The sequence below is a fragment of the Paenibacillus albiflavus genome, from assembly GCF_004344915.1.
Taxonomy (GTDB): Bacteria; Bacillota; Bacilli; order Paenibacillales; family NBRC-103111; genus Paenibacillus_AM; species Paenibacillus_AM albiflavus.
Genome location: NZ_SKFG01000006.1, coordinates 1 through 230,686 on the forward strand (window position 1 = coordinate 1; position 230,686 = coordinate 230,686).

The window sequence follows — 230,686 nt, forward strand, 5'->3', positions numbered from 1 at the left end:
ACGGGATTGACGAACGGAACGGCGTATACGTTCGCAGTAGTTGCCACGAATAGCGTAGGCAACTCTGCGGCATCAGTGACATCAGGGAGTGTGACGCCGATCAGTCAGCCGAGCGCTCCGACGAATGTCAAGGCGACCGCAGGTAACGGAAGGGCAACGGTTAGCTTCGACGCCCCAGCGAGTGATGGGGGAAGTGCGATCACGGGCTATACGGTTACGTCGAGTCCAGGGGGATTTACAGGAACGAGCACAACCGCGAGTCCGGTCACGGTCACGGGATTGACGAACGGAACGGCGTATACGTTCACAGTAGTTGCAAAGAATAGCGCAGGCAACTCCGCGGCATCAGCGGCATCAGGGAGTGTGACGCCCGTCGCACCGATCAGTGTGCCTAGCGCACCGATGAATGTGACGGCGAGCGCAGGCAATGGACAAGCGACGGTCAACTTCGACACCCCATTGAGCGATGGTGGAAGTGCGATCACGCTGTATACGGTTACGTCGAGTCCAGGAGGATTCAAAGGAACGAGCACAACCGCGAGTCCGGTCACGGTCACGGGGTTGACGAACGGAACTGAATACACGTTCACGGTGGTTGCAACGAATAGCGTGGGATCAAGTCCAGCTTCCTCCCCATCCAACCCCGTTTCGCCAAGAAACAGCTCAAGTGGAAGTTCAAGCGAAAGTTCAAGCAGTAACCATGGTTCAATCAGCAGCCCCATCTACTCAACGAATGGGAAACTAACGCTTCCGTTAGGAAGCACCGGTGAAGTGAGCTTGGATCAAGCGATCTTCATTCGTATTCCGGCTAATGCTACCAGCAAACCGTTGGAAATTAACATTGAGAAGGTATCGAATACGCAAAATCTTTTTGCACATAATGAAATTTCGGCAAGCCCGGTGTTCGACGTTCAGAAGAATATTCCAGAAAACCTCAGTAGGCCAGCTACATTGACTATGGTATTTAAACAAAGCCAAGTGAATAGCAACCAAACGGTAGCGATTTTTCACTATAATGAAGCTACGAAAACATGGGTGAAAATCGAGAACGGCAAAATCGAAGGCAATCGCATCAGCGTAGAGGTGGACAACTTCATGAAATTTGCTGTGCTGGTGGTAGATCGGGCGTCGGGGTTGCCCATTGGATCACCCTCGATAGACGAGTCGAAGGAAGTTAACTTTAGTGACATAGCCGGGCACTGGGCAGTATCCGACATCAATAAGGCAGTACAGAGCGGAATTGTGAACGGGTATGGGGATGGCACGTTTAAGCCAAATAACATCGTCACTCGGGCTGAATTTGTGGTGATGCTGATGAAGGCGTTGAAGCCGCAAGAGGAAGCTGCGAAGGTTACGTTCACCGATTCGGCGAAGATTGGAACATGGTCGCAGAAAGCGATAGAGCAAGCGGTTCAAGCGGGTATCGTTAGAGGCTACTCGGATGGCAGTTTCCGTCCAGATGCAGAAATTACACGCACAGAGATGGCTGTGATGATCGCTAAAGCGCTAGCGCTGAAGGTGGAAACGAATACGGTAACCGACTTCGTGGATGACGCAGACATTCCAAGCTGGGCGAAGGGTCAGGTAGCAGTGTTGAAGAATCTTGGCCTTATATCAGGCAAAGGTTCGAACAAATTCGCTCCCAATGATAAGGCAACTAGAGCGGAGGCCGTAACAATTCTGCTAAAGATGATCAATCAAAAGAGTAAGCAGGGTTAAAGCAAGCGATCACCGTTATCAGAAACACGATTAACAAATAATAGGGCACCTTTTGGGTGCCCTATTACATTACCTATTATGACTTTGATTGTTCACGCTGATGATTTGGCAGTTGGACCTCGAATACTGTTCTTTCAAAAGGGAGACTCGTCAAGGTAATTGATCCGTCATGGAGGGAAATGATTTCTTGGACAATGGATAGTCCAATGCCGAGTCCTTCGCCTTTTCTGCTGCCATCGACACGGTAGAACCGTTCAAAAACATGCTTTTGATCCTGTAAGGGAATGCCGCGTCCTTTATCGATAACCGTCATGAATAGGGCATCATCCTTTTCCGTAAGCCCGACCTCAAGATAATGGCCTTCTGATCCGTAACGGATCGCGTTGTCCAACAGGTTTCGCAACGCACGTTCGATTAGGGAGGCATCAATCCAGGCTTGGATATCCTCGTCGGGGATATTGACTTCAACAGTAAAGTTTTGCCCCTCAAGAAACATCAGGTAGTCTGCAGCCACTTTTCGCATCATTTCAGATACATTATGCAATTCAACATGAAGCTCTAAATTCCCCTCGTCCTGACGAGTAATATCTAACAATTGATCTAATAGCTTATCGATATAACGAGAGCGCTGCAGCAAAACTTTGGCACTCGCCTGCAGCTCCTTCTCATTCTTATATAATCCAGCGCGAATCGTTTCCGCATAGCCTAAAATCATCGTTAGCGGGGTGCGCAGATCATGAGAGAGATTAGATAGCAGCAGATTTCGTCTGGCGTCAAATTGCTTGATTTGTTCGCCTTGATTTTGAATACGGCGAGCCATGGCATTATAATGCGTAGTGAGTTGGCCAATCTCATCCTTTTTCGTATCCTCTAGTACAGTGAGTTCACTTTGGAGGTTAAGTTGCCCTAAAGCATGATTGAGCTTATTGATTCGTTTGTCCATGGAAGAGAAAAACCATAGAGACAGTAGATAGGGAATTAATAAAGCAACAATTAACGGTAGCATAAAAGTAGACAGGGCTTTAAAGGTGCGCATGAAAAAGTAAACTTGCCCATTTTTCATGTCGTCACTGGACAAGCTCATCAACAAATAATAGGGTTGATGAGCTTGGCTAATAGAAAAAGTAAGCGTAACCGGTTCATCGACCCCCCATAGGTTCTGAGGCATATTAAGCATTCGATTTGCAAGCTGCTCAAAATCATAGGTTTTCTTTTCTCCGAAGGTATCATAAATCGTCGATCCATCTGCTGAAATCCATTCATAACGAATATCAGGATGGTTGCTATGAGCATTATCCAATATTGGCTTGATGTCTTCGATCTGAAAAGCTTGACGCGTTGCAATCGTATTAAGGACTTCTTGCGAGAGGGCGTTCAGGCTTTTCAGATCATAACCCCTATCTCCTATTTTACCCATAACGAGACTAAGTGAACTAAACAGAAGAATACTAGTGATTGCACTAATGAGCATAAGTAGCCAAAGCTTTGTTCGATTTTTCATTGTCCATCACCTGAGAATCTGTAACCAATTCCACGTATGGTGTGAAGGTAATGAGGCGAGTCCTCCGTGGGTTCAAGAATGCTTCGCAGTTTGCTGATAAAAACACTTAAATTGTTATCATCAAAGTTTTCATGATTCCACACCTGCTTGTAAATTTCTCTCTTGGTTAAAACGCGGTCTGGATTTTGCATGAACATTTCTAAAAGTCGGCACTCTACCGGGGTCACAGAAAATGATATTCCATCATTTCGCAAAAGATAATTTTCGATATCCAGCACTAATTTATTTAAACGTAGAATCTTAGCAGGATAAGAAGAATGAGGGCGATGTCTTCTTAACTGTGCTTGTACGCGAGCAACCAATTCCACTGGGCTAAAAGGCTTTGTGACATAATCATCTGCACCTAATCCGAGCGTCAAGATTTTGTCTTGCACTTCTCGTCTTGCACTAAGCGCAATTACTAATGATTCCATATTTGCGTCCCGTAGATATTGCAGTACCTCGAACCCGTTGCCATCATCCATCATGAGGTCCAATATCACTAATTCTATGGCATATTCCTGTAAGTATTGAATAGCTTGTCGTCCTGAACTGGCTTCTATGACTTGAAGTTCCGCTTGTTCTAAATGCATCCTAATTAACTGACGAATTCCGGGTTCATCGTCTACTATTAAAATTTGATTGATGGTGAATCATTCCTCCTACTTCAGCAAAATAAAGCCAATCTTGATCACGATCAAATCATATCAATAATAGATAGAGAAATATATATTTACTGCAATTCATTAAGAATCTATTAAGAAAAGTACAACTGTATTTTGATAGGAGAATAAAGGAATGATTTTTGAGTCAACTAAAATGAGGAGGTTGGTTTATTGGCGAAAATAGGGAGTGTGTGGACACTCCCTTTGAGCTAACATTGTCTGTTATCAAATGTCTACTTCACATTAATCCAATAAGCCGAACGAACAAAATGCTTATTTTCGGTGCGAGGCATTATATCGGTGAGTGTATACAAACCATGTAATGCTTGCTGTTAATAATGCCGACGAAATCAAAGCTGTAAGAACACTATATGTTTGCCAAATAAGTATCGCTGACCAATCTAATGCATAGAACATAATACACTGGACAATCGTAGCAATCAGCAAAATAGCTGTTACGATTATTCGCTTTTTTGTCATTGGCTGCCGCTCATTCGCTTTCCTTCTGCGTAATCCTAAGAGAAAGAGCAGAACAGCCAATAGGCAGAGAATAATTGTGGTAGATGACAAAATGATGTCCAAAAGCTGTGTGCCGCTTATTCTATATGATTGCGTCAGATTGCCGTCTAATATATCGTTAACTTTTAGTACCATGCTTCTATTGATATTTGCGCCGTTGGTCAGCAAGCAGATGGCTGTTCGTTCATTTAGCAGTATGGCCATTTCGGTCCCGAAATTAGGATTTCCCCCTGGGTGCTCTATAATCGTTTGGTTGGCGTTTACCGACCAGCCCGCCGCATAATACATTTCGTTGACAGCCGGAACAGACATATCACCCTGATGTGATTTTTCGATAACTGTATGGAATATTTCAGGTATATCCTGCACAATACCCATCTGTATGCCCATCCAACGTGCCATATCTTTTGTACTAGAAATGATGTAGGCTGCGGGTTTATTCCCGGAATAATCTGGCGCGTTATACGGAGTTGTCATAAAAAAGGAAGAACGGTAGCCTTGTGCCAACTGTCCGGTGGCTTGAGCATCTTCTTTATAAACATACGTCTGGTGAAGACCCAGTGGCTGAAATACCTGTTCCTTCATAAAGTCTTCATAGCTTTGTCCCGACACAATCTCAATAACCAGACCTAATACGTCATAATTAACAGTTCCGTAATTATGCTGCTCACCAGGATAGAACGACAATTCAGAATCTACGAGCATTTCTACGGTTTTTTGCAACATATCCGGCGTATTGCCTTGTGGAATGTTTTGATTGTGAGGGCCATTTGTTAAGCCGCTAGTATGGTGTAAAAAGTTATTGAGTGTCATACTTTGCATATCAACGTGTTTCCCCTGATACTTTAACGTAAACCAAGGCAAATATTTATGGATAGAGTCTGACATTGACAGCAGTCCTTGTTCTTCCATCAGCAGAATACCCATGCCGGTAAAGGATTTACTTACCGAAGCCAGCTCATATAGAGTATTTTCACTTGCCGACAGTCCCTTTTCGCGATCTGCGTACCCAGAAGAAAAGTAGTGCACTTCATTGTTCGCAAGTATTGAGATTGACATTCCCGGTACCCCTGATATACGGCTTGCATCATCCAACAATGTTTGTATTGCCGCAGATTGCGTATTTGACAACGCATAACTTGGTGTTGCGAATCCTGAGAATGATATAAGTATCGTTAATACAAAAACAATAGTCTTTTTCATAAACTCTCCATTTTGAAAAAAATATGCGAGGATAATATAAACAACCCGTAGTACGCCTTATCCGCCTAAAGTGTAATAAGGTATACATTATTAAGCTTATCATTGTAAAATCTTATTAACACAAAATCCCCCATCATTCTGAGAGCGAATTAACACTAAATTTGTCGGATTTACAGTTCCCTCAAGTACGGTGAAGATCATCGCAAGTATTTTTACCTTAGCTATGTTACATTCAGTATATCAATTAATTCAAAAGATGAAAATTGAGCGCCGCGGCAAAAAAGATTTCGCCGTTAAACAAAGGAATACAGTGGATTAGCAAACAAATCACTTAAAGTGCTTGTTAGAAGTTAAGTATAGTGGTAATCAAAGGTGAGGGTTATGTTATGCCAAAAAATGATAATATGCTAACAATTCTATGGATGTTGAATTCGGGAGAGAAATTGACTGCAAAGCAAATATCGGAAAAGTTAGAGATAAATATAAGAACAGTTTATCGGTATATTGATGCACTATGTGCCAGTGGCGTCCCTATCATATCCGACACAGGGCACAATGGCGGGTATAGCTTGCTGCACAATTTTATCAAATCTCCTCTGCTATTTAGTATTGATGAAAAAAAGACACTGCTTCATGCTGCCCTATTTGCAAAAGAAGCTGGATATCCTTTGAGTGAGGCATTGGAGAATGCAACATCCAAGTTGAAAATGTATTCGAATCAGGAGCAGGAAAGTATACTAAGCCATCATTTAGCCGGATTTGAAGTAATAAACCGCAGGGGATACCCCGCTGTTCAGCCGGTATTGCAGGAATTGGAGCACGCTGTAGCAAATGAATGGTCTGTAGAAATTTCTTATCGTAACAGTCATGAAGAGCAGTCCCCAAATAGGGTAATAGACCCCTATGGCGTGGTTAATTGGAACAATAAGTGGTACACAATTGCATTTTGCCACCTGCGGAATGAGATCCGCAGCTTTCGGGTAGAACGAATTCTGAACATCACACGCACGCCATTCTCATTTAGGCGTCCCAATGATTTTTCAGCGCGTACTTTTTTTATGAAAAATCTGTTACCAGATGTAGTAGGTAAATCCGGATTAATTTCTTTAATTATTGGTGGCAGGGCAGAGGCGTTGGATGATTTATGCATACATTGGTTTTTGGAGCATCATTTGCAGGAGCGGACATCAACGCAAGCAATTTTTTTACTTGAGGAAGAATCACTGTATACACATGTTCCGTATATAATTCTTCCCTATGGGAAATCCATTCAAGTTATAGAGCCACAGAATCTAAAGAATAAACTTGTGGCGGTTGCTTCAGAGTTAATGGAATATTATCAAGTTTAACAACTTCACTGACAGCAGTTGTCAGTGAAGTTGTTTTATTATAATGATAACCACTCATTAAAGATGAATGGTTGCTGTTACCTAATAAACTTTATGAGGAGCACTTAGAAATGAATAATACAGTATATCTTTATGTGTTTGATACCATGTCCGATTGGGAAATAGGTTATTTAGCCGCCGAACTGAACTCTGGAAGATACTTCAGACAGGGGCTGGCTCCAGCAAAAATAGTCACCGTTGGGATAGAAAAGACTCCAGTAACTACAATGGGCGGATTGAAAATAATGCCTGACATTAAAGTGGATGAGTGCAGCATTAAAAGCGTAGATGCACTGATTTTACCTGGTGGAAATACATGGACAGAAGCTATTCACGTGCCCATATTAAAAATTGCCGAGATGTGTTTAAAGGAAGGGATAGCAGTTGGAGCAATTTGCGGTGCTACCTTAGGACTTGCTCAAGCAGGATTGTTAGATTCACGTTGGCACACAAGCAATGATTTGGCCTACCTTAAAATGGTTTGCCATTCTTACACGGGCGAAGAATATTACAAAGTGGAATCTGCTGTCACCGATGGGAAATTGATCACCGCATCCGGAGTAGCTCCATTAGAATTTTCTGTTCATGTTTTAAAAGCGCTAGATGTATTTTCTCCAAAAACATTAGACGCTTGGTATCGTCTTAATAAAACTTATGAACCTAAATATTTCTACGAGTTAATGAATTCAATCCAATGACAGTATAGGAATACAAGGCATGATGAATGCTGTGTGTCGCTTATCAGGAAATAGTTTATTGGAGCCACATTTACCTATAAGACGAAGCTCAGGTGCTATTAGCGCTTGAGCTTTATTTGGAATCTATAAAGTTCGATGTTGAGAAACGTTTCCAACCAAGGTGACATGCAACAAGCTTGTTCCTTGGGAGGGTTTTATATGACGGTTATTGCTAATCCATGTAAAGATGTACATGGATCGAATCGAAATGCTCCATTAATGAATACAAAGCCTGTCTATTCTTGCAGATTCTCTTGCATATCGATCATGCACCCCCGTAGGAAGTAGGTTCAGATTGCTTATGGGATAATTCGATGTAAATCGAATAAAAGCAGCGCCGATTCGAACTTTAAGAAAAGTTTAAGTTGGACGCTGCTAATTTGTATCATGATTTGATGAAGGTCAAACTGACCATGAACCTTGCATTCTGCGGATGAAGATGATTTGACCGGTATGGTAGATGTCGTGGAGAACAAGATTCGATACCGATTGGTCAATCGTGACCCCATCTAATTCGCTCAGCAAATCTTGATCGCTCAATGCTGAAAGCTTCTCACGAATGCTTGTGTGTATATGTTTCAATTTTTCAACTGTTTCCTGCCACTCTTCCTCTCTAATCACACGGGTGCCCGCATCAAAACTTGTGTCTGTTGATGGAGCGTCTGTCGAACCTGTCAGGCTAGACAGCAACTGTGACTTGTAGAATAAGATGTGGTTGACCAATTCCTTGATCGTATTCATCTCTTTCCCATCCATTCTCCAGCATGCCTGTACAGCTGTTAACCCTTGCAGTGCGCGTTCAAGTGGGGGAAACCAGCCGCTTTCCTTGTCAAAGCAGGCATCCCATGTACTTACTAGTTTCTCTGTTGTCGTCATTTGAATCTCCTCCATTTTTAAATTTAAAAAAGACAGACTGTGTAATGCACCGGAATATAAACGGTACTGATCTGTACCTTTTCGATGATCATACAGCTATTTGAAAATTTTGTCAAATTCATAATAGTAGTATATTCCTCGTAAAAATTGACAATTCTCAGTGTAGTGGCTATTATTAAAAGGGACTGTTCTGTACCTTTTATTATCAAATTTGTTCATTATTCAATTAATTAATTGAGGGGTGATTTCATGCCAAGAGCGACAGCGAAAAATCGAATTCTTCAAGTGGCATCGGATTTGTTTTACAGAGAGGGTATCCGAGCCGTCGGAATTGACCGTATTATACTGGAATCGGGCGTTGTCAAATCGAGCTTCTATCGGAATTTTGCATCTAAAGACGATTTGGTTGCGGCTTATTTGGAATATCACGAAGATCTGAATGCGAAAGATTTGGAGGAAGTGCAGCTTCAACATCCGAATTCAAGCGCAATGCAGTTGCATGCTCTCATTGACCGATTTGTAGAGAAGATGAAAACACCCGGATATCGTGGTTGTCCCTTTGTAAATACAACAGTCGAATTTCCGGACTCCTCCCATCAGAATCATATAAGGGCGGTCAAAGGTACGGAAGAAAACTGGAACCGCATCGCAAGATTAGCAGAAGAGGCTGGTGCTGCTCGTCCATTTGAAATGGCAGAATTATTACGTATGTTATGTAATGGGGCTATTATGCTTTCTTACATGAAAAAGTCCGATTTTAACCCCGATATATTCTCAAGAGCGGCTCATACGCTCGTTGATTCCCACTTGTTCAGTTGGACTGTAACAAGAAAGGATGATTAAATTGCGATATCTCTTCGATATTAACCCATACAGCCACTGTGTACGTGAATTATGCAGCAACGATCCTTTGCTGGACAAGCTGATAAATCGGATCGGAAACATCTGCATACCAAATCAGCAGGATGGATTCAACTATCTGGCAAGATCGTTAATCGGCCAACAGCTTTCGGTCAAAGCCGCAGAGACAATCTTCCGCAGAGTTGAACAGATATGCGGGACGATAACGCCAGATACCATCCTAGCCGCAACGGAGGAGAGTCTGCGTTCTGCGGGATTATCTAAGAACAAGCTCGCCTATATCCGGAACACCGCCGAATGTGTGAAAGAAGGCTCTCTCGATTTTCATGCATTTCAAAACATGGACGACGAGGAAGTCATTCGTTTATTGGTCTCAATAAAGGGTATTGGTCAGTGGACCGCAGAGATGTTTCTCATTTTCTATTTAGGAAGACAGGATGTCTTGTCTTTTGGGGACAGTGGACTTAACCGAGCTGCGGAATGGCTTTATTCATCCGAAGAGAACGACAGCAAATCTCAATTGAAACGTAAACATGTCGAATGGAAGCCTTATTCTACTATCGTATCCCTATACCTCTGGGAGGCAGTCAATATCGGTTTGGTTCAAACGGAATCATTTACGAACGATTAATGATCAGAAATCGAAGTCAGATATAAAACATTGGCAATCTTGCGCCGCGACGTGCTCCTTACGCTTTTTTCGCCGTTATCCCGTTAAGCTGAACCGTACCATAAGTAGGGCGAAATTTTTACATTGACCGCCTTCTAATCGTTGTCCGACAGTGCATACTGAACCACGCTGCCGAATACTCAGTATGGTGCTGACGCCTTCATAATGCATAATAAGTGGAAGGGAAGGGGAGTGATTTGTGCCGAACATTAAGGTGCTTATTGCCGACGACAATTCATTCATTCGCGAAGGATCAGCAGTTTAAAAAAGAGGAGGTTGATGTATGGGAATCCGTACCGCTACACTAAATGATTTACCCGTTCTTACGGAAATTGGAAAACTATGTTTTCCACCTGAAGAAGCAGCGACAGAGAAGGAGTTTGAAGAAAGATTGAAAGTGTATCCAAATCATTTCTGGATTTTGGAAAATAATGGTGATCCAATAGGTTTCATCAATGGAATGGTAACAAATGAGACAAGAATTCGAGATGTAATGTTTAAAAATGCTTCTTTGCATGAGGAAGATGGAGCATGGCAGGCTATATTTGGGGTAAATACAGTTCCTAAATACCGAAAGCGTGGATATGCTAGCAAAATGATGGAACAGGTTATAGAGGATGCGAAAAAACAAGGACGAAAAGGCTGTATTTTGACTTGCAAAGAGGAGTTAATACAGTATTATGTAAAACTTGGATATAAAAATGAGGGGGTATCACAATCTAAACTCGCTGGTGCAGTTTGGTATGATATGCGTTTGGAGTTTTAATGTAGATTTGAAAAGGCTGCGAGCGCACAGCGGGCGGCACTCTCGAATGCCCATAATTGAGCAAAACTTCCTATTGAAATGGATTTAAAATCTTTGTAAAATAAATATTATTGTATTTTTTAACAAATCAGAATATTAAAAGGAGTTCAACCATGCTAAGCAAAAAACTTGTTGCCACAGTTGCAGGACTATCTCTGCTCGTCGGGGTCGGGAGCGGCGTTTATGCCGGCGCCAACATGCAAGAAATCAAGGCCTATTTAAATGGTGATCTCAAAATACGCGTCAATGGCACCGTGGCGCAGTTAAATGATGCGAAAGGCTCAGCTATTTTACCAATTACATATAATGACACGACCTATTTGCCGGTACGGGCTGTTGCCAACGCTTTGCAGGTAGCCGTCGGCTTTGACGAGGAGAAGCAGGAAGTGCTTCTCGGGGAGAAAGTGAACGGAACCCCTCTAAATGCGGAGAATTTTGATAACTATACCTACACGAAGGATCCGGCACAAACGACCTACAACAATAAAAACTACAAAGAAGCCTATTATTATCACGAATCCGGCGCGCCGACGCTCATTATTACGCCGAACAAAAAATATCAGACGCTTCATTTGAAGATTGCGGCGATCGATAAGGATCTTACAAAGTTCGAAATCAGAGATAATGATACATTTGCCCTCTTGAAAACAATTGAAACGATTTCGCCGAGTGAAGGGTTAAAAGAAATTGTCGTCGATATTGGCAACATCGAAACCTTGGCGATCTCTATGCAAGTTAAAGACGGAGGCGGTCTTTTCGTTCCGCTGATCGATTCTTATTATAAATAATAGGAAAAAGAGAGAACTTCGGTTCTCTACAATCTGGAGCCGCAATATTGCGGCTTTTTACTTTCTTTGAGGCAAAACATAGGCTATTACTTACCTCGGCGCTTGTTCGTTTTTTTTAACAGGTAGAGTTGAAAAATGAAACAATAATCATTTCACGAATTGAATCACCGATAGATCCGTTAAGCTGAACCGTATCATAAGTGAGGAGAAATTAGGGAGAAGGGCCAGATAGGGAGTTGTGGACTAGGGTCGAACGTCATCGTTTCAGTTTGTCAGTTGTTTATTGCCTGATGTATAACATCCTCTCTTCCTGTAAACGCTGAAAATATTCTGTTTAACGAAATGAGGAATTCGGGGGATAATACATGCTAATCGGAAGTCACGTATCCATGGGCGGCAAGGAGATGTTGCTTAAAGCCAGCAAAGAGGCTGCTTCTTATGGAGCGAATACATTCCTGATATACACCGGTGCTCCACAAAATACGAAAAGAAAACCGATCTCTGATTACAAGATATCAGAGGGGCATGCGCATATGAAAGAGCATGGAATCAGCGATATTGTTGTTCACGCTCCTTTCCTGGTCAATCTGGCAAATTCCATGAACAATCAAGTATTCAGTCATAGCATTGCCTTTATGCGCGATGAAATGGACAGGACGGAAGCATTAGGTTCGGAGCAGATTGTGATGCATCCCGGATCACACGTTGGAGAAGGAGTAGGCAAGGGACTTAACAAGATCATTAAGGGGCTAAATGAAGTTCTTACCCGGAATGAAAAGGTTCAAATCTCGTTAGAGACAATGGCAGGTAAAGGGACGGAATGTGGTGTTCGCTTTGAGGAACTGGCTTGCATTATAGATGGAGTAACTTACAATGAGAGTCTTTCAATTTGCCTGGACACTTGCCATGTTCATGATGCTGGATACGATATTGTCCATGACTTTGACGGCGTGCTTGATGAGTTCGATCGCATCATTGGGCTTAATCGGTTAAAAGTGCTTCACATTAATGATTCCAAGAACGAACGCGGCTCCCGTAAAGATCGGCACGAGAATGTCGGACATGGATTTATAGGCCTGCATGCCTTGGACTATATTGTTCACCATCCTCAACTTTCTAATCTCCCCAAACTGCTTGAAACCCCATCTATTGGACCTATTAAATACAAAAATCCTCCGTATAAACATGAAATTGCTTTACTTAGAAGAGAATTAACAGAACCAATAGAAAAATAAGACTTTGTGAGAAAATGGCAAAACCATCGAAAATTGCAGATTCTCGGGTTCTTCCGTAATACGCACCTTCGTTTGGCGATCCTCGTAGACTATAACATAGTGAATAGAAAGGGGACGAGGAAATGATCGTCATTGAGGGTCAAACCAATACTCTGTTCGATACAACGGCACTGTCGATGCTGGAAAAGGATATATTGCAACAAAAGAAGCAGAGTGTGACCAGATACCGATACGCTTCGGAAGCCCACTTACGCTACGAGCTAAAGCTGAGAAGCCTAACCGTGGAGGCTGCGAAGGCGCTAGACGCGAGTGAGGCCGTCTTTGCTACTTTCAGCAAATCCCGCTGCAACAGACGCTACTGGACCCGGAACGAGGAGGGTGGATTCAAACTGAATGTTGGCGTATCTCCCGCGAACGCCATCCGCGATATCTATGACAACGGGTCAGAGTATGCCTTCGAATGCGCCACTGCGATAATAATCGTACTGTACAAGGCTATTATCGAGGCTAACGGGGACGAAGCGTTTAATGCCAATTTCCCCAACTTGTTGCTTTACGACGGGCATCATGACAGCCACCTTCGGCTAATCAATGAAGACGGAAAGACGTCTTACCCTGGAGATGTACTTTATTTCTCAAATCCCGAACACGATCCGGATAAGCCCGAATGGCAAGGAGAGAACGTCGTCAAGCTGGGAGCCGATCTCTATTATGGACACGGCATCGGGATCAAGTCCGAGCAAGATATTATATCCGTCTTGAATAAGGTCAGAAAACCAGGCAGCGACGTTTCGGCTTACTTGTCCGACAAATTCTTCCATCCCGACTTTGCGTATATTCGCGGCCTGACAGCAAGAAATCAGCTTTCGGAAATACAGATGATCTTCCCAGCACGAATCGTCGCACAGATTGGCAGTAATCGCTATATTTGCTAACCGAAGATGTGACAGGTAATATATAGCATTGCATTTGATCCATTACGAATTATTGCTCAAGTGGTTAGTGAGGGCGATCCCTCGCAGACCGACGCGTCGAAGGGGTAATACCAATTAAGGCTTATACGCCAAAGGTTACGTTAGGAACGATAGTTGAACGAAACAAGGAGCAGATCACCGCCGCAGCTGCTCTTTTCGCATTTTTCGCCGATAATACCGTTAAGCTGAACCGTACCACAAGTGACGGCGAAAAATATTATTGTGGGGTAGTGTGGGAAATGCTTGAGGTGCCGGTGTTACTGCCGCTAAATTGAACTATTGCTTCAGGCTTGTTCAGCGTACGTTTACTCTCTCCGCATTTGATTTGGAAATTACCATTTTTACTATGATCAACAAGAAAGCAAGTAATGCAAACATAATGCCGCACCAGATCAGCTGATGTGTGCCCAACTGAGATATAAACCGTCCGCCTATCGAGGCCCCTACTGTAATGCCAACATTGGAAAATGAAACAAACAAGCTGTTGCCGAATTCGGGAGCTTCTTTCGCCTCAGTCATCAACAAGGCTTGACTGACAATAAGCCCACCGGAATGCACGGCCCCCCAAATAAATACGATGACCACCATCGGCAAGAAATACGAACCGAGAAAATAAGTGAATAAGTAAATGACCGCATATACCAGAGGAAACAGGATGACGGTCTTGGTCATGCTTTTGTGTAAAAAGCCCCCAAACAAAAAGTTTCCAGCAATCATGGTGACGCCAAAGGCCATCAGCATAATGCTAATCCATGACCCGTTCATATGGGTGACTTGTCCAAGATATTCGGCAAAATAGCTGTACACTGAAAACATAGATGCAAAGATAAGAACAACGATCACGATCGTTAACCACAATTGAGGTTTGCGCAAGATGCTAAGCTGCTTACCAAAAGACATTTTTTCCTTAACAGGCATAGAAGGAAGCCAGGTAAGTATCCCTATAAAGGCAACCATGCTTACAACAGCACCAAACAGGAAAGCAGCTTCCAACGAAATTTTTTCGCCGAGATAAGAGGTCAACGGCACGCCAAAAGCGAATCCGACGGTTATTCCGGCAAAAACCTTAGTGACGGCTTTGTTGCTCTTTTCGGGAGGAACAAGGCTGGCCGCGGTCACAAGAGCAATTGAAAAAAAGACAGGATGAAAAATAGCAGGGACAATCCGGAAAGCTAGCATGACTTCGAATTTGGTTGTGTAGGCATAGACAATATTAGAGATGGCAAACATAAAAACAGCGGTTAACAAAATGACTTTACGATTAATGCCAGAAGCGAGTAAGGTCAGGAATGGACCTGAAAGGGCAACGATTAAAGCAAATATACTTACAAGATACCCGGCCTGAGAGGGCGATATGTGAAATTTTTGAGTGACTTGGGGAAGAACACCTATAATGCCCATTTCCGTTGTAATAATGCCAAATACACCTAAAGCCAAAAAAATGATAAGTGAAGAGTGAATTTTTTTCATTAAATATATCCTCCATTAATATTCATATATAGAATTGTAGATATGATAAACGAAAAAGCCTCCTTTCGGCTATAGTTTAGTTTGGACGTACTCGGAAAATTGCTTAATGGTCTTTTCGTTTCGGCGGTAATACGTCCATTTTCCGATTCGCTCAGATTCCAATAAACTAGCTTTTTGCATGGTGGCTAAATAGTTTGAGATAACAGACTGGGCAAGTCCCGATTTTGCCTGAATATCTCCTACACATACACCAATGCGAAAGTTAAGCCCCTGTTGCAAATAGAGCTTTTCATCAAAAAATTCCTCTGGGTTCTTCAACCATTGCATAATTTGACAACGCATCTCGTTAGACAAAGCTTTATAAATCAATAAAGGTTCCATACCCATCATTATATCTACTTTTTTAGATTTGTAAATATGAACAACTTTGTTTAGGAGCCGCGCGGCGCTCTCACTCCTTTTTTCGCCGATAGACCCGTTAAGCTGAGCCGTATCATAAGTAAGTGAGGTTAAATATAGACCACCTAAAAATCATGGCCTAAAACGGAGGTAATTGTAGGCATAATGTATCTCTACTCTCTTTCGAGTTATTGGCGCTTTAGTTGAATAAGGCACAATAAGATAGCTCTTTTTCGTATATTATTATTTAACAATCTAGGCGCATGGATCTAATAGATCAAGCGTTTTTTTTGCGCTAGATTGAATCGTTAATTAATCAAATTTCATATTCGTGAAATTATTTCATAATACATTGCTTGTTACTATTGTATATATTATATTATTTACAATAATGAATTTCGAGGTGAAGTGATGAATATTGGGATGGAAATTAAGAAGTTGAGGACTGAAAAAGGAATTACTTTGAAAGAGTTAAGTGAAAAGAGCGAATTATCTGTTGGATTTCTGTCTCAATTAGAAAGAGGGCTTACGACCATAGCCGTTGATTCGCTTGAAAAACTAGCTGATATTTTGGAAGTACATTTAACACATTTTTTTAATTATCCACTTAAAAGGAAAGATATGGTTCTAAGAAGTTATGAACAAGAAGTAATGGATTCCGAAGGTGGTTTTATTAAATATAGTTTAAGTACAAATTTGGAAAACAGACAACTTGTCCCAAGACTTATCGAAATCCTTCCTCAAAAGGAAAATGAAGAAATATTATCGTATAAGCATGCGGGAGAAGAGTTCATTTATGTTTTAGAGGGTATCTTAACCGTTTTCATCAATGGTACGAGGTATGAAGTATATCCTGGTGACAGTGTTCATATGGACTCAACTATTGCCCACAATTGGGCTAATTATACGAACAAAAAAGTCCAGCTTCTAGCTGTTAATACCCCAAATTTTATCTACAAATAGAAAGCGAACATAACAATGGATAAATTTGTGTTATATCTAATCGGTTCTTTTTTTGTGATCGGAGCTATTGATTATATCACCGGAAATCATTTAAAACTGGGTGGGAAATTTGAAGAGGGCATAAAGACCATGGGGGCTTTAGGGCTTGGCATGATAGGAATAATTTCTTTAGCCCCTATATTTACAAATTTTCTGTCCGCTGTGATTATTCCAATCTGTAGAGTTTTTCATCTAGATCCTTCTATCGTTCCTGCAGCATTTTTAGCTGTAGATATGGGGGGCTATCAAATGGCTGATAAGCTAGCATTGACCAAGGAAATGGGGGCATTCTCAGGAATTATCATCGCATCTACTTTAGGAGCCACAATTAGTTTTTCAATACCCGTCGCGTTAGGGATGCTTTCTAAAGAGGATGAAAAATATTTTTCTAAGGGTGTGCTGGTTGGAATTATTACTATACCTATAGGATGTCTTGCAGCAGGCTTATGGCAAAGAATAAATTTCGGCATATTAGTATGGAATCTGGCGCCTATATTTGTTTTTGCCATTATTTTAGGAACAGGATTATTAAAAGCTCCTCATGTTTTTATAAAAGTTTTTAATGTATTTGGAAAGCTCATCATGAGTTTGAGTATTGTTGGATTACTTTTACAAGGTATAGATGTGCTATTTGGCGTAAAGCTTGTCTCGGAATTAACACCACTATCTGAATCTACTGTTATAGTAGGCAAAATCGCATTGGTTTTAGGTGGAGCCTATCCTATGCTAGCACTTATTATTCGAATTTTCAAAAAAAGTTTTGAAAAAGTGGGTGAGAAATTTGGAATTAATTCCGTATCAGTAGCAGGCATTCTAGGAAATTTGGCTAGTAATCTGTTGATATTTGGAACATATAAAGAAATGAACCCAAAAGGAAAAGTGGTATGTGCTGCCTTTGGCGTAAGTGGAGCATTTGTATTTGGTGGTCAACTTGGCTTTGTGTCAGGAGTAGCCCCTGAAATGTTAGGAGCGTTTATCATATCAAAGCTTACAGCCGGAATAATTAGTATCGTACTAGCCGTATGGTTATATGATCGTGAAATTAAAGAATATCGTCTTAAGGAAAATGGAGGAATTCGTAATGAATATCAGGGATAGGGTCGAAAAATTAAGGCAGCTAATGAAAGAAAATCGAATGGATGCTTATATTATTCCCAGTTTTGATGCACATCAAAGTGAATATGTAGCAGAACATTGGAAATGTAGACAATGGATATCAGGATTTACAGGGTCTGCAGGTACTGTAGTTATTACATTAGAGGATGCTGGACTATGGACAGATGGCAGATACTATATTCAAGCTGAAAAACAGCTTGAGAGCTCAGGAATCAGATTATTTAGAATGATGGATCCAGGGGTACAATTTTATACAGAATGGCTAGCAGATATTCTTAATGAAGGAAGCATTGTGGGCTTTGATGGAAATGTTTTTTCAATGAATATGGTTAAAAAGATGGAAGAAGATCTAACAGCAAAGAGAATCGAATTAAAAATGAATCAAGATTTCATTGGTGATCTGTGGGAAGATCGACCAGAGATTCCTAAAGGATCAATTTTTACTCATGACGTAAAATATGCAGGCAAATCACGAATAGAAAAATTAAATGAAGTAAGAGAAGAAATGAAAAATATAGGAGCCAATTATTATATTTTAACTTCCCTTGATGACATTGCATGGCTTTTGAATATAAGAGGAGCCGATGTGCCTAACAATCCAGTCGTAATAGCTAATGTCATCGTAGCAGAACATAAATGTTATTTATTTATTGATTCTTGCAAGGTGCCCTCTTTGGTTCAATTAGAACTGGAGGCTGAAGGAATCGAATTCAAAGCGAATCATGAAATACAACCATTCTTAGAAAATCTTCCAAGCGGAGATGCCATTATTTTTGATCCGAATAAAACAAATATCAGATTATATAATGCCATTAATAGTGATACTAAGAAAATTGAAAATCCTGACATTACGACTAATTTAAAAGCTGTTAAAAATGAAGTGGAGATAAAAAATTTAAAATGGTGTGAAATAAAAGATGGTTTAGCTATGGTGAAATTTATTAAATGGTTAAAAAACTCTGTAGATAAAGAAGAAATTACAGAGATTACTGCAGAAGAAAGATTAGAAGATTTCAGAAGAGGGCAAGAAGGATTTGTTGGACCTAGCTTTGATACGATAGCAGGTTATCAAGAACATGCTGCGATGATGCATTATAAAGCCAATAAAGAAACGCAATATACGCTTAAGAATGAAGGTCTTTTTCTAATCGATTCAGGCGGACAGTATTATGATGGAACAACAGATATTACACGAACGATTGTATTAGGAGAACTTACCGATGAACAAAAGAGAGATTATACTTTGGTGTTAAAAGGATTTATTGCATTAAGCTCAGTAAAATATTTATATGGAGCAACAGGCTCTAACTTGGATGTTTTAGCAAGACAACCCATTTGGCAGTATGGTTTGGACTATAAATGCGGGACAGGGCATGGGGTAGGTTTTTTCTTGAATGTTCATGAAGGACCACAAAGCATAAGGAATAATAATAACAATGTTGTATTAGAAAAAGGCATGATTATTACGAATGAACCAGGAATATATCTCGAAGGTAAATATGGAATTAGAATTGAAAATATGATGTTAGTAGTTGAAGACGAGAAAACAGAGTTTGGTCAATTTATGAAGTTTGAAGCCATCACGTATTGCCCTATTGATTTAGCCGGTATCCAGATGGATATGTTAATAGAGAGCGAAAAACAATGGTTAAACAATTATCATCAAGAGGTATACACAAAGCTAACTCCTTATTTAAATGAAGAAGAGAGAGTATGGCTAAGGGAAGAAACCAGGGAAATATAAATAGGTATTGCCGAATACAAGTAATATTAAGAAAGTTGTTGCATGGCCATCTGTCAAAGGATGGCCATGTTTCGTAACTTACTATTACGAAAGAAGCCTATCGTGTGCTTGCCACATAATTAAAAATGGTATCTCTCAACTGAAACTCGTACGTCAAGCCATTCACAATTCCTACAACACGGTCACTGTCATATAGATCAAGCATGAATCTAGCCATTTCCTTCGCGGTATGGAACTTCGGCACAGTACCGTGATATTCGAATTCCGATACATCGAAAGAACGCTTCGCAAATTCAGTTTCCGTTGCAGCAGGTGCCAATACTTTAGCCTGCAAAAGCGCGCCTTGACTGTTCAACTCATGAGAGAGTCCTTCTGTAAAGGCACTCACATAGAACTTGGTCGCGCAGTACGTAATGGCATTACCTATAATCGTATAGCCGCCACCGGAGGAAACGTTGATTAATTGTGTTCCTTCAACATTGGAGTATTCACGAACGTAAAGGGAGGAAAGTATCGTCAACGCTTCAATGTTCAGATGTAGCATTGCGGATATTTTATCTAAATTTTGCTGGGATACTGTAGCAAAGTTGCCAAATCCCGCATTGTTAATCCAAGTTTCGATGTGGAGCCCTTGTAGACTTTCGTAAAACTTATAAGCATTCTCGGAAACGGATAAGTCGATCTCTCGGATGACGACATCTACATCGGGGTAGATACGAGTGATTTCAGACTTTAATTCCTCCAACTGTTCTTTTCTGCGGGCAGCAATAATTAAGTTTTTGCCACGGGCTGCAAAAGCTAGAGCGGTTTCATAACCTATACCTGAACTGGCACCTGTAACTACAGTATATTTCATGTGATTTCCTCCTATTTTCTACGAGAATGTATGGTGAACCAACAACGATTTGATTATATAGGTTAGAGTTTACTCTAAGTCAAATGATTTTTATAATTAAGGAGACACTTAAATAAAGATAGATTCGGGGGTTTATATGTATACGATCAGCGATGTAGCCAAATTATTGGGGATAACCGCACATACACTGAGATATTATGAAAAGGAAGGGATTATTGCTCCTATACGTAATGCGAATGGAGAAAGAGTATATGATGACTCCAATCTTGCTTGGCTACGATTTGTGATGAGGTTGAAACAAACCCAAATGCCGATCTCGCAAATCAGAGAATATGCACAGTTATATTTAGAAGGAGAGCATACGGCCCAAGCCCGTTTGAACCTTCTCGAAGATCATAGAAACTCTGTTCAGAGTCAAATCAGAAACTTAACAGCCACAGAGAAGGTGCTGGCAGACAAAATTACAGCTTACAAAAGTTTCATTACTAAAGGGACAGGCATTAACTAAGCAGACGACACAAAAAGTGATTCAAGTAACTCCTTGGAAGTTTTGTTTGACAAGAGAAAGCGTCTTATGCAAATCTACTGGTATCGGAAAGTTTAATATTGCGATAGAAGCAAAAGAAGCGAGAGAAGGTGGAGCACTATGAAAGCAAATCGGATGGAAGCGTTCAGCGATGGCGTACTGGCAATTATTATTACGATCATGGTATTGGAATTTAAAGTTCCGGAAGGTCATGATTGGTATGCGCTGATCGAGCTCGGCCCAAAGATTCTTAGCTACATTTTCAGTTTCGTATATGTCGGCATCTACTGGAACAATCATCATCATCTGCTGCACATGGTTCGAACGATGAATGGGCCATTGATGTGGCTAAACTTGCTGCTTCTATTCTGGTTATCCCTTGTGCCGTTCACGACAGCCTGGATGGGGGAAAGCCATTTTGCAGCTACTCCAACGGCGTTGTACGGTATTGTTCTACTACTCGCATCATTCTCGTACTGGCTACTTCAGCGCGCGATTATTAACCAGCATTCCGGCGATTCTTCATTCGTTCGGGTAATGGGGAAAGACTGGAAGGGGAAATTATCACCCTTACTCTACTTGGCTGCAATCTTGACCGCATATGTAAGTCCTTGGATATCTGGCTTCTTTTTTGTACTCGTTGCTGTAATCTGGTTCGTACCAGATAAGCGAATCGAGCATGCTCTGAAAGGTCACTAGAAATGCTCTGAGTGAGAGCCTATGATAGGACTGGCGAAATTCCCCGAGACTATTGATAAAAGGAGAATGAACAGAAAATTCGATAAATAGTTCTATACAAATAGGGTGGAGCAGCCGCGGCAAAGAAGGAGCTTGGCTCTAGGTCACGAATATGATATATGTACCAAAATTTTCTTAAAACAGTTTTAAGCTAACAGGCAGGTTAGTGAAACTACACAGTTTTTCTAACGTATAATAGTTATTCAAATTTTTCTAATTTTTCAAATATGGCTCATGCGGAGGTGAACTTGACTGGAGAATTTTTATGACTTGGTTCAATTGGCATTCTCGATCGCTCTCATCTTTTCCATAGTGTTACTTCCATTCACCTATTTTTCTTTACAAGAGTTACACTGGTGTCATGAAATTGCTGCAGCCGGTTCAACTTGGTTTGTAGCTGTCAGACTGTCGCAACCCAACAGCATTCAGCGGTGGATAGTACGTGCCGCCAGACGAAGAGAAGTACCTGATGAAGACGACAATAGTCCTTCCCCACATTGATATTCCATACTTTCAATTAGGGAGGACAACGATGAAAAAGATTTTGTTGCTCCAAAAATGGGCGAAGCCCATTCTCGTCATGTTGATTGGGGTTATTCCGATCATTGTGCTCAGTGGGTGTTCGACAGCATCCCAATCAGACTCGATTAATGCCGATTCACCAGGGATATTTAACCACTATTTTATTTACCCATTTTCGATCTTGATCAAATTCTTCGCGAATACATTTCACGGAGACTACGGATTATCGATCGTGCTGATAACTTTCATCATCAGACTTGCGATCATGCCGCTCATGATGAATCAAACCAAGAAACAAATGGACATGAAAGAAAAGATGGCCGTCCTCCAGCCGGAGTTAACTGCACTTAAGGAGAAGTATAAGAACGACGTCAGTGCGGATGCAAAAAAACAACAGCAAGTCGAGATGATGCAGCTCTACCAGAAGCATCAATTTAATCCCTTAAACATGGGGTGTTTACCGATGCTTCTCCAATGGCCGATCACCCTCGCATTTTACTACGCCATTCGTCGTACCCCAGAGATTGCAGCTCACGATTTTCTGTGGTTTAGCTTGGGGAAAACAGATATGATTTTGCCGCTTATTGCCGCTGCAGTGTATTACGTTCAGTTCCGCGTGTCTCAATCCGTTTCAGCGCAGTATCAGCAAAATCAAAATAACCAAATGGCTTTTATCGGATTGTTGTCACCGATCATGATGGGTGTGTTTTCTTTTGTGATGCCCGCCGCGTTGCCATTATATTATGCGGTTGGCGGTATATTCATTATCGTGCAAACGATCATACTCAATAAAATGTACACGAAGCCAAATGTAGCGAGTAAAAACCTACCCACTGGTGTAGAAGATTTATAAAATTGAACCAGTCATAAAACAATACTAAATACAAGGCATCTGAGGCGCGACCTCAGATGCTCTGTTTTTTATGTTGGCGGCTCGTTAACGGGGAACATAGTTCAATATAATGAGAAAGAAGGCGTGCGGAGCAAAAGTCACATATCTTATACCATTATTATTTGGGGTGGTATGAACGATTTAAGCACGATCAGGTTGGGGATGAAGAACTAACACGACATATTAAAATGCTGCGGGTACAATTATTAGAAAACTAAGGAGGGAGTAGGGTGGTAAGTTTTTTTACTTGGGTTGTAGGAGGAATTTTGTTTTTGCTCAGCGGAATTCATCTATATTGGATGGCAGGCGGGAGAAGGGGGGCTTTGGCGGCGATACCAAGCAAGGGGTCAGAATTATTGTTTCGACCGACGAATGTTGCTACAGGTATCGTGGCGGGGGCATTGGCATTAGCGGGATGGTTCGTATTAGAACTTGGAGAAGTCGTCGAGTGGCTGCTATTCCCAGATTGGGTATTTATTTATGGAGGCTGGGTATTATCTGCCGTATTTATTATACGAGCCATCGGGGATTTTCGTTGGATCGGCTTCTTTAAGAAACAAAAAGGAACCTTATTTGCCAAGTGGGATACCATGTTGTACTCGCCGTTGTGTCTCTTCATAGGGATTTGTTTAATTTTTCTGACCAAAGGGCGACTCTAGGGTGACATCAAAACCGTGACTATCCCCGTAGAAGCCTGTGTGCCGTTATCTTCGGACAGGGGCCGGGTCGGAGCGATCATGAGAGAGCAGCCCTTTTTTTGCAGCGCTTGATCACTTGACTCGACGATAAGGAATGCAGATATACCAACATATGGTATAGTTATTGGTAATTGAAAAGATAGAGGGATGGGATAGAATGAGTTTATTTCCTGTAGCATATTCACTCTTGTCAAAAGAAGCAATATTATCGCATATTAAAGAAAATTATGATATTGATAAACCAGTTAGTTTCGAGTATTTCCTTAGAGGGATGAACGACACTTATGTATTAGTAACTGAGCAAGCAAAATATATCTTCAGAGTTTATCGTGCTGATAGGAGAAATAATTCAGAGATCGCATTTGAATTAGATTTATTGAATTATCTCAATGTGCAAGGTGTGGACGTTTCAATACCCATCAGAAAAAAAGATGGGACTTTTATTAACGAATTTCTCGTCTTTGAGGGTGTAAAGTATGGCGTTTTGTTTAGTTTTGCTGAAGGAAATGAAAAACCTATTCATGCTATAGAAGATAGTTATCTGTTTGGAAAAGCAGTAGGACAAATTCACAAAGTTGCTGACACCTTTAATAGTGAACACGTAAGAGGTAATCTTGATTTTGTGCATCTTATTGAGAATCCGCTAAAAATAATTAGGTTACATATGGAACATCGTCAAGAGGATTATGATTTTCTTTATGAACTTGCTATGCGACTAAAGGAAAAGTTGATAAGACATTTGGAAGAAGGGTTAGATTGGGGAGTATGTCATGGGGACTTGCATGGCAATACAAATGTAGCCTTTACGGACGATGGGAAATTGATTCATTATGATTTCGATATTTGTGGATATGGATGGAGAGCCTATGATGTGGCAGAGTTCAGATTAGCAAGAGAAATTCATAGTAGGCACGATAAAGATGAAGTCGACAGGCTATGGGAAGCGTTTATAAAAGGATATAGGGAAGTAAGATATTTCAGTGAAAATGATGTTAAAGTCGTCCCTATATTCGTTGCTCTTAGACAGCTTTGGCTCTTTGGTTTATGTTTTAGTGAATCGGAACTTATTGGTAAAGCTGACTTTGATAATAAATTTATTGATAGTAAGATGGATTATTTCAGGAATTTAGACCTTTCATTTTCTGATAGCATTTAATAAACAACCACTCTTAATAGGAGTGGCTTTGTCTTTATATACTAAATAATGCATTTTTCTTTACAAAAAATGTACAATCATTGTAAAGCGATATGGCGATCAAATTCCTATAATTTTAATATCGAGAGGAGGTGCACGTAATGGATAACTTTAATGCTTTTGAGCGTGTTGTGGAATACCTGGAGAATATTATACCGTGCGCAGATGAAGTTGATTATAGTGTCATTTCTAAAATTGCTGCTACTCCTGCTCCCTTATTTCAGCGTATTTTTGTATATATAACAGGAGTTAGTATTAATGAGTATTTGAGGAGACGTCGATTGACGTTGGCGGGTTATGATATCAGAAATAGCAGTGAAAAAATTATTGACATAGCTATGAAATATGGCTTCAATTCTCATGCCGCTTTTACAAGAGCATTCAAAGAGCACCATAAGGTTTCACCTTCTAGTATTAGGGGGGGTGGAGAACAACTTAATGGTTATCCTCGTGCCTCCTTTACAAATATTAGAATTGTAGGGGGGAAACGAATTATGGCAGAACTAAAAAAAATCGAGTATGGAGAATTTGGTGCTCGTAAAATTGTAGGTATGATGAAAATGACTTCGTTTCAAAAGGCAGGAGAAGAGTGCTGGGGCGCAGCATTTACGGAAGGCGTTTTTGACAGAATTCAAGAAATAGAAAGATGGATTTGCAAAGATATTGATGATTATATTGGACTTGGACATATGAGTAAATTTGTTGGAAAAGATAATTTTCAGTATATCATAGGTAAATTTGTAGAACTTGATGCACCTGTCCCAGACAAAATGTATACAGAAAATATACCCGCAGGAACAGTCGCTAAAATATGGATCGAAGCCGATAACCTTAACGATATTATCGATTGTGCATACTTAATTTGTTCCGAAGCTATCGAGAAAACAGGATACAAAATTGATTTTGAAAAATTTTATTGGTGTGATGTATATACATACGATAGATATTGCGTACCGCTAGAAAAAGGGCAGAAAATTATTCTTGATTATTTGTTGCCTGTAATCAAAGATGAATAATAATGAAGCTTACTAATCACGTCCATATTATAAGGTCATTGACGCTCACGGTTGTGATAGAACAGGTTAAAGAATTGATCCTGGCCGATTGGGTGAAGACAGGGAGGATACTGGGATGAGAATGCCGAGCGAAGGCGAGCTGACGTTTCTATTCGACGGAGACGAACGACAGCTTCAACAATTTATTGAGAAGCATCGTGAAACACTCGAGCGCTATCAATTGATGGATGAAGTGGAAGAACTTGCGGATGAGCTTGAGATTGAGGAGCAAATTCCGATTATATTCGCTTTCGTATACAGCGTCACCGTAGATTGGCGAGAGTATGACGAGGAGATCATCCGATTGTTCAGTGAACGGCTTCCGGGTGAAACGCTCGAGGTGACCAATACGGACAAAGGATTGGACGTTACCTACAATGGACAACTGCATTCGATTGCACTCACCTTTTCCGGAAAAGATCGCTATATCACGATTCGCGGGGTCCAGGAGTTAATCCGAGACAAATACGAGATTCGTCTGTTTGAAGGTTCGTATTTGTCCGATACCCACGACTTCTTGGTTTTACCGAAACAGCAATGGGAGGAACTGGATGACCGCTACCCAACGCGAATCGGTGAGATGTTCCTCATCATCGATGACACGCTGGACTTTCCGTAACCAGGCCATTATTGCCTTGGCCATACGAGTGCTTGCTTGATATTAGAATAGAAATCTCCACTCATGAGGTAGGACATGTTCTAGGCCGGATTAGAACATTCAAAAACGTATTAAGCTCCCTCGGGTAACGATAGCACCATGACGACAGGCTGCCGACATCATCGGCGGCCTGTTCAACTATCGGGCGGGATAACACAATACAAGCGCGCTGGACTGTGGTAAAATATTACAAATAAACTTACGTGAAATGGACGTAAAATATTAATTTTCAGATATATAATCGATAACTGCAATCGACCATCTCGTTAACTTGGAGTGGTTAAATCGGTCAAACGACCGCACACAATGACAGGATGATATCGCCTGGTCGTGATATTCTGTTCTTAGAAGGAGTTTTGCAAATGCAATGGCTGAATCGAATGATGTCGGCGCTCGACTTGATGGAAGTGAAGATGGAGGAACCTCTGGATATTGCGGAATTTGCGAAGGCGGCGTGCTCTTCCCCCTATCACTTCCAGCGAATGTTTTTTATGCTGACAGGGATGACTGTGGCCGAGTACGTACGGAGGCGGCGACTGAGCTTGGCCGCGCAAGAGCTCGCGCTATTCGGTCCGAAGGTGATCGATGTCGCCATGAAGTATTGTTACGACTCTCCGGAGTCATTTTCCAAGGCGTTTCGCAAGCTGCACGGCATTTCGCCCTCTGACGCTCGGAGTCCCGGCGTTCAGCTGAAAGCCTTTCCTCGCATCTCCTTCCATCTATCATTGAAAGGAGACAAAGAAATGGACTACAGAATTGTGCAAAAAGAGGGATTCACCGTCGTAGGAAAATCGATCCGATCTTCCACAATTGAAGGAGAGAATTCAACGGAGATTCCGAAGTTTTGGCAGGACAGTCACAAGGACGGAACAGTAGAAAGAGTAGCTATCCTAGGGAAAACTCAAGACATCCTGGGACTTTGCTATGACACTCAGCAGGGGGGAGAGGTCTTTAAATACGCGATCGCGGTAGAAACCGATGCATTAGCGGCAGACAGCGAGTTTGAATTCATCCAGATTCCAGAAGCCACGTGGGCCGTCTTTAACTCAATCGGTCCAATGCCTGGAGCAATCCAAGAGGTTTGGGGTCGTATCTACCAAGAATGGTTTCCATCAACAGGGTATGAGCAGGCCGAAGGTCCGGATTTCGAGCTATATCCGCCGGGAGATACGATGTCCGAAGATTATCGCTGTGAGGTATGGATTCCAATTGTAAAGAAATAAAGATGAAGCTGAGTGTCCTGAAGATTAAGACAACTTTTAGGGCTAAATGGCATTAAGCTAACGGTGACGATAGTTCAAAAAACAGCGGTAGTCTAGGACTTTCTCGTCCCTGGCTGCCGCTGTTTCTATTATTGGGGTCAGTCTAACACTTTATTTTCTTCATTATTTATCTAACAATCAATCCATCTTTCATGGTGATAACATGATCTGCATAGGAGAGCATTTCTTCATCATGTGTGACCAGCAAGGTGGTGATTTTCAATTCTTTCGTTAAATTGCGGATGAGTGTCATGACTTCTCTTGATCTTGTCGAGTCTAGACTTGCAGTTGGCTCATCTGCGAATAGCATTTTTGGTTTGTGGATGATGGCGCGACCAATGGCAACCCGCTGCTTTTCCCCACCTGACAATGAAGAAGGATATGCATTCTTGCGATGATCCATACCTACCAATTTGAGTATCGTCGTGATCTCTTCTTTTTGTTCACGTTTACTCATCTTGGTCTCTGACACGTTAAGCATCAGCATGAGCTGATCTTCTACAGTAAGGAATGGCACTAGATGAGACGATTGAAAAATAAACCCAAATTGACTGGCGCGTATTTTACGAATCTCTTCCTGTGACATGTCGGTCATGTTCTTTCCCTCAAAAATAATCTGTCCACCAGATGCGCGCTGAAGACCAGCCGCGATCGTAAGAAGCGTACTCTTGCCAGAGCCTGAAGCACCTACGAGAGCCGTTATTTCCCCTTGTTGTTGGGAAAGATTGATCCCGTTTAATACTTGTTCGTCGACTTCGCCATTCGTAAATGTTTTCTTGACGTCTTGTATTGTGAAGGTAGTCATATTAAATATCTCCTTGCTGTATAGCCTGTAGGGGCTCTACTTTTTTAATTTGAAGACCAGAAAGTGTTGCGCCGATAAATCCAATGATTAAGAACAAAATAGATAGTAGGATGGTCGTCCCAATCGTTAGACTGAACGGCATGCCTTCAGGTGCGATCATATTAAAGCCCTGACTGAGTACAACTGATAATACTAGTGCGATTGCCGTGATGAAGAACATTTGAGACCACATCATGCGGAATAATGTACTTGTTTTTACCCCGATAGCTTTCAAGATACCGTAGAGTCCGATCTTCTGAACATTCATCATATAGAAGAAAATTGCAAACAACATGCCACTGATAGCAACTAAGAACCAAATAATCATATTCAGGGACATCTGTTCTGCTTTATAACTAGAAATGGTGCCTAGAAACTGATTGTTTGAAAAGGATTGTAGTCCGTTAATAGCCTGTGCTTGATTCTGTCCTGGGATAAATATCAATTGCATGGTTTTCACTTTGTAAATTTCTTTATAGTTATCCATATGGATAAAGGCAACGGGTGCGTGACTATATTTCTTTTGATCGGCAAATCCGACCACTTTAAATTCGCCGCTAAATTGATTGTTTGTTAATACATCCCCAACTTTAATGCCGTCTTTTTCAAGGGAACGATCTAAAATGATTTCTCCTGGCTTCACTTTCTCGAACAGTTCGGAATCGGTTGAAGTAACAAAAGCTACACTATGCTGCTTGTCCTCCACATCGTTTACAAAACCCATCTGAATGGAAAGAGCAGCTGCATCCTGATGTTCCTGTAAGACTTTCTCTTGTACACTAGGATCTATTTTTGAAAGATTATAAGTTTGATTCGCTTTTTCATTCATGTAGAAATGACCAGCAGGTAAATCCTTGATTAAAGCTGCATTATCTTGTGATAAACCATTCGCGAGTCCTGATATGATAAAGGTTAAAAAACTAACTAAAAAAATGATTGAACCTAGAATGATAAACTTCGCTTTACTCTTTTTGATTTCTTTCCATGCCATATTCATTTGCTGTGCCTCCCTGTTTCTGTCTCTGCCCTGAGTATACAGATGAAATATGAACGGGTGATGAACGGAGCGTTACAAGTCCAGAAGAGGTGAGGAAGGAGCCCGAGAACTGGTCTAAAGGCTAGTTTCGTATAGACCTAAGGCGGTTAAGCTGTGGTAATAATGATGGTATACTTCAAGTAATTCGAGCATACATAACTAATCTCGACATAAAAGGGTGTGTAATATATGAAGGTTACTGAAGTAGCTTCTCCACCAGCGGCCAAGGTGAAATGGGCTCTGTTTAATTCGAAAACGTACGCGACGATTATGTATTTTATATTGTCCCTTCCGCTAGGAATTGTTTATTTTACGTTAATGGTAGTAGGTATTGTGTTGTCTATCGCACTTACGCCTCTGTTCATCGGTATTCCGCTTTTCTTTGCGGTTGATAAGCTGTTGCAGGGTATCGTGAAGTTTGAGCAAGGGATAATCAGGCAAATACTTGGTTTGCCAATGCAATCTATTCCAATCAATTATGATAAGCAGGTTCAAACAGGGCAGAACTGGTTTATGCGGATGATTCGTGCCTTTGACGGGCAGCTCTTTATTCGTAATGTGATGCTAATTATACTGAAATTTGTTTCCAGTATCGTGTTTTTTACACTTATGGTTGCAATTATGGCAATAGGTTTGGGGTTAATTACTCTTCCGGTAGTTCATATCATCTTACTGAAGGAGATTCAAGTTGATATTCTGGAAAGTGGCTTGTTTCAATATTTCAATATAGACTGGACGATCAATCAACAATATATTTTCTATTCTGTAGTTGGTCTCATCGTATTCTGGCTTTCGCTTCGTATGGTAAACTCTTTAATGGCATTGCAGAGGAGGCTTATGTATGTTGACGAGCCTTACCTTGTCGGTCAGCAGCAGATTGTAGAGCAGCCAATACCTTTAAGCCAGCCTATAAGCGAGACTGCGAGCCAAAGCCAGTCTATGAAGCCTATATATGCAGATTACAAGTTGTAATAAAGAAATCAAAACGGCAGCGATGCCGTTTTTTTGTTTTGAAACCTATGTATTCAATTAACTATCACGATATAGGGATATTCATTCTAAAACTTTTATACGGGAAGTAAAATATTCATGGGACATGATGCATCTATGTTTATTCTTGACTCTCGAAAGGATCACCATTTCTTTCATTCTGTGACGGTTAGGATGTGCCTAAGACTTATGGGAAATCGGACGTTTTTGAGTGTTACTGAGGAGGCAGTAGATGGACAGTATGAAGATGTTGCCTTTGAGACAAACAATTTTCTCGCACTTTTGTGGTTCAGCCTCGTCAGTCAGGAGCAATATCAACGTTATCGTGAGCGGCTTTTAACAACTTGGAATGAGCTTAAACCCCATCTGGAAAATGAGGAACTTGAGGATTTGCCCGAGTGGGAAGCATTCGTGGAGGCGTTAAATTGGCATATTCCATGGGGAGAGGCAGTGGCGCAATTGCGACAGAGCTTGCCTGTTACATTGGCACGTTTTCCGGCGCTTGGTCCTTATATGTTAGAATGGCTGGCAACTTTATTTACACATGTGCAAACGCATCAATCTCCTGTTGTTCATTTGGAACTATCGCAGTATTTTCATTTTTATGAGGCCCCTCTTCAGTACTTGGAGCAGATTGAGCATTGCCTTCATCTTTGGTGGCGTCCAGACGAATTTGAGCGCTGGGACGATAAAACGAATCCGTACTTATTGGGAGGCGAGCATGTACCAAAGAGAGAAGGGAATGGTGAAGACCGGCAAAAAGATGAACCAATGGCTACCTCGGAGATCGAAGAAACACGGATTCTTAATTCGAATTCTGTCCAAAAACGTTCTTCGAAACAATTGAAGAGGTTATATTTCTGGCTGCTTGCTACCCTATCGGCAGCACTTTTTGTAGGAACTTTGCTCTTGACCTCCAGCAAGTGGTTGGCAGTTCTAGCTTTCCTTCTTCCTGCTATCTGTATCGTTGTGTGGGAGCTGCTTATTCGCCCAAGAAAGATCCCCTCTACCAAGAAAGAAAGATCGGTTCCATTACCTGTAACAAGCAAGATCACGTATTACGATGGAACTTCGCCCATAAAACTTCACGGCATCGAAGCCGTCAATTTGGGTAAAACCGATTCTTTTATTGTACTTTGGCATCATATCCTGCGTGCTCAAGTTAGCCTGCCGAATCAAATCGTGCTTATACTCCACACTGAATTTGAAAGTTTGTATCCGTCGCCTGCGATTGTTATTCTTAGCGACGAATTAGCGGCTGAACATATCGCCTCTGCCATTAATTCTATTGCCAGTCTTTGGCTGGCCGAGAAAAATGTCATTTCGCCCTATAAAACCGATAGCTGATAAAGGTAAGAATCGATGCAGCTAGCTTAAGCGGATGATTCAGCTCCCTCTATAAAGGGGTCTTGGTTTGAATCACGAATATGATATATATCTGAGATTTCATTTTGATTCGATTTTTGATAAGAAAAGAGACTCTTTGAATAGAACAATTTGTTACGATAATTCCAGCAGCAAGTTTTTAACATAGTGTGTTTGAAAGGGGGCTTTATGGGTACGGTTGAAACTGTCCAGAGTGCTATTGATTATGTAGAGGAACACCTTGCCGAGGAACTTCCATTAGAGGAAATCAGCAAGGCGGCTGCGATGTCGGTACCGAACTTATATCGTTTGTTTTACGCGATGACGGGCCACCCAATAAAAGAATACATACGCAAACGAAGGACTAGTGAGGCTGCATGTCTTTTGCGACAAACTAACCTACCGTCGAAAGAGATAGGATTTCGCTGCGGGTTTGATACGTATCAAACTTTTACCAAGACATTTAAGCGAAATACAGGTTTGACCCCAGGACTTTATCGAAAAGCAGAAGTCATTTACAGCTTCGAAAAGATACTTCTACACGAACGATTTTCTTATTCAGAAGATCGGGAGATTTTTGAACGCTATCCTGATGTGAAGGTTATTAGTCTTTCTCCGCAAAAAGGAATCGGTTATCTTCATGTTGCAGATCGAGAGGAAGGGCTTGAGGAAGAAGCATACATTCGGTTTCACACCATCCTTGCCGAGTGTAATGTCGATTTAAGCCAAACGAGGTTGTTTGGGTGGAATGTTGATTTGGAAGGGAGAAATCCAACATTCGGTTATCAAATGATGGCAGTTAGTTCAGAGAATAAGGAGTTGTTTGTACAGCATACGGAATTGCAGCCAACTGCACTTTCAGGTGGTACATATGCTGTCACCTGGACACCTATGGATTACAGCTCCAAAATCATACATGCCTGGAACCGACTACTTTCTGAATGGCTGCCTCTAAGTGCTTTTGAGCTTGGGGATCATGGCTTTATTGAGGAGTACCAACAATTTAACGGTAAAATTTCTCGATTAAAGCTTTATCTACCCGTTAGGCGCTCACAAGAGAAGGGAACCATTGAAATTTTGGAGCGGGAACCTTTGAAGGTGATGAAATTTCGAGCGGAAGGTACCAACTGCGTGTCACTGGCTGATGAGGCAGCAAGTGAATGGTTAGAACGTAATGGCTTTATAGGGGATACTCGACTTAAGGTATTTATGAGCAATAGTTACGGCAGTACGTCGGATGACAACAATATGTATGAAATTAGTATCGCTTTACCGGATGGATTTAGCCCCTCCTTGGATAAAGAACACCAAGTGGCTCATATGAAAGGCGGATTATATGCATGCTTAACTACCAGAGCTTTAGGTTCAATGGCTGGAGTTCTTGAACGGATTTACCGCTGGCTTGGTACATCTCTTGAGTATAGTGCCGATGAAGAACGGTCTTGGTTCGCTCACTACATTTTTGATGAAAGCTTGAAGGAACGTGAGGGCGGAGCTCTTGAAAAGTTGGTAAATGCAGAATGCTATGTGCCTGTTGTTGTTTCACGTAAACTGAAGTAGGGGGATTGATCTCATGAGCGAAGTACCTGCAAGCATAAATTTTCCGGAAGGTTACAGACCGGCAGTAATACCGAAAACTTTAAAAATGATTCATGGAGGTCGAATGATGAACGAACAACAACAAACTAAAGAAAGCAATTTTCAGGCTAGCCCAATTAAAAACAAAGTCGGAAGCATTTTTGTCCCTGTAAGGGATATTGAGAAATCACGCAGTTGGTATTGTCAGGTTTTGGGGCTGGACGAAAATGACTGTAATATCATGAACGGTCATTTATGCCCTTTACCAATGGAGGGAACCGGAATCATTCTTGATACGATGCCTAAGTGGGGCGGTGAAGAGCCTGGGGGAGCACCGTCTATCGAGACTCCAGCCTTTATGCTTTTGACAGAAGATTTAGGAAGTTCGTTTGAATATATGAAGAAGATCGGTGCGGAACTAGTAACAGAAATTGAACACGATCATTGGTTCGTCGTAAAAGATCCGGACGGAAATAAGTTGATGATTTGTCGTGAATAGTGAAGATCTCGAAGGGTGCCCTTAAGGAATGCAATCGCGTTTTCCTTATACCCGACGAAGGATATCCCGCAAATATGCTGCCCATTCCCGAGGCATATCGAAAAAGGAAATGTGATGGCCTGGGAAAGTTACCATTTCGCAGCCAATAATTTACGCTAGAGATCATCTCATTCCGGATTAAGAAGGTTTCATTGTTCGCTTCCGTAACCCGCCGTTTGAATACCGAATCGGAATGAGGTCCAAAGTCAACAAAAAAATCATCTTGATGTCGGTACTAGGAAAAAAGAAGAGCTACCGCTTATCGGGATAGCTCTCCCAATTATAGTTATTCGTAGTCGGCCAGTCCGAGATAGTGCATCGAGAACAGGTTTTCGAAGCCAGCCGCGGAATACATGCATTCGAATCCGAATAGGAACCGTGAAGTATTCTTGTTGGCCACGGTCAGGGTTGCGTAGGCGGCATCCGCCTCGAAGAAACTCTGTAGGCGGGTTTTCCCGCTCTCGATCGCCTCGTAGTACTTGTAGACGAAGAAGAACGGATTATCCATCTCCAGATGCTCCTTATCCACTGCGACGTAGTCGTTCCAGTCCCCATCCTTCTCACCCTCTGGCGTGGGGACAGGAAGCCACAGGTAATTTAGAACGCCTCTGCCGAACTGTGGGACGGTATGGGCAATAGGATTAATCATTTTGCCCTTCGACAGACCGTCGTGGACGACGCTGTTCGCGTCTAGGTCCGCAGCGGCGTCGAAGCCCCAGAGGAAGGCCGTATAGTAGTTCGCATTCAGGTCGACGACGCTATTGCGGTCGAAGAAGAGAACTTTATCCTGTTCCGCCCCATTTTTGTCTCCCCGGCCGTCCACCACGAGATCCATAACTCCGACTTTGTTCTCTTTCGTCAAGTTCATGGCGTGGTCCTTATAATAGGTGCGCCGCTCGGTGTCCTTGAAGAGCCCGAATTCATCTTCCGTAAGGCGTTTTATAAAGAGTGCTATGTCGTCCTGAGCGTATCCGTCTTGGATCTGGTACGGGGCCGAAACAGCGACAGTCGGAACGGATTTCCCTTCGCTCTGCTTGCGGTAGGCGTCGTAATTGTCGATGTACTTGGCGATTTCCCCCTTCGTCAGCGGCAGGCGGGAGACGGGCCATTCCGGAATGACGCTGATCGGAAGATTCTCCTGCACGATACCGTAGACGGAGACGTCTTTCAAGTACTTGCTGTCGTTCTTAAAGTTGGCGTAGAGGAGGTCGGATACGAACTTCTTTTCCTTGTTTTCCTCAACTCCATCCCACTCGAAATTGGCCGGTAAAAACTTCATCTTGTGGGTGTAGGTGAAGGAAGGCACATCGCTAGCCAAGCCGAAGATCTGAATTCCGGCGACCGTTCCTCCGAGCTTCTTTTGTTCCGTTTTCAGAGCGTCGTACAATTCTGTAGCGGTCTTGTACTGCGCGGCATCTAGCAGAACGTTATAGGTCTGTCTAAATTTGTTGGCGAACAGCTTGATCGAAGCCATGTCCTGGGCTGTTACCTTCTGGCTGTTGTAAATGAAGTAGTAGTGTCCTTCAGGAGCAGCGGCTCCTGTAGTGATGATGACCTGCTTTAGGCTCTCATTCCATTTAACGTCAGCTCCGAAACTCTCAGCAACGAATCGAGCCGGGACGAAGGTTCTTCCTTCGATTTGGGTTGCGGCCACATCTAGCGTAACAGTTTTGCTACCGACCTCGGCCTTGGTGTCATTCAGCCGAAGGGTGACGGCAATGTCGTCTTTTTTGCCTGTGATCGTCTGCGTGGAGCCATCCCAGCCTACCTCTGCACCCAGGCTCTCGAATATGGCACGGAGCGGCACCATCACGCGACCGTCGATCTGTTGAGGAGCGACGTCAAAGTAAATAGGGCGCTTATCGATTGTTACGGCAATTTCGGAACCACCTTGATTCCCTTTTCCGTCACTACTAGCGATCGCGAGGTTACCAAAAGAGAGTAGGCTAAACACTAGTACAGTAAGAATTATAGAATTCCATCGAAATCTTTTCATTTTGATTATCCTCCTTTTTTAACCTTTGTATTTAGTATCTTACTTTAATTATATATTTCTGAAAATACGGAATGGCGAAATTTGAGTATTTGTATGCTTACAGGGCGAAAATTCCATGAAGTTACCCCTTGCCGGTTTACCAAATGAATATTATTGTTTTATAGGAACAAGATACTACATGACCTTGGATTAGCGCTTACCTAATAAAACTAAACTAGAATCTACTTCGTCACTACGAGATTTTGCAGCTTGTCCAAATGAACACCTAAGAGAGTAGCAGAGGGGGAAACTGCAATGAAAAAAAATGAATTAAACAGGGGCCTCGAAGCACGTCATATTCAGATGATTGCTTTGGGCGGCACAATCGGTGTCGGGTTATTTATGGGCTCTGCAAGCACGATTGCGTGGACAGGTCCATCGGTGATGCTTGCGTATGCCATTGTGGGGATTTTTATATTTTTCATCATGCGCGCAATGGGAGAAATGCAGTACATAGAACCGAGCACGGGGTCATATGCGACCTTTGGCCATAAGTATATTCATCCTTTGGCAGGGTATATGACGGCTTGGAGCAACTGGTTCCAATGGGTTATTGTCGGGATGGCGGAGATCATTGCCGTTGGGACTTATATGAAGTACTGGTTTCCGGATTTGCCTGCTTGGATACCAGGGATTATCGCCATGGCGATTCTCGGTGCAGCCAATCTATTTTCTGTAAAATCGTTTGGTGAATTTGAGTTTTGGTTTGCGATGATTAAAATCGTCACTATTATATTGATGATTGTTGCAGGGGTTGGTCTGATTTTCTTCGGGATAGGCAATGGCGGGAATGCGATCGGATTATCTAACTTGTGGGAGCATGGGGGCTTTTTTACCGGTGGTTGGTCGGGCTTTTTCTTTGCTCTCTCGCTGGTGACCGCGGCCTACCAAGGTGTCGAAGTGATTGGGATTACAGCAGGTGAAGCCAAAAACCCGCAAAAAACTTTAATGAGAGCGACGCAAAGTATTATTTGGCGGATTTTGATCTTCTATATTGGTGCGATTTTTGTGATTGTAACGGTATACCCTTGGAATCAATTGCAATCCATCGGCAGTCCGTTCGTTGCCACATTTGCAAAAATCGGTATTACTGCAGCAGCGGGTCTGATCAACTTTGTTGTCATCACCTCTGCCATGTCAGGTTGTAATAGCGGGATTTATAGCGCTGGACGTATGCTCTACACATTGGGAGTCAATGGACAGGCGCCGAAAATATTTACGAAGCTGTCAAATAACGGCGTGCCTCTGCTAGGAACGATTGGCGTACTCGTGGGATTGGGCATTGGCGTGATTTTAAGCTATATTGCACCGGAAAATCTGTTTGTGCACGTGTATAGCGCCAGCGTACTTCCTGGTATGGTACCGTGGTTTGTCATTCTTATCAGTCAAAATAAATTCAGAAAAATCAAAGGGGATGCCTTGGCGAATCATCCGTTTAAAATGCCTTTCGCCCCAGTGACCAACTATTTGACGATTGCCTTTTTGCTTATGGTACTGGTCGGGATGTGGCTGAACGATGATACACGGATCCCCCTAATGATCGGTATTGTTTTCTTAGGTATCGTTGTGATTAGTTATTACGCTTTTGGGGCTAGCAAGGCAGTTCCATTAAGTGCTCAAACCGATGATGACAATAATAGCAACAGATGAATTGGCAAACAGAACGAGAGAAAGGAGCATTGCTGCATATGTATCCAATTACTCTTAAAATAGAGGGCAAACCGTGTGTAGTTGTAGGAGGCGGAAAAATTGCTTTTCATAAAATTGGTCCGCTTCTCGAGGCTAAAGCAGTTGTGACGGTTGTCAGCCCTGAAATCATTCCGGAGATTGAATATTTATATCTTGATGGCAAAATTAATGTATTACAAAAAGAAGTCCAGGACGATGATTACAAAAATGCATTTCTAATCATTGCGGCAACCAATTCCCCGGAGGTAAACGCGGAGATTTATGACAAGACAAAAGATACTAAGCTTATCAATGTGGTTACAGATTCTGAAATAGGCAATTTTCATATTCCTGCAACTTTCACCCGTGGGAGGCTGCAAATAAGTGTGGCCACAGGGGGAGCAAGTCCGCTGCTGGCCCAAAAAATCCGGGATGAGTTAAAAGAAAAATATGATGATACCTATGAGGATTATTTAGAGTTTTTGTATGAAGTACGGATGAAGATTAAACAGAGCTTGCTTTCAAAAGAAGAAAAACAAGAGCTATACAAAGAAGCCATTGATGAAAAATATAAACATTCGATAAAGGAGAGAAACCAATTCCTAATGCACCTTGGTTGTTGAGTAAATCAACAGCCTTTTTTTAATAATTTTCCAAATTTTTAAATTTAATCATTTACATTAAACCTATCTGTATGATAGGATTAATTACATAAATAATACAAATTTATACAACAAAAGGTGATGTTACGAAGGTTAATCAACAGCCTCATTCCAGTTAGCAATGCATTTCTTTTGAAAGGGGATGAATTCACTGAATGCATCTGAAAGAGAAAAGCTTCTAACCCATCTTGAGAAAATGCTGGAAACGCTGAAATATGGTTCTATCACATTAGTCATTCAAGACGGAAAGATTGTATTAATTGAAAGAAATGAAAAGGTTCGTCTCCAATAAAATAAACATCGCTGACTAGATAAACTAGAGGCGGTCTCCCACTAATCTAAGGAGGCTGCCTTTTTTGTATTCATTTTTTCTTGTGTAAAAAGGAGGGCTTTATCATGACGGTTCAGATTACCTATGAGAATTGGCGTCAAATTTCGGAGACGTTCGATCATGGAGATGACACCAAAGGGGCAAGTTCTATTATCGATTGGGCTTATAGCACTTATTCAGAGGATGAGATTGTGTATGCATCCAGCTTTGGTGCAGAAGCAATTGTTTTAATTGACCTCATTTCGCAGATCAAGCCTGATGCACGCATTGTTTTTTTGGATACAGGCTTACACTTTCCTGAAACGTATGAGGTGATAGATCAGATTGAAGCTCGTTTCCCGTTACTCAGAATTGAGCGGAAACAGCCGGCGTTAAGTCTTGATGAACAAGCAGCACAGTATGGGCCTGACCTATGGCTACGTGACCCTAATCAATGCTGCCACATACGAAAAGTCATTCCGTTACAGGAGACTTTAGCACAGAAAAAAGCATGGATTTCCGGTCTTCGCAGAGAACAGTCACCTACAAGGGCAAACACAGAATTCATCAATAAGGATGATAAATTTATGAACGTCAAAATCTGTCCGCTGATTCACTGGACTTGGGAAGACGTTTGGGCATACATCAAGGAAAGAGATCTCCCGTACAACAAATTACATGACCATCATTATCCAAGTATTGGCTGCCGCCCATGTACACAGCCTGCTGGAACAGATGGCGATTCTCGCGAAGGGCGCTGGATGGGAAGCAGCAAGACAGAGTGTGGTCTCCATACTCGCTAAAAGGAGGACTTCTTTTGCTCACGATTATTGCGATTACAATTGGATTATTTTTTGCCATGAATATCGGTGCAAGCGGTGCAGCGGCTTCTATGGGCATTTCATATGGATCAGGTGTTGTCACCAAAAGAGTGGCCTTGCTGTTATGTAGTATCGCTGTCTTTCTAGGAGCCTGGCTTGGCGGAGGAGAAGTCGTTAAAACCATTGGCAGCGGGATTGTACCGAGCGCCACTTTTACGGTGCCCATTGCTTTAATTGTTTTAGCTGCTTCCGCTTTGTCCTTGTTTATAGCCAATATCTTTGGAATCCCTTTATCTACAAGCGAAGTAGCAGTCGGATCCGTAGTTGGCGCAGGAATGGTTTATCAGTCCGTATTCTTAGGAAAACTCGTCTGGATTATGATGTTTTGGCTTCTAACGCCAGTTGCTTCATTTATGATCGGCATTCTTGCTTCCTATTTGTTAAAAAACAAAAGGCTCACAAGGTGGATGAAAGCCTCCAAATCGATTCCGATTTTGTCAACTCTTGTCGTGTTTATGGGTATCTTTGAAGCCTTCTCTGCAGGAATGAACAATGTAGCCAATGCGGTCGGACCGCTTGTTGGCGCCAATATCCTTTCCACTGAAAATGGAATTTTATGGGGAGGATTATTCGTTGCCATTGGGGTTCTCTTGCTTGGCCATCGAGTTCTTGAAACAAATGGGAAGAAGATTACGGACATTAGGCTGGAAGAGGGCTGCATTATTTCAGGAACGGGTGCAGGGATTGTGACGGCTGCATCCATTTTTGGAATTCCTGTTCCGCTAACGCAAATTACGACTGCATCCATAATAGGCATTGGATTTGCGAAGCATGGAAAGTCCGTTTTACAAAAAGGTATCGTCGTTCAAATGCTAACCGTTTGGATTGTTTCACCCGTTTTATCGATGACACTGGCCTACACCTTCATTCAGCTGCTTATCGAACATAATGTGTATCCGATTATCGTGATGGCTGGGGTTTTAATATCTGTTCTCGGTATACGGTCATTAATCAAGAGGCAAGGTCATTCGATAAAAGTACCGCAAGAGGCAGCGAGAGATTTAAAAAAATAACTAGGGGAGGGTTTGATTGTAAATGTCATTATTACCGAAACCGCATGGAGGAGAGCTTGTTCAGGCATTTGATCCATTATTTGATCTATCACAGATCACAAAAGAGCTCGAAATAGATGCGGTTGCATTAAGTGATCTTGAGTTGATTGCCACCGGGCTATTCAGTCCGCTTCGAGGGTTCCTTGGACAAGACGATTATGAATCTGTTGTTGCAAATATGCGTCTTGCAGACCATACAGTTTGGTCTATCCCGGTGACACTTCCCGTAACTTATGAAACGGCTAAATCACTTCAAGTGGGAGAACAGATGAAGCTCGTTTTTGATCAAGAGGTTTATGGCGTGATTACCGTTTCTGAATGGTATGAGCCGGATTTAGATAAAGAAGCACTCCGTGTTTATCAAACGAAGGAACTGGCACACCCGGGTGTTAAACGCCTATATGAAAGAGGCTCGGTTTATGTGGCTGGTCCAATAAAGCTCGTTAAAAAACCGGAAAAAGGAATTTTCAGTGATGCATGGCTGGAACCGAGGGAAACAAGGGCGTTGTTTGAAGAAAAGGGATGGCGGACAGTGGTTGGATTCCAAACGAGAAATCCGATACACCGAGCTCACGAGTATATCCAGAAGGCAGCTCTTGAGACGGTCGATGGCCTATTCGTCAACCCGCTTATCGGAGAAACGAAGTCAGATGATATCCCTGCTGATGTTCGCTTAAAGAGCTATCGTGTTCTACTGGAAAATTACTATCCTGCAGATCGGGTACAACTCGGTGTCTATCCTGCGGCCATGCGTTATGCCGGTCCAAGAGAGGCGATTTTCCATGCAATTGCGCGTAAAAACTTCGGCTGCACGCATTTCATCGTCGGACGTGACCATGCGGGTGTAGGAAATTACTACGGAACTTATGATGCGCAGCTCATTTTTAATGTGTTTTCGGAAGAGGAATTGGGAATCAAGCCATTGTTCTTTGAAAATAGCTTCTATTGCAATAGATGCGAAGGGATGGCTTCAGATAAAACCTGCCCTCATAACCAGGAGGATCGAGTTATATTATCGGGAACCAAAGTGAGGGAAATGCTTCGCTCTGGAACGCTTCCGCCATCCACTTTCAGCAGGAAAGAAGTCATTGAGGTGCTGATTGAAGGGATGAAAGAATTAAAGACGGTGTAAGGAGGAAAGGGAATGTCGAAGCTAGCAAATTTAACATGGCATGAGGCTGCTGTTACAAAGCATGATCGGCGTACCAGAAATAAGCATGGGAGCTGTGTGCTTTGGTTTACTGGCCTATCAGGATCGGGGAAATCCTCCATTGCCAATGCTTTATCAAGTGAATTATACCAAAAGGGGGTTCGCGAGTACGTCCTAGACGGCGATAACATTCGTCAGGGGCTAAACCGTGACCTTGGCTTTTCAGATCATGATCGGACTGAAAACATCAGAAGAATTGGCGAAGTAGCCAAATTATTTGTGGATAGCGGGGCAATCGTTACCACGGCGTTCATTTCCCCATTCCGCTCCGACCGCAATCAGGCTCGAGCCTTATTTGAAGAAGGGGAGTTTATTGAAGTCTTTGTCGACTGCCCATTAGAAGAATGTGAACGGCGTGACCCGAAGCAGCTCTATGCGAAAGTTAGGCGCGGTGAGATTAATGATTTTACAGGCATCCATTCCCCTTATGAGGCGCCGGAACAACCGGTAATTACAATTCGCTCTCAGTTCTTAACCGTGAATGAAGCTGTTGAAGAAATAATCCAATACCTCCAGGAAAAGGACATTCTCTAACCAAGCAGCTAGGAAAGGATGATTGTACCATGGCCGGCAAAGTTTATTTAGTAGGAGCGGGGCCAGGAGATCCCGATTTAATAACGGTAAAGGGATTACATTGCCTGCAAAAAGCTGATGTCATCCTCTATGATCGGCTTGTGAATCCTGAGCTTTTAAAGCACGCGAAAGACGGAGCCAAACTCGTTTATTGCGGCAAACTCCCAAACTATCACACGATGAAACAAGAAACCATTAATCATTTTCTAGTGAAATACGCGAAAAAGGGCAATCAGGTCGTCCGCTTAAAAGGGGGAGATCCCTTTGTATTTGGGCGTGGCGGTGAAGAAGCAGAGGAATGCATGAAGAATGATGTTCCGTTTGAAATTGTGCCTGGCATCACGGCGGGAATTGGTGCTTCAGCGTATGCAGGGATACCTGTCACACATCGATCGTTAAGTAAAAGCTTTGCTTTTATTACAGGACATCAAGCTGGTGACGTATCAGCCGAGCACCAGTGGCATCATCTTGCAAGGGGCGTAGACACGCTTTGCATCTATATGGGTGTAGCCCAGCTTCCAACCATTGCACAACAATTAATTCTGAATGGCAAATCACCGCAAACACCGACTGCCCTTATCCATTGGGGGACTTTAAGCGATCAAAGAACGGTAATCGGCACGCTCGAGTCCATAGAAGACAAGGTAAAAGAAGCAAAGATTGAAAATCCAAGCCTGATCATAATCGGCGAGGTCGTTCGACTTCACCATAAACTAAATTGGTTTGAAGATGAAATTGCTCCTAATCTGCCACTCGTACATGGATGAGTGTGAAAGGGGTCTCTGGTTATGAAAGCTATCCTTTACATTGGCCATGGAACACGATCGACAAAAGGATCTGAAGAAGTAAAAGATTTTATCCAAAGGGTAATCGAAAAGATTAATATTCCCATACAGGAAATCTCCTTCCTTGAGCTGACGCAGCCTCTCATTAGGGAGGGATTCGAAAGGTGTGTTAATAGAGGGGCAACTCAAATTACAGTGATACCGCTATTCCTTTTGGCAGCAGGACATATCAAACAAGATATTCCGCAAACGATTGCGTCTTTGCAGGCAAGATATCCTGATGTAGAGGTACAAATAAAGGATCCTTTCGGTGTACAAAAGGCCATACTCGATGCAATGGCAGAGCTCGTCTCGGCTGCTGCAGGTGATCTTGATTCACAAGATCAGTTATTAATTGTGGGAAGAGGAAGCAGTGATCCTAGCATTCACGTTGATTTTGCGAACATTGTGAGTGGAATGAGGGAGCGACTCGGGATAGAACACGTATCCGTCTGTTATTTAGCTGCTGCAGAACCAAGATTTAATGAGAGGTTGGAAGAAATAGTTCAAATAGCTAGAGGCAAAATCATCGTCCTGCCTTATTTGTTATTTTCAGGTCTTCTTTTAGCTGAAGTTAACCAAAGGGTGCTTGAGTGGAGAAAACGAGGAAAACCTATTTTTCATACGGGGCCATTAAGCAATCATAAGTCAATCGAAGAGATTGTCATTGCTCGTGCAACCAGTAGTTAGGCTTGGTGTAATGAAATACGCATAGGTGAGGTGTTAATCTTTGCAGTTTACTGTTGTTAACAGTCCCTTTAATCAGGAGCAAGTTGATCTTCTTAATAGGCTTCTTCCAGCTTTATCAGAGGGACAAAAAGCTTGGCTGAGCGGTTATCTTGCTGCGGCCCAATTTGCTGGTTTAGAAAGTGCCATCCCCCAGATAGCCAAAGAGATAACGATTATATACGGTTCCCAGACGGGTAATGCCCAGGGTCTTGCCAAACAGTTCGGCAAGGTACTAGTGGGTGATGGTTATCACGTTAACATATCATCTATGAATGATGTTAAACCAAATAATTTAAAGAAAATTCAAAATTTATTAATCATCACAAGTACGCATGGTGAAGGAGAGCCGCCGGATAATGCTCTTTCTTTTCATGAATTTCTGCATGGAAAGCGTGCACCGAGGCTTGATGATTTGCATTTCTCTGTTTTATCACTTGGAGACAGTTCATATGAGTTCTTCTGCCAGACGGGAAAGGAATTTGATGTAAGGCTTGAAGAGCTGGGCGGGAAACGGCTTTATGCTCGGGTTGACTGTGATCTCGATTATGATGATCCGGCCTCGGAGTGGATTGCAGGTGTTCGTCTTAGCTTAAAGGAGAATGACAGTGAATATGCTGTTCATACTGCTGCAGCTACAGCGGAAGTTATAGATGTGGCCTATTCTAGAACAAGTCCCTATCAAGCAGAGGTGCTTGAAAATATCAATTTAAATGGGCGTGGCTCGAATAAAGAAACCCGCCATCTGGAATTGTTATTGGAAGGTTCTGGCCTTACTTATGAACCGGGAGATAGCATTGGAATTTACCCTAAGAATAATCCTGTTCTAGTTGAGCAGCTGATAGAGGAATTGATTTGGGATCCTGAAGCCTTAGTAACGGTTAATAAAGATGGAGATGTTCTTCCGTTTAGAGAGGCACTCTTCTCTTATTATGAAATAACCGTGTTAACCAAACAGCTTCTTGAGAAGATCGCGCAGCTTTCAGAGAATGCGAATTTACGAGAGCTCGTATCCTCCCCAAATAGTGCAGAATTAAAAGAATATCTGGGAGGCCGAGATTTACTAGATTTAGTTCGTGATTATGGTCCATGGGGCAAATCGGCACAAGAGTTTGTCTCTGTTCTTAGGAAGATACCTGCACGTCTTTACTCCATCGCGAGCAGTTCGCTTGCTAATCCTGAAGAGGTCCATTTAACGATTGGGACTGTTCGGTATGATGCACATGGAAGGGAGCGGGAAGGAGTCTGCTCTACATATTGTGCGGATCGCGTGCAGCTGGGAGACACGCTGAACATTTATATTCAGCATAATGAGAACTTTAAGCTTCCATCGAACCCAAATACACCAATTATTATGATTGGACCGGGTACAGGTGTTGCGCCATTTCGTGCCTTTATGCAAGAGCGCGAGGAATTAGGTGCGAAAGGAAAGTCGTGGCTCTTTTTCGGCGACCGCCATTTTGTAACGGATTTTCTCTATCAGATAGAATGGCAGAAGCTGTTGAAGAGCGGCGTCCTTACCAAAATGGATATAGCCTTTTCACGCGATACGGAGAAGAAGGTATATGTACAGCACCGCATGCTTGAACATAGCAAAGAATTATTTGAATGGCTTGAAGAAGGGGCCGTCGTATACATTTGCGGAGATGAAAAAAACATGGCACGTGATGTTCATTCCGCACTTATTGACATTATCGAGCGGGAAGGCGGCATGAGCCGGGAAGAAGCAGCAGGCTATCTTACGAGCATGCAGCAGCACAAACGTTACCAGCGTGATGTGTATTAAGTAAGGATGGAAAGGAGCTTGTCAAGAATGGAGAAACAAATCCTAAAAGCCCCTGAGGGCAAACCTAGCGACGTTGAACGGATTAAAGACGAAAGCAACTATTTGCGTGGTAGGCTTAAGGAAACGATGACAGAGCCAATCAGTGCAGGTATCCCAGACGATGATAACCGTTTATTAAAGTTTCACGGCAGCTACCTGCAGGATGATCGGGACTTGCGAAATGAGCGGCACAAGCAAAAGCTTGAACCAGCGTATCAATTTATGCTGCGTATTCGCTTACCAGGTGGGGTTGCAACGCCGGAACAGTGGCTTGTTCTTGATGAACTGGCTCAAAAATACGGAAATGACACTTTAAAATTAACAACACGCCAGACATTTCAAATGCATGGTATTTTAAAATGGAATATGAAAAAGACGATCCAGGACATTCATCACTCTCTTTTGGATACAATTGCGGCTTGTGGTGATGTAAACAGAAACGTCATGTGTAATCCGAATCCTTATCAGTCAGAAATCCATTCAGAAGTATACGAATGGTCGAAGCAATTAAGCAGTCATTTATTACCACGTACTACTGCGTATCATGAAATATGGCTTGATGATGACAAAGTGGCTGGGACACCAGAGACCGACGAAACAGAGCCCATGTATGGCAAGCACTATCTCCCTCGAAAGTTTAAAATCGGCATAGCTGTCCCGCCTTCCAATGATATCGATGTTTTTTCACAGGATCTTGGCTTTATAGCGATTATAGAAGAGGGGAAGCTAACAGGTTTTAACGTGGCAATTGGAGGAGGCATGGGCATGACACATGGGGATAAAGAGACGTATCCCCAGCTTGCTAAAGTAATCGGCTTCTGTAAACCTGAGCAAATATGCGATGTAGCTAAACAGGTCATTACGATTCAGCGTGACTATGGTAACCGTTCTGAACGGAAAAATGCACGGTTTAAATATACGGTTGACCGGCTAGGTGTGCAAACAGTTATAGAAGAATTGGAAAACCGCCTCGGATGGAGCTTGAACGAAGCAAAATCCTATCATTTTACTCATAATGGTGATCGTTACGGCTGGATAGAAGATGTTCAGGGAAAATGGCATTACACGATGTTTGTAGAAGGCGGCCGAGTTGCAGATTTTAATGGCTACGAGCTAAAAACCGGATTGCGCGAAATTGCCAAAGTACATACTGGCGAGTTTCGGCTAACAGCTAATCAAAACCTGATTATTGCTGGTGTACCCAGCGGAGAAAAGAATAGAATAACAGCGCTTATTGAACAGTACGGTTTAACGGATGGCAAACAATTTAGTGCGCTTCGCCGTAATTCAATGGCATGTGTAGCTCTGCCGACATGCAGTTTGGCGATGGCTGAGGCCGAGCGCTATTTGCCTGAGCTCATTGATAAAATCGAGGAAATTGTCGATTCTAATGGACTTAGGGATGAAGAAATCACGATCCGCATGACAGGATGCCCGAATGGCTGCGCCCGCCATGCCCTAGCTGAAATTGGCTTTATTGGCAAAGCGCCGGGCAAATACAATATGTATATTGGAGCAGCTTTTGATGGCAGCCGTTTAAGTAAAATGTACCGGGAAAACATCGGCGAAGCAGAAATATTAAATGAACTGCGTGTGCTCCTTTCTCAGTATGCTAAAGAACGGCAAGCAGGAGAACATTTTGGCGACTTCGTGATCCGAACCGGTGTCATAAAGGAAGTGACAGACGGTAGGAATTTTCATGATTGATTAACGGCTGGAAGACGATATTACGTATTTGGGATTTTTTCATGAAATTTACTCGTCTGAAGAACCCTTTGAGTATGAGGCACGAAATATTTAGTCTTATTGTTACCCTTAAAGCCCCTGTGAGTTTCACCTCGCAAGGGCTTTTTCATGTGACGGTCTATTTAGTGCAAATGCACAATAATGTTCAGCAGAGTATCAATTGCTAAAAGGTAAGGGGACAAATATAATGAAAACGTATTCAATTGAATGAAGCAGGATAAATGTAAAGGCTAAATGAGTAGAGTACTCATAGTAGCGCAATAGAACTTACAAAATAATAACATCATGATCACTATGGGGTGGATGGAATGGAAGCATTGGAAATTAGCTGGATTGGCGCATTAGCTGGCTTAGCGCTTGCAATCATATTAATTTTGTTTAGACTGGCACCAACGTATTCATTGATACTAGGAGCAATTGTTGGTGGATTTATTGGCGGAGCTGATTTTTCAGAGGTTATTAAAATCCTGATTTCCGGAACACAAAGTGTTCAAGGTACGGTTATTCGTATTATCGCAGCTGGTGTTTTCGCTGGTGTTATGATGGAATCTGGCGCAGCGGGAACCATTGCGAAAGTTATCGTTGATAAACTTGGAGGGACGAAAGCGATGTTGTCGCTTGCATTGGCTACTATGGTTATTACTGCGGTAGGGGTATTCATTCCTGTTGCGGTATTAATTGTTGCACCAATCGCATTATCTGTTGGCCACAAGATGGGGTATTCGAAGATTGCTTTGCTAGTGGCTTTGTCTGGCGGAGGTAAAGCGGGTAATATTATTTCACCTAATCCGAATACCATTGCAGCAGCAGGGGGATTCAATCTCGATGTGAACCAGGTCATGCTGGGCGGATTAGTTCCCGCGCTATTCGGGTTAGCAGTTGCGGTGCTGCTCGCATCATTAATTAAGTTCAAAGGCACTAAAGTAACGGATCTGGAAGCTGCCGAATTAGAAAAGGCTAGTGCTGCGAATTTACCACCGTTATCAAAAGCTTTAGTCGCTCCAATTCTCGCTATTGTTCTATTGATGATTAGCCCGGTTGGTTCGATGTTAGGTGTTCAGTTTCTTGCAGATCTAAAAATTGATTCTTTGTTTATTCTGCCATTTGCCGGTGTAGTTGGCGCTTTGGCATTAGGTAAGTCAACAAAAATTTTAAATTACTGTTCGGCCGGTTTAGATCGAATGACACCAACGATTCTAATTATTATTGGTGCGGGTGCCATTGGCGGATTGATTACAGCGTCAACCCTGCCTGCAGAAGTTGTTACTCTTGTACAGGCCTCGGGAATATCGGGAGTATTCCTTGCACCTATAGCAGGTACATTAATGGCAGCAGCAACCGCATCCACTTCAACAGGTGTCATCTTGGCTACGGGTTCATTCTCAAATGCAATATTAAATACAGGTGTAGCCCCTCTATCAGCTGCAGTTATGACCCATGCCGGTGCTACGGTAATCGACCACTTGCCACACGGAACTTACTTCCACGTGACACGTAATGCAATGGGCATGACTATGAAGGATAGAATGAAGGTTGTCCTGTATGAAAGTATGGTCGGTATAACGATGACTATCGTATCCGTAATTCTTTTTGGATTCATCTTATAGAAGGAATGGGGAATCATTTATGGGTAAGAAATTTTTATTAGCTCCTGATTCGTTTAAAGAAAGTATGACTGCAAAAGAAGTATGCGAAGCTATGGAAATCGGAATTAAAAGAGCGATTCCAGATGCGGAGTGTATTCATGTACCTATGGCTGATGGCGGTGAAGGCACGGTCCAGTCGTTGGTAGATGCAACAGGCGGCACTTTGATACACAAAGAAGTGACCGGACCTCTCGGTACGCCCGTTCTCGCCCATTATGGAATCTTGGGAGACGGCAAAACAGGCGTGATTGAAATGGCATCAGCTAGTGGAATTCACCATGTGACAAAAGAAACCAAAAATCCATTAATTACGACTACCTTAGGAACAGGTGAACTCATTAAGGATTGTATTGAAAAAGGCATGACAGATATCATTCTAGGCATTGGCGGAAGCGCTACGAATGACGGCGGTACTGGAATGGCAACAGCACTAGGTTATAGATTTCTAGATAAGCAAGGGAACGAACTGCAACTTGGCGGCGGATACCTCGGTGAGTTGGAAACAATCGATACTTCTAATGTGCATCCGCAATTAAAAAATATAAAAATCCTGGTAGCATCGGATGTAACGAATCCATTATGCGGAGAGCGGGGTGCATCCGTGGTGTTTGGTCCGCAGAAGGGTGCTACTCCTGAAATGGTTACACAACTGGATAATAATTTGAGGCACTACAGTGAAGTTGTCAAACAGCAATTAGGAATCGATATGGTAAATGTACCTGGCGCAGGTGGTGCAGGCGGCCTTGGTGGCGGACTGATCGCTTTCACCAACTCCACAATGAAAAAGGGAATTGAAATTGTAATTGAATATACAGGTTTGAAAGAAAAACTTCAGCATGTGGACTACTGCTTTACAGGGGAAGGCGGCATTGATTTCCAGACGAAATTCGGTAAAGCACCTTTTGGAGTTGCCCAGGCAGCTAAAGCCGTTAACGGTGATATGAAGGTGATCGCCTTGGCTGGATATGTGGGTAAGGATGTTGAAACCTTATACGACGAAGGATTTGATGCGATTTTTGGAATTGTTCCGGGAGCAGCAGACATTGATACCTTACTGGCGCAAGGCAAGGAGAATGTTGCCCGTACATCTGAAAGCATTGCTAGATTGTTGAAATAACATGAAAGAGGATGTCCTACAGTAATTGTAGTCGTCCTCTTTATTTTATTCGTTTTATGAGCATACAAATGAGTTCCACGAGATCTAAAATATGTTTTGGATCTTTGCCTGTGATGCTGTGAATCTTCTGTAATCTATAGTTCAATGTATTCCTGTGGATCATGAGCCTGTCGGCGCTTACATTTGCGTTTAGGTTACAGCTGAGATAGACCTGAAGTGTCTTGATCAGTTCATCATCTTTTTCTAGTGAATGGATTAGCCGTTCTGCTTTTGTATCATTCTTGTGCAGTTTCAATATATCGGCGATGAACTCACATTGTGAATAGGAAATGGCTTTTACGTCGAAATAAACACCCTTCAATACACGCATAGCTAATTTGGCCTGCAACATTCCTTCAGAAACAGTATCGTTCATTTTGCTGATGGAAATGAAAGCATTCGGATATTGATTTGCAATCGTTTGTTGCAGGGCTTCAATCTTATCCGTTTCCTGAACGACTATACAAAGCGAATAGTTGGACATTCTAAAGGAGGGTAAGCTTTTCATCATATCCTCAGCAATTTCACTAGAGGACTCCACATATATGATTTGGGAGGATTTAGTTAACTCAATGCCATAGGTCAACGCCTGACTGATTAATTCTTTTGTATAAGTGGTGTCCGAATCGATAAGTAAGCTGAAAAATTCTTGTTTTAAGTTATTTTTCAAATTCGCTTTTTCCAATGCAATGTTTTGCTCAATTAGTAAAATGACAGCTGATTTTAGAATGTTTCCGAAAGGCCTCATTTCCGTTACTTCACCGCTGATTCCTACTACACCGATAATATGGCCGTTCCATTCGATTGGTAAATTAATGCCCTTCTTCACCAGCTCCTCATCTTTGTGAATTTCCACCGTTTGGCCTTGTCTTATGGCTTTACATGCACCATGATGCAGTGTGCCAATTCTTCTTTTATTTCCACTCCCGATGATCCTGCCTGTGTGATCCATAATATTAATATTGTAAGGAATATCCATCATCATTCTATCGACAATTGTTTGGGCCTGATTATGTGTCAACTCATACATAGCTGTATCTCCTTTATAATTGTGCAAAGTAACAAAGGTTTAATTCATTATAGCTTGTCGTTGTGATGATTTCCATTTCTGAATCTCTTCTGAAAAAAGAAAAAGACCCCTCGAGGGGAGTCTATCGAGCAACTTCCATAATCTCTTCTTTAGCTTGAGTGGCAGCAGAATAAGCTCTGTTGTCATTAAGTTGTATGGTTTTCCTTTGGTACACATTGTTCTGTAATAGGGCAAAGATAATGAGCAGCGTTCCAAAAAGTTCATATTGGCTGATTTGGTAGCCTTGAAAAGCCATAATAACGAATGTGGTAATGGGAACAAAATTAATAAATAATATACCGTTTAGCGGTGATAACAACTTGATTCCTTGATTCCAGCAGAGTAAGGCTGCTAGCCCTGGCAATAAAATCATGAAGGACATTTCATATTTAATTGAAAGTATCGTCTGCCATGTAGGAACGGGAAGCAATTGAAAGACGGAGGCGAGCGTAACAATTACCAAAGACACAGCGCTTCCTAGCAAGCAGGTTATAGTAGAATAGCGCAGGATCGACCAATCCTTGAATCGGCTTCCCCCCATCGAATACACGACCCATCCCAAAACTCCTATAAAAATCAGAAATAAAGGAATAAGATGCTGTCCAGCCATTCTGAAAAAGTCAAATTTCCCATTGGTGATCACGAGTAAGGCACCGACAAGTGCGATAGCAACACTTGCGAGCGTGTACTTGTTCGGAGCTTTTTTTGTTGTGATCCACAAGACCATAATGGATATCATCGGCATGAGTACTTCCATAATGGAGGCGGCGATTGTACCTGACTCCCCCATGAGTTGCTGTCCGAGGAAGACGCACATATTATAGACTACAAACGCCATTATTCCTAAAAACAATAAGGATTTGCCTCTTCCCTCCAAGCGAAATGATGCTTTTCCCTCTTTCATCCAAAGCAACAAGCTGAGGATGAGCGCAACGACGAAATAACGGATAAACGAAAAATAGAATGGATCGATTTGTTGCAATGCTATGTGTGCAACGGGGAACATAGCTCCCCATGACATACTTGCGATCAAGCAAAGCACAGAACCTAGAATGATTTGTTTTTTTTGCATGTTTTTAATTCTCCCTAGCAAGAAACTGCCGACTTTTCGGATGTACTTAACCATTATAGGAAGGTTAGAGGATATGGTAAAATGATTGAAAGTAAAGTTTATCATCATTTAAAATGATATTTTGCACAGGGTGTGTTCGTAACAGAGAGCTGAGGAGAGGTTGTATTGGAGCTTAATGACTTAAAAATTTTTCAGACCGTTGCTACATGTGGAAGTATTAGTAAGGCTGCATTGGAACTGAACTACGTTCAATCCAATATTACAGCAAGAATTAAGGTGCTTGAGAAAGAGCTTCGGACGCCATTGTTCTATCGGCATAAGCGAGGAATGATCTTAAACCCGGAAGGAAAGCGGTTGTTAGAACAATCGAGGGGGATCTTGGCGGGAATAGAGCGAGTGAAACGCACATTTCAAGATAAATCGAACCCCTCAGGTGTCCTGGAGATTGGAATTGTGGAGACGGTGATGGCTCTACCAGATATTTTGTCCTCCTATTGCAGGAAGTACCCTAATGTTGAATTATCTTTAAAGGCTGGGGTTACCGAGTTTTTATTGCAACAGGTAATTGATATGAAGCTGGATGGAGCCTTTGTGACAGGGCCTATCAGGCATCCATTAATCGAACAGGTTGAGGTTATTCAAGAAAAGCTAGTACTTGTATCCAAAGAAAAAACCTTTTCGATGGAGGACATAACCCAAAGGCCATTGTTGCTATACAATAAAGGCTGCGGGTATCGCGAAAGACTGGAAAGCTGGATGAAGACGGCGGGAATTATCCCAAAACAGATCATGGAGTTTGGAACGCTCGGGACGATTATAGGCAGTGTATCTGCAGGAATAGGAATAACGATTATCCCGGAATCATCTATTGCCGATCTAGTTGCCAAAGGCACCGTATTCTGCCACAGCGTACCTGAACCATACCATGAAATTACGACTATTTTTATCCGGCGAAAAGATTCATATACAACGAGCACATTACAATGTTTTATGGATGAAATTGTTGCTCGCGCTTCTGTGAAGCAAACGTTTTTTTCTTAAGAGAGTCTATCCTCTTGTAGCGTTTGTTTCGCGATAGACGTTTTGGCTCTCAGGCATTACACTAGGACAAGTGTAGAAATAGAATAGAAATAGTAGGAGCATACAAAACGTGACATCATTAGATCAAACACCATCTTGGAAAAAACTTCGTCTCTTTACGGTTACTTGGCCCATTTTCATCGATTCCGTGCTTCGGATGATGCTGGGTACGGTGGACGTGTTTATGTTAAGCCGCATTTCCGACACGGCGACGGGGGCGGTAGGGTTAGCCAACGAAATCATTTTCTTTTGTATTCTGATGTTCGGCTTTGTCGGAATCGGAACCAGCGTTGCGGTGTCCCAATATATCGGCGCCAGACGGGAGCAGGAAGCGAGCCGCATCTCGGCGCACGCCATTGCGATTAACCTGATTTTTGGGATCATCGTCAGCATCATACTCTTTAGTTTTGGAGAGCCTCTAATGCGGCTGATGCATTTAAGTCCAGAACAAATTGGGATCGCAAGTCATTATTTAAAGATTATCGGTGGCTTTATTTGGATTGAAGCGCTCTCTTATGCCATTTCGTCGGTTATTCGATCCACCGGACATACGAAGAGTGTTATGTATGTGACATTAGGCGTCAATTTGATTCATGTAGCAGGCAATTATTTGCTTATATTCGGTAACTTTGGCTTTCCGGAATGGGGTGTTACAGGAGCGGCTGTATCGACGGTTGTTAGCCGATTACTCGGCATCGTCGTTCTTATCCTGATATTGTACCGCCGCATTCCTGCACCGATTCGGCGTAAGGATTACGTTAGCTGGAACGGCACCTATGTGAAGCAGATTCTGAGCGTTGGCTTGCCTGCTGCAGGCGAGCATCTCTCCTGGCAGTCGCAGTACCTCATGATCATAGGCTTTGTCAATATGATTGGCGTCACGGCGTTAAATACGCATGTTTACGTCATGAATGTATCGAACTATTTTATGGCGCTTGCGATGGCAATCGGGGCGGGTACGGAGATCATTGTCGGACAAATGGTTGGCGCGGGGGAAATGAATGCGGCCTACCGTAGACTGATGAAAAGCGTGAAAATCAGCTTCCTATTAACGCTGGCCATCGTCGGTACGGCATCGCTATTCCGCCATGAGTTGATCGGCATGTTCACGAAGGACCCAGACATCATAGCCGTGGGAGCAAGTATTTTCTTGCTTTCTATCGTACTTGAGCCCGGCCGGACGTTCAACATTGTCATTATCAATTCGCTGCGTGCCGCTGGCGATGCGCGTTTCCCCGTTCTGATGGGTGTGCTTTCCATGTGGGGAGTCTCGGTACCGCTTGCTTACTTGCTGGGCGTTCATTTCGGGTTCGGGTTGTTCGGCGTTTGGATCGCGTTTGTGGTGGATGAGTGGTTACGTGGGATCATCATGCTGCTTCGCTGGAGAAGCCGGGCATGGGAGAAGAAAGCGCTCGTGAAGCCGAATTCCGTTACGGAAACCGGCAATGAATTGACTGTTTAGAGAAAATGAGTAAAGGCACCTTTGATTAGAAGGTGCCTTTGTTTTGCTTCGGCATGGGCAACTTTTAATTTGAGTGGAGTCTTGAACGTTCAGGACTTCTTCCGAATCCGCCATCTACTATTCTGACTTTTGCTCGTTGATGTAAGAATTGTTTTACGGATAAATCTTCACAAAGTCCAATGGCGCGGCTGTAAGCAGCTTGAGCTTCCTCGATTTTGTCCATATTCTCGTACAAATGGGCAGCAAGTGCCCAATAAGGTTGGTAGTTTGCGATTTTAGCCTGAGGAATAGCTTCAAGTAGGGTTAGCCCCTTGTCAGTCCCATATGCTTCTGCAACGGCGGCTGCTCGTCCCACTAGAACCCCGATAGTCGGACTTAAGCGGATGAGTCCTTCATATAACAACGCGATTTCTTCCCACTGGGTACATCCGGTCCGCGCCCGCTGGGAATGAACCGATTGAATGGCCGCCAAGAGCTGGAATCGTCCTATTCGACCTGATCGCGCTGCTGTATGAAGACATTGCTCTGCCTCCATCATCAGGGAGGCTGACCAGCGTGACGTATCCTGCTCAGAGAGTGGAACATAGTTCCCTGTGTCATCGCGCCGCGCTTTCCGCCTTGCCTCGCAATGCAGCATTAACGAAAGAAGCCCCTGAACTTCGGGTTCGTCAGGCATATACTTCGTAAGGAGCCTTCCCAGGTAAATTGCCTCATCGACTAAACCTTTGTGGCGCGAATCCACGCCCGCAAGTATCTCCCAACCGCTTCCATAGGCTGCATAAATAGCTTCTAATACGGCGTCCAAGCGCCCAGGCAATTCTTCGACTTCAGGCATGGTGAACATCAATCGATCGGTTCGAATTTTTGCTTTTGCACGCGTAAGCCGTTGACCCATCGCAGAGGGCTTAACAACGAATGCAGACGCGATGTGACCAGCATTAATGCCAAGTACGGTCTGCAGCATTAGCGGGGTGCGAACCGATGGATCAATATCTGGATGTGTGCAAAGAAACATCATTTTTAACCGTTCATCGGGAAAAGACGTGCCAAAGGAAGTCTTTTGCTGGACTTCCTCCGACATACTGAGCAAAGCAGGCAAAGCTCTTTCGGAAACACGGTCGCGGCGGGCGCGATCGATAAGCCGCCGCCTGGCTACTTTAAGAAGCCAGGCTTCCGGCTTATTTGGAATGCCAATCTGGGGCCATAATTCTAGAGCAGAGAGAAGGGCATCCCCGAGCGCATCTTCAACTGCTTCCAGGTCACGCCAGTTTACTGCAAGGTATGCAATCAGCTTCCCGTAAGCGTCGCGCACGGTAGTTTCGACAACATGATGAGGACTCATCGAAATATCACTTTAGCGAAGGGAGATTCTGTCTCACTTCAACCGCATTCACAGGGGCTCGGGCTGCCCACTCCAACGCGGTGTCCAGATCGGGTACGTCTATAACGAATAAACCGCCGAGTTGTTCTTTGGTCTCGGTAAAAGGTCCATCCTGTACAAACATATCTCCGTCACGTCGCAGTAGAGTTGCCGCTGTCTCAGGAGCATGAAGGCCAAATCCGCTGACAACAATGCCAGATTCACGCAACGCATGCACATAATGAGACCAACCTGCCAGGTATTCCTCCTGTCTTGCTGGATCCTTGCGAGCGGCGAAATCCTCAGGACTTTCATAAAACATAAGTGAGAAATGCATACTTCAAACTCCTCTCATTTTTTAAGTTCGTGATCATCTATCACATAGTAATGTCGTTTAAAGGATGTGGATTTCTACAATTCATGATTTTTTAATTATACTTTTGAAGAAAGGCTTTTACTTTTTCATAAGCAAACTGAGTGCTCAAATTATCTGGTACTAAATCAAAAATATGATCGGCTTTCGGAAGAAGATAAAATTCATGGGGAATGTTATTTTCTTTTAGCTTTCCATTCAAAATTTCAGCCTGTTCTTCTGGAACAATTCGATCACTTGCTCCTAAAAGTGTAATCGTAGGAGGTGTATTTTCTTGAATGTAACTGATCGGAGAAAGTATTGTATAACGATCAGGGAATTGTGAAGGTGTACCCCCAATGTATGTTTCCATAACACTTTGCACATAGTCAGGGCTAGGATCGTTGTTATAAAATTCCGTCATATCTGCCGGTCCACTCATTATGTTCGGAAGTCCGCTTGGATTCCAAATATAGTATGTCATATAGCCGATAACAAGAAATGCTATCACTGCAAGAATTGTCAGTAGCCATTGATAAAATCCTCTAGGACGCCATGATGTTAGTTGTTTTTGTTGAACCATTACGTTTACATTTTTTTCCAAACTTTTATGATCTCTGTACAAAAGGTTGCAGCCTTTAGAAACAAAATGTTAGGTTTTATTTATATTCCTTTCAAGGAAGAATCCCCCAAAGAAAATAACTAAACTAATCAGTGTACCGATAAATGTCCAAGTCATTACAGAAGTATCTTTGGCGGGACTATATGTTACAACGTATATTACTGCAGTTACAGTATAAATAATGGATGTCACAACCTGAGTAAGATGGTTGATTTTAAGAAATAATCTTGCCTTCTTAGCATCCATTTTCACTAATAGCAAACCAATTGCATCCAATATACACAATATTCCGACTATTAAAAGTATAATCGCTACAATTTGAGGATACATTTTACCATTAATTATTCCAACTAATACATTGAAACCACTAGAATTTGTAGTTATTGTTCCTGTTGTTATTGAAGCAAATGGAAGGGCTAAAGTAAGTATTGTCACCAGTGAGAGCACAAGAGCGACATTTACATTAAAGACTACAAGCTTGTTTTTGTTTTCTTTCAAATTAGATCACTCCAGTTTAAGTTGTGATAGATCCTTTCAAGAAAAGTCGTTTCCGTTCGTGGGCAAATAAACGGAAAATGTCGTGCCTATACCCGGTTTACTAGCGACACGAATGAAACCCCCGTGGGCTTTGACAAAGTGATGGGTAATAGACAGTCCGAGTCCCGTTCCGCCCGAATGCCGCGAACGGGCTTCTTCTACCCGATAAAAACGATCGAATAGGTGTGCAAGATCTTCCGCCGGAATGCCGATGCCAGTGTCGGCTATGGAAACACTCGCAAAGACCGCTCCCGACACAACAACTTGGTCTTCTATTATGACGGAAATCGTTCCCCCGCTGGGCGTATAACGGATCGCATTGGTTAGCAAATTAATGAAAACCTGCGTGATTCGTCTCACATCGGCCAACACCATTACCGGACTTGTTCGTGAAGAAAGCTGGACTTCTAGTCCGCATTCTTCCGCTTCATGCTGCACGTCTTCAACGATCTGTTCGAGCCTTGCCGTCAGATCGAGCGGCTGACGGTCGAGCGATAAACGGCCCGCCTCAGCAAGGGACAAGACATGAAGATCCTCCACCAGCAGGCTTAGACGGATAACTTCATCATGAAGTCGAAGAAGCGTTTCCGGAGAGATGTCATTTCCATCTTGCTGGGCATTTTCCAGTTTGAGCTGCATAATGGATAGCGGTGTGCGGAGTTCGTGAGCGACATCGGCCACCAATCGCCTGCGGGCATCCTCGGCTTCTCGGAGCCGAAGTGTCATTTCATTGAATGTTTGGATCACTTTACCGTATTCGTCTCTCGTTTGTACAGGAACTTTTACCTCCAGATCCCCTTGCGCAACGCGTTCGATAGCTACAACGAGTTTTCTAAGCGGAAGTGTCAATACCCCCGAAATCCATAAGCTAAAGAATTCTCCGATCGCTACGATAAAAACCCCTTTTACAATTCCGATCAGTTTCATCTTATCCATTATATATGTTTTCATGATCTCGATTTGCTCGCCAGGTGCGGCGATCAAGTAAGCTTCATTGATTTCGGCTTTGCGAAATTGATCAAACAAGAAGTTGATATAAATCTGATTGGTTAGGGAATGAGTGATTACGATGATTAAAACAAGAAGACCCATATAGGTGAATATTTTTTGGCGGACTGTCATGGTTGTTCACCGAAGCGATACCCAAAACCGTATACGGTTTGAATATATCGAGGTTTGGTCGCATCATCCTCTAATTTTCGGCGGAGATTGCGGATATGGGAATCCATTGTCCGATCATACCCTATGTACTCATCCGCGAGAGCTGTCTTTAATAATTGCAATCGGCTGAAGACGATTCCTGGCCGCGACGCCAATGTATACAAAATTTTGAATTCGGTCGGTGTCAGCGCGATTTCCTCGCCGTCTTTGAATACCTGACATTTGGCCTCGGAGATGGTCAGGTTATCCAATTTCAATAGCTTCGGCTGATCATTCGAGCCACGCAAACGGCGAAGCACGGCTCGAATCCGCGATGCGAGTTCACGCAAGCTGAAAGGCTTGGTCAAATAATCGTCTGCGCCGAGTTCTAGACCGACGATTCTATCCGATTCATCCGATCTGGCTGTAACCATAATAATGCCGCAATGCGATGTTTGCCTTAATTCGCGGCATACATCGATACCGCTTTTTTCCGGGAGCATCCAATCTAGCACGATAAGATCAGGCTGCTCCTTCCGCACGATCGCAAGCGCTTCATTACCGGTTCGGGCTAACAAGACGCGGAATCCTTCTCGCTGCAAGAATGTCTGCATCTCATCCAGCATGTTCGGTTCATCCTCTACAAGCAACAATTTTATCTCCAAAGTCAGTCCCTTCTTCCAGCTTAGTTTGAATCCATTATACCCTGATATTTGGGGAGAGTGACGAAGTCCTCGCAAAAAGAGAGAGATCTGCATATGATCTCGACATTTGTTTTGTAAACTGAGTGGGAAGGAAGAGAAGTAACTTGCTGATTCCATCAAATCCACATAATACCAATGGGAGGAATGGTTATGAAGATTACAGTCATTGGCTCCACGGGACGAACGGGTATGCATGTTCTTGAACAAGGTGTTCGTCGAGGACATGAATTGACTGCATTTACACGAAGACCGCATTTATTGGAAAATTTCAACGGTCTAAAAAATGTAGTGACAGGGGACGGACTTCATTTATCTGATGTAAAAAAAGCCATAGACAAGCAGGATGCCATCATTGCCATTGTAGGAGATAGAAGCACCCCGATTGCGACCGATATTACTGGAATAATCATTCAAGCTATGTATGAGTTAGATGTACAACGCATTGTGTGTGTGAGTTCTTACTTACTTGGATCAACGCGTCCAAGAGTGATAACCCCTCTTTTCCAATGGTTATTGCGTCATTCTTTGGCGGATCGGTTATCTGCGGATCAATTAATCCAATCCAGTAAGACGGAATGGACGATTGTTCGTGCTACGAGATTGCTTGATAAACCAGCAACCGGCAACGTGCGTCGGCAAAAAGCAGGGTATGAATTCGAATTCGGTCCGTACGAGATTTGCAGGGCAGACTTGGCGGCTGTCCTTCTTGATATCGTAGAAAGTAGAGACGACAGCAAGTCTATTATCAACGTCACTTGGGGGAAAAGCAAAAATGAATAATCAAGCGACTACCAGAATGCAACTGGTTTTTAAATGGATGGCATGGATCTGTGGCAAGAGCATGAAGAAGTGGTTGTTGTCACTCGGTCTCGTATTTACGGCAGTGATTATTGTGACCGGATGCGGCGTCAAAGAAGATACAACGGCAGCGTCGTCGTCAATCCAGACGGATGCGGAAGCGAGTAGGGAGGCCACAGTCATCACGATCGAAGCGAAAAACTTCGCATTCAACCAGAAGGAAATCAAAGTGAAAAAGGGCGATAACGTGAGCATTACTCTGAAGAACAGTCAAGGCAATCACGCTATTCATATCGATGGGTACAATAAAGATATTAGAAACAATAAAACCGTTACATTCGTGGCCGATCAGGCCGGACAATTCAAGTTTTTCTGCTCTATCATGTGCGGCTCAGGACACGCCGATATGGTCGGCACCATTATCGTGGAATAATGAATTACGTAAATATAAGGGCACTCAATGGGGGCTCTTATATTTTGCCTTGTAGGTGTTGCGTAGCAAATCCTGATAAACTACGACATGTATAATAAAGAAACCCTTGAGAGATCAAGGGTTTTTTGTTGTAATAAAAAATATACAAAATTAGGTAATAAAATAGTTGACTTCATAAAACACCCTGTGGTACATTGTGTATGCACAACATGCACAATTTAATGAGGAGGTACGGTATGCTAGCATTAGACATTCGAAATTTAAATAAGAAATATCCGAATTTTCAATTAAAAAATGTATCGTTTCAACTGGAAAAGGGTTATATTATGGGTTTTATCGGTGCCAATGGCGCAGGGAAAACAACCACAATAAAATCAATCTTGAAAATGATTCATATCGATAGCGGTGAGGTATACATTTTGGGCAAGGACATCGCCGAACACGAAATTGAATTGAAGCAAGAAACTGGATACGCATTCGGCGGCATCGATTTCTATACTCGCAGCAAGATAAGAACGTTAACCGATGTCATTAAGAAGTTCTATAAGAATTGGGATGATGAAACCTATTACAACTATCTGAAAAGATTCAAATTGGATGAGAATAAAAAAATTGCCGAATTGTCGACGGGAATGAAAGTAAAGTACAGTTTGGCCCTTGCTTTATCTCATGGTGCGAAGCTTCTCATTCTTGATGAACCGACAAGCGGACTGGATCCAGTCGCTAGAGACAATCTGATGGATATTTTTCAAGAGCTCGTAGTTGATGGCGAAATCAGCATTCTTTTCTCTACTCACATTACATCCGACTTGGAGAAATGCGCCGATTTTATTACCTTCATCGAAAACGGACAAATTATCAACAGTGCAGAGAAAGAAGAATTTATGGAATCATATCGCTTACTGAGTGGTAACGAAAGCCAGCTAAGCCAGGTGAAAGAACGATTGATTTCTTACAAAAAAAATTCATTTGGCTTTACAGGATTGATCCATACCAAAGACTTTGATCCATCTTCCGATGTGAAAGCAGCCATACCGAGTCTTGAGGAAATCATGATCTACTTCGCTAAGAAGGAGGATGCGTATGTATAACTTGGTGATGAAGGATATGAAATTAGCCGTACATCCATTGTTTATTTTATTTCCTTTTGTGATGGGTGCCTTAATGTTTATTCCGAGTTGGTTGTATTTTATTGTGATTATGTATTTTTTCTGGGTATCGGCACCGAATTTGTTCGCCCAATATAGAACGCAGAACGATTTACTCTTTACCGCTATGCTGCCTGTATCCAAGAAAGACATGGTGAAGGCAAGGGTATCTGTTATTGTTATCTTGGAATTACTGCATATTGTGACTGCCATGATCTATGGTTTGTTTAGGATTCTCTTATTCCCGAATGATACCTACTATTTCTTCGCGCCACACATGGGTTTCTGGGGGCTATGCTTTGTCATGCTTGCGATCTACAATATTATCTTGATACCCATGCATTACAAGACGGCGTATAAATACGGTATGGCACAGCTTGTATCTATTCTGGCCGCTATGGCTTTTGCCGGAGTTGCTCAATGGATCCAAATCCAGAGTCCGTTTGTGTCCGACATTTTTAATGGTTCCGGGGCCAACAATACGGTGCTTCAAATATCCATATTAGTCGTAGGTATAGTGATCTTTATGGCGTGTACGATGATTGCTTATCGAATTGCAATTAAACGGTTTCTGAAAGTAGAACTCCAATGAACATATTGATTTCAAACACATCTGAGAAACCGATTTATCAGCAGCTTTTCGAACAAATCAGTGCCCAAATTCTGAAAGGCGAGTTAGAAAGCGGCTATTGTTTGCCGCCCATTAGACAAGCTGCCCTGGAACTTCGAGTTAGTGTCATCACCGTAAAGAAAGCATGGGAAGAACTCGAACGAAGCGGTTTGATAAATACAGTAACAGGTAAAGGGTGTTTTGTAGCCGAATTCTCGTCCGATGAGATGCTGCGAATACGCAACGAAATGATCGAGAAGCAAATGGAAATCGACACATCCTACTACAAATCCTTTGGTCTCACCCTAGATGAAGCAATTGAGCTGCTGAAAAAGATATATTAACAGTCCCTCTATAAGTTGAAGGCCACCCGTCAAAGGATGGCCTTAAAACTTGCCGTTACAAAAGCAACATGGAAAAATGTGCGGACTTGATTACTTTTATCGAAAACGGACAATTTTGCGAAAAAGGAGGATATATATGTATAACTTAATGATGAAGGATTTTAAATTAGGCTTGAATCCCCTGATTTTAGTATTGCCTTTTGTGATGGGAGCCTTAGTGCTCATTCCCGGTTGGATCTATTTTATTATTCCTCAGTATTTTTTCTGGATAACAATGCCGAATATGCTCTGGAGTTTTAAAGTCCAGAACGATTTGATCTTTACCTCCCTAATGCCTGTAGCCAGAAAAGACATGGTGAAAGCAAGGGTTTCCGTGATTGTCATCTTGGAAATATTGCATATTGTTGTCGCTATGATTTATAGCATAATCACTGTTCACCTATTTCCGAATGTGACCTACTATTTCTTTGCACCGTTTATGGGTTTTTGGGGACTATGTTTTGTTATGCTTGCAATCTTCAACATGTTCTTCATACCCATGTATTACAAGACAGCAGAAAAATCTGGCAAGGCAATGTTAGCATCAATTGGAGCTGCTCTACTTTTTTCTGTAGCAGTACAATGGTTGGGGATTCAGAGTCCGATTGTGTCTGACATTTTCAATGGTAGCGGCGCTCACAATACCACGCTTCAAATATCCATCCTGATCACTGGGATCGCGATATTTATTGCATTCACTATGATCGCTTATCGAATTGCAGTTAAACGGTTTTTAAAAGTGGAAATCATATGAACGTATTTATTTCAAACACATACAAATAAGTCGAAAATTTGTAGAGTAGAGGAGGGATTTACGTGCAGTTAATAGAATAAATTACCATGCTTTGGAAAGGAGGATTTAATATGTACTTTCACTGTTATAAAATGATAAGAATCCGCCAACTTCCTCAAAGTTAAAATTTGAGGAGGGTAAATATGAAGGTTAATAATAATTATTTGAAAGAACAATTAAAGCATGTTTATTGGTTAAATGGTGGTTGTTGTGCGGGCAAGACCACAATGACGAAGAAATTTGTTAAGGAGTTAGGATTTCAAACGCTAGAGGATAATGTCTTAAAATATAGACCATTCACTAGTCCTGTTGAATATCCTGCTCTTCAATATCCTCATCCTGGCTTGGACTGGGATAAGTGGTTTAACAAACCCAATGATGAACATTGTGAATGGCTTTTTCAAATAGTCGAAGAAATGATGGAGTTCTTTGTTGTTGATTTGTTGAAAATGCCTACTGATACACCAATCGTAATAGATTTAGGAATAATGCCCGAACGAATATTACCCTTTATTCCTAAAGAAAGAATGATATGTCTCTATACGTCTGATGAAGAAATAGAAAGGCTATATTTCTTTAGGAAAGACCATAAGATGATTTTAGATGTTATTAACCTTACAGCTAATCCAGCGGAAGCAATCAAGAACGGCAATAAAAATATGGTGAAGTTTTCTCATGATATAAGAAATGCTTGCGTCAAAAATGGAATCAAGGCCATTGAAAGAACAACTAACTTGAGTGTTGAAGAACAATTTAGATTAGTTCGTGAACATTTTGGATTGTGATATAGGAAAATCCATAGGTTGATAGTTTTAATGCCAATTAGGAATAAACGAAAACGAGGGATGGGAATGTCGTATATCGTTGATTTTAAAAATGTGTCTACAGTTGGTTTGGAATCTTCACCTGTAGCAGAAGCGCTTGCTGGTTTACGTGCGAATGAAGCCCGTTACTTTATGAACAAATACAAGCATGAATATACGGTTGTACCCGCTAGCGAAAGTCAGGATAACCTTGATTATGTGAACCGAATTTTGAAAGAAGAACGTGATATTGAGTTTGCGGCCAAGCCATTAGAAACGTCGCGTTTTCAAGTGGAAAATATTCTATTTACTTATGTTTTTTATGAGGATGGTCTTGGACTCAATGTTATGTATACGGTAGATGACCCTAAGAAGCGGGCGGTTGGTTTTAAGCTGTCTGAGGGAATGGAGGTACCGAAGGAGTTAGAAGGGAAGTTTAAGTTTGCTAGGCAGAAGTCTAAACTAGCTGGAACGATTCGGGGCTCGTTTTTTGTAATTAAAGGACAATATTAAAGTAAGTGCGAAGAAATATAAAGCCTCTGTCCCGTTTGGTGGGATAGAGGCTTTATCTGTTTGCTTGCTCTATAAGACTTTTATTTTGATAGCTGCATGGAGCCGATCCGTTCATACAATTCGGACTGTAATTGCTGTTGGAGCTCCTCCACGATCGAGAAATTTGTGGCCGCAACATAGTAGGCCTTAATTTGAGAATCGATGGCCTCGGCTTCCGCCAAAAAGGAGGTGGCCTCTTTCATTTTTGCCGAATAGCGTTCTTTAATAGCGGCTATTTCGGCTGCATAGGCTTCATCTGTACCAGGATCCATAGTAAGGGTATACATATCCAGGACTTCGTCCCCGTCCCGATCAGGAAAGTATTCATGCGGAGCGGTACTGTCGAAAATAGCTGTTTGGAGCTTCGGGAATATCAACATATCTAGGCTGTTTGGATCAAAGCCGCAATGAAACACTTGAACTTCGATTCCTTTCTGTTCGGCAGCGTTGGCAAGCCTTTTTAGCAGTGTCGATTTTCCGGATCCCGGCCTTCCTTTGATGAATATCCGTCTTTCCAGCTGAGCGGTCAAGCTTTGAATAAAATCAAATGCCCCTTTCGGAGTCGCAGCTCCGAAAAACAAGTGACGCGGAGCGGTTAATGTATCACTTTCATGACCAGCGTATAATTCTTGAATCAAATCCTTCGCAATCTGGTCGGCCTTCATGAAATCCATGCTTTTGATATAGTATTTTTCCCATTCGTCATGAATTCGCAATGCAGTTAAGAACGTTTCATATGCTTGTGAATAAGCACTTGCAAGCTTACCTCTAAGATCTTCTATCATCCTAGTATGTTCCAGTAAAATAAGACTGTTATCAAGCGCCTCCCCGAAATCGATAAAGTTGATTTCGCCGACCTCGTTCTCCGAAATCCCCTCGCAGACTTGCCCATCGATAATACCAATCTTTGATTCCGTTAAAATGATGCCATCCAGATCGTCGGGACGGAGAGGAGAGTGGAAGCATTGCACATGCTGGCCTTTATCCAGTAGGTTATTCGTCAAGTTGCGAATGACCGTCGATTTCCCCGTACCCTGGGGACCCGTAAGGACGAATATTTTGTTTAGCCCATCAAAAGCGGATTTATACAAGAAATGAGCTCCGTGTGCAGTGTTGCCGCGGGCAAAGTAGTGCGATGATTTTTCCACCAATCTGATACAACTCCTTTGTGCCTATTCCGATTCGCAAAGTTTACAGAGGGGTATCGATCAGAATAAGCATTTGTGGGATAAATGCCTATGCATTTGTATATTCCACATGGTCAAAAGTGGTGTTTGTTCGTATATAAGAATTTATATCGTAAGGCTAATAAATTTTTAAGTATACCTTAAGAAACGCATCCGTCCTATAAGGACGGCGAAGCCGTTTCATCTTGTCTCCCATGTTTTTCGCCGTTCGAATAATTTTTCTATGTACATCTTTAGTAGGACTACAATCTTTTAGGGTTTAGTCTATGATGTCTGAGAAGGGTGCAGAAACCTGGGGAAATATATCAATAATTAGGTGGTGAACGATGATGAAAAAAGTAATGAACTATGTAATCGCAGTCATGTTAATGTTTACAGCCGTACCACATGCTTCAGCAATATCATTTAGTGATATTAGTGGTTCGTATGCTCAGGATGCAATTAATGAATTAGCGGCAAGAGGGATATTAAACGGTACAGGTAATGGATCATTTAACCCTACTGGAAACATTGAAAGGCAAGATTTCGCAATCATTGTGGCTAAAGCATTAGCACTTGATCTAAACAATCCACCAGCGACAGCCACATTCAGTGACGTACCGAGTGGTAACTATTCCTTTGCTGCAATTGAAGCTGCAGTTAAAGCTGGTCTTATTCAAGGAATGGGTAATGGGATGTTTGGTATGAATGAGAATTTAACACGAGAGCAAATGGCAGCTATATTTGTCAGGGGGCTGGGTGTAGACACGAATGGTCAAGGAGCAGGGTTGCCTTTTTCCGATTCAAACACGATTTCCTCTTGGGCTAGAGACGGCGTAGGAGTCGCACTTCAGCTAGGATTAATTGCAGGTAATCCAGACGGAACCTTTGATCCGCAGGGAGCTGCAGAAAGGCAAGCCGCCGCAGCCGTTGCATCAAGATTTTTGCAGGTAGAGGAGGAGTTAACGGCTTTGGAGGAGTCAAAGGCGTCAACTCCAACACCGACACCGACACCGACGCCAGCACCAACACCAACTCCAGCACCAACACCAACACCGGTAGCGCCAAAACCGGAGCCAACAGTAAGGCCAACACCAGAGCCAACGTCGGAACCTGAGACCCCAACAACCCCGACTGAGCAAAAAGTTGCAACACCAAGTGCAAATCTAAAGAGCGGTGCTGTGGAGTATGATACATCAATCGAGCTTACGACAACGACATCAGGAGCAGTTATTTACTATACAACAGATGGAACTGCCCCTTCGTCTTCAAACGGTACTAGATATATAGAACCGATTGTTATTCAGCAAGATACAACGATAAAAGCAATTGCGGTAAAACCCGGTTATAAGGACAGCGATGTTATGACCGTAAGCTATACGATTAAAAGTGTATTTAGTGATGGGTATCCCAAAGCTGCTATTACAAGTGGAGCAAATGGTAAAAGAATAACCATCGAGGTTAAAACCAATGGTTCAAATATGTTGCATTATTTAGTTGTAAACGGTGATACGCCGGAGCTTACTACAATCGAGCAAATCATTGATTATGACAGTGAGGTTAATCCTGCAATTGCTGTTGGTAACAGAGATATTCCTCCTACAGGTGAAGTCTCCGTGGAAGTGGTACTCGATGGAGATAATGCGGAATATGATATTTACGATGTTTACGTTGTTGTGTATGTAAAAGGTAAAGCAATCGATTTTCGCAAAATCGATGTAACAACTCCACCTATAGCAGAAGAATTAGAGGAGTTAGAATAATTCACCTGCCAGAATGAATTGAACTGCAGTCTAATTGTTAGACACCTTCTAACAGTTGGAGGTGCAGTTCATTTTTGTGTCGGTGATGCACGTCGAACTCAAACCTGATTTCCACATTCGTTCCCCTTCCACTTCTTGCTTCCTTGAATACACATATAGTCAAGTTGAAATCGGGGGTGGATACATTGAGGCGAGGAAGATTAAGTCTGTCAGCTCCGTTAAAGCCTGTTGATTCCGTGACATACATGCTCCCAACTGTTCTCCCGGGATGGCAATCGGGGAATTGGTCGGGTTATGCAATTAAAAAAACGAAAAGTAATTCATTTCGCTCTATTTCTTGCTATTGGATCGTTCCACGGGTAAAGGCTAGCAAGCAAAATAAATATTCTTCGATATGGATCGGAATTGATGGATTCAACAATTCTTCCTTAATTCAGACAGGAACAGAGCAAGATATAGTGAAAGGCAAAGCGGTTTATTATCCGTGGTGGGAGATCTTGCCCGCACCAGAAACGCGAATTCCTAACTCCGTTTCCCCCAATGATCTGATGTACGCGAAGATCTCCAAACTCAGCAACAGCAAATGGCAAATCGTGCTGAAGAATAAAACGAAAGGATGGACATTTAGAACGATCCGGAAATACACGGGACCCGCTAATACTGCGGAATGGATAATGGAAGCGCCTACCATCAACAATAATACAGCCCGGTTAGCCGATTATCGTAAAATGGGTTTTAAAAAATGTAGGGTGAATAATAAAAATCCCATACTACAGCGGAGCGATCGGGGGGTCATGGTTCAAAAAGGACGTGTCGTTTCAACGCCTTCCCTTTTAAACAAAAGTAGAGACGGTTTCACCGTAACTTACGGTTGATCACGGTGATAAATTCCAGCTTGGATGGAATATATCATTGACAAAATATTAATTCATGATTAGTATTGGAAGCAATTTAAAATGGTTTCAACACTTAAAAATTTAATAACAAGTAAGCTATGATTGCTATGGATCGCACTATAGCAGGAGCAGCTTCTGGAGAGACCGTGGAATGCCGCGGCGCCGAAGGGTTCACAATCTCAGGCAAAAGGACAGAAGAGTAAGGAATATCGATTTGTTAACATAAAAATTGGTATATTTTTACTTTTATGTACATGAGATTGGAGGACATCCAATCTCTTTTTTTATTTTCTGGACATCTTAGATTTGATTTTGAGGGGGAGCTAGATTTGGCACAACATGAATTGAAGAGGGAATTGGAGAATCGGCATGTTCAACTTATTGCCATTGGTGGAACCATTGGTACTGGATTATTTTTAGGATCGGGTAAAGCGATACAACTGGCAGGGCCATCGATCATTTTTGCTTATCTGATTGTGGGTATGGCTATCTTCTTTGTCATGAGAGCACTGGGAGAACTCCTATTATCTAAAGCGGGTTATCAATCCTTCACAGATATTGCGGAAGACTATCTTGGACCGCGAGCAGCGTTCGTAACCGGATGGACTTATTGGTTTTGTTGGATTATGACGGCAATGGCTGACATTATCGCTGTCGGAATATATGTTCAGTATTGGTTCAACATCCCGCAGTGGATCCCCGAGATCATCTGCCTTATTATTCTATTAGGACTCAATCTGTTATCGGTCAAAAATTTTGGAGAATTGGAGTTCTGGTTTGCTTTAATTAAGGTGGTAACGATTCTTGCATTAATTGTTATCGGAGTTATTTTGCTGGTAGTGGGATTCAAGACAGATGCGGGAATGGTTACCGTTAAAAATATATGGGGATATGGCGGACTTTTTCCAAATGGAATTACGGGTTTCTTGCTTTCATTTCAAATGGTCGTGTTTGCATTCGTTGGCGTAGAGCTAGTGGGTGTATCGGCAGCGGAAACGTCCAATCCTGCCAAAAATATTCCATCGGCCATTAATAAAATTCCTTTAAGGATTCTATTCTTCTACGTTGGTGCAATTATTGCCCTATTATGCATTAATCCCTGGATGGAACTAAGTCCTACTGAAAGTCCTTTTGTTAAAACATTTACTTTAGTAGGCATTCCAATTGCAGCAGGAATTATTAACTTTGTCGTATTAACTTCAGCTGCATCGGCTTGCAATAGCGGGATGTTCTCAACAAGTCGAATTTTATATAATCTGGGGAGAAATAACCAGGCTCCATCAAGTTTTGCAAAGCTGAATAAAAATCACGTACCTAGAAACGGATTATGGATATCGACGCTTGTCCTTTCCGTGGGAGCGCTACTCAGTAAGCTTATTCCGGAACAAGCTTTTGGCATTGTGACGACCATTAGTGCCATTTGTTTCATTTGGGTTTGGGGTGTAATTCTCGTATGTCATTTAAAGTATAAGAAAACAAAGCCTCAATTACATGCACAATCCAAATTCAAAGCACCGTTTACACCATTTATTAATTATGCTGTTCTAACGTTGTTTGCTATCATTCTCATCATTATGCTGTTTGCTGAAGCAACGCGTCCGGCCTTACTGTTAACGCCCCTGTGGTTTATTCTATTATTTGTTTTGCACTATTCGTATAAGGGCAAAAGGGAGAAATAATATCTTGCTACCGAAATCAAAAAGGTGCAGAGGCAACGGCAAGCTGCGCAATTCTGTACCTTTGTTTAGTTAATGTCCTAACAGCTTCATTAGCTTGGCGATAATGACATAAGCTTGCTCACGGGTAAGTTCTCCTGTGGGATCAAATTGATTCTGATCCCCCTCCATCAGCCCAAGTTGGTTAACGCGATATACACTATCTTTTGCCCAAGATGCGATCTTCTGATCGTCGCTAAACCGTGGTGAGACAGCACTGGTTTGCCGCTGACCATCATCTTGTCCGTTCATCAGTTTGTACAGATTGAACAATAGAACGGCAGCCTCTTGTCTGGTGATGGACTTATCAGGTGAAAATTGATCCAGACCTGTACCTTTCATAATCCCTGCACCATATGCTTTCATGACATATACATCATTATCTGATATATCCTTAAATGGAGCTTTAGGTGCATTCATGGCTTTTGCTTGTAGGTATTCGGCCATGCGAACGGCCATCGTAGCAAATCCATAACGATCCATAGCCTGCTTATAGTTGTAGTCGTAATCGGAGAAAATAAGCCCTTGCTGTTTCAGCTTTTGATAATAGGCTTCCGCCCATGAGCTGATTGCATCAAGTTGGTCAGGTTCGTTGACCTGAATTTTTAACTCGTAGATGTTTACGAAAAAATCCTTAATATATACGAGGACAGACGTTGACCCTTGCCGTTTTGCCTTTATGACTCCGTCGGATGATACTTCTGCAATAGACTCATCGTCCACTAAGAAGGCTGCGGCCTGAGTGATGTCCCCAACAATCGCTCCTAAAAATGGAATGCGAAATGTTTCGCCAGGATGCAGTCGGTAATCGCCATCCCACATGTTGGATTGCATGGAAAGGTTGAAGAATGTCGTCTTGTATTCCAGCTGAGCAGGTTTTCCATCTTTCGTGTACAGCCCACTCACCTTGATGCTGAACTGATCCTCAGGCAGGATGGACTTTACATTGTCAGGACGGAAAATGATACAAAATGGAACACCATATCCTCCGGTTTCAACATGGAAATAAGCTCCTTCCAGATCAGAATTGCTCTTGTTCAGGTTCCATACCTGACTGTCTCTCACTCGTGTTATTTGCACCTGGATGTCTGAAGTGCGGAAAGCATCGTATCGATCCGGGTTAACGGAAATAGACCACGCATCATCAGCAGTGAACATCTCAACAGGGAAGTCACCAGCAGAAGGCCAAGAAATAGTATCATAGGATACGCTGCCTTTTGGTCGATCCTCGTTAAACACATACATTGAAGAATAGGGGTAAAACATGGAATACATTAAAGAATATTGATAAAAAAAGGGATAAATTGAGGAATATAGATTTAAGGAGGGAACCTTTGAAAATGGATTATATTCATAGAATTCCTTATTGTATATCATACCGAACATAGTCTTCTTCATCAACGGATTGAGAATCCAGCGACGGTGACTAACACGATCGATATTGTCATGATCACTATCCGACATATAGGCTAGGACGCTGGAATAGAATGTGGGGGGGCCATAAGCTAAATTGCTTGAGGATATTCCTTTCACACCGAGATCAAAGAGGGTGTCTGACATACCTTCCGGGTGATCCGGATTATGTGACAACTCACCATTCTCTTCATTGATGAATGAGGCAGCCTGCTGTTGATCAGCTAATGTCCAGTCGGCAACAACATCATCTGGTAACCCTGCCAGATAGCGTACAAAGTTAACGGCGTTAATCCCGTCTTCAACATATACAGGCTTGACCTTGCCAATAGCGTAGGAAGCTCCATACCGTGAAGGTTCGGATTCATAGATCTCATCTGGACTCTTGAGCATATAGTCCATTGACATGGGCTTGTATTGCTGCCACTTGCGCATAATGTCTTCTCTCGTGCGTTGCTTTACGCTTAATTGCACATCTGATGAGGAGGCTGCAGAACTGGGAGCAATAAACAAAGCATTGCTCATTAGGAAGAAGCAGAACAATAAAGCAAGTATACGCGTTGCGTGCAAGCGAATTTGCAAGTGATTCACTCCTTCAATATAGATAGATAAGTATTAGTGAACTTGATATCCTATATATCGGTTATTGATTAACTAATATGAATTATGAGAATATTATACGCTCTAGGGGGTAACTTCTAACCTAGGCTTAGAGTAAACGAGTAAAGGCACCTTTGATTAGAGGGTGCCTTTGTTTCGCTTCTAGAGTAATATGGACAAGCAAATTTTTCCTAATTATCAAAATATTTAATATATTTTTGATAAATGGGTTGATTTCCATAAAAAAACATAATTAAATTAAATTAGAAATATTATTTTTTAAGTTTAATTATATTATGGGAGGGATTCAAATGGACATGGTCTCTGCAAATGCTGGACAGTGCCCGTTTTCACACGGCAGTGCAACTAGTAGCAAATCTGGTGGAACGTCGAATCGAGACTGGTGGCCGAATCAGTTAAACTTGAACATTCTTCATCAGCATGATCGGAAGTCGAACCCAATGGGTGATGATTTTAATTATGCAGAGGAATTCAAAAAACTGGACTACCAGGCTCTTAAGCAGGATCTTCGTGATCTCATGACAGATAGTCAAGATTGGTGGCCGGCTGATTACGGACATTATGGCCCTCTCTTTATACGTATGGCTTGGCACTCCGCAGGTACATACCGCACGGGGGACGGCCGCGGAGGAGCGGGAACCGGATCGCAACGTTTTGCTCCCCTCAACAGTTGGCCTGACAATGGAAACCTCGATAAAGCGCGTCGACTTTTGTGGCCGATTAAGCAAAAGTACGGGAATAAAATCTCTTGGTCTGACTTGTTTATTTTAACAGGTAATGTTGCAATTGAGTCTATGGGTGGCAAGACATTTGGTTTCGGTGGCGGACGCGTGGATGTTTGGCAACCAGAAGAAGATATCTACTGGGGTGCTGAGGCGGAATGGCTCGGAGATCAGCGCTACAAAGGCGATCGTGAGCTAGATAATCCGCTTGCCGCCGTTCAGATGGGTCTTATCTATGTAAACCCGGAAGGCCCGAATGGTAATCCGGATCCACTGGCAAGTGCTCGCGACATCCGTGAAACCTTCAAACGAATGGGGATGAACGATGAAGAAACGGTCGCACTCGTAGCTGGCGGACATACATTTGGCAAGGCACATGGCGCAGGAGATGCTGCACTTGTTGGTCCAGAGCCGGAAGCTGCTCCAATTGAAGCACTTGGCTTAGGTTGGGTAAGCACACACGGATCTGGCAAAGGCCGTGACACCGTCACCAGCGGTCTTGAGGGGGCTTGGACTCCGGATCCGACTCAATGGGATAATGGTTATTTTGAAATGTTGTTTGAATATGAATGGAAGCTTACGAAGAGCCCGGCAGGCGCACATCAGTGGGCTCCTGTTAATCCTGATCAGGATCATCTTGCACCGGACGCTGAAGATTCCTCCGTTCGCGTTCCAACAATGATGCTCACTGCGGATTTGGCATTGCGTGTAGATCCTGAATATGAAAAAATATCTCGCCGTTTCTATGAGAATCCGGAAGAGTTTGCAGATACATTTGCACGTGCGTGGTTCAAACTCACACACCGTGATATGGGTCCACGTGCAAGATATCTTGGCCCGGAAGTTCCAGAAGAAGATCTGATCTGGCAAGATCCTATACCAGCTGCCCACAATAAATTAACGGATGCAGAAATAGAAGATCTTAAAACAAAGATCATGGACTCTGGACTTACAATCAGCGAACTCGTAACAACGGCTTGGGCTTCGGCAAGCACTTTCCGCGGCTCTGATATGCGTGGCGGTGCGAATGGTTCCCGCATTCGTCTTGCTCCCCAGAAGGATTGGAAAGTGAATCAGCCTAAACAACTTACCAAAGTGCTACATATATTGGAAGGCATTCAAGATGAGATGGATGGCAGAGTAAGCTTGGCTGACCTTATTGTACTGGGCGGTAGTAGCGCAGTAGAAAAAGCTGCACGAGATGCAGGATTTGATGTGACGGTTCCTTTTGCTTCTGGACGTGGAGATGCAACTCAGGAACAAACGGATGTAGAAAGTTTTGAAGTGCTAGAGCCAATTGCTGACGGTTTCCGTAACTATCAGAAGAGGCAATATGATGTAAGTCCGGCAGAACTTCTAATAGATAAGACGCAGCTGCTTAACCTAACAGCATCTGAAATGACAGTGCTTGTTGGCGGCATGCGTGTTCTGGGTACTAACTTTGATGGTACAGAACACGGTGTGTTTACCGATCGTGTAGGTACGCTCACGAATGACTTCTATGTTAATCTGCTTGATATGGGAATTCAGTGGAAGCCTGTAGACGGTGAAGTATACGAAGGACGTGATCGTAAGACAGGTGAAGTCGTGCGTACAGCGACTATCGTTGATCTCGTATTCGGATCAAACTCTGTTCTTCGTGCCATTGCAGAAGTGTATGCGCAAGAGGATAACAAAGATAAGTTTGTTCGCGACTTTATTGCAGCTTGGGTAAAAGTAATGAATGCCGATCGTTTTGACATGAAATAAGCGTTATTTACACATATAAATTAGTGAAGGCACCCGATCGGGTGCCTTTGGTTTTTCTAGCTTATGGTACATCCTCATTTGCCTTATTCTTTATTTGCAGAAGACTGTTGTGAGGATTGGTTTTGTTCAAATACTTGTGCAGCTTCCTCTGCGGAAAATTCAACGTCGTCCTTGCCAGGAACAGGCAGTTTGTTTAATGGGCTCGTCTGGACTTCCGCTTTCGTTGATTGATTCTGATTGTTAGCCATGTAGGGACTTCCCTCCGTATTGTAATATGAGTCAAGTGTTAGGATTCCACTTTAGGCGTATTTTATCCCACAATAATTTAAGCCTTCGCCCCGTCTTACGGCTATCGTTTCTCGCAGCGGAAAGTATTTCGCGGTAGTGAGTAGCTTGACGAACAGCACGTACGCCTTGATCTTGCACCAGATGACATTCGTGGATGTGGAAGATCATTGGTCCAAAGATGCAGTGAACGACATGGCGTCGCGTTTGATCGTGAGCGGTTTTGACGAGAAGAACTACCAGCCGGATGCAGCCATCACTCGTGCTGAGTTCACAGCGATCCTCATTCGGGCGCTAGGACTTTCGGATAACGGGAAAACTTCTACATTTAGCGACATCCAATCGAGCGACTGGTACGTCGGCGCAGTGGCGAAAGCGCAGGAGTACGGTATTGTTAGTGGGTATGAGGATGGATCGTTCGGCGCGAACAAGACGATTACCCGCCAAGAAGCGATGGTCATCATCGCACGAGCGATGAAGCTGGCTCAGCTGTATACCGGCATCCACGGCTCGGACGTAGACGCTGTTCTTGCTCCGTTTACCGATCACTCGGAGATAAACACATGGGCGAAGCAATCGGTAGCCGCGGTGGTAGAAAGCGGGCTGGTGCTTGGCTCCGATAAGAGACTGATGCCGACAGACAGCATCACGAGAGCGGAGACAGCAGCCATTGTACAACGGATGTTGAAGAAGGCCAAACTGATTGATTAACTATAAATTCCAGGTAAGCACTTTAATACAAACCTTAGGGCATCCAGTATTGGATGCCCTAATTTTTTTTAAAGATAAGGATTGCCATAACTTATGCTGATGTAGGATCCTGCCACACGTTAAATTTGTTTCCGTCGGGGTCTTTGAATTTAAACTGTAAACCACAGCTGTCATAGTCAACGAGTGGTTCAACATCGACGCCATTTTCACGAAGCCTCTTATGAAGTTCAACAATGTTCTCGACTTCAAAAGTCAATGAGAACATTTCATATCCTTCTCCATCCCATTGATTGGTAATAAAGTTTGCTGTTCTTTTGTCGAGGGATTCAAGCAAGAACAACCATTGTCCATTTCCCAAGATCAGTATAGCTCCATCAGTGGAAGTGCTCGGACGGTTCCTTACTGTCAAGCCAAAAGTCTCCTCATACCATTTGGTCGCAAGCTCCACATTAGAAACAGGCAAGTAGTTGCAGAGAACACTCTTTAACATAGGCTTTGGTGTTACTTGCTGCTGCTGCGATACGGTTAATTCTTTTTCGTTCATATTCATTCAACCTCTCAAAGTAATGTAGTTTCAATATATAGACGACTCAATGTCATCAAATCCGTCGTAACCATAATATTTTTTTAGGCTCATTTTCTGTGTTCAATTTATTCATAGAAACATTAAAGAGTTTTGAACCGTCTAATTAGAATAACAAGCTTTGGGAGGTAATGTGATTTGAGAAGAGTTATTCTAACGGCATTATCCGTAATTTTTATATCTTCGCTTCTTTTTGGCTGTCAATCTAAAGAAAATATATCTACTGGAACCGCTGCAAATCCATCTACTAAATCGGAAAACAATAAAAAACTATCAATCGACGGTAATCTTAAAAGCGTCAGTATTTCAAAACTGGAAGGCTTCAATGAAATCAGCTTTCATGATAAAGAATCCCTAAAAGACTTTCAGAATATCCTTTCAAGTGCAGTAAAAGAACCAGGCATAGTGGATATGGTTTCCCCCGAATTTTCGTTGGAAGTCATTTACGACAAAGAAAATCACCAAAGTTTGTATTTATGGATAGGTGAAAAAGGACAAAAAAGTACTTTTATGAAAACAGAAGATACACACATCATTTATACGGTTACAGAAGAGGAGACCAATAAATTGATTGAATTAGTTGAATCACGCTTTAATTAAGACTTCGTATGAAGTCTTTTTTTACGTTCTTAACTATTTTCTACGGCACAATATTTATTTCCGTCAGGGTCGTAAAATGCAAAAAGCTTGCCGAATAATTCATGTGTCTCAATCGAATCGGTCATAACCCCACAGTTGTTTAATTGTGACCATAGATCAACAAGATTAGAAACGGAAAAAGTTAAAACAGGCAGATTGGTTGGAGAATTGGAGTGTCCTTCAAGCAGAAACAATTCATGACCGGATTCCAATATCGGATTGCCATGGATGTTCATGTTTAAGTGAAAATGGCGGACAAACCAGTCTGTTGTTTTTTTTCTATCTGTAACAGGGATATAGAAATGCCCCATCCTTTTCAATACTTGTTCGCTAACCCTTTGTTCAAAATCACGACCAAGCCGATACGGGCGGAAATAAACTTCGAAATCGTCTGCAAGGAAGCGTTGTAGTGTTTCCCTGGTACGACGTATGCGGCTATCCACTGCGGATACGGACATATTCAGGAACTGACTGATTTCTTTTATCGACCAATCGCTTAAATAGTGAAGAACAATGGCGGTTTTACTTTTTTCCTCCAATGTTTGCAAGGCTCTACCAATTGAATCTTGAATGACATGCTGATCAAGCCATGATTGGACATCGTTCGTATTTTGAGCAATGGTTTCGTTGTAAGGGAGAGTTCGTTTTTTCTTTTTTGCAAAATCCAGACTTGTTCGGTATGCAATGGAGTATAGCCAACTACCGAGCCGAGCTGGGTCTTTCAACGTATGCAGATTATTGTGACACTTTACAAAAGCTTCTTGTGTTGCATCCTGAGCTTCATGAAAATCCCCTAATACGCCATAAGCAACAGAAAGCAGGGCATTAGAATAACGAAGAACAATCATGCGAAAGGCTTCGAAATCACCATTCTGTGCATCGATTAGTAATTGTTGGTCGGATTGGGGTGTATATTCATTCATCGTTTATCACCGTCCATTTCCGAACTTATTCTGCCAGCGGACTGTGAATTCCTGCTTTTTATTTTTTTGTAAAATAGGGTTGACTTCATGTATGGTTTGTTTTACATTATGTATATCAAGTTTTACTTTGGCAAATAAAGGTGGTGTCCTGAATGACTTATCAGGAGAAGAAGAGTATCGTATCGTTAATTAGCGCTATACTCATTTTTGCAGTTTATTCCCTGTACATGTACCCAAAGTATCCCGTAGAAGCACTGGATTTAAAGGAAACCTTTCATTACTGGGGATCCTTTGTCCTCGTTTTGACGGTGGTATCTATCGCAGCGCATATCGTGATTAGCATTATTTTCAACATTATCTTTCGCATGACGACGGGTGAGAAGGAACCTACATTTGCGGATGAGCTGGATAAGCGCATTGACTTGCTGGCCTTCCGAAATTCATTTGCTGTGTTTATCATTGGTTTTCTTCTGGCTATGGGTTCCCTGGTTATGGATCAGCCTTTGGAGGTAATGTTCATCATCTTGATCCTCTCTGGCTTTCTTTCGGATGTAACCGGATCGCTATCGAGATTGTATCACTACAGGAAAGGAGTCTAAGATGGGTAAAAATCTTGTTGGCAACCACATCAGAAAATTACGATTTAACCATAATGAAATGACCCAGCAGCAGTTGGCTGACAAGGTGAGCGTAACCAGACAAACGATTGTGGCCCTGGAGAAGGGCAACTACTCACCGTCCTTGGAATTGGCTTTTCGAATTGCTCTTGCCTTTAACTTGCCGCTCGAAGAAGTATTTTTCTACGGTGAAAATACGGAAGGGGAATAGTGAAAATGAATTTTAGTGCCAAGACAGCATCCAAAATTGTAGGTGTTCTGTTTATCCTCGCAGCCGTTACATCAATTATAGGAGGGCTTATCTTATACAAGCCAATCCTGAATGATCCCGATTACCTGATTCAAGGTTCCGCGCACGCTAATGAGGTGGTGCTTGGTGCGATCATGGAATTGATCCTTGTCGTTTCGGCTGTTGGCACTGCTACCACCATGTTTCCTTTCTTGCGAAAATACAATGAAACGATTGCTCTTTGGCATGTATGTTTCCGTTTTATGGAGGCTGTTGTCATTACGGTCGGGGTGATCAGTGTACTGTCCCTGTTGGCTTTAAGCCAGGACTATGTAGCAGCCGGTTCGCCGGATATCGCTTCTTATCAGGTCTCGGGCAAATTGCTAAAAGCTGTGCATGACTATACATTCTTGCTTGGACCTAATTTATTTCTGGGCATTAATACGATGATGTATAGCTATATTTTTTATAAATCTAAGCTTGTACCCCGATTTATTCCCGTATTGGGTTTGACAGGATCAGCCTTGATTCTTCTTGCTGCTATGTTAGAGATGTTCGGGGTGATTGAGCAAGTCTCTACATGGGGTGCGATCTTGGCGCTTCCGATATTTGCAAATGAAATGATCCTTGCGGTGTGGCTCATCACGAAAGGGTTTAATGTATCTGGAATCAATTCAAGCAAACACTAGGCTAATTTTAACGAATAACTTCATTCAAGGTCATATTCCTCCATATCACAGCATAGTAATTCGGTAGTTATTAAAATATGACTTTGAAGGAAGGTGATAAATTTGACAAATAGTCAGTTTGTTCGTTCTTTCGCTATGTTGGGCATTATTGGTTTTGTAGTAACTGTTGCAAGCGTTATTATCAACATTGTTACTGATTCCACATCACTTGTCGGAAACTATTTGAATATGTTCGGTTTGATTTTTGTTGTGTTTGGGGTCATGGCGGCTTATTTAAGTCAAAAGGAGGATCTGGGGGTATTCGGGTTTGTCAGCTTTGTTATTGTGTTGATAGGGTTTATATGGTCAATATCCATTGTCGCTGTACATTCATTTGCTTTCTCAGTGATTAATGATCTTGGGCCATCGATGAAAATTAATGAGCTTATCAGTACGGAAATGCCATCACCAATTAAAGAGGCTCTGATTACTTCGTCTATCGTGGGTGCAGTCGGTTCGTTACTTTTTGGTTTGGTCATATCATTCAAAGGTACAATTATGCGTTGGCCCGGCTTATTGCTTATTTTAGCAGCTGTAGGTTCAGCATTGGAATTTGTAGATCAGCTCTTTAGCTTTTTAGGTTTCATTCTCTCCTTAATAGCCGTTCTTTGGATGTCCATTAAAGTGTGGACACAGGGGATACGCCTGAAACAAAGTTAACTTTATAGCACAAATAGTTTGGAGAATATAAAGTGGACCGGATAAAACGAATGAGTTTTTCCGGTCTTTTTGCTATGCTAATTCCTGTGTAGTTCCAGCATATGGTATTATAAGGGTGTTGTTATGAATTAGGAGAGGTAGCCAGTGGAATTAATTAAATTAACTTGTCCAAATTGTAATGGGAAAATTGAATATAAAGAAGGGCATACATTCAAATGTCCTTATTGTGAAACGGAATTGTTGTTGAAGGAGAATAACGTAACGATTAATAATTATTATGGGACGTCTCCTGTTAAAACCACAACACAACCAAATACGAATACGAATTTGAAGAAGCTGTTCCTTTTACCGATCATACTCATTTGTGCAATCGTAGGATATTTTCTTGTGAACAATAATCAATCAGAAAACACTAGCGTAGCAAAAGTAATGATTCGAACAATGCCTGAAAGCGAAGTCCTTTTGTTCTTTTTAAAAGATATTTTGAATAAAGGCGAAGCGATGCCTACAGAAGAAGAAATCGCAACTATTCGTTATTTGTCTACTCACCGTGTTAATAATGAGTGGCACTTTGCTTACAGCTTTGATGATCCTTTTACGAATAAGGAAACTGAAATTTCGGACTATGTAATTACGGATAAGCTATTAAATACACAAAGAATCGAACAAAAAGACTTTGAGGCATTTAGTGGACTAACGGTATTAAATCTGATGGGTGAATACGAAATTTCACAAAGTCAGAAAGTTAGTTTCAGGCATATGCAAGGTTTGAAAAGCTATACAGGTGGGTTTAATGAATCATTTCGTTCGATTGCTAATTATTTTGGCGATAAGGCAAAAATAGTAGAACTCTCCACACAAATTCGAAGTAATGAGGAAATGGCTTTATTATTAGAGTTTCCGAATTTACGTTCGCTAGCAATAACATATGTTGATGAGTCGGTTACAGACTTCCAACTGCTCAATCAACTTCCGTTAAAATCATTATCAATAGCGCTTATCAATGATTTGAAGTGGTTGTCTTCTTTAACTAGTTTAGAGTCATTAACAGTAGATAATACTGAAGCGACCGATTTCAGCTCATTATATGCACTGAGTCAATTGCAAGAGCTGAAGCTTTTGTATGTAAGAAATTTAAAAACGCTTGATTTTATACAAAATATGCCTAACCTGCAATCGCTAGATCTTGATAATGTTAACATTACGAATTTGGAACGTCTTAGAAATAAGCTGTCGTTGACGAATCTACGTTTATCTTCCCTCTATAAAATGGAATCTATTGAGGTTGTGAATAGCTTGACTTCGCTGACTGAATTATCGATAAACGGCTATAGTGGCACTGTATCATCGATCATATTACCAAATTTAAAGAGAGCTAAATTATCAGGTTCTTTCATACCTAAGTTAGAGGCGCTAGCTTTAAAATCTTTAACTGTTTACATAAGAGGGACAGATTATTTGGATGGAGCAGATTTAGTAAAACACCCGCAGTTAGAGCAACTATCATTGGTAGAGCATGGAAACTTTACAGGTATCCGTTCATTAAATCATCTACCCCGTTTGCAAACAATAAATCTAAATGAGACGGTATTTTACGATGAAATGAATGCGTTGTTCAATTTGCAGCATGTAAAAACGTTAAATTGTAATGAATGTTGGTTCCAAATCAATAGTCAGGATCCATTTGCAAATAACACGCTGGAACATTTCACTTTGAATCATGCATCTTTTCGAATAGGTAATGGTGACTGGTTGCATGAAATAGATAAGGTGATGCCTTATTTTGCTGATTTTACAGCCCTGCGTTCATTTACAATGCAAGACAGCTCACTTGAATCGCTAAATTTCATGAAAAATTGGAAACAAATTGAGGTGCTTCACTTAGAAAATAACGCTATTTCAAATGTAGAGCCCCTAGTGAATCTGCCCAACTTACAGAAGCTATATATTTTAGGGAATCAAGTCCAGAACAAGTCTGTCCTAGATAAGGGAATTTTGATTTATTAGAATGAGAGAGAAATAGAAGCCTCTGTTCCGGTTGACGGAATTAGAGGCTTTATCTATGCTTTTACAGAGTTCCAATAAAAATATTACCGGAATAACTAATATAGTGTAGAATTATATCGATAGGCCAATGTATAGTGGAGAAGAATGCAGCACTATTCTATTCTAAAGTCGGGAGTGAATTGACAGATGATTCAGAAATATCGTAGACGTAACACACTTGCTTTTACGGCAGTATCGTATTTTGCTTTGGCTGCAGGTCTCTTTCTATTCTGTCTAGGAGTGTACAACGCAGATTGGGAATTGAACGTGAAAGGGTATTATCTGCTTTGCATGGTATTAATTACGATTTGCTGTATCGTTGTGCAAAAAGTAGTTCGAGACAATACGGAAGATAACGAAATTCGTTTGGAAAACCCGAAACACCGGATGCGGAATACAGTAGCTTTCACAGGTATGTCTTTTGCAGGTTTGATTATCGGGTATGGGATGTTTTTAATTGGCCTTTACAACGCTCCATTTGAACTAAATGTAAAGGGGTATTACATAGCTGTTATTCTTTTGATTTCATATAGCGCAATTGGCGTTCAGAAAGTGACAAGGGATAACGCGGAAGATAAAGAGATTCTTGCCGAGCAAGATGCTAGAAGGGATATTCAGGCGTAAAAATAATTGCCTGCGCTATCGAACGGCTGCGGCGTGCGGCCAACAATCTTGGCAATATCAAAAATGGGACTCGGCGCAATCGCGCGCTGGGTCCCATTTTTGTGATCGGCTGGTCGAACTTAGGCTAATTGATCATGTCAGACTTCATATTCGTCATGTAGACGCCACCATGTATATGGCGGGGTTTGAGGCCACCCCTCAGGCGAATCCTCCCAATCTTCCTGACGGCCGAAGGGTGTAAGGTCGAGGAAGCTAAAGTCGGCTCTGATCCGATCGACGCCGCGTCCCGTCGTATAATAGGTGCGAAAGACGCTGTCGCCATCACGGAGAAAGACACTTAGGCCGAATCCCTTACCCGCACCGCAGTCGACGTTGAAGTTGTCGCCGTTCGAAGAATACCAGGGCACCGTCCAGCCCATGCGTTCCCTGTAAGGTTCAATCTGTGATAGTGGCGCAGGGGAGACTAGAACGAAGGTAGTATCACGGGCGTTCAGATGGGCGAGATGACCAATGTTGTCAACGAAAGACGAGCAGCCACGGCAACGATGGTCGGAGCCTGGATCCATCATGAAATGATAGACGATGAGTTGGCGACGTCCGTCGAATAGATCAGGAAGGCTTGCTGTACCGTTCAAACCCTCGAAGACGTATTTTTTTTCGATCCGGACCATCGGCAGTCTTCGGCGCTCTGCGGCTAGTAGGTCTAACGCACGGGTGAGTTCCTTCTCTTTAACAAGCAGTTTCTCGCGAGCCATCTGCCACTCGTCTTCTGAAACGATATGCGGAAATGCCGTTTTATTCGTTGTCATTTCGTTCCTCCATTCAAATTATTGTAATATTTAAAATATTTTGCGTGGGAATAGTATATACTTTTCACTTTTATAATGCAAGTGATATTGCTTTTATTATGCAAGCATGATATGTTCCTCTTATGAAACGTTCAGATAACAAATCACATTGCCCGATTAATTTTTCTCTGGAGACCTTTGGCGATAGCTGGTCATTGCTGATCATCCGTGACATGGTATATTTTGGCAAGAAAACATATGGGGAGTTTCTAGAGTCTGATGAAGGCATTTCTTCAAACATACTTGCCAGTCGCCTTGTTCATTTAGAGCAGAGAGGCTTGATTGTTAAAAAGCCTCATGACACAGATAAGCGAAAAGAGGTTTACCTACTTACTGAGAAAGGCTTAGATTTAATTCCTATCCTGCTTGAGTTGGCCGACTGGGCCGCAAAGTACGACTCAGAGACTGATGCGCCGCAGAGTTGGATTGCCGCAGTGAATTCCGATCGAAAATCGATGATCAGCCTAATTCGTGATACTGTGAAAGACGGTGGTTCCGTTTTTTCAGGTTCCAATAGCGTTGTCAGTAAATTAACGATGACATAATAAAAATAGACACTGGTTAAAGTGTCTATTGGTTTTCTTTTATTTTCTCTAATTCAGCTTTTAATTTAGCGTTCTCTTCCAATAACTTTAGTAAGTCTGAGACATCCTTTCCAGAAACCCAGCCGTACAGATCGTCTCTTCTTGCATACTCTCGCATTTTATCATGAATAACCAACTTAATGTGCTGTTCATTTTCAGCATAGAATGTAGGTGTTTCTTCTAATACGGATTGCTTGAACTCTTGGAGCCTCTCATAGTATTCCCCTAATACAAAGTCGTAAGGCTTTTGCCTTAATGCTTCATCTGTGACAATAAAGGCAAATCTAGGTTTACCTACTTCTCCGGCATAATCATATTCCCAGTGCGTATAACTCTTTGATTCATCAGGAAGCGTTAAACCATAGAATCCTCCGAGAATGAGAATATATACATCAGATTCATCGATCCATCTTTTTCTCATTTCGATTGGACTTTCCTTGAAAAATTGCTCAATTCCAGCAGGAATGTGGCCAGTTTTGAGCACTGCTTCAACAGCGGCATGTCTCTCCTCAACTAAATCAGCATAAGTAGACGATATGTAGACTTGCAATTTTTTTCTCATAGGTCACCTTTAGGATTGGAGATTTTTTAGAATCCAGAGTACCTCGAAGGTCTCTGGATTTCTCTAGTAATTACCCCGTAATCACTTTTTCTTTTGGATAATGGAGCTTTGCTTTCTTTTGCTTGCCGCCAATGATAAACAAGAAGGAAGTTAAACCAATTCTACCAATGAACATCAAAACCATGAGGATGCATTTTGCAAAAATACTAAGATCGGGAGTAATCCCCATAGATAAGCCTACTGTACCGAAGGCAGAGCAAACTTCTAAAAATATGGCAAGAAGATCAAGCTGTGCATCCGAAATGCTTATGGCGATAACCGATATACAGCACATGATAATAGCTAATAGCGTAATGGCTAACGATTTTATAATATCATCCTGATGAAGCTCTCGCTTAAATACTTTGACTTCACGGTTACCTTTGGCAAAGTGATAAATAAATAGAATATTTAAAGCAAATGTCGTCGTCCGAATTCCCCCACCTACAGAATTTGGGGATCCTCCAATAAACATGAAAATGCTCATTAGAAGCAGTGTCGGCATAGAAAATTGGGTAATATCCATTGTAGTAAGCCCGGCGCTTCTCGTCGTAGCTGTTTGAAATAGGGCATAGAAAAAGCTTTCATGCCACGTAAAATCTTTAAAATAATGATGATATTCAAATACTAGAATTAGGACTGTTCCAACAATAAGTAGAATAGCATACGTAAATGTCGTCAATTTTGTAAATAATGAAAAGCGAAAAGGATTTTCAAGCTGTAATCTTTTTCTGGATAAATACGCCTTTACTTCAATTAATACAGGGAACCCGATTGAACCAAAAATGATTAGCAAAATCGATACCACTTGTACAAAATAATCGCCAGCAAAAGGTTTAAGGGATTGTCCGGTTATATCCAACCCAGCGTTTGTTGTAGCAGTGACTGATGCAAACAAGCCATGTAGAAACGCTTCTTCCCAGGTTGGAAAATATCGCAAGAAATGAAGTCCCAAAATGAGCGCACCTATAAGCTCTGTTAGGAGAATAATCTTTAGGATTTCTTTTACTAATTTAACGAGTCCCGATAAGGCGAATTGATTATTATCAACCATGATCAGTTTGCGTTCGCGCAACCCAATTTTTCGGCCCATAAGCAACCAAAAAAACGTGCCCATCGCCATAATGCCAATACCCCCAAATTGCAGTACGAGCATAATGACAAAATATCCAAATACACTATAGGTTTCCGAAATATTAAATACAGTCAAACCTGTATCACTTACCACACTCACAGCGGTAAAGACTGTATCAATAAATGTCACTTGAACCCCAGGTTTATGCACTGCTGGAATACAAAATAATAAAATAGATATGATTACCGCGAGTAAATAATAACCGGTTATTACCTGGGCAGGTGACCGTTTCTCCAGCCAAGCCCGCATGTTACCAAACATGGATTATACCCCTTCAATTTTGTTCTTGTCGTGTCAATATTATCTTCAACCATTCCACGAACCATACTTGGTTCTGATCACCAAACATACGTAGGTGAAAAGTATATCATACACCTTACTTTATCGGTTGTATAGGGAGAAAAATCCAGAAATTTACTCTGCGTTTTTCTTTGTCGAATAAATATTTTGAAATGTCTAATATTAGCAGAAAATGTTGAGAAATGTAAGTTAAAGGTGTATATTAATACGGTAAAAATTTCCTCAACTTACCATGGACTGTCAAATCTTTATTCGGCAGTCCGCATTTTATTCAACATTGGAAATCGACATCTATGACTAAGGAGTGTGAAGGATGAAAAGTTCTGGATTCATTCAAAAATTAAAGGAAGGGGTTCGTAAAGTTACGGATCTATTTATCGGTAGGCTGCGAAATAGAATCATAGTCTTGTTTCTAATGGTGGCACTAATCCCGTTGGTTGCGACATCGATCTATATTGTGAATGAGGCTTCATCGGCGCTTATCAATAAGCAGAAGGAGAGCTACGAAAAGCTTGCTATCGGTACGGCCGACATCGTGGATGAGTATATCGAACAGCGGATGACGGAAGTCAAAATTTTGGCTGCTACGACAGATATTAAATCAAAGGATTTAGTGGTAAAATCAAAATTTCTAAAAAATTTTGCGGAAAACACCGATGCTTTTGATGGTATAACATATACCAATTCAGATGGAATTGTTTTTGCAGATACGTTTGGGAGTAATTTCGGGTCTGACCTAAGTGACAGGTGGTATATTAAGGACGGATTAGAGGGTAAAGACTCCTACAGTGAGGTGGTAATCGCCAAATCTACTGGAAAACGATCTATTATCGTAGCAACGCCAGTAAAAGGAGAGGATAATACGATCACAGGTGTTCTTTCCGGGCTAATCGATTTTGAAGAACTCATGAAGAAATACACTTATGATTTATATATCGATGACGGAGCGGGCTATCCTATTGTTGTAGACTCGAAGGGAGTGATCCAGCTCCATCCGAATCAAGAGCTAATCGGGAAAACGGTTAGCGAATCAGGAGTTTCGCAAGGCTTGGCACATATTATGCAATCCAAAGGGACAAGATCGGGTGACACTACATACCAAGACGGAGGAAATACATTTATCGTTATCCATGCTTCTATGGAGGACTCAGGGTATGAATTGTATCTCAATCTCCCTCAAAAGGCGATTACGGAAGAGGTTGATTCCGTTAAGAAAGAAATTACGATCGTAGTATTGATTGTCATGATGGTAGTCAGTGCTATAGCTTATTTTGTTAGTCGACAAATATCTAGACCGATTATGGAGGTCGCTTCTGTTACTAAACGCATATCCACAGGAGATTTAACGGTATCTGCATTAAAGATCCGTACCCGTGACGAGGTCGGTCAATTATCTCAATCCGTCAATGCGATGGTAGAGAATTTGCGTGGCTTTATTTCTAAAGTTCAGTTTACGGCAGAAGAAGTTGCTACTTCGGCTGAAGAGTTATACATAAACGCTGAACAAGCGAGCAAAGCGACTGAGCAGATTGCAACAACCATCGAACAAATGGCTGAAGGCACGGATCAACAGCTTCGTGATACCGAAGCGAGTGTCAGCACGATCACAGAAGTGGCTGAGGATGTGCTGCAGGTCGCCGCTAATGCACAGCAAGTGACGGATTCTGCGATGCAGACATCCAGAACCGCAGGAGAAGGAAACGAGGAAATTCTGACTGTTATTGCGCAGATGCACGCTATACAAGAGACAGTAACGCGAATTGCAGATATTATTTCGAATCTGGGAGCAAGATCAATTGAAATTGAAGATATGGCCAAGGTTATTTCTGAGATGGCTGCTCAAACGAATCTGCTGTCACTCAACGCTGCCATTGAGGCCGCTCGAGCAGGGGAGCATGGCCGCGGCTTTGCTGTTGTTGCAGATGAAATCCGCAAATTGGCGGAGCACTCCGCTCGCTCGGCAGGGCAGATCGGACAGCTTGTCTCTGCGATTCAAAGTGAAACTCATCTTGCCGTCGAATCGATGGCCCAGGGAACCAAAGAGGTAGGCCTAGGTATTGAAGTAGTCGATCATGCTGGCAAATCGTTCGAAATTATTCAACAATCCATTAATCAAGTAGCGGCACAAATTCAAGAGGTTACTGCTTATTCCCAGCAGATGCAATCAAGCACTGAGCAGGCTGTCGCGATCGTCAGCCAAATCTCTGAAGTAGCTAAACGTTCAGCTGACGGCACGAAGGACATTTCAGCCGCAGCGCAAGAACAGCTAGCGTCGATTGAGGAAGTCAACTCATTCTCAGGATCCTTGGCTACGATGGCTGAAGATCTGCGGAACATCGCAAAAGGGTTTAAGTTATAGAATACAATGAAGGGCATCGTCTAGTCATAGAGGATGTCCTTCTTTCATTAGATATAGCAGGGAACCTTACATCAATATTAGGCATAAGCTGAACTATGTCGATTTGAGAGGATGTTTTGGTATGTTTCCTTATCAGCCACAAGTTCATCAATACCCCTATTCCAATAATCAATTAATGCCTCATGGCTATTATAACTCCCCTTATTCCGATGGCGGATGGCTCTGGCAGCAGAACACTTGGGCATCGGACGAAAGCTATCGTATGCATCCACAGCAACGACTTTGCTTTGTGCTTGTGCATGGTTCCTGGGCTGACGCTCACTTTTGGGATGGCATAGCGGAGGTGCTGCGCAGGAATGGGCATGTCGTCTATACGCCGGAGTATGCGGGTCACGGAAGTGATCCTAATAAAAATGTCACGCATGCGATGATCACGAAGTCCGTCGTCGACTTTATAACGAAGCAGGACCTGTGCGACATCATTCTCGTCGGACACAGCTTTGGCGGAACAGTAATTCAGAAGGTATCCGAACAGGTATCAGATCGCATTAAGCGACTCGTCTTTTGGGACGCATTCGTACTAAAGGACGGTGAATCGCTTTCTGACGAGTTGCCGCCCCAGACGAAGCAAGCCTTCGAGCAGCTTAGAGCTAGCTCGAAGGACGATACGATCATGCTTCCGTTTCCGTTGTTTCGGGATTTGTTCGTCAATACGGCTTCCTTGGAGGAAGCTGAATCGATCTATTCAGGTGTAGCTCCTGAACCGGCTAAGCCGCTCTTCGAGAAGCTAAATCTTAAAGTGTTCTACGCATTGCCTACGCCCAAAAGCTATGTCTATTTCTATCAAGACGGCGTGTTGCCACAGGGAGAGGGCTTTGGCTGGAATCCGCATATGTCCATACGGCTGGGTCTGTTCCGACTGATTGTCGGCGATGGGGACCACATGACGGATTCGCGCACAAGGCCAGCAATGGTGGCACAGAAGCTGTACGAGGCTGGGCGGGACTGACAGAGATAGCAACTGCTCTCTCTGTTATCTGATTCATCTCATTCTCGATCAATTGACAAAAGATTCTTCTTCAACTATAACTTCCGTATACATATCCTCCGAGATACACTAAAGATGGCAACAAGGTTATAAGATGAGGTGAATGACATATCTACCCTAGAGCTCAAGCAAATGGAGCAAACCATAAATCGGTATTGTATGCAAATTGCTCATAATCAGTGGGATGCAGAGGACTTATCCCAAGAGGTTCTATATAAAGTATATAAGGTGATTAATTCGGATCCTTCACGAACGATATCCAAGGCTTTTCTGTATCGTATCGTCTCAAACGCATGGAAAGATAAAATGAAGATGGATAAACGCCGTATCCAAACCACAGATTCGGCTTTTCATGATGCATCATTTCATGATGGGGAGCTCTCCACGCGAGAGCTGCTGGAAGTATTAGCTCATCGGTTATCACCACGGGACTTAGTTATATTGTTGCTCATGGATGTATTTGATTTTACTGCGAAGGAAACCGCCGATTTCTTATCACAAGCGGAAGGGACCGTCCAGATGGCTCTGGGGCGAGCACGATTGAAATTAAAGAAGCTAGCCAGTAGTAGAGAGGCAATAGGTGCAGATCCTTTTGAGAGGGAGGTTCCAAAAGCTTGTGCCTCACAAATGGATTTGGACAGCCTCGTTGAAGCCTTCAAACAGAGAGACCAAAGCGCAATATACAGATGTTACCTCAATCTAGTCAAGTTACGTGTGAAAATCAGCAGCATCCAATTGGTAAATGGGAGGATCGCTTTCTATTTAGAAGATCCAGACGGGAATCGATTTATGGTGTCGGAAAAAAATTTTTAAACCCTTTGTTTGGTTTTCAGAGAGTATGTCGTTTATTAGTAGATTCCCATTTATAATTAAGGAGGAGATTTTTCAAGATGAGTAAAAATTCATTTTTTGGTGTTGGTATTTTCGTCCCAGTCAGCGATTTGGCACGATCTACCGAATGGTATACCCAGGTGTTAGGATTTGAAATCTTACATAAAGATGAACCGAACGCTACTGTAACGATGATGAATGATAACAAAATCGTTTTTTGTCTGGTGCGGTCATACAACATTGAACAGAGACCATTTCCGAAAAACGATTATGGTGTAGGACAATATTTTAACTTTCATACACACGATGTTGAATCGGCTTATAAGCTGCTTCGGCAGCGAGGAGCCGAAGTTGGTGAGATTGAGGAGTTCGACGGAATACGAGGGTTTTCACTTCACGATCTTGATGGAAACAGATATGGGGTAGTGAACTAAGATGTGTTCTACAATGAAAGGTCCGTCAGCAAGGTGATATGATATGCTCCCCATACGGTAGACAGGTGACATAATAATAATCTGTTACTGCAGGGGAGTATTTTTATGAAAAAAACAAACTTAATGTTTTACATGATAATTGTCCGACATATGTAAAATTTATAATCAGAAAGACACTGATATTTTAGTACAAATACTATCTTTGCATATGTTATCCTATATTTGGAATGGATAACAATTCTAATCATCAAGCGAGGTGAGAATAGTGATTGTAAACAAAGCATATAAGTTTCGTATCTATCCAAATAAGGAACAGAAAATCTTAATTGCTAAAACAATCGGCTGTTCTCGTTTCGTATTCAATCGCTTTTTGTCACAATGGAGTGACGAATACAAGGAAACAGGCAAAGGGTTAACCTATATTTCGTGTTCAGCTAAACTAACACAATTGAAAAAGGAATTCCTATGGCTGAAAGAAGTGGACAGTATTTCATTGCAATCATCGCTAAAGAATCTTGCTGATGCGTTTGACCGTTTCTTCAAAAAGCAAAATGATGCACCACGTTTCAAATCCAAAAACAATAAAGTACAATCCTATACAACCAAGCAAACAAACGGGAATATTGCCATTGTTGGTAACCATATTAAATTACCTAAACTCGGTCTTGTTCGTTTTGCTAAAAGTCGTGAAGTGAATGGTCGTATTCTGAATACTACCGTAAGACGTAATCCAAGTGGAAAATACTTTGTGTCCATTCTTGTAGAAACAGAAGTAGAGCCAATAGAAAAAACAGGTTCTTCTATTGGTGTTGACCTTGGATTAAAAAACTTGGCAACTTTGAGTACAGGAAAGGTATTCCCCAATCCCAAATGGTTTCGCAAACTTGAGGAACAATTAGCAGATGCGCAGCGAATCCTTTCTAGACGTATAAAAGGTGGTATGAATTGGAACAAACAACGTGTTAGGGTCGCTAGAATCCATGAAAGAATAACCAATGCAAGAACAGACTACTTGCAGAAAATCTCTACTGAAATCATCAAAGACCACGATGTTATTGGTATAGAAGATTTGCAAGTATCCAATATGTTGAAAAATCACAAGCTGGCTAAAGCAATTAGTGAAGTATCGTGGTCACAGTTCAGAATCATGCTTGAGTACAAAGCAAAATGGTATGGCAAAGAAGTAGTTACTGTATCCAAAACCTTTGCAAGTTCTCAGCTATGTTCGTGCTGTGGCTACCAAAATCAAGACGTTCAGAATCTAAAACTCCGTAAATGGGACTGTCCAAATTGTGGCGCATATCACGACAGAGATATTAATGCAGGACAAAACCTTAAAAACGAAGCTATAAGACTTCTAACCGTAGGGACTACGGGGATAGCCTAATCAATTAGAAACCGATAGGTTTCCATACTTAGGAATCTCGCGACTTAAGCGTGAGAGGTTCAAGGTGTCCTTACATCGTCTAAGCGAAAAGCAATTAGTAGAGATGCAGAAGCTGAAGTCTGAAGTTGTGCAGCAATGTGCAAATACGGAACCTATAATTTAGGACAAACTTATGGAACGGATAGACAAAGGAGAAGTTTTACTGTTGAACTCGAGAAGCATCTAGCATCTTTACCAGACGATAAGGAAATTGTGGCATATTGCCGTGGACCTTATTGTTTAATGTCCGTGCAAGCAGCTGAAATTTTGGCAAGTAAAGGTATTCATGCGTCTCGTTTAGAGGAAGGCGTATACGAATGGAATTAACCTCGTGGAATGGAGCGACAAAGTACTAACTTTTTAATTGAATCATATAAAAATAAAATAGGAGGTTGGTTCAAAACGATGACGCATGAATCCCGTAGTATGACGGACGGTAATATGCAAGGCTACGTCAATTCTCCAGATATGCAACAACGATTGTATAAACGTTCCCTACTCATTGTTGTCCTATCACAAATTTTTGGTGGTGCAGGTCTTGCTGCTGGTGTAACCGTGGGTGCACTACTTGCACAGGATATGCTGGGGACGGATAGTTTGGCAGGTGTTCCTGCCGCCTTATTAACGCTTGGTTCTGCTGTGGCTGCTTTGCTTGTCGGACGTCTTTCACAGCATTATGGGCGCCGGCTGGGGCTAGCTGCAGGATTTTTTGCAGGCGGGATCGGTGCGATAGGGGTAATATTGGCAGCAGTAAATCATAGTATCGTGCTATTGTTCATATCGCTTCTTATATACGGAGCTGGAACGGCTACAAATTTGCAAGCGCGTTATGCAGCAACAGATTTAGCTAAACCAACTCAACGGGCCAAAGCAATTAGTACGGCAATGGTTTCGACTACTTTTGGTGCAGTTGCAGGTCCCAACCTGGTAGATGTTATGGGCAAGTTTGCAACGTCCATCGGTGTCCCAGCGCTTGCGGGTCCGTTTATTTTAGGTGCTGCGGCATTCCTCCTCGCTGGTTTGGTATTTTTTATTTTCCTAAGACCAGACCCATTCATCGTAGCGAAAGCTGTATTTCAAGCACAAGCCCGATCAGATCGAAGCCAATCAGCAGCCGTGCAAACCAAATCCCATAATAATAACAAAGTCTTAGTTGTAGGGGCAGCCGTTATGATTTTAACTCAAATCGTTATGGTCGCCATTATGACAATGACGCCAATACATATGAAGCATCACGGTCATAGTATGGCAGATATAGGTTTAGTTATCGGGATTCATATTGGCGCGATGTATTTACCTTCTCTTATTACAGGTGTTCTTGTCGATAAGATTGGTCGTGCAGCCATGTCAATAGCTTCAGGTGGTATTTTATTGCTCGCTGGCATTGTTGCAGCTGTAGCACCTGCTGATTCTTTGCTGGTTCTCATCATTGCTCTTGCACTGTTAGGACTCGGCTGGAACTTTGGTTTAATCAGTGGAACAGCACTTATTGTTGATGCGACTGATCCAGCAACTCGTGCCAAAACACAAGGAACAATAGATGTGTTAGTTGCACTGGCTGGGGCATCGGGTGGCGCACTATCCGGTATGGTTGTAGCTAATTCCAGTTACGCGGCGCTATCGCTTGCTGGAGGCGGACTTGCACTTTTACTGATACCAGTCGTTATATGGTCCCGAAGCAAATCTAAAGTATCGGCGTTTCAAAATAATCTATCGAATTAACAGGTATAGTCCAATTCGCACGCTTCATCGTACGGATTGGGCTATTTTCTTTTTACATGGAAATTATCATGAACCTGCGAAGAGGGGATTAGCACTAGGCCACGAATATAATATAAGTTTAGAAGATAATGACTAAGGGAGAAATACTTCTTGGAAACTCACTCATCCAAATATCAAATGAAAAAGAGCTATATTATATTATTGCTAGTGTTCATATTAGTTGTTTTAACCGGTTTTCGCATTTTATGGATGAAAACGTTTCATGATCCCAAACAGGCGTCAATTCAGAATGGGCAATTCGATTTGCGCAGTTGGAATGCAGAAGATGGCGACATTCTGTTACTTGATGGGGAATGGGAGTTTTATCCCTCGCAATGGTTAATAGATGGTAGTCGGCAACAATTGTTAGGTGATAATGCGCCAAGACATATTCAGGTACCGGGAGGATGGAGCGAAGCTTTGCATGCTGACAAGCCATCTCCATACGGGTATGGCTCTTATCGTTTGCGTCTTTATGTAGACCCGGCAAAGCATCTTAATTATAGTATTCGTGTACCCAGCGTACGCACTGCTTCAGAATTATATGTAAACGGTCGATTGCTTACTAAATCCGGCCAGGTGGCGACAACAAAGGATGAATATATTTCGAAGGACCTACCTTATTCTACAACCTTTACAGCAGATGACAACGGTGTAATCGAACTCGTCATTCAGGCGGCAAATTATGTGGATAGTCGAAGCGGGGGCATTGTCCGATCCATTAAATTTGGTTCAGAAGAAGCCATTGCCAAAGAGATGAAAGCTTCCATTTTTATGCAGTTCTTGGCAGCGATTATATTTATTATGCATGCTGTCTATGCACTTATTTTGTATTTATTAGGAAATAAGGAAAAGAAGCTGCTTTATTTCAGTTTGCTTGCATTATGTGTAACGATCACGAGTGTCTTTAGTACGGATGAGAAGTTGTTCCATCAATTATTTTACATTGGAAGTAATTGGGATTTTAGAGTAACTAATATTGCTTTCGTTATTGCAGCCTATGCTTTGCTCCAGTGTACGAATCATCGCGAGCTTCCATATTGGCGTAGGATGTACCCTGTCTATAAAGTAATGAATCTAGGGACTGCCGGCATCACGTTGTTTTTAAATCCAACTCAGGTGATCATGCTCTTCCCTATTTATTATGTATTAGCTGGTACTGCTGGAGTTATTACGCTGATTACAATGTTTAAAAAAGTAATTAAAGATTTAAAGAGCAATCTTTTACTGCTTGTCTCTTTTCTTGCGTTTAGTAACTATGTTATTTGGTCAGTAATCTTGCTGGATAGCGGTTTGAGTCTTGTCTACTATCCGTTCGATATGATTATTGCGATGGGCTGTTTAGCCTCTGAATGGTTTAAGGGTTACTTTATCATGCATGCGAACACCAAAGAGCTTGCTGCAACCTTGCAAAGAATGAATGACCATAAGGATCAATTTCTGGCAAACACTTCGCATGAATTTAAAAATCCGCTTCATAGCATGCTTAACATGTCACAATCCGTTTTAAAAAGGGAACAGCATTTATTGCAGGAGCGGAGTATCAAGGAGCTTGAAACGGTCTTATCTGTAGGACGTCGGTTGACATGGATATTAAACGACTTGATTGACGTGATGAGTTTACGGGAAGGCAATCCACGTTTACAACAAAAAGTAATATTTATCCAGCCAATAGTGACCGGAGTAATGGATATGCTGCAATTTAACGCAGAAGTAAAGTCTGTCCAAATTGCAAATCAGATTTCGGAAGATTTTCCCCCAGTAATTGCGGATGAGAATCGAGTGATCCAAATCGTGTTCAATTTACTTCATAATGCTGTGAAATATACGAATGAAGGGACAATTTCGATTCAAGCTTTTGGCAAAGACGGAAGAGCGTATATTGTGATTACTGATACAGGGATCGGAATGGATGAGCAGATGCTTAAGCGCTTATTCCGTCCGTATGAGCAAGGCTGTACGAGTGTGACGATGATTGAAGGCGGCTTTGGGTTAGGTTTAAGTATCAGCAAGCAGCTAGTTGAGCTTCATGGAGGTACGTTAGATGTATCCTCTGTTAAAGACGAAGGCTCGAAATTTACATTTTCGTTGAAGCTGGCGGATGAGGAAGCGGAGGTAGAAAGTGAAGGTTCGAGCCGATTAGAACCGTTCGAATTACAATCTAAAGCGATCCAAGAAATAGCCTCTACAGTCGAATTAAACCAAATGGAACTTCCGCTAGCTGCGAAAGGGGCAACTCCAACAACTCCATTCCAAATGAATCGAAATTGTCCGCTCGTATTAATTGTTGATGATGATCCAGTCAATCTTCAAGTGCTTGAAGCCATACTGCCACCAGACGAATACGAGTTAACGATGGCAACGAGCGGTAAAGAAGCGTTGGCATTACTGGATACTAAGGACTGGGATCTGGTCATCTCCGACGTTATGATGCCGCAGATGTCCGGTTATGAGTTGACACGGATGATTCGTGAGCGATTTACACTGACAGAGCTCCCTGTTCTGCTTCTTACGGCAAGAAGCCAACCGGAAGATATTCAAAGCGGCTTTCTGGCTGGAGCCAACGATTATGTGACGAAGCCGGTGGAAGCTGTAGAAATCAAATCCCGGATCGAGGCGCTAACGACCATTAAACAGTCCGTTCGGGAACAATTACGATTAGAAGCTGCCTGGCTGCAAGCGCAAATCCAGCCTCATTTTTTATTCAATGCGTTAAATGCTGTAACAGCTTTAAGCGATATTAATCTGGATAAGATGCGTGATTTGGTCGATGAGTTTAGCAATTTTCTGAGAAATAAATTTAGATTCCAAGATATGGATGGGCTTGTTCCAATTGAAGAGGAGCTAAGTCTAGTACGCTCTTATTTATATATTGAGAAGGTCCGATTTGAAGAAAGGCTGGAAGTTGCTTGGGAGATCGAGGAATACGGTGAATTAGAAGTTCCATTTCTTTCGATTCAGCCTCTGGTGGAAAACGCGATAAGACATGGCGTTATGAAGCGCACTCGTGGAGGCAAGATTAGTATTCGAATTTCTGTCCATGAAGCCCATGCAGAGATAACCGTTGAAGACGATGGGGTCGGAATGGACGAGGCTCAATTGCAACGAATTTTAGAAAGAAAAGCAGATAAGAGGTCAGGTGTCGGATTGATCAATACGGATCAGCGATTAAAACGGCACTTCGGAACCGGTCTTCATATCCAAAGTACGTTAGGTACAGGGACAAGGGTAACTTTTCATGTACGTAACAAAAGATCCTAACAACAGCCATTGGCGACTTTCGAGTCGTCGATGGTTGTTTTTTTGTTTTCTACATAATCATTTGAATTGATTATTTCTTTACCGCTGTTAGAGCCGCTACAATCCGAGTATAAAGGCAAAAGAGAGTAATGGCCGACACGGAGGAAAGAGGAGGAGATTCTCATAGTTAACGTACAAAATTTGGGGACGATGATTCAGTCTCGCTTTGGACAAGGAGCGGCGATTCGCTTCGATGGCAAGCGTTATAACGTTTGTTTTGCAAGTAATGGCGTTCCAGCGGTTTTGCAGGAATTCGATCTGGTGTCTGGTGACTTACTGTTTCGCGAGCCTGTTCCGAATACGGGTTGCTGCTGGGGTATGTGTTCTGCGGAGAATGGAGATGTCTATCTGAGCGGAACTAATGATGGCGTGCTATATCGGTATTCATCAGACGGACTGAAGGCGATTGACGCAAATCCATCAGATTCTTGGGTATGGCAGCTATTTAGTATAAATGGAAAAGTATTTGGCGGCACCTATCCGGGGGCCAAGGTTTTTGAGTATGACATCGAGACGGGTTCGTTCCAGGATTACGGGATTATGAAGGAAGGACAGAACTACGTCCGAGGGATTACGGCAGATGAACATGCAATCTACGCTGGGATCGGGGCTACTAAACATGTAATCCGGATCGACCGGACGACCGGCGAATTGGTGGAGCTGCAGCTTGAGGGAATCAGCGGTTCGCAAGGTTTTGTCGATCGATTGTGGGTGATAGAGGGCTATTTATTCGTATCCTGCACATTCACCGAAATGCACGTATTCCGCCTTGATTCACTAGTTCATGTTGGCACATTTCCATTTGACAACATGCTGGTGAAGCCAAATGAATATGATCCGGGTCGAGTTTATTTCAAGTGGGGCAGGAAGTTATGTTATTGGGATATCGTACAGGAGAGCTGGAACGAGACGGAGATTCAAACACTGCCAGAGGGCAGGGCAAAAGCGCTTGAGTGGTTGTACATGAATGGGGAGCCAGACAGGTTCAATGGACAGGTCAGTGGTACTAGTGAGCCTGCTCTCGCGCTGGTAACGGTAAACGCACAGGTAGCTATCATTCGTTTGTCCGATAACCAGGTCAAGGTTCGAAGCTTGGAAATCGAGCCGCAACCGATCGAGATCCATTGTCTGGAGACGGGGGACGATGGCAAGTTGTATATGGGGGGCTACCAACGGGGATTTAGCTTATTTGACCCGGATACGGATACGGTTGAGCGGACGTTTGAATTATTTCCACAACCAGAAGGAATGACATTCCTTGACGGCATTGCTTACTTCGGAACTTACAGGGAAGCGCAAATGTTCCGCTTCGATCCGCATCGCTCGATCGATTTTGGCTTTACATCTGACAATAATCCGGGACTGATAGGGGAGATCGGGCATTTGCAGGATCGACCATTCGCTATGACAAGCGGCGGCGGACGAGTTTTTGCCGGTACAGTACCAGACTATGGGGTGCGCGGCGGAGCGTTAGCGATGTACGATCCTGCTGTCGGCAAATGGGAAACCTACCCGAACATCGTACCAGAGCATAGCGTCTTGGGCGTTGCCTACAAGGACGGACTGATATACGGAGGTACAAGTTTATGGGGAGGGCTTGGAACATCGCCTGCAGAGGGACCAGCCCGCATGTTCATCTGGGATGTGGCAAAGCGGACGAAGGTTGCGGAGTTCGTGCCTGATATCCCGGATATGGATATGCCTCCTTGCATGATTGGGGAGCTAAGCGCTGGTCCCGACGGTTTGATCTGGGGCGCCATCGACGGCACGTTATTCGCCATGGATCCAGTGACGACTGAGATCATCAAGAGCAAAATTATCGTCCCAAGTGAGTACAAGTACAGTAAGTATCTGCCCATTAAATTAAGATGGGGATCAGACGGTTACTTGTATACGACTTTGGCAAGGCGCTTGATCGTTGTGGACCCGGCTACGCTTGAGCACGTGCAGCTTAGTGATCGGATCATTGGCAATATGGCGCTTGATCGGCACGGGCGGTTGTATTATGTCCAAGGTAAAGAGCTATATCGGATGGTAATACCGGATAATCTTTTTAAATGATTATTTCGTTACTACTCGCTTTCATCGTATGATTGGCACCACAAGCCAAGATACGAAGACATCAACCATGAAGAAGGGAGCTCGATCATGAACCAACAACCGTCTCTGTCAAGGACTCAAATTGTTCCGAAAGTTCGGCGTAGGCGATCATGGAAAGACTGGGACTTGTACATGCTGATGATTCCCGGGGCACTATTTTTTATCTTATTCAAATATTTACCGATGTGGGGAATCGTTATTTCCTTTCAGGATTTCAATCCGTTTAGCGGAATATGGAAAAGTGAATGGGTCGGCCTTCAGCATTTTGAAACGCTGCTGCAGTATGACGGGTTTTGGCGCATCTTAAGCAATTCAATCATACTTAGCCTGCTGAACCTCATCTTTTTCTTCCCGGTGCCAATTATTTTGGCGCTTATGTTGAATGAGGTCCGCAAACGGGCTTTTCGCAATGTGGTTCAATCGATTATTTACATGCCTCATTTTATTTCTTGGGTTGTTGTAGCAGGTATAACTTACTTGCTCCTGGGGACACAGGGGGGAATTGTAAATGAGTTTATCGTCAAAGCAGGTTGGGAACCGATCAATTTCTTGACCTCGAGTGACTGGTTCCGATCGCTAATCGTGTCACAGAGTATTTGGAAGGAAGCAGGCTGGGGAACAATCATTTTCCTCGCGGCGCTGTCTGGTGTCGATCCTCAGCTCTATGAGGCGTCAGTCATGGATGGAGCGAGTCGGTGGAGACAAATCTGGCATATTACGCTGCCGGCAATCCGCAGTACAATCTTTATTCTGCTTATCCTAAGACTTGGTCACATTCTGGATAACGGCTTCGAGCAAATCTTCTTGATGCTGAACGCGACGACTTACGATGTCGGTGATGTGTTTGAAACATACGTCTATCGCACAGGACTCGTAGGCGGTAAATACAGCTATACAACGGCGATTGGACTGTTTAAATCGGTGATCGGCCTGTTGATGGTTGTCGCAGCGAACCGTCTAGCCAAACGCTTTGGAGAGGAGGGAGTGTACTAATGAAAAAAAGTCGCCTATCCGGAGATACGTTGTTCAGAAGCATCAATGGCATTTTATTGATCCTTGTCGCAACCGTTACATTAGTTCCCTTTATCTACGTGGCAGCCGTTTCGGTATCACCGATTGAGCAGGTTATGCGCGGGGGGCTGATTCTGTGGCCGGAGAAATTCACCTGGGACTCCTATTCGATAATTTTTTCAAATGCGCATTTCACACAAGCACTTTGGATGACTGTATTGATCACGCTTGTTGGAACGGGTACCAATCTGGTCATGACGGTATTGTTTGCGTATCCGCTTTCTAAGACGCGATTGAAGGGAAGAAGGGTGATCCTGTTCCTAGTCCTGTTTACGATGCTGTTCAGCGGAGGGATGATTCCTAGTTATCTGGTCATGAAGTGGCTGGGTCTGCTAAATTCATTCTGGTCTGTCATTATGCCAGGCGCGATTAGCGCATTTAACCTGATTATTCTCAAAAATTTCTTTCAAGGCATTCCAGAAGCGCTTGAGGAATCTGCCCGTATCGATGGGTGCAGCAACATTGGGGTACTGCTCAAAATCGTGCTGCCGCTTTCGATGCCTGCTTTGGCTACTTTTACGCTATTCTACTCCGTCGGGCATTGGAATCAGTTTTTTCAATCGATCATCTATGTGACCGATTCGAATTTGTGGCCGATTCAGGTCATTCTGAGGCAGATGATTATCGAAGGATCGACAGAGGACTTCAAGGCGGCAATCGCAAACGAAAGCATACAAGTTGTGCCGCTCACGATCAAGATGGCGGCGATCATCGTTGCTACAGTCCCGATCTTGTGTATTTATCCGTTCCTGCAAAAGCATTTTGCTAAAGGCGTGATGCTTGGTTCGGTCAAAGGCTGATCCAAGCCAATCGACCGAAGCTGGGCCAAGGTTAACGCCTTATCCGTAAATGAATACGCATACATGTAGGGCAAGCCGCAGCGTTGTCTGCTTGCGATATATTAACATTGGGAGGGTCAAATGAAATGAAGACAAAATGGAAAAAACTAGTTAGCTCCATGGCAACCGTAGCTTTAGTAGCTTCGCTCTTCGCAGGTTGCAGTAGCAAAGCAAGCGATAGCCCAGCGGGAAGCAGCAGTCCCGGGCCTGAAAAGAGACAAAAGATTAGCATGATGTATCCACTTAACGGCGATGCTCCGAAGAAGGGTGAAGCTTGGAAATGGTTGGAGGAAAAATTCAATGTGGAGCTCGATCTAATGGCGATCCCGGCCAACGGCTATCCTGACAAGCTAAGCCTGACCGTTGCCTCTGGCGAGCTGCCGGATCTGATGGTTTGGAGCAAGTACCCAGACCCGGAACTAAACAAATACGCTAAGCAAGGCGCTTTCATGCAGCTTGACGATATTATCGGCAATTACCCGCACTTGATGGAAACACCACAGCAAGCGTTCGATAACGTTAAGATCGACAAGAAGCTGTACTCGATCCCACGTACGCGTCCATTGCAAACAAACGCAGTCATGATCCGCAAGGATTGGCTGGATAATCTAGGTTTGCCGATTCCGAAGACGGTCGAGGAATTCGCTCAGACCGCACTTAAGTTTACTACCGATGATCCCGATAAGAATGGGAAGGCAGATACGTTTGGCATCTCCGTTGGGGAGAGTCTTACTTTCCTAGATCAACTATGGGTCGCTTTTGATACAGGTAATGGTTGGCTCAAGACGGCCGACGGTACGCTGATGAGCGAAGACGTTACACCGGGACGCAAGCAAGCGCTTGGCTGGCTAGCTGACCTATATAAGCAGGGCGCACTCGACAAGGATTTCCCAGTTCTGACTTATACGCAAGTGAATGATAAATTTGTTGCGGGCAAGAGCGGTATCATGATTGGTGGCGGTGTTAGTAACTACGGAGCGTTTATCGCTGACATGAAGAAGATCAATCCGAAAGCAGAGATCATCATGATCGATCCGCCAACAGGACCAAACGGTACGAAAGGAACACCGCAGTCAGCTGGACTTTACGGACATTGGGTGATTAACTCCAAGGTTTCCAAGGAAAAGTTAAACAAAATCATGGAAATCCTCGATTGGCAAGCGACCGACGAGGCGCTTGACTTCAAACGTAAAGGGATCGAAGGTGTTCATCACAAGGTTGAGGATGGCAAACCAGTCGTCAATGACCTATATAAATCTGACGGCGTTATTAACTTGATCGCACATAACAAGTTTAATCCTTATTTCACGACGCCAGGCGCAGCGCCAGAAGTGGCGCAAGCACAGATTGATCAGTGGCATAACATTGAAAAGCTAGGCGTACCGAATCCGGCCATTGCAGCTCTGACACCTACAATGCAGGACAAGAGTGCCGATCTTAGGAAATATAGTTTGGAGACATTTATTAAGATCGTTATCGGTGACCAGCCGCTAGATTCGTTCGACCAATATGTACAGAATTGGATGTCTAAAGGCGGCGACAAAATTACGGCTGAAGTGAACGAATGGTATAAGCAGTAGAATTAGCAACGGGTTTGCTTGTTTCGAGGGGACTTTGCGTCCCCTTTTTAGTATTCGCGAAAAACAACCGACTACTGTCCGAGGAAGTGAACATTCATGAAGCGGTTTTCCGTGCGACGCAATATCCGTTTGAAGCTGGTGCTAGCAGCTTGTCTATTGTCAATTTTGCCAGTATTGATCGTCAGTATCGGCTCTTATACAATTGCGTCTACCAGTTTGGAGCAGGAAGTAGGGCGGGCCAAGCGGGAAACGCTCAAACAGGTCCAGGAGAGGATCGACGACAGGCTTATTGCACTCAATAAAACCGTTCTCCAGCATCTGTTTAATTCTTCTTCCTTGAACGAGTTTCTACAGCTGGATGATCCGTATAAGGATATCAGACTGTATAAAGAAGTCGTGGCGATTTTAAACTCAATTGAAGTTCTGGTTGATAACGTTGATTCGGCAGAGCTGTATTTGATCAATGAAGATAAAATTCTGTCTGTAAATAAAGGACTCAATTCAGCCGAGAATATGGATCCTGAGTTAAGAGAGAGGCTTCGAGAGAATCATGCACCGTACTTCTGGATCGACCGCAAGACGGATAGCTGGATGACGCGCGGAGGTTCACAAGAGGTCACGTATGTTCGGGAGGTCCCTGTTTATGGAGACCATCCGCGCGGTTATCTCATTGTCAAACTGAACGACCGTGCGTTCTTTCAGATCTATAGCGAGATGGACCGCGAAGTGAACAGTGAGATGCTCGTCTTGACTGCTATGGGGAATATTTTCTCGGATTGGAATAAAAGTCTGCTGCAAGCCGATCTCGGCTCGTATAGTTTCTTAACGGATATTCGAGAGAGCGGGCTGCAGGAGGATGGCTACACAGCGAAGGTTGATGGGCAAGAAATGCTCATCAATTATTGGCAGTCGCCCAATAACGGATGGAAATATGTGTCCGTGGTTCCGGTCAAGGAATTGACACCGCTATTCGTTCGGATCAAGCAGTTGACGCTGCTGCTATGCCTGTCACTCGTGATCGGCTGTTTGACGGCGGCGCTCATGCTCTCCAAACATTTTTACCGATTGATCAAAAATATATTGGACCTGATTCGTGGAAAAGCAAGCCGATTCCCGCAATCAAGCGGTAAGCAGGATGAATTCAGTATCATTCGGCATTATGTCGAAATGCTTCACTCAGTCAACGATTCATTGAACGATCAGATTGACGTGTCGAAGCCGGTGCTTGCATCGGGCTTTATGCAGCATGTTCTGACAGAGTCAGTTCCGGCCGATGAGCTAACGGAAAAGTTCGATTATTATGATTTACCGCATATCAGTCCGTTTTATACGATTATGCGTGTTGAACTGGATAACTTGCGTGGGCAGACGGAGCAGGATATTAACCTATTCGTATATGCAGTGAAGAATATCGCGGAAGAAATTCTCGGCACCAGTGGAACGGTGGTCAAAATGCATGCGGATGTCGTCTTGCTTGTCAATCATGAGCCGGAAACGACGGCTGCTGTCAGGAAGACGGAGGCTTTCCGTTTGGCAGATGAAATTCACACGATGGTGGAATGTGTGTTAAATATAACCGCTACGGTAGGGGTCGGGCGATGCCAGGAAGGGCTGGGCAATATACGCCTTTCGTTCAAAGAGGCGACGGATGCGTTGCAATATCGACTAATCGTCGGCAGCGGCAAGGTTATCTATGTAGGTCAAGTTCAGCCAGATACGGCGCAGCAGCCGTTCACTTATCCGGCCGAGCTGGAACAACAGATTATGCTGCAGGTTAAGCTGGGGAATGAGCAGCAGCTTATAATGCTCCTAGACGAGTTCAGTCAAGGACTCCGGCAGAAGGATGGTATCTCGACGGAGCATGTTCGGATGGCGTTCTTACAGCTTATATCACGGGTGCTGCGCGAGCTTTATGAGCTCGATCCAGACGGTGGTCCGTTGCTGTTCAACTATAGCTTGTATGAGCGAGTGAATGGGCTGCGGACGATGAATCAAATGATTGATTGGTTGAAGAATGAAGTGTTCCCTGTGATTTCGCGCCATATTATGCATCGCCGGAATGACAGCAACCATAAATCGATCGAGACTGTGCTGCATTATATCGAGCAGCATTATGACGATGATCTATCCCAGCCAATGATGGCGGAGCTGGCGGGCATGCCAGCCTCGCATTTTAGCCATATTTTCAAGGAGGAACTGGGCATGACGTTCAGCGACTATTTGATCGCTTATCGGATGGAGAAGGCGAAGGAGTTGCTCTCTTTGACGGACATGAAGGTGGCGGAAATTGCTGAAAAGCTGCGGTATAACAACTCGCAGAACTTCATCCGCGTATTCAAGCGGATCAATGGCGCTACTCCTGGTGATTTCAGGGCTTCGTGGGCGGGGCGATCTGTCGTCAAGGATCAACTAGCTAGCGGGCAGAGGGCAATGCCCGGGAAGGGAAGTGGGACGATTGAATAATCAAGTATACGATGTGGCTGTATTCGGAGGCGGCCCTGCCGGCATTGTGGCAGCATTGGCGGCGGCGCGTACTGGCGCGAGTGTTATTCTGGTTGAGCGGTACGGTTTTTTGGGCGGGATGTCTACGGCATCCCTGGTTTATCCGTGGATGACTTTTCATACGGCATCTGGTGAGCAGGCCGTGAAGGGGATTGCACAAGAGATTGTTGATCGGCTCGCCCAGCTCGGGGCATCCCCAGGCCATTTGCGGGATACGATCGGCTTCGTACATACGCTTACCCCATTTCGACCTGAGACTTTTAAATGGCTGGCGTTCAACATGCTGCAGGAAGCGGGCGTGAAGCTGCTGCTGCATTCGTTCGCAGCGGAGGTGCGCATGTCCGGTAATCACCTTGACGGGGTTGCCGTTTGGAATAAAGGTGGGCGAATGATGATCGAAGCGAAGATCTTCATCGATGCAACTGGCGATGCGGATGTCGCGCATTTGGCTGGCGCGAGCTGTGAGCAGGGTAATGAAGCAGGCAAGGTTCAGCCAATGACGATGAAATTTCGGATGAAGGGCGTCGACCTTGATGAAGTGGTCCAATATATGAAACGGCATCCGGAAGAGTTCTATGAGAAGTCGCTGATCGCCGAATTAGACCAGCTTCCGCTGACGGGCGTTATGGGATTCTACAGCAAATGGCGTCAGGCTGGACTTCCCATTCCGCGAGAAGGTGTCCTGTTCTTCGCAGGACCGGAGCCAGACGAGGTGTTGATAAACGTGTCCCGTGTGTCTGGCTTGGACCCGACGAAGCCGGAGGATTTGACAGCGGCGGAGATCGAAGGACGGGAGCAGGTTCAACTGCTGGAGCAGTTCTTCCGCTCGGACATTCCTGGCTTTTCCGGCGCCTATGTAGCCCAGACTGGAGCGCAGATCGGGGTAAGAGAAACGCGGCGAGTCATGGGCGATTACGTGCTGAACGGGGTCGATGTGCTGAGCGCTAGGGCGTTCGACGATGTTATTGCGCGAAGCGGTTATCCGATCGATATTCATAATCCTCAGGGGAGCGGTGTGACGGCGAACTTTATAAAAGGCGGGGGCGCTTACGATATTCCATATCGGTCAATCGTGCCACTCGGCGTGGAGAACGTATTGCTTGCCGGCCGCTGCATCTCGACAACGCATGAGGCGCAGGCGACGACCCGATTGACGCCAAGCTGCATGGCGATTGGTCAAGCGGCGGGCACGGCTGCCGCACTTGCCAGCGTGCACAATGTGGGTGTTCGGGATATATCGATGAAGGAATTGCAGCAGAAACTGCTGGCTGCGGGTGCGGAATTAGGCAGACAATTGAATTGACGCTAAGATCAATGACTTTTGGAGCAAGTCCAAATGCATATTGACACATTAGTATTTTGGTTTTAGGATTAAACAAAATAAGTTATGAAATAATTCAATACCCGCTTACTATAAGGGGCGAGTCATGGAGAAACCCGAGTAAAGGCAAGATTTCCAAGCCAGCTTTGTGCTGCTGGAATCTTACTTTATCTCGGTTTTTTTTATTTTAAAATACCAAGGTAAAGGAGAAAAAAATGAAAAGCTATCGTAAACGAATTATAAGCACTATCTCGATGTTTATGGCTATGCTCATGAGCATCGGCTTCATCTCGGCGCCAGTTGCGCAAGCAGCTGAAACCGCGAACCCTACTGCAGGATCTGGTATTACCCAGGAAGCCCTAGATCTTAGTGGCAGAAAACCCTTGAATCTCGATTTCTTGAAAAAGGCTACTGAAGGTCCCATTACTCCAGGGTTAAAGCAAGATTATACCGCTCAAGGGCTTTCCTACATACCAGAGAACAATTGGATCGTGAATTCCTATTATTTGGATGGGAAGCCAAGCATCATATCGATTACAGATGTGGCTACTGGAAAATTTGTGAAAGCAATGCCGTTGTATATCGATGACTTCACACCTTATACAGGCCATGCCGGCGGAATTGCAGTAAGCAAGCAGCATGTATGGATTTCTTCTGGCAGTAAGGTCTATCAGATCAAGTTAGAGGATGTTACTAACGCTCGGGATGGGGATAAACTCGTTTTCTCTGATATCATCCCCACTGAAGCCAAAGGATCGTATGTCAACTATGATGCTGGTGTTTTATGGGTTGGGGAATTTGCGAGATTGAATGACGACAACTACAAGACAGATCCTTCGCATCATAAGAAAGATCGTAACGGATACGACCAGCTCGCTTGGATTACAGGATATAAATTGAATGCAGATGATACGATTGATCCTATGGCAACCCCTGACTATATTCTTTCTACTCAAGATGAGATTCAAGGGATGACCGTAATCCAGGATAAAGTTGTGTTAGCTCGTTCGTATGGACGCAATAATATGAGTGATATACTCATTTACCAAAATCCTCTGAGCGAGACTCCACATGAATTCGTACAAGTAAAAGGAAAGTCGGTACCATTGTGGTTTTTGGATAAACAAAACATCGGTCAGCGCATGACCTTGCCTCCTATGCTCGAAGATGCTTTTGAATTGAATGGCAAGGTATATTTCCTTTTTGAGTCAGGAGCAACCCAATACCGTGGAGATGGTCTTTATCCGGTTGATTGTTATTACCTATTGAATACAGCCCAGCTTCTAGATGGGTTCACGGTCCCATATCCAGAGCCAGTTGCTGAAGATCCTGAGCTATTGATCACAGAAATCGCTAACTATGATGACGCTAAAATATACGAATATGTAGAAATTTATAACCCAACGGATCAAACGATTGATCTGGACGGTTACTTGCTCTGGTACTATACGAACAGCATGATATCACATGCGAATGAATGGCCAATTAAGAACAAAAAAATCGGTCCATACCAAACATTGGTCTTATGGTTGAAGACGACAGGCGATCCGAACTTGCCTTTGTCAGAGTTTAATAAGCGCTACGGGGTAGACTTAACGGAAGATCAAGTATTCCAGGTGATGCTGACTACTTCAGGTCAAGGCTTGCACAAAACAGCCAAGAGAAAATTAGCTATCGCTAAGCCGGGTTCATACAAAGGAGGGCCTGCGATTGTCAGTGCAGAGTATAACGATGAATTGGATGGAAAAGGAAATGTTATCGTAGATAATGTAAACGGGACAACCAATTATTATCGTTACCCTGAAAGCGGCAATCAAATGGTCAAATTTATGTCGAGACAGAAGCCAAATCCGGGAACTCTTGTGCCAGGCCAAGTGCCAGATCCCGACCTGCATTTGAATCTTCAAGCAGCAGCAGGCGACAGTAAGGTGACGCTCAGCTGGAAGCCGTCGGCAATCGACTTATACGGGTATCGTGTATATCAAAACGGCCAACCTGTATCCGATTCCGTGGCAACCGTAACATCTAGCAACTATTCATTCACAGTAGAAAATCTGATGAATGGTGTAGACTATGAATTCACTGTTACTGGCGTCCTTAAGGATCAGAATGGAAAGCCAACACGTGAATCATTGCCATCGAATACAGTCCGTGTAACGCCTATGGGCAGTACAGATATTACAGATATTCAGTCCATTCGGAATATGATCGAGCAGTATGTCATGGACGGACAGTTAAAGGGTCCGCTCGTATCGCAATTAACGAACAAACTGGACCAGGCGGAACATCAGTTCACGAAAGGTTCGACTAAGCAAGCGATCAAATTCCTGCAGGATTTTCAGAAACATTTGGATAACAAGTCCATGCAAAACAATGTTACCGAGAATGCAAAAGAGAATCTAATGACGAATGTGCAGGCATTAATCGCTTTGTGGTCCAAATAGTCTCCAATAAAACGAGATCGGCCTGAACGGCAAGGTCTCGTTTTTTCTTACATTTTAATATAGGAATATGCAAATTATAGTAAATATGGATTTAGCGAAACTTTTTGTACACTTCCCTCGTTTTAAACCTTGGACAAAGCAACAAGATATATACCAAGGAGGAGTGATACACCATGAAAAAACAACCTTTCATCCTAATGCTAATTATCGTATTAACTCTAGCGTTAAGCGCATGTTCAAGCAATAAGGCGGCACCGATTGAATCAACTGTACCTGTGAAAGAAATGGTTGATAAAATGATTACAGAAGCTGAGCAACCGGCATTAATGGAGTTAGATGCAGATGCAGTAAAGCAGCAATACCATTTAGATCCTGCCTTGCTAGAGGAATATAGCGCTAGGATTCCGCTCATGAATGTGAAGACGAACGAAATATCTGTCTTCAAGGTAAAAGATGAGAAAGATATCCCGACAATCGAGACCGCAATTAAACAACGTGCGGCAGACGTACAAAAACAATTTGAAACGTACCTTCCGGACCAATACGAGAATGCCAAGAACTATAAGCTTGTTACAAAAGGCAACTATTTGTTATTCGTTATTTCCGAAAAACCTGATGATGTTGTGAAGTCATTTGACAGTTTCTTTGTTCAATAATAGTCCAAAGGAGAGGCTTAAGTTAGCCCCTCCTTCTTTATAATAATTAATTCAGTTTTTTTAGTCGGAATGTGCAAATTCAGTACTAACAATTGATTATTTTATGATATGATAGATGAATAGTCCTCAATCGGATGATTACATTTCTGTTATATCAGAAAATTGGGGAGATTCAATCGTTTCTTATTTTTGTCCAAAGGCACAACCCTTGCAAATGGGTTAAGGTCTTGGTTTTTGTGTATTCCTAGCATAACTATAATATAATAGTAAATATCTTAATTTAGAAGTAATAGTGAGAGCCTAAGCATGGCAGGAGCGCCTACATTTTTTCTTCAAATATCAGTGTGTAAGGGACGGTAAACATGAGCAACATACAAACCAAAACAGACGTTATTTTAATTGGTGCCGGAATCATGAGTGCGACTTTAGGGTCAATGCTGAAAGAATTAGTACCCGATTGGAAAATTACAGTGTTTGAGAAGCTCGCAAGCGCAGGGGAAGAAAGCTCGAACGAATGGAATAATGCAGGGACGGGGCATGCTGCACTGTGTGAGCTCAACTATACATCTGAGAAATCAGATGGCTCCATCGATATTAGCAAAGCGATAAAAGTAAATGAACAATTCCAAGTTTCCATGCAGCTGTGGTCTTATCTTGTAAATAGCAACCTAATTCGCAATCCGCAGGATTTTATCATGCCATTGCCTCATATGAGTTTAGTACAGGGGGAAGATGATGTAACGTTTTTGAAGAAACGTTTTGAAGCGTTGTCTAACAATCCTTTGTTTCAAGGGATGGAATTCTCCGATGACCCGAACAAACTGATGGAATGGATTCCCCTTATTATGAAAGACCGTACATCGAATGAACCTATAGCGGCAACCAAAATTGATTCCGGTACGGATGTTAACTTTGGCGCTTTAACGCGCATGTTGTTCGACCACTTAAAGAATCAAAACGTCGATATCCATTACAATCACAGTGTAGATGATATTAAACGTACTGGCGATGACTTATGGGAATTAAAAGTACGCAATGATAGTGGTAAAATTGAACGCCACACTGCGAAATTCGTCTTTATCGGCGGCGGCGGCGGAAGTCTTCCATTGCTCCAAAAATGTGGTATTTCCGAAGGGAAACATATTGGCGGATTCCCGATAAGTGGACTCTTTATGGTGTGTAAAAATCCGGAAGTTGTTGCCCAGCACCATGCCAAAGTATATGGCAAAGCTAAAGTTGGCGCACCTCCAATGTCTGTTCCGCATCTTGATACAAGATTTATCGATAATAAGAAATCGTTGCTCTTTGGACCGTTTGCCGGCTTCTCACCTAAGTTCTTAAAAACGGGTTCCATGTTTGATTTGATAGGCTCTGTTAAACCCAATAATATTACAACGATGCTGGCAGCAGGTGCCAAAAACCTTTCATTGACCAAATACCTGATTCAGCAGGTTATGCTATCGAAAGAAAAGCGCATGGAAGAGCTGCGAGAGTTTATCCCAAATGCCAAAAGCGAGGATTGGGGTTTAGTAGTAGCTGGCCAGCGTGTGCAGGTTATTAAAGATACGACTACTGGTGGTAAAGGAACGCTTCAATTTGGTACGGAGGTTGTGAGCAGCGCTGATGGATCGATAGCTGCCTTGCTCGGTGCTTCCCCAGGTGCTTCTACCGCCGTTTCCGTCATGCTCGAAGTAATCGAAAAATGCTTCCCGCAACATATAAAAGCGTGGGAACCGAAACTCAAAGAAATGATTCCTTCATACGGCGTGTCGCTATTGAGCAACCCAGCGCTTATCGAAGAAATTCATACTTCAACAGTGCGGACGCTTGGCTTAAGACGTGAGCTGCAACCTGTATAGTTAAGCGTAAGCAGCATAAACCTTCAATTCCACACGCGCTAAGCAGCGGAATTGAAGGTTTCTTTATTGTACATGAGGAGGATTAAGATGTACTTAAATTTAGGTCTGTTTTTGCAAGTAATCGGTGTTAGTATAGTTCTGAGTATCGTACTTGGGTTAGGAAAGAGTACAATTCTCAAGCGATTGTATTTGATAATGTCTATTCTGATGGTTATCGTTGGAATTGTTGGTTCTATACTTGTTAGAGATACACTTGTTCGTCTTATGAACCAATCACGAGATCGCTTCTATGAGGCGGATCAATTCATCCAGTGGGCAACAGCCAAATTTGATACTTATGCAATATGGTCATTAAGCTTAACAGCTATCATCATTTTGGCTCTTGTAGTTATTATGGTTATGAATAGATCGCGCTTAACTTCCGACTTTCAAATTCGAATTACAATAACGCTTGTAGTCCTGATGGTTATTTATTTTATTGCAGCAATAGTATATGGTTTTGGAACAATTAATAAAGAATTGGATTTAGCATCTTATATTCTTACATTAACAGCTTGTGAGATTATGATGTTGTACATTCCGCTAATCGTAAAAAGATTACTAATTAGAATTCCTCAGCCACTTAAGTAGCTAGAGGGATTTTTCTTCTTACAACAAATCTCCTTTATGCTCAGCTTCCGTATAGACAGATATAATCACAATGGCTGGCTCATCACCAATATTTTTGACTAGATGGGGCGTGCAGGCATTCCAAGAAAAAGAATCTCCTTCGACAAATTCAGCCGAATCTTCGCCCTGCTCCGCGTAGATCTTCCCCTTGATGACAACGTGTACTTCTTCACCCTCATGTGCATGCGGAACTTCCCCTGTAGTAGCTCCTGGAGGAAATTCGACGAGCATCATCTTTACATTTTTTGTAGAACTCAGATGCTCTACCTTTAAATTGTCAGATCCAGTTGTCGTGATTCTTCTATCCTCTTTTCGAACAATACCCATGCGTTCTTCTTTTTTCAGCAGCAAATAGGCTAAAGGCACCTTCAGGGCCTGCGCAATATTCTCCAGCGTCGCAATGGAAGGAGAGGTTTTATTGGTTTCGACCTGGCTAAGAAAACCTTGGGACAAGCTAGTTTCTTCACAGATCTGAGCGATAGTAATGCCCTTTCTTTTGCGAATTGCTCGTATGTTGGAACCAATGTCCATTCTATTCACCTGCCCTTAAAAATATTTGTAATACAAATTATATATTTATATTAACAAAATTTTTGTTGACATGCCAGATCCACATGATATATATTACAAATATAAATTATGTTTTATTATTACTAATATTTATGATTGGAGAGATAAAGTATGACGAAGAAAGTAGCAGTAACAACGATTATGCGTGTCGTGTTGGGGGTTCTATTTCTCATGCACGGTATCGGGAAGTTTCAAGACGGATTAGGAAATATAGAAGGTTGGTTTAGCTCAATAGGTATTCCGGGATTTGTGGCTTATATCGTAGCAATAATCGAATTGGTTGGTGGCATTATGCTTATTGTTGGGTTGTTCTCCCGCGCTGTTTCGGCTTTGTTCATTTTTGTGATGGTTGGCGCGATCGCTACGGTGAAGTTTTCCGCAGGATTGCTTGGAACTGCTGAGATGCCAGGGTACGAAATGGAGTTAAGTTATATATTAATTTCTGCATATCTACTTGTATCAGAGCCTACACCTTTATCAGTGGATTATATGATTCGTAAAAAACGCGGTGTATCAGTCGAGAACTAAGGGGTAACAATATAATGGATAAGGATGTGCTACCGATGGATAAATTTCATCAAAGTCCTAATGTGACTGTTGGAGAGGTTAATCTTAAAGTAAAGGATCTGCAGAATACGGTATCCTTTTATGAAACGGTCATTGGTTTGAAGGTGTTGGAAAGAACAGCAGAGCGTACAGTTTTAACGGCTGATGGAGTGACTGCATTACTTTCGCTTGAGCAACCGAAGGATATTATTCCTCTTGCTGGACGTTATTCGGGTCTGTACCACTTTGCGCTGCTGCTTCCAAAACGTGCTGATTTAGCTGTATTTTTACGGCATTTGATTCAGTCTGGTTATAGATTTGGAGCAGCAGATCATTATGTGAGTGAAGCCATATATATTACAGATCCTGAGGGGAATGGCATTGAAATCTATCGAGATCGCCCTTCATCTGAGTGGAAATGGGAGAATGGTTTCGTGGAGATGGCGACGGTTGAGCTGGACGCTGAAGGGATTCTTAAGGAAAGCAGTGAACCATGGAATGGCCTTTCAGCTGGCACCATTATGGGGCATATCCACCTTCATGTTGGGGATCTGAAACAAACGGAGCAATTTTATAATGATGTGCTTGGCTTTAAGACGGTGTCTTATTATCCGCAAGCTGCTTTCGTGTCTACCGGAGGGTATCATCATCACATTGCGATTAACACATGGAAGGGCGCTGGTGTACCAACTCCGCCACAGAACATGGTCGGCTTAAACTGGTATACGATTGTGTTCCCTGATGAAACGGCAAGACAGAAAGTGATTAGTCAATTGGAGCAATTCGGTGCCTCAGTCAAGAAAGAGTCGGAAGGATATATGACGAGTGATCCTGCTGGCAATCAAATTAGATTAGTGCTTGGATCGAAAGGTGCATAACATCCTCATGACCATTGACGCTTTGCCAAGTATTTTGTATGATGGATTTACTCGCACTATAACGAGAGAGGTTCATAGCAGATACCCTCTATAAAAAACTATGGATACATGCTAATCATCCATGTCCATATAGTGGCATGGATTTTTTGTTTTTTTATATCCTTCTAGTTTATCTCGTAATGGAACTCTCTTGTGAAGTGTGAAAATACATTTTACTTGGGGGTTTTTTCATGTCTGGCAGAAGCCATGAAGAAGGTTTAAAGGATTTACAACTATTAGGAAATCAACAAACGCAGTATTCGTTCGATTATACACCTGATGTGCTCGAGGCAGTTGATAATCTTCATTCCAATCGGGATTATTTCGTTAAATTTAATTGCCCGGAGTTCACCAGTTTATGTCCGCTGACACGTCAGCCTGATTTCGCTACGATGTACATTTCGTATGTCCCGGATCAGAAAATCGTAGAGAGCAAATCACTGAAACTCTACCTTTTCAGTTTCAGAAACCATGGTGATTTCCATGAAGATTGCGTCAATATTATTATGAATGATTTAATTAAGTTGCTTGATCCGAGATACATTGAGGTTTGGGGTAAATTTACACCAAGAGGAGGAATCTCCATCGATCCATGGTGCAATTACGGAAGACCAGGTACAAAATATGAAGAAATGGCTCAATTCCGTTTGATGAACCATGATCTCTATCCTGAGAAAGTGGATAATCGATAGGAGCGAAGACATGATTCTATATTTAAATGGATTGTTTGTGGGACTCTTGATCTTGGCAAACATTGTGGCTGTCAAGATTTTTAGCATTGGCGACTGGATTATGCTGCCTGCTGCCGTCATCATTTATATTTTTACTTATCCTATTATCGATGTAATTGTAGAGGTTTATGGTAAGAAAGAAGGACAAAGAACCGTCAAGGCAGGCTTGCTTACGCAAATCCTTGCACTTGGATTCATCGCAATCGCGATCGCTTTGCCGTCAGCTCCAGCATTTAGCGATCAGTCGTCATTCGAGACTATTCTAGGCGGTAGCTTCAGGGTAATCCTTGCTAGTTTAATTTCTTACACCATAAGTTCGAATCTGGATGTTCTGATATTCAACCGATTGAAGGAAAAGCACGGATCCCAGAAATTATGGCTGCGCAACAATGCATCTACGATGCTCAGCCAATTAATCGATACAACGATATTCATTACGATCGCTTTCTTGGGTACGATGCCTATTGCGGTGCTGGGAAGCTTAATTGTGATGCAATATGCATTTAAATTCATTGCCTCTATTTTGGCAACTCCTCTAGTGTATTTGATGGTCCGTATAATACGGTCGCGTGAATCGAAGAGTCAGTAGATAAATTATGAGCCCCTAAGATCATTGATTTTAGGGGCTTATTCTTGTGGTAAAGATTCACGGACCAAGCACAAAAACTGTGCGAATCGCTCCATCACCATTTACTTCCATCTTCATAAAATGTTACTACGAACAACTGAATCGTACTTTTCGTTCCATAAAATGTAAATCTTTATTTTGCCACCTTAGAAAATTCTTCTTGACAATCCATAAAATTGGAATTACGATGGCTAAGAATCAAGAAGAAACGGTTTTACCGTCCTAAAAGGCGGTTCGTTTCTTAAGGTATTACTTAGAATTTATGACACGAAAGTTATAAATTCTATAATACTCAAGAAGACCTCGTTAGGTGAGGCTCCTATACGAACATAGGCCACTGCCCAGAAATATCGAAAGATGCCCATGGGTAGAACAGGGATTGCCGGACTAAGGCTTTTCATAAGGTGGCTAAGAGAACACATCTCTTTACGTTGTATAGTGCCAAAACTCAACTAGGGGGAAACGCAGGCTTTTTGGTGCGCTTATATTATCCCTCTAGGTGATTCCTAGAGGGTTTTTATTTGCAAAGGAGAGTGATTTATATGGACAGTAGTCCTAGTTGCCACTTGTATCGTTACAATACAGCTTCTACACAGAGGGAGAACTCCGTTCTCTTTGCTCTCCAAGCATTGCCTTACTTCGCATCCCGCGCAAAAAGTACATTCTTGCGGGTTTATTTAAGTATGCGCAATTGACCTTTGGGTGCATTGCGATACGGAATCAACTCTCTCTGGTAATCAGAGAGAGTTTTTTTATTTATTCGCGAAGGAGGAATCACGATGAACAAATCGATCAAAAACAAAGAACAAGAAAACCAAGTGATTGGGGAGCGCCTGATTCAGGCGTCCGTTTCTTTAAAAGAAGATATTTTCGAGGATCTGGAGTCGGGTCCTCAAGGTCTCACGGAAAACGAAGCAAAGAAAAGACTTGAAAAACACGGGAAGAACCAAATTGCTCATGATAAACTGCCTGCTTGGTACATTCAATTGCTTAGCTGCTTTAAAAACCCTTTTATTCTAATCCTGCTTTTTTTGGCGGCATTTTCCTACTTTATGGATGATGATATCGAAGCGGTCATCACCATCACGACGATGGTTACCATCAGTACGATCATCACATTTACTCAAGAATTCCGATCCGCACGAACAGCGGAAAAGCTTAAGGCGATGGTTAAAACGACATGTTCTGTAAGCCGCCAGTCGGAGCGTCAAGAAATCGATATGGAACTATTGGTACCTGGGGATATCATCCACCTATCGGCAGGCGACATGGTTCCGGCAGATGTTCGATTGATCACTGCCAAGGACTTGTATGTCGCAGAGTCGGCCCTGACTGGGGAAGCGATGCCTGTGGAAAAAATGGATACGCTGCCTCGCAGCGTATTGAAAAGTAAACATAACAAGACCATCAATGCACTAGAGCTGAACAATATGTGCTACATGGGCACAAACATCATTAGCGGATCAGCGACAGCGGTCGTCATAGCAACCGGCGTGGACACCTACTTCGGTTCCATGGCCAGCACACTCATCGGCAAACCGCCTCTCACCAGCTTTGACAAAGGTGTTAAAAGCATTACCTTTATTTTAATCCGCTTCATGCTAATAATGGTTCCTATTATTTTCCTGATTAATGGCTTTACCAAAGGAGATTGGCTGCAAGCACTCTTATTCGGATTATCCATCGCAGTCGGTCTGACGCCAGAGATGCTGCCGGTCATTGTAGCTGGCAATCTGGCTAAAGGCGCAGCGAAGATGGCCCAGAATAAAGTCGTTGTTAAACGGCTCAGCGCCATTCAAAACTTCGGAGCCATGGACATTCTGTGTACAGATAAAACAGGAACTCTCACAGAAGATAAGATCATTCTATTGAAACATCTCGACGTACAGGGCGAAGAAGACTACAAGGTGCTTGAATATGCTTATTTAAACAGCTACCACCAAACAGGCCTTAAAAATCTGCTCGATATTGCCGTACTGGAGCACGCAGAGCTTACCCATGTTCTGGATGTGGAGAACAGATATACGAAAATCGACGAAATTCCTTTTGATTTTAACCGCCGACGGATGTCTGTCGTGCTGAGTACTAAGGGGAATGGACACACCCTCATTTGTAAGGGAGCTATGGAAGAGGTGCTCAGCATCTGTTCGCATGCATTCGATAATGGACAGATCGTTCCTCTTACGCAGGAAATTACCGAAAAAGTACAACTACTCGTCAATGATATGAATACCGACGGCTTGCGTGTGCTTGCTGTTGCTATCAAACAATTCGACGCCAGAGAAGAACTCTATGGCTTGCAAGACGAACAAGACCTTATCCTCGTCGGTTACCTTGCCTTCCTCGATCCGCCGAAGGAAACTGCAGCAACAGCCATTCGGGCACTGAAAGAGAACGGTGTCGATGTTAAAGTGATTACAGGCGATAACGCTGCTGTTACACGAAAGGTTTGCAAAGATGTCGGCATTGACGTACACGATATTCTGCTTGGTGATTCCATCGGTGCTCTAACAGATGAGCAGCTGGCCGAGATTGCAGAGAAGACCACCGTGTTCGCGAAAGTAAATCCTTTGCAAAAAGCTAGAATCGTTCGCGTTCTAAAAAGCAAAGGGCATACCGTAGGCTTTATGGGTGACGGAATCAACGATGCCGTTTCCCTGAAAGAAGCGGATGTGGGTATTTCCGTTGACACTGCAGTCGATATAGCCAAGGAATCGGCCGATATCATACTTTTGGAAAAGAGTCTTATGGTTCTGGAACAAGGAGTTATTCAAGGGCGCATAACGTTCGGCAACATGATCAAATATATTAAAATGACCGCCAGCTCAAACTTTGGCAACGTATTTAGTGTACTTGTCGCAAGTGCGTTTATTCCGTTCTTGCCGATGCTTCCGATTCATTTGCTTATTCAGAACTTGTTCTATGACGTTTCGCAGCTCTCGATTCCTTGGGATCGAATGGATAAAGAATATTTACGTAAGCCGCAAAAATGGGATGCCAAGTCTGTAAGCCGATTTATGATCTTTATTGGCCCGATTAGTTCCATTTTTGATATTACGACCTATGCGCTGATGTGGTACATTTTCTCTGCCAATTCTGTCGTTCACGAAAGTTTGTTCCAATCTGGCTGGTTTATTGAAGGATTATTGTCTCAGACGCTCATCGTTCATATGATTCGTACCGAGAAAATTCCATTTATTCAAAGCACGGCTAGAGCTCCGGTTGTGATCTTGACAAGTTTGATTATGGCTTTTGGTATCTATATTCCTTTCAGCAGCTTTGGGGCGAGTGTTGGACTGCAGCCTTTACCGTTATCTTACTTCCCATGGCTTGTAGCAACATTATTATCTTATTGCTTATTAACACAGTTGATCAAAAAGTGGTATATCCGTAAATTTGGCGACTGGCTATAAAAAACGGTCGAATAATTAGCACTGAATTATGAGCCCCTAAGATCATTGATTTTAGGGGCTTATTCTTGTAGCCTCTTTTACTTTACAAATAGTCCAAACTATTAATTATCAAAATAGCCCCTACAATACACATGATCCAGGAAATAGCCGATCCTGAATGCTTCAAAAGCTTGATTCGAAGTCTTTCGAGCGGTCTTTGCATCACTCGTCCCAATAATAAATGCAGTATAAACACGATCAATGGCGGCAGCACCATTATAAAATTGTAGCCAGCTAAAATCGGCAGCCACTGAAAAGCAGCTAAATTTGAGGTTGTCATGAGACCAATCGCAGCAAAATAAGGAAATGCTGCACCTACTTCAATCAATGTTGTCGTAAACCCAAGTGTAACCATAGATGCTTTACTTTTGGACTTCGGTCTCGGTAGATCGGATTTCTTATTCGTTGGATAGTAAAAACTACCTATAAACAAAATCCCCCCAATTATCAGCATAATCCAACTTACAATCCGATTTTGAAAGATCGAGGAAAACGCAGCCATCATAGCATCCAAACCTAACATAAATAAAACACCAACTAAAAAATATAATCCTGCGACTGTCAATAAGTAAATCATTAAGCGCGAGCTTAATCGCTCTTTTTCAGTTAAAAGCAAATATACCGTAACCCCCAAAGCAGTAGGACTAAGCATATCTAATAGAGCTAATCCCCCTACCATCAGAAGCAATTCAGTACTCATGATTCTCCTCCTTGCTGGGTAGAAGAATCTTGTACGGAAGAAATGTAAATTTCATATGCTCGCTCCATGAAATCAAGAACTTCCTTTTCTATCGGATAAAGTCCAGCCTCCTCGGATTGAGTTGAGGACTTTCTTATATCCCATAGTTTATTGAGAAACTCGTCTCCGTCTTTAAAATCTTCCATTTGTTTTTCAAGCATACGTCTTATAATGTTTTGCACTTTTGACGACGAAGGTTCATCATTTATATGCCGTTTTAATTGACCGATCAGAGCAATCCACTCTAAGGAATCAGGATCTTCTCCACTCATTTTTGGAAGCCTTGTCCAAAGCTCAAGTTCTTTATCGTTAAACATGCTTTCTTTAAAGGTCTGCAGTCTTGTTTTATTAGTCGATAATCGAATAAGTTTCTGTATCGCGAGATGATTATCTCCACCTTCTACTGCAATACCATTTATTACTTCTCGCAGTGACGACTCTATGCTCTTTAATCTTTCTTGCTCTTCAATGATATAAACCAGCTGACTTTTCAAACTATTGGACCAATTCCACTTAGGATCAGATAGCATATCTTCAATATCTTTCAATTCGTAACCCATTCCTTTTAAAAATAAAATTTGCTGAAGCTTCTTCAAATCCTCTTCTGTATATAGACGATGCCCCCCTTCTGTTTTGGAAGAGGCTGTTAATAATCCGATCCGATCATAGTACCGAAGCGTTCTGACCGTAATCTTAGTCTGTTTTGCAACTTCTTTTATATGAATCAATTATAGACACCTCCGAAATTGATAGAATATTAATTCCCTTTTTCCTTATATAAAGAAAATTTAATTAAATAGCCCAATCCAAGACCGACTAATACACCTGGAAATGCTCGATCAAACATAAGTCCAATCCCTGCTCCTATAATGACACAAGCATAAATAATGATATCTCCCTGTTTCATTCTCTACATCCCCTTATCTTTATCATTAGTTCCATTATACAAAATGACGTAACGTCACTTTCAAGTGTTTACACAGAAATAAAATACTTGAAAGTGACCTTACGTAATCTTATATAATCATTGTTACAACTATGAAAAGGTGATGAAATGAATAAATATTACGTTTGTTTACTTTTGGTGGGGGTGCTTTTTTTAAGTGCTTGTAGTTCTAATGAAGAAATACAAGCTGTGTCACTCAAGGGAATAGATAACATCTATATTGACCATGGCAGCACAACAGTAGAAGTAGAATCAGCAGATATCGAGTCAGTTGAAGCTTCCTGGCTCAATAGTAATGGACCGGAAATTGTTATTGATAAGGAGAAAGATACAATCAAAATTCGATTGAAGAGCAACTTTAGACAAATAGTCAATATTGGAAAAATGCCTCATCTATCCATTCGTATTCCAACCAGTTATGAGGGAAAAGTAACGATTGATGGTTCTTCTGGCAACGTAAAGGTAAAAGATCTAGCTGCACAAAAGCTTGATATTAACGGAAAAAGCGGAAATGTATCGCTTGACTATTTAGAAATAAAAAATGACATTCATGTTTCTGTCAAAAGCGGCAACGTTGTTTTGAATCTGGAGGATAAGGACTCCAATGTAAAGTGGCTTTTGGAGTCTGGGAGTGGGCACCGATCTATTGCAATTCCTTTGGATGATAGTCAGCAGAGTAAACGAAAAACAGAGGGACAAACGGGGGATGGCTCAAATAATGTGCAGATTGAAACTATGTCTGGAAGTATAACCATTAAATAAAACACTTTAAAGGGCATCCAACTGGATGCCCTTTAAACAATTAGCGTGACTTATTCTCAGGAACGTCCAACAGCCGCGTCTCAAGGGCAGTGGCAGCAGTGATAGCCCCGCCCGCTGACGCGAATCCTTCGGATACTCGACGGCGCCATCGATGCACGCCATCGCCTCGCGTACCTTGGCACGTAGGCGCTCTGGGGTGAGCCTACTGGCAGGTAGGCGCGTACCTGCGCGTGCTACTTCTACGCGCCGTGCTACCTCCAATTGATCGCGGCCGAAAGGCACTGCACATACAGGTACGCCGTGTAACAGCGCTTTCTGGGTAGCCCCCATGCCACCATGAGTAATAGCACAAACGGCTCGGTCAAGCACAAGTACATGTGGGAGAAACGGTATTAGGCTGGCATTAGCTGGTGTATGAAATGCGGCTGAGTCTTGTGAGGGAAGTGTTGCGATAAGGTGGACATTCTCTTCTGAAAAAGCGTCCAGCGCTGCTTGGATAAGGCGGCCGTCATTCTGGAATTCGGAGGAAGTTGTTACAAGTACGATTGGACGTTCGATCTTGGTCAGCCAATCAGGAGTCTCGGCAGGAGGGTCCCATGCACAGGGGCCAACCATAACGACATTCGGCGGCCAATCTGAGCGTGGATACTCGAACGGCTCGGCCGTCAGGTAAAGAAGTAATGGCGGTCGACCAAACATATCATCTGCACTGCTTACGGGATCAAGCCCAAGCTGTTTGCGTACCTTGTTAATCGGCGGCAGCATCGTGCGCTCGAAGGTACCTACAAACAGCGGCTTCAGTGCAAGGTCACGGAGCTTGCCCAAAGGTCCGCGTGCAGGTGGAAGCCCAGGACCAAAAGGCGGTGCGTCACGCGAGGTCAACGCAAGTGGGTAGGGGCAATAGGTCGCCCACGGACCGCCCCAAGCCTCTGCAGTCGCGACAGCACCCCAGCAATTCACATCTACGATTACAGCGTCGGGCTCCGTTCTCATGATCGCCTTTTGCAAATCAGGACCGTCATATTCTGCGCGTGCGCTGAACATACTTACAGCTCGCTCAAGCCCTCCCCGAGCTGACCGTGCCTTGTAATCATCATGGGGCATAGCTTCAATCCGGCTGTCGATTGGGTCGGCATCAAAACCATGTGCTCGGGAGAGATTCAACTGCGAAGCTAATGTGCGCAGGATGATGTCGTGCCCTCGTTTGCTAAGCTCATCCAGAATCGGAATCAGTGGATACAGATGTCCACGAGCGGGCGAAGTATAGGCTAGAATACGTGCCATCTACGTACCTCCTATCAAGGGTTGAAGTAGCTCGCGCAGAGCGAGCTCAGTTTGACTGCGGCTGAGGCCCCGATAACGCCGCAAGAGTTTCCAAGTGTAGACATCGGTTAGGGTGATCAATTGCGCGAGGAGCCTCATCCGTTCTGCTCCTTGGCGTCCAGTTAGTACCGAAACGAAGACTCGCTCGCACCACTCTTGATGATATTCACGTCCTTGTTCAACAATCTTGCGTACAGCAGCCATTCGGTGCTCCTCAGCCAACATGCGAAGCACACCATCACCTACCTCTTCATAGTGATCGATCAATATTCGGATTGCCTCCGCTACGTCACCCGCCGCCGATTGATCACGATGGCTTGTAATTCGCTTGTATTCACGCTCAGCTGCTGCATTGAACAGACCATCCTTGCCGCCATAGCGGCGTATCACCGTTTGCACGGAGACACCAGCCCGCTGCGCTACCTCTTCGAGTAAGATGTCATCAACCGGCCGCTCATAAAAAACCTCCACCGCAGCATCAAGTATTCGTTCGCCAGTCTCTGCGGCAGACTGAGCCCTGGCCTGCATTCGGTAAGCGCGTGTGATAACCTCAGGTTGCTCCTTGTTGTTGTCCACTTTAATTTACATCACTTCCCCTGAATATTCGTGTTAATCAGATTAATACGAAATACCCCTTACGTCAACGGGCAGACAAACCTAAAATCTGTATAATCGGAACATTTTTTTCCACTAAAATAAAAATTGCCGTCCAACTCCAACAAGGAGCGTGAACGGCGACAACTAAAGTCATCATTTAAGTGGAGGTTTCATCTATATAACTTTACGTAGCTAGGAGACCATTTCCGCCAGCACCTTGCTTAGACGATCTAAGACCTGCTCATTAGCTTCAACACAGATTGGCTTTGCTTGTTCGAAGTCCTCTGCTGTCTTGAAAAGCTGACGGAAAGTAATTTTGGTACGACCTCCTAGATCCTCGAAGGTTCCCGTTACTCGAAATTCGTGACTGGATAGATGATCAATCACGACCCGCTCTATCGGCACGATCTGGGCAAAGACATTATGATTCGGGTAATCTACACCATTAGGTCCGTGCATAGTGAATAGCCACTCACCGCCTGGCTTTACATCGCACTCATGAAATGTGCTCGTGAATCCATTTGGCCCCCACCATTGAGCTAGTAAATTGGGAGTTGTCCATGCCCGAAACACAAGCTCCCTCGGTACATCGATTTCACGTGAGGATATAATTTCATTCTCACCTATTGTCATGATTATTCCTCCTCATCGAGTACCTTGCCCAGTGTGTCCAACAGGATGTTTGTGCCATGTTCCCGTTCCTCCGGCGTATCATGTCCGTCAAAGAATGCTCCTTGTTCCGTAAAAATCAGTTTCGTGCCACCATCCACCTTGATAAGCTCGACCGATGTAATCGAGACAGAGATGCGTGTGCCGTTCGAATCTAGGGTATATGTATAGACAATGCGCTGCTCAGGAATAAGCTCCTGGTAACTGGCGTTGAACGTAAAGATCGGCCCTCCCGGCGGCCCCCCATTGCTGTATTCGCGTCCGCCAACCTGAAAGTCGAAGATTTCCGGCTTCGAAAACCACTTGGACTTGGCAATCGGGTCGGACCAGGCTTGGTAAACCCGCTCTGGTGATGCGGCATACGTCCGCTCGACGACGAAGGTCGCATGCTTGATGAATCGTTCATTCATTGATTTTCCTCCTTAAATTTCGGCATATCGCTCTCCTCGGTAAGAAAGACTCCCAGCAGATCCAATTGTCGCTCCCAAATCATTTGCCGCTGAATGACCGGCTTCTCAAATTCCATTTTCATTGCTTGCAGAAGGCTCGTGAAATCTTCAACCGTTAATTGCGCCTTACCTTGCATAAGCTTGGATACATGTCCAAGCTGCTCCAATAGCTTCTGCTGCAATTTGATCTGCTCTTTGATTCGGTCTATCTGCAAGCCCACGATCTCAAGCGGACTGATTTGCCCGCCAGTTAAAACCGATTTAACCTGCTCAAGAGATAACCCCAGCTCCTTAAGCGATAAAATTTGGTGCAAACGCGACAAGTCCGATTCATTGTATAGCCTGTGGCCGGATTCTGTCTGTCCCGACGAAGAGAACAATCCGATTTGATCATAAAACCGCAAGGTTCGTACAGTAAGTCCCGTCAGCTTGGCGAGATCCCCGATCTTCCAATATCCCTTCATTCATCATCTCCTTTCTTTAGGGCCAGCCAACTATATACCGGTAGCTTTATTATAAAACCTTACGTTACGTAAGGTTCAAGCGTTAACGTGACGCAATATTTAAAATATTCGAGAAGTGGTTCAATAATCCTTCCCATTAGTTACCCCCACTCCTATTTTCACCGCTGATGCTCTTAATTCCCATTATGTAGCAGGGACCGATCGAATAAAAGCGCTTGCAAATTTAAAAAGAACTAATTATAATACTTGTATACAAGTATACTTGAATGAGAAGGTGGATTTATGGCCGAGTCACGTAAGTCTCTTTATCCCTCTAAATGGCTTTCAAAAGCATCTGCTGGTGATCGTGTAGCGTGCGAACTTAGAATGCGTATTATTTCTGGGGAGATTGAAAGCGGTTCCATTCTATCGGAAAACAAATTAGCTGCAGATTTTGATGTAAGTCGCTCACCTATTCGTGAAGCGTTAAAAATACTGGCATCCGAAAATATCATTCGTCTCGAAAGAATGGGTGCCGTTGTTATTGGTTTATCAGAAAAAGAAATAGAAGAGATTTATGATGTCCGTTTACTCATAGAATCGTTTGTTTTTGAACGGCTTGTAAGGATCGATACGAATGAATTAGTCATGGAGCTTTGTAAAATACTAGAAATGATGAAAGTCTCAATCAAATATAAAGATGCTGATGAGTTCTCCTATCAAGATGTCTTGTTCCATGAAACGATTATTCGTGCAGCCAATCATTCCTACATCCTGATGATTTGGAATAATTTAAAGCCCGTTATGGAAAGCTTCATTCTTTTGTCGATGCGTATGCGTTTAGAAGAAAAGTATGAAGACTTTGCACGGATTATCAAAAATCATGAGCTTTATATCGAAGCTGTCAAAACAAAAAATAGAGACCTCATGATCAAGTCTTTACATGAAAACTTTGATGATGTTCAAGGCAAGGTAGAAGACCTGTGGATGTCACAACAAATGCTTTCTAAAGGAGTCATACAACAAGATGAACACGATGAACAAGATGACTAATTATATGTTAGCTGTAGATATCGGAACCACAAGTACGAAAGCCGTTTTATTTAGTGGAAAAGGCGACGTCATAGAGCAACAAAATATCGGGTACCCGCTTTATACACCGGATATTTCTACAGCTGAACAAGACCCTGAAGAGATTTTCCAGGCAGTGCTAGATGCCATTTCGAATATTATGAAACATCATTCACAAAAAAAGCTATTGTTTGTTTCATTTAGCAGTGCCATGCATAGTGTCATAGCAATGGATGAAAATGACCTGCCGCTGACGCCTTGTATCACTTGGGCAGATAATCGAAGTGAAACATGGGCACATAAAATTAAAAATGAGCTGAATGGACATGAGGTCTATACACGCACAGGAACGCCAATTCATCCCATGTCACCATTAGCTAAAATAACATGGATTGTGAATGACCGACCTGAAATCGCTCGCAAGGCTAAAAAGTATATCGGAATTAAAGAATATATTTTTAAAAAGTTCTTTAATCAATATGTTGTCGATCATTCCCTGGCTTCAGCTATGGGCATGATGAATCTCAAAACATTAGATTGGGATGAAGAAGCTTTACAAATTGCTGGTATAACACCTGCTCAATTATCCGAGCTCGTACCAACAACCAAGATATTTATGGGCTGTGATTCAAATTTAGCAAAACAGATTGGTATTGATCCGCAAACACCGTTTGTCATTGGTGCCAGCGATGGAGTCCTTTCTAATTTGGGTGTAAATGCAATTCGTAAAGGAGAAATTGCCGTCACAATTGGGACAAGTGGTGCCATTCGAACCATTATTGACAAGCCGCAAACTGACAAAAAGGGAAGAACATTTTGTTATGCCTTAACAGAAAATCACTGGGTAATTGGCGGTCCGGTAAATAATGGCGGGATGGTTCTTCGTTGGATCCGTGATGAACTTGCCTCATCAGAAGTAGAAACAGCGAAAAGATTAGGAATTGATCCCTATGAAGTATTAACGAAGATCGCTGAACGTGTAAGACCAGGATCTGATGGATTGTTGTTCCATCCATATCTCGCTGGTGAACGTGCGCCTTTATGGAACCCAGATGTACGCGGCTCATTCTTCGGTTTAACGCTGTCACATAAGAAAGAACATATGATTCGTGCAGCACTAGAAGGCGTCATTTACAATTTATACACCGTATTTTTAGCATTGATGGAGTGTATGGACGGCCCTGTGACCCGAATTCAAGCTACTGGAGGCTTCGCAAGATCAGATGTTTGGCGGCAAATGATGTCCGATATATTCGCATCTGAAGTAGTCGTTCCAGAAAGCTACGAAAGCTCTTGTCTAGGTGCTTGTATTTTAGGCTTATATGCCACTGGGAGAATCCAATCATTTGAAGTCGTTTCTGAAATGGTTGGCACGACCATCAAACACACACCAAATGAAGAAGCAACAAAAGAATATAGTCAATTACTTTCGATTTTCATTAGCCTATCTAGAGCATTAGAAGTTGATTATACACGGATTGCCAATTATCAAAGAAGCTTAATAAAAAACAACTAAGAAGATTAACAGCAGGGGGGAATTACAATGCCATTAGTTATTGTAGCCATTGGAATTTTAGCATTATTAGTTTTAATCATGGGCTTCAAATTAAACACCTTTATTTCATTAATCATCGTATCGTTTGGTGTCGCTTTATCACTTGGTATGCCACTCGGCGACATTGTCAAAACCATTGAATCTGGATTAGGCGGTACACTTGGTCACTTAGCGTTAATCTTTGGTCTTGGAGCAATGTTGGGTAAGCTCATCGCTGATTCAGGTGGCGCTCAAAGAATTGCCATGACCCTCGTTCACAAATTTGGTGAGAAAAATATTCAATGGGCAGTCGTAGCTGCTTCATTCATTATCGGTGTGGCGTTATTTTTCGAAGTAGGATTAGTATTATTAATTCCAATTGTATTCGCTATTTCAAGAGAATTAAAGGTTTCTATTCTTTATCTCGGTATTCCGATGGCTGCAGCTTTATCCGTTACACACGGTTTCTTGCCTCCTCACCCAGGACCTACAGTTATTGCAGGTGAATATGGTGCAAACATTGGTGAGGTTTTACTTTACGGCTTCATTATTGCAATTCCAACAGTTATTTTAGCTGGTCCTATATTCACTAAGATTGCCAAAAAGCTTGTACCTGCATCATTTACGAAAACCGGTAACATTGCCTCTCTAGGTGAGCAAAAAGAATTTAAAATGGAAGACACGCCTGGGTTTGGTATCAGTGTATTTACTGCAATGCTTCCTGTTATTTTAATGTCGATTGCTACGATTATTACTTTGCTTCAAAAAACATTGGGATTTGCAGATAATAGTCTACTAGCAGCTATCCGTTTTATTGGTGATGCATCAACTTCCATGTTAATTTCCTTACTTGTTGCTGTGTACACCATGGGGATTGCAAGAAAGATTCCAATGAAAAATATAATGGATTCTTGTACAACTGCTATTACTCATATTGGGATGATGCTCTTAATCATTGGGGGCGGCGGAGCCTTCAAACAGGTATTGATTAATGGCGGGGTAGGTGACTATGTAGCCGAATTGTTCAATGGAACTGCATTATCGCCAATCTTGCTTGCTTGGATTATCGCTGCAATCTTGCGTATTTCCTTAGGTTCTGCTACTGTTGCAGCATTAACAACTGCTGGTTTAGTTATCCCGATGTTAGGACAATCTGACGCTAATCTTGCGTTAGTCGTGCTTGCAACAGGTGCGGGTAGCTTAATCGCTTCCCATGTTAACGATGCTGGTTTCTGGATGTTTAAAGAGTATTTTGGTCTAAGCATGAAAGAAACATTTGCAACATGGACATTGCTGGAGACAATCATTTCTGTAGCTGGATTAGGTTTTACTCTGGTACTAAGTCTATTCGTATAAATCAATAAGGAGCAACATGAAATGCATAATACAATTGGTGTCATTGGATTAGGAGTAATGGGTAGTAATATCGCTTTAAACATGGCTAGTAAAGGTGAGCAAGTAGCGGTCTATAATTATACGAGGGATTTAACGGATAAACTCGTTGAAAAGATTGAAGGTCAGTCCCTCCATCCTTACTACGAAATTCAAGAGTTTGTTCAATCCTTAGAGGTACCGAGAAAAATTTTCCTTATGGTTACAGCCGGTAAGCCTATCGATTCAGTAATAAGTGCATTAGTGCCCCATCTTGAAGCCAGAGATATCATCATGGACGGTGGAAACTCCCATTATGAGGATACGGAACGTAGATATGAGGAATTGAAGTCACAAGGAATCGGTTATTTAGGAATTGGTATTTCTGGAGGCGAAGTTGGAGCCTTAAACGGACCTTCGATCATGCCTGGTGGAGATCAAGACGTATACAACAAAGTAGCGCCAATTCTAACAAAAATAGCAGCTCAAGTTGACAACGACCCTTGCTGTGCTTATATGGGACCAAAAGGTTCGGGCCATTTTGTAAAGATGGTCCATAACGGAATCGAATATGCAGATATGCAATTAATCGCAGAAGCCTATACATTTTTAAGAAAACGGTTAGATCTTTCTGTTGATGAAATTGCCGATATATTTGAAACATGGAATCAGGGTGAGCTCAAAAGTTATTTAATCGAAATCACAGCAGAGATTTTACGAAAAAAAGATGAAATAACAGGCTTACCACTGATCGATGTGATTCTTGATAAAACAGGGCAAAAAGGCACAGGTAAGTGGACGAGCATGCAAGCAATAGATAACGGAATCCCATCATCTATTATTACAGAATCATTGTTTGCCCGTTATATCTCCTCTTTAAAAGAGGAACGGGTTCATGCAGAAAGTATTCTAACCGGTCCGGAGATGGATCAACCGACATTAGATAAAGATTTGTGGATGGAGTACATTAGACAAGCCTTATATATGGGCAAAATTTGTGCCTATGCGCAAGGATTTACACAATATAAAATGACTTCTGAACTTTACGGATGGGATTTACCTTTAAAGGATATTGCCCTTATTTTCCGCGGTGGTTGTATTATTCGTGCAGAATTTTTAAACGTAATAAGCGAAACATATCAATCACAGCCGAATCTGGCTAATCTATTAGTAGCCCCATATTTTGCTGAGAAAATTAAAGCCTATCAAATAGGCTTGCGAAAAGTTCTCTGTGAGGGTATCAATAGTGGTATCTCGTCTCCATGTCTAAGTTCTTCCCTTACGTATTACGATAATTATCGGACAGGCATGTCAAATGCTAACCTTTTGCAAGCACAACGGGATTATTTTGGTGCCCATACGTATGAACGAAGTGATTTAGCAGGAATCTTTCACACAAACTGGCAGTGATCTTGATATTCTGGTCGTCTGAGCTTTTTATGTAGGACCGCTTTTGTGGCGGTCCTTTTTAGTATGTTCCATATCGGATCGTGTAAGGCTGGCCGCTTTATTACTCAGACTGTTCCTGATTCGCAAGCCGTTCTTGAGCGAGACGAATCATTTCACGTACCATTGAGCCTCCGATTTTGCCGCCAATCTGTCCTGCCGATTCTGTGGTCAGCTGACCGTTCCCTTCAGGCTGCAGCGGCACACCGAGCTCTTTGGCTACTTCGAATTTCACATCGTCCGGACGATTAGGGTTAACGGCATAGCCTTCGCTCTTCATTACATCTGATTTGAAAGCCTGCATCGCCTGCTCTGCTCCTGGCACCACATATTTTCGATTATTTCTTCTTGCCATCTAGCTCGCTCCTTCGATGTCTTTTCCAATAACTTGCCCGATCATAGGAAAATCATCCTTCGATACAAGCTGCAAATTGCTTTCTAATATAGTATAACTATAAGGGATAAATAGGAAATGACAAATCGAATGTGTTTAAATGAACGATAGCAGTAAACCCTATGTGGAACTGCTATGCAAATATAGTTGAAAATATTGTTGATGTAAGGAGGATATTATGACAGAGAATAACAAAACAAAAGAAGCAGGATGGAACTTTGACAATAGCTATGCTCGTCTTCCGCAGTCATTTTTTACTCGGATTGACCCAACGCCTGTCGGCTCACCAAAATTGATCGTGCTCAATCATCCGCTCGCAGCATCGCTAGGTTTGAATGCTGAGGTACTGCAAAGCGATGATGGATTAGCCGTGTTTGCCGGCAATCAGGTGCCTGAAGGGGCTATGCCGCTTGCGCAAGCATACGCAGGGCATCAATTCGGGTATTTTAACATGCTCGGAGATGGTCGTGCGGTGCTGCTGGGCGAACAGATCTTGCCTAATGGACAGAGAATGGACATTCAGCTTAAAGGGCCAGGCAGAACACCATACTCACGTGGGGGCGATGGTCGAGCGGCGCTTGGACCGATGCTGCGCGAATACATCATTAGCGAAGCCATGTATGCTCTTGGTATTCCGACTACCCGCAGCTTAGCCGTAGTGACAACGGGACAGTTCATCACCCGCGAAACCAAACTTCCGGGTGCTATTCTGACTCGCGTAGCTGCCAGCCATATCCGTGTAGGCACTTTTCAATATGCTGCAAAATTCGGCACTGCCGAGGATATTCGTGCCCTTGCTGACTACACATTAGCACGTCATTACCCCTACATTGAGGCAGATGAGAATCGATATCTCACCCTTCTGCAGGAAGTAATCAAGCGTCAGGCCGAGTTAATTGCCAAATGGCAGCTCGTCGGCTTTATTCACGGCGTAATGAACACCGACAATATGGCGATTAGCGGAGAGACAATCGATTATGGTCCGTGCGCTTTCATGGATGTTTATGATCCTGCAACGGTATTCAGCTCAATTGATAGACAAGGCCGCTATGCTTATGGCAATCAGCCGTATATTGCTGGATGGAATCTTGCGCGATTCGCGGAGACGTTATTGCCGCTTCTGCATGATGATCAGAATAAGGCAGTTGAGCTAGCACAAGAGAAGATTTCAACGTTTATGGATTTGTATCATACGAATTGGCTTAAGGGCATGAGGGCGAAGCTGGGGATTTGCAATGAAGAAGCGCAGGATGAAGAACTGATTAATGAACTTCTCCGTTTGATGGAACAATATCAAGCGGACTATACCAATACCTTCCGGGCATTAACCTTGAATAAGCAAGACGACACGGACTTGTTTAAGGCTCCTGAGTTCTCGGAGTGGCAGGAGCAATGGAAAGCGAGATTAGGCCGACAACAGGAATCAGAAGCTTCCTCGAATCAGTTAATGCGAAGCAGTAATCCTGGCGTAATCCCGAGGAACCATCGAGTCGAGGCAGCGCTTACAGCTGCAACCGAATCAGGAGACCTTAGTGTGATGGAACGCTTGTTAAAGGCTTTATCTGATCCGTTCGACTACTCTCCAGAGCAGGATGAATACTGTATTGTATCTAAGTCAACCAAGCCTTATCGGACCTATTGCGGTACCTGATGCTCATTTCTCTTCTTGAATACTCGGCCAAACTGTTATAGACCGTCTCGATATAGACAAAGCCTTTGTCGTATTGAGCTTGCAGTAGGCCGGGTATTGGAAGATTGATGATCCAAATCTATTTTTATGCGCTATGTTTTTGGATGAATTTCATGGCTGCCTTACCGGCTTCTGACGGGTTTTGCATCCAGACATAGGCATGTATCGAATTTTGGATATGCTCGATTTCATATGTATCTAGTAAACTAGCGAAGGCATGCAAACTTCTTCTAATCTTGTCGTTCTGCCATTCTTCTTCGCTAGGAAGAAATAGAATAGGACATTGCACATTTCGGTAATAGTCCTCGAATCTCAAGTCCCAGTATTTTTGAATATACTCTGTGCGTACTCGGTTTAAATAGCGATAGGTAAAATGACGGTCTTCTGTTTGCTGTAGATTATTTTCAAAGAAGGTGTGGAAGTATTCATTCCATATTCCATGTGGTTCTAATTTCCTGCGTTCCTCTTGAATGTACGCTTCTTTCGTTTCAAATACAGCCTCGATTCTCTCGGCTAGCTGAGCGCTCATGATTTCTTTCTGATGCTCGATCTCTTCCGCTGTACCGTTAAATAATCCGTACTCTCCAAATTCATTATATAAAGCACCTTCGCAAATAAGGGAACAGACAAGCTCTGGATGCGATGCGGCTAAGCTAAGGCCGATTTCAGCACCCATTGAGCTGCCTACGATATGACAGCCATGAACATTGAAATGCTGTAATAATAAGTAAATGTCATGAGCCATGTCATCAATGTGGTATCCCGACTGCGGTTTATCCGATTTGCCGTGACCCCTGAAGTCAGGTGCAATTACGCTATAGCTATCCGTGAATTGCGGGATGATGCCCTCCCACATATTCAAATTTCCGCCGCTAAAATGAAGGAATAACACGACTTCTTGGTGGTCTAAAGTGTATTTCACATGAATCCCTACTTGGCCTAGCTTGATCATTTCTTCCTTCATATGAATCTATTCATCTCCTTCTCATGAAAAGTAAATTATTGTTTATTATAACATACAAAATCTGTATATTTCTGCCGGGCGATCATGATTGCTATTGTCAGGAACCTATGTAATTTGGAACTTGTATGTACATACTACACGTTAGAAATTGCATTTTGACCAGGAGGATAGATGAGATTGAAAAAGAATAGGTGGATATGGTTGTTTATCGTGCTGCTTCTCGTTATTCCCATGAACGCGGCTGCAGCGGCAGAGTGGCTGATTAGGCCAGTCAACCCATCGATACTCGACCCGCTTCGTCAAGGGGGATATATTCTGTATGTTCGGCACGGAGAAGCTAACGTAGGCGATGATATGCCGAATCTTAACTTCGACGATTGCAGAACGCAGCGGAATTTATCCGAGGAGGGAAGAAGACAAGCTTTGCTATTCGGGGAGTCGTTAAGGAATTTGAGAATCCCTTTTCAATTTCCGGTTCAAGCTAGTCCATTCTGCCGAACGAGGGAATCGGCGGCGTTAGCGTTTGGGGAGAGTCACGTTCAAGTCGATCCATTCTGGTATCGCATTTATAAACTGAGCAACCAAACTCCCCCAGCAGAACAGGCGAACACACTAGCTGCCTTGCGGACTAAACTGGAGACAATACCACCCCCTGGAACAAATCAAGTCATTTTTGCGCATAGTTTTCCAGAGGGGCTGGGGTTGGGAGAGATTCCTTACTTAGGCACTGTCGTTGTAAAGCCTAAAGGGCAGGGTAACGGCTACGACATTGTGGGCCGCATTTTTTTGGATGAATGGGCGGGTTTCCAATAACATCGCGTAGCAGAAGATAGCATTCCATAGCAAATGAGCAAAGCAGGCGCTTTGCTCATTTTTTTGCTGTTTGCCGTATTTGACAGAAGCGGACACAACGTTCAAATTGAGCAGCAACAACTGTTTAATCAATTAATTGGCGAATGGATTATTCGAGTGGAAGAGACATCAGCAGTATCTGCAAAGCTCCCCATCCCTTTTAACTTATCATCAAAGAATTGAAGAATAAGCGTATTTTCCGTTTCAATACAGTCATATGGATCAATGTTGGCTTTGCCACGTTGCAAGAAATTTGCGAGCATAGGGGAGAAAAGCGGTAAATCGGTCAGGCTTAAATGCTTAGCTCCTTCAAAATAAACGGTATAGGCTTCTTTGCAGTTTTTATCGCAGGCGTTATTTGCCGCATAAGAAGAGTTTTTTCCAAGCTGTACCCAAACATCGTCAGAATAAATGTTGAGGAGCGGGGTCGTATAGGCTTCGCCACTGGCTGCAAGATCATGAAGCTGTGGATCATAAACAAGCTCACTAAAGAATGGGGCATCTATATTCACAACTGCACTTATATCCTTACGCTCTTTGCCAAGCGATACACTGGCTGAACCACCCATCGAGTGCCCGAACACACCTATTTTATCTGTATTGATATGCTGATAAATGGGGTTATTGTCAGTTTTGGTTTTCCTCAGAATCGTATCGATTACAAAATTCATGTCGTCTTTTCGTAGTTTCATCCATTTTTGAAAGAGTGCGTATAGTTCTTCGACTGTGTAAATACCATCTTTGTTAGAATCATTGAATTCCCGCATATATTCTGAACTGATCATGGTCCTAGTCCCGTCATCTGAAACGGTATAAAAGGAATGATAGGGATGATCGATTGAAACGACTACATAACCGTGGCTTGCAAGCTCCGTATAGGTAGAGGTGTTGCTTGACTTAATACCGTATGCCCCGTGTGAGAATACCAATAATGGATACGTTTCTTTGGCATCTTGGGGATACCAGAATTCCACATTAACGAATCTGTTCTTCCCCGTATCGGTAAATTCTTCGATCCGATTTTCGTCAACATACGTGAAAGTGGCTGTTTCAACTTCATATTTACCCGTTACTTTGGGCGCTTTATGCTGTGGAAATACAACTGCTGGTGCAAGTGCAATCGTCAGACCTATGATCATCATAATGGCATTTCGAACAATACGGGAGACTTTGTAGGTTGCGGGCGTTGCTTGATTACGGCGAATAAGTGAAATGGTTGCGATTACTGCGAGTATAGTGAGCAGGACACCTAGCAGCACCCAACGTAAACTCCATACGATCACCGATGTGAGGGTAAGAAGAATAAATGCAATCCATGTACTCACTCGAACCCAATTTCTTAACTGTCTATGATATTGCTTCGTTACAACACAGTAGATGACCAAAGCAATTTCCAGAATTAAAGTGATAAAAAAAATGAACATACCCATAGTTTCGACTCCTTTTTTTCTTATACTAGTTTCTTCTGACTTCATCTTAGAAAATGGATGAAACGATGTATATAGAAAATCAATAAGCTGTATCTATAGGCGGGTAAGTTGCATCAAAAGAATACAAAAAGAGCGATAAGTTATAAAAAACTTACCGCTTCATACGCTATGGCAGGCATTTGCTGCATTACAATTTTGTTTGGAATACACTCAATTGTCTTTTTTGAATTTCATAAGTTTATCGTTGATTTGGCTGGCTACTCGTTTATCATTCTGCCATGATAGCAGACGGACGATGAAATAGATAACCGCAATTTCTACCGCCAAAATGACGATACCTGAGGCACTATCCACAACACCGATGATACTGGCAAGGGAAATTAATATGATTTCGAGAGCAACAAAATGAATGACGATTCGAATCCGCATATTCTTCTCACTAATGTCGTCTGGCGTATAAAAAATGAATCCCGTTAAAGCACCAATCAGCGAAAAGATCATGATGAGATAAATTGAATTTAAATTAAAGGCCATGTCAGGATAAAAGAATTGCCGTAGAATCGTAATAATGATGATGATGGACCCGAAGATGATAAAAAAATCTTTGATCATCCCGTTTATAAATTCTGAACGCTTCATAAATTATGCCCCCTTTATAATCCAAGCCTATTTTTAAGCACAGGCACATACTGCCTAGAGATAACAATACGTTCCCCGTTATCGAGTACCGCTTCAAATCTACCACTAATGGATGGATGAATATGGGCTATTTTAGCTATGTTTAAAATAGTCGATTTGGACGCACGAAAGCATTTGTGTTCGTTGCATAATTCCTCTAACTCATAAAGCTTTTGTTTGACCTCGTAAACCTGATCCTTGCTGTACATAAAAACTTTACCGTCAACTGCTTCGAAATAATAGATATCACTAAGCTTGATGCGGTGAACATGGTCTTCATGATATCCAAGTATGATGAGATGGTCCATTGTCAGCTTATCGACTATTTCGTGAATCTCCGCATCAACCTCATGGCATCTGATGAGAATTTCCTCTTCCCGATCTAGGCTTATTTCTTCTATTGAAACTTTCATATCTGATTACCCCCTAGAACTGAAAGTATATGAATGATTACAAATTATAAGATAATTGATGTAAGGGATACTGAGCAATACATTATTTTAGCGGTATGTAAATCGATACTTCATTTAAGCGATCCGATTGGAATGTTTCTAGCGTGTAGGCTTCGGGATCGTGGTCTAACCCCTGTGAGCGCAGTTTGTCGAGCATGAAGAAATACGTTTCATCGATTTCAGCTCGGCTTGTTTCACCCGAATGATTATATACAGCATACTCTCTTGGTGGTAATGTAATGCTCACCATGTCCTCAGGTGGTAATTTAGGGCTAGTAACTTCAATTCCGGCGATATAATGGTAAATATGCTTTCTCCCCAAATAAACGCCAATTCGACTTCCTTTACGTACAGGATTTATAATTTGATTTTCCCTGCTCGTTAGTTCCTGCCACATAAGAGGAAGACGGACCTTGGCCATATATACTGCTGTAAATGGTGCTTTAAATTCAACACCTACGATATGGGTCATAGGCTTAATAACTCTTTTAAAAGAATTCGTTTGTTTGCGAGACGAGGAGCTCTTTAAGATACTATACCCGCCATGCTTGCCTACCTCAGAGTATAAGGGTACTCCCATTCCGCTTAACTCCTGCAAATATCTCAGCATCGTTCGATAGGATACGTGGAACTCTTCTGCAAGTTCATCCACTGTAAACTTTTGTTTCTCGTATATACGTACCATAACCTCATTTAAGCGCTGTGTTTTGGTCAATTATTTCACCTAACCTTATTAATCTCTGACAGATTCTGTCACAATATCATTGTATAATAAGGTTGTACTCATATCTATAGGGTTATGGAGGGGCGATATTAGTGGAGCAGAAGAATGATTCGATGATTGTTGCGAGAGAAGCTTTTCAAGCAGTAGGGTTAAAGTGGGAAGGGACGTTTGCAGGAGCGGGTGCAGGAGAAATTCGCGTCATTCATACTGAAATGCAGAAGCGTGTTCAAGAAATCAAGCATGTTCTGAATCCGGACAAGCTTCTTGGATTATCGTATCATATGACGGATACGGGATTTACACATTATGCCGTAGTTGCCGTAGAACAAATCGAGGATATTCCAGACGGAATGGTGACGATTGAGGTTCCAAGCCTAACCTATGCCAAATGCGAGCATACCAAAGGACAGAGCATCGATAAGTCCTATAACAATATTTATGCTTGGATCGAGCAGGAGGGATATAAGGTTCATCAAGGGGATGTAACGCATTTTGAAGAATATCCGATGCAGCAGGACCCTTACGACCAAGATCCTGAATTTACGATTCTGATCCCGATTGAGAAATAGAATCTTGCATCAAAAAAGACGCCTCCATAAGGGCGTCTTAACTATTTCGGAACAAATGTTCGATTTGTGGGTCATTTAAATGAAACCGAGGTATAATCAGCTTCCATATTATTAGTATATAATAATCAAAATTATAAGTCTATATCTTTGCGCGTAGTTGCTCTATATTTTATATACCTGGCCGGGAAACCAACAGTACATATGGAGGTCTTTGTGCAAATACGTTTATGGGATCACAATTTAAGAGTTCGGTTAATCGGAGAAGCTTTGTTCAACATGCTGTTCTGGATGTACTTCCCGTTTATAACGGTCTATTTCAGTTCGGCATTCGGCAATCATATTGCAGGCATATTGATGACCGTGCCCCCGATATTCAGCATTATCGGAAGTTTGCTTGGAGGGGCTTTAGCCGATCGGTTAGGTCGACGCCCTGTGATGCTGCTAGGCGCTTCGCTTCAAACGATGATGTTCGTATGCTTTGCGATGTCGCCATCCCACCTTATTGATTACTTGGCATTCATCGGCATCGGGCTGGGAGGGGCGATCTATCGGCCAGCGAGTACCGCAATGGTTGCCGACCTGGTTCCTGCGCATAATCGTCGTCAGATTTTTGCGACATTCACGACAGCGAATAACATCGGCGCTGTGCTCGGTCCTGCTTTAGGTGCCATTTTCTTCTTTCAGTATCGCCAGCAGCTGCTCTGGACTTGCGCGCTGGTCTTATTGCTGTACTTTATCGCTATTTATTTCATCGTTCATGAAACGCTGCCACGTTCAGCCAAGAGTTCGAGAGATTCCATTTCAATCCCCCGTCTATTCATGGAACAGTGGAAGGGATATGGCATTATTTTTCGTGATAAAGTGTTCTTAGTCTATATTATAGCAGGGGTTTTTGCTCTAGTTCCCATTATGCAATTGGATCTATACTTGCCCGTATACGTAATCCATCATGTCCCTGATCAAGCTTTATTCACATGGAATGGCCATCCGTTCATACTGACCAGTACCGAAATCTTTGGATGGTTGCTGGGGTTAAACGGTCTGCTGTTCGTCTTGTTCATTCTTCCCGTAACACGGTGGTTTCGCAATTGGAATGAGAGAAATATCTTTATTCTATCCTCATTACTGGCGGGGTTAGGTACATTCTCCATTGGGCTGTACACGAATATATGGTATTTGTTTATCGTGACAATTGTTTTTACCTTTGGCGAGATTGTGCGATCTCCGGTTACACAGAGCTTTATAAGTCGCTATGCGCCTGAACATGCAAGGGGGCAGTACATGGGAGCTGATAGCTTACAGTACACCATCGCGAAATTCATAGCGCCTATGACGGTTTTCCTCTCTAGTTGGGTGGCGCCAATGGGGATATTAACGATTATCTTGATATTTTCGTTCATCAGCATCGGATTCTATATGCTGTTATTTAAACTCTATAAGGAAGAGAATAACCAATCAAATTAAATTGATTTACAGACTCTTTTTTCTTAGAGCTACGATAAATAAATAAACGGAAAGGATCCCAAATACAGCTGTACAACACAAGAAAAGTATTTTTACAGATGAAAACTCTATATAAAAGCTATCACCAGAAAAGTCAACTTTACTAGCTAGAAGATAGGCAAATAGGACCTTCGGAATTATTTTTTCTAATAGATCAACAAAGGCATACATTATCAAACTTATTAAACCTAAAGTCGCACTTCTCAAATAATTCACTCATAACCCCCCCCTTATAATTAAAATAGGGAGAAGCCTAATACTTCTCCCTAATTGAATGTACTAATATTTTCCTTAATTGTCTACGATTAAGCTTCCTGTTCACTCATTAAACTGTGCGTATTGCCTTCAGTGTCTTTAAAGAAGGTCATCCACGTTTCGGTTTGTCCCATTTTGGCAACGATATGAGGCTCGTCGATGAACGTAACATCCTGCTCTCGTAAATCTTCGTAAGCCTTCTTAATATTCTCCACTTGAAAATATATGACAGAGCTGGCACGCGCGTACTCTTCCTTTTCAGGAAGGCTTAGTAGGATACGAAGTCCGCCACATTCAAGGAATGCCATGCGATCGGTTTGAAATAATAGATTGAGTCCCAGTTTGCCTTGATAAAATTGTACAGCTCTATCTATATTTGTGACAGGTACTGCGATTTGTCCAATTTTGTGAATCCGATTCGTTTCCATGGATAATTTCCCCTCTCAAATATCTTTTCATCACCAGTATAAAACAATTCCGTCATCGTTTCTTATCCAAAATCACTTTTTTTCTAAACCCAAGCGGAGAAATGCCAACATGCTGCTTAAACATCTTGCTGAAAGATGCAGGGTTATGAAATCCAAGCTCAAATGTAATATCCGTCATACTGAAATCTAATTGCGCAAGAAGCTGTTTGGCTCGATATAGCCGATATTGTGAAATATGTTGGTGAGGAGTCATCCCATATATTTGCTGATAAGACCGCAATAAATGGTTTGGCGATAAACAAGCTACCTGCGCAATTTTATTTAATTGGATCGGTTTATCATAGAATGCTCGAATATAATCATGGGCGATACTTACTCTTCGATATAACTCTTCCCGTGTCGAATAGCGAATTGAACTTAAGGTGTCGACTTCCTTCAAGGTTTCAACATGACTACTCACTATCGATTGCATAATCTGGTGAAATTGCTCTTCATAACCGATTGAGCCTTTCTCAAGATCCGTTAGCTTCTCTTTGAATGTCGTTAACTGCGAAGCTAGCATAGGGCTAGTAGAATAAGTTTTCTCAAAAAATTGAATAGCATCGGTTTCCTTATAAGGATCGCTTAGAAGCTTATCCGTTGATTTGATCATGGTGCTGTAGATTTCTTCGGCAAATCCATCTTTGAAAAAAAGGCAGAACGATTCAATCTCCACTTGCTCATCGATTGAAATAGTATACGTGCCTTGATTCAGCAGCAGGTAGCTGCCTTCTTCAACAGCGAAGAAGCCTTTATTCGTCTTGTAATGGGCTTTTCCATTGCGGAAGCTTTTGAGAGAAAGCTGCCCTTGTCCTTCCCAGTAGAACTGGTTGCTGCTAGCATGTAATACACGATTGGTTGAATTGGAATTGGTCATTCTGTTGTCTCCATTAAGTAGCTTGTTTAACCTGACGATCTGGAATAATAAACGACACGGTGGTTCCTTCATTCGGTTTACTTATAATAGACAAGCCTTGACCATACAACTGGATCAAGCGTCGGTTCGTATTGGAGATTCCAATACCGCTTTTATTCTTCAACGTTGGGCTCAGGATCTGATTGATTTTATCTGGGTCCATACCTTGGCCGTCGTCTTGTACTTCAACAAGCGTAAAGCCTTCCTGCTTCGTAATCTGAATACGAACGGTGCCGCCTCTTCTTTGCTTGAGGATACCGTGAATGACAGCATTCTCGATCAGCGGTTGGATCGAAAGCGGAGGGAGCAGCAAGCTTCGGTCTGCATTCACTTCCCATATGACCGACAATCTGTCCTGGAATCGCTCTTTTTCAACATACAAATAGGCTTTAACAAGTTCTAGCTCATGGGACAGCTTGACGAGTTCCCCTGTATTCAGAAAATCAAAGCTAATCCGCAAGTAAGAGGCAAAGGCATCGCCTAGATCTTGCATTTTCTCTGTGTCGATATCACTTAGTGCCATAATCGAATTCAGCGTATTGAATAGAAAATGGGGATGAATTTGTGCCTGTAAATAAGCAGCTTCCATCCGTAAGCGTTCATTGATTGATTGCTTGAGCGTGATTAATGCTCTAATCCGGTATCTTAGTTCAATTGCGTCTACAGGCTTTGTTACATAATCGTTAGCTCCCGATGAGAAACCTGTGTAGATGTCAGCAGGCTGACTACGCGCAGTTAAGAGCAGAACGGGAAGCTCGGACACAGAGTAACGCTCTCGTACCTGCTGTGTTAATTCGTAACCAGACATATGCGGCATCATGACATCGGCAATCAGCAAATCCCATTGCTGTGTACCGAGTAATTCCAATGCTTCACGGGCAGATTTTACTGCCATGATGTTATAGGGCTCTGTGGACAGAATGCCTGTGAGCACATTCAGATTAATTGGGTCATCATCAACCGCAAGAATATTGGCCTTGCCTTCATTTAAGAGAGAGGGGATCAATTCAGCTGCTGCCACTTCTTCTTCAAATGCCGTATCCGGAATAAGAAATTGATTTGACTTATGGTTAGCTTCCTCTTTTGTTTCGTGGCTTGCAAGAGAATTATGTGATAATGTAGAATAATTCGACATATCCGCCAATGGCAGATTAAAACTGAAAACAGAACCCTTATTCAGCTTGGAACACACGGTCAAAGTACCACCATGCAATTCCACTAGCTGTTTGCAAATGTTTAATCCTAGTCCAATTCCACTTCCATCGTTTATACCGTAAGATCCTTGCTCGTATCGTAAGAAAATCCTCGCCTGCGTTTCCTCGTCCATCCCGACGCCTGTGTCGGAGACGTGAATGATGGCATCTCCATCTCGAATTTCAGCAGAGACTGAGATCGTTCCTTCTTCCGTATATTTGAGTGCATTATGCAAGAGGTTATATGCAATTTGGACAAGTCTTTTCTCATCAGCCATGACCAGTGGCATCGATTCTGCGATATTCATGCGCAGGTCAATTGGTTTACCCTCTGTCATAAATTTCAGCATGGCAATGACACCAGGGATAACCGATTGAATCTTGAGAGGCTCTTGTTGAAGCGCAATACGATGCTCCTGAAGCTGCGCAACATCAAGAAGATCACCGAGCAAATGAGACATACGCTGGCTAATCGTGATCAGAAGCTCCATGTCTTTTACGCTGCGTTCACTCATCTTCTCTCTATCTTTGGTTACAACGGTCTGAGCGATATTCATAATGCCATGCAAGGGCGTTCTCAGTTCATGCGATGTATTCGCGAGAAATTGATCTTTGAGCTTATCGGCTTGCTTAAGCTGCTCCGTCAATAAGGCTCTTTCATTCGCATTACGGAAGTATTGTTTGAACCAGTAGGTGGAAAAACCAATAATCGCTGCAATAATATCGAATGGATAGTAGACGACTGTCACATCATTGTAGGCATTCCACAGGCTCCAGAGAAAATTCGACATTATGCTTATTGCTGTTAGCAGAACGAAGACAGCGTCGTTTCCTATTTGCTGCTTGAAGATCATGATTCCTATATAATAAATAAAGAAAATGACAGGTAAAAAATGGAAAATATAAAATATCCCGAAATCAACTGTTGCATTGACCCATGCAGCCGGCGCAGCAAGTAAAAACGCTGTATATGCAATGTGTGCCACGGAATAAATCCGTATCCATCTGTCCTTGGAAGGACCTCCAGCGAATTTTCTGATTAGAAGAAAAGTAATAAAGGTTTGCGATACAAGAGAAATGAGTTTGAGCTTTAGTCCCCATGTATAATTGAGCGGGAGCCATAGCATGAGCAGGTTGTCATGACCCGCAACAATTGATATCGCAACTGACAGTATCAGAAAACCGAAAGTGAACAAAGACCACTCTCGAGGATTAAATAAATAGAGGATTCCAATATACAGGCCATGAATGAACAGTACGATGAACGTAACAAGCTGAAAGCCAATGGAATACCAACGTACATAATCGATCGCATCCGAGGACCCAAAGCGAATTGAACGCAAGACCCCTCCATTATAAGGATCATCAAAGTTCGCTACTTGAACAAGCACTTCAAGCTCTTGCGTACCGTCCTTATCGTAAAAAGCGGTATAGGAGATATTTCTGGGTTTATAGGCTGCAGCATTCGCAGCTAACGTACCTATTGCCCCTTCAGAGATCCCGTTAATTTCGATTGAAGAGGTTGCCTGTATGCTTCGTGCCCACAAAGTAACTGGCTTTTTCAAAGGATCGACTAGAATCTTTAATCGATAAGTTCCCGAACCATAGGAAGAAGTGGATTTATCTGACAGCGCATGACTCCAATCTCCTGGAACCTGAATATTGCGGGATTGAACATCTAATGTCGGAATGTCCTCATAAGTAATGAATTGGTCAGGATAGAACTGCCATTCCCCCTTCAATGGGATCGTGGGAGATAATCCTAAGTCCCTACCACGCATGTCAAGTACCCCGTTAACTGCACGCAGGCTATCAGTTGATGCAAACATTTCAGACCATACCCATCGCATCCCAAGGAGTACACTAATAAACAATAGCACTGTAACAATAAGCTTCACGGTAGATTTTTTCATTAATCGTATCTTCATATCAAAGAAATTCGACTTTATGTCGAATTTTCCTTTTTCAAGAGACGCGAAACAACGGATTGATTAGTTTATTTGCAGTAGTAGCAGAACTTATGGTAACGTTTGTATTTGTGGAAATGAAGGCTAATCATCTCCTATGCAATGTTTCGCATGAGGTTATTTGTAACAAGTACATAGACTAAGAAAATAAAGTTATGGCCCTTATGCGTAATGGCATAAGGTTTTTTGTGTATTATAGAATTTATAACATTCGTATCATAAATTCTAAGTAATACCTTAAGAAACGCACCCGCCTTTAAGGCCGGTGAAACCGTTTCTTCTTGTTGCATAATACCTTCTACAACTCCAGAAGATAAAGGGATGAGAAACTGCTTGGTTTGCATAGTGGATGATCCTAGGCGTATATAATTAGGAGGGGAATAGATTGGAAATTGGTATAAGTTCGTTTGTAGAGACAACGCCTGATGTAGAAACAGGAGAGACGATCAGCCATGCAGAGCGGCTAAGAGAGGTTATTGAAGAAATCGTACTTGCGGATCAAGTAGGATTGGATGTATATGGTGTGGGAGAGCATCACCGCAGCGAATTTGCGGGTTCATCACCTGCAGTTGTCCTCGCTGCAGCTGCAAGTCGGACAAGCAAGATTCGGTTGACGAGTGCAGTATCGATTATTTCAGCTCTTGATCCCGTCCGTGTGTTTCAGGATTTTGCGACATTAGACGGCATATCAAACGGCCGTGCGGAGATTATGGCAGGTCGGGGGACTTTTATTGAGTCGTTCCCTTTATTCGGATATGATTTGAAAGACTATGATGAATTGTTTGAAGAGCGACTTGATTTATTGTTAAAAGTACGGGAGTCCGAGAAAGTTACGTGGACCGGGAAGCATCGGGCAGCTATTCCTGATCTAGGTATTTATCCGCGTCCAGTTCAAAATCCTTTACCCGTATGGATCGGTAGTGTCGGGAAAGCAGAATCCGTCATTCGCGCAGGCAAGTTAGGACTGCCGCTTGCACTTGCAATGATTGCAGGAAATCCGTTAGAATTTGCTCCGATTGTACAGCTTTATAAGCAAGCAGCAGCAGAGGCAGGACATGATGTATCCAAGCTGCCTATTGCATCACATTCCCACGGATTCATAGCAGACGATACACAGACGGCAATCGAGAAATTCTTCCCTTCTACATATGCATACAAGAATGCCAGAGCTCGTGAGCTGGGCAAAAGTCCTTATCAACGCTCCGAATATGATGCTGCGTGCAAGTTTGACGGACCGCTATATGTAGGCGATCCTAAGTTAATCGCCGAGAAGCTTATTCATCTTCGCAAGCATGTAGGCATTACACGCTTCTTCTTGCATGTGCCGCTCGGCACGATGCCGCACGCAGATGTCATGAGAGCAATTGAACTGCTAGGCACAGAGGTTGCGCCTCGAGTCCGTGAAGAAATCGCGCGATGGGAAGCAGAAGGAAATTAAGAACGAACTAAATGAATTAGCTAAATATAAAGCTCGAGCAGCAGGGTTACCATGCAAAAGACGCACTGGAATGTCACAATTCCGTTGCGTCTTTTCATGTCTTTTGGCCCTAATCCAAATCGCTAAACCTTGTATTTACAGAACCTCCGCGTCAACTCTCCTTATAATTGACAGGAGGGCATTGCTGAAATCAATGGGTTTATCCAGCATGGAAGCGTGGCCTGCGTCAATTATTGGGTAAAAGCCTTTCTGAGGCGCAACAACTGTAGTGTAATATTCTTCTGCAATTGAATAAGGCGTCTGCCAATCACTTGTGCCGTGTATGTAAAACATAGGTACCTGATAATTTGTGGTCACTGATCTCAGATCGAATGATTCAAATAGTTCTTGGAATATCAGCTGTTGACCATGATTAATACCGTCTATGTCGGCAAGAATCATATACCGCATATCCTTTATGCTATAAAAAGGTGATGTTACCGCAGAATAGACCAGTTTAGCTGTAGGACTTGCTGCCAATTTATACTTCCCCTGAACCTTACGAAGTTTTGAAAGTTTATTTTTCATTTCACTATCAAATTTGCGGACAGGGTACGGCTTTAGTGACAGTAATGTTTGAATATCCTTATCACATTTTGCAGCAGTGGCGCACTCTAATGCTTTGTCAAAGCCAATTTGCTCATTTTCCAACATATCGACAAGTTGCCCGACGCCGATATAGCCTAGAACTAATTGTGGGTGTCGATGAACAAACAAACTCCCCAAAAGGCTGCCCCAAGAGTGTCCAACAATCCATATCTTATCTTTTACATATTTCTGTTTCAAATAAAGGACAACCTCATGAGTATCCGCAACAAGCTGTTCAATTGTAGTCGTTGGAGCTACTTTGGTTGGGTCGTTTTTATAAAAGGTTTTACCGCTATTCCTCTGTTCCCAGTGAACTACAGTAAGATGCTTCTCCCAAGGTAATTGGAAATCCTGCACAAATGGCAGCATAGGTGAGCCGGGCCCGCCATGCAAGAAAAGTATAACTGGATTATTGATGTTTTCACCACGATGGTATAAGAATTGCTGAATACCGCCAATTGTAACGTATTCTCCAAAATCAACCCCATCAGAAGTTGTAATGGCTACTCTATTTTTGTGCTTTTTTTTCGCAAATAGCAAACAGGTTAGCCCCAATAACAATAAAATTAGTACAACACCTACGATCAATAGGACAATCTTCATCATTGTGATTCTCCTGCCATGTATTCAGCTATGACTGTTACCAATATATCTAAGGCTTGATGTCTACCGTCAGAATAGAAATTATTCGTATTGGAGGATACAAAGCTAAGCGCGTCCATAAGCTGCGATAACACATGGATATCACATACATCTGTGTCAATTTCAAAAATTTCTGTTGTTCTTTTAAAGTAGTCTGCTGCTTTCTTTTTTTCTTGTTCGTATACTTCGCTAGGAAGTTTACGCAAAAGGCTTTCAAAGTCAGTTGGGGTAACATATAAAATGATACTATCTGGTGCAAGGTAAATTTCTTTTGCTGCCTTTACCACTTTTTCTTTTTTGCTTAAATTCTCTTTTTTTAATGCTTCAATTCGTTCAAAAGAGTTACGCTCACAACGCTTTAAAATATCAAAAAGCAGTTCTTCTTTGGAATCATAGTACAAATAGAATGAACCTTTACCAATCCCTGTTGCCGTGGCAATGTCCTCAACGGTAACTTTTTTAATCCCCTTTTGCTTGATTAACTCAACACCTTTTTCAAACATCAAATCCTTCATTCGTTGCTTTTCATTTTCGTGTACTATTTTAGGCATAGGGGTTCTCCTTGGTTTTTAATGACTATAATATATAATTTCGGTCAATTATAAATTATCTCAAGCACCTTCATTTGTCAATGATATTTATGGATCCAACCCAATTCATATTTTAAGGGCACATGACGAGTTTTCTTGGATAAGGGTATTTCATTCAGATCGCCTCTTTCGTATGATAGATACAGAGTTATACCATCTGAATTTCATAAAACGGTCTTCCTACCTCACGCTGCACCAAAGGTTGAATATTGCACTTAACCATTGTTTAATGAAATTAGGGGTACTGCTAGTTGATATGTAAATTTAGCCATAACAAAGGTTGGGATGCACATGAACCAAATCCTAAACAAGATTCATATTATTGGCTCTGTTGGCAGCGGCAAATCTACTTTAGCTAGAACGTTATCAAGTAGACTCAATATACCTTATTATGAGTTGGATAATGTGGTTTGGCTAAGAACGCCGAATGGGGATGTAAGAAATTCTCAAGAAGTTAGAGATGCAACTTTGCACACGATCATCACTTCGGATCAGTGGATTGTAGAAGGCGTACATCATCAATGGGTTCAAGCGAGTTTTGAGAAAGCGGAGCTGATCATTTATTTGGATACACCTATTTGGTCAAGAAACTATCGGATTCTTAAACGATATGTGGTTGAGCGGCTAGGGCTGAAGAAGGGAAACTACAAGCAATCCTTGAGTATGCTAAAGCGAATGTATCAGTGGAACTATCAATATGATGTTAGAAGTAAACCCGAAATTATGAGACTCTTGCAACCGTTTCAAGAAAAGTTGTTTATACTTCAAGATAATCGCGACATCGAACATATAGGTAAAATGAACGTTAAGGAGATGAATGTACAATGAGTACTAATCAAACTTTACTTCAAGCATTTCAACAAGCATCTTATCCCGTGGCTGGGCATAGCAAGAGAACTGTCCAGGAGCTGAAGAGAGCACTAGAATCGGTGGATGCCAATCTAGCAGGCGATATGTATGGAACAGGACATGTAATCGAGGATTTTCAGGCGCGGATGGCAGCATATTTAGGCAAGGAGTCGGCTGTGTTTTTCCCAAGTGGAACGATGGCGCAGCAAATTGCGCTTCGCATTTGGTGTGATCAGAAGAACTCCCCTAAAGTTGCCTATCATCCATTATGTCATCTCGAAATTCATGAGAAGGACGGTTTGAAAGAGCTGCATCATATCGAAGCGCAATTACTAGCAGATACAGATCGACTGATTCGATTAGATGATGTGGAGCAGTTGGACGAGAATGTCGCTTGCTTGCTTCTTGAGTTACCACAGCGGGAGATTGGCGGGCAACTGCCGGATTATTCCGAGCTTGAAGCGATTTCTGCATTTTGTCGTGAACGAGGGATCAAGCTGCATATGGACGGAGCTAGACTTTTTGAAATCACACCGTATTATCAGAAAACGGCTGCCGAAATTTGTTCGCTTTTTGACAGTGTATATGTATCCTTCTATAAAGGAATTGGCGGCATTGCAGGTGCAATTCTTGCAGGGGAATCTGAATTTACAGAAACATCCAAAGTGTGGAAAAGAAGACATGGCGGCGATCTGATCAGTTTATACCCTTATACAATCAGTTCGGATTATTATTTTGAACAAAGAGTTGGCAGGATGCAGCAGTACTATGAAGGCGCTAAAGACTTGGCTTCGCGATATAATCAGTGCTATGGATTCAGGACCATACCTGCTGAGCCTGTTTCGAATATGTTCCATGTGCATGTTAACGTATCTGCAGAGGAGCTTGAACCGCAGCTCATTAGCATTTATGAAGCAACAGGTATTGGTTTAACGGGTAATCTGAGACCTACAAGTGAATCAAGCTGTTATTTTGAAGTGAGTATTGGGGATCGTTATACGGACCTTCCGAAATCAAAGCTAATGGAAGCATTTCAACTGCTTGATGCAGCAATGAAACAAATATAGGATTCAAATTAAGAACAGGGGCTGTTCCAAAAGTCTGTTTAGGACTCAGGAGTGGCCCTTTCGTTATAAAACTCGTTGATATTTTCCTTCAAAAAGATGAAGAATATGGATTATTATATAGATTCGGACTGTCCATCTAGACAGTCTGTTTATCGTCTAGTTACAATGTAAGATAAGAAAGTCGACAACAAGAGGGGACAAAAGGATGAAAAAACGAAGTTTAGACATAATTACGATTATAGTAGGATCGCTTATTTTTGCGCTGGCCGTCAATTTGTTTGTAATTCCAAATCATTTAGGTGAAGGTGGAGTTACGGGGGTCACGATCATTGCTTATTATCTTTTTGGCTGGTCGCCAGGGCTCGTAAGCCTAATACTGAATTCCATTTTATTAATTATTGGTTATAAATTTCTGGATAAGAATACGACAGTCTATACCATTATTGCGGTTGCATTCAACTCGCTCTTTTTGTATTTAACAGAGAGTTGGCATATTGCTTCCGACGAAATAATGATTAACGCGATATTTGGTGGTGTCTTTGCTGGCGTAGGTATTGGTTTGATTATTCGCGTCGGCGGAACCACAGCAGGGTCTACTATTTTGGCTCGGATTATGAATAAATATTTAGACTGGAATGTAAGTTATGCACTCCTCTTTTTTGATCTGATCGTAGCCTTTTCCTCGTATTTCATTATTGGTGCGCAAAGCTTAATGTTTACGATTGCGATGCTCTATATTGGGACGAAAGTGATGGATTTCATCATTGAGGGCTTAAATGCCAAGAAGGCGGTAACTATTATCTCTAATGAGCAGAATAAAATTGCCGAGGAAGTTAGTGCCGTCATGGACCGCGGTGTTACAGTCTTGCATGGATATGGCCACTATACCAAGCTGCCGAAAGAAATTCTGTATATTGTCATTAGCAAACAGGAAGTGAGCACTCTTAAGAAAATTGTTCGAACGATCGACAAAGACGCATTCCTCACAATTCATGATGTACGTGATGTTTTTGGAGAAGGCTTTGTAGACATTACTAAGTAATCTAGCTTACATAAATAAACTTTCCTGTTTACGGAGTCCGCTCCATTTCAGTTGTTGCGAGCTGTGATTGGACTAGCATTTGATGCTAGCGATACAAGTTCTATATCTAAAAAAGCTCTGATGTTAAAGCATCAGAGCTAAATAAGATTGATATTTTCATTATATGTAGGACAATTCTTTTTTACAATACTCTACATACACCTACGGTAATCAACAAATCCTCGGAAGCAGCACACCTGATAGTCGATGCAGTCTGCGTGATGAGCCGAAGACGGTTCTGAGCAGCAGTTGCCCTTTGGTTGTGTTGGTTACACGTCCAATAACGGCAGCATTGGCCCCCTCAGGATGGCGACGCAGCGTCTCCAGCAACTGCATTTCTTCGGATTGGCTGACGATGATGACGGCTTTCCCTTCGTTTGCCAGATAGATCGGTTCGAAGCCGAGCAGCTCACAAGCACCTTGTACATCAGGACGAACAGGGATTTCCTCTTCGTCCAACTCTACAGTCACACCGAAATCTTCGGCGATTTCGACGAGTGAGGTAGCGAGACCGCCACGGGTTGGATCCCGCATAATGCGGATCGTTGATGTGCTGATGAGCGCATCGCTGAGCATAGCCGTCAAGGATGCACAATCTGAAAGCACATCCGTACGCAAACCTAGCTCGTTCCTCGCAGCGATAATGGAAACGCCATGATCGCCAATCGTCCCTGTGACGATTACGCTGTCACCTTCAGTTATCGCAGTCGGATGCAGTTGCCGTTCCTCCCGAATAACGCCGATACCCGTTGTATTAATGAAAATACCGTCGCAAGCGCCTCTCTCGACTACCTTGGTATCGCCCGCAACAATTCGAACATTCGATTTGGCTGCTTCCTCTGCCATTGATTTAACAATAACTTGTAATTCCTTCAGCGAAAATCCTTCCTCCAGGATGAATCCGCAGGTTAAGTAAAGCGGCTCTGCACCACTGACGATCAGATCGTTCACCGTGCCTGCAACAGCAAGTTTGCCAATATTGCCGCCAGGGAAGAAGATCGGCTGTACGACGAAGCTATCTGTCGTGACAGCAAGCTTCGCACCGGAAACTGGCTGAATCGCTGCATCCATCATAGGAGCGGAAGAATCGCCGAAGGCGGCAATGAACACGTCTTGAATCAAGCGATGTGCCTGTTCTCCACCGTCTCCGTGCGCAAGTGTTATTCTGCCATTCATGCGCTAATCCTCCCTCGTATAAGCATAATATGCGGCGCATGTGCCTTCGGCTGAAACCATGCAAGGTCCGATGGGCTGAACGGGTGTACAGGCTAAGCCGAATAGGCGGCATTCGGGAGGTGCAATCACGCCACGGATCACCTCGCCACAGCGGCATTGGGTTCTGCGAGGCTTGATGTTGGGCACATCGAACTTGTGTTTAGCATCTAAGTGTCGATATTCCTCACGGATTGCAAGCCCACTGCTTGGAATGGTGCCGATTCCACGCCATTCCTCGTCACATGGGGTGAAGTAAGTCTCCATGAGTTGCTGAGCAACCTTATTTCCTCGTTCCCCGACAATGCTGGTCAGATCATTGATGATCTCTACCTTCCCTTTAATCGTGAGCTCCAGCAAACGGTACAGACTGCTTACCATCTGCAGCGGTTCGAACCCGCTGATCACGCCAGAAATTCCATATTCGTCTGTCAAAAACTGATACTGCGCTGCTCCGAGTACAATGGAGACATGTCCAGGGAGAAGAAATCCATCGATCTTTACCTCTCCACTGTCTAACAAATGGCGGAGAATCGGCTCCAGCAGCTTAGTGCTCACCCACATCGAGATATTGCTTAATCCACGTTCCTGCGCCTCTTTCAAAACAACAGCAAGAATTGGAATCGTTGTTTCAAATCCAATCCCGAGAAAAATCACTTCACGATCCGGATGCTGCATCGCAATTGTGATCGCATCCGTAGGGGAATAGACGACCCTGACGTCCTTGCCTTCGGTTCGGGCACCCATCAGTGTCTTCTGGCTGCCGGGTACACGCATCATATCGCCAAATGTGCAAATGATCCGATTCTCGTCTTCTGCGAGTGCGATCATACTGTCAATGGATTGCTGATCCGTCACACATACCGGGCAGCCAGGGCCAGAGACGAGCGTCACATGATGCTTTAATCGATTCTTTAGTCCGGTACGGGCAAGTGCCATCGTATGTGAACCGCATACTTCCATGAATACAGGCTTACGCCCATAACGAGCAGTGAAGGTATCCGCAAGCTCGATGACTTGCTGCAATAATGCTTGGCTTAGCTTAGGGCTATGGAGTGCTTTCAGCAGCTCTTGCATCAATTAGCCGCCTCCATTCCTCAAGACTGTCTCGCGCATAGTCTTCATCTATAATTGACATTGCTTGACCAGCATGGACGATGACATATTGTCCAACCTCAACTTCGGGTACAAAAATGATGCCAACCTGCATACGCGATCCCATGACATCCACGATAGCGGCAAATTGGTCAATTTCAATGACTTGCGCAGGCACGCCTACACACATGACATATCACTTCTTCCTTGATTAGATCTATAAGCAGCAGCTTGTGCGGCGATTGCTAGCTGTCCTTGCGCAATTCCCCCGTCATCACAGGGAACTACCCGATGGAACAGTACGGTATACCCTGCCTTTTCTAACTTATGACGAATACGTTCAGACAGGCTGCGGTTATGCCAACTGCCACCTGACAGCACGATTTGTTTATTTCGCATTGGGTTCCCTTCATGTGCTTGAAGCAGCAAGTGTACAGCTGCCTTAGCCACCGTTTCATGAAACCGTAAAGCGATCGATTGGGTGGGCATGCCGTGTAGAATATCTTTTAATAATTTCTCGAACATGCGAGAGAAATCGATTTCCAGCAGTCCATCTTTTACTGTGATCGTATAAGGGTATGCAGATATTCGTTCTCTATCACCGAATGATGCGATTTCAGCTAATAGAATAGCTGCTTCTCCTTCATAGGTTGAGACCTCGCACAGTCCTAACAGTGAGCTGACGGCATCAAATAATCGTCCGCATGTTCCTGCTAAGGGAACGTTCACATTCTTCTGAATCATTCTGCCAATCAAGTTGATTTCATAATCCTTATCTGGATAGCGAAGACGCAATAACGTTTCACCTTTGTCTGGCAAAAGCGACAGCACCATGGCTACAGCAGTACGCCAAGGCTGTTTAATGCTCGCTTCCCCTCCTGGCAGCGGTGTATATCGCAAATGACCCAGACGTTCATAGCTTGCTGCATTGCCATATAGCAGCTCGAATCCCCAGATACAACCATCTGTCCCATAGCCCGTACCATCCAAGATGAGACCATAGCAGCTCTCGTTTACTTCATTATCGATCATGCAGGAGACATGATGCGCATGGTGATGCTGAACATATTCGATATGAAGTTTGGAGTTGTCAGCTGCTGCTAACGTGTTATACCCAGGATGCAAATCTACAGCTGCGATATGAGGTGTAATACCAAGCACCTGTGAATAATGCATATATTGCTTTCGCGCGTACTGCTCCATCTCTAAGCTTCCTAAGTCACCACTGGGTGGACCGAGGAATATTTGATTGCCACGCCCGAAGGCAACTGCATTCTTTTGCTGACCGCCTAGAGCAACGATGCCATCCACGTTCACACTTGTTAAAGCAGGATCAGGGACATATCCGCGGCCACGGCGAAGGAAGTCGATCCTATCCTCCTTCCATTGCACAACCGAATCCTCAATTGGATTCTCAATTTCTCGGTCATGAGTGAGAATGCAATCTGCAATTGTCGCTAGATAAGGCAATGCTTCCTCATCCTGATAGAGAATGGGAAGTCCAGAGGAGTTCGCGCTCGTCATGACGATACAAGGTAAATCCCAGTCTTCGAGCAGCAAATGATGTAAAGGTGTATAAGGCAGCATAAGGCCGATTGTTTCCAAATGCGGTGTGATCTCAGTCGGCAGCACGTGCATACTTTTAAGACGTGTTACGACAATAGGACGCTGAGGTGAAGTAAGCAGTTCACGTTCAGCTTGTGTAAGCGTACTAAGCATCTCACATATGGCAAGCGAGCTAGCCATTACGGCGAGTGGGCGGCTTGGACGCCGTTTGCGCTGCCGAACGAGGTGAACGACCTTACTGCTAAACGCATCACAAGCAAGATGGTAGCCGCCAATGCCCTTAACGGCGATAATTGCCCCTTGCTTGAGGCGCAGCTTCGAGAGCGTAATTGCTTCTTCACCAGAAGCGATTGTATTCCCGCTTGTATCAGTTAGCATGAGCCGAGGACCGCATCTTCTACAGGCAATAGGCTCTGCATGGAATCGGCGATTCCGAACATTGCCATAATCCTCCTTGCAGTAGGTGCACATGTCAAAGTCACGCATGGATGTTGACATGCGGTCGTAAGGCAGGCTGCGGATAATACTGTAGCGAGGCCCGCATTGCGTACAGTTGATGAAAGGGTATCGATAGTAGCGACTATTCGCATTTCTCATTTCTTGCAGGCATTCTTCACAGACTGCAATATCCGGGGGGATCATCAGCTCGGATGCACCATTATGCTGTGACTCCATAATCGTGAACGAGGTATAACCAACGAATGGAATGTCGGTCACTTCAAGTTTGTCTATTTTCGCAAGCTGTGGCGAACGCGCAGTAAGGTGATGGATGAACTGTTCCAGGTTCACCCTGTCACCTTCTGCAATAATTTGAACCCCATTCAGACTGTTTCGTACTTCCCCCATAATGGCGTTTTCTTCCGCTAGTTGATAGACATGCGGCCTAAATCCGACACCCTGCACTCTTCCTTTAACGACGATTAGGACTGATGATCTTGCATGGCTTGAAAGGCGTTGTCGATCCATTCGAACCACTGCTCCATTCCTTCGCTTGTTCTTGCTGATAACGTGATTAAAGATGATTTGGGCTGTATCGCTTCCAAGTCCTTGATTGCTTCTTCCACACTGAAATCCAAATAAGGCAGCAGATCAATTTTGTTCAGCAGCACAAGCTCCGTCCGCATGAACATCGTTGTATATTTAGGAATTTTATCATTGCCTTCAGGTACGCTGAGCACAGCAACCTTATGATGCTGACCGAGGTCGTAGCCTGAAGGGCAGACCAGATTACCCACATTTTCGATAAAAAGAATATCCAAATCATCCAAATGAAACTCTGGCAGTGTCTTGGCAACCATACGCGCATCCAGATGGCAACCGCCATGTGTATTGATTTGAACAGCATGCACACCCAGTGCCCGAATTCGATCCGCATCGCGTTCTGTTGCCAAATCTCCCTCGATAACGCCAATCCGATAGCGACTTGCCAGAGCTTGGATCGTAGATTCCAGCAGTGTCGTCTTGCCAGCGCCTGGTGAACTCATCAGATTGATGACGAGTGTCTTGCTATTTATAAAATGCTCGCGATTATGTGCAGCGGCTGTATTGTTATCTTTTAGGACCTCTTCATTCAGTGTAATTCTCATCTGTTCTAGCTCCCTTCGTAAGCTTCGACTTGAAATGTTTGTCCTGCCGTTAATTGCCCGCCTGGCAGTGAGCAATCCGGACATATCGCAATACGATGAACAGGTGCATAAGTGATGCCGCAATGCGGACAGTAGGCGCTTGCTTCCTCGACTTGAATTTCGAGCACTGCCGTATCAGCGAGCATCGTATGCTGCTGTGCCTTGAACATATCGAATGCCATCATGAGTGCGTCCGGCATCGCATTGCTGAGTACGCCGACTACAAGCGTGATGCTGTTTATAGTCGCCAGGTCGCGTTTTCTTGCATCTGTTTCAACCAAAGCCAGAATATCGCCCATCAGTGCTAATTCATGCATATTTTGAACCCTCTTGTGCCTTGATGCCTACGAATAATTGTCCGTTATCGACTTTGGTCGGTAACGTTGTGAATGGGTCAGGTGAAGCAAGCGAAGCTTCATGGTCGCATGCAAAGCATTTAAAGCAATGCTGATACGCCAAATAATGCAGCAATTGTCCGCATACTTTGCATTTTCGACTCCAAGCTTGGTATCCACCGTTGTGAAGAAGCAGGATGATCGGTTCAGATTGAATGTTCACTTCATCGAACGATGCCCCCTCTTTGGGCATGGCAACAGGAGAGAAGCGTACACCGCTGAAGGTCTCTGCAACACGATCTATTTTCTTAATGTCATGCTCGATAATTGGGGTCATGACTTCCTTAAACGTCTTGGCTAAGGAATCTCCCATTACTTTGAAAAAATCACGTCTATTTATCATGGATAATCCATTCCTTCACCTGATCTTCAATTGCTTCTATTAAGCCCTGTAGAGCAGACGTTACGGTATCAGATAAGCCGATGCCAAATTCCAATGATTCGGGCTGAACGCCGAACATCACCATATGGGCGGGCAATCGCTCGCGGATTCGTGCTGCGAACAGCACTTCCTGGAAGCCGACTTGATGAACGGACATTTTGACACCGTAATAAGCAGGAATCGCATTATCCTTTACACTGTAAATCGACCCCGGCTCTTTCCCGCCATTGATTGCGTCGATGATAAGTAGATGGTCAGTGTCCTCTACAGGACCGAGCAAACGAATGCCGTCTGTCGCACCTTCCAGAATTTCCACTTGATCGTACTTTGCTAGACGTTCTTGAAGTAGTGGAAGTACGTGAATACCTACACCCTCATCGCTGTATAGCGTGTTCCCAATCCCAAGAACAAGAATGGATGGGTGAAGGGATTGTTCTGAACTCATCGCATTATTCGGATTGTTTGTCATGTGGTTCAATCGCCTGCTTTTTCTCGGATTTATAGCCTGTGAAAATCGAGCTCATTGTGCCATTGCGCTCAATCCAATCTTCACGGTAAGCCATGTAAATATGAATCACGATAAAAATAATAAATGCCCACGCGACCAAATGATGCCAAGAACGGATCGTGAAGCTGCTGCCAAAAATCATCGGAACCCAAGCAAACATTTGACCAAACCATGACTCCGGCTGAGGCTCGAATAATAAATAGTAGCCCGTGATCATCGCAAGAATCGAGCCAGCCCCGATAAAAATCCAATAACTCAATTGTGCAAGCGGATTGTGACCCGTATAATGCGGCTTCCGATTGCGCAAGAACAGATAGAACTTCAGCGTTTCGAAGGTTTCGACCCAGAACGCTTTTTGGGCGGGATTAGAAGTCGCGTATTTATTGCCTTTGAACACCCAGTACCAGCGAACAAGCAAATTAGCGGTAAATATGAAAGCCGCGAAGAAGTGGATGTACCGTGCCCAGCCCATGATAAAAGAATAGTAAGCTTCTTCTTGGCCAATCGACCCAAGGAACGGATTGCCGATATAGATGCCCGTAATGATCATGATTAGAATCGTAGCTGCATTGATCCAATGGAAGATACGTACAGGCAGTTCCCATACGTAAATTTTGACATAGGCTTTGCGATCATCCCTGACTTGAACGGGCCGTCTTTGCTTAGTGGCAATACGGGATTTGGGATGTTCGTGCTTTATTTTTTCAACAGGAATCGACATAGACAAGAGCTCCTATCCAATTCGGATTTCGGTCATTCGATCATCTTGCAAATCAGTTAAGTGAACTGCGCACGCCAAACATGGATCGAAGGAGTGCACAACACGTAGAATCTCGAGCGGATTATTTGGATCAATAATTGGTGTTCCTCGTAAAGCTGCTTCATAAGCACCGATCTGGTTCTTATGGTCGCGTGGTGAGGCATTCCATGTCGTAGGTACAACAGCTTGATAATTTTTGGTTTTGCCGTTCTCGATTCGAACCCAATGTCCAAGCGCGCCGCGCGGTGCTTCGATCCAGCCTACCCCTTTAGTCTGTGACGGCCAAGAGGAAGGGTCCCATTTTGTTTTATCGAAGGTGATTTGATCCCCATTCCGAATGTTGCTGAGCAGTGCGTTCATATCGCTGCGCATCCAATCGCCAACAAGACCTGCTTCCAGTGCGCGGGCTAGCGTGCGTCCAAGTGCGGATTGCAAGGCTGAGAACGGCAGACCAAGCTTGCTGAGTGATGTATCGATCGAGTTTCTGTAGTCGTCTTTGCCCGCTGCATATCCAATAATCATCCGAGCGAGCGGCCCCGTTTCCATTGGCTGTTCTTTCCACCGTGGGGCTTTGATCCAACTATATTTGTCTTTCGTATCGAGTGTTTCGTATGCACCTTTAGGTCCTGTATAGTGCATGTTCGTCTGACCTTCCCACGGATGCTTGCCGCCAGAAGCTTGTCCATCGTATGTGTACCAAGAATGATCAATGAACTCTTTGACCTGCTCAGGATCCTTGGGATTAACCTCATGAATCGTGTTCAGATCCCCATTAAGAATGACGCCACGCGGCATACGGTATAAGTTCACATCATTAATATCACCTGTGGAGAAGTCCCCATAGCTCAAGTAATTGTTCAAACCGCCGCCAAACGTCCAGTCCTTGTAGAAGGAAGCAATCGCAATCACATCGGGAATGTACACTTGGTTCACGAAGGCAATGGCTTCGTCAATAAGCTGCGATACATGAGATAATCGTTCAGCATGAATCCCGTTGTCGCTATTGATGTCCAGTGGCGTTGCCATACCGCCTACGACATAATGTGGATGTGGATTTTTGCCACCGAATATGGTTTGAATCTTCACAATTTCTTTTTGCCAATCGAGTGCTTCCAGATAATGTGCAACTGCAAGCAGATTTACTTCAGGTGGCAGCTTATAGGATTTATGTCCCCAGTACCCATTCGCAAAAATACCAAGCTGTCCGCTATCCACAACCTTCTGCACCTTCTGCTGTACATCTTTAAAATAACCGGGGGAAGACTTCGGCCAATTCGAAATCGATTGCGCAATAATGCTCGTCTGGGTAGGGTCAGCCTTTAGCGCACTAACGACATCAACCCAATCAAAGGCATGTAAATGGTAAAAATGAACCACGTGATCATGCAGCATAACAGCGGCGTTCATCAAATCGCGAATGAGATGTGCGTTTCTCGGCACTCGGATGCCAAGTGCATCCTCGACGGATCGGATCGCTGCAAGCGCATGCGTTGAAGTACAAACACCGCAAATCCGCTGCACATATGCCCACACATCACGTGGATCGCGATTTTGGACGATTAATTCTAGACCTCGAATCGCAGTTCCAGAACTGTATGCATCCTTAATGAAGCCATTCTCCATATCCGCCTCAATCCGCAAATGACCTTCAATTCTTGTTACGGGATCTACTACAATGCGTTCAGCCATTACTCGTCACCTTCTTTGTCATTGCTTTTATTTAGGAAAGCTGTTACACCAGCATGAATAGCGATACCTGCAGCCGCCGCCCCGACGATACCAGCTCCAATCAATTCGGGATTAATTGTCGTTTGCGTACCAGGAATTTCTGCCATTCGCGTATAGAACGGGCCTTGATCCCAGAAATTGCTCTCCGAACAGCCGATACAAGGGTTACCCGATTGAATGGGATAACTAACACCGCCATTCCAACGCATTTCAGCACAGGAATTGTAGGTAGTCGGTCCTTTGCAGCCGAGCTTGTATAAGCAGTAGCCTTGTTTGGAACCTTCATCGCCGAACGATTCCGCAAATAGTCCAGCATCGAAGTACGCACGGCGATTACACTTATCGTGAATCCGGTGACGATAGAATGCTTTGGGCCGACCATGGTGATCAAGATCAGGAATCGTTCCAAATGTAATGAGGTGGGCGATGACACCTGTCATAACTTCCGCAATTGGCGGACAGCCAGGTACTCGTACGATAGGCTTATCCTTGATAATGTCTGTAATCGGTCTAGCACCCGTAGGATTCGGATAGGCTGCAGGAATTCCGCCCCAAGACGAACAGCTGCCATAGGCTAAGATCGCCTTGGCATGCTTTGCCGTTTCGAGCAATGTTTGTTTCGCAGACACACCGCCGACCATCAAATATTCATCATGCATTGGAATGCTGCCTTCAACTGCCAATATGTATTCACCAGGGTAATTCTGAATCACATGCTTTCTAGCTTCTTCAATCTGATGACCTGATGCTGCAGAAAGCGCTTCTGTGTACTCAAGTGAAATCATATCGAGGAGAACGCTTTCAATCTTGGGATGTGAAGAACGGATAAAGGACTCAGAGCAGCCCGTACAATCTTGTAGCTGCAGCCAAATGACGGGTACTCGCTTGCTGACTTCCATAGCCTGTACAACAGAGTTGTTCTGTGTGTAATCAAGCCCCATTGCTGCGGTCAACATGGCGCACATTTTGAGGAAATCACGACGAGTAAAACCCCGGCTTAAAGCGGATTGGTAGATCGTTTTCTTATCATTGTTCATAACGATATCTATTTCCCTTCACTTCAATATAGAATGTGTTATGCTTGCCAGCGTTCCTCAATTCGCATCGTTTTCCAGATGCCATAAGAAATAAGCCAAGCCAAGACAAAAGTGCCAACCATAATAAAGCCAAGATTGCCAAAATCAAGTTCCTGTACCCAGCCCCAGAATCCTTCTGTTAAACCGAGCTTAGGCGTAAGCACTTGGATGAGTTCGATCATGCCAATGATGAGTGCGGCAACGATGGATAGACCAGTCACTGACAGGTTGTAATAAATTTTGCGCAGCGGTGTGCGGAACGCCCAGCGATATGCAGTCGTCATGAACACGCCATCTGCTGTATCCAGCAGACTCATGCCAGAAGCAAATAAGATAGGTAACGACATAATGCTTGTTAGCGGTATTGCGCTGTTAGATGCACCTGCGGAAATGGCGAGTAGTGCAACTTCGCTTGCCGTATCAAATCCAAGTCCGAATAAGAAGCCAATCGGGTAAACATGCCAGCTCTTGCCAACGAATGCGAATAGCGGCTTAAAGAATCGTGCTAGCAGTCCTCTGTTCAGGAGCAAATCCTCCAGTTTGTCGTCATCCTCGCGCTTATTTCGCATTTGTCGAAACACACGATAAATACCGACGAAAATGAAAACGTTCAGGATGCCGATCAGAACAAGGAATACACCTGATACTGAAGCGCCGATTAAACCTCCGATTTCTTTGAGCTGTGGAATGTTGTGTTCTGCCCACTTTGCGGCAAGTGCAGTGATAAGAGCCATAATGCAGACGACCGTGGAATGTCCAAGCGAGAAGTAGAATCCGACACCTGTTGGATTCTTGCGTTGTTGGACAAGTTTACGAACGGTATTATCAATAGCTGCGATATGGTCTGCGTCAAAAGCATGCCTGAGTCCTAACGTATAAGCTAGAACACCGAGGCCGAGAAGCGTAGGATTGGCAGGCAATGAGACAAGCAGAAGCGTGATACCCACCGCATGTAGGATAATGACTCCCCATGCGTAACCTTTCCACGAATACTGCTGCAATTCTTTGTCTTTCATTTTTACTACTCCCTTATGGTAAAATAACCCACATCTTCTTCCAAAATAGCACAGTTGATCAACTGTATTGTGTGAGGATTGTCACTCTGAACAAAATAATGTCATATTATGGAGTTTGATGAAAAAGAAAAGAACCATTAGGTTTAGCTAATGGTTCTGTAATGAATCTACGTCAATAGGATCAGCATCCGGATACATAGCTGCGATTTTTAATGCTGTTCTTCTGACTTCAGCAGCTATATGAGCTGGTTCAAGGACACGTATGCTCGTTTTGTATCGAAGCAGAAAGCCGATTAGCCATTTCTCATTGGGAAGGGTAGTGCGTACAAGAAGTGATCCATCTGGCAGCTTCTCAATTGTGCTTTCGTCAAAATAGTCTACAGCAGCTACTTTAGCTTCATCTGCAAATTGAAGGACAAGATCAAAGGTTTGCTTGCTGATGGCTGGAGGTATACCCATTCGTTCGTTCAACTCGTTCAGCGTGACGGTTCTACGATTGTAGGATTCAGCTAGCATTTGCAAATTGCTTATCCGAGAAAGCTTGAAGATCCGATAATCCTCACGGCTTAAACAATAACCGTGCAGGTACCAAGCGTATCTTTTCAATACAAGCCCCATCGGTTCGATCGTGCGTTCGGATTCGCTGCCTTGTCCATCCGTATAGGAGAATTGAATTAGCTTGTTTGCATGGATTGCTTGTTGGAGTGAGGCATATTTAATACGCTCTGTGTCGCTATTGCGCCATGGGGTGAAATCGACTAAGACTTGCTCACGTTCAGTGAATCGTCCTTGTTCCGTTTGCGAGATTAGGGCTCCTACTTTATTCAGCAGACGATCCATGTTTGATTGATCTAGTACTTGAGTAGACTGAAGACCACGCAACGCAGTAGATAGAGCAACAAGTTCATCAAAGGAAAGCATCTGGCGATCCAATCGAAAGCTATCCATGATCTCATAACCCCCTTCGGCTCCTGTGTACGAAACAATTGGGATACCGGCAAGATTCAGCGACTCCAAATCACGGTATATAGTGCGTAGTGAAACTTCCATTCGATCAGCCAGTTCCTGCGCTTGTACGCGTTTGCGGTTTAATAACAGAATCGTAATCGCCATCATTCGCTCAAGCTTCATTGCACTTCCTCCTCATTAGCTTCCATGAGAACTATCATAATCGATGAGCGCAAATTAATCGATCTAATCTACGCTCACCATTACCCTTAATGAGCAGCTGCGTAATTAGCTTGATCATCGGAAGATAGAACAAGTCTTTCTTTTCTCATGAGAAGTGCGGAAGCAAGTGCAAGAACTGCAGGTATCAGGCTCCAGACAAAGGTCATACCAATGGAAGAGGTTAGTGCAATTTGAATCGTACTCCGTACGCTAGCATCTAAAGATTGGCTAAGTGCAGGATTCAGCAGAACATAGGGATCACTTACATTGAGATTCGCTGGAATTAAAGCCGTATTACCTGCAAATGCAGATGTTAATTTATTCGTTAGTGCATGGCTTTGAATAATCCCGAATATCGTAATGCCGAGTGTCATGCCGAGTGATCGGTTGAAATTTAAGGTGGAGCTTGCTGTTCCACGCTTAGATGCCGAGAAAGAGTGAATCGCTGAATTACTAAGTACCGAGAATGTCGCGCCAATGCCGAGACCCATCAGGATCATATAGAGGGTCACGAGAAACCGGGGCGTTTCTACCGTCAGTCCGCTAAGCAGGACAAGTCCGGCAATAAGCAGGACAAGTGGTGAAGCGATAATCGTGCGATAGGATAGCTTTGTCATGAGGAATCCACCTAAAGTCGCCGTTATAACGGAACTCACCATCATGGGAAGTAGCACAAAGCCAGCGCCAGAAGCGGATCCGCCTAGAACACCTTGAATGTAAATCGGGATGAATACGGATGCAGACATGTATGCAGCTCCGCTTAACATGGCGACTAAATTACTGGCGGTATAGAGTCTGTTGCGGAACATCTGGTAGGAAATGATTGGCTCGGCAGCTCTTTTTTCAACGAATATAAGCGCTATTGTGAAGCCTATGAATCCAACAAACAATCCAATAATTTGTGATGAGCCCCATGCGAATTGCTTGCCGCCTAGCTCAAGCGCTAGCATTAGGCATACAACGGCACCAATTAATAGGAACGCACCCCAATAATCAATGCTTTGCTTGGCATGTACGGCTGATTCTTTGTAGAAGAGAAGAACTAGAACGAATGCAATTAATCCGAGCGGTAAGTTGATATAGAAAATCCATTGCCATTGCAAATGATCGGTAATATAGCCGCCAATTATTGGAGCAGCAATACTAGATAGACCGAATAGGGCACCGAACATGCCAGTCATTTTGCCTCTATTCTCCGGAGCAACAACATCGAACATGATGGCGAATGCGATCGATACCATAGCGCCTGCACCGATGCCTTGAATCGCTCTGAATAAACTAAGAGTGATAATGGAATTCGCCATACCGCATAATGCCGATCCCAGCATGAAGACGAGGATCCCAAAGATGAAGAACCGTTTTCGTCCATACATATCCGATAGCTTGCCAAAGATCGGCATGCCTGCCATTTCCGTAATCATATAAGCAGACGTAACCCAGACAAATTTATCGAGTCCGCCCATTTTGCCAACTATCGTTCCCATAGCAGTTGCTACGATGGTATTATCCATTGAAGCCATCAGGATTGCGAGCAGCAGCCCTGTCATGATTAATCCGATATTTTTGTGTTTAGTTGTCATTCATTATTCATTCCTTTCAGTTTAGGTGGTTAGTTGATTCACCACCGATCTGATGTCATCATAACGGTTCATTGTTGACATCTGCGTGTCAGGAATGATGTGGCAATTATTATTTTTTTAAAATAGGAGTAAGTAACACCAAAAGGTGTTATAATAACAGGGACATCTTGGGATGTTATCAAACTCATCTTGGAGGTACTTATATGCAACAACAAGGAGCATTACCAGAAATTCGTCAGACGATCCTATTGAATGCGCCAATAGATAAAGTATGGAAGGCTGTATCGACAGCAGAAGGAATTGCCGCTTGGTGGATGCCAAGTACGTTTGAAGCTGTTCTTGGCAAAGAATTTATTTTACATGCAGGACCATTCGGCGACTCGCCATGTAAAATAACGGAGCTTGACCCTCCGAATCGCGTCGGTTTTGACTGGGGGAAGGACTGGCATCTGACGTTTGAATTAAAACAGATTGAGGATAAAACCGAATTCACCTTGATTCATTCAGGTTGGGATGCAGAGAAAGTGACAGAGTTCGGACAACCACACACTGCCGTTCGTGGCATGATGGATGGCGGTTGGGTGAAAATCGTCAATGAAGCATTGCCCGCTTATATCGAGGCGTAACTTTGGAACATGACGTTTTTCAGGCGATTGCCGATCCGACTCGTCGCAAGCTGCTGCAATTGCTTGCGCATCAAGACATGTCGATTGCTGCCATGAAGGAATGCTTCCCTTTAAGTCGAACGGCGATTAACAAACATCTGCATGTTTTGAGCGAAGCAGGACTTGTCAGCAGCCAAAAGGTAGGGCGCGAGACGAGGTACACACTCTGCTTAGAACCACTTGCCGAATTGCAGGACTGGCTATCTTTCTTTGAACAGTATTGGGGGAAACGTTTAGAAGCGTTGAAACAGTACGTAGAGTCAAATTAGCCGCGGTCGGTTGTGAAAACACCCTTGATATGAGGGTGTTTTTTGTGTGCGTGCAGGCGGCTGATTGGTCTTCGGTTAACGGTAACTAATTAGTGCTAACGGTAACTGGTTTCCCAATAACGGAAACAAATTACCGAAAAAGCACCCAAAGTTGCCGCATCGCGCGCGGCAGAACGGTTGAAGGGTGCTGGTAGAATGCAGACGGAAATCAGTTTCCCAAAGACGGAAACAAATTACCGAAAAAGCACCTAATGTTGCCGCATCGCGCCCGGTAGCACGGTTGGAGGGTGCTGGTGGAGTGCAGACGGAAATTAGTTTCTCAAAGACAGAAACAAATTACCGAAAAAGTACCAGAAGTTGCCGCATCGCGCTGGTCAGTACGTTTGGAGGGTTCCGCTGCGACCCTTGTTGCCTATTTGAGTGCATTATGTACATTCAAAAGAGCAATATATCGCTGTCATTAGACTTTGCCTGCATTTCGTACATGCTAATCTGCTGGTTTGTGTTAAATCTGCTATATTGGTTGATTTTCGCTGTATGAAATGCAGGCAAACCTTGCGGTGCGAGCATATGGGGCGTTTTGAATGTATGTTTTGCAGGCAAACGTTTATTTCTTTACTTAGGACCCTTACGGACAGCGGTAGGATTTTCAAAAATTGACCCATTCATTGGAACCCAATTTGTTATACCTAAACGACTATGCTATCATACATGCCTAGAAGGAATCGCCCTAATATTAACGAATTGAGGAATAGTGAACATGTCGAATTTACCAAATTGCCCTAAATGTAACTCAGCGTATACCTATGAGGATGGCTTGATGCTTGTATGTCCAGAATGCGGTCATGAGTGGAGTTTGGAAGCAGCGTCTAACAACGAGGATGAGAAGGTTGTCAAGGATGCGAACGGAAATGTCTTGAACGATGGTGACACCGTAACCATTATTAAAGACTTGAAGGTCAAAGGCAGCTCATCCACTTTAAAAATTGGCACAAAGGTTAAAAACATTCGCCTCGTTGATGGCGATCACGATATTGATTGCAAAATTGACGGCTTTGGCGCGATGAAGCTGAAATCGGAATTTGTCAAAAAGGTATAATGAGTAACACGATTTTGTATGGTAGGGGAGGCACAGCATGTCTAAAACAATTGTAGATAAGCTATCGCTGCGCAAATATAAGCAAGTTGCGGTCTTGAATCAACCTGAAGGATCTGATTATCTGGCTGAACTCGAGGACTACGATACATCGCTTCAGAATCATGGATACGATTTGATTTTTGCTTTTGTATTGGACTTGGATTCGCTACGCGATTTAGTGAATCAAGTGATTGAGCATCAGCATCTAAACAAGAACGGGTATTTATTTACGGCTTATCCGAAGAAAGGTAATAAAGTGTATCCAACTTTCATTCATCGGGATGATCTACTATCGGGTCTTGGTAGCGATGAGGAAGGGTATGTTGGTACAAGTGCGATCAAATTTGCTCGGATGGTTGGGCTTGATGATGTCTTCACGGTCGTTGGATTTAAAGAAGATGCAGCGGGCAAGAATAAGCTGTCGAATAAGCCAAGTCAGTGTGTGGACGATTATTTGGACTTGATTCCGAGCATTGAGCAGGATTTAGAGGATGCACCAGAGCTGCTTGCGATCTATCAAGCCCTGACACCTGGGTATCGGAAGGATTGGGCACGGTATGTGTACAGCGCAAAGCAAGAAGATACAAGAGCTAAGCGTCGCGAAGAAATGAAAATGATCCTACAGGCCGGCTTTAAAACCCGAGAGTTATATCGACAAGCTCAGTCAAAATAAAGCTCAGTCAAAATAAAGAAAAAGGCGACTCCTGTGAGCCGCCTTTTCGTTCGTTTTTATGCCTTGGCTATTTCCTTGCGCACAATCGGTGCAACTTTCGTCCCCAGCAGCTCGATGGCATGGAGAATTTCACGATGTGGTATCGTGCTGACATCAAGATGCAGGAAGAAACGGTTGATACCGAGATTTTTGTGTAACAAAATAATTTTCTCAGCGACATACTCAGAATCGCCGACATAGAGGGCACCTTGAAGACTGCGGGCGGACTCGTATACATCGCGCGTGTAATCCTGTCCCCATCCACGTTCGCGACCGAGAGCGTTCATCATTTGCTGCTGCGATGGGAAGAACATATCTGCAGCATAATCAATCGTATCCGCGATGAAACCATGCGAATGCGTCGCAATCGATAGTTTAGACGGGTCATGACCTGCTTGCGCAGCAGCCCGCTTATATAAATCGACTAGTGGTGCAAATCGTTCAGGCATGCCGCCAATAATAGCAAAAACAATCGGAAGCCCCAGCACCCCAGCTCGAATCGCTGATTCAGGCGTCCCTCCACTAGCAATCCATACAGGAAGCCGCTCCTGTACAGAACGTGGGTATACGCCTAGATTTTGAATGGCAGGGCGGTGACCACCGCGCCAAGTAACTTTTTCCGATTCTCTGATCGCAAGCAGCAGCTCCAGCTTCTCTTCGAATAATTCGTTATAATCATCTAAGCTGTAGCCAAACAGCGGGAATGATTCGATAAAAGAGCCGCGTCCTGCCATAATTTCAGCCCGTCCGTTCGAGATTCCATCGAGTGTAGAGAATGATTCGTATACGCGTACTGGATCATCCGAGGATAATACCGTAACGGCACTTGTGAGCCTGATCCGTTTGGTCATCGCAGCAGCAGCCGCAAGTACAACGGCAGGCGCGGAGCCTGCAAAATCAGCACGGTGATGCTCTCCAACGCCATAGACATCAAGTCCAACCTGATCTGCTAGAACAATCTCTTCCACTGCATTGCGCAGCCTCTCTGCATGTCTAAGAGGTGTGCCTGAAACGGGGTTTGGCATAGCTTCCAAAAAAGTACTGATTCCAATTTCCATAACTGCTGGTTCTGTCATACACATTCGCCTCCTTGAATACATACTCTTATTATACTGATTTTTTTAAAGTTACTCAAATTAGGTTAGTAAAAATAAAAGCCCAAAAACACTCAATCTGTCATAATTATTTGCAATAATATGTATTTAATCAAAAATAACTTGACACTTACCCCGCATAAGGATGTTAAATAAAGGTAACTGGGGGTGGCTATAATGGAAAACAAACCGAATTTCGGTAGATTTGATACAGAATCGAAAGAAGAGAAAGAGGCTGCCAATTCTGATTTTTGGATCAAGGAGCGAGCCCGAGATCGGAATCATAACTTTTGGCAGCCTATTCGCATAACGTTCATGAGTATAGTAGGTATAGCGATTATTTTGGGTATTATCTTGGCGATCCTCGTTGGTCTGTCAGGCATCCCAAAGAAAATCGATGCATCGTATCCTGCCATTATGTATCGTGAGAATGATACGGGGTATGTGCAGCAGACGACGATTACGATGCAAGGCAAGCTGTATACGCGATGGTTCTCGAATCCGAAATTTGTCGGTACGTTTAGCATTGATCAATTTGAATTGATGAAGAGAGATGCGACCACAGATATTGAGTTTCAGCCTGAGTTCATGAACGGTGCCGGTCTTTTAAGTTATTCGACTTTTGCAGATGGCAAACTGGATTTCGAATCCGTGGGTATGATTTGGATGGCAGATGATATGAAGAAGGTCAATATCGGGGTGTTCGAGCCTGTTAATGCAACCGCTAAATCAATGAGGGATCTAGTCATTTCAGCACCAGCAACGACAAGGGAAGAAGCCGTCGAACTTACGAAGCAATTTAACAACCCATTCCACAATTGAAAAAAACTTACGCTTGTCCCTTTTTTGAATCAAGAATAAACATAGACGCATCTTGTCCCATGAATATTTTATTTCCTGTATAAAAAGTTTTGAATTGAATGTCCCTATACCCTATTTTCGTCATAATGCCGATTAGCTCATCTGGATTAAATCCGTTATGAACAATATCTGAAACTATTTTTTCATTTTTATTAAAATCTACGACCAGTAGATGTCCTCCTTCATTAAGAACATCAAATAGTCTTGCTAAAACTAATTCAACATCCTGAATATGGAGTAGAACTTGAGCCATAAAAATATAGTCGGCATGTATGTCCGATATACTTTCCTTTTCAATATCAAAGCATAATGTATCTACATTCTGAATATTAAAATCAGTTATTTTATGCTTTATTTGATTAATCATATTTTGTGACGTATCCAGAAAAAGCATAGAATTAAACTCGTTTAACAAGTTCATGCCGACAAGACCAGTTCCACACCCAAAATCAATAGCATTCTTACTTTTAGCGTCAACTAAATAATTGCGGATGGCAACTGATGATACCTTTGCAATTTGGATTCTTTCGGGAGTGTCATATATATTAGCGATCATTTCAAACTTATCCGTATTTCCCATTATTATCTCTCCAACCAGGTTTAATATTTAGGATACGATTCTGCATGTCCTAATTCAACAAATCAACAAATATTACACAAATGTGAAAAACTGACTATTGGGTTAATTATCGATTAGCTCCACCCGATAAAGATTGAGGGGAGGGCTGATCAATCATTTTACGCATTAAACTTAGAATAAATATATAAAGGGAGAGCTATACACTGTGAAAAAATTATTTCAAACCATTACGCTAGTTTTATTATCAAGCATTGTTCTTGTTTCCTGCTCGAAGCTGAAGCTGAGTCCTAAGGCATCGGTATCTAGTAGTACCCCTAGCAGTACCCCCTCTACTTCTACTCAGCCGAGTCCAGAAGAGACAAAACTTCTTAAAAAAATGCAGGAAGTAGAGAAATACAATGCCTATGTTGGGCTGAATAATCTCATAACAGGCAGCATCGATAATGTGACCAATCGCTATTTTGAGCAGCTAGGCATGGAGGAATCTCCGAAGATCGGTAAGAATTTCAGCTTTACGATGCTATCCATATCTTCAACTGTTAAGAGTAACCTGGACAAGTATTTAGCTTACACGGATAAGAAACCGGAATTTACAGAAATCGATCCAATCGTTGTGAAACTAAAGCCTGTACTAAAAGATTTAATTGCCGTGCTATCCGAAGGGCATGAATACTACGATATCAAAGGTTATGTAGATGATCAGTTTGCCAAAAGTAAAGAATTACATACCGAGATTCTAAAAATTACACAAGCTTATGAACCGATAAGAAATGAATTTTTGGATGCAATGTACGTATTGGGCGAAGAGCAGACGCAAATTACGTTGAAGGAACTGCAGGATGAAGATCAGATGATTCGCTATAGCGCTCTGCAATTAATTCTGAGTGCTGAGGCTGTCGACAATGAGATGGCAGATCAGGATATCGCGGCTGATAACGTCTTGAATCTGAATTTAGAGAAGTATAAAGCGAAGTATGATGTATTCGTAGAAAGCATGAATAAGCTGAATGAATATGCCCAAGATGAGGCAAGGATCAAGAAAGAAGGAATCGACAGCTATTCACTTGAGCAATTTGTTAAAAAGGTCAAAGAGCTTAAAGTATCGGCAACGAATATTATTGATCGCGTGAATAAGAAGAAGAAGGTAGATGACTTTAATTTACAGTCAAGCTTCTTTAGAGAAACGCAAGAGGGTACACCTGAGAATTATGGCAAGAATTTGGGACAAACGATTGATTATTATAACAAAATGATCAACAAATAATCTGACAATTATCGATGTCATGATATTAAGGCAACTAACTGGTATAATAGGATTATTCTTGTGATATAAGGAGAGATTAATCCATGAACGTACGTATTTATACGGATAGTGCTACTGATTTACCGGCATCTGTTACGCAATCTTTGGGGATTACGGTGATGCCCCTGATGGTCAGCATTGATGGACATGAGTACGAAGATGGTGTCACACTTACATCCAAAGAGATGTTTGATGGCATGCGTGAGGGCAAAGATTATAAGACGGCACAAGTGCCCATACATATATTCCAGGAAGTTTTTCAGTCAGCAGCAGAAGCTGGGGAAGAGATTCTTTACATAGCTTTTTCATCAGGGTTATCAGGGACATATTCGTCAGCCGTTATGGTACTGAATATGATCAAGGAAGATTATCCTGACATCGCATGTGATGTTATTGATACCAAATGCGCTTCCGTAGGCTTCGGACTAGTAGTAAGGCAAGCGGCATTGTGGGCTCAGGAAGGTCTATCCCGAGCAGAACTTGTCGACAAGGTTACGAAACTTGCGGCAAATATGGAGCATGTATTTACAGTTGACGACCTGGAGTATTTATATCGAGGCGGACGTGTCAGCAAAACATCCGCAGTTATTGGCGGACTTCTTAACATTAAACCTGTGCTTGATGTGGAAGACGGCAAGCTGATTCCAATCGAGAAGGTGCGCGGACGTAAGAAATCGATTAGCCGCTTAGCTGAACTTTTTGAGGAACGTGGCATAACAGAGGATAAGGATCAATTGATCGGAATCTCACACGGGGATGATCCGGAAACTGCTGAGTCCCTCAAAGCGATTCTGATTGAAAAATATGGCTTGAAAAACTTCATCATTAACAGCATCGGCTGCGCCATTGGTGCACATGCTGGACCGGGTACGATGTCTCTATTTTTCTTAAATAAAAATTACAGTGAATAATGATCTTGAAAAACCATAAGACCCTTTTGCTTTATAGGCAGAAGGGTCTTTCTGTTATTTTAATAAGTATGCTATTATTAGGTAACACTTAAAAAAATAAGGTAATGCCTAAGATTTTAATTTGAAATCCGATTGATTTATAAGGAGGCGTTATAATGCTGGAATGGATTCTGCGTAAAGTTATGTTTGATAGAGGTATTTGGTCGGGTGCAGTTTTGTCACGTTTATTGGAGGAAAAAGCAAGCTACAGAATATCTGCTGCTTCAATCAGCGCATTGATTAATCAGCAGCCTCGTCAAATGAAAACCGAAACACTTGATGCACTATGTACTGCTTTGGAATGTTCTCCAAATGATTTATGGGTGCATACACCAACTCCGAATGAGAAAGGAGCTTAACGATGCCAACTAAACAAATCCTTCCGTTTGGAGATCCAATTTTGCGTAAACCGGCTAAGCCAGTGGAAGCTATCAATCCTAAAATAACGAAGCTGCTGGATGATATGGTAGAAACACTTTACGAGCGTGATGGTCGTGCGGGTCTTGCTGCACCACAGGTCGGTACCTTAAGACGCGTGATCGTGATGGATTGCGGAGACGGCTTAATCGAACTAATAAATCCTGAAATACTTGAAAAGAGTGGAGAGCAGATTGGAACTGAGGCATGTTTATCTTTGCCGGGATACTATGGGGAGGTAAAGCGTGCTAATTATGTGCGAATCACAAGCTTGAACAGACAAGGTGAGCAGTTCATCCTTGAAGGGGAAGGCTTTCTGGCACGCTGCATTCAGCATGAAATCGACCATTTGAATGGCGTGCTGTTCGTCGATCATGTCGCTCATAAGTGGCTTTTCCATGAGAATGGACAGCAAAGGCTGGACACATTAGAGGTCATCCGTATTACAAATCAAGGTATATGAAATGATACGAAAAAATGAGGTCATTCTATGAAAATTAGAGAAATAGAAGCTCGTGACAATAAGCAGATTGAAGAAGTCATTCGAACCTGTCTAATGGAATTTGGCGGGGACCGTGAAGGTCTTGCATGGGCAGATCCATTCTTAGGTCGATTGTCGGAGGTATATGTTGCTGAAGGCTCTAAATATTGGGTTGTAGAGCATGATGGAAGAATAGTTGGCGGGTGCGGAATCGGACCTATGCAGAACCTGGAAGGGATATGCGAGCTTCAAAAAATGTATTGCTTGCCTGAGGCAAGAGGTACGGGGACAGCAAACAAGCTTATGCTGATTGCTTTGGAATATGCTGGTCAAAACTATAGCCAATGTTATCTGGAGACTTTGGACAACATGACATCAGCGAACAGGTTTTATAAAAAGCATGGTTTCATTGAATTAGACCAGCCGCTTGGTGATACTGGGCATTATTCTTGTGATGTGTGGTATTTGAAAGATTTGCGTTGTTAAGATTTCAATTTATTTGGCATACTTCCCCCTCTTGTTTTAATCTCAAAAAATGAGACAATAATAAACAGACTGTTAGATTTGAAAAGAGGATTATAGCATGAATAAGGAATCCATTTATGGATTAACATTGGAACAATTAGTGACATGGCTAGCAGAGCATGGACATAAGAAATCTCGCGCATCCCAAGTATGGGACTATCTATATCGGAAGCGGGTCGTTGATTTTGCACAGATGGTGGACGTGAATGCAGACTGCATCGCCGTATTATCCGAGCATTTTGTGATCGAGACGTTGACCGAGCATATCAAGCAGCAATCTGCTGATGGAACTGTTAAATTTCTATTCAAGCTTAGTGACGGCAACTTGATCGAAACCGTATTAATGCGGCAAAAATATGGTTTATCGGTATGCGTCACCACACAGGTGGGCTGTAACATTGGCTGCAGCTTCTGTGCGAGCGGACTGCTAAAGAAGAGTCGCGATCTATCAAGTGGAGAGATTGTAGAACAGCTCATGAAAGTTCAGCTTCATCTGGATGCAGCGAAAGAGAATGAACGTGTTACACATGTCGTGGTCATGGGCATTGGCGAGCCGTTTGATAATTTTACGAATATGGCTAACTTCTTGCGGATTATTAAAGATCACAAGGGTCTGGCAATTGGCCCAAGAAGTATTACGGTATCTACAAGCGGCATTCCAGATAAAATGATAGAATTCGCAGATAGCGATCTGCAAGTGAATCTTGCGCTTTCGCTGCATGCACCGAATAACGAACTGCGTACGCAAATTATGAAAATTAACCGCGCATATCCGATCGAGAAGCTTATGCAGGCGGTTGACTACTATATCACGACAACGAACCGCAGAATTACGATCAGCTATATTTTGCTGAAGGATGTGAACGATAAGCGTGAGCATGCTGCAGAGCTTGCTGAACTTCTTCAGGAAAGAAAGCAGCTCGTGAACGTAAACCTGATTCCGTACAATCCGGTGGACGAGCTGGATCAGTATCAACGAAGCGACCATGAAACCGTTCGTGCATTCTATGATGTGCTCAAGAAGCAAGGAATCAGCGTTAGCGTGCGGTTAGAGCATGGAACCGATATCGATGCGGCATGTGGACAGCTGCGGAGCAAGCAAATTAAAGAAGGCTAGTTAATAGAATAACCGAGCTTATAACAATAAAGCCCGAAAGGCAGACCTCCATAGTAGATGTCTCCCTTTCGGGCTTTTTCTATCTTTAAGCAGGCATGATCGCCCGTACTTGATCGAACAGCACATGATTTTCAAGATGAATATGCTCGAATGTTTCTTTCTCAAGCAGAGACAACCGATGATAAACAAGGCGATAAGTTCCGCAAGCATCGTCAGGCGGCATGAAGTCATGTGTAATGTCGCGCAGTTCTTTTAGAATATGTCCTGCTTTATCATGCTCCTCTTCTAAGTTCAGCAGATAAGGTAGAAGCTTCACACTCGTCTCCTGTACAGGATTAGTCACATACTGCAAGACTAATGGGAACACAACTTCCTCCTCTTCAGCGGTATGCTCCAGGAGTTCTTGGCGTAATGCTTCGAACAACTCCTGTACACGTAACAGATGGGGAGAATGTCCACCGTGTACACGAGCAAGCTTCGTCACATACGGCGGCAACTGAGCCAGCTCTTCTCGTAAATGAGCATGATACTTACTTTGAATATATTCGATTAACTCCGCCTCATCATGAGATTGAAGGTTATTTGCTGCATATGCAACTTGAGCTTGCTCAATCTCAAGTACATTCGTGAGCACCTGCATGGGATCTAGATTTCGGCCGAGAGCAGCTTCTTGTAAACTGATTTTACCGCCGCAGCAATAATCGATACGCAGCTTGCGAAACAGATCCGCCGTTTGTGGAACAGCTGTTACTATATCTGCAACCTGTGTTTGAAGTGTAGTTTCGTTCATCGTAAGTCCTCCTTCAAGATATTCAATCCATGGATTCATCGTATCGCTTATTTCGATCTTAGCTTGTGATTGGACTCACTACATGACGAGCAATCGATTATATGCCTAATTTTGCCTTCACAATTACTTGCGATTTACAGTGATTTTAATCACACAGGGCTGATTGATGAAGGCGTAGATTAAATGTGTGACATTTATTTCAGACCAGAAGGAGATATAAATATGCTAAATGAAAATACAATTGCTATCATCAAATCGACCGTACCTGTACTAGAAAAGTATGGGACTGATATAACAAAGCGCTTCTATCAACTGTTGTTCACGAACCATCCTGAGTTATTGAACGTCTTCAACCAAACGAATCAGCAAAAAGGCAGACAACAGACTGCGCTTGCCAATGCGGTCTATGCGGCTGCCGTTCATATCGATAATTTAGCTGCGATCCTGCCAGTCGTTAAACAAATTGGTCATAAGCATCGCAGTCTTGGAATTCAGCCAGAAGCTTATCCAATTGTAGGTGAGAACCTGCTTGCTGCAATTAAGGATGTATTAGGTGATGCGGCAACCGATGAGATTCTACAAGCATGGGGAGAAGCATATGGCGTTATCGCCGATGCGTTTATTGGGGTAGAAGCTGAGATGTACAAGGAAACTGAGGATCAGGCAGGAGGCTGGAGCGGCTTCCGCGCATTTCGGATTGACCGCAAAGTACAAGAAAGCGACGTGATTACTTCGTTCTATCTTGTTCCGCAAGATGGCAAGGCGATTGCAAGCTTCCTGCCGGGTCAATATGTGACGGTCCAAATGAAGATTCCGGGTGAAGAATATACGCATATGCGTCAATACAGTCTTTCGGATTCTCCAGATAAGCCTTATTATCGGATTTCTGTCAAAAGAGAAGATTCTCGCGCTAAAGAGCCGGCAGGCAAGGTATCTGTATACCTGCATGAATCGCTGAATGAAGGAGACGAGCTGCTGCTGTCTGCTCCTGCTGGGGATTTTATATTGGATCAAGCAGGCACTCGTCCAGTTGTGTTTATTGGTGGAGGGGTTGGATTTACACCTCTAATGAGCATGATGCAGACTGTGTTAGCGAATCAGCCTGAAAGGAAGATAACGTTTATTCAAGCAGCACAGAATGAACAAGTTCATGCGATGAAGGCGCATGTACAGGAGCTTGCTGAGAAGAATGATCAACTGTCCGTACACATTTGCTATGAGAAGCCTCTAAGCCAAGATCGTACGGTTAATCATTATGATCATGAGGGCTTTATTGACGCTAAATATCTGAAGTCGGTTCTTCCGTCAGAAGAAGCGGATATTTATTTATGCGGCCCTGTCCCATTCATGAAGGCTGTATATGCGGCATTACAAGCTAATCAAGTGCCTACTCAGAGAATTCATTATGAGTTCTTCGGCCCTGCTGGAAGCATTGGGGCTTAATGATCAGTTGTTGCATGCGCTTGGGCACGAAGTAATCGGTTAACCGTTTCGCGACGGAGTCCGATGAGTTGACCGATTTCGTCCTGCGTCAGGATATCAATGAGCGTATTCGGAGCAATGAATTGATGTGCCCACGCCTGCAGCTTCTCCAACTTCTGCATTGGGGTTACTTGGGAGAGCTGGTCAATGCGCTGCTGCAGCATCATGAGCTTGTCTTGTAACAGCAGAGCAATTTCGCGATAATGCATAGGATTCTCCTGAAGCTTGGTGTACCAATCATGCGCTTGAATGACTTCAACCTCTGTTGGCATCAGTGCTATAGCGGTTCCGTGATTGATGTTCGGGCTAACTAAGGAATGATGGGGAATGACCTCGCCAGGCGTAATAATATTCATCAAAATTTGACTGCCATCCTCATGGATACGGACGATCTTAAGCATGCCGCTGTTTATGCGATATAGGGGGCCATGATCACCTTGTCGGAATAAGATTTCACCTTTATGCAATATCATTTTTCACACCTCGTTTTCTTCTTGTTATAGCATATCATGATTTTGCTCCCGAGATGTATTGTTGTACTTTTCTGGGGAAACTGTATTACAATGATAGGCATAGACCTAGAGGAAGCTGAGGATGAGAATATGTTGAATATAAAAGACTATACGGCTGAGTATGTGAAGGATCCATTTGGCATTCTGACCGGGGATCGCTATGAATTCCATATTGATCTGGATGTACCGGAAGATGATGAGCTTTATTCGGATAATGGCGTATATGCTCGCGTTATTTATATGGTGAATGGTGAGGAACAACGCATCGTTAAATATGATTTGCATGAAAAGACCACGAACGAATACCTGGATTTCGATATCGAGCCAGAAGAGGAAGAGGCATTAGCTGCTTTCTGCAAAGAGAACTTGCCAAAAGCATAAATAAAATATCAGATAGCGCCTTAGGGCGCTATTTTTTATTATTTACATTTCATTAAATGACCTTTATAGTTAAGTTATCTTAATAATTAAGGAAGGTGTTATTTGGGATGAAGGATCACTATATTAATCATTTGAACGTTTTACATAACGAGATAAATATCCAAATAGCCAAAAAATTTGAGGGCAAGTTGGATAATGAGCTAACAACTAAGCAAGTATTATTACTTGAATTAATAAAAGCAGGTGTTGCCTCAACAAAAGACTTAGCAGATAAGTTAAATGTTTCAACAAGCGCAGTAAGTCAGCTGCTAAATAAATTAGAGGATAAAGGTTATATTGAAAGGTTTATTAATCCGAAGAACCGCCGTGAAATTGTCTTGAATCTCGCTGATAGAGCCAATCAATATTTTAACGATTTAGCTTTTTTGAAGGATGAAATCAATAGAGAGCTTTATGGAAAGCTGTCTCTAGAAGAATTGAAACAGTTGACGAAAATACTAGAGAAATTACAAGTCATTGCGAATGAGAATAGCTAAGTAAATTTTACAAAAGTGATTCATTACAAAGAAGAAAGTGAGGGATGATTAAGATGGCTCTGCATTATCAAGAATATGGCGATAAAAACGCTGATCTGATGGTATTTTTACATGGCGGTGGAGTGAGCGGTTGGATGTGGGATAAGCAAATTCAATACTTCACTAATTTTCATTGTGTTGTTCCAGATTTACCAGAGCAAGGTCAGAGTAATGATGAGGTAGATTTTTCAATTAAAAATAGCGCAGATCAGCTAATCGAATTAATCCAGGAAAAAGCAACAGGCAAGAAAGTGATCGTTATTGGGTTTTCCTTAGGCGCACAAGTAACGATTCAACTAATGAGTATGAAACCGGATTTGATTGACTTTGCAATTATAAATAGTGCTTTGGTGAGACCTATTACATCTATCAAGAAGTGGATAAGACCTTCTATTAGATTAACATCCCCATTAATGCAAAATAGGTTGTTTGCCAAACTACAAGCAAAAACATTATATGTGAATGGGGAATACTTCGAAAAGTATTATAAAGAGAGCAGTCAAATGAAATCAGATACGCTTATTCGAATATTAGAGGAAAATATGTCATTTGAAATACCTAAGGATTTTCAAAAAGCGAATGGTAAGATATTGGTTACTGTGGGTGAACGAGAAAAAGCCGTTATGAAAAAATCTGCAAAGGATATTGTGGCAAGCAATTCAAATTGCTCAGGTGTCATCATACCGCAAATTGGGCACGGAATTTCGATGGCGAAGCCAGATTTTTTTAATCAAATGATAGAAACGTGGATACATAAAGGGAGTTTACCGGAAGGTGAAAAAATAATAGGCTGATGAAGAGTGTCGAAAATTCTGATATTATAAAATTTTACTGTTTGCAGCAAATCCAATTGTATGGAGGTCTATTATGAAAAAGTGTATGGCTTTTGTAATGATTTTTATGATGATAACGCTAGTATCAAGCATGGCTACGCCTGCATATGCAGCAGGAATAAAGGGCGAGGAAGTCCATTTGGATACGGAGAATGGCAGTTATAAACTGATTGTTCCTAATTTTATTGAGTACAGAATCGTTAAGATGTATTTTGCCGGTAAGGAATATCCTTTAGATATCATTGTCGTTGAAATGCCGCAAAAGAATGCTGATGGTGCATACCCCATTTATGAAATTGTGACAACCGATAAGAAAGCACATAATGCTGTCTCATTTCCAAGGATTTTTGGTGAGGATTTCATAGGGGTCTATCAAGAGAAATTCGCGAACGGGAGTCTCGTATATGCCCCCAAGTTTACATTAGGCGATAAAGATTTAAAAGACGTAATTGAAGGTAACATTTTTACGCTATCCTTCACTATTTATGACGATGAATATAGATCCAACGACTTATTCGAATCACCTACTCTATATTTTATGTTCGAAAATAAAGGTGCTCCAGACGCTGCAGCTCAAGAAAAACCGAAGGCTGATGCTGCAACTGAAGCTAAGAGGGCTGCTTCCAAGGTAATGGTTAACGGCAAAGAAATTGAATTTGAAGCTTATGAAATTGCAGGCAGCAATTACTTTAAGCTGCGTGATCTAGCTCAGGTAATGAACGGAACAAACAAGCAGTTCAAAGTCGATTGGGACGGTGCGAAGAATGCGATTCTTCTAACAGCAGGCGAAGCCTATACACCAGATGGCAAGGAGCTTGCAGTTTCCGATAACCCATCAGGGAAGATGGCTAAAGCTACTTCAGCTAAGGTCTATGTTAATGGACAAGAGGTTCAATTGAAGGCTTATGAAATTAACAATAACAATTATTTCAAATTAAGAGATATTGCGAAGGCGATTAATTTTGCCGTAAATTGGGATGCAAAAGCAAGCACGGTTGGAATAGATTCCTCCGCTGATTATACGGAATAATCAATAAAAAGTTTGACAATTTATTGGATAATGGATGAAATAGCGCCAAATGGCGTTATTTTTTTGTATAAAAATGTAGAAAATTCTGGTATTATGGAGATTGGTGTTTATACAAGCAACATTAATATTCGATGAGGAGGCACTCTATCTATGAAAAAGTTTAAAGCAATCGTAATGACCCTATTGATGACAATGTTAGTATCAAGTATTGCGGCACCTGCATTTGCTGCAGGACTTAAAGGTGAGGAATTCAATCTTGTGAACGATGATTCTGGCTACAAAATCGTTATTCCTAATTTTATTGAAACAACGTCAGTAACTGGTAAAAACATTGATGATGAAGAGTTTGAACTATCTAATGTTGTCGTCATGGAAACGCCGAAGAAGAATGCGGATGGTACATACTCCATTTTTGAAATTATTACAACAGATAAGCAAGCAGTACTTGTTGATTCCAACCCTGGCGTTTATGGTGAAGGTTTATTAGGTATTTATGAAGGGAAATTCGTAAATAATCGACTTGTTTATTCTCCAACCTTTATGATTGGGGATAAAGAATTAAAGGATATTGCGGAAGGCTATGTATTTACGTTTGATTTCACAGTTTATGACAAGGATGACAATGTATTATTTGATGTGATTGATCTTAACTTCATGTTTGAGAATAAAGCGGATGCTGGAAGCAAAGAGACACCTGCAAAGCCAGAAGTTAAGAAAGTTTCAGCTAAACCTACAGCTTCCAAAGTGATGGTGAATGGCAAAGAGGTGGCGTTCGAGGCTTACGAAATTGATGGCAGCAACTACTTCAAGCTGCGTGACCTTGCGACGGTTGTTAACGGAACTGACAAGCAGTTCAGTGTGGAATGGGATGGCGTTAAGAGCGCAATTAGCTTGACTGGCGGAGAAGCTTATAAAGCAGATGGCAGCGAGCTTGCAGTATCCGCTAACCCTACGGTTAAGGATGCAACACCTGCAACAGCTAAGCTTTATGTGAATGGTCAAGAAGTGCAATTCACAGCATATGAGATCAACAATAGCAACTACTTCAAATTAAGAGATATTGCGAAGGCGATTAATTTTGCCGTAACTTGGGATGCGAAGGCAAGCACAGTCGGAATTGATACTTCCGCTGGCTATACGGAATAAAATAGCATGAAGAATGGCTGAGTGGAGATGATCTCTACTCAGCCATTTCTATATTGTAGTTTCATGAGGCTATTTGGTTTTAAATTCAACTTTATATTTCTTAGCCATATCTTTTAATTGTGTTTGAAATTCGCGTCCTAATTTATTGGCTTGTTGCAATTTAGTATTTGCCTCATTAGCAAGACCTAAATCTTGTTTCTCTAGTGCATCTGCAAAACCAATGAAGGTAGATTGCGTGACTACAGATAATGCAATGTATTGTTCATGAAGTTCACGTACTTCGGGAGTTTCGGGCTGAATTGTTTGAAGCTTGTCGCTATAATCACGGTATGCTGGAATAATAGTATCCATCAGCATGTTGTACAGTGTTTCGTCATCCGTATAGTTTGCTCCCGTTACACTCTCAAATTGATCCATGATTTTAGTTTCTTCAGGCGCCATTGGAACAATATAATCATTAATATAAGACAGCAGATCCTTCTGTACGGGGTTACTGCCACAGCCTGTTAGCAGCATCAAGAATGTTAGCATAGAGATTAGACATAATGTGAGCTTTTTCAAAGTTAGGATCATCCTTTCGTGGTTTATATTTATTATATTACAATATTTTTTGAAATTTTGGTCTATTTTTACGGAAAATAGTTTAACAAAGTGTGAAAGGAGTTTTATCTATGTCCACATTACAATTTCTTGGAACAGGAGACGCCATGGGTGTCCCTAGAATATATTGCAGCTGCGAAGTATGTATGGAGGCACGTCAAACAGGGGTGAATCGGCGTTATCGATCTTCGGTACTTTTGCGGACAGATGAGGGGAATCTGCTTATTGATTGCGGACCTGATTGGCGTGAGCAGATGGAGCGTCTGGGTTTCAGAGGAATGGAGCGAGCGCTAATTACACATGCACATAACGACCATGTTGCGGGGCTAACAGATTGGGCAGATGCTTGTCGATGGACGAAACATAAGGGGACAGTCTATGCACCCCTAGAGGTATTTACGATAATTCAAAGGCAGTATCCATGGATCAAGCATCAGTTGAATTTTATCGAGCTGGATTCTTTTCAATCTACTGGACAATTGTTTACTTTTGGCGGATGGGCCATCAGCTGGTATAAGGTTTGTCACGGTCACAATGGCTATTCTTATGCGTATCGTTTTACGCAAGGGGAGTATAGCTTTGCTTATTGTTCGGATGCGATTAATTTGAGCAGTGATCAGAAGGCATTCTTAACGGGATTAGACCTGCTCATCCTCGGAACAAGTTTCTATTATGAAGAAGCGGAGTTTACTTCAAGATCGGTATACGACATGGTGGAGGCGGAACAGCTGAATCAGGAATTACGAGCAAAACAAATGATTTATACCCATATGGGGCATGGGGTGGATATCCAGCGTTCTTATGCTTTGCCAAGCAATGTTCAACTAGCTAAGACGGGGATGCAAGTACATTTGCCTTAGGTCAAAAGCAATCGGTAATTATTTTCACAAATTATATGTGTACGAGATGGAATAATAATGGTAAGATATAGATGTGAATAATTTCACATTAAAAATGTGCAAAATGTTATATCCAAAGAGAGAAGGAGAGAAAACTATGACTTTAGGCACACTTGAATTAGAAATGGATTTAGATCTTAGGCAAGGAAATACAGGCAGCTTATCAGAGGATACATTCAGAAGATTGTCCAACATAATGAAAGATCATTTTTTTCCGAAAAAATCTTATTTGTTCTGGGAAGGCGATACGTCGGATAAATTATTTTTTGTCAAAAGCGGTAGTGTCAAAATTACGAAATCCACGCATGAGGGCAAAGAGTTTACTTTATATGTGTTCCAGGCTGGGGATTTAATCTGTCATGGTAGTCCGCTCGTCCAGACGAAGCATAGCTATACGGCTGAAATTATGGAAAGCGCAACGATCGGTATTATGGATCAGCAGGATGTTCAAGAGCTGATTTATCAGCATCCTACTATTTCCCATGATTTTATCAAATGGTTGGGTACACAGCATTTAATCACACAGTCTAAATTGCGCGATCTGTTATTCTTTGGGAAACATGCTGCGTTATGCTCGACGATTCTTCGCTTATGTAATTCTTATGGTGAAAAGGTTGGCGATCATATTGTCATTCGTCAGAAGCTTACGCATTTAGAGCTTTCCAATATGATTTCGGCAACGCGTGAGAGTGTGAATCGCATGATTATTGAGCTTAGAGCACAGGATGTTCTGGAATATAAGGATGGGATTATAAAAGTCAAAGATTTAAGTTATTTTGAAGATTCTTGTCATTGTGAGACTTGCTCTTCAGAGATTTGTCGAATGTAATCCTATAGGAATGGGAATATTTATCCCGATATTACGAATATATGTTCTGAATATTAGTTAAATTAGCAGGAATATGGGGTATGCGTGTCTAATTATAGGGAGGCAATCAAACATTCTGCAAAGCTGGTGCTAATCATGAAACCCTTATTCGTAACGAAGGAGCAATTGGCCCAATATTTAGTTGCCTATCATCATCTAACGGATGAGACAGCGTTGGAGCATCATCAGCTCGTCGATTATATTCGCAAGGTGGGCTGTATTCAATTCGATCCGCTTGACGTCGTGGGGAAGAATCCCGATCTTGTCTTGCAAGCAAGATGTTCCACATATGAGAGAGGCGATATTGATGCTTTCTTGTATAAGGATCGCAGCTTGTTTGATGTATGGGATAAGAATATGTCCATCTGTACGGTGGATGATTGGCCTTATTTTGCAAGATTTCGGGAAAAGTATCGTTCCTGGTGTGAACAATATAGCGAAGTCATTGCCTATATAACAGATTATTTAATGGAGCATGATTATGCCTGCTCGACTGACTTTGCCCTTGAGGAAAGAGTCAGTTGGCATTATGGTCCACAACGACTTGCGAAGGCGGCATTAGAATGTATGTGCTACGCAGGGCTGGCAATTGTTCATCATAAGAAAGGCACCCGGAGATATTACGGCCTTGCTGAGCGCTATATTCCGAATGATCTGTATTCGTCTAAGGACCCAAACCAGACGCGAGAAGCCTATGATGAATGGCTTGTACAGAGGCGGATGAATAGCGTAGGTGCATTATGGAACCGACCTAGCGATGCTTGGCTGGGAGTTCGTGATTTTAAGAGTGATAATCGCAAACGAGCTTTTGCAAGCTTACAGCGTGATCATAAGATTGTAGAGCTGCAGGTGGAAGGCATCAAGCATTCCGTCTATATTACACAGGAGAATGTTCCGTTATTGGATCAGGTGCTAAGCTCAGCGTCTAAGAATAGTGGAACGATTCGCTTTCTAGCGCCTCTGGATAATCTATTATGGGATCGCAAATTAATTGCCGAGCTGTTTGGTTTTGATTACAAATGGGAGGTTTATACGCCTCAGCATCTTAGACAATACGGATATTATGTTTTACCTATACTATGTGACGCGAAGCTGATCGGCAGAATTGAAATGGGAACGGATCGCAAAGCCAAGACTTTAACGGTGAAGTCTGTATGGTGGGAGAATGGAATTGCGTCATCTGATCCGTATCAAGTCAATTTGCAGCAAGCTGTAGAGCGATTAGCTGCATGCAATGGCTGCACAAACGTTATATGGGAGTCAAAGTAATGATCTTAAATGATAAGGTGTGAGTGATAATGCCAAGCTGGCAAAACAAATTTGATGAGCGCATGCTCGAACATGCAGGACGGCTAATTGGGTTAGACGAACAGGCTTTTAAACATATTGGCGGATTTGAAAATGTAATTTATAGCTTCAAGCAAGATGGAAACAATCGAATACTGCGTGTTGCCCATGATTCTCACCGATCGGTGGGATTAATGGAGGCCGAAATGCATTTTATCGACTATCTTGCGAAGCATGGTGTCCAGATTGCGGGGGCAGTTGCTTTTGCAAATGGTAATTTGATCGAGAGTATCTCCTCTGGTGAAGATACATTTATTCTGACCCTGTTCGAGAATGCGCCAGGTGGGCATATTAACGCAGAGCATCCAGACTGGGGAACGAAGCTCTTCGAGCAATGGGGCGAAATTACGGGTAAGATGCATGCCTTGGAGCAGGATTATACAGTTCCAGAGGGTATGACGGTAAGACCGCATCAGGATGTGATTGGATTCGATACTGCGAAATTCAGCAGTGAAGAACGAATGGTATATGAGAAATTGCAGCAATTGGAAAAGAAAATCAATGCACTTCCACGTGAACGAGGCGCATATGGGCTATGTCATCGCGATTTGCATCACGGTAATTTTCACGTCCATAATGGACAAATGGTTGCTTTCGACTTTGATGACTGCGGATACGATTATTTCGTTCAAGACTTTGCGATGGCAGTCTATTATGGCTCCGTATTTGGCATTTGGGCTAAGCCTGTGTACGAGAACGAGCGTGTATCCGTGCTTGCGAATGAAATCCTAGATTCTTTCTTCACAGGATATAGTCGGTATTATCGACTAGATGCCAAATGTGTCAAGGAATTGCCATTATTCATCGAGAAGCGCCGTCTAGAAATCTTCTTGTTGCTCTACAATATCTACCTGTCATCTAGTGATGAACGGAAGCACGAATGGATCAAGCACAATTTACAAGATATAGAGCAGGGTGTGCCTTGCATGGAGCTGAAGCTCCCAGTTTAAAAATACATAAGCATATAGAGTAGAAAATATAAGTTTTCTTATGCGATTGGTTGCATCTTATCCAATTGCCAACCCATTTTAAAATTTAAATTACTTAACAAAAACTTCTCGGGTGTTACAATTATTAATTATTTGGATACGGAAGCAACGGCAAAGAGCATGCATTGGCATGCTCTTTGTCGTTGCTATATTTTGATTTAAAATGAGCTATTTATGCAATTACTGCCAATACATATTCAGCATACTTCTTTTAATACATAGAATATAATGTGCTTTAATTTAAAAATAAAAAAACTAATCTCGACATTTAAAGGAATATGTTAAAGTAAGATTATACCAATTGATACATTATTATATTAGTGATGAGATCATTTTACAAAAGTATCCCTACTAGTCTACCTTGGAAGGTCTCCTGATATTGATTTGGTAGCTAACTTCTTTGGATTAGCAAGAAAATAGTCATATAGAGGAGGCTTAATATGAAGGAGGCAAAAGTGGTTTTATCCGTACAAAATATTAGCAAGACTTATGAAATGTCGGGGAACAGAGTAGCAGCGCTTAAAACAGTGTCTTTTGATTTGTATCAAGGAGAAATGCTTGCCATAATGGGGACGAGCGGCTCAGGTAAAAGCACGTTGCTGAACATTCTAGGAGCGCTAGACAAGCCCAACGATGGGGTCATTTCGTTAAATGGCACAGTGTCCGATAATATGTTCACAGAACCTCATGCTACGATATACCGTGGAGACAATATCGGTTTTGTCTTTCAATCCTACCACTTATTAAAAGATTTATCCGTTGAAGATAACATCGCATTACCGCTTATACTTAAAGGTGAAGAGGAAGAGGAAATTTCGAATAAAGTAAAAGGTATGATGGATATCGTCGGGTTATCCGATTGGAAAAACCACAGGCCTGTGCAGCTTTCGGGTGGACAACAACAACGAGTTGCCATAGCGAGAGCAATCATTACTAGCCCTCCCATCGTACTCGCTGACGAACCGACTGGAAATCTAGATTATAATACTTCAACCGACATCTTAGGTGTACTTGTGAATATGAAGGAAAAATTCGCACAGAGCATCATTATTGTTACGCATGATCCGTACGTATCCACCTATGCAGATCGAGTGCTCTTTTTCCATGATGGAGAAATCGTTGACACTTATACATGTAAGAAGGATGCGTCAGATATGGATAATATCTTAAGGATATTCAAACAGATATTGGATGGTGCAATATGATCAAATCCATTAACGGATTGGCCATTGGGTTCTTTAAGACAAATAAATTTATTTCATTCGTGTCTATCTTTAGTGTGCTGATATCAGTATCCTTGATCATTACGATGGCTGTGTTCTCAGCAAATGCCAAACAATCTATCGAAAATGAAGTTAAGAAAATGTTCGGCAATATGGACCTGATGGTGGGATATAATCTCGACCAAAACAAGGTGGTTGACAAGCGTTTGCTCACTCAAATCACCTCACTCCAAAATGACTTGCAGATCTCTAGTGTATTGCTTACGCACTTAAGGATAGACAGGTTATCCTCACTCGTATATACCATAGGAATTGATAACGACTCATTAGCCAAGAGCAGGTATCACTTTAGCAGCGACATAGCAGCCAATGAATTGATCCTGAATGCGGGACTGGCTCAAGCGTTAAAAGTCCAGGTCAGTGAAAGCATCCAAATAGAGAATAGACCATTTGTTGTTAAAGAAGTTATTCCTGACTTGGACGCTTCTGGGGCAACTTCTGACTTTATAGTATTATCCAGATTCGATGTTAAAGAAATAATGAAAGCAAACAGCCACATTGAGAATCAGGAAGCGACCTATCTACTGATTAAAGCTAAAGATAATGCGGACTTGCCGCTGTTGATTGATCACATTCGGGACATTGATACTGAACTAAGAATTGACGTAGCACAAGAGAATGAATTTTTGGTAAGCAATCTGTCTTCACTACGCGTATTTATCACGGTTGCAATGATTCTTATACTAATTGTTACTTCATTGATCATCATTTCCAATTATGAGGTAGTGTTGTATAAGTCTAGAAATCAATTTGCTATCATGCGATCCATTGGCGCCACGACCCATCAACTGTTTAGAATGGTACTGTTTCAGTGCAGCATCATTAATTTTGTCGGAGGCGTTCTTGGTTATTTACTGGCATTTCTCAGCCATCGTTTTCTACAAGTGGGAATTGAGAAGATCTATTCTTTTCCAACTGGAGCGATGAATTTTAACCATATGACAGCTACAATCGTTATGCTCATCTGTATGATTGTGATAGAAGCGTTTATGTTAATACCGGCCTATAATAGCAGCAAGGTATTACCAATTCGGATTATGCAAGAGAATGAGAAGACGGACTTTTCATATGGTAAGAAGATCCCCAAGCTCGGCAAGTTCATGCTGGTAGGCGGAGCAATCTTTCTAGTATTTGCTGTATTGATCAATGGAACGGGTCCACGGTTACTTTGTGGTTTAATAGGTATCGTATTATTAATGATTGGAATCATGAGGTTGTTCCCCCATTATCTTACCCTTACATTGACCAGCATGCTGCCAATCATCAAAAGGTTATTTGGAAAGATACCCTATATTGCTACTAAAAACGTCCTCCCGCAAGTAAAAAGGAATACCTTTATCATATTGATTATTAGCTTTCTAATGATTATTACTGTTTTCGGTTCCGCTTTCCTAAAGACTATTGAACAGACCAATGAGCAGTATTTGAAAAAAGAGTATTCAACAGAGATAGTAGTAAAGAACCGGGTAGGGCAAGGTTCTGGTATAGACTCCTCTGATTTGCGCAAAGAGATTAGTAAGATCCCGAACGTAGTTGTGAGTACGTTAAGCAACACCAGTCAACTGGCTATTGTACAGGGTGATAAATTCATAGACTTAAATTATACATTGGTTGATTTGAGGCAAATGGAAAAACAAGGGCTTGTTCCACCGGTTAATGATGCTGATATGAAAAGTATTATTGTTACAGAGGAGGTTTCCAAGCATTACGGGCTTGCAATTGGGGATCAAATTGTACTTGCTTTGTATTCGTTCACAGAACGGAAATGGATTCCTGTAGACAAAGTATCCGTAGCCGCTATTATGGAGAAGATTCCAGGCAATGGTATCTTCATGGACTGGTCCAATAATACATTCGTAGATGAATATATTAGATTTGATAAAGCCTACATTCAAACTACCGATACAAAGCAAACATTGGTTCAATTGGAGGAGCTGCTATCACGATATCCGGAATTGCAAATCAGTACCTTAGAGAAATCGTTAGAAGAATCACAACAACTCTTTTACCAAAGATGGTCCATATTCATTGCATTGGTTATAGTGATACTTCTCAGTGTAATGTTTGGTGTGTTCAACACCCTAATGAATAATATTAACTCCAAAAGGAAAGAGTTTGCCATCCTACGAACATTATTGGTAACAAAGAAGGGGATTATGCAATTTATCCTCACTCAAATTATGCTGTACATTTTGATTGGATGTGTATCGGGGGTAACCATTGGACTGCTTCTGAGTTATAGCCTTAATCTGCTAGAAGCTACTCAAGTTTTTATAGATTGGCGTTTTGTTGGTATCATCATGATTGTTTTATTTAGTATGGCGATTATCGTATTTGTTCCAACAGGTATGAGGATAGGGAAAATGAATATTTCTTCGGAGTTAGTGCTCGATAATAAGTAACCATTCATAGACTATTGAATATTTCCAAATTTCATTCTAAATCCCTGAACGGCTATAAATTGCGATAAATTTTGGTGGTGAGAATAGAACGATACATAGAGATAAAATAGAGATTATTATCATTACTTTTGTTCTCATCAATCTCACCACCCCATTAGAAATTTTGACCTAAAAATCTAATGTACTTCGTCACTTCGGGCATTCATCATTCTTATGCAATGGGCACAATCTTATCCATTTGCCAGCCCATTTTAAAAATCTTAACCCTCGGATTCAAAGCGCTGCTCTTTACAGAGGTCAGATCTGCCTTGCCGTATTTGCTCATGAGGACGGGATAAATGCTCGCATTCGGCAGCGACGACTCTTCAGCCGCAGAAACTAGCAGATACGTATTCTCATACGAAATGCTATACGTAATATCTCCCTCAAGATAGAAATAGGGCTCTTGATTACGCAGTGCCTTGTTAATCGCACGGAAGAATCGATTTTTCTCATGTGTATGTAAAGTAGTCATTTTATATGTACCAGTTGCTAGATCAGTCATAGAAATCACCTAATTTACGAATATATGTTCTTATTATATAGGATTAGCCCGAGCTATTCAAGAACCGATTCATATGACAAAAGTCACCTTCAAGTGGTTACTTTAATAAATTCACACCAAATCATATAAATCATATACTTAATTCATAAAACAAATGATAGAGTGGAGCGGTGGAAGATGATTGGAACAAATGGAGAAACGATCGATCCGAGCGTCGTAATGGGACAAATGATAATAGGTATTATACTGTTGGTAGCCGTGCTTATACTATGGAAACGGATAAAGTACATGCATAAACCGATGAGTAGAAACAGCTTTCGTATTATTTTACCCTTATTTTTCATGACACCCGTAGTCTACCTCTTTATGGACCCAAGAGTTCATTTATCCGTTGCTGAAATTGCTATTCCTGCTGTGATCGGCTTCGTGTTCTCTCTTCCGCTTATTTGGACGACTGTGTACGAAATTAGAGAAGACGGCCATATATATATGAAAAAAGATATTTGGTTTTTTGTAACATTCCTTGGCATTCTATCCCTTAGATTTATACTTCGAGATTATTTGCGAACAATTGAACCGATCAATTTCTCTTGCATGGCCATGATCATCGGGTCATGCTACCTAGTTCCTTGGAGAATCGCGTCCTTTATTAAATTCCGCAAAGTCCTGGCACTTACAACCAAATAACGAATCGTAAATAAGCCACTTTCTCTGTAGAAGAGAACAGTGGCTTGTTCTTTGATTGGCCAATTGGCTATTCCAGCCAGCCTTTATCTCGCGCAATCGTGATGGCTTCAATACGCGTATGAGCACCAAGTCGGCTGATCGCTTCAGACATGTAATTACGTACAGTACCGTGTGATAAGAATAGGGCTGCAGCGATATCCTGAAGCGTCATCCCTTGTGCAGCAAACTGCAGTACCTCACGCTCGCGAGGTGACAACGGACATGGGTTATCCCAGACGGCAAGAGAGAGCTCTGGGCTAATCGCCCGTGACCCTGTGTAGACTTGGCGAATAGCATCGGCTAGCTGATCGCTTGTACTTTCTTTGAGTAAGTAGCCCCTAATTCCGCTTGCCATCCCTCGTTCGAAATAGCCCGGTCTTGCAAATGTGGTGAGGATGATCACTTTGCAAGTTAGTCCTAGGTTGTTTACAGCCTCAGCAACATCAAGACCTGTCTTTAGTGGCATTTCAATGTCAAGGATGGCAATATCGGGCTGTTCTGTGCGGATAAGTTCGAGGGCAATTTCGCCGTTCTCTGCTTGTCCGACTACTTCAATATCGTCTTCTAATGATAATAGCGTCACTAATGCGACTCGTAGTAATTTTTGATCTTCTCCAATGATGACACGAATCATCCTATTTACCTGTCCTTTCATTGCGTATCGTTCGTGGAATATGAAGCGAGAGCTGGGTTCCCTGATTTGGATTGGCTTCTAATATTAAATAGCCATCAACCAATGCAAGTCGCTGTTTGAGTCCTGCAATTCCACTACCATTTGCTTGATTGACTTTCTCAGGATCGATTCCGATGCCATCATCAGCAATGGTGAGCCGTACCAAGCCTTCTTCTATTTCTAGTGTAGCACTGCAGTGGGCTGCTCTACTGTGACGAACGACATTGGTTAACGCCTCTCGGAAGCACATGGCAAGGATTGTTTCTTGCAGCGGTGATAGCGGAGTGCGTTCAGATGCATGGGTGAATTCATTTGGAATGGTAATGTCCAGATGAATTCCTGCTGCTGCGCACAATGATTTGGCATGCTCAAATTCCTCGTGGAGGCTGACAATGCGCATTGTCGTCACCAGCTCACGCATTTGCTTAAGCGCTCCTCTTGCGGTTTCGGTAATCTCCTTTGCCTCCTGAAGCGCCTTCTCAGGGGCGCGCTGGATGAGCTTGCTCGTCACTTCCCCCTTGAGCGCGATGAGGGACAATGTATGTCCTAATGTATCATGCAGCTCTCTAGCAATGCGCTGACGTTCTTCCTGCTGTGCCATCCTTTCCAGTTGCTCAGTAGCAGCCTTGAGCCGTTCAGCCATCTGCTTGTAGTTGACCTGTGATCTAACAATGAACGGCATGGCGCATACACCGAATAGCGTTGGAAGCATGACAAATAAGATTACTATACCTGTTTCGACATAGAGCGGTATGGTGAGGGTACAGACTGCTACAGCAAAAATCACTGCAACGATTTTCATAAATAGGAGACTTTGCTTACTTAATGTCATAGCAACGAGAAATCCGATATAAGCATAAACAGGGTGGTAGAAGATCATGAAAGCCAGAATTATGATCAATTGAATGATAATAAAAAGCTGCTCATACCCTTTACGCCAGTATTGTTCTCGATAGGCCACAACGAATACAAGTAGTAAAGCGAGCCCGATCCCGATTCTAAGAGGTGGCTCGCTAAGAAATAAGATCAATATAGGGATCAATAGATTTGCAAGTGAGATAAGAGGCACTAAGCCCTCGCTTGCAGGGAACAACTGCCTCCCAATCTGTTTCATATAGATCGCTTCCTGTCGATTTAAGATGTAACCCGATAATACCACAAACTTAGAAGATTCACATGGTGGATTACTTCGTTAAGGCACGGAAAGCATCTTCGAATTTAGCCGCATGAACCTCGATATCGGTTACTCCCCAGTCTTGCTGCAATAATAGGGCTAGCAGTTCATCGGTTTGCTCCACATGCAGGCAGATGCGGGATTGGACCATTTCCACTTTCTCTACACCTGGCAGTTTCAATAGTTCATTCTCATGAGGAGGACGTGCAGCATGGAAAGATACCGTGCGAAGCGCGCTATGTCTCTTAAGCTCTTGCGGTGTACCCTCCGCTACAATGCGTCCGCCAGCAATAATGCTGATGTGATCAGCAACGGCATCTGCTTCATACAAATCATGCGTCGTCAATAGAATAGAGCGTCCATTAGCTGCTAGTCCCTTGATCGTGTCCCAAAATCGTGTTCTTGCTTCCACATCCATGCCGACTGTCGGCTCGTCAAGCAAGATTAATTCTGGATTGCCAACAAGGCTTTGCGCAAAAGCAAGTCTTCTGCGCTGTCCACCAGATAGTGCAGACGCACGACGCTTTGCTTCCTTATGCAGTCCAGAAATGTCGAGCAGCTGCTCTAGAGACATTGGATTGGTGTAGTAGCTGCGGAATAAATTCAGTACCTCTACGACCGTTAATCCGTCAGCAGCCTTTACATCCTGCATAAGCGCTCCCACACGCTGGCTTAATGCTTTCGTTCCTGCTGGTTGGCCAAGTACGGTAATATCCCCAGAGGTTGGCTTCATCAGTCCAAGAATCATCGAGATGGTCGTGGTTTTACCTGCGCCGTTTGGTCCAAGTAAGGCGCTAATTTTTCCTTTTTCAAACTTCAAGTTAATGTGATCCACTGCTGTGTAATTTCTGAATTGTTTCGTTACGTTGTTTACTTCGATTGTATATGTCATTTTTAATCATCCTTTGTATGTTAGTCTTCTTACGCTGCTTCGCGCTTATTTAAGATGAAGCCTGATAATGCCATGAATACGATGCCGGTTCCGATAAGGATGACCCAATCAAGCATGACAGGAGCACTACCGCTTAGCATATTCCAAGCACCATGTGCGTAACGATGGGACGGCAGCCATTGGCCGATTTGCTGAATCCACTTTGGAAGAGTTTGAAGCGGCATCCATAGCCCTCCAAGAATGGCAATCGCCATTTGGACGACGTTGGCAACGGCGACGAGGGCATCTGCGTTTTTCATCGTGCCAAGCAGTGCGCCAATTGCCAGGAAAGGAATGCTTCCCAGCCATAACCACAATCCGCATAACAGCCACTGTGTCATGGTCAAATCCATATCATAAACTACATGTGCAGAAGAAAAGATGACAAGTATCGTTAGCAGATGAACACCCATATGTGCGATCATTTTACTGCCGATCCATACGGATGGTGTCAGTGGTGTTAACTTCAGCAGACGAACCCAGCCATCACGACGCTCGTAGGAGAGACGGATTCCGAATTGGCCCATAGCTGTGCTGATCAAGCTGAACGCTGTCATGGACATTAAGGAATACTGCGCATACGTTGTAGATTCAATTTCCTTATCGGCTCCGTTTAGCGCAGAGAATAAGAAGTAGAAGGCAAGCGGCATTAAGATAGAGAAGAGTAGGAAAAAAGGGCTTCGCACAAGGCGTAAGGTTTCGGCTTTGGTTTGGTTAATTAACATGTTCTTGTTCATGGTATGTTCCTCCTGATTATGTATCCCTAGTTAAGGGGTTGATCGCTCGTGTTTGTCTCACTTGCTTATGTCCTAATTGTAGGGGAATGACGAACCTAGCAGTTAGTCGTCGATGTCATAGGTTTCATATGACATTTGTCAGAAAGTCAAAAAGGCGGTTAGTCCCCCTGATCAGGTTCCTAACCGCCTTAAACTCCTATTATTTTCCTGCCATACTCGGTACTGCTGGAGAAGACTTTTCTCCGCCTTTTTGCAATTGATACATCTTGTAGTAACGCCCTTCGAGCGCCATTAACTCATCGTGATTACCTCGCTCTACGATCTCGCCTCGATGTAAGACGAGGATCTGATCCGCTTCGCGTATAGTAGAGAGTCTGTGTGCAATGACGAATGTCGTTCGCCCTTCGCTTACGACTTTGAGTGCTTGTTGAATCAAGCCTTCCGTCTCACTATCAATGCTGGCTGTTGCCTCATCCAGGATTAAGATAGATGGATCGAAGGCAAGCGCTCTGGCGAAGGAGATAAGCTGTCGTTGCCCGGAAGAAAGTGTACTTCCGCGTTCGATAACTGGCTCATCATAGCCATTGGGCAATTGTTCGATGAAGGAGGCTGCGCCAACATCCTTGAGCGCCTTACGGACATGCTCCATCGTGATATTCGGGTTATACAAGCTCACATTGAACTTAATATCTCCTGCAAACAAGAATGGGTCCTGAAGCACAATGCCCATATGTTTGCGTAAAGCTTGCTTGGAATATGTCGTGATATCTCGTCCGTCAATCGTGATTTGTCCAGCACCAGGTTCGTAGAATCCGAGCAGCAGATTCATGATCGAGCTTTTGCCCGAGCCCGTATGACCGACAAGCGCGATAGTTTCGCCCTTACGTGCCTCGAAGGAAATGTTCTTAAGTACATTGTCGCCTTCTTTGTAGGCGAATGATACTTGATCGAACTTGACGACGCCTTCAGGGCGTTGAACTTGCTCCGTTTTCTCGATATCCATGCCTTCGATGTCCATAATGGCAAATACTTTCTCAGCAGAGACGAATGCGCGCTGAGCATTGGTCATCTGATCGAAGATCCCGATGATTGGTTGGAAGATCCGCCCGATGTAATCGGCAAATGCATAGAATACCCCGAAGGCAATTGCTCCTTGCAGCGCATCTTTTCCGAAGAACCAGATCACCATCGCAGTTACCAGACTACCGATCGTACCTACGATATTGCGGGAGGAGAGGGCGAAGAGCCGGAATTGCTTGATTTGATTTACATAACGATCCTCATTCAATTTCTCAAATTCCTCGATGGTTGCCTTCTCTCTGCGGAATGCCTGAATGATCGGCATGACGACGATCGATTCGTTAATCTTGGCATTCATATCAGCTAGACGCGCACGCATTATGGTGATGAACACCTTGGAGTATTTAAGATGTATCTTCATGATGAGCACGAATAACGGCAGCAGCAAGAGACAGATGAGCGCCAGTTTTGCGTCAAGCAGGAATAAGGCAGTATAAATACCAAGAAGCTGGACGAAGCTCACGACGAATGTAGCCATAAAGCTCATGAACAAATCGCGAACCGCTTCGGTATCATTGGCGATTCTGGATACGACTTGCCCAATCGGCGTGTTGTCAAAATAACGCAAGGAAATGCGCTGAATATGCGTCATGAGATCCATCCGCATATTTTTGATAATTTGCAGTGCGGTTGTTTGCAGCATATAGGACTGTGTAAATGTACTAATGCTTGAAACCACTAATAGCAATAAATAAATTCCTAGCAATACGAGGATCGGTGACAGTTCAGCTGTGCCAGCCGACAAATACTTGTCGATAATCATTTTGGTAATATAAGGACCGCATAGCTCGGCACCTACTGCAATACATAGAATAAGCAGCGCTGCTATGATTCTGTATTTATAGACTAATGCATAGGATACAAGTCTTCTCGTAGTTGATTGTTGTGGCATTCATACACCTCCTTATAAGGTTGATTCTATTCCTCCAAGCTTGCTTCCATCTGCTGACGTTCCCACTGTTCTTTATACCAGCCGCCAAGCAGCATCAATTCCTCATGTGTGCCTTCTTCAATAATTCGTCCTTCATCCAGCACTAGAATCCAGTTTGCATGACTTACTGCTGATAAACGATGTGTTGTAATGAATGTGGTGCGGCCTGCACGTTCCATCCGAACCTGGTGCAGAATGCGGCTTTCTGTCCGAGCATCAACCGCTGATAGTGAATCATCGAGCAGCAATATTTCAGCATCGATTAGCAGGGCACGCGCAATAGCAACGCGCTGCTTCTGTCCGCCAGAGAGCATAACGCCATTCTCACCGACGATTGTAGCGAGTCCGTCAGGCATAGAGGCAATATCTTGGGTAAAGGAAGCCATTTCAATCGCTTTGGCGATCTCCTCATCTGTTGCTTGAGGCTTGCCCAGTGCAATATTATCCCGAATCGATCTCGATAGCAGCATATGCTCTTGTGGTACATAAGCGATGAAGCTTTTCATCTGATCCATGGCAATCTGTTCAATTGGGATATCTTCAATAAGTAGTGTATTTGGCTCGACTGCATATTGCCGAAGCAGTTGCTTAAGCAGGGTACTCTTACCACTGCCCGTACGACCTACAATTCCAAGCGTCTGACCACGCTCAAGTCGGAAAGAAATGTTTTGCAGGCTGGGCTGAGTTGCGGTTGGATAAGTGAAGGTGAGCTTCTTCATTTCAATACTGGCAATGCTGTCACCGAGCTGAATCGGGTTGTCGATATCTTGTATATCAGGCTGCTGCGATAGTGCATTATCCAGACGATCTGCAGAAGCGCTACCCCGCTGCAATACGTTAATGAATTCACCAAAGGAAATCATCGGCCAAATGAGCATTCCCAGATATATATTGAAGGAAATCAATTGTCCTAGCGATAATTCATGGTGTAGAACAAGATAGGAGCCATACCCAATGCCGATAGTGAAACTAATCCCGACGATCAGAGAGATGAGCGGCTGAAACAGGGCATTAAGGATCGAAACTTTCTTGTTCTTATTCATGACATCAGAGGTCACGTGGTCAAAAGCTGCCAGATCATGATCTTCCTGCACATAGGATCGGATAACGCGAATACCGGAGATGGATTCGAGGGCATGATCGTTCATTTTGCCAAAAGAAGTTTGTGCCGCTATAAACCGTTTGCGGATTCGCTGTCCCAGCATATTAATGACGACTGCCAGAAAGGGAAGTGGAATCAATGCGGCGAGCATCAGCCGATAATCCGTATAAGTAACCATCATCGTAATGACGACTGTCGAACCAACTAGGGTGTTGACGATGGTCATGACACCATAGCCTGTCGTCTGTCCGATTGCAAGAATGTCGTTAGTAGCTAGTGCCATTAATTGACCTGTACTATTGCGCTGGAAGAAGCCAGGCTTCATCTTCGTCAGATGCGTAAGCAAGCGACCTCTAAGCAAGCGTTCAACGAGAATAGCGTTGCCGAACAGAGTCGTCAGCCATATGTAGGTCATTACATAAAATAACAAGGCAAGGCCGATTAATGTTAGTACCGTTCGTGTCAAATCGTCTAAAGTTAAGTTTCCGTTTTTAACATGATCGATGGTCGTACCAATCATTTTGGGAGGGATGGTTGATAGCAAGCTAACCCCTGACATGAGCGTAATCGCTAGTAGATAGTGCACCCATCTTTGCTTAAAAAACCATTGCAGTCGAATTACAAAAGACAAATATTCCACCTCTTTCTTTAAAACGTAAAACTAATTGTATCGTTTCTGAGAACTTGCGTCTATTATTATTTTCAATATTTTAAAAATTTTGGATTGAAGTTTATGGTTCAAAACAATAATCAGTGGTTGACTAATAGCGGGAAGTTAATAGCACGGTGCAAGCAAATCATACGTATATTCCTGTAAACGAAAAGAGCGGGGGAGTATTTGCTCCTTACCGCTCTTTTCCAAATAATGACTAGTGTGGTTATGCTGTTAGCTAGCTTCCGTTTCCTCGAACTGGCTGTTATACAAGCTTTCATAGAAGCCGCCTTGAGCAAGAAGCTCTTCATGACTTCCTTGCTCAATAATGTCGCCGTCTTTCATAACAAGGATCATATCCGCATCGCGAATCGTGGATAAGCGATGAGCAATAACAAAGCTTGTGCGACCTTTCATGAGATTGGTCATCGCTTTTTGAATCAAGGTTTCTGTACGTGTATCGACAGAGCTTGTTGCTTCATCCAAGATCAAGATTTGAGGATCTGCAAGAATGGCGCGTGCGATCGTAAGCAATTGTTTTTGCCCTTGAGAGACGTTGCTTGCCTCCTCATTGAGTACCATATCGTAACCGTCTGGAAGTGTACGAATGAAGTGGTCTACCTGAGCTGCCTTGGCCGCTGCAAGCACTTCTTCATCTGTTGCACCCAGCTTACCGTATCGGATATTCTCTTTGATGCTTGTGTTATAGAGCCAAGTGTCCTGCAATACCATACCGAACAAGGAACGCAGATCGTTACGTGTAAAATCTTTAATATTCACGCCATCGATCAGAATGGCTCCTTCTTGAATATCGTAGAAGCGCATAAGCAGCTTAATAATCGTTGATTTACCTGCCCCAGTTGGTCCGACAATTGCGACCTTCTGTCCATTGTGGACAGTTGCTGAGAAATTATTAATAACTGTCTTATCTTCGTTATAACCAAAGTGAACATTCTCGAAAGTCACATCGCCTTTAATATCCGCAATAGATGCTGGTGTTTTTGTATCCTCTGGCTCTTCCTCTTCCGCGAGGAATTCAAATACACGTTCAGCAGCAGCAACTGTTTGTTGCAGGACATTGGAGATGTTGGCCACCTGTGCAATAGGTTGTGTGAACTGGCGCATATATTGGATGAACGCTTGAATATCACCGACCGAAATTCTACCATTAACCGCCAAATATCCGCCGAAAATACTGATCGCAACATACCCGATATTTCCGATAAACATCATAATAGGCATCATCATCCCAGATAGGAACTGTGATTTCCAAGCGGATGTATACAGTTTATCGTTATGCTTAGCAAATTCTTTGACAGATTCTGCTTCACCATTGAAAGCCTTCATGACCATGTGACTGCCGTACATTTCCTCGATATGTCCGTTGACACTACCCAAATATTTCTGTTGATTGACAAAATGCTTCTGTGATTTCTTCACGATGAACGCAATGAAGATGAACGATACCGGAAGAACAGCTAATGCAACAAGCGACATTTGCCAACTGATGGAGAACATCATAACCAGAATACCGATGATGCTTGTAACCGAAGTAATGATTTGCGTCATGCTTTGGTTCAAGCTTTGGCTGATGGCATCGACATCGTTGGTGATGTGGGATAACACTTCACCATAGCTCTTTTTATCAAAATATTTAAGCGGTAGTCGATTGATTTTGGCCGCAATGTCACGGCGTAGGTTATAAGTCACCTTCATCGACACACCCGACATGACATAGCCCTGTAAATAAGCGAATATAGCACTGACTAAGTACAAAGCAACAAGGATGATCATAATTTGACCGATATAGCCAAAATCAATGCCTGTTCCTGTGCCTGAAATCATATCCATAACACCTTCAAAAATCTTGGTTGTGGCGTTACCGAGAATTTTAGGACCAAGAATATTAAAGATAGTTGAGGCAATGGCAAATACAATGACGATAAAGATCGCTACTTTGTATTGTGCCAAATAAGAAGTCAGCTTCTTGAATGTTCCTTTAAAATCTTTGGCTTTGGCGACGGGCATCATCATTCCGCCTGGACCACCTGGGCCACCTGGACCGCCGTGTCCGCCGCGTTTAGGTTGTTTGAATTTGGAGGCCTTGTCGCTCATTGTAATTCCTCCTTCGATAGCTGAGATGAAGCAATTTCATAATAGGTTGGGCAGTCACGTAGAAGCTGCTCGTGCGTACCGATTCCAACGACTTCACCATCGTTAATTACGATAATTTGCTCTGCATTCATAATCGTGCTGACACGCTGTGCGACGATAAGAACGGTACTGTTGCTAGTATTCTCTTTGAGCGCACGTCTTAGAGCTACGTCTGTTTTATAATCAAGTGCTGAGAAGCTATCGTCAAAAATATAGATCGGTGCTTTCGTCACGAGTGCACGAGCGATCGATAGACGCTGCTTTTGTCCGCCTGAGACGTTAGCTCCGCCCTCGGAAATGGCCTTGTCATAGCCTTCCTCTTGCTTCGAAATGAATTCCTCTGCTTGCGCAATTTTCGCCGCTAATTGAACTTCTTCATCCGATGCTTCTTTCTTACCGTAACGCAGGTTTGATGCGATTGTTCCTGTCAGCAAAACGCCTTTTTGCGGAACATATCCGATTTGCTCATGCAGATCGAATTGCGTAACATCTTTGACATTGACGCCATTTACGAGTATTTCGCCTTCTGTCACATCGTAGAAGCGTGGAATCAGATTGATTAATGTTGATTTACCTGCGCCCGTTGAGCCGATAATGGCGGTCGTTTCGCCTGGTCTTGCCGTAAACGAGATGTTGTGCAGCACATCTTCCGCTGCATTCTCATAATGGAAGCTGACGTTACGGAATTCAACGAATCCGAGCTTATCATTGTTAAATGATTTAGGCTGTTTAGGATCAATAATCGATGGTTCTGCAGCAAGTACTTCTGCAATCCGAGTTGCGGATACAGAGGCACGTGGAACCATGATAAACATCATCGAGATCATTAAGAAGGACATGATGATTTGCATTGCATATTGCATGAACGCCATCATGTTACCGACTTGCATAGAGGCATCGGCAATTTGCTTGGAACCGATCCAGACAATAAGTAATGTGATGATGTTCATAATGAACATCATGGCAGGGAACATGAATACCATGACGCGGTTGACGAAGAGGTTTGTTTTGGTTAAATCCTGATTCGCAGCGTCAAAGCGGTTCTCTTCGAACTTCTGTGTACCGAATGCTCTTACAACCATAAGTCCACTTAAATTTTCTCTGGAAACGAGGTTAAGCTTATCAATGAGCTTTTGAATAATCTTGAATTTAGGCATGGCTACACCGAATACAATACCGATCAGTGCGATTAGTAAAGCAACGGCAATTCCAATAATCCAAGTCATGGAAGCATTCTCGCGAAGCACCATAATAATACCACCGATACCGAGGATCGGTGCATAACATAAGATCCGAATTCCCATTGTGATCAATGTCTGGATTTGTGTAACGTCATTTGTTGTACGCGTAATAAGGGAAGACGTTGAGAATTTATCAAATTCGTTATTCGAGAAGCTCTCCACCTTGTGGAATATATCTCTGCGAATTTTCTGGGCTACGCCAGCAGCAACTTTGGCTGACAAATAACCGACTCCGACTGAAGCTATCGCACCACCGAGTGCAATAAGCAGCATGTATAATCCAGTTTGGACAATATACGAAGTCTGAATACTGCCTACGTCCATGCCAAGCTCATCGTAGAGCATTTTAACAAAGACGACACCTGTTTGGTTTTGTAAGGACGGCTCCATTTGACTTGCCGTTTCTCTAGCAGGATCCATTATTTCTGGCGGTAATTTTTGGAACAACGGGATCGAAGCATAAAGCTCTTCGAAATTAACACTACTCATATCGCTTGTCTTGGCAGGCGTGCTGGCTTGATCTCCTGATTTAGCTGCAAGCTCTTTGGAGACATTAATAAATGTTCCAGCTGCTGTACCGAAGATTCCATTCAACTCATCGGTTGTATTTGGACCTTCCGTATTGCGAACATAAATATTGGATGTTTCAACTAAAGGATAATCCTTGATATATTGTTTATCCCCCGCAAGAACAAGCGTGTAATTTTTTTCAACAACGGCTTTATCTTGCTCTGACATAAAGGTGGTCATTAACGTATAACCATTTTCACTAATAGCCTCTGGCACTGCATCCTTGATCCCGCCTTGCTGAATACCTGTATTCACGATATCAGACATGAAGCTAGGTAAGTTCAGATCAGACATCGCTTGACCGAATAGAAGTACAATCGATAAGATCAGTGTCACGATGAAAGGCCGTAAATATTTAGCAAGTTTCATCATATAGTGGTGCTTCCTTTCGCAAAAAAAATGAGATAACAGATTGTGTTACTTAGCGTGCTCAGCTCGAATTTCATTTATCACATCATACAGACGGTTGAACAGATGAATCAGTTCAGCGGTATCGCTATTTCCTAATCTGCTCACAACTTCGTCCATAAATGTCATAAACTCTTGTGTTACCTCCTCTAGTATCGATTTGCCTTGCTCAGTAAGACGAATATAAACTACGCGCCTGTCATTTTTCGTTGTAACACGTTCCACATAATTCTTCTCTTCAAGTCCATTGACCATTTGAGAAACAGAAGGAGGTGATATTTTGAGACGCTCGCTGAGTTCAGATACCTTCATACCTGGTGGAACCGCACCTGCTTCATGCGTATGAGATTGTTCCTTCATAAACTCATAGAGCACATGCATCATCACATGCTCTCCCCTTGGAATCTTGACATCAGAACTAGCCATGGAATGCATTCGTTTGAATTTAGACATGGCTTCCAATAGTTGTCGTCCCTGACTTTTATTGTTAGGCATATTGGACCTCCAGTTTTGTTACGCAACCAAATTGTTTGGTACATAATATATTAGTATACCTAACTAATTACACATAAACAAGTTTCTGAAACAGGGAATTTTTATGTATTATAGACTTTATAACATTCATGTAATAAAGGTGTTGCTGTACGCGGCATGTGATACAATGTCTGCATAATGACCATATAGGAGTTGACCATAAGTGAGCCAAGAAATTAATGAACAAGAATTAATCAACCATATTGCAAGTGAAACGGGTGTCGATGTAAAGAGTATTCAAATGGTTCTAAAATATGAGCAGAAATTTATTAACGACGCCAAAGCGGATAAAAAGGGAGAAGTTGATATTGATATCGATGATCTTGTCGATTACGTGTTAAGTAAGGCCGATGTGAAGTTAGATGAGATGACAGTTGAAGAGATTCTGGATATCGAAATGAATTACCTGATCAAAAAAGGTGTCGCGGGGTATTTGGATTAAGGGACTTTTCTGACAAGCAGACTAATCTACCTAAGGGAAAGTCCCTTAGGTTATTTAGCGTTTCTTTCATACTGATCGTACACAAAAAAATGTCGAATAAAGGAATAAAGTAAAAGAGCGAGAACTAATTAAAGAATCATGAGTTAACAAGATGCACATGAAGGGGGAAGAATTAAGTTTGAAGAAGCAACTAGTTGGAATTCTGTTGTCATTATCTTTTTTGATTGGTATGCTGCCATTTCCAAGCGCTGAGGCAAGTACAAAAGATGAATGCTATGAACAGGTTCGAGAAGCACGAATGCCAAGGCCAAGTAGTGCAATCGATTCCAGTGGCAAGGAAGTGAAATTGGATAATTCAGCTAGACCTCATCCAGAGAATGAAGTTTATGCTTGTGTAAACGGGGCATTGTTGGTGACAGATGTACCGATTGCAGAAGAGCAAGGATCTACGTTAATCCCCATGAGAGCACTGCTTGAGGCATTAAAGGCAGATATTCAGTGGGATACTAAAACGAATACTGTAACCGCTAAGCTAGAAGATCAAACAATCAGGCTGCAAGTCGATAACCCAGTTGCAACGATTAATGGTCAAGAGTTAGCCATGCAGGTACCTGCACGGATGATTCAGAATCGGGTACTTGTCCCTCTGCGGTTCGTTTCAGAGCAGTTGAACAGCTCTGTCGTATGGCAGCCAGGAAAGCGAATCATTCATATTTATTCTTATCCGGAATTAAGAGTTAAGGCCTTAAGCGGCATTAGCTCGAATGAAACGGATGATTACAGTTATAATAACTATTTCTCTACATCGAGCCGTTATCTATTTAACAGCAATGGAATCATGACGATGGCCGAAGAGAAACTGAATGATTTACATATTCAACAATTCAACTCAGACTTTTTGAAAATCAAAGATTTCTCTGTTCCGTTCGAATTGTCGAATCTAGGCGGCGTTCACGCGGGTGAAGATGGCAATTATTATGCGATATTTGGCGATGGAAACTTGGAAGAATCAAGTGCAAAGTCTGTATATCGGATCGTAAAATACGATAAGAATTGGACCAAGCTCGATCAGTTGGATATCAAGGATGTGTATGTGACAATCCCGTTTCGTTCAAGCAACTTATCCATGGACAGTTATCAAGGCAAACTGGTCGTCTATTCAGCAAGACAGCGTTATTTAACACCTGATGATGGGTTGCATCATCAATCGAATATTGTATTCCAAGTTGACATGAAAACGATGAAGCTGCTATATGCAGAGGGGATGTGGCCACGTAATCACGTTAGTCATTCCTTTGCCAATTATGTTCGTTTTGACGGTAATAAAATCGTTTATGCAGATCATGGAGACGCTTATCCTCGGTCAATCGTCGTACAAGTGGAAGAGAATGGGCAGATGCTTAGTAAAACGGATGTATTAAAGTTCCCTGGGAAGATTGGGGATAATTATACTGGTGCTCGTCTGGGAGGCCTTGAAGTAGCGAGAGATAACTATTTGGTCGTGGGATCAAGTGTCTCACTAACAGAGAGGTACGGACAGAGCAAAGCTCAAAATTTATTTTTAGGTGTCCTTCCGAAGAGTTCGAAATCAGCGGAAGTGCAGTGGCTAACAAATCATTCCGTTCGGTCTGAAGTCGAAATCATTGAGACACATATCGTTAAGATTACGGACAATAAATTTGTCCTCATGTGGACTGAAATAGATCGCAACACGAATAAAGAAGTTATGAGCTATATGGTTGTTGATGGTACAGGCAAAGAACTGCGCAAAGCAACTAAACTGGTAGGTATAGCTTCACCAGGCAACCTAACTCCACTCGTGAAGGGAAACACAATTAGCTGGTATTACTTTAACTCGACAAATTTAGATCCTGAGAAAAAAGATGGGATTGAGTTGTACGAACTTACCATCGAATAATTGGACACGCAACCAAAAACCGACTTTGCTACCTGCAGCAAAGTCGGTTTGCTCTTTATTCCTGCATCGTTAGAATCACAGGACCGTCGTCTGTGATCGCAAGTGTATGTTCATACTGAGCGGATAATCCGCCGTCCATCGTTCTTGCTGTCCAGCCGTCGCTGTCCATTTTGATCAAATAAGTGCCTGTATTCAGCATAGGCTCAATCGTAATGACCATCCCTGCTTTGAGACGTACACCTTTGCCTGGAGAGCCGTAATGCGGTACTTGTGGGTCTTCATGCATGTCTTTGCCGATTCCGTGTCCAATAAAATGACGAACGACAGAGAAGCCTTGCGCTTCTGCATGTTTCTGGATCGCATGACCGATATCGCCAATCCGATTCCCTACAACGGCTTGCTCGATACCCAGGTATAGGCATTCTTCTGTTACGGTAAGCAGCTTATCAGCTTCTTCAGATACTTGACCTACGCGGTAACTCCACGCAGAGTCAGATAATGCGCCATTTAGGTTAACGACCATATCAATGGTAACGATATCGCTATCCTTCAACGGTTCTTTACTTGGGAATCCATGACAGATCACATCATTAACCGATGCGCATGTCGCGAAGGGAAATCCGTGATAACCTTTCTGCTCGGGTGTTGCGCCGCGATCGCGTAAGAATTTCTCAACAAATTCATCTATTTCAAGTGTCGTAATGCCTGGTTTAATTAAATTCCGCAATGCTTGGTGACACTCAGCTAGAATTTTACCCGATGTACGCATGTCTTCAATTTCTTGTTTGGTTTTTAGTATGATCATGATAGTCCTTTCCTTAAAAGAGGTTTATAAATATAACTGCTATATATATTTTACCACTTTTATAGAAATCATGAACCCTTTACTATTTTTCTACCAAAGAAAACAGCAAAATTGAGATATTTATACATGCAATCGGCATCCTCAAATCCTGCCTGCTTCATCCATCTAATATAGTCTGCGTGCTTAGCACCAACGCTTAATTCGAGCCACTTCATGACCTTATCAATTTCGGCTTCAGTTAAGATTCCTTGATTAACATGCGTGATCCAGCGCCTGTAAGAGTATGCATCCGAGTAAGCCGAATTACCTAGGATAAGATCCGCGTTTATAAAGACGCCGTCGTCTGTGAGCAGCTGATGGATGCGTTCGAATAGTTGCTTTTTGCCAGGGTGGGTTAACTGATGTATGGATAAAGACGAAATGACCATATCATAGGGTCCAGTAAAAGGATGGGTTGCATAGTTGGTCACTATAAAGTTGATGTTAGGATTTTGATCGAATCGCAGCCTTGCTCCTTCAAGCGACTCGCTGCTGCAGTCTGCTAGTGTTAGCTGAGCTTTCGGGTATTTACGCAGCACCATACTGGAGAGTAGGCCAGTCCCAGCACCTAAGTCCAAAATTCGCGGAGCTGGATTGTCCGTTTCGGCTAGGGCTGCTGCCATTTCGTAGAACTCATCAAAGCAAGGAATTAATAGTTTTCTTTGTCGGTCATAGTTGCTAGCGATCGCGTCAAATAAATAGTTAGTAGATGGATTCACGAAACTCTCCTCCTCAAATCGTGATGCTTACCCTCATTGTAATCAACAAAGTCATCTGGTGTGAAGTACCATTAAGACTATAGGCACTACCTATTCTGGACGAAGGTAACGAGGCGATACACTACGCACCTCTGCTATGACTAGCGTATATAATAACGTATTAACAAGCTATGTTTTAAATAACAAGTTTAGGGCATAGCATGCTTTGTAGGTGCTGACATGATGAGAATCTTATTTGATAGCAAGAGTAAAGCACATAAGCAGCCGTTCGGCTGTATTCGGCAGGATGAATTATGCATGCTTACGATTCATATTCCAAGTGCTGCAAACGCAGTTAAGGCACTGATCCGTCTGGAAGGTCCAGATGGATACTACCAAGAGATATCGATGCAATGCACAGCTTCCGTTAACTCCTATGATTACTATACGGGTTCATTCGCACTACAACATTGTAATTTATACGAATACTTTTTTCGCATTGTGACGGAAAACTCTGAGTTCCTACTATTTAAAGAAGGAAGTTGTCAAACGACAGTTGGCACCAGCGGTCGTAAGTGGCAATTAACTTGCTATGATAAACATTATGATACGCCGAGCCACTATAAAGGTGGCATTATGTATCAAATCTTCCCCGATCGATTCTATCAGCAGGAAAGCTGTGATCTTTCAGAAAAGATGAAGCCATTTACAGTGCATGAGCACAAAGAAGATACGCCGAATTATTTGCCTGATGCTGCAGGTCAGATCCAGAACAACGATTTCTATGGTGGCAATCTTAAGGGGATTAAAGCGAAGCTGCCTTATTTGAAGGATTTGCATGTAGCGACGATCTATTTAAATCCAATTTGTATGGCATTCTCGAATCATCGTTATGATACAGCAGATTATTTACGGGTTGATCCGATGCTCGGAACGATGCAGGACTTTATTGATTTATGTGCTGAGGCGCATAAGCTTGGGATGAAAATTATTCTGGATGGTGTTTTTTCACATACGGGCAGCGATAGTGTGTATTTTGATATTCGGAATCGCTTTGGCAATGGTGCTTACCATCATCCTGATTCACCCTATAGACCATGGTATCAGTTCACGAATTATCCTCATCAATATGAGAGCTGGTGGGGGATTCATACGCTGCCGCAGGTCAATAAGCTTGAGCGAAGCTATGTGGATTTTATATTGGATGCAGACGATAGCGTGGTTCGTTACTGGTTGAAAGTAGGAGCAGACGGCTTCCGGTTAGATGTTGCGGATGAACTACCCGATGAGTTCATTCAACGGTTACATCAAGTCGTGAAAGAGGTTAAGAAGGACGCAATCGTTATCGGTGAAGTATGGGAGGATGCATCTAACAAGGTAAGCTATGGGGTCAGGCGTCATTATTTTACACGTGCGGAGCTTGATTCTGTTATGAACTATCCTTATAAGGATGCCATTATTGGCTTCGTTCGAGGAGATCGTACGGGCGCCGAGCTAGCTGATACGGTGATGACACTTGCAGAGAATTATCCGAAGCAGATACTCGATTGCGTGATGAACAGCTTATCAACACACGATACCATGCGGATCCTTACAGCGGTTGGCGTTCAGGATCATAATTTGCCTAAAGAAATGAAGGCTAAACATCGGCTGACGAATCAACAATTGATAGATGCTATTCAAAAAGAAATGCTAGCTGCATTCCTGCAATATACATTGCCAGGAAGTCCTTGTATCTATTACGGAGATGAAGTTGGATTAGAAGGCTTTGAAGATCCTTTCAATCGTCGATTTTTCCCTTGGGAGCAGGTGAATGAGGATCTGCTTGCCTATTATCAAGAACTAGGTTGGATTAAGTCTAGTTATCATGCGCTAGCGACGGGTCATATTGAAGTGATCATCGAGCATCCACATGTATTCGGGTTTACTAGAACATGCGATGACTCCTGTTTGACGATTATTGCGAATGCAGGAGCAGAGCTTTATGAATGGAAAAGAGCAGGAGAGGCGGTCATCTACAGTCGTAACTGTGTTTGCTTATCTGAGCGCATCCTGCTCGATCAATATGGATTTGTTTTGATGGCTTAACACTAAAATAAGTTCTTGACACCTGCGTAGTGATCGCTGCGATGACGGATCATTCTTACGATCGCTGTTGTCACCAAATTTCCTGATCAGATTAGCCATTAGTGGGTAGAAATTCGGTGACAAAGGCGACCGCTAACGCTTCTCCAGAACGATTCCGTCCTCTCCGCTCCTTCACTTTTGGCAAGAGCTTATTATTGTTTTGAGCCATCTTGATAGAGCATAGATAATCAAATGCTATGTATTTGCCTTTGTAGTTAACTTCCTCATTTCGACTGCAAGCTCATCGAGGTGAAGGAAGCTTTCGACAACTTCGCCAATTCGGGTGTCTTGCGTGTTCATGTTAGCCGCAACTTCTTTAATGGAAGCCGTTGTTTCCTCGGTAATGCTAGCGATCGTGGAGATTTCTTCTGTAATTTTGATGTATTGTTGGTGTAAATGCTCTGCTGATTGTTCAACTTCCACTGCTTGCAGGTCAACTTTGGTGGAGTTGTCTGCAACATGAATCATGGCATCGGCGACTCGAGCGGCGACGACACTTCCTTCAATGGCTGATTGTTGGCCCAGTAGGATTTGTTCAGCCGCTTCGTCTGTTTTCGTACGAATTGTTTCAAGAATTTCACTGATTTGCTCAGTAGACTGTTTGGAGGATTCCGCTAGTTTGCGAATCTCACTCGATACGACCGCGAATCCAGCTCCATGTTCGCCTGCACGTGCTGCTTCTATAGCTGCATTCAGTGCAAGCAGGTTCGTTTGGGTCGAAATATGGTTAATCGTCGTTACGATGTCGGTGATTTGTTTATTTTGCTCATTTAGTTGATTCATCAGCACGGCAGCTGCATGAATGGTCTCATTAATATGATCCATCTTAATTTTCAAATCGATCGAGACTTCGTTGCCATTATTCGTTAACTGTACGTTCTTATCGGATAAGTCTCTCATTGCAGATGTACGTTCAGCAAGCGCCGCAACTGCTTGTTCAATTAGACTTGCTGATTCGTTAATGTCGGATATGCTTCTAGCCTGAATCTCTGTACTGCTGGATATTTCAGCGAAAACGGAAGTGACCTCTTTGGATATGACGCTTGTCGAAGTGACATTCTCTTTTAGCTTACTACTAAATCCGTTCAGCAGATTAAGGGAGGAAGCAACTTGATCAACAATCTCCTGTGAATGATTGCGTTCGTTCATGGCAGTCTCTCGTTGTTCAGTTGCTTCCGCTTGGAGATTCTCGCTGAAACGTGTGGATGCAATTAACGGAAGCGCAATTAAGAATAAGTAGAGGTAGATGGTATAAGCCGCGTTATTGCCAAAGATTTCGCTATAAGGACTAATGAATAAATAAATGGTAAATCCAAGACCAAGCAAGCTGGAGAATAGGATCGCACGAAAATTACTATATAACGTCATGATGGACAGGTTCACATATACGAGAAAGTAAGTCGTAATTACGGCACCAGTTGTCATTAGGAGGAAGGCAAGGATGGTTACGATAATCGAGATAAAATACATAATATAATTCTCTAGCCAACGTTTGTAGGTTAAGATTGTGGCTAGTCCACAGGTGATCCCTCCTGTAATGAGTAGGACAATAATCGAGCTAGTTGGTGCATCCGTAAGATAGGTCACCGCAATACCTAATATCAGCATTCCCCAGATAATGCTTACAAGAAGCTTATTTCTTCGATACAGGGTTTCTGTATTCGTGTTTATCACCAAAGAACCACCTTCCGACACAATATGTGCATAATATTTAGAATGATACAAATTATTATATTATAGCCTACTCTATTCGACTAGTAGGATTTGCCAGCTCAATATATAGTAATACTTTATTAACCATTACACGATTGGGGCTGGTTAATGTTACAATATGGATTATTAAGGAGAAATAGGAGTAGATAGATATGCAGAATATTACTGTTCTAGTTGCTGATGATGAAGTTGAAATTGCAGATTTAATCGCATTGCATTTGGAAAAAGAGAACTATCGTGTCATCAAAGCATTCGACGGGCAAGAAGCCATTCGAATTATCCAATCGCAGCCGATCGATTTAGCGATATTAGATATCATGATGCCGAAGCTTGATGGCTATGATGTAACTCGGCAGGTTCGCGAGCAGTTCGATATGCCTATTATTTTTTTAAGTGCGAAAGCTTCCGATTTTGATAAAATAACAGGTCTTGTCATCGGGGCAGATGATTATATGACCAAGCCGTTCAATCCGATGGAGCTTGTTGCTCGTGTGAATGCTCAGCTAAGAAGGGCGAAGCGCATGAATCAGTCCTTGGCTGCCGAGCATAATGTGCTTGAAGCAGGCGGGCTTATTATCGATAGCGATCAACGCAGAGTGACCTTATACGGAGAAGAAATTGAGCTGACTCCAAAGGAGTTCAACATCTTGCATTTGCTTGCTAGTCATCCCAAAAAGGTATTTAGTGTGGAGAATATTTTTGAGCATGTGTGGGGTGAAGCTTATTTTGAAGGAGGCAATACGGTAATGGTGCATATTCGTGCACTCCGCAAAAAGCTCGGTGAAGATAAGAACAAGAATAAGCTGATCAAGACAGTATGGGGAGTAGGGTATTCATTCAATGGCTAAAATGATTCGCAGCTTCCGGTCGAAGGTACTTCTGATATTTGGATTTAGTATGCTGCTATCGGCTACGATCACCTATGCCTTCTACAAAGTCCTTCAATATTATTATCGTGAGAATGCGAAGCTTGGAGATTCGTGGGATTACCTGCGCAGATTTATCGCAAGCGTCGGGGACATTAACTTCTTCCTTATTTTCTTCACACCGCTCGCTATTTTATTTTTCTTTATTCTAACAAAGCCATATCTGGCTTACTTTAAAGTCATCTCAAACGGGATTCACCATCTAGCGAACGGGAATTTCCAGAATCGGATCCATATTTCGTCTTATGACGAATTTGGTGAAATTGCAGAGGACATTAATTTGGCAAGTGAGAAGCTACAGCAGGCTGTGGAAAAAGGGGATTTTGCTGAAAATAGTAAAGATCAGCTTGTCGTCAATCTGGCTCATGATTTGCGCACACCGCTTACCTCCGTTATTGGTTACCTGGACTTGATTCGTGAGGATGATCAGTTAACAGATGAACAGAAGCGGCATTATATGAATATCGCTTACACCAAATCCAAGCGACTAGAGAGGCTCATCGATGAGCTTTTTGAGATAACCAAGGTAAACTACGGCAAGCAGAAGCTTCATAAGTCACCGATCGATATTAGTCAGTTGCTGATGCAGGTTAATGAAGAACTGTACCCTGTTATTGAGAATAATGGACTAGTATCCAGGCTTAATATTGCTCCAGCTTTGAATACAATTGCTGATGGAGAGCTGCTGGCACGAGTCTTTGAGAATTTGGTAAGCAATGCGGTTAGGTATGGAAATGATGGACAATTCATCGATATCAATGGGCAAGTTGAAGATGGATTTGTCGTTGTGCAGGTCATTAACTATGGGAACGAGATCGCAGCTAATGAGCTGCCCTATATATTCGATATGTTCTATACCAGTGACCAGTCGCGCACGCAGCAGGAAGGTAGTACTGGACTCGGTCTTTACATTGCTAAGAATATTATTGAACAGCATGGTGGAACGATTACAGCCGAAAGCAGCCTAATCCGTACTTTATTCGAGGTACGACTGCCGATTGTTAATGGGTAGGGAGTGTAACGCAACCGTCCTTAAAGACGGTGAGACCGTTTCTTCTTGTTGGCCTTCAACTGGCACGCAAATTGCTTTTTTTGTCCACCCTAAATAGTTTGCCTGCATTTCGTACAGGCAAATTTGCTTTTTAACGTGTAATATTTATTTTGCCTGTATTTTGTACATCCAAAAGTGGCTAGCCCCCTCAAAATGGCTTATTGAGCTAATTTTGAATGTACATTTTGCAGGCAAAGGCGAAATTTATTAATAAAATTGCTTTTTGACTGTATATTTTACATTCAAACTCACAAATCAACGATGAAATCTATGTTATAGAGCGATTTGCGAAATTTAAGGAAAAGTTTAAATAATGCTTACTACTTTATTAAAACATTTGCTCTAATCTTTATCGTAAAGAAAGTGATAAGGAGAGTTCAATTGTATGAAAAAGTGGGGCATTATTTTTATATTGGCGCTGGGCGTAGCAATTGCGATTGCGAATAAGATCCCTCTGATCCATCAAGATATAGACGCACCGGAAGAATCGTATGATTCACAAATTTCTCAAGTGGCAGCCGTACCGACGGCTCGGCCAGAGACGATGTCTAATATGCAGCAGAAAAAAATTACACCAGATCAAGTGTATCAAGGGAATCTACTATTAGTGAATGCGGAGTATTCACTTCAAGAAAATGCAGAACAACAGGATATTGTTCAGCTTTCGATGCATCCCGATTTAGTAGAAGGCTATGCTTTATTTGATAGAACGATTCGAATATCCAAGAATGTAGCTTATCAATTGAACAAGATGATCACTGCCGCTAGTGAAGATGGCGTAAATCACTTCTTGCTTAGCAGTGGTTACCGAGATTTAGATGAGCAGAAGAAGCTCTATAAGGATATGGGTGCCAGCTATGCACTTCCTGCTGGGTCAAGTGAACATAATTTAGGCTTGTCCGTCGATATGGGGTCCACGCAGAAGAAGATGGAGGATGCTCCTGAAGGTAAATGGCTTGCCAAGCATTCTGCTGAGTATGGTTTCATCCTACGCTATCCCAAAAACAAAGTGGATGTGACGGGGATTGAGTTTGAACCGTGGCATTTTCGCTATGTAGGGCTGCCTCATAGCCTGATCATGCAGAAGAATGAATGGGTACTTGAAGAGTATCTGGATGAGTTGCAAGCAAAGAAACAGATAACGTTTGAATTAAAGGGTAAGAAGTATCAGATCAACTATTACCCTTACTCACGTAATTTAACTGTTCCTGTACCAAAGGATCGCGAATATGAAGTATCAGGCGATAATCGTGGTGGTGTTATTGTGACGATTGGGCAGTCCAATTCCTGACAGGTCTTAAATTTCTTTCTGATTTATAATATAGTGGTTATATCAAACAACCAGAAGGATGAAGACAATGAACTATAAAATGATCGTGCTAGATTTGGATGATACGCTATTACAAGATGATCATACGATCTCTCCGAGAACGAAGCAGGCGCTAATGAAGGCGCAGGAGGCAGGCGTTAAGGTTGTGCTTGCATCAGGCCGACCAACATTCGGAATGGTAGAAGTGGCACAGGAGTTAGAACTAGAGAAGTACGGTAGTTTCATTTTATCTTATAACGGTGCGAAGATAACGAATTGCAAAACGGGTGAGGAGCTATTCAGCAGCACTTTGTCTGTTGAAACGGTACACGAGTTATATGAAATCAGTCAGCAAGAGGGAATTTTGATTCAAACGTATGTTGGCGATGATATTGTGACGGAAACGGATAATGAATTTACAGATATTGAAGGCGTCATAACTGGTATGCGAATTGTGATAGTCGATAGCTTTGTTCAGGCTGTACAAGAGCCCGTGGTCAAATGCTTGATGCTTGCAAACCCTGAGCAGCTTGTCGTCATAGAGAAGAAGCTGCAGCAACAGCTAGCTGGCCGAATGAGTGTTATGCGTTCCAAGCCATTCTTCCTTGAGTTTACTGAAGCTGGTGTAGATAAAGGAACAAGCTTGCATCAACTAGCCCTGAAGCTTGGAATCAAGCAGGAAGAAGTGATCGCGATGGGCGACAGCTATAATGATCTTGCTATGATCCAGTATGCGGGACTCGGGGTTGCAATGGGTAACGCACCCGATGATATTAAGCAAATCGCTAATTATGTAACGGATACGAATAAGAATGATGGCGTTGCAAAGGTAGTTGAACAATTCGTGCTTGGCGAGCCTGTGCTTGCCTAATAAGAATAGTAAGCAATGACTAAGGAAGTTAGCTTCTCTAGTCATTGCTTTTTTTGCGGTAGAGGAGAATAACCGATATTGTGGAATATTATAGGGGATATCGATAGATTTATATAGGAGATCGCATATGGCTGCATTTATGACAGGTATTTTGCTCGCTTTAAGTCTTATTCTCCCGCTAGGGGTACAGAATGTGTTTATTTTCAATCAGGGTGCTGCGTCGCCACGATTCGCAAAGGCTCTGCCAGCCGTTGTCATGGCAGCAATATGTGATACGTTATTAATCCTGCTTGCCGTGCTTGGATTATCAGTTGCGGTATTTGCTGTGACTTGGATCAAGACGGTCGTACTTGGCGTTGGAGTCGTTTTCCTCTTATATATGGGCTATATAACATGGAGGTCAGCAAGCTCACAGCGTGAAGCGGGACAGGAGCCAGTCATGCTGTCTGCACGCAAGCAGATCGCATTCGCAGCGTCCGTTTCTCTGTTAAATCCACATGCGATTCTAGATACGGTCGGTGTTATCGGGACAAGTTCATTGCATTATACAGGTCTGGATAAGATCCTATTTACCGTATCGACGATTGGTGTGTCATGGGTGTGGTTTTTTGGGCTTGCAGCTGCAGGACATTATCTAGGCAAATTAGATACAACGGGGCGATGGATTAGCTGGATTAATCGTGTATCTGCCATCATCATATGGGGAATTGCGATTTATTTACTTTCTTTACTAATCTGGTAACGCAACACCGTTTTGAGCTTCTCGGGAGCAACCTTGCGAGCATCGGATAAATAAATTTCACGATGGGTATATGTCTTTTTCTTTAGGCTATTCTCGTTACAGAATTCATTCATTAATTTGAAGCTCTCAGGTTCGTTGTCATAGGAGCCAAGGTGGAGCATTTGCACACATAAGCCATCTTCCACATAACTGAATTCGATTTGGTTAAGCAGTGGGTTTGGCGACTTGTTACTAACCATTTGGAGAACTTCATCGGCTAAAGCCTGGTTCAGGTAATCAGGCTGCCTGATCATTATCGTGTATACAAGCTGGCTCTTGTCCCACTGCTTGGCTTGTCTTCCTTCCTCAGATAGATCCCAAATTCCCTCAAGCGGAAATACGGTGTAATCATAGTAGCCAGCAGGAGTAATGCCTTTCTTTGGCAGCATTTTGACTGCGTAGGCTAACGAATAGAGGACACCAACTTTCTCCAAGAAAGCATCCTTATTCGGATCCCCTTCACCCTTGATCATGAAAAAAGGCAACTTAGGCACATTCACAAGCTGCGGTGTTCTTGCAGGCAGGTACAAATCCTTGGCGTGTTTCTTCCATTCATATTTCATATGTGATCCCTCCTTAATAAGAATAAATTACGATAGTTAACTTGACAGGTGTCTGTCATATTTAACTTGGTTACGAAAATTATGTATAACAAATATAACTTCCCTAAAGAACTTATCTTCTATATAATGGTAACCAAATATCAGGAGGTGTTCGCAATGTCAGTTATCTACCAATGTAACTTAAATGCAAAGAACAATAAAAGAGATGGTAGAGCGATACGCGCTTAATGCGCTAGTAGGTAAATGAAAGCAACTGCTTAGCTAGAAGTGATGAATCGTCGTCTACCATGAAGGGTGGACATAGTTTTGAAGAAAAATATAAGTGCGTCGCAAATTTACATCATCATGATGTTTGTACTTTCCCTTGCGAATAGCACGATGTTTACGACGTATGCGATTTATTATGTGACAAAGCTCGGGCTAAACCCGCTTGAGCTCGTACTTGTTGGCACGGTTCTCGAATTAACGGTATTGATTTTTGAAGGGATAACAGGGGTCGTTGCAGATACGTATAGCAGACGACTGTCGGTTATTATTGGGATGTTTATCCTTGGCGTCGCCTTTACTTTAGAAGGAAGTATTCTGTGGATTACGGAATGGAGTACATTAATCCCTGCGTTCATCTGGCTGCTTATTTCACAAGTAATGTTCGGGATCGGCTGGACGTTTGTCAGTGGTTCCGATTCGGCATGGATGGTAGATGAGGTTGGCGAAGATCAAGCGGGTCCTATTTTTATGCGTACAAAGCAAATAGCACTCATCGGTACTCTCCTTGGGATCGGAATTAGTGTGGGATTATCGATTGTTGCACCTAATTTACCTTATATTATGGGTGGATTCATGCATCTTGCACTGGGTGTCTTCTTAATTCTATTTATGAAAGAGACGAAGTTCGTTAAGCAGGAACATGAAGCTAATACCTCACCACTTAAAGCAATGGGAAAGACATGGCTAATGGGGGCCAAAGTCGTTCAAAGCAATCCATTATTGCTCATTTTAATCGTTGTTACCTTGTTCAGTGGTGCTGCCTCAGAAGGGTTTGACCGCCTTAAGGAGACCTTTCTCATTAATGAAATCGGTTTTCCTCAGGGGATTGCATTCTCAATGGCAGTATGGTTCGGGATCATTGCAGCGGTATCCACAATTATAGGGATTTTCGCAGTTGGTTGGACCGAGAAAAGAATAGACATGAGCAGCAAACGAATGATCTCAAGAGCGATGTTTTTTCTAACGGGTGCTCGTATTGCAGCAATTGTTACACTGGCTCTATCGCCTAACTTTACATGGGCAATCATTGCGGTTCTAGCTATTAAAGTGATAGGAATAATTCAATCCCCGATCTACAACACGTGGTTAAACATGAATGTCGAAAGTAAGACACGTGCTACCGTTCTGTCGATGGTCAGTCAATCGGATGCCCTCGGTCAGACAGCGGGGGGGCCATTAGTAGGGTGGCTAGGCAATCGAGTATCGATTCGAGCCTCGCTGCTGGCTGCTGCTGCATTATTGTCACCTATTCTGGTCGTGTTCGGTAACATATGGAGAAAGCGTTCATGAAATAATTCTATTTAAAAATAATTAGAAGGTAGCCTCTTGGCTACTTTCTTTGTTTATTAGATATGACATACCGCATTTCTGGTCCGTGTATAATAAGGATAAGTAGACGAAATGGAGAAATAATCATGACTTTAGATGGGTTAAATATGCAAAACCCGATCCTTCTCGCTCTTATAGCTACGTTAGGGACATGGGGATTAACAGCACTAGGAGCCGCACTCGTATTCTTTTTTAAAGAAATAAATCAAAGGGTATTAAATACGATGTTGGGGTTTGCTGCCGGGGTCATGATTGCAGCGAGCTTCTGGTCCTTACTTGCCCCAGCAATTGAAATGGCGGAAGGAAGAACATTGCCTGCATGGCTAATTGCTGCAATCGGCTTTGTCGCTGGTGCGGGCTTCTTATGGAGTGCGGACAAAATCATTCCGCATATGCATTTGAACGCTACGAGAGGACAAGCAGAAGGAGTGCCTACCAGATGGAGACGAAGTATACTACTGGTGTTATCCATTACGCTGCATAACATTCCAGAGGGTTTGGCAGTTGGCGTTGCTTTTGGTGCTGCAGCCAGCTCAGGAGACACAGCGACTTTGGCATCAGCTATCGTTGTGGCAGTTGGAATTGGCATACAGAACTTTCCAGAGGGAGCTGCTGTATCAATTCCACTTAGACGAGAAGGTTTATCTCGAACGAAGAGTTTTATGTACGGACAGGCATCTGGCATTGTGGAGCCGATTGCAGGTGTTATAGGCGCTGCGCTCGTCGTTTCAATGCAATCCATACTACCGTATGCACTTGCCTTTGCCGCTGGAGCGATGATATTCGTTGTCGTTGAAGAGCTAATACCAGAAGCGCAGTCCGGTGATAAAGGGAGCGCAGATCTGGCAACTGTCGGCTGCATCATTGGATTTACCGTTATGATGGTACTCGATGTTGCGCTAGGATAGCAGCAAGTAGAATAGCAAGTAAACCCCTTACTTCTTGTGAAGTAGGGGGTTTATTACTATAAAAACATCCATTTTCATGAAAATATTAAAAAAATTTCATTTAGTACTTGAACCTTCCGTAACGTAATGTTTTATGATATGGACACCGGTAATTTCCAAATCATAGGAGGTAAGTACAATGAACAAAGTAATTTCGAAAGACGGAACCGCCATTGCTTTTGATAAATCCGGGAATGGACCGGCGGTCATTCTGGTATGCGCTGCATTTCAAACTCGTTCGGATCCAATGATGTCGCAACTTGCTTCGCTTCTGTCACCCCACTTTACCATGTTCAACTACGATCGTCGGGGTCGAGGGGATAGCGGCGACACTTCGCCGTACGCGGTTGAGCGCGAAGTCGAAGATATCGAAGCTCTCATCAACGAGGCGGGTGGATCGGCATTCGTATTCGGCATGTCTTCCGGTGGAGTCCTTGCCCTCGAAGCGGCTCGCAAGCTTGCTATCGCGAAGCTGGCATTGTACGAGCCACCGTTCGTCGTTGACAATACGCGTCCTCCGCTGCCGAAGGGTTACTTACAGCAGCTTGAAGAGCTGACAACGTCGGGCCGCAGAGGCGACGCAGTCGAATATTTCTTGACAAAGGCAGCAGGCGTTCCTGCCGATTTCGTTGCTCCGATGCAAAGCGCGCCATTCTGGCAGGCGATGGAAAATGTAGCGCACACATTGGTCTATGATGGCACCATCATGGGTGACACCATGTCGGGCAACCCATTGCCAGCCGGGCGGTGGTCTTCCGTCTCGATTCCTACGCTCGTGGTGGGTGGAGGGACAAGTCCTGAGTACCAGCAAAATGCGGTGAAAGCGCTCGTGGACAGACTCCCCAATGCAAAGTGCCACATCCTGGAAGGTCAGGATCATAGCGTGGCTCCGGATTTCCTTGCTCCCGTTTTGACTGATTTTTTTCTCTCTACGAAGTGAGAAGGGGTGAGGGCTATGAAGAACGCATTATATGGAAATGAGATGAAGGCCGGCATGCGTGAATGGATCGGGCTCGCGGTACTGGCTTTGCCCGCCCTTCTTGTCTCGATTGATCTCTCGGTAATGATTCTCGCGCTGCCGCACATTGGTGCCGACCTCGGTGCCGATAGCGCTCAGCAGTTATGGATCATCGACATCTATGGATTCATGCTCGCGGGTTTCTTGATCACCATGGGGACACTGGGAGATCGGATAGGTCGTCGCAAACTGTTGTTGATCGGCGGGAGCGCATTTATGATAGCCTCGATATTGGCTGCATTCTCCAGAAACGCTGAGATGCTCATTGCGGCCCGCGCAATACTTGGTATAGCCGGAGCGACTGTATCTCCTTCTACTCTAGCCTTGATTAGCAACATGTTCCGTGATCATAAGCAGCGCTCCTTTGCCATCGGTATATGGTTAACGTGCTCTATGGGCGGCATGGCGCTTGGGCCTGTGGTTGGTGGTATTATGCTAGATCACTTCTGGTGGGGCTCGGTGTTCCTTCTGGGCGTGCCGGTCATGTTGCTACTACTAATAGCCGGACCCATGTTGCTGCCTGAGTATCGGCACCCCGAATCCGGTCGACTGGATTTGACCAGTGTTGCGTTATCTCTAGGCACCATCCTGCCGATCATATACGGCCTCAAGGAAATTGCCAAGTCCGGTCTGCAGATAATGCCTGCACTGTTAATACTAGCGGGTTTCGCCCTAGGCACGGTGTTTGTGTCCCGTCAACGTAGACTGACGAATCCTCTACTCGATTTAAGACTGTTCGCGAGTCCCGGTTTCAGCGCAGCACTGGTGGGTATGTTCGGTATTACACTGACAGGAGCGACCATGCTCTTTATCGCGCAGCACCTCCAATTCGTGCAAGGAATGTCGCCACTTCAGGCAGGGTTGTATATGCTCCCTGGGGTAATTGGCTCGATGGTCGGTATGTTTTTCTCACCGCTAATCGCACGCAAGATCCGACCGGCCCGTCTTATCGGAACGGGGCTACTGATATCGACCGCGGGTTGCTTTCTGATAACCCAGGTGGGAGCCCAGTCAGGTCTCACATTTCTAGTGCTCGGGTACATCTGCTTCAATCTAGGTGCAGCACCGCTCCCAAGCCTGTCCAGCGACCTTGTTGTCGGATCAGCCCCGCCAGAGAAAGCAGGATCGGCGGCCTCCATGCTGCAAACCAGCGGCGAATTCGCTTTTGCACTAGGCATCGCAGTCTTGGGTAGCATCGGCACCGTAGTCTATCGTAACCAGGTGGCGAACTCTATTCCCGCCGACTTGCCGGCGTCCGCGGTACTTGCTTCCCGCGACAGCTTGGCTGGTGCCACGGCTATAGCGGAAGGCCTCTCCGAACAAGTCGGCAAGACACTGCTCAATGGAGCACGCGAAGCCTTTACGAGCGGGATGCACGTCGTTGCGGCAGTTAGCGGCGCCATCATGCTTGTTATCATCGTCCTTGTCGTTACGCGACTTCGACACTTACGACCAATCGGAGAGACTCCGTCTAACCAAACCGACAGTATTTCAGAAGTTGAACCCAGCGCTGCCGTAGAATCAAGTTAGTTTCACTACATAATCAAGCTTAAGTAAGAAACCAACACATCAACAAAGCCGACCAAAACTGGAACAATACAGTCTTAATCGGCTTTTTTCTGTTTTTCAACAACAGATTTAGGTTGTGGTGTAGATGAGCTTTTTGCAACATTCATTGATCTGTTATGATGGGTAGTAAGGTAAGATGATCAGTTAGTCGCTGAAAGGATTTGTGAAATGAGCGTTCTTATAACCAAATGGAAGATTACTCAGTTATGCGGCTTTAACGCTTTTGACAGTGGCGAAGCTTATCATGAGGCTGGTAAAGTGTCTTTTGACAAATATGATTCAGATAGAAGGCACTATAATGCAATTGTTAGAGAAACTTCTGAATATGAAGTGACCATCGATGTTGGATCAGACGGGGAAGTGGGAGCGGCATGTACATGTTCGCCTCTCCATGATCGTCGTATGTATTATTGCAAGCATGTGGCAGCGGTGTTAATCGCTATTCAAGCTCGCGAACAAGCTGAGGAGTCTGGGCAACGTACTTATCCATCTCTGCTATATCCCGTGGATCGAACGTCCGGTGAATATGAACATCTACAATCCCAACTACATTTGTCTCCGCGTAGACCAATGAATCATACAACTAGCCATACCCAGTTAACGGACCAAATCTTAGGTTTATTTCATGATCAAACTGCGCGACCAGCAAGCTTGCATACCCGATTTGATACCAGGACTCCGCTTCAGGTCGAGTTTATTTGCAGACCGGTTTCCTATGGCTATCGTAAATTTATGTTCGGCATCGAGATGCGAATCGGACCGAAGCGCGTATACGTCGTTCAGAAAATCAGAGAGCTTCTAGAACAAATACATCGTAGGGAAATGTATCCTTTTACGAAAAACTTCACTTATCTTCCCGCCGAGCATAGCTTCATACAAGAAAATGATGCTGTCATTCAAGCGCTTATCCAGATTCATTTGAATGAGAAAATGCATCGGGAAACCTTAGCGAATTATTACGCACAGCAGGCAAGCAGCGTAGGTGGTGATCGTATGCTGCTAATCCCACCGTCGGCATGGGAGACACTCCTTCCCTTGCTGGTACAGGCTCCGACGCTTAAGTTGGAACAGGAGAGTCGAACCTATGAAGGTATTCAGCTTTCTGGAGATTTAATCCCGCTAAAATTTGAATTTGATGAATCCTCATCTGCGAGCTATCAGCTTGATATAGAGGGGCTAGAGAGTATCACGATAATGGAGCTTTATGGAGCCGTGCTGCATGAAGGCAAGCTGATCACCATAACGCCTGAGCATTGTAAGCGTCTCGCTGAACTAAAGCAGATGCTGGACAATTCGGATCGTTCGCAAATTCAAATTCGTCCTGACCAAATAGAACCGTTCATGGATCAAGTCGTACCGCATTTAATGAAGATTGGACATGTTCAGATTGCCCAAACCATTACAGATCGCATGATCCAAACACCGCTCAAGGCCAGATTGTATCTGGATCGCGTGAGGGATCGCTTGCTAGCGGGACTAGAGTTCCAATATGGAGAGATCGTGATTAATCCATTAGAAGAAAAAGCCGATCGTCGTGATAATGGTCAAATTCTTTTAAGGGACGGAGAAAAGGAAAGACGCATTCTTGAATTGATGGAGCAGGGCTCTTTTGCTAAGACCGAAAGTGGCTATTTCATGGATGATGAAGACGCTGAATATGAGTTTTTGTATCATGTTCTGCCTGATCTAGAGAAGCTGGTACAGGTATACGCAACGACTGCTGTTAAATTAAAACTGTTTACCTCCTTAACACCGCCTAAAATTACCGTAGAAGTGGATGAAAGGACGAACTGGTTAGACTTTGCGTTCACAATGGATGGCATTGGTGAATCGGAAATTCGCAAACTGCTGAAATCATTAGAAGAGAAGCGCAGATACCACCGTTTATCCAATGGAGCATTAATGCCCCTTGAGGGTGATGAATTTCAGGAAATCATACGTTTTATGAATGAGATGGGGATTCGTAAAGATGAAATAAATGGATCAGAATTTCGAGTGCCAATCGTTCGAGGCTTGCATTTGATTGATGCGGATCGGCATAGTCAGACGATTAAGCTAGGCAAAGCATTTCGCAAGCTGCTAGATAATATCCGTAATCCTGACCGTCTTGACTTTCCCGTGCCGAGCACGTTAGCGACTATACTCCGAGATTACCAAAAAGAAGGGTATCAGTGGCTCAAAACGTTGGCTCATTACCGATTCGGCGGTATTCTGGCAGATGATATGGGTCTAGGCAAAACAGTGCAAAGCATCGCACTGCTCGTCTCCGTTCTGCCTGAGATTAGAGAGCAGGGCTTGCCGGCGCTAATCATTTGTCCTGCTTCCCTCACATACAATTGGCTCAATGAGCTGAGGAAATTCGCGCCTGAGATTCGTGCGCAGATTGCAGATGGCAGTAAATCCGAGCGAAGTGGATTGCTTAAGGATGCTTCTTCATCGCAAGTAGATGTTCTCATTACATCCTACCCGCTGATTCGTAGGGATATTGAGCTTTATGTGGAGCATTCCTTCCATACACTTATTCTGGATGAGGCGCAGTATTTTAAGAACCATACGACGCAGACGGCACAATCCGTAAAAGCAATAACTGCCCAGCATCGGATCGCACTAACAGGAACTCCTGTTGAGAATTCTTTAGAGGAATTATGGTCAATTGTTAACGTTGTATTTCCTAAATTATTTCCTGGCAGACAAGCATTTAACGATTTACCCCGTGAAGCAGTTGCAAGACGGATTCGTCCATTCCTGCTCAGAAGGCTAAAGACAGATGTGCTGAAGGAGCTTCCAGATAAGATCGAGATGCTGCAAGCATCTGAATTATTGCCGGAGCAGAAGAGGTTATATGCGGCCTACTTAGCTAAACTGCGTCAAGAAACGCTCAAGCATCTGGATCAGGAGACTTTTAATAAGAATCGGATTAAAATTCTCGCTGGACTCACAAGGCTGCGTCAGATCTGCTGTCATCCCGCGCTTTTTGTTGAAGATTATGAGGGAAGCTCTGCTAAATTTGAACAGCTGATGGAGATCATTGAAGAATGCCGTGGTTCAGGCAAGCGGATGCTGATCTTCTCGCAATTTACCCAAATGCTAGGGCTGATCAGCCGTGAGCTTGGAGATCATGGGATTGCCCATTTTTATCTGGATGGACAGACCCCAGTCGCAGAGCGCGTAGAACTGTGCAATCGCTACAATGAGGGAGAACGCGACCTGTTCCTAGTATCTCTAAAGGCCGGTGGTACAGGGCTGAATCTGACGGGTGCTGATACCGTTATTTTATATGATTTATGGTGGAATCCAGCAGTTGAACAGCAAGCGACAGACCGCGCACATCGAATTGGGCAGAAGAAGGTTGTGCAGGTGATTCGTCTGGTAGCGCAAGGGACTGTAGAGGATAAAATGTACGAGCTGCAGCAGCGAAAGAAGCATCTGATCGAGGAAATTATACAGCCAGGTCAGGAGACACTGTCTACATTAACAGAGCAGGATGTTAGAGATATTCTGATGCTTTAAGATTGCTGGAAATATGCTACAATGGAAAGAACAAATGTTCCTGATATCCATATCCTTTGGGGGATTCAATGATAAGTCAAGTTCAGATCGCTGTGCGATCTTTAGTAGAATATGTGTATTTGGCCGGAAGCATCGATTCAGGCTTTCGTTCAGCAAGCTCGTTAACAGAGGGGACGAAGGCCCATCAGAAGGTGCAGAAGCAGTATTCGGAGCAAGATCAGAAGGAAGTATACGTGAAAGCGGAGATCGTGCATGGCGATCTCCTATTTGTCATTGATGGACGCTGTGATGGAATTCTGGAGCAGGATGGTATGACGACCATTGATGAGATCAAGTCGACCATGCTAGATATGGAGCAAATTACCGCTGATCGCTATCCAGTCCACTGGGCGCAAGCCAAATGTTATGCCTATATGTATGCAGAAGCGAACGGGCTGGGTGAAATCAAGGTACAACTGACTTATTATCAGATTGAAACGGAAGAGACTAAACGGTTTGTCGAGCAATATTCACGGGTAGAATTGGCTAGCTTCGTTACGGATGTAATTATGCGGTATGCGCCTTATGCTGCCATGCTTGTACAGCATAAACAATTACGTGACAAGTCAGCGCAGGAGATCCCTTTTCCTTTTGATAACTATCGGGCAGGTCAGCGGATGATGGCTGGAGCCGTATATCGTACGATAGAAGAGGGGATGAAGCTGTTTGCCAAAGCCCCTACAGGTATCGGCAAAACGATCTCGACGCTCTTTCCTTCGATCAAAGCAATGGGTCAGGGCTTGGTGAAGCAATTATTTTACCTGACCGCACGCACGATTACACGAACCTCTGCTGAAGAAGCGCTAGTTTTGATGCAGTCCAAGGGACTTCACCTTCACGCTGTAACTTTAACAGCCAAGGATAAAATTTGCTTTCAAGAAGAAGTCAGATGCCAGAAGGATGCATGTGAATTTGCTGATGGTTATTATGATCGGATCAATGAGGCGGTACTCGATATTTTATCCAATGAGACGTTAATGACTAGGCCAACCATTGAGCAGTATGCGCGCAAGCATCGTGTATGCCCTTTTGAATTCTCGCTCGATATTGCCTATGCAGCCGATACGGTAATTTGCGATTATAACTATGTGTTCGACCCTCGAATTTCTCTTAAGAGGATGTATGCGGAGAAAAAGGGCCAAACCGTGCTTCTCGTAGATGAAGCGCATAATCTCGTTGATCGTGCGAGAGAGATGTTCTCTGCATCGATTAATAAATCGGACTATCTTGCTATGCAGCGAGAGTTCAAGACATCTAATTCAGCACTATCCAAAGCTGCCAAAGTGGTGAATGACTATTTTATAGCCATGCGCAAAGAAATGAATGATAGCTATCATGTGACCAAGGAGATTCCTGAGCAGCTCGTACTACTCATAGAGGAGTTCGTCCTGCATGCAGAGAAAGAACTGGTCATCTCAGGTGGCGTGAATGCCTTGCTGCTGGAGGTTTACTTTGCTGCACAAAGCTTTCTTCGGATCAGCAAGCTGTATGATGAGCGATACGTGACTTATGCGGAGAATTCGCGAAATGAGGTTCAGCTTAAGCTATTGTGTCTGGATCCTTCCTACTTGTTACAGCAAATGGGCAAGGGGTATCGATCCCATATTTATTTCTCTGCTACATTATCGCCGATGTCCTTCTATCGGGATATGCTTGGTGCGTGTGCGGATGACTACACGGTGTCCATACCAACGCCATTTGCGAAGGAACAATTGGATGTATCGGTAGTTCCTTTATCCACGCGCTATCAAGATCGGGAACTGACGAAAGCACCACTAGCCCGAATGCTGCATGAACTAGTGCATAAGCGCAAAGGAAATTATCTATTCTTTTTTCCCTCCTATGCTTATATGAATCTTGTGTATGAATCCTTTACAGAAGAAGGGACAAGTGTATCTACGATTATTCAGCAAGTGAATATGACAGAAGAGGAACGGGAACAATTCTTGGCTGCTTTTAGCAGTGATAATCAAGAGACATTCGTCGGATTTGCAGTCATGGGTGGTATTTTCTCAGAAGGCATCGATCTGGTCGGGGACCGTCTTACAGGTGTAGTCGTTGTGGGTGTTGGTTTGCCGCAGCTTGGAGTCGAGCGCAATATCATGAAGCAGTACTATGATCGTACAGGCAAGAACGGATATGACTATGCTTATGTGTTCCCAGGAATGAATAAAGTGCTGCAAGCAGGAGGACGCTTAATTCGATCCGAGCAGGATACAGGTCTGCTTGTTCTGGTGGATGATCGCTATTTGCATGCATCGTACCAGAGACTTTTGCCAGAGGAGTGGAGCGGGTATACGGTGATGGAGTAAGTGGAACCAAACAAAAAAACCCCATTAAACGGGGCTATAATCGCTTGTTATTTCACTGATTCGATGCTTCGAATTCTTCTTTGGTTATATTGTAGTATAAGGTTGTTACTTCTCGATTATTTAATCGTTCCAATCGACTATTCTTTTGGAATCGATAAGTGAATCCACATTTTTCAACGACTCGTCTGGAGTTATGATTAAAATCAAAGTGTCCGCACCAGATCAGGTCTAGATCAGCTTCGTTAAAACCATATTGAATTAATCCGTTTACCGCTTCAGGAATAATCCCTTGGCCCCAATAGGCAGGGTTCAGTACATAACCGATTTCTCCTTGGGCTAGGTCTGCCAGATTGTCATCAGGTTTCCGATCATGCAACCCGATACTGCCGATCACCTTATTCTCTGATTTGAGAACAACTGCATAGGCATCATCATTCTCAATGAACATTTGAAGGACGGCAAGGCTTTCTTCCTCATCCTGATGTGGAGCCCACCCAGCGTTCGGGCCAACTAATTCATTGCTTGCGTATTCGTATAAATCCTTGCTGTCTGTCTCTAGCCACTTCCGAATGATTAATCGCTCAGTGCGATAGATCTCCATCATCATCCACCTCATTCTTGATAGTTTTAGAGACTAGTATATCTGATAGTGACTATGGATTACTATACCTCAGTTCAGAATTTTCGCTAATAAAGGTGCCGATGTTGGAGCCGGATACTATTTTTTGCATCGAGCCTGGCTCGTTAAAGTTAAATACATGAATCGGAATCTGGTAATCGCGCGCTAGGATGAAGGCGGATTGATCCATTACTCTTAAATCATGTTGGAGCACATCGTTATAGTGCAGCGTATCGAATTTTCTCGCATGCTTATGGTATTTAGGATCGCCATCGTAGACGCCATCCGTTCCTTGCTTGGCAACAAGAATGGAGTCGCATTCCACTTCAATCGCTCTTTGTACGGATGGATAATCCGTTGTAACGAATGGCTGACCATTGCCTCCCGCAAAAATGACGATATATCCCTTATCCAGATGGTTCATCGCTTTAAGTCGGATGTACGGTTCTGCAACTGAAGATACAGGAATCGCTGTCATGACGCGTACTTGGGTGTCGGTTTTGGAGTTGAGAGCGCCTCTTAGCATCAGACTGTTAATCACGGTTGCCAGCGTGCCGATATTGTCTGCCTCAGCTCTGGCTATTCCCCAATTCTCACCCATGTTCCCACGGAAAATATTACCCCCGCCAATGACAAGGGCAACCTGAACCCCCATGTTGACGACGGACAGGACTTCATTTGCAATATGCTCGAGCCTGTCGGGATCGAACCCAAAATCATTGTCACCTGCAACAGCGCCGCCACTAAGTTTAATCAGTACTCTACGGTATCTCGACATTCTGTTTCCCCCCCTAAAAAAATAAAACACTAAAGCAACAATCGCTTTAGTGTTTAGCAATAGGAATAAGAATAAACTGTGTGTAATCCAGCTTATGAACAGTCATCTTATCCCTCCTCATATGAATAATCTAAAAATAATTATATCCAGTTTGCCGGCTGTTGCAAGCTATATTATGGTAATTAGTATGAAGAGTTAGTGAAAATAAGACAAAGGAGAATTAGAGTGGCGCGCTCAAAG

General features: G+C 42.9%; 217 protein-coding genes, 3 pseudogenes and 3 riboswitches (1 of these 223 cut by a window edge). Of the genes and pseudogenes, 135 read left to right on the forward strand and 85 right to left on the reverse strand.

Translation table 11 applies throughout. From position 1 onward, the window contains the following. On the forward strand, positions 1-1,719 hold a 1,719-nt coding region (locus E0485_RS08190), incomplete at its 5' end, for an S-layer homology domain-containing protein (RefSeq protein ID WP_207910945.1). A 76-nt stretch (positions 1,720-1,795) separates the two neighbouring features. Here the strand turns inward: E0485_RS08190 and E0485_RS08195 are convergent. The 5 genes and pseudogenes from E0485_RS08195 to E0485_RS08205 all read right to left on the reverse strand — a co-directional run bounded on the left by E0485_RS08195 (position 1,796) and on the right by E0485_RS08205 (position 5,646). Next, entirely contained in the window at positions 1,796-3,220 is a 1,425-nt protein-coding gene (locus E0485_RS08195) for a HAMP domain-containing sensor histidine kinase (protein ID WP_132417516.1), read from the reverse strand. Continuing rightward, positions 3,217-3,498 (reverse strand): winged helix-turn-helix domain-containing protein, encoded by a 282-nt coding sequence (locus E0485_RS25880; RefSeq protein ID WP_407944837.1) that lies wholly within the window; start codon positions 3,496-3,498, stop codon positions 3,217-3,219. The genes E0485_RS08195 and E0485_RS25880 overlap by 4 nt, the downstream gene beginning before the upstream one ends. Before the next feature lie 44 nt (positions 3,499-3,542). Continuing rightward, positions 3,543-3,648, reverse strand: a pseudogene (locus tag E0485_RS25885) (DNA-binding response regulator); the annotation flags it as partial. Further along, positions 3,625-3,852 (reverse strand): annotated as a pseudogene (locus E0485_RS25890) (response regulator); the annotation flags it as partial. The pseudogenes E0485_RS25890 and E0485_RS25885, both read right to left, overlap by 24 nt. A 345-nt stretch (positions 3,853-4,197) precedes the next feature. Next, a complete protein-coding gene (locus E0485_RS08205) occupies positions 4,198-5,646 on the reverse strand; it encodes a serine hydrolase domain-containing protein (protein ID WP_132417518.1) in 1,449 nt (482 codons plus the stop codon). Positions 5,647-6,032: 386 nt separating this feature from the next. On the opposite strand from E0485_RS08205, the gene E0485_RS08210 reads away from it, so the two are divergent. Both E0485_RS08210 and E0485_RS08215 read left to right on the forward strand, forming a co-directional pair. Next, positions 6,033-6,995, forward strand: coding sequence for a helix-turn-helix transcriptional regulator (locus tag E0485_RS08210; RefSeq protein ID WP_076323627.1), 963 nt, complete (start codon positions 6,033-6,035; stop codon positions 6,993-6,995). A gap of 110 nt (positions 6,996-7,105) precedes the next feature. Continuing rightward, a complete protein-coding gene (locus E0485_RS08215; RefSeq protein ID WP_132417519.1) occupies positions 7,106-7,732 on the forward strand; it encodes a type 1 glutamine amidotransferase family protein in 627 nt (208 codons plus the stop codon). Positions 7,733-8,173: 441 nt separating this feature from the next. Here the strand turns inward: E0485_RS08215 and E0485_RS08220 are convergent, their stop codons facing one another. Next, complete coding sequence (locus E0485_RS08220) at positions 8,174-8,647, reverse strand: DinB family protein (RefSeq protein ID WP_165921128.1); 474 nt, start codon at positions 8,645-8,647, stop codon at positions 8,174-8,176. A 249-nt stretch (positions 8,648-8,896) separates the two neighbouring features. Here E0485_RS08220 and E0485_RS08225 point away from each other — a divergent pair, with 249 nt between their 5' ends. The 6 genes from E0485_RS08225 to E0485_RS08250 all read left to right on the forward strand — a co-directional run bounded on the left by E0485_RS08225 (position 8,897) and on the right by E0485_RS08250 (position 13,941). Next, on the forward strand, positions 8,897-9,490 hold the full coding sequence (locus E0485_RS08225; RefSeq protein ID WP_132417521.1) for a TetR/AcrR family transcriptional regulator: 594 nt from the start codon (positions 8,897-8,899) through the stop codon (positions 9,488-9,490). 1 nt (position 9,491) lies between these two features. After that, positions 9,492-10,139 (forward strand): DNA-3-methyladenine glycosylase family protein, encoded by a 648-nt coding sequence (locus E0485_RS08230; protein WP_165921129.1) that lies wholly within the window; start codon positions 9,492-9,494, stop codon positions 10,137-10,139. A 322-nt stretch (positions 10,140-10,461) separates the two neighbouring features. After that, complete coding sequence (locus tag E0485_RS08235) at positions 10,462-10,944, forward strand: GNAT family N-acetyltransferase (protein WP_132417523.1); 483 nt, start codon at positions 10,462-10,464, stop codon at positions 10,942-10,944. A gap of 152 nt (positions 10,945-11,096) precedes the next feature. Beyond that, positions 11,097-11,771 carry a stalk domain-containing protein gene (locus E0485_RS08240; protein ID WP_132417524.1) on the forward strand — a complete coding sequence of 225 codons (675 nt, stop codon included), beginning with the start codon at positions 11,097-11,099 and terminating at the stop codon, positions 11,769-11,771. A 365-nt stretch (positions 11,772-12,136) separates the two neighbouring features. Then, positions 12,137-13,006 carry a deoxyribonuclease IV gene (locus E0485_RS08245; protein ID WP_132417525.1) on the forward strand — a complete coding sequence of 290 codons (870 nt, stop codon included), beginning with the start codon at positions 12,137-12,139 and terminating at the stop codon, positions 13,004-13,006. Positions 13,007-13,128: 122 nt separating this feature from the next. Then, positions 13,129-13,941 carry a protein-glutamine gamma-glutamyltransferase gene (locus E0485_RS08250; RefSeq protein ID WP_132417526.1) on the forward strand — a complete coding sequence of 271 codons (813 nt, stop codon included), beginning with the start codon at positions 13,129-13,131 and terminating at the stop codon, positions 13,939-13,941. Between the two features lie 333 nt (positions 13,942-14,274). On the opposite strand, the gene E0485_RS08255 is transcribed toward E0485_RS08250, so the two are convergent. Together E0485_RS08255 and E0485_RS08260 are read right to left on the reverse strand one after the other, a co-directional pair. After that, complete coding sequence (locus tag E0485_RS08255; RefSeq protein ID WP_132417527.1) at positions 14,275-15,450, reverse strand: MFS transporter; 1,176 nt, start codon at positions 15,448-15,450, stop codon at positions 14,275-14,277. Positions 15,451-15,519: 69 nt separating this feature from the next. Next, complete coding sequence (locus tag E0485_RS08260; protein ID WP_132417738.1) at positions 15,520-15,831, reverse strand: ArsR/SmtB family transcription factor; 312 nt, start codon at positions 15,829-15,831, stop codon at positions 15,520-15,522. A 429-nt stretch (positions 15,832-16,260) separates the two neighbouring features. Between E0485_RS08260 and E0485_RS08265 the strand changes: the two genes are divergently transcribed. Genes E0485_RS08265 through E0485_RS08275 form a run of 3 tightly spaced genes read left to right on the forward strand, consistent with a single transcriptional unit; the run spans position 16,261 to position 19,711 of the window. Next, positions 16,261-16,812 carry a helix-turn-helix domain-containing protein gene (locus E0485_RS08265; protein WP_132417528.1) on the forward strand — a complete coding sequence of 184 codons (552 nt, stop codon included), beginning with the start codon at positions 16,261-16,263 and terminating at the stop codon, positions 16,810-16,812. A 15-nt stretch (positions 16,813-16,827) separates the two neighbouring features. Beyond that, complete coding sequence (gene eutH / locus E0485_RS08270) at positions 16,828-17,949, forward strand: ethanolamine utilization protein EutH (RefSeq protein WP_132417529.1); 1,122 nt, start codon at positions 16,828-16,830, stop codon at positions 17,947-17,949. Further along, positions 17,933-19,711, forward strand: coding sequence for an aminopeptidase P family protein (locus E0485_RS08275; RefSeq protein WP_132417530.1), 1,779 nt, complete (start codon positions 17,933-17,935; stop codon positions 19,709-19,711). Before eutH ends, E0485_RS08275 begins: the two co-directional genes overlap by 17 nt. A 97-nt stretch (positions 19,712-19,808) precedes the next feature. On the opposite strand, the gene E0485_RS08280 is transcribed toward E0485_RS08275, so the two are convergent. Beyond that, on the reverse strand, positions 19,809-20,567 hold the full coding sequence (locus tag E0485_RS08280) for an SDR family NAD(P)-dependent oxidoreductase (RefSeq protein WP_132417531.1): 759 nt from the start codon (positions 20,565-20,567) through the stop codon (positions 19,809-19,811). A 136-nt stretch (positions 20,568-20,703) separates the two neighbouring features. On the opposite strand from E0485_RS08280, the gene E0485_RS08285 reads away from it, so the two are divergent. The 8 genes from E0485_RS08285 to E0485_RS08320 all read left to right on the forward strand — a co-directional run bounded on the left by E0485_RS08285 (position 20,704) and on the right by E0485_RS08320 (position 28,074). Beyond that, positions 20,704-21,075, forward strand: coding sequence for a MerR family transcriptional regulator (locus tag E0485_RS08285; protein WP_132417532.1), 372 nt, complete (start codon positions 20,704-20,706; stop codon positions 21,073-21,075). A 138-nt stretch (positions 21,076-21,213) separates the two neighbouring features. Next, the gene (locus E0485_RS08290; protein WP_132417533.1) at positions 21,214-21,792 is read left to right on the forward strand and encodes a TMEM175 family protein; all 579 of its coding nucleotides are present in this window, start codon (positions 21,214-21,216) and stop codon (positions 21,790-21,792) included. A gap of 571 nt (positions 21,793-22,363) precedes the next feature. Next, positions 22,364-23,206, forward strand: a complete 843-nt coding sequence (gene yidC / locus E0485_RS08295; RefSeq protein WP_132417534.1) for a membrane protein insertase YidC — start codon at positions 22,364-22,366, stop codon at positions 23,204-23,206. A gap of 269 nt (positions 23,207-23,475) precedes the next feature. After that, entirely contained in the window at positions 23,476-23,904 is a 429-nt protein-coding gene (locus E0485_RS08300; protein WP_132417535.1) for a DUF3995 domain-containing protein, read from the forward strand. A gap of 196 nt (positions 23,905-24,100) precedes the next feature. Continuing rightward, on the forward strand, positions 24,101-25,099 hold the full coding sequence (locus tag E0485_RS08305) for a phosphotransferase enzyme family protein (RefSeq protein ID WP_132417536.1): 999 nt from the start codon (positions 24,101-24,103) through the stop codon (positions 25,097-25,099). Positions 25,100-25,239: 140 nt separating this feature from the next. Beyond that, positions 25,240-26,154: a helix-turn-helix domain-containing protein gene (locus E0485_RS08310; protein WP_132417537.1), complete on the forward strand. Its 915-nt coding sequence runs from the start codon at positions 25,240-25,242 to the stop codon at positions 26,152-26,154. A 115-nt stretch (positions 26,155-26,269) separates the two neighbouring features. Then, a complete protein-coding gene (locus tag E0485_RS08315; protein WP_132417538.1) occupies positions 26,270-26,812 on the forward strand; it encodes a hypothetical protein in 543 nt (180 codons plus the stop codon). Between the two features lie 401 nt (positions 26,813-27,213). Continuing rightward, positions 27,214-28,074, forward strand: coding sequence for an AraC family transcriptional regulator (locus E0485_RS08320; RefSeq protein ID WP_207910946.1), 861 nt, complete (start codon positions 27,214-27,216; stop codon positions 28,072-28,074). Positions 28,075-28,240: 166 nt separating this feature from the next. Here E0485_RS08320 and E0485_RS08325 read toward each other — a convergent pair whose 3' ends face one another. Continuing rightward, positions 28,241-28,918 carry an ABC transporter ATP-binding protein gene (locus E0485_RS08325; RefSeq protein WP_132417540.1) on the reverse strand — a complete coding sequence of 226 codons (678 nt, stop codon included), beginning with the start codon at positions 28,916-28,918 and terminating at the stop codon, positions 28,241-28,243. A 1-nt stretch (position 28,919) separates the two neighbouring features. Then, a complete protein-coding gene (locus E0485_RS08330) occupies positions 28,920-29,954 on the reverse strand; it encodes an ABC transporter permease (RefSeq protein ID WP_132417541.1) in 1,035 nt (344 codons plus the stop codon). A 228-nt stretch (positions 29,955-30,182) separates the two neighbouring features. Here E0485_RS08330 and E0485_RS08335 point away from each other — a divergent pair, with 228 nt between their 5' ends. From E0485_RS08335 to E0485_RS08355, 4 genes are all read left to right on the forward strand, one after another. Next, on the forward strand, positions 30,183-30,965 hold the full coding sequence (locus E0485_RS08335) for a sensor domain-containing protein (protein ID WP_132417542.1): 783 nt from the start codon (positions 30,183-30,185) through the stop codon (positions 30,963-30,965). 207 nt (positions 30,966-31,172) lie between these two features. Beyond that, complete coding sequence (locus E0485_RS08345; RefSeq protein WP_132417543.1) at positions 31,173-32,330, forward strand: hypothetical protein; 1,158 nt, start codon at positions 31,173-31,175, stop codon at positions 32,328-32,330. 207 nt (positions 32,331-32,537) lie between these two features. Next, the gene (locus E0485_RS08350; protein WP_132417544.1) at positions 32,538-33,908 is read left to right on the forward strand and encodes a helix-turn-helix domain-containing protein; all 1,371 of its coding nucleotides are present in this window, start codon (positions 32,538-32,540) and stop codon (positions 33,906-33,908) included. A gap of 106 nt (positions 33,909-34,014) precedes the next feature. Beyond that, positions 34,015-34,425, forward strand: a complete 411-nt coding sequence (locus E0485_RS08355) for a VOC family protein (RefSeq protein ID WP_132417739.1) — start codon at positions 34,015-34,017, stop codon at positions 34,423-34,425. A gap of 325 nt (positions 34,426-34,750) precedes the next feature. On the opposite strand, the gene E0485_RS08360 is transcribed toward E0485_RS08355, so the two are convergent. Next, complete coding sequence (locus tag E0485_RS08360; RefSeq protein WP_132417545.1) at positions 34,751-36,460, reverse strand: copper amine oxidase N-terminal domain-containing protein; 1,710 nt, start codon at positions 36,458-36,460, stop codon at positions 34,751-34,753. Positions 36,461-36,754: 294 nt separating this feature from the next. On the opposite strand from E0485_RS08360, the gene E0485_RS08365 reads away from it, so the two are divergent. The 13 genes from E0485_RS08365 (at position 36,755) to E0485_RS08425 (ending at position 50,739) form a co-directional block, all read left to right on the forward strand. Next, positions 36,755-38,149, forward strand: coding sequence for an amino acid permease (locus E0485_RS08365; protein WP_132417546.1), 1,395 nt, complete (start codon positions 36,755-36,757; stop codon positions 38,147-38,149). A gap of 38 nt (positions 38,150-38,187) precedes the next feature. Beyond that, positions 38,188-38,790 (forward strand): NAD(P)-binding protein, encoded by a 603-nt coding sequence (locus E0485_RS08370; protein ID WP_132417547.1) that lies wholly within the window; start codon positions 38,188-38,190, stop codon positions 38,788-38,790. A gap of 181 nt (positions 38,791-38,971) precedes the next feature. Next, entirely contained in the window at positions 38,972-39,121 is a 150-nt protein-coding gene (locus tag E0485_RS25680; protein ID WP_132417548.1) for a YezD family protein, read from the forward strand. A 104-nt stretch (positions 39,122-39,225) separates the two neighbouring features. Next, complete coding sequence (locus tag E0485_RS08380) at positions 39,226-39,942, forward strand: phosphoadenylyl-sulfate reductase (RefSeq protein ID WP_132417549.1); 717 nt, start codon at positions 39,226-39,228, stop codon at positions 39,940-39,942. Between the two features lie 14 nt (positions 39,943-39,956). Next, on the forward strand, positions 39,957-41,033 hold the full coding sequence (locus tag E0485_RS08385) for an inorganic phosphate transporter (protein ID WP_132417550.1): 1,077 nt from the start codon (positions 39,957-39,959) through the stop codon (positions 41,031-41,033). A gap of 22 nt (positions 41,034-41,055) precedes the next feature. After that, positions 41,056-42,204, forward strand: a complete 1,149-nt coding sequence (gene sat, locus E0485_RS08390) for a sulfate adenylyltransferase (protein ID WP_132417551.1) — start codon at positions 41,056-41,058, stop codon at positions 42,202-42,204. Positions 42,205-42,216: 12 nt separating this feature from the next. Further along, the gene (gene cysC, locus E0485_RS08395; RefSeq protein WP_132417552.1) at positions 42,217-42,816 is read left to right on the forward strand and encodes an adenylyl-sulfate kinase; all 600 of its coding nucleotides are present in this window, start codon (positions 42,217-42,219) and stop codon (positions 42,814-42,816) included. A gap of 29 nt (positions 42,817-42,845) precedes the next feature. After that, entirely contained in the window at positions 42,846-43,622 is a 777-nt protein-coding gene (cobA, locus tag E0485_RS08400; protein WP_132417553.1) for a uroporphyrinogen-III C-methyltransferase, read from the forward strand. 21 nt (positions 43,623-43,643) lie between these two features. Beyond that, positions 43,644-44,369, forward strand: coding sequence for a sirohydrochlorin chelatase (locus E0485_RS08405; protein ID WP_132417554.1), 726 nt, complete (start codon positions 43,644-43,646; stop codon positions 44,367-44,369). Between the two features lie 40 nt (positions 44,370-44,409). Then, a complete protein-coding gene (locus E0485_RS08410; RefSeq protein ID WP_132417555.1) occupies positions 44,410-46,191 on the forward strand; it encodes an assimilatory sulfite reductase (NADPH) flavoprotein subunit in 1,782 nt (593 codons plus the stop codon). Between the two features lie 27 nt (positions 46,192-46,218). Further along, positions 46,219-47,937 carry an assimilatory sulfite reductase (NADPH) hemoprotein subunit gene (cysI, locus tag E0485_RS08415; RefSeq protein WP_132417556.1) on the forward strand — a complete coding sequence of 573 codons (1,719 nt, stop codon included), beginning with the start codon at positions 46,219-46,221 and terminating at the stop codon, positions 47,935-47,937. Between the two features lie 347 nt (positions 47,938-48,284). Continuing rightward, positions 48,285-49,583 carry a GntP family permease gene (locus E0485_RS08420; protein WP_132417557.1) on the forward strand — a complete coding sequence of 433 codons (1,299 nt, stop codon included), beginning with the start codon at positions 48,285-48,287 and terminating at the stop codon, positions 49,581-49,583. 19 nt (positions 49,584-49,602) lie between these two features. Then, positions 49,603-50,739 (forward strand): glycerate kinase, encoded by a 1,137-nt coding sequence (locus tag E0485_RS08425; protein ID WP_132417558.1) that lies wholly within the window; start codon positions 49,603-49,605, stop codon positions 50,737-50,739. Between the two features lie 40 nt (positions 50,740-50,779). Here E0485_RS08425 and E0485_RS08430 read toward each other — a convergent pair whose 3' ends face one another. After that, entirely contained in the window at positions 50,780-51,808 is a 1,029-nt protein-coding gene (locus E0485_RS08430; RefSeq protein ID WP_132417559.1) for a CdaR family transcriptional regulator, read from the reverse strand. Positions 51,809-51,929: 121 nt separating this feature from the next. Next, the gene (locus E0485_RS08435; RefSeq protein ID WP_132417560.1) at positions 51,930-52,919 is read right to left on the reverse strand and encodes a DMT family transporter; all 990 of its coding nucleotides are present in this window, start codon (positions 52,917-52,919) and stop codon (positions 51,930-51,932) included. Between the two features lie 165 nt (positions 52,920-53,084). Here E0485_RS08435 and E0485_RS08440 point away from each other — a divergent pair, with 165 nt between their 5' ends. Both E0485_RS08440 and E0485_RS08445 read left to right on the forward strand, forming a co-directional pair. Next, a complete protein-coding gene (locus E0485_RS08440; protein ID WP_132417561.1) occupies positions 53,085-53,960 on the forward strand; it encodes a LysR family transcriptional regulator in 876 nt (291 codons plus the stop codon). A gap of 109 nt (positions 53,961-54,069) precedes the next feature. After that, on the forward strand, positions 54,070-55,461 hold the full coding sequence (locus E0485_RS08445) for an MATE family efflux transporter (protein ID WP_132417562.1): 1,392 nt from the start codon (positions 54,070-54,072) through the stop codon (positions 55,459-55,461). A 64-nt stretch (positions 55,462-55,525) separates the two neighbouring features. Here E0485_RS08445 and E0485_RS08450 read toward each other — a convergent pair whose 3' ends face one another. From E0485_RS08450 to E0485_RS08475, 7 genes and pseudogenes are all read right to left on the reverse strand, one after another. Beyond that, positions 55,526-56,542 carry an RNA polymerase sigma factor gene (locus E0485_RS08450; protein WP_328591291.1) on the reverse strand — a complete coding sequence of 339 codons (1,017 nt, stop codon included), beginning with the start codon at positions 56,540-56,542 and terminating at the stop codon, positions 55,526-55,528. Positions 56,543-56,587: 45 nt separating this feature from the next. Continuing rightward, positions 56,588-56,803: pseudogene (locus tag E0485_RS25495) on the reverse strand (sigma factor); the annotation flags it as partial. 7 nt (positions 56,804-56,810) lie between these two features. Further along, positions 56,811-57,158, reverse strand: a complete 348-nt coding sequence (locus tag E0485_RS08455; RefSeq protein ID WP_132417564.1) for a YciI family protein — start codon at positions 57,156-57,158, stop codon at positions 56,811-56,813. Positions 57,159-57,249: 91 nt separating this feature from the next. After that, positions 57,250-57,777 (reverse strand): alpha/beta hydrolase family protein, encoded by a 528-nt coding sequence (locus tag E0485_RS08460; protein WP_235857487.1) that lies wholly within the window; start codon positions 57,775-57,777, stop codon positions 57,250-57,252. 48 nt (positions 57,778-57,825) lie between these two features. Next, positions 57,826-58,293 (reverse strand): hypothetical protein, encoded by a 468-nt coding sequence (locus E0485_RS08465; protein WP_132417565.1) that lies wholly within the window; start codon positions 58,291-58,293, stop codon positions 57,826-57,828. Positions 58,294-58,329: 36 nt separating this feature from the next. Then, complete coding sequence (locus E0485_RS08470; protein ID WP_132417566.1) at positions 58,330-59,454, reverse strand: sensor histidine kinase; 1,125 nt, start codon at positions 59,452-59,454, stop codon at positions 58,330-58,332. After that, positions 59,451-60,137: a response regulator transcription factor gene (locus E0485_RS08475; protein ID WP_132417567.1), complete on the reverse strand. Its 687-nt coding sequence runs from the start codon at positions 60,135-60,137 to the stop codon at positions 59,451-59,453. Before E0485_RS08475 ends, E0485_RS08470 begins: the two co-directional genes overlap by 4 nt. A 189-nt stretch (positions 60,138-60,326) precedes the next feature. On the opposite strand from E0485_RS08475, the gene E0485_RS08480 reads away from it, so the two are divergent. From E0485_RS08480 to E0485_RS08515, 8 genes are all read left to right on the forward strand, one after another. After that, positions 60,327-60,956, forward strand: a complete 630-nt coding sequence (locus E0485_RS08480; protein ID WP_165921130.1) for an NAD(P)-dependent oxidoreductase — start codon at positions 60,327-60,329, stop codon at positions 60,954-60,956. Beyond that, a complete protein-coding gene (locus E0485_RS08485; RefSeq protein WP_132417570.1) occupies positions 60,949-61,407 on the forward strand; it encodes a cupredoxin domain-containing protein in 459 nt (152 codons plus the stop codon). Before E0485_RS08480 ends, E0485_RS08485 begins: the two co-directional genes overlap by 8 nt. Before the next feature lie 236 nt (positions 61,408-61,643). Beyond that, positions 61,644-62,498, forward strand: a complete 855-nt coding sequence (locus E0485_RS08490) for an ABC transporter ATP-binding protein (protein WP_132417572.1) — start codon at positions 61,644-61,646, stop codon at positions 62,496-62,498. Next, the gene (locus E0485_RS08495; protein ID WP_132417573.1) at positions 62,491-63,147 is read left to right on the forward strand and encodes an ABC-2 transporter permease; all 657 of its coding nucleotides are present in this window, start codon (positions 62,491-62,493) and stop codon (positions 63,145-63,147) included. The genes E0485_RS08490 and E0485_RS08495 overlap by 8 nt, the downstream gene beginning before the upstream one ends. Then, positions 63,144-63,509 (forward strand): GntR family transcriptional regulator, encoded by a 366-nt coding sequence (locus E0485_RS08500; protein ID WP_132417574.1) that lies wholly within the window; start codon positions 63,144-63,146, stop codon positions 63,507-63,509. Before E0485_RS08495 ends, E0485_RS08500 begins: the two co-directional genes overlap by 4 nt. A gap of 136 nt (positions 63,510-63,645) precedes the next feature. Next, complete coding sequence (locus E0485_RS08505) at positions 63,646-64,302, forward strand: ABC-2 transporter permease (RefSeq protein WP_132417575.1); 657 nt, start codon at positions 63,646-63,648, stop codon at positions 64,300-64,302. Between the two features lie 182 nt (positions 64,303-64,484). After that, entirely contained in the window at positions 64,485-65,126 is a 642-nt protein-coding gene (locus E0485_RS08510; protein ID WP_132417576.1) for a DEAD/DEAH box helicase family protein, read from the forward strand. Between the two features lie 66 nt (positions 65,127-65,192). Then, positions 65,193-65,657 (forward strand): phage tail protein, encoded by a 465-nt coding sequence (locus tag E0485_RS08515; protein ID WP_132417577.1) that lies wholly within the window; start codon positions 65,193-65,195, stop codon positions 65,655-65,657. A gap of 80 nt (positions 65,658-65,737) precedes the next feature. Here E0485_RS08515 and E0485_RS08520 read toward each other — a convergent pair whose 3' ends face one another. After that, the gene (locus tag E0485_RS08520; RefSeq protein WP_235857488.1) at positions 65,738-66,844 is read right to left on the reverse strand and encodes a hypothetical protein; all 1,107 of its coding nucleotides are present in this window, start codon (positions 66,842-66,844) and stop codon (positions 65,738-65,740) included. 365 nt (positions 66,845-67,209) lie between these two features. On the opposite strand from E0485_RS08520, the gene E0485_RS08525 reads away from it, so the two are divergent. The 3 genes from E0485_RS08525 to E0485_RS08535 all read left to right on the forward strand — a co-directional run bounded on the left by E0485_RS08525 (position 67,210) and on the right by E0485_RS08535 (position 71,200). Further along, positions 67,210-68,625 (forward strand): S-layer homology domain-containing protein, encoded by a 1,416-nt coding sequence (locus E0485_RS08525; RefSeq protein WP_132417579.1) that lies wholly within the window; start codon positions 67,210-67,212, stop codon positions 68,623-68,625. 185 nt (positions 68,626-68,810) lie between these two features. After that, positions 68,811-69,500: a G1 family glutamic endopeptidase gene (locus E0485_RS08530; RefSeq protein ID WP_235857489.1), complete on the forward strand. Its 690-nt coding sequence runs from the start codon at positions 68,811-68,813 to the stop codon at positions 69,498-69,500. A 146-nt stretch (positions 69,501-69,646) separates the two neighbouring features. Then, a riboswitch (glycine riboswitch) is annotated at positions 69,647-69,726 on the forward strand. Between the two features lie 124 nt (positions 69,727-69,850). After that, a complete protein-coding gene (locus E0485_RS08535; RefSeq protein ID WP_132417580.1) occupies positions 69,851-71,200 on the forward strand; it encodes an amino acid permease in 1,350 nt (449 codons plus the stop codon). Between the two features lie 69 nt (positions 71,201-71,269). Here E0485_RS08535 and E0485_RS08540 read toward each other — a convergent pair whose 3' ends face one another. Next, a complete protein-coding gene (locus tag E0485_RS08540) occupies positions 71,270-73,231 on the reverse strand; it encodes an S-layer homology domain-containing protein (RefSeq protein ID WP_132417581.1) in 1,962 nt (653 codons plus the stop codon). Positions 73,232-73,560: 329 nt separating this feature from the next. Between E0485_RS08540 and katG the strand changes: the two genes are divergently transcribed. Further along, entirely contained in the window at positions 73,561-75,741 is a 2,181-nt protein-coding gene (katG, locus tag E0485_RS08545) for a catalase/peroxidase HPI (RefSeq protein ID WP_132417583.1), read from the forward strand. Positions 75,742-75,824: 83 nt separating this feature from the next. Here the strand turns inward: katG and E0485_RS25080 are convergent, their stop codons facing one another. Beyond that, positions 75,825-75,989 carry a hypothetical protein gene (locus E0485_RS25080; RefSeq protein WP_165921131.1) on the reverse strand — a complete coding sequence of 55 codons (165 nt, stop codon included), beginning with the start codon at positions 75,987-75,989 and terminating at the stop codon, positions 75,825-75,827. 145 nt (positions 75,990-76,134) lie between these two features. Between E0485_RS25080 and E0485_RS08550 the strand changes: the two genes are divergently transcribed. Beyond that, positions 76,135-76,737, forward strand: coding sequence for an S-layer homology domain-containing protein (locus E0485_RS08550; protein ID WP_132417584.1), 603 nt, complete (start codon positions 76,135-76,137; stop codon positions 76,735-76,737). A 91-nt stretch (positions 76,738-76,828) separates the two neighbouring features. On the opposite strand, the gene E0485_RS08555 is transcribed toward E0485_RS08550, so the two are convergent. Beyond that, a complete protein-coding gene (locus E0485_RS08555) occupies positions 76,829-77,281 on the reverse strand; it encodes a VOC family protein (RefSeq protein WP_132417586.1) in 453 nt (150 codons plus the stop codon). A gap of 177 nt (positions 77,282-77,458) precedes the next feature. Between E0485_RS08555 and E0485_RS08560 the strand changes: the two genes are divergently transcribed. Continuing rightward, a complete protein-coding gene (locus E0485_RS08560; RefSeq protein ID WP_132417588.1) occupies positions 77,459-77,920 on the forward strand; it encodes a hypothetical protein in 462 nt (153 codons plus the stop codon). A 29-nt stretch (positions 77,921-77,949) separates the two neighbouring features. Here the strand turns inward: E0485_RS08560 and E0485_RS08565 are convergent, their stop codons facing one another. After that, positions 77,950-78,882 carry an RNA polymerase sigma factor gene (locus tag E0485_RS08565; RefSeq protein WP_132417590.1) on the reverse strand — a complete coding sequence of 311 codons (933 nt, stop codon included), beginning with the start codon at positions 78,880-78,882 and terminating at the stop codon, positions 77,950-77,952. Between the two features lie 152 nt (positions 78,883-79,034). Between E0485_RS08565 and E0485_RS08570 the strand changes: the two genes are divergently transcribed. The 6 genes from E0485_RS08570 (at position 79,035) to E0485_RS08595 (ending at position 83,786) form a co-directional block, all read left to right on the forward strand. Then, positions 79,035-79,481: a hypothetical protein gene (locus tag E0485_RS08570; RefSeq protein ID WP_132417592.1), complete on the forward strand. Its 447-nt coding sequence runs from the start codon at positions 79,035-79,037 to the stop codon at positions 79,479-79,481. Position 79,482: 1 nt separating this feature from the next. Then, on the forward strand, positions 79,483-79,710 hold the full coding sequence (locus E0485_RS08575) for a helix-turn-helix transcriptional regulator (RefSeq protein ID WP_132417594.1): 228 nt from the start codon (positions 79,483-79,485) through the stop codon (positions 79,708-79,710). A gap of 5 nt (positions 79,711-79,715) precedes the next feature. Then, positions 79,716-80,417, forward strand: a complete 702-nt coding sequence (locus tag E0485_RS08580; RefSeq protein ID WP_132417742.1) for a DUF4386 domain-containing protein — start codon at positions 79,716-79,718, stop codon at positions 80,415-80,417. A 102-nt stretch (positions 80,418-80,519) separates the two neighbouring features. After that, the gene (locus E0485_RS08585) at positions 80,520-81,116 is read left to right on the forward strand and encodes a hypothetical protein (protein ID WP_132417596.1); all 597 of its coding nucleotides are present in this window, start codon (positions 80,520-80,522) and stop codon (positions 81,114-81,116) included. Positions 81,117-81,260: 144 nt separating this feature from the next. After that, on the forward strand, positions 81,261-83,123 hold the full coding sequence (locus E0485_RS08590; RefSeq protein ID WP_132417598.1) for a leucine-rich repeat domain-containing protein: 1,863 nt from the start codon (positions 81,261-81,263) through the stop codon (positions 83,121-83,123). 186 nt (positions 83,124-83,309) lie between these two features. Further along, the gene (locus E0485_RS08595) at positions 83,310-83,786 is read left to right on the forward strand and encodes a YiaA/YiaB family inner membrane protein (RefSeq protein WP_132417600.1); all 477 of its coding nucleotides are present in this window, start codon (positions 83,310-83,312) and stop codon (positions 83,784-83,786) included. 137 nt (positions 83,787-83,923) lie between these two features. Here the strand turns inward: E0485_RS08595 and E0485_RS08600 are convergent, their stop codons facing one another. Continuing rightward, the gene (locus tag E0485_RS08600; protein ID WP_132417602.1) at positions 83,924-84,595 is read right to left on the reverse strand and encodes a DUF899 domain-containing protein; all 672 of its coding nucleotides are present in this window, start codon (positions 84,593-84,595) and stop codon (positions 83,924-83,926) included. A 122-nt stretch (positions 84,596-84,717) separates the two neighbouring features. Between E0485_RS08600 and E0485_RS08605 the strand changes: the two genes are divergently transcribed. Then, entirely contained in the window at positions 84,718-85,179 is a 462-nt protein-coding gene (locus E0485_RS08605; protein WP_132417604.1) for a winged helix-turn-helix transcriptional regulator, read from the forward strand. Between the two features lie 25 nt (positions 85,180-85,204). Here the strand turns inward: E0485_RS08605 and E0485_RS08610 are convergent, their stop codons facing one another. Next, entirely contained in the window at positions 85,205-85,780 is a 576-nt protein-coding gene (locus E0485_RS08610) for a DUF4062 domain-containing protein (protein WP_132417605.1), read from the reverse strand. 70 nt (positions 85,781-85,850) lie between these two features. Beyond that, positions 85,851-87,215 (reverse strand): TrkH family potassium uptake protein, encoded by a 1,365-nt coding sequence (locus tag E0485_RS08615; protein WP_132417606.1) that lies wholly within the window; start codon positions 87,213-87,215, stop codon positions 85,851-85,853. 352 nt (positions 87,216-87,567) lie between these two features. Here E0485_RS08615 and E0485_RS08620 point away from each other — a divergent pair, with 352 nt between their 5' ends. The 18 genes from E0485_RS08620 (at position 87,568) to E0485_RS08705 (ending at position 113,415) form a co-directional block, all read left to right on the forward strand. Continuing rightward, positions 87,568-89,613 (forward strand): methyl-accepting chemotaxis protein, encoded by a 2,046-nt coding sequence (locus E0485_RS08620; RefSeq protein WP_132417607.1) that lies wholly within the window; start codon positions 87,568-87,570, stop codon positions 89,611-89,613. A gap of 121 nt (positions 89,614-89,734) precedes the next feature. After that, entirely contained in the window at positions 89,735-90,622 is an 888-nt protein-coding gene (locus tag E0485_RS08625; protein ID WP_132417608.1) for an alpha/beta fold hydrolase, read from the forward strand. A gap of 171 nt (positions 90,623-90,793) precedes the next feature. Further along, positions 90,794-91,474 (forward strand): RNA polymerase sigma factor, encoded by a 681-nt coding sequence (locus tag E0485_RS08630; protein WP_132417609.1) that lies wholly within the window; start codon positions 90,794-90,796, stop codon positions 91,472-91,474. Positions 91,475-91,551: 77 nt separating this feature from the next. Then, the gene (locus tag E0485_RS08635; protein WP_132417610.1) at positions 91,552-91,926 is read left to right on the forward strand and encodes a VOC family protein; all 375 of its coding nucleotides are present in this window, start codon (positions 91,552-91,554) and stop codon (positions 91,924-91,926) included. A gap of 265 nt (positions 91,927-92,191) precedes the next feature. Then, entirely contained in the window at positions 92,192-93,313 is a 1,122-nt protein-coding gene (gene tnpB / locus E0485_RS08640) for an IS200/IS605 family element RNA-guided endonuclease TnpB (protein ID WP_132417611.1), read from the forward strand. A gap of 135 nt (positions 93,314-93,448) precedes the next feature. Then, positions 93,449-93,679 (forward strand): rhodanese-like domain-containing protein, encoded by a 231-nt coding sequence (locus E0485_RS08645; protein WP_132417612.1) that lies wholly within the window; start codon positions 93,449-93,451, stop codon positions 93,677-93,679. Positions 93,680-93,778: 99 nt separating this feature from the next. Further along, positions 93,779-95,074, forward strand: a complete 1,296-nt coding sequence (locus tag E0485_RS08650) for an MFS transporter (RefSeq protein ID WP_407944838.1) — start codon at positions 93,779-93,781, stop codon at positions 95,072-95,074. A gap of 177 nt (positions 95,075-95,251) precedes the next feature. Continuing rightward, complete coding sequence (locus E0485_RS08655) at positions 95,252-98,374, forward strand: hybrid sensor histidine kinase/response regulator (RefSeq protein ID WP_207910953.1); 3,123 nt, start codon at positions 95,252-95,254, stop codon at positions 98,372-98,374. 189 nt (positions 98,375-98,563) lie between these two features. Continuing rightward, positions 98,564-100,474, forward strand: coding sequence for a ligand-binding sensor domain-containing protein (locus E0485_RS08660; RefSeq protein WP_132417615.1), 1,911 nt, complete (start codon positions 98,564-98,566; stop codon positions 100,472-100,474). A gap of 87 nt (positions 100,475-100,561) precedes the next feature. After that, a complete protein-coding gene (locus tag E0485_RS08665) occupies positions 100,562-101,506 on the forward strand; it encodes an ABC transporter permease (protein ID WP_132417616.1) in 945 nt (314 codons plus the stop codon). Next, on the forward strand, positions 101,506-102,384 hold the full coding sequence (locus E0485_RS08670) for a carbohydrate ABC transporter permease (protein ID WP_132417617.1): 879 nt from the start codon (positions 101,506-101,508) through the stop codon (positions 102,382-102,384). The genes E0485_RS08665 and E0485_RS08670 overlap by 1 nt, the downstream gene beginning before the upstream one ends. A gap of 125 nt (positions 102,385-102,509) precedes the next feature. Beyond that, positions 102,510-104,003: an extracellular solute-binding protein gene (locus E0485_RS08675; RefSeq protein WP_132417618.1), complete on the forward strand. Its 1,494-nt coding sequence runs from the start codon at positions 102,510-102,512 to the stop codon at positions 104,001-104,003. 96 nt (positions 104,004-104,099) lie between these two features. Beyond that, complete coding sequence (locus E0485_RS08680; protein WP_132417620.1) at positions 104,100-106,466, forward strand: helix-turn-helix domain-containing protein; 2,367 nt, start codon at positions 104,100-104,102, stop codon at positions 106,464-106,466. Then, positions 106,459-107,808 carry an FAD-dependent oxidoreductase gene (locus E0485_RS08685; protein WP_132417622.1) on the forward strand — a complete coding sequence of 450 codons (1,350 nt, stop codon included), beginning with the start codon at positions 106,459-106,461 and terminating at the stop codon, positions 107,806-107,808. Before E0485_RS08680 ends, E0485_RS08685 begins: the two co-directional genes overlap by 8 nt. 233 nt (positions 107,809-108,041) lie before the next feature. Next, positions 108,042-110,270: an FIMAH domain-containing protein gene (locus E0485_RS08690; protein ID WP_132417624.1), complete on the forward strand. Its 2,229-nt coding sequence runs from the start codon at positions 108,042-108,044 to the stop codon at positions 110,268-110,270. A 173-nt stretch (positions 110,271-110,443) separates the two neighbouring features. Further along, positions 110,444-110,926, forward strand: coding sequence for a DUF4358 domain-containing protein (locus tag E0485_RS08695; RefSeq protein WP_132417626.1), 483 nt, complete (start codon positions 110,444-110,446; stop codon positions 110,924-110,926). Between the two features lie 362 nt (positions 110,927-111,288). After that, positions 111,289-112,785 (forward strand): malate:quinone oxidoreductase, encoded by a 1,497-nt coding sequence (locus E0485_RS08700; RefSeq protein WP_132417628.1) that lies wholly within the window; start codon positions 111,289-111,291, stop codon positions 112,783-112,785. Between the two features lie 87 nt (positions 112,786-112,872). Beyond that, positions 112,873-113,415 (forward strand): hypothetical protein, encoded by a 543-nt coding sequence (locus E0485_RS08705; protein WP_132417630.1) that lies wholly within the window; start codon positions 112,873-112,875, stop codon positions 113,413-113,415. Positions 113,416-113,433: 18 nt separating this feature from the next. Here the strand turns inward: E0485_RS08705 and E0485_RS08710 are convergent, their stop codons facing one another. Beyond that, on the reverse strand, positions 113,434-113,985 hold the full coding sequence (locus tag E0485_RS08710; protein ID WP_132417632.1) for a helix-turn-helix domain-containing protein: 552 nt from the start codon (positions 113,983-113,985) through the stop codon (positions 113,434-113,436). A 150-nt stretch (positions 113,986-114,135) separates the two neighbouring features. On the opposite strand from E0485_RS08710, the gene E0485_RS08715 reads away from it, so the two are divergent. The 5 genes from E0485_RS08715 (at position 114,136) to mgtA (ending at position 120,259) form a co-directional block, all read left to right on the forward strand. Continuing rightward, on the forward strand, positions 114,136-114,552 hold the full coding sequence (locus tag E0485_RS08715; protein ID WP_132417634.1) for a DoxX family protein: 417 nt from the start codon (positions 114,136-114,138) through the stop codon (positions 114,550-114,552). A gap of 14 nt (positions 114,553-114,566) precedes the next feature. Continuing rightward, entirely contained in the window at positions 114,567-115,448 is an 882-nt protein-coding gene (locus E0485_RS08720; RefSeq protein WP_235857490.1) for a VOC family protein, read from the forward strand. A 61-nt stretch (positions 115,449-115,509) separates the two neighbouring features. After that, positions 115,510-115,556, forward strand: a riboswitch (PreQ1 riboswitch). Between the two features lie 122 nt (positions 115,557-115,678). Next, a complete protein-coding gene (gene queF / locus E0485_RS08725; RefSeq protein ID WP_132417636.1) occupies positions 115,679-116,179 on the forward strand; it encodes a preQ(1) synthase in 501 nt (166 codons plus the stop codon). A 10-nt stretch (positions 116,180-116,189) separates the two neighbouring features. Next, complete coding sequence (locus tag E0485_RS08730) at positions 116,190-116,807, forward strand: queuosine precursor transporter (RefSeq protein ID WP_132417638.1); 618 nt, start codon at positions 116,190-116,192, stop codon at positions 116,805-116,807. A gap of 334 nt (positions 116,808-117,141) precedes the next feature. Continuing rightward, positions 117,142-117,312, forward strand: a riboswitch (M-box (ykoK) riboswitch). 313 nt (positions 117,313-117,625) lie between these two features. Beyond that, complete coding sequence (mgtA, locus tag E0485_RS08735) at positions 117,626-120,259, forward strand: magnesium-translocating P-type ATPase (protein ID WP_132417640.1); 2,634 nt, start codon at positions 117,626-117,628, stop codon at positions 120,257-120,259. An 82-nt stretch (positions 120,260-120,341) separates the two neighbouring features. Here the strand turns inward: mgtA and E0485_RS08740 are convergent, their stop codons facing one another. Genes E0485_RS08740 through E0485_RS25085 form a run of 3 tightly spaced genes read right to left on the reverse strand, consistent with a single transcriptional unit; the run spans position 120,342 to position 121,944 of the window. Then, entirely contained in the window at positions 120,342-120,998 is a 657-nt protein-coding gene (locus E0485_RS08740) for a GAP family protein (protein WP_132417641.1), read from the reverse strand. Beyond that, positions 120,995-121,765 (reverse strand): MerR family transcriptional regulator, encoded by a 771-nt coding sequence (locus E0485_RS08745; protein WP_132417642.1) that lies wholly within the window; start codon positions 121,763-121,765, stop codon positions 120,995-120,997. The genes E0485_RS08740 and E0485_RS08745 overlap by 4 nt, the downstream gene beginning before the upstream one ends. 29 nt (positions 121,766-121,794) lie before the next feature. Then, positions 121,795-121,944 (reverse strand): hypothetical protein, encoded by a 150-nt coding sequence (locus E0485_RS25085; RefSeq protein ID WP_165921132.1) that lies wholly within the window; start codon positions 121,942-121,944, stop codon positions 121,795-121,797. A 147-nt stretch (positions 121,945-122,091) separates the two neighbouring features. Here E0485_RS25085 and E0485_RS08750 point away from each other — a divergent pair, with 147 nt between their 5' ends. After that, positions 122,092-122,745 carry a DUF4097 family beta strand repeat-containing protein gene (locus tag E0485_RS08750; protein WP_132417644.1) on the forward strand — a complete coding sequence of 218 codons (654 nt, stop codon included), beginning with the start codon at positions 122,092-122,094 and terminating at the stop codon, positions 122,743-122,745. Positions 122,746-122,751: 6 nt separating this feature from the next. Here E0485_RS08750 and E0485_RS08755 read toward each other — a convergent pair whose 3' ends face one another. The 5 genes from E0485_RS08755 to E0485_RS08775 form a co-directional block, all read right to left on the reverse strand. Beyond that, complete coding sequence (locus E0485_RS08755) at positions 122,752-124,029, reverse strand: glycosyltransferase (RefSeq protein ID WP_207910948.1); 1,278 nt, start codon at positions 124,027-124,029, stop codon at positions 122,752-122,754. Further along, the gene (locus E0485_RS08760; RefSeq protein ID WP_268957528.1) at positions 124,030-124,596 is read right to left on the reverse strand and encodes a TetR/AcrR family transcriptional regulator; all 567 of its coding nucleotides are present in this window, start codon (positions 124,594-124,596) and stop codon (positions 124,030-124,032) included. It abuts the gene before it with no gap. Positions 124,597-124,857: 261 nt separating this feature from the next. Next, positions 124,858-125,298, reverse strand: a complete 441-nt coding sequence (locus tag E0485_RS08765; protein WP_132417646.1) for an SRPBCC family protein — start codon at positions 125,296-125,298, stop codon at positions 124,858-124,860. A gap of 2 nt (positions 125,299-125,300) precedes the next feature. Next, positions 125,301-125,744: an SRPBCC family protein gene (locus E0485_RS08770; protein ID WP_132417647.1), complete on the reverse strand. Its 444-nt coding sequence runs from the start codon at positions 125,742-125,744 to the stop codon at positions 125,301-125,303. After that, a complete protein-coding gene (locus E0485_RS08775) occupies positions 125,741-126,247 on the reverse strand; it encodes a MerR family transcriptional regulator (protein WP_132417648.1) in 507 nt (168 codons plus the stop codon). The genes E0485_RS08770 and E0485_RS08775 overlap by 4 nt, the downstream gene beginning before the upstream one ends. 282 nt (positions 126,248-126,529) lie before the next feature. Between E0485_RS08775 and E0485_RS08780 the strand changes: the two genes are divergently transcribed. The 4 genes from E0485_RS08780 to gnd are packed head-to-tail and all read left to right on the forward strand — an operon-like array spanning position 126,530 to position 131,612. Next, entirely contained in the window at positions 126,530-127,279 is a 750-nt protein-coding gene (locus tag E0485_RS08780; protein ID WP_132417649.1) for a GntR family transcriptional regulator, read from the forward strand. Further along, positions 127,272-128,813, forward strand: coding sequence for a gluconokinase (gntK, locus tag E0485_RS08785; protein WP_132417745.1), 1,542 nt, complete (start codon positions 127,272-127,274; stop codon positions 128,811-128,813). The genes E0485_RS08780 and gntK overlap by 8 nt, the downstream gene beginning before the upstream one ends. A gap of 27 nt (positions 128,814-128,840) precedes the next feature. Continuing rightward, the gene (locus E0485_RS08790; protein WP_132417650.1) at positions 128,841-130,187 is read left to right on the forward strand and encodes a GntP family permease; all 1,347 of its coding nucleotides are present in this window, start codon (positions 128,841-128,843) and stop codon (positions 130,185-130,187) included. A 21-nt stretch (positions 130,188-130,208) separates the two neighbouring features. Then, on the forward strand, positions 130,209-131,612 hold the full coding sequence (gene gnd, locus E0485_RS08795) for a decarboxylating NADP(+)-dependent phosphogluconate dehydrogenase (protein ID WP_132417651.1): 1,404 nt from the start codon (positions 130,209-130,211) through the stop codon (positions 131,610-131,612). Positions 131,613-131,712: 100 nt separating this feature from the next. Here gnd and E0485_RS08800 read toward each other — a convergent pair whose 3' ends face one another. Continuing rightward, positions 131,713-132,003 carry an alpha/beta-type small acid-soluble spore protein gene (locus E0485_RS08800; protein WP_132417652.1) on the reverse strand — a complete coding sequence of 97 codons (291 nt, stop codon included), beginning with the start codon at positions 132,001-132,003 and terminating at the stop codon, positions 131,713-131,715. 217 nt (positions 132,004-132,220) lie between these two features. Here E0485_RS08800 and E0485_RS08805 point away from each other — a divergent pair, with 217 nt between their 5' ends. Beyond that, on the forward strand, positions 132,221-133,693 hold the full coding sequence (locus E0485_RS08805; protein ID WP_132417653.1) for a protein adenylyltransferase SelO: 1,473 nt from the start codon (positions 132,221-132,223) through the stop codon (positions 133,691-133,693). A gap of 124 nt (positions 133,694-133,817) precedes the next feature. On the opposite strand, the gene E0485_RS08810 is transcribed toward E0485_RS08805, so the two are convergent. After that, positions 133,818-134,696 (reverse strand): alpha/beta fold hydrolase, encoded by an 879-nt coding sequence (locus tag E0485_RS08810; protein WP_132417654.1) that lies wholly within the window; start codon positions 134,694-134,696, stop codon positions 133,818-133,820. A 171-nt stretch (positions 134,697-134,867) separates the two neighbouring features. On the opposite strand from E0485_RS08810, the gene E0485_RS08815 reads away from it, so the two are divergent. Further along, positions 134,868-135,509, forward strand: coding sequence for a histidine phosphatase family protein (locus E0485_RS08815; RefSeq protein ID WP_132417655.1), 642 nt, complete (start codon positions 134,868-134,870; stop codon positions 135,507-135,509). A gap of 128 nt (positions 135,510-135,637) precedes the next feature. Here the strand turns inward: E0485_RS08815 and E0485_RS08825 are convergent, their stop codons facing one another. The 4 genes from E0485_RS08825 to E0485_RS25895 form a co-directional block, all read right to left on the reverse strand. Next, positions 135,638-136,978 (reverse strand): alpha/beta hydrolase family protein, encoded by a 1,341-nt coding sequence (locus E0485_RS08825; protein ID WP_132417657.1) that lies wholly within the window; start codon positions 136,976-136,978, stop codon positions 135,638-135,640. Positions 136,979-137,188: 210 nt separating this feature from the next. Then, positions 137,189-137,617, reverse strand: a complete 429-nt coding sequence (locus E0485_RS08830) for a DUF3021 family protein (RefSeq protein WP_132417658.1) — start codon at positions 137,615-137,617, stop codon at positions 137,189-137,191. Between the two features lie 14 nt (positions 137,618-137,631). Then, positions 137,632-138,069 carry a LytTR family DNA-binding domain-containing protein gene (locus tag E0485_RS08835; protein WP_132417659.1) on the reverse strand — a complete coding sequence of 146 codons (438 nt, stop codon included), beginning with the start codon at positions 138,067-138,069 and terminating at the stop codon, positions 137,632-137,634. A gap of 82 nt (positions 138,070-138,151) precedes the next feature. Continuing rightward, positions 138,152-138,823 (reverse strand): GyrI-like domain-containing protein, encoded by a 672-nt coding sequence (locus tag E0485_RS25895; RefSeq protein ID WP_132417660.1) that lies wholly within the window; start codon positions 138,821-138,823, stop codon positions 138,152-138,154. A 101-nt stretch (positions 138,824-138,924) separates the two neighbouring features. Between E0485_RS25895 and E0485_RS08845 the strand changes: the two genes are divergently transcribed. Next, positions 138,925-139,401, forward strand: a complete 477-nt coding sequence (locus E0485_RS08845; protein WP_235857492.1) for a GyrI-like domain-containing protein — start codon at positions 138,925-138,927, stop codon at positions 139,399-139,401. Between the two features lie 213 nt (positions 139,402-139,614). Continuing rightward, on the forward strand, positions 139,615-140,865 hold the full coding sequence (locus tag E0485_RS08850; RefSeq protein WP_207910950.1) for an MFS transporter: 1,251 nt from the start codon (positions 139,615-139,617) through the stop codon (positions 140,863-140,865). A gap of 344 nt (positions 140,866-141,209) precedes the next feature. Here the strand turns inward: E0485_RS08850 and E0485_RS08855 are convergent, their stop codons facing one another. The 4 genes from E0485_RS08855 to E0485_RS08870 form a co-directional block, all read right to left on the reverse strand. Continuing rightward, the gene (locus E0485_RS08855) at positions 141,210-141,587 is read right to left on the reverse strand and encodes a VOC family protein (RefSeq protein ID WP_132417663.1); all 378 of its coding nucleotides are present in this window, start codon (positions 141,585-141,587) and stop codon (positions 141,210-141,212) included. 52 nt (positions 141,588-141,639) lie between these two features. Continuing rightward, the gene (locus E0485_RS08860) at positions 141,640-142,503 is read right to left on the reverse strand and encodes a helix-turn-helix domain-containing protein (RefSeq protein WP_132417664.1); all 864 of its coding nucleotides are present in this window, start codon (positions 142,501-142,503) and stop codon (positions 141,640-141,642) included. A gap of 13 nt (positions 142,504-142,516) precedes the next feature. After that, entirely contained in the window at positions 142,517-145,648 is a 3,132-nt protein-coding gene (locus E0485_RS08865) for an ATP-binding protein (RefSeq protein WP_235857493.1), read from the reverse strand. Between the two features lie 149 nt (positions 145,649-145,797). Continuing rightward, complete coding sequence (locus E0485_RS08870) at positions 145,798-146,046, reverse strand: hypothetical protein (protein WP_132417666.1); 249 nt, start codon at positions 146,044-146,046, stop codon at positions 145,798-145,800. 41 nt (positions 146,047-146,087) lie between these two features. Here E0485_RS08870 and E0485_RS08875 point away from each other — a divergent pair, with 41 nt between their 5' ends. After that, positions 146,088-147,140, forward strand: a complete 1,053-nt coding sequence (locus E0485_RS08875) for an LLM class flavin-dependent oxidoreductase (protein ID WP_132417667.1) — start codon at positions 146,088-146,090, stop codon at positions 147,138-147,140. A 135-nt stretch (positions 147,141-147,275) separates the two neighbouring features. Here E0485_RS08875 and E0485_RS08880 read toward each other — a convergent pair whose 3' ends face one another. After that, the gene (locus tag E0485_RS08880; protein ID WP_235857494.1) at positions 147,276-148,373 is read right to left on the reverse strand and encodes an alpha/beta fold hydrolase; all 1,098 of its coding nucleotides are present in this window, start codon (positions 148,371-148,373) and stop codon (positions 147,276-147,278) included. Then, positions 148,370-148,960, reverse strand: coding sequence for a TetR/AcrR family transcriptional regulator (locus E0485_RS08885; RefSeq protein ID WP_132417668.1), 591 nt, complete (start codon positions 148,958-148,960; stop codon positions 148,370-148,372). The genes E0485_RS08880 and E0485_RS08885 overlap by 4 nt, the downstream gene beginning before the upstream one ends. A gap of 330 nt (positions 148,961-149,290) precedes the next feature. Between E0485_RS08885 and E0485_RS08890 the strand changes: the two genes are divergently transcribed. From E0485_RS08890 to E0485_RS08900, 3 genes are all read left to right on the forward strand, one after another. Continuing rightward, the gene (locus tag E0485_RS08890; protein WP_132417669.1) at positions 149,291-149,827 is read left to right on the forward strand and encodes an AAA family ATPase; all 537 of its coding nucleotides are present in this window, start codon (positions 149,291-149,293) and stop codon (positions 149,825-149,827) included. Continuing rightward, positions 149,824-150,915: a threonine aldolase family protein gene (locus E0485_RS08895; protein ID WP_132417670.1), complete on the forward strand. Its 1,092-nt coding sequence runs from the start codon at positions 149,824-149,826 to the stop codon at positions 150,913-150,915. The genes E0485_RS08890 and E0485_RS08895 overlap by 4 nt, the downstream gene beginning before the upstream one ends. Positions 150,916-151,120: 205 nt before the next feature. Further along, positions 151,121-151,957, forward strand: coding sequence for a YitT family protein (locus E0485_RS08900; RefSeq protein WP_132417671.1), 837 nt, complete (start codon positions 151,121-151,123; stop codon positions 151,955-151,957). A gap of 210 nt (positions 151,958-152,167) precedes the next feature. Here the strand turns inward: E0485_RS08900 and hypE are convergent, their stop codons facing one another. The 14 genes from hypE to E0485_RS08970 all read right to left on the reverse strand — a co-directional run bounded on the left by hypE (position 152,168) and on the right by E0485_RS08970 (position 166,109). Next, a complete protein-coding gene (gene hypE / locus E0485_RS08905) occupies positions 152,168-153,172 on the reverse strand; it encodes a hydrogenase expression/formation protein HypE (RefSeq protein WP_132417672.1) in 1,005 nt (334 codons plus the stop codon). A gap of 3 nt (positions 153,173-153,175) precedes the next feature. Then, positions 153,176-154,285 carry a hydrogenase formation protein HypD gene (gene hypD / locus E0485_RS08910; RefSeq protein WP_132417673.1) on the reverse strand — a complete coding sequence of 370 codons (1,110 nt, stop codon included), beginning with the start codon at positions 154,283-154,285 and terminating at the stop codon, positions 153,176-153,178. Next, entirely contained in the window at positions 154,257-154,493 is a 237-nt protein-coding gene (locus E0485_RS08915) for a HypC/HybG/HupF family hydrogenase formation chaperone (protein ID WP_132417674.1), read from the reverse strand. Before E0485_RS08915 ends, hypD begins: the two co-directional genes overlap by 29 nt. Continuing rightward, entirely contained in the window at positions 154,484-156,835 is a 2,352-nt protein-coding gene (hypF, locus tag E0485_RS08920) for a carbamoyltransferase HypF (RefSeq protein WP_132417675.1), read from the reverse strand. Before hypF ends, E0485_RS08915 begins: the two co-directional genes overlap by 10 nt. After that, a complete protein-coding gene (hypB, locus tag E0485_RS08925; RefSeq protein WP_132417676.1) occupies positions 156,790-157,455 on the reverse strand; it encodes a hydrogenase nickel incorporation protein HypB in 666 nt (221 codons plus the stop codon). The genes hypF and hypB overlap by 46 nt, the downstream gene beginning before the upstream one ends. A 5-nt stretch (positions 157,456-157,460) precedes the next feature. After that, on the reverse strand, positions 157,461-157,811 hold the full coding sequence (locus E0485_RS08930) for a hydrogenase maturation nickel metallochaperone HypA/HybF (protein WP_132417677.1): 351 nt from the start codon (positions 157,809-157,811) through the stop codon (positions 157,461-157,463). After that, a complete protein-coding gene (locus E0485_RS08935) occupies positions 157,804-158,232 on the reverse strand; it encodes a hypothetical protein (protein ID WP_132417678.1) in 429 nt (142 codons plus the stop codon). The genes E0485_RS08930 and E0485_RS08935 overlap by 8 nt, the downstream gene beginning before the upstream one ends. After that, on the reverse strand, positions 158,222-158,740 hold the full coding sequence (locus E0485_RS08940) for a HyaD/HybD family hydrogenase maturation endopeptidase (protein ID WP_235857495.1): 519 nt from the start codon (positions 158,738-158,740) through the stop codon (positions 158,222-158,224). Before E0485_RS08940 ends, E0485_RS08935 begins: the two co-directional genes overlap by 11 nt. Next, positions 158,721-159,500 (reverse strand): Ni/Fe-hydrogenase, b-type cytochrome subunit, encoded by a 780-nt coding sequence (cybH, locus tag E0485_RS08945; protein ID WP_132417679.1) that lies wholly within the window; start codon positions 159,498-159,500, stop codon positions 158,721-158,723. Before cybH ends, E0485_RS08940 begins: the two co-directional genes overlap by 20 nt. Positions 159,501-159,512: 12 nt before the next feature. Beyond that, entirely contained in the window at positions 159,513-161,228 is a 1,716-nt protein-coding gene (locus E0485_RS08950) for a nickel-dependent hydrogenase large subunit (RefSeq protein WP_132417680.1), read from the reverse strand. Beyond that, the gene (locus E0485_RS08955; protein ID WP_132417681.1) at positions 161,228-162,304 is read right to left on the reverse strand and encodes a hydrogenase small subunit; all 1,077 of its coding nucleotides are present in this window, start codon (positions 162,302-162,304) and stop codon (positions 161,228-161,230) included. Before E0485_RS08955 ends, E0485_RS08950 begins: the two co-directional genes overlap by 1 nt. Positions 162,305-162,342: 38 nt before the next feature. Next, positions 162,343-163,359: a HoxN/HupN/NixA family nickel/cobalt transporter gene (locus E0485_RS08960; protein ID WP_132417682.1), complete on the reverse strand. Its 1,017-nt coding sequence runs from the start codon at positions 163,357-163,359 to the stop codon at positions 162,343-162,345. Between the two features lie 147 nt (positions 163,360-163,506). Then, entirely contained in the window at positions 163,507-164,490 is a 984-nt protein-coding gene (locus E0485_RS08965; protein ID WP_132417683.1) for a helix-turn-helix transcriptional regulator, read from the reverse strand. 86 nt (positions 164,491-164,576) lie between these two features. Then, entirely contained in the window at positions 164,577-166,109 is a 1,533-nt protein-coding gene (locus tag E0485_RS08970; protein WP_132417684.1) for an MDR family MFS transporter, read from the reverse strand. Positions 166,110-166,312: 203 nt separating this feature from the next. On the opposite strand from E0485_RS08970, the gene E0485_RS08975 reads away from it, so the two are divergent. The 4 genes from E0485_RS08975 (at position 166,313) to E0485_RS08990 (ending at position 168,854) form a co-directional block, all read left to right on the forward strand. Further along, positions 166,313-166,735 (forward strand): SRPBCC family protein, encoded by a 423-nt coding sequence (locus tag E0485_RS08975; protein ID WP_132417685.1) that lies wholly within the window; start codon positions 166,313-166,315, stop codon positions 166,733-166,735. 2 nt (positions 166,736-166,737) lie between these two features. Then, positions 166,738-167,043: an ArsR/SmtB family transcription factor gene (locus E0485_RS08980; RefSeq protein WP_235857497.1), complete on the forward strand. Its 306-nt coding sequence runs from the start codon at positions 166,738-166,740 to the stop codon at positions 167,041-167,043. 760 nt (positions 167,044-167,803) lie between these two features. Then, positions 167,804-168,142: a zinc ribbon domain-containing protein YjdM gene (locus E0485_RS08985; RefSeq protein WP_132417687.1), complete on the forward strand. Its 339-nt coding sequence runs from the start codon at positions 167,804-167,806 to the stop codon at positions 168,140-168,142. 37 nt (positions 168,143-168,179) lie between these two features. After that, on the forward strand, positions 168,180-168,854 hold the full coding sequence (locus E0485_RS08990; protein ID WP_132417688.1) for a YdeI/OmpD-associated family protein: 675 nt from the start codon (positions 168,180-168,182) through the stop codon (positions 168,852-168,854). Positions 168,855-168,910: 56 nt separating this feature from the next. On the opposite strand, the gene E0485_RS08995 is transcribed toward E0485_RS08990, so the two are convergent. Further along, positions 168,911-169,969, reverse strand: a complete 1,059-nt coding sequence (locus E0485_RS08995; protein ID WP_207910951.1) for an LLM class flavin-dependent oxidoreductase — start codon at positions 169,967-169,969, stop codon at positions 168,911-168,913. Between the two features lie 195 nt (positions 169,970-170,164). Between E0485_RS08995 and E0485_RS09000 the strand changes: the two genes are divergently transcribed. Continuing rightward, entirely contained in the window at positions 170,165-170,809 is a 645-nt protein-coding gene (locus E0485_RS09000) for a hypothetical protein (RefSeq protein ID WP_132417689.1), read from the forward strand. Between the two features lie 7 nt (positions 170,810-170,816). Here the strand turns inward: E0485_RS09000 and E0485_RS09005 are convergent, their stop codons facing one another. Then, positions 170,817-171,428 carry a class I SAM-dependent methyltransferase gene (locus tag E0485_RS09005; RefSeq protein ID WP_132417690.1) on the reverse strand — a complete coding sequence of 204 codons (612 nt, stop codon included), beginning with the start codon at positions 171,426-171,428 and terminating at the stop codon, positions 170,817-170,819. A gap of 205 nt (positions 171,429-171,633) precedes the next feature. On the opposite strand from E0485_RS09005, the gene E0485_RS09010 reads away from it, so the two are divergent. The 6 genes from E0485_RS09010 to rlmN all read left to right on the forward strand — a co-directional run bounded on the left by E0485_RS09010 (position 171,634) and on the right by rlmN (position 176,221). Then, on the forward strand, positions 171,634-172,692 hold the full coding sequence (locus tag E0485_RS09010) for a YiiG family protein (protein WP_132417691.1): 1,059 nt from the start codon (positions 171,634-171,636) through the stop codon (positions 172,690-172,692). An 83-nt stretch (positions 172,693-172,775) separates the two neighbouring features. Beyond that, on the forward strand, positions 172,776-173,642 hold the full coding sequence (locus E0485_RS09015) for a DegV family protein (RefSeq protein WP_132417692.1): 867 nt from the start codon (positions 172,776-172,778) through the stop codon (positions 173,640-173,642). 155 nt (positions 173,643-173,797) lie between these two features. Continuing rightward, positions 173,798-174,040, forward strand: coding sequence for a helix-turn-helix domain-containing protein (locus E0485_RS09020; protein ID WP_132417693.1), 243 nt, complete (start codon positions 173,798-173,800; stop codon positions 174,038-174,040). A 2-nt stretch (positions 174,041-174,042) separates the two neighbouring features. Next, entirely contained in the window at positions 174,043-174,561 is a 519-nt protein-coding gene (gene def / locus E0485_RS09025; RefSeq protein ID WP_132417694.1) for a peptide deformylase, read from the forward strand. Positions 174,562-174,588: 27 nt separating this feature from the next. Then, positions 174,589-175,065 (forward strand): GNAT family N-acetyltransferase, encoded by a 477-nt coding sequence (locus E0485_RS09030; protein ID WP_132417695.1) that lies wholly within the window; start codon positions 174,589-174,591, stop codon positions 175,063-175,065. Between the two features lie 97 nt (positions 175,066-175,162). Continuing rightward, positions 175,163-176,221, forward strand: a complete 1,059-nt coding sequence (rlmN, locus tag E0485_RS09035; RefSeq protein ID WP_132417696.1) for a 23S rRNA (adenine(2503)-C(2))-methyltransferase RlmN — start codon at positions 175,163-175,165, stop codon at positions 176,219-176,221. Positions 176,222-176,306: 85 nt separating this feature from the next. Here rlmN and ric read toward each other — a convergent pair whose 3' ends face one another. Further along, positions 176,307-177,011, reverse strand: coding sequence for an iron-sulfur cluster repair di-iron protein (gene ric / locus E0485_RS09040; RefSeq protein WP_132417697.1), 705 nt, complete (start codon positions 177,009-177,011; stop codon positions 176,307-176,309). Between the two features lie 222 nt (positions 177,012-177,233). Here ric and hmpA point away from each other — a divergent pair, with 222 nt between their 5' ends. Further along, entirely contained in the window at positions 177,234-178,454 is a 1,221-nt protein-coding gene (gene hmpA / locus E0485_RS09045) for an NO-inducible flavohemoprotein (protein WP_132417698.1), read from the forward strand. Here the strand turns inward: hmpA and E0485_RS09050 are convergent. Beyond that, positions 178,451-178,966: a Crp/Fnr family transcriptional regulator gene (locus tag E0485_RS09050; protein ID WP_132417699.1), complete on the reverse strand. Its 516-nt coding sequence runs from the start codon at positions 178,964-178,966 to the stop codon at positions 178,451-178,453. The two genes, hmpA and E0485_RS09050, sit on opposite strands and share 4 nt — an antisense overlap. Before the next feature lie 129 nt (positions 178,967-179,095). Here E0485_RS09050 and E0485_RS09055 point away from each other — a divergent pair, with 129 nt between their 5' ends. The 5 genes from E0485_RS09055 to E0485_RS09075 all read left to right on the forward strand — a co-directional run bounded on the left by E0485_RS09055 (position 179,096) and on the right by E0485_RS09075 (position 182,970). Beyond that, on the forward strand, positions 179,096-179,386 hold the full coding sequence (locus E0485_RS09055) for a DUF6509 family protein (RefSeq protein WP_132417749.1): 291 nt from the start codon (positions 179,096-179,098) through the stop codon (positions 179,384-179,386). A gap of 107 nt (positions 179,387-179,493) precedes the next feature. Beyond that, complete coding sequence (locus E0485_RS09060; RefSeq protein WP_132417700.1) at positions 179,494-179,922, forward strand: MarR family winged helix-turn-helix transcriptional regulator; 429 nt, start codon at positions 179,494-179,496, stop codon at positions 179,920-179,922. A 53-nt stretch (positions 179,923-179,975) separates the two neighbouring features. Then, entirely contained in the window at positions 179,976-180,755 is a 780-nt protein-coding gene (locus tag E0485_RS09065) for an alpha/beta fold hydrolase (protein WP_132417750.1), read from the forward strand. A 73-nt stretch (positions 180,756-180,828) separates the two neighbouring features. Beyond that, entirely contained in the window at positions 180,829-181,824 is a 996-nt protein-coding gene (locus E0485_RS09070; protein ID WP_132417701.1) for a stalk domain-containing protein, read from the forward strand. A 150-nt stretch (positions 181,825-181,974) separates the two neighbouring features. After that, positions 181,975-182,970: a stalk domain-containing protein gene (locus tag E0485_RS09075; RefSeq protein WP_132417702.1), complete on the forward strand. Its 996-nt coding sequence runs from the start codon at positions 181,975-181,977 to the stop codon at positions 182,968-182,970. Positions 182,971-183,039: 69 nt separating this feature from the next. Here the strand turns inward: E0485_RS09075 and E0485_RS09080 are convergent, their stop codons facing one another. Next, complete coding sequence (locus E0485_RS09080) at positions 183,040-183,531, reverse strand: hypothetical protein (RefSeq protein WP_132417703.1); 492 nt, start codon at positions 183,529-183,531, stop codon at positions 183,040-183,042. Between the two features lie 110 nt (positions 183,532-183,641). Between E0485_RS09080 and E0485_RS09085 the strand changes: the two genes are divergently transcribed. From E0485_RS09085 to E0485_RS09110, 6 genes are all read left to right on the forward strand, one after another. Continuing rightward, positions 183,642-184,430 (forward strand): MBL fold metallo-hydrolase, encoded by a 789-nt coding sequence (locus E0485_RS09085; RefSeq protein ID WP_132417704.1) that lies wholly within the window; start codon positions 183,642-183,644, stop codon positions 184,428-184,430. A gap of 136 nt (positions 184,431-184,566) precedes the next feature. Continuing rightward, positions 184,567-185,298: a Crp/Fnr family transcriptional regulator gene (locus E0485_RS09090; RefSeq protein ID WP_235857498.1), complete on the forward strand. Its 732-nt coding sequence runs from the start codon at positions 184,567-184,569 to the stop codon at positions 185,296-185,298. Positions 185,299-185,433: 135 nt separating this feature from the next. Further along, entirely contained in the window at positions 185,434-186,606 is a 1,173-nt protein-coding gene (locus E0485_RS09095) for a DNA glycosylase AlkZ-like family protein (protein ID WP_132417705.1), read from the forward strand. A gap of 29 nt (positions 186,607-186,635) precedes the next feature. After that, positions 186,636-187,634 (forward strand): phosphotransferase enzyme family protein, encoded by a 999-nt coding sequence (locus tag E0485_RS09100; RefSeq protein ID WP_132417706.1) that lies wholly within the window; start codon positions 186,636-186,638, stop codon positions 187,632-187,634. Between the two features lie 479 nt (positions 187,635-188,113). Then, complete coding sequence (locus E0485_RS09105; RefSeq protein WP_132417707.1) at positions 188,114-188,878, forward strand: ABC transporter ATP-binding protein; 765 nt, start codon at positions 188,114-188,116, stop codon at positions 188,876-188,878. Beyond that, on the forward strand, positions 188,875-191,358 hold the full coding sequence (locus E0485_RS09110) for an FtsX-like permease family protein (protein WP_132417708.1): 2,484 nt from the start codon (positions 188,875-188,877) through the stop codon (positions 191,356-191,358). Before E0485_RS09105 ends, E0485_RS09110 begins: the two co-directional genes overlap by 4 nt. A gap of 211 nt (positions 191,359-191,569) precedes the next feature. On the opposite strand, the gene E0485_RS09115 is transcribed toward E0485_RS09110, so the two are convergent. Further along, complete coding sequence (locus E0485_RS09115; protein ID WP_132417709.1) at positions 191,570-191,902, reverse strand: hypothetical protein; 333 nt, start codon at positions 191,900-191,902, stop codon at positions 191,570-191,572. Positions 191,903-192,079: 177 nt separating this feature from the next. Here E0485_RS09115 and E0485_RS09120 point away from each other — a divergent pair, with 177 nt between their 5' ends. Continuing rightward, a complete protein-coding gene (locus E0485_RS09120; protein ID WP_132417710.1) occupies positions 192,080-192,589 on the forward strand; it encodes a cytochrome c biogenesis protein CcdC in 510 nt (169 codons plus the stop codon). A 67-nt stretch (positions 192,590-192,656) separates the two neighbouring features. Here E0485_RS09120 and E0485_RS09125 read toward each other — a convergent pair whose 3' ends face one another. The 9 genes from E0485_RS09125 to E0485_RS09165 form a co-directional block, all read right to left on the reverse strand. Continuing rightward, complete coding sequence (locus tag E0485_RS09125; RefSeq protein ID WP_132417711.1) at positions 192,657-193,262, reverse strand: response regulator transcription factor; 606 nt, start codon at positions 193,260-193,262, stop codon at positions 192,657-192,659. A 1-nt stretch (position 193,263) separates the two neighbouring features. Continuing rightward, positions 193,264-194,415 carry a sensor histidine kinase gene (locus E0485_RS09130; RefSeq protein ID WP_132417712.1) on the reverse strand — a complete coding sequence of 384 codons (1,152 nt, stop codon included), beginning with the start codon at positions 194,413-194,415 and terminating at the stop codon, positions 193,264-193,266. Between the two features lie 70 nt (positions 194,416-194,485). Then, on the reverse strand, positions 194,486-195,367 hold the full coding sequence (locus E0485_RS09135) for an ABC transporter ATP-binding protein (RefSeq protein ID WP_132417713.1): 882 nt from the start codon (positions 195,365-195,367) through the stop codon (positions 194,486-194,488). A 29-nt stretch (positions 195,368-195,396) separates the two neighbouring features. Further along, on the reverse strand, positions 195,397-196,143 hold the full coding sequence (locus E0485_RS09140; RefSeq protein ID WP_235857499.1) for an ABC transporter permease: 747 nt from the start codon (positions 196,141-196,143) through the stop codon (positions 195,397-195,399). Positions 196,144-196,342: 199 nt separating this feature from the next. Beyond that, a complete protein-coding gene (locus E0485_RS09145) occupies positions 196,343-198,115 on the reverse strand; it encodes an ABC transporter ATP-binding protein (RefSeq protein WP_132417714.1) in 1,773 nt (590 codons plus the stop codon). A gap of 26 nt (positions 198,116-198,141) precedes the next feature. Next, a complete protein-coding gene (locus E0485_RS09150; protein ID WP_132417715.1) occupies positions 198,142-199,887 on the reverse strand; it encodes an ABC transporter ATP-binding protein in 1,746 nt (581 codons plus the stop codon). Between the two features lie 255 nt (positions 199,888-200,142). Then, entirely contained in the window at positions 200,143-202,023 is a 1,881-nt protein-coding gene (locus E0485_RS09155; protein ID WP_132417716.1) for an ABC transporter ATP-binding protein, read from the reverse strand. Continuing rightward, positions 202,020-204,245: an ABC transporter ATP-binding protein gene (locus E0485_RS09160; RefSeq protein WP_132417717.1), complete on the reverse strand. Its 2,226-nt coding sequence runs from the start codon at positions 204,243-204,245 to the stop codon at positions 202,020-202,022. The genes E0485_RS09155 and E0485_RS09160 overlap by 4 nt, the downstream gene beginning before the upstream one ends. A gap of 45 nt (positions 204,246-204,290) precedes the next feature. Further along, on the reverse strand, positions 204,291-204,776 hold the full coding sequence (locus E0485_RS09165; protein WP_132417718.1) for a MarR family winged helix-turn-helix transcriptional regulator: 486 nt from the start codon (positions 204,774-204,776) through the stop codon (positions 204,291-204,293). Positions 204,777-204,978: 202 nt separating this feature from the next. On the opposite strand from E0485_RS09165, the gene E0485_RS09170 reads away from it, so the two are divergent. Together E0485_RS09170 and E0485_RS09175 are read left to right on the forward strand one after the other, a co-directional pair. Further along, positions 204,979-205,257 (forward strand): hypothetical protein, encoded by a 279-nt coding sequence (locus E0485_RS09170; protein ID WP_132417719.1) that lies wholly within the window; start codon positions 204,979-204,981, stop codon positions 205,255-205,257. A gap of 178 nt (positions 205,258-205,435) precedes the next feature. After that, positions 205,436-207,175 carry a copper amine oxidase N-terminal domain-containing protein gene (locus E0485_RS09175; protein ID WP_165921133.1) on the forward strand — a complete coding sequence of 580 codons (1,740 nt, stop codon included), beginning with the start codon at positions 205,436-205,438 and terminating at the stop codon, positions 207,173-207,175. Between the two features lie 55 nt (positions 207,176-207,230). Here E0485_RS09175 and map read toward each other — a convergent pair whose 3' ends face one another. Both map and E0485_RS09185 read right to left on the reverse strand, forming a co-directional pair. After that, complete coding sequence (map, locus tag E0485_RS09180) at positions 207,231-207,980, reverse strand: type I methionyl aminopeptidase (RefSeq protein ID WP_132417721.1); 750 nt, start codon at positions 207,978-207,980, stop codon at positions 207,231-207,233. 68 nt (positions 207,981-208,048) lie between these two features. Beyond that, entirely contained in the window at positions 208,049-208,738 is a 690-nt protein-coding gene (locus tag E0485_RS09185) for a class I SAM-dependent methyltransferase (RefSeq protein ID WP_132417722.1), read from the reverse strand. A 219-nt stretch (positions 208,739-208,957) separates the two neighbouring features. Here E0485_RS09185 and E0485_RS09190 point away from each other — a divergent pair, with 219 nt between their 5' ends. Further along, complete coding sequence (locus E0485_RS09190; RefSeq protein ID WP_132417723.1) at positions 208,958-210,805, forward strand: glycoside hydrolase family 13 protein; 1,848 nt, start codon at positions 208,958-208,960, stop codon at positions 210,803-210,805. Between the two features lie 234 nt (positions 210,806-211,039). Here the strand turns inward: E0485_RS09190 and E0485_RS09195 are convergent, their stop codons facing one another. Continuing rightward, positions 211,040-212,518 carry a methyl-accepting chemotaxis protein gene (locus E0485_RS09195; RefSeq protein ID WP_235857501.1) on the reverse strand — a complete coding sequence of 493 codons (1,479 nt, stop codon included), beginning with the start codon at positions 212,516-212,518 and terminating at the stop codon, positions 211,040-211,042. Positions 212,519-212,709: 191 nt separating this feature from the next. On the opposite strand from E0485_RS09195, the gene E0485_RS09200 reads away from it, so the two are divergent. The 5 genes from E0485_RS09200 to E0485_RS09220 all read left to right on the forward strand — a co-directional run bounded on the left by E0485_RS09200 (position 212,710) and on the right by E0485_RS09220 (position 217,456). After that, positions 212,710-213,405 (forward strand): response regulator transcription factor, encoded by a 696-nt coding sequence (locus E0485_RS09200; protein ID WP_132417724.1) that lies wholly within the window; start codon positions 212,710-212,712, stop codon positions 213,403-213,405. Beyond that, a complete protein-coding gene (locus E0485_RS09205) occupies positions 213,398-214,495 on the forward strand; it encodes a sensor histidine kinase (RefSeq protein ID WP_132417725.1) in 1,098 nt (365 codons plus the stop codon). The genes E0485_RS09200 and E0485_RS09205 overlap by 8 nt, the downstream gene beginning before the upstream one ends. Positions 214,496-214,919: 424 nt before the next feature. Further along, positions 214,920-215,825, forward strand: coding sequence for a M15 family metallopeptidase (locus E0485_RS09210; protein WP_132417726.1), 906 nt, complete (start codon positions 214,920-214,922; stop codon positions 215,823-215,825). 67 nt (positions 215,826-215,892) lie between these two features. Beyond that, entirely contained in the window at positions 215,893-216,714 is an 822-nt protein-coding gene (locus E0485_RS09215; RefSeq protein WP_132417727.1) for a Cof-type HAD-IIB family hydrolase, read from the forward strand. Between the two features lie 127 nt (positions 216,715-216,841). Further along, positions 216,842-217,456 (forward strand): LysE/ArgO family amino acid transporter, encoded by a 615-nt coding sequence (locus E0485_RS09220; protein WP_132417728.1) that lies wholly within the window; start codon positions 216,842-216,844, stop codon positions 217,454-217,456. On the opposite strand, the gene E0485_RS09225 is transcribed toward E0485_RS09220, so the two are convergent. Next, positions 217,429-218,058, reverse strand: a complete 630-nt coding sequence (locus E0485_RS09225) for a GyrI-like domain-containing protein (protein WP_132417729.1) — start codon at positions 218,056-218,058, stop codon at positions 217,429-217,431. The two genes, E0485_RS09220 and E0485_RS09225, sit on opposite strands and share 28 nt — an antisense overlap. A 306-nt stretch (positions 218,059-218,364) precedes the next feature. Between E0485_RS09225 and E0485_RS09230 the strand changes: the two genes are divergently transcribed. From E0485_RS09230 to E0485_RS09255, 6 genes are all read left to right on the forward strand, one after another. Further along, complete coding sequence (locus tag E0485_RS09230; protein ID WP_328591289.1) at positions 218,365-219,615, forward strand: MFS transporter; 1,251 nt, start codon at positions 218,365-218,367, stop codon at positions 219,613-219,615. Between the two features lie 125 nt (positions 219,616-219,740). Next, on the forward strand, positions 219,741-220,562 hold the full coding sequence (locus E0485_RS09235; RefSeq protein WP_132417730.1) for a ZIP family metal transporter: 822 nt from the start codon (positions 219,741-219,743) through the stop codon (positions 220,560-220,562). A 178-nt stretch (positions 220,563-220,740) separates the two neighbouring features. Then, on the forward strand, positions 220,741-221,541 hold the full coding sequence (locus E0485_RS09240; protein WP_132417731.1) for an alpha/beta fold hydrolase: 801 nt from the start codon (positions 220,741-220,743) through the stop codon (positions 221,539-221,541). Positions 221,542-221,556: 15 nt separating this feature from the next. After that, the gene (locus E0485_RS09245) at positions 221,557-223,149 is read left to right on the forward strand and encodes an MFS transporter (protein WP_132417732.1); all 1,593 of its coding nucleotides are present in this window, start codon (positions 221,557-221,559) and stop codon (positions 223,147-223,149) included. 207 nt (positions 223,150-223,356) lie between these two features. After that, positions 223,357-226,698: a DEAD/DEAH box helicase gene (locus E0485_RS09250; RefSeq protein WP_132417733.1), complete on the forward strand. Its 3,342-nt coding sequence runs from the start codon at positions 223,357-223,359 to the stop codon at positions 226,696-226,698. Positions 226,699-226,766: 68 nt separating this feature from the next. After that, positions 226,767-229,049, forward strand: a complete 2,283-nt coding sequence (locus tag E0485_RS09255; RefSeq protein WP_132417734.1) for an ATP-dependent DNA helicase — start codon at positions 226,767-226,769, stop codon at positions 229,047-229,049. A gap of 52 nt (positions 229,050-229,101) precedes the next feature. On the opposite strand, the gene E0485_RS09260 is transcribed toward E0485_RS09255, so the two are convergent. Both E0485_RS09260 and pyrH read right to left on the reverse strand, forming a co-directional pair. After that, positions 229,102-229,650, reverse strand: a complete 549-nt coding sequence (locus E0485_RS09260) for a GNAT family N-acetyltransferase (protein ID WP_132417755.1) — start codon at positions 229,648-229,650, stop codon at positions 229,102-229,104. Positions 229,651-229,702: 52 nt separating this feature from the next. Then, complete coding sequence (gene pyrH, locus E0485_RS09265) at positions 229,703-230,446, reverse strand: UMP kinase (protein WP_132417735.1); 744 nt, start codon at positions 230,444-230,446, stop codon at positions 229,703-229,705. A 225-nt stretch (positions 230,447-230,671) separates the two neighbouring features. Between pyrH and E0485_RS09270 the strand changes: the two genes are divergently transcribed. Then, on the forward strand, positions 230,672-230,686 hold the 5' end (the start) of the coding sequence (locus E0485_RS09270) for a DJ-1/PfpI family protein (RefSeq protein ID WP_165921134.1). The gene runs 570 nt beyond the window's last position; the window shows 15 of its 585 coding nt (coding positions 1-15); it begins with the start codon at positions 230,672-230,674; its stop codon lies beyond the right edge, outside the window.

Coding starts and splice junctions, on each gene's coding strand:
- E0485_RS08195 (WP_132417516.1), bottom strand. CDS start 3,220: ATGAAAAATCGAACAAAGCTTTGGCTACTTATGCTCATTAGTGCAATC.
- E0485_RS08205 (WP_132417518.1), bottom strand. CDS start 5,646: ATGAAAAAGACTATTGTTTTTGTATTAACGATACTTATATCATTCTCA.
- E0485_RS08210 (WP_076323627.1), top strand. CDS start 6,033: ATGCCAAAAAATGATAATATGCTAACAATTCTATGGATGTTGAATTCG.
- E0485_RS08215 (WP_132417519.1), top strand. CDS start 7,106: ATGAATAATACAGTATATCTTTATGTGTTTGATACCATGTCCGATTGG.
- E0485_RS08220 (WP_165921128.1), bottom strand. CDS start 8,647: ATGACGACAACAGAGAAACTAGTAAGTACATGGGATGCCTGCTTTGAC.
- E0485_RS08225 (WP_132417521.1), top strand. CDS start 8,897: ATGCCAAGAGCGACAGCGAAAAATCGAATTCTTCAAGTGGCATCGGAT.
- E0485_RS08235 (WP_132417523.1), top strand. CDS start 10,462: ATGGGAATCCGTACCGCTACACTAAATGATTTACCCGTTCTTACGGAA.
- E0485_RS08240 (WP_132417524.1), top strand. CDS start 11,097: ATGCTAAGCAAAAAACTTGTTGCCACAGTTGCAGGACTATCTCTGCTC.
- E0485_RS08245 (WP_132417525.1), top strand. CDS start 12,137: ATGCTAATCGGAAGTCACGTATCCATGGGCGGCAAGGAGATGTTGCTT.
- E0485_RS08250 (WP_132417526.1), top strand. CDS start 13,129: ATGATCGTCATTGAGGGTCAAACCAATACTCTGTTCGATACAACGGCA.
- E0485_RS08255 (WP_132417527.1), bottom strand. CDS start 15,450: ATGAAAAAAATTCACTCTTCACTTATCATTTTTTTGGCTTTAGGTGTA.
- E0485_RS08260 (WP_132417738.1), bottom strand. CDS start 15,831: ATGGAACCTTTATTGATTTATAAAGCTTTGTCTAACGAGATGCGTTGT.
- E0485_RS08265 (WP_132417528.1), top strand. CDS start 16,261: ATGAATATTGGGATGGAAATTAAGAAGTTGAGGACTGAAAAAGGAATT.
- eutH (WP_132417529.1), top strand. CDS start 16,828: ATGGATAAATTTGTGTTATATCTAATCGGTTCTTTTTTTGTGATCGGA.
- E0485_RS08275 (WP_132417530.1), top strand. CDS start 17,933: ATGAATATCAGGGATAGGGTCGAAAAATTAAGGCAGCTAATGAAAGAA.
- E0485_RS08280 (WP_132417531.1), bottom strand. CDS start 20,567: ATGAAATATACTGTAGTTACAGGTGCCAGTTCAGGTATAGGTTATGAA.
- E0485_RS08285 (WP_132417532.1), top strand. CDS start 20,704: ATGTATACGATCAGCGATGTAGCCAAATTATTGGGGATAACCGCACAT.
- E0485_RS08290 (WP_132417533.1), top strand. CDS start 21,214: ATGAAAGCAAATCGGATGGAAGCGTTCAGCGATGGCGTACTGGCAATT.
- yidC (WP_132417534.1), top strand. CDS start 22,364: ATGAAAAAGATTTTGTTGCTCCAAAAATGGGCGAAGCCCATTCTCGTC.
- E0485_RS08305 (WP_132417536.1), top strand. CDS start 24,101: ATGAGTTTATTTCCTGTAGCATATTCACTCTTGTCAAAAGAAGCAATA.
- E0485_RS08310 (WP_132417537.1), top strand. CDS start 25,240: ATGGATAACTTTAATGCTTTTGAGCGTGTTGTGGAATACCTGGAGAAT.
- E0485_RS08315 (WP_132417538.1), top strand. CDS start 26,270: ATGAGAATGCCGAGCGAAGGCGAGCTGACGTTTCTATTCGACGGAGAC.
- E0485_RS08320 (WP_207910946.1), top strand. CDS start 27,214: ATGCAATGGCTGAATCGAATGATGTCGGCGCTCGACTTGATGGAAGTG.
- E0485_RS08325 (WP_132417540.1), bottom strand. CDS start 28,918: ATGACTACCTTCACAATACAAGACGTCAAGAAAACATTTACGAATGGC.
- E0485_RS08330 (WP_132417541.1), bottom strand. CDS start 29,954: ATGAATATGGCATGGAAAGAAATCAAAAAGAGTAAAGCGAAGTTTATC.
- E0485_RS08335 (WP_132417542.1), top strand. CDS start 30,183: ATGAAGGTTACTGAAGTAGCTTCTCCACCAGCGGCCAAGGTGAAATGG.
- E0485_RS08345 (WP_132417543.1), top strand. CDS start 31,173: ATGGGAAATCGGACGTTTTTGAGTGTTACTGAGGAGGCAGTAGATGGA.
- E0485_RS08350 (WP_132417544.1), top strand. CDS start 32,538: ATGGGTACGGTTGAAACTGTCCAGAGTGCTATTGATTATGTAGAGGAA.
- E0485_RS08355 (WP_132417739.1), top strand. CDS start 34,015: ATGAACGAACAACAACAAACTAAAGAAAGCAATTTTCAGGCTAGCCCA.
- E0485_RS08360 (WP_132417545.1), bottom strand. CDS start 36,460: ATGAAAAGATTTCGATGGAATTCTATAATTCTTACTGTACTAGTGTTT.
- E0485_RS08365 (WP_132417546.1), top strand. CDS start 36,755: ATGAAAAAAAATGAATTAAACAGGGGCCTCGAAGCACGTCATATTCAG.
- E0485_RS08370 (WP_132417547.1), top strand. CDS start 38,188: ATGTATCCAATTACTCTTAAAATAGAGGGCAAACCGTGTGTAGTTGTA.
- E0485_RS25680 (WP_132417548.1), top strand. CDS start 38,972: ATGAATTCACTGAATGCATCTGAAAGAGAAAAGCTTCTAACCCATCTT.
- E0485_RS08380 (WP_132417549.1), top strand. CDS start 39,226: ATGACGGTTCAGATTACCTATGAGAATTGGCGTCAAATTTCGGAGACG.
- sat (WP_132417551.1), top strand. CDS start 41,056: ATGTCATTATTACCGAAACCGCATGGAGGAGAGCTTGTTCAGGCATTT.
- cysC (WP_132417552.1), top strand. CDS start 42,217: ATGTCGAAGCTAGCAAATTTAACATGGCATGAGGCTGCTGTTACAAAG.
- cobA (WP_132417553.1), top strand. CDS start 42,846: ATGGCCGGCAAAGTTTATTTAGTAGGAGCGGGGCCAGGAGATCCCGAT.
- E0485_RS08405 (WP_132417554.1), top strand. CDS start 43,644: ATGAAAGCTATCCTTTACATTGGCCATGGAACACGATCGACAAAAGGA.
- cysI (WP_132417556.1), top strand. CDS start 46,219: ATGGAGAAACAAATCCTAAAAGCCCCTGAGGGCAAACCTAGCGACGTT.
- E0485_RS08420 (WP_132417557.1), top strand. CDS start 48,285: ATGGAAGCATTGGAAATTAGCTGGATTGGCGCATTAGCTGGCTTAGCG.
- E0485_RS08425 (WP_132417558.1), top strand. CDS start 49,603: ATGGGTAAGAAATTTTTATTAGCTCCTGATTCGTTTAAAGAAAGTATG.
- E0485_RS08430 (WP_132417559.1), bottom strand. CDS start 51,808: ATGTATGAGTTGACACATAATCAGGCCCAAACAATTGTCGATAGAATG.
- E0485_RS08435 (WP_132417560.1), bottom strand. CDS start 52,919: ATGCAAAAAAAACAAATCATTCTAGGTTCTGTGCTTTGCTTGATCGCA.
- E0485_RS08450 (WP_328591291.1), bottom strand. CDS start 56,542: ATGTCGGAGGAAGTCCAGCAAAAGACTTCCTTTGGCACGTCTTTTCCC.
- E0485_RS08455 (WP_132417564.1), bottom strand. CDS start 57,158: ATGCATTTCTCACTTATGTTTTATGAAAGTCCTGAGGATTTCGCCGCT.
- E0485_RS08470 (WP_132417566.1), bottom strand. CDS start 59,454: ATGACAGTCCGCCAAAAAATATTCACCTATATGGGTCTTCTTGTTTTA.
- E0485_RS08480 (WP_165921130.1), top strand. CDS start 60,327: ATGAAGATTACAGTCATTGGCTCCACGGGACGAACGGGTATGCATGTT.
- E0485_RS08485 (WP_132417570.1), top strand. CDS start 60,949: ATGAATAATCAAGCGACTACCAGAATGCAACTGGTTTTTAAATGGATG.
- E0485_RS08490 (WP_132417572.1), top strand. CDS start 61,644: ATGCTAGCATTAGACATTCGAAATTTAAATAAGAAATATCCGAATTTT.
- E0485_RS08495 (WP_132417573.1), top strand. CDS start 62,491: ATGTATAACTTGGTGATGAAGGATATGAAATTAGCCGTACATCCATTG.
- E0485_RS08500 (WP_132417574.1), top strand. CDS start 63,144: ATGAACATATTGATTTCAAACACATCTGAGAAACCGATTTATCAGCAG.
- E0485_RS08505 (WP_132417575.1), top strand. CDS start 63,646: ATGTATAACTTAATGATGAAGGATTTTAAATTAGGCTTGAATCCCCTG.
- E0485_RS08510 (WP_132417576.1), top strand. CDS start 64,485: ATGAAGGTTAATAATAATTATTTGAAAGAACAATTAAAGCATGTTTAT.
- E0485_RS08515 (WP_132417577.1), top strand. CDS start 65,193: ATGTCGTATATCGTTGATTTTAAAAATGTGTCTACAGTTGGTTTGGAA.
- E0485_RS08525 (WP_132417579.1), top strand. CDS start 67,210: ATGATGAAAAAAGTAATGAACTATGTAATCGCAGTCATGTTAATGTTT.
- katG (WP_132417583.1), top strand. CDS start 73,561: ATGGACATGGTCTCTGCAAATGCTGGACAGTGCCCGTTTTCACACGGC.
- E0485_RS25080 (WP_165921131.1), bottom strand. CDS start 75,989: ATGGCTAACAATCAGAATCAATCAACGAAAGCGGAAGTCCAGACGAGC.
- E0485_RS08555 (WP_132417586.1), bottom strand. CDS start 77,281: ATGAACGAAAAAGAATTAACCGTATCGCAGCAGCAGCAAGTAACACCA.
- E0485_RS08565 (WP_132417590.1), bottom strand. CDS start 78,882: ATGAATGAATATACACCCCAATCCGACCAACAATTACTAATCGATGCA.
- E0485_RS08570 (WP_132417592.1), top strand. CDS start 79,035: ATGACTTATCAGGAGAAGAAGAGTATCGTATCGTTAATTAGCGCTATA.
- E0485_RS08575 (WP_132417594.1), top strand. CDS start 79,483: ATGGGTAAAAATCTTGTTGGCAACCACATCAGAAAATTACGATTTAAC.
- E0485_RS08580 (WP_132417742.1), top strand. CDS start 79,716: ATGAATTTTAGTGCCAAGACAGCATCCAAAATTGTAGGTGTTCTGTTT.
- E0485_RS08595 (WP_132417600.1), top strand. CDS start 83,310: ATGATTCAGAAATATCGTAGACGTAACACACTTGCTTTTACGGCAGTA.
- E0485_RS08600 (WP_132417602.1), bottom strand. CDS start 84,595: ATGACAACGAATAAAACGGCATTTCCGCATATCGTTTCAGAAGACGAG.
- E0485_RS08605 (WP_132417604.1), top strand. CDS start 84,718: ATGAAACGTTCAGATAACAAATCACATTGCCCGATTAATTTTTCTCTG.
- E0485_RS08610 (WP_132417605.1), bottom strand. CDS start 85,780: ATGAGAAAAAAATTGCAAGTCTACATATCGTCTACTTATGCTGATTTA.
- E0485_RS08615 (WP_132417606.1), bottom strand. CDS start 87,215: ATGTTTGGTAACATGCGGGCTTGGCTGGAGAAACGGTCACCTGCCCAG.
- E0485_RS08620 (WP_132417607.1), top strand. CDS start 87,568: ATGAAAAGTTCTGGATTCATTCAAAAATTAAAGGAAGGGGTTCGTAAA.
- E0485_RS08625 (WP_132417608.1), top strand. CDS start 89,735: ATGTTTCCTTATCAGCCACAAGTTCATCAATACCCCTATTCCAATAAT.
- E0485_RS08630 (WP_132417609.1), top strand. CDS start 90,794: ATGGAGCAAACCATAAATCGGTATTGTATGCAAATTGCTCATAATCAG.
- E0485_RS08635 (WP_132417610.1), top strand. CDS start 91,552: ATGAGTAAAAATTCATTTTTTGGTGTTGGTATTTTCGTCCCAGTCAGC.
- E0485_RS08645 (WP_132417612.1), top strand. CDS start 93,449: ATGTGCAAATACGGAACCTATAATTTAGGACAAACTTATGGAACGGAT.
- E0485_RS08650 (WP_407944838.1), top strand. CDS start 93,779: ATGACGGACGGTAATATGCAAGGCTACGTCAATTCTCCAGATATGCAA.
- E0485_RS08655 (WP_207910953.1), top strand. CDS start 95,252: ATGAAAAAGAGCTATATTATATTATTGCTAGTGTTCATATTAGTTGTT.
- E0485_RS08660 (WP_132417615.1), top strand. CDS start 98,564: ATGATTCAGTCTCGCTTTGGACAAGGAGCGGCGATTCGCTTCGATGGC.
- E0485_RS08665 (WP_132417616.1), top strand. CDS start 100,562: ATGAACCAACAACCGTCTCTGTCAAGGACTCAAATTGTTCCGAAAGTT.
- E0485_RS08670 (WP_132417617.1), top strand. CDS start 101,506: ATGAAAAAAAGTCGCCTATCCGGAGATACGTTGTTCAGAAGCATCAAT.
- E0485_RS08675 (WP_132417618.1), top strand. CDS start 102,510: ATGAAGACAAAATGGAAAAAACTAGTTAGCTCCATGGCAACCGTAGCT.
- E0485_RS08680 (WP_132417620.1), top strand. CDS start 104,100: ATGAAGCGGTTTTCCGTGCGACGCAATATCCGTTTGAAGCTGGTGCTA.
- E0485_RS08690 (WP_132417624.1), top strand. CDS start 108,042: ATGAAAAGCTATCGTAAACGAATTATAAGCACTATCTCGATGTTTATG.
- E0485_RS08695 (WP_132417626.1), top strand. CDS start 110,444: ATGAAAAAACAACCTTTCATCCTAATGCTAATTATCGTATTAACTCTA.
- E0485_RS08700 (WP_132417628.1), top strand. CDS start 111,289: ATGAGCAACATACAAACCAAAACAGACGTTATTTTAATTGGTGCCGGA.
- E0485_RS08705 (WP_132417630.1), top strand. CDS start 112,873: ATGTACTTAAATTTAGGTCTGTTTTTGCAAGTAATCGGTGTTAGTATA.
- E0485_RS08710 (WP_132417632.1), bottom strand. CDS start 113,985: ATGGACATTGGTTCCAACATACGAGCAATTCGCAAAAGAAAGGGCATT.
- E0485_RS08715 (WP_132417634.1), top strand. CDS start 114,136: ATGACGAAGAAAGTAGCAGTAACAACGATTATGCGTGTCGTGTTGGGG.
- E0485_RS08720 (WP_235857490.1), top strand. CDS start 114,567: ATGGATAAGGATGTGCTACCGATGGATAAATTTCATCAAAGTCCTAAT.
- queF (WP_132417636.1), top strand. CDS start 115,679: ATGTCTGGCAGAAGCCATGAAGAAGGTTTAAAGGATTTACAACTATTA.
- E0485_RS08730 (WP_132417638.1), top strand. CDS start 116,190: ATGATTCTATATTTAAATGGATTGTTTGTGGGACTCTTGATCTTGGCA.
- mgtA (WP_132417640.1), top strand. CDS start 117,626: ATGAACAAATCGATCAAAAACAAAGAACAAGAAAACCAAGTGATTGGG.
- E0485_RS08740 (WP_132417641.1), bottom strand. CDS start 120,998: ATGAGTACTGAATTGCTTCTGATGGTAGGGGGATTAGCTCTATTAGAT.
- E0485_RS25085 (WP_165921132.1), bottom strand. CDS start 121,944: ATGAAACAGGGAGATATCATTATTTATGCTTGTGTCATTATAGGAGCA.
- E0485_RS08750 (WP_132417644.1), top strand. CDS start 122,092: ATGAATAAATATTACGTTTGTTTACTTTTGGTGGGGGTGCTTTTTTTA.
- E0485_RS08755 (WP_207910948.1), bottom strand. CDS start 124,029: ATGGCACGTATTCTAGCCTATACTTCGCCCGCTCGTGGACATCTGTAT.
- E0485_RS08760 (WP_268957528.1), bottom strand. CDS start 124,596: ATGCAGGCCAGGGCTCAGTCTGCCGCAGAGACTGGCGAACGAATACTT.
- E0485_RS08765 (WP_132417646.1), bottom strand. CDS start 125,298: ATGACAATAGGTGAGAATGAAATTATATCCTCACGTGAAATCGATGTA.
- E0485_RS08770 (WP_132417647.1), bottom strand. CDS start 125,744: ATGAATGAACGATTCATCAAGCATGCGACCTTCGTCGTCGAGCGGACG.
- E0485_RS08775 (WP_132417648.1), bottom strand. CDS start 126,247: ATGAAGGGATATTGGAAGATCGGGGATCTCGCCAAGCTGACGGGACTT.
- E0485_RS08780 (WP_132417649.1), top strand. CDS start 126,530: ATGGCCGAGTCACGTAAGTCTCTTTATCCCTCTAAATGGCTTTCAAAA.
- gntK (WP_132417745.1), top strand. CDS start 127,272: ATGACTAATTATATGTTAGCTGTAGATATCGGAACCACAAGTACGAAA.
- E0485_RS08790 (WP_132417650.1), top strand. CDS start 128,841: ATGCCATTAGTTATTGTAGCCATTGGAATTTTAGCATTATTAGTTTTA.
- gnd (WP_132417651.1), top strand. CDS start 130,209: ATGCATAATACAATTGGTGTCATTGGATTAGGAGTAATGGGTAGTAAT.
- E0485_RS08800 (WP_132417652.1), bottom strand. CDS start 132,003: ATGGCAAGAAGAAATAATCGAAAATATGTGGTGCCAGGAGCAGAGCAG.
- E0485_RS08805 (WP_132417653.1), top strand. CDS start 132,221: ATGACAGAGAATAACAAAACAAAAGAAGCAGGATGGAACTTTGACAAT.
- E0485_RS08810 (WP_132417654.1), bottom strand. CDS start 134,696: ATGAAGGAAGAAATGATCAAGCTAGGCCAAGTAGGGATTCATGTGAAA.
- E0485_RS08815 (WP_132417655.1), top strand. CDS start 134,868: ATGAGATTGAAAAAGAATAGGTGGATATGGTTGTTTATCGTGCTGCTT.
- E0485_RS08825 (WP_132417657.1), bottom strand. CDS start 136,978: ATGGGTATGTTCATTTTTTTTATCACTTTAATTCTGGAAATTGCTTTG.
- E0485_RS08830 (WP_132417658.1), bottom strand. CDS start 137,617: ATGAAGCGTTCAGAATTTATAAACGGGATGATCAAAGATTTTTTTATC.
- E0485_RS08835 (WP_132417659.1), bottom strand. CDS start 138,069: ATGAAAGTTTCAATAGAAGAAATAAGCCTAGATCGGGAAGAGGAAATT.
- E0485_RS08855 (WP_132417663.1), bottom strand. CDS start 141,587: ATGGAAACGAATCGGATTCACAAAATTGGACAAATCGCAGTACCTGTC.
- E0485_RS08860 (WP_132417664.1), bottom strand. CDS start 142,503: ATGACCAATTCCAATTCAACCAATCGTGTATTACATGCTAGCAGCAAC.
- E0485_RS08865 (WP_235857493.1), bottom strand. CDS start 145,648: ATGAAAAAATCTACCGTGAAGCTTATTGTTACAGTGCTATTGTTTATT.
- E0485_RS08870 (WP_132417666.1), bottom strand. CDS start 146,046: ATGCAAACCAAGCAGTTTCTCATCCCTTTATCTTCTGGAGTTGTAGAA.
- E0485_RS08880 (WP_235857494.1), bottom strand. CDS start 148,373: ATGATGAAGATTGTCCTATTGATCGTAGGTGTTGTACTAATTTTATTG.
- E0485_RS08885 (WP_132417668.1), bottom strand. CDS start 148,960: ATGCCTAAAATAGTACACGAAAATGAAAAGCAACGAATGAAGGATTTG.
- E0485_RS08890 (WP_132417669.1), top strand. CDS start 149,291: ATGAACCAAATCCTAAACAAGATTCATATTATTGGCTCTGTTGGCAGC.
- E0485_RS08895 (WP_132417670.1), top strand. CDS start 149,824: ATGAGTACTAATCAAACTTTACTTCAAGCATTTCAACAAGCATCTTAT.
- E0485_RS08900 (WP_132417671.1), top strand. CDS start 151,121: ATGAAAAAACGAAGTTTAGACATAATTACGATTATAGTAGGATCGCTT.
- hypE (WP_132417672.1), bottom strand. CDS start 153,172: ATGAATGGCAGAATAACACTTGCGCACGGAGACGGTGGAGAACAGGCA.
- hypD (WP_132417673.1), bottom strand. CDS start 154,285: ATGCAAGAGCTGCTGAAAGCACTCCATAGCCCTAAGCTAAGCCAAGCA.
- E0485_RS08915 (WP_132417674.1), bottom strand. CDS start 154,493: ATGTGTGTAGGCGTGCCTGCGCAAGTCATTGAAATTGACCAATTTGCC.
- hypF (WP_132417675.1), bottom strand. CDS start 156,835: ATGGATCGACAACGCCTTTCAAGCCATGCAAGATCATCAGTCCTAATC.
- hypB (WP_132417676.1), bottom strand. CDS start 157,455: ATGAGAATTACACTGAATGAAGAGGTCCTAAAAGATAACAATACAGCC.
- E0485_RS08930 (WP_132417677.1), bottom strand. CDS start 157,811: ATGCATGAATTAGCACTGATGGGCGATATTCTGGCTTTGGTTGAAACA.
- E0485_RS08935 (WP_132417678.1), bottom strand. CDS start 158,232: ATGATAAATAGACGTGATTTTTTCAAAGTAATGGGAGATTCCTTAGCC.
- E0485_RS08940 (WP_235857495.1), bottom strand. CDS start 158,740: ATGACAAACAATCCGAATAATGCGATGAGTTCAGAACAATCCCTTCAC.
- cybH (WP_132417679.1), bottom strand. CDS start 159,500: ATGTCGATTCCTGTTGAAAAAATAAAGCACGAACATCCCAAATCCCGT.
- E0485_RS08950 (WP_132417680.1), bottom strand. CDS start 161,228: ATGGCTGAACGCATTGTAGTAGATCCCGTAACAAGAATTGAAGGTCAT.
- E0485_RS08955 (WP_132417681.1), bottom strand. CDS start 162,304: ATGAACAATGATAAGAAAACGATCTACCAATCCGCTTTAAGCCGGGGT.
- E0485_RS08960 (WP_132417682.1), bottom strand. CDS start 163,359: ATGAAAGACAAAGAATTGCAGCAGTATTCGTGGAAAGGTTACGCATGG.
- E0485_RS08965 (WP_132417683.1), bottom strand. CDS start 164,490: ATGAAGCTTGAGCGAATGATGGCGATTACGATTCTGTTATTAAACCGC.
- E0485_RS08970 (WP_132417684.1), bottom strand. CDS start 166,109: ATGACAACTAAACACAAAAATATCGGATTAATCATGACAGGGCTGCTG.
- E0485_RS08975 (WP_132417685.1), top strand. CDS start 166,313: ATGCAACAACAAGGAGCATTACCAGAAATTCGTCAGACGATCCTATTG.
- E0485_RS08985 (WP_132417687.1), top strand. CDS start 167,804: ATGTCGAATTTACCAAATTGCCCTAAATGTAACTCAGCGTATACCTAT.
- E0485_RS08990 (WP_132417688.1), top strand. CDS start 168,180: ATGTCTAAAACAATTGTAGATAAGCTATCGCTGCGCAAATATAAGCAA.
- E0485_RS08995 (WP_207910951.1), bottom strand. CDS start 169,969: ATGACAGAACCAGCAGTTATGGAAATTGGAATCAGTACTTTTTTGGAA.
- E0485_RS09000 (WP_132417689.1), top strand. CDS start 170,165: ATGGAAAACAAACCGAATTTCGGTAGATTTGATACAGAATCGAAAGAA.
- E0485_RS09005 (WP_132417690.1), bottom strand. CDS start 171,428: ATGGGAAATACGGATAAGTTTGAAATGATCGCTAATATATATGACACT.
- E0485_RS09015 (WP_132417692.1), top strand. CDS start 172,776: ATGAACGTACGTATTTATACGGATAGTGCTACTGATTTACCGGCATCT.
- E0485_RS09020 (WP_132417693.1), top strand. CDS start 173,798: ATGCTGGAATGGATTCTGCGTAAAGTTATGTTTGATAGAGGTATTTGG.
- def (WP_132417694.1), top strand. CDS start 174,043: ATGCCAACTAAACAAATCCTTCCGTTTGGAGATCCAATTTTGCGTAAA.
- E0485_RS09030 (WP_132417695.1), top strand. CDS start 174,589: ATGAAAATTAGAGAAATAGAAGCTCGTGACAATAAGCAGATTGAAGAA.
- rlmN (WP_132417696.1), top strand. CDS start 175,163: ATGAATAAGGAATCCATTTATGGATTAACATTGGAACAATTAGTGACA.
- ric (WP_132417697.1), bottom strand. CDS start 177,011: ATGAACGAAACTACACTTCAAACACAGGTTGCAGATATAGTAACAGCT.
- hmpA (WP_132417698.1), top strand. CDS start 177,234: ATGCTAAATGAAAATACAATTGCTATCATCAAATCGACCGTACCTGTA.
- E0485_RS09050 (WP_132417699.1), bottom strand. CDS start 178,966: ATGATATTGCATAAAGGTGAAATCTTATTCCGACAAGGTGATCATGGC.
- E0485_RS09055 (WP_132417749.1), top strand. CDS start 179,096: ATGTTGAATATAAAAGACTATACGGCTGAGTATGTGAAGGATCCATTT.
- E0485_RS09060 (WP_132417700.1), top strand. CDS start 179,494: ATGAAGGATCACTATATTAATCATTTGAACGTTTTACATAACGAGATA.
- E0485_RS09065 (WP_132417750.1), top strand. CDS start 179,976: ATGGCTCTGCATTATCAAGAATATGGCGATAAAAACGCTGATCTGATG.
- E0485_RS09070 (WP_132417701.1), top strand. CDS start 180,829: ATGAAAAAGTGTATGGCTTTTGTAATGATTTTTATGATGATAACGCTA.
- E0485_RS09075 (WP_132417702.1), top strand. CDS start 181,975: ATGAAAAAGTTTAAAGCAATCGTAATGACCCTATTGATGACAATGTTA.
- E0485_RS09085 (WP_132417704.1), top strand. CDS start 183,642: ATGTCCACATTACAATTTCTTGGAACAGGAGACGCCATGGGTGTCCCT.
- E0485_RS09090 (WP_235857498.1), top strand. CDS start 184,567: ATGACTTTAGGCACACTTGAATTAGAAATGGATTTAGATCTTAGGCAA.
- E0485_RS09095 (WP_132417705.1), top strand. CDS start 185,434: ATGAAACCCTTATTCGTAACGAAGGAGCAATTGGCCCAATATTTAGTT.
- E0485_RS09100 (WP_132417706.1), top strand. CDS start 186,636: ATGCCAAGCTGGCAAAACAAATTTGATGAGCGCATGCTCGAACATGCA.
- E0485_RS09105 (WP_132417707.1), top strand. CDS start 188,114: ATGAAGGAGGCAAAAGTGGTTTTATCCGTACAAAATATTAGCAAGACT.
- E0485_RS09110 (WP_132417708.1), top strand. CDS start 188,875: ATGATCAAATCCATTAACGGATTGGCCATTGGGTTCTTTAAGACAAAT.
- E0485_RS09115 (WP_132417709.1), bottom strand. CDS start 191,902: ATGACTGATCTAGCAACTGGTACATATAAAATGACTACTTTACATACA.
- E0485_RS09120 (WP_132417710.1), top strand. CDS start 192,080: ATGATTGGAACAAATGGAGAAACGATCGATCCGAGCGTCGTAATGGGA.
- E0485_RS09125 (WP_132417711.1), bottom strand. CDS start 193,262: ATGATTCGTGTCATCATTGGAGAAGATCAAAAATTACTACGAGTCGCA.
- E0485_RS09130 (WP_132417712.1), bottom strand. CDS start 194,415: ATGAAACAGATTGGGAGGCAGTTGTTCCCTGCAAGCGAGGGCTTAGTG.
- E0485_RS09135 (WP_132417713.1), bottom strand. CDS start 195,367: ATGACATATACAATCGAAGTAAACAACGTAACGAAACAATTCAGAAAT.
- E0485_RS09140 (WP_235857499.1), bottom strand. CDS start 196,143: ATGAACAAGAACATGTTAATTAACCAAACCAAAGCCGAAACCTTACGC.
- E0485_RS09145 (WP_132417714.1), bottom strand. CDS start 198,115: ATGCCACAACAATCAACTACGAGAAGACTTGTATCCTATGCATTAGTC.
- E0485_RS09155 (WP_132417716.1), bottom strand. CDS start 202,023: ATGAGCGACAAGGCCTCCAAATTCAAACAACCTAAACGCGGCGGACAC.
- E0485_RS09160 (WP_132417717.1), bottom strand. CDS start 204,245: ATGATGAAACTTGCTAAATATTTACGGCCTTTCATCGTGACACTGATC.
- E0485_RS09165 (WP_132417718.1), bottom strand. CDS start 204,776: ATGCCTAACAATAAAAGTCAGGGACGACAACTATTGGAAGCCATGTCT.
- map (WP_132417721.1), bottom strand. CDS start 207,980: ATGATCATACTAAAAACCAAACAAGAAATTGAAGACATGCGTACATCG.
- E0485_RS09190 (WP_132417723.1), top strand. CDS start 208,958: ATGATGAGAATCTTATTTGATAGCAAGAGTAAAGCACATAAGCAGCCG.
- E0485_RS09200 (WP_132417724.1), top strand. CDS start 212,710: ATGCAGAATATTACTGTTCTAGTTGCTGATGATGAAGTTGAAATTGCA.
- E0485_RS09205 (WP_132417725.1), top strand. CDS start 213,398: ATGGCTAAAATGATTCGCAGCTTCCGGTCGAAGGTACTTCTGATATTT.
- E0485_RS09210 (WP_132417726.1), top strand. CDS start 214,920: ATGAAAAAGTGGGGCATTATTTTTATATTGGCGCTGGGCGTAGCAATT.
- E0485_RS09215 (WP_132417727.1), top strand. CDS start 215,893: ATGAACTATAAAATGATCGTGCTAGATTTGGATGATACGCTATTACAA.
- E0485_RS09220 (WP_132417728.1), top strand. CDS start 216,842: ATGGCTGCATTTATGACAGGTATTTTGCTCGCTTTAAGTCTTATTCTC.
- E0485_RS09225 (WP_132417729.1), bottom strand. CDS start 218,058: ATGAAATATGAATGGAAGAAACACGCCAAGGATTTGTACCTGCCTGCA.
- E0485_RS09235 (WP_132417730.1), top strand. CDS start 219,741: ATGACTTTAGATGGGTTAAATATGCAAAACCCGATCCTTCTCGCTCTT.
- E0485_RS09240 (WP_132417731.1), top strand. CDS start 220,741: ATGAACAAAGTAATTTCGAAAGACGGAACCGCCATTGCTTTTGATAAA.
- E0485_RS09245 (WP_132417732.1), top strand. CDS start 221,557: ATGAAGAACGCATTATATGGAAATGAGATGAAGGCCGGCATGCGTGAA.
- E0485_RS09250 (WP_132417733.1), top strand. CDS start 223,357: ATGAGCGTTCTTATAACCAAATGGAAGATTACTCAGTTATGCGGCTTT.
- E0485_RS09255 (WP_132417734.1), top strand. CDS start 226,767: ATGATAAGTCAAGTTCAGATCGCTGTGCGATCTTTAGTAGAATATGTG.
- E0485_RS09260 (WP_132417755.1), bottom strand. CDS start 229,650: ATGGAGATCTATCGCACTGAGCGATTAATCATTCGGAAGTGGCTAGAG.
- pyrH (WP_132417735.1), bottom strand. CDS start 230,446: ATGTCGAGATACCGTAGAGTACTGATTAAACTTAGTGGCGGCGCTGTT.